The organism is Gordonia westfalica, assembly GCF_900105725.1.
In the GTDB taxonomy this organism is placed as follows: domain Bacteria; phylum Actinomycetota; class Actinomycetes; order Mycobacteriales; family Mycobacteriaceae; genus Gordonia; species Gordonia westfalica.
The window spans coordinates 230,686-461,371 of record NZ_FNLM01000034.1 but is presented as its reverse complement, the minus strand read 5'-3'; the positions used below and the strand labels follow the sequence as shown (position 1 = coordinate 461,371).

Genomic DNA, 230,686 nt, shown 5'->3' with positions numbered 1-230,686 from the left:
GTCCCGCACCATGCGGGACGCGAGAACCTGCGGTCCCAGGCGGGTGAGCGTGTGGCGCATCTTCTCCACCCACCGCGACGGCAGGCCGTTCTGATCTCGCTGGTAGAACAGCGGGATCACCGTGTCCTCGAGGAGCGAGTAGAGCGCCTCCGCCTCGAGGTCGTCGCGGCGGTTCTCGTCGTCGACACCCTCGGCCGACGGAATGGCCCAGCCGTTGTCCTCGTCGGCCATCTCGTCCCACCAGCCGTCGAGGATGGACAGGTTGAGCCCGCCGTTGAGCGCCGACTTCATGCCCGACGTCCCGCACGCCTCCATCGGCCGCACCGGGTTGTTGAGCCACACGTCGCAGCCGGCATAGATGTACCGGGCCATCGAGATGTCGTAGTCGGGCAGGAACACGATGCGGTCGCGCAGTTGCGGATCCTCGGTGAATCGCACCACCTGCTGGATGAGCGACTTGCCGCCGTTGTCGGCCGGATGCGCCTTGCCCGCGATCACCAGCTGCACCGGCCGGTCGGGGTCGGTGAGGATGCGCCGCATCCGTTCCGGGTCGCGCAGCATCAGGGTGAGCCGCTTGTACGTGGCCGCGCGGCGGGCGAAGCCGATGGTCAGCACCCCGGGATCGAAGAGATCCGCGGCCCAGGTGAGCTCGGCGTCGGTGAAGCCGCGTTCGCGTCCGCTGGCATGGGCGCGTCGCCGGACCTCGTCGACGAGTTCGGCCCGGAGCGCCTCGTGCGTGGACCAGATGGTCTCCGCGGGGAGTCCGGCGTAGACCTCCGGAGCCGAATCCTCGTCTCCGGCGGCGAAATCGCGCCACACCCGCGACACCCAGGTGGGTCCGTGGACGCCGTTGGTGATCGCGCCGATCGGCACATCCGCGGCGTCGAATCCGGGCCACAGGTCGGCGAACATCTCCCGGCTCACCTCGCCGTGCAGCTGCGAGACGCCGTTGCTGCGCTGACCGAGCCGAAAACCCATGTGCGCCATGTTGAACACGCCCGGGTCGGATTCGTCGCCGAGTTCGGTGATCGTCGACGCGGGCAGACCGGGCAGCAGGCGCGAGGTCCCGGCGTCGTCGGCGTCGAGGTAGCGGCTCACCAGATCGGTGGGGAAGCGGTCGATCCCGGCCGGCACCGGGGTGTGCGTGGTGAAAATGTTCGACGCCCGGACGACGGCCTCCGCGGTGTCGAAGTCGAGGCCGGCGGCCACGTATTCACGGATCCGTTCCACGCCCAGGAATCCGGCGTGTCCCTCGTTCATGTGGAAGACGGTGGGCTCGTCGCGGCCGGTGGCCCGCACATAGGCGCGCAGCGCGCGCACACCGCCGATGCCGAGCAGGATCTCCTGCAGGATCCGGTGCTCCTGGTCGCCGCCGTACAACCGGTCGGTGACGCCGCGGAGCTCGTCGTCGGTGTTGGCGGCGATGTCGGAGTCCAGGAGCAACAACGGGATTCGGCCGATGCTCGCCACCCAGACCTGTGCGAACAGGGTGCGTCCGCCGGGCATCGCGATCTCGATGACGACGGGTGAGTCGCCATCGGTGAGGAGCGTCAGAGGTAGGTCGCGCGGGTCGTTGACCGGGTAGCGCTCCACCTGCCAGCCGTCGTGGTCGAGGCCCTGGCGGAAGTAGCCGGACCGGTAGAACAGCCCGACGCCGATCAGGGGGAGACCGAGATCGGAGGCGGCTTTCAGGTGGTCGCCGGCCAGGATGCCGAGTCCGCCGGAGTAGATGGGGAGCACCTCGGAGACACCGAACTCCATCGAGAAGTAGGCGATGCCCGGCGGCACCGGATGCGTCTCGGCATACCCGCCGAACCACTGCGGTGCGGCGAGGTACTCCTCGAGGTCCACGTGGGCCGCCGAGACCCGGGCGCGGAAGGCCTCGTCGGCGGCCAGCTCGGTCAGCCGCGCCGGGTCCACGTCGGCGAGTACCCGCAGCGGGTCGCCCGTCGCCTCCCACCGCTCGGCGTCGATCGTCGCGAACAACTCCTGGGTCGGCGGATTCCACACCCAGCGCAGATTGTGCGACAGGGGACCGAGGGCGGCGAGTTCGGTGGGCAGCGGCACCCGAACGGTGAACCGGCGGAAAGCTTTCACGGCGACGACGGTACTGGTGCCGGGCCCACCCTGCGAGCGGGACGCTGCGAGCGACTCGGCCGCACCCTCTACCCTCGAAGCATGCAGCGAATCATCGGTACCGAGGTCGAGTACGGAATCTCCGCTCCCGGCGACCCGACCGCGAATCCGATCATGACCTCCACCCAGGCAGTTCTCGCCTACGCGGCGGCCGCCGGCGTGCCGCGGGCCAAGCGCACACGCTGGGACTACGAGGTCGAGTCCCCACTCCGGGACGCCCGCGGATTCGACCTCGGCCGCGGCTCCGGACCGGCCCCGATCATCGACGCCGACGAGATCGGCGCCGCCAACATGATCCTCACCAACGGGGCCCGGCTCTACGTCGACCACGCCCACCCCGAGTACTCCGCGCCCGAGGTCACCGATCCGCTCGACGCGGTGATCTGGGACAAGGCGGGCGAACGTGTCATGGAGGCCGCCGCACGCCACGTGGCCAGTGTGCCGGGCGCCCCCAAGCTGCAGCTCTACAAGAACAACATCGACGGCAAGGGCGCCTCCTACGGCACCCACGAGAACTACCTGATGCCCCGCGAGACCCCGTTCACCGCGGTCATCGCCGGCCTCACGACGTTCTTCGCCTCCCGTCAGGTGATCACCGGGTCGGGTCGCGTCGGCATCGGCCAGTCCGGCGACGAGTCGGGCTACCAGCTGTCCCAGCGCGCCGACTACATCGAGGTCGAGGTCGGCCTCGAGACCACCCTCAAGCGCGGCATCATCAACACCCGGGACGAGCCGCACGCCGACCCCGAGCGCTACCGCCGGCTGCACGTCATCATCGGCGACGCCAACCTGGCCGAGACCGCGACCTACCTCAAGGTCGGGACCACCGCGCTGGTCCTCGACCTCATCGAGGCGGGGGTCGATTTCTCCGACATCGAACTCGCCCGGCCGGTCCAGGCCGTGCACACCATCAGCCACGACCCGACGCTGACCGCGACCGTCGCGCTCACCGACGGCCGTGAGCTCACCGCGCTCGCCCTGCAGCGCGAGTACCTGGAACGCTGCATGAAGTTCCACGAGCAGGAGCACTCCGACGACGAGCGCGCCAAGCACGTCCTCGAGACCTGGGCGGACGTACTCGACCGACTCGAACGCGATCCGATGGAGTGCGCCGACATCCTCGACTGGCCGGCCAAGCTGCGGATCCTGGAGGGTTTCCGCCAGCGTGAGGGCCTGTCGTGGTCCGCGCCGCGCCTGCACCTCATCGACCTGCAGTACTCCGACGTCCGTCTCGACAAGGGGCTCTACAACCGCCTCGTCGCGCGTGGCTCGATGAAGCGCCTCGTCGACGAGAACGACGTCCTCGCCGCGATCCACGAACCGCCGCGCAACACCCGCGCCTACTTCCGCGGGGAGTGCCTGCGGCGTTTCGGCGCCGATGTCGCCGCGGCCAGCTGGGATTCGGTCATCTTCGACCTCGGCGGGGACTCCCTCGTCCGCATCCCGACCCTGGAGCCGCTGCGTGGCACCCAGGCCCACGTGGGCAAGCTCCTCGATTCGGTGAACTCCGCCGCCGAATTGGTCGATCAGCTGACGACCTGACACGCGGCGGCATGTGCTTTGTTCCGCCCCAGTTGTCGCCGCCACAGGTAGTGTGGGACCACACGATTCCGAGGCCGCTTCACCAGGGATCACCGCCCGGCGGAAGCCGGTGAGATCCCAGGGGTCGAAAGACCCGATGGTGGTCGGTCGCGGGTAGCCCGACAAGGGGCGATCGGTTTCAAGGAGGCAGCAGATGGCGCAGGAACAGACCAAGCGTGGTGGCGGCGGCGACGATGAGGGCGTTGGCCCCGATTCCGGTGCCGGACAGGAACGTCGCGAGAAGCTGGCCGAGGACACCGACGACCTGCTCGACGAGATCGATGACGTGCTCGAGGAGAACGCCGAGGACTTCGTGCGTGCCTACGTGCAGAAGGGCGGCCAGTGAGCGACAGGTTCGGATCACTGCCCCCGCTCTCACAACTCCGTACCGGTTCCGCTGCGCCCAGATCCTCTCTGAGCGCCGACATCTCGTCGTTCACCGAGTTTCTCCGGATGCACGCACCCGAGCAGCTTCCGCAGGCTCAGGTTGATCGCGTGGGTTCGTTCGCCGGGGGCGCCGACGGCGCCGGAGACATCCCGCACGGCACGACGATCGTCGCCGTGTCGTACGCCGGTGGCGTCGTGCTCGCCGGCGACCGCCGGGCCACGATGGGCAACCTGATCGCGACGCGAGACGTCAAGAAGGTCTACATCACCGACGAGTACTCGGCAGCCGGCATCGCCGGCACCGCGGGTATCGCGATCGAGATGGTGCGGCTGTTCACCGTCGAGCTCGAGCACTACGAGAAGATCGAGGGCGTCCCGCTCACGCTCGACGGCAAGGTCAGCCGGCTGGCGAGCATGGTCCGCGGCAACCTCGGTGCGGCCCTGCAGGGTCTCGCCGCGATCCCGCTGCTCGTCGGGTACGACATCGATCACGACGACCCGACCGAACGCGGCCGGATCTTCAGCTTCGACGTCGCGGGTGATCGTCACGAGGAGTTCGGCGGATACACGGCCATCGGTTCCGGATCGGTGTTCGCGAAGTCGTCGCTGAAGAAGCTCTACCGCTCGGACCTGACCGCCGCCGACGCACTGGCCATCGCGGTCGAGTCGCTCTACGACGCCGCCGACGACGACTCGGCGACCGGCGGACCGGACCTGGTGCGCAAGATCTTCCCGATGGCCGCGGTCGTCGACGCCCAAGGTGCGCGGGAGGTGGACGCGGCCGAGATCGAGAGTGCGGCGCGGGCCGTAGTCGAACGCCGTGCCGCCGAGCACGAGGGAGGTGCCCGATGACCTTCCCGTATTACGCCAGTGCCGAGCAGATCATGCGCGATCGCTCGGAGCTCGCGCGCAAGGGCATCGCACGGGGTCGGTCCGTGGTGATCCTGACCTACGCCGACGGTGTGCTGTTCGTCGCGGAGAACCCGTCGAACACACTGCGGAAGACCAGCGAGATCTACGACCGCATCGGTTTCGCCGCGGTGGGCAAGTACAACGAGTTCGAGAGCCTTCGCAAGGCGGGTATCCAGCTCGCCGACATGCGCGGCTACAGCTACGACCGCGCGGATGTGTCCGGGCTGTCGCTTGCGAACACCTACGCGAACGCGTTGGGCAGCGTCTTCACCGAGCAGGCCAAGCCGTTCGAGGTGGAGCTGTGTGTGGCCGAGGTGGCCCGTCCGGGCAAGTCGAAACCGTCTCAGCTGTACCGCATCTCCTACGACGGGTCGATCGCCGACGAGACGCGGTTCCTGGTGATGGGCGGCGCGACCGAACCCATCGCGGCGGCTCTCAAGGAGAGCTATGCGCCCGACATGGCGCTCGCCGAGGCGATCGGGGTCGCGGTCAAGGCGCTCGCGACCCCGGCCGACTCCGGCAACGGCACCCCGTCGACTCCGCGGGAGCTGACCGCGGGCGACCTGGAGGTCGCGATCCTCGACCGCAACCGGCCGCGGCGGGCGTTCAAGCGCCTGACCCCGGCCACGGTCGAGGAGCTCCTGCCCGCCACACCCACGGCCGACACGGCGCAGGACGCCGCATCGGATGACACCACCGCCGACGGGGACACTTCCGACGGATCGAATTGAGACGCGGGGACGCGCGGTCGACCTGGCTCTTCTGCCCGGTCGACCGCGGGTCTCGCGAGTAGGGTTGGTCAAGTGCAGCGACGAATCATGGGCATCGAGACCGAGTTCGGTGTCACGTGTACTTTCCACGGCCATCGGCGGCTGAGTCCCGACGAGGTCGCCCGGTACCTGTTCCGTCGCGTCGTGTCGTGGGGCCGTTCGTCGAACGTCTTCCTGCAGAACGGCGCACGCCTGTACCTCGACGTCGGATCGCATCCCGAGTACGCGACCGCCGAGTGCGACAGCCTGATCCAGCTGATCAACCACGACCGCGCCGGCGAACTGGTCCTCGAGGACCTGCTCGTCGACGCCGAGCAGCGTCTCGCCGACGAGGGCATCGGCGGCGACATCTACCTGTTCAAGAACAACACCGACTCCGCGGGCAACTCCTATGGCTGCCATGAGAACTACCTCGTGGTGCGGGCGGGCGAGTTCTCCCGGATCTCCGACGTGCTCCTGCCGTTCCTGGTGACCCGGCAGCTGATCTGCGGCGCCGGCAAGGTCCTGCAGACCCCGAAGGCCGCGACCTTCTGCCTGTCGCAGCGTGCCGAGCACATCTGGGAGGGCGTCTCCTCGGCGACCACCCGGTCGCGCCCGATCATCAACACGCGCGACGAGCCGCACGCCGACGCCGAGAAGTACCGGCGCCTGCACGTCATCGTCGGCGACTCGAACATGTCCGAGATGACGACGATGCTCAAGGTCGGCTCGGCGGCACTGGTGCTCGAGATGATCGAGGCCGGCGTGGCGTTCCGCGATTTCGCCCTGGACAACCCGATCCGCGCGATCCGCGAGGTGAGCCACGATCCCACCGGCCGGCGACCCGTTCGCCTCGCCGGCGGACGTCAGGCCAGCGCCCTCGACATCCAGCGCGAGTACCACGCGCGTGCCGTCGAACACCTCACCAACCGCCGACCCGATCCCGAGATGGACATGGTCGTCGACCTGTGGGGCCGCATGCTCGACGCCGTCGAGGCCGACGACTTCGCCAAGGTCGACACCGAGATCGACTGGGTCATCAAGCGCAAGCTCTTCCAGCGGTATCAGGACAAGTACTCGATGGAGCTGTCGGATCCGAAGATCGCCCAGCTCGACCTCGCCTTCCACGACATCAAGCGCGGACGCGGCGTGTTCGACGTCCTCATGCGCAAGGGGCTCGTGGCCCGGGCGACCACCGACGAGGCGATCAAGACTGCCGTCAACGAGCCGCCGCAGACCACCCGCGCCAAACTGCGCGGTGACTTCATCTCGGCGGCGCAGAAGGCCGGCCGCGACTTCACCGTCGACTGGGTGCACCTGAAGCTCAACGACCAGGCCCAGCGCACCGTGTTGTGCAAGGACCCGTTCCGCAGCGTCGACGAGCGGGTCGACCGGCTGATCGCATCCATGTGAGCGTGCCTCCGCACGCGCCGAACGGCCACGATCTAACCTGACGCAGTGGCCACTCCCAAAGTCGAGCGACTGCTCAATCTGGTGATCTGTCTGCTGTGGACGCGCCAGTACGTCACCGCGGACTACATTCGACGCAACGTCGCCGGTTATCAGGACGGCGACAAGTCCGACGAGGCGTTCAACCGGATGTTCGAGCGCGACAAGAACGAACTGCGCGACCTCGGCATCCCGCTGGTCACCGGACGTTCGCCGATGGCCGCCGGTGCTGAGGGCTATCGCATCGACCGCGACACCTATGAGCTGCCCGACGTCTCCCTTGATTCCGACGAGGCCGCCGCGATCGCGATGGCCGCCGCGCTCTGGGACACCCCCGAGGTGTCCACGCTGTCGCAGACCGCGATCCTCAAACTCCGCGCGGCGGGCCTCGACGTGCGCTCCGAGGACGACCTCGGCATCACCGCGGGCGGCTCGACGCGATCGATGGGTTCCGAGCAGGTCATCGCCGGCTTGCTGGCCGCGATCCAGGCCAAACGGGCCGTCGAGTTCACGCACCGGTCGTCGGCGACGGCGACCCCGGCGTCGCGTCGGGTGGAGCCGTGGGGTGTCGTGTCGCATCGGGGGCGCTGGTACGTCGTCGGACACGATCTCGATCGCGCCGCCACCCGTACTTTCCGGCTGTCGAGGATCTCATCGGTGGCGCCGGTCGGACCCACCGATGCCGTCGTCGTGCCCGCCGGCACCGACCTTCAGCAGATCGTGTCCGCGGCGGTCGACTCCGCGGCAGGCACCGACGGTCGTAGCGCCCGCATCTGGGTGGCCGCCGACCGCGCCGCCGGACTCCGCCGGGCCGCGACGACCACCGAACCGGGTGACCTCGACGGCGAGCCGGGCGACGTGCTGACCCTCGACATCCACTCGCTGTCGGCGGTGGCGCGGATGGTGCTGGGCGTGGGCCGCGATGCGGTCGTCCTCGATCCGCCGGAACTGCGTGACCTCGTCATCGCCGGCCTGGACCGACTGGTGGGGGTGAGCGTCTGATGGCCGGTGCACAACCCTCGCGCCTCAACCGGTTGCTCGCGATGGTCCCGTATTTCCAGGCCCGACGCGGCATCTCGATCGAGCAGGCGGCGCGTGAACTCGGGGTCACGCAGGCGCAGCTCACCAAGGATCTCGAGCTGCTGTTCGTGTGCGGTCTCCCGGGTTATTTCCCCGACGACCTGATCGAGCTCGAGTTCAGCGAGGGCTTCGTGAACGTCGGGTTCACCGCGGGTATGGACCGTCCGTTGCGTCTCACCACCGTCGAGGCCAGCACCCTGCTCGTGGCACTGCGCGCCCTCGTGGAGACTCCCGGTGTCGTCGATGTCACCGCCGCCCGGCGTGCGATCGCCAAGATCGAGGAGGCGGTCGGCGCGACCGCAGTGCCGGGTCTGTCCGGCGCGGGCACGGAGGCCGGGGCGTCGGCGGGGGAGAACCCGACCTTCACGACCGTCCGCGAAGCCGTGCGCCGAGGCCGTGCGCTGCGCCTGGACTACTACTCGGCGAGCCGGGACAGCGTCTCCGACCGCGTCGTCGACCCGATCCGGCTGCAGGTGATGGACCAGCACACCTACCTCGAGGCCTGGTGCCGCATGGCCGAGGGGGTGCGGCTGTTCCGCTTCGACCGCATCGACACCGCCGACGAGCTCGACGAACCGAGCACGCCGCCGGCCGAGGCCGAGTCGTCGTCGCAGTCCGTACTAGTCCCCGAGAACCCGGATCTGCCCGCGGTCGGACTCGAGATCGACCCCGATCACCTGTGGATTCTCGACTACTACCCGGTCGAACCGCTCACGTCTGTCGCCGACCGCGACCCGCAGGAGCCGGTCCGGGCCCGCATGGTCTACGGCTCGCCCGAGTGGCTCACCCGGTTCCTGCTCGGTTTCGGCGGAGCGGTCCGCGTCGTCGACGATCGGAAGGTCGCGGCGGCGGTCGTCGAATCGGCGGCGAGGGCTCGCGAACGCTACCGCTGACGCGAACCCACCGCTCCCGGACAACTCGGGTAGCATTGGACACGGTCTGGATCCGATCTGAAGGGTGATCTCATGGGCTTCACATCGTGGTGGCACTGGGCGATTGTCGCCATCGTGCTGCTGATCCTGTTCGGCTCGAAGAAGCTGCCGGATGCCGCCCGGGGTCTCGGACAGTCGCTGCGCATCTTCAAGAGCGAGGTCAAGGAGATGCAGAAGGACGACAAGGCAGACGAGACGGCGGCCTCCACCGACGCGCCGCAGCGTGAACTTCCGCCGGCCGACAACGCCACGCCGAACACGTCGTCGAACGCCGACACCAAGAAGTCGGCTTAGGGGCGCGTCGGAGCATCCGAGTGCGCATCCCCTTCGACCCCCGACACCGCAAACGCAAACTCAACCCCGACGGCACCATGTCGTTGGTCGAGCATCTCTATGAGTTGCGTACCCGCATGGTCATCTCGCTGCTGGCGATCGTGGCCACCACGATCCTCGGGTTCATCTGGTACAGCCATGGCTTCCTCGGCATCCCGTCCCTCGGCGACATGTTGCGCGGCCCGTACTGTGATCTGCCTCCGTCGGCCCGGGCCACGCTGACCGCCGACGACTCCTGCCGTCTGCTCGCGACCGGTCCGTTCGACCAGTTCATGCTGCGGCTCAAGGTCGGGCTCACGGCCGGTGTCGTGCTGGCGTGCCCGGTGTGGATCTACCAGATCTGGCAGTTCATCACCCCCGGCCTGCACCAGAACGAACGCCGCTACGGCATCGCCTTCGTCACGATCGCGACGACGCTCTTCGTGTCCGGCGCGGTTCTGGCCTACCTGGTCGTCGCCAAGGCCTTCGACTTCCTGTTGACCGTCGGCAACGAGGTCCAGGTCACCGCGCTCGCCGGCGACCAGTACTTCGGCTTCATGATCAACGTGCTGGTCATCTTCGGTGTCAGCTTCGAGTTGCCCCTGCTGATCATCGCGCTCAATCTCGTCGGGGTCCTGACCTACGATCGGCTCAAGAAGTGGCGGCGCGGCCTGATCTTCGCGGTCTTCGTCTTCGCCGCCATCGTCACCCCGGGCCAGGATCCGTTCACCATGCTGGCCCTGGCCTGCGCACTGACGGTGCTGCTGGAGTTCTCCATCCAGTTCGCGCGCATCGCCGACAAGCGTCGCGGCAAGCGGGCACCGAGCTGGGCCGGACTCTCCGACGACGAGGCGAGCCCGCTGCCGCCGACCCGCCCGGTCTCGGCGCCCTCGCCGGTGGCGACCTCGGCCGCCGGCACATCGAACGCCACCCGGACCTCGACGCGGGCACACGAGACATTCGACGACGTCCTGTGAGCCAGCTCGACGCGTTCACGTCGCGGCTGGACTTCGGGCTCGACCCCTTTCAGCGCCGTGCCTGTGAGGCACTGGAGGCCGGACACGGTGTCCTGGTGTGCGCACCGACCGGCGCCGGAAAGACCATCGTCGGCGAATTCGCGGTCCATCTGGCGCTTGCGGGTGGCACGAAGTGCTTCTACACGACGCCGATCAAGGCGCTGAGCAACCAGAAGTACGCCGACCTCGCCGCCGTGCACGGCCACGAGTCGGTGGGTCTGCTCACCGGCGACAGCTCGATCAACCCCGACGCGCCGATCGTCGTGATGACGACCGAGGTCGTGCGGAACATGATCTACGCGGAATCGTGTGCGCTCGACGGCCTGTCCCACGTGGTCATGGACGAGGTGCACTTCCTGGCCGACCGTTTCCGCGGAGCGGTCTGGGAAGAGGTGATCCTGCACCTCGAACCGTCCGTGCGGGTGGTGAGCCTGTCCGCGACCGTCAGCAACGCCGAGGAGTTCGGCGATTGGATTCAGACGGTTCGCGGTGACACCTCGGTGATCGTCGACGAGCACCGGCCGGTCCCGTTGTCCCAGCACATGCTCGTCGGCCAGCGGATGTTCGACCTCTTCGACCCCGCGGACCGCGATCCGGAGGACCGCAAGGGATCGCGTCCCCGGGTGAATCCCGAACTCAAAAGGCACATCCGCCACCGCATCCTGCTGGCCGAGGACGAACGTGGTTCGTCGCGGGGTCGCGGAGGCCGCGGCGGCGGGGGAGCGCCGCGCCGGCGCGACGGTCGCGGTCCGCTGCTCTCACGCCCCAATCTCGTCGCGCGTCTCGACCGTGAGGGGCTGCTGCCGGCAATCGGGTTCATCTTCTCCCGGGCGGGATGCGACGCGGCCCTCGCACAGTGTCTGCGGTCGGGTATCGCGCTGCTGACACCCGAGGAGGTCGCCGAGGTCGACGCCGTCGTCGACCGGCGCCTCACCGAACTCTCACCCAGCGACGCCGACGTGCTGGGAGTGCAGGAATGGCGCGAAGGTCTTCGACGCGGCCTCGCGTCGCATCACGCGGGCATGCTCCCGACGTTCCGGCACGCCGTCGAGGAGCTGTTCGTCCGCGGACTCGTGCGCATGGTGTTCGCCACGGAGACACTGGCACTCGGGATCAACATGCCGGCCCGGTCGGTCGTTCTCGAGCGGCTCGTCAAATACAACGGGGAATCGCACGTCGACCTCACCCCCGGCGAGTTCACCCAGCTGACCGGGCGAGCCGGACGCCGCGGCATCGACGTCGAGGGCCATGCCGTCGTGGTGTGGACACCCGAGGTCGTGCCCGAGGAGGTCGCCGGACTGGCGGGTGCCCGCACGTTCCCGCTGCGCAGCTCCTTCTCGCCGGAGTACAACATGGCGGTCAACCTGCTCGGCCGTCTCGGACTCGACGGGGCTCGCGAACTACTGCACCGGTCGTTCGCCCAGTTCCAGGCCGACCGCTCGGTGGTCGGCCAGGCCCGGAAGCTCCACGAATCCCAGCGGGCACTGCGCAAACTCGACGGCGAACTGGCGCGGGCGGCGGAAGCACGTGGTCTGGAACCGGGTGGCGTGGATGCCACCGGTGACACCGCCGACGCCGAGCCCTACGCCGGTTTCCTCGGCTATGTCACCCTCCGGGAGGACATCCGGCGTCGCGAGCGAGATTTGAAGTACCGCAAGCGGATTCACACCGAGGATGCGATAGTCGGCGATCTCGCCGCACTCAAACGCGGCCATGTCATCGGCGTACCGGTAGGGCGCCACCGCGGTCTCGCGGTGATCGTCGAGCCGGCCACGCAAGCAGCGGACCCCAAGCCGCTCGTGGTCACCGAAGACGCCTGGTGCGGCCGGATCGGGTTGCGCGACTTCGTCAACCCGCCGGAGGTCCTCGGCAACATGCGGCTGCCGAAGAACGTCGACCGTCGGACCGGACGCGGACGCCGCGACCTCGCGTCGGCGTTGCGCTCCACCGGGATCGAGATGCCCCGCGGACGATCGAAGAAGCGTGCCGACGCCGCCGACGACACCGAGCTGGCGCAGATGCGCCGGACCCTCCGCGCCCATCCCGCACACCAGATCCCGAACGGCGACGAGCTGTTCCGTCTCGCCGAGAAGCGCAACCGTCTGCTCCGCGACATCGTCAACGCCGAACGCAGCATCGGCGAGCGGACCTCGACACTCGGTGTCACCTTCGATCACATCGTCGGTGTCCTCAGCGAGCTGGGGTACCTCGAACGCGTCCGCGAGGCCTCCGAGTCGACCGGCCACACCATGCGGGTGACCGAATCGGGCAAGGTGCTGGCCCGCATCTACAGCGAGAGCGATCTCGTGGTCACCGAGTGCATCCGCGCCGGCGTGTGGGACGACCTGTCACCCGCCGACCTGGCCGCGGTCGTCGCGGCACTCGTCTACGAGAGCCGCCGTGACAGCTACGGCGGGGTCGATGCCCTGCCGGGCAGCACCTCGCTGCGCACGGCGATGGCCGCGACCGTCGAGATCTGGTCGAGGGTGACCGAAGCCGAGTCGCGCCACCGGGTCAGCCCCACGCGGGAACCGGACACCGGTTTCTCGCTCGCGGTCGCGACGTGGGCGTCCGGCCGCACGCTGAGCGAAGCCCTGCTCCTCGCGGGCGAACGCGGCCAGCTGCTCTCGCCGGGCGACTTCGTCCGATGGAATCGCCAGGTCATCGATCTCCTCGAACAGATCCGGCTCTGCGTCGGCACCGACACCCGACTCGGCGGCACCGCACGGTCCGCGGTCAAGGCGATCCGGCGTGGCGTGGTGGCCGCCGAACTCGGCTGAGCCCGTCGTTTCACCAGACGACGCACCGCGGAGCCCCTGCGCACGGTTGACTGATAGACGTCAACGCCTGAGGTAACGTTCATCCCGCATTCGGTGTCGGGGTGGGATGCTCCGGCGCTGCTGCGTGACGTCACAGTTCGCCGACACCTCGTCGAGGTGGGTGGCCGAGTGGGAGGGGACTCATGACCGACCCGTACAACCCGAATTCGTCCCAACCGCAGCAGGGTCAGCCGAACACGGGCCCCGGCCAGCCGGGTGACAAGACCGAGGTCGTGAACACGGGCGGCTCGCAGCAGGGCGGTTCGCAGGCGGATCCGACCACGATGGCACCGAACCCGGGCTACGGTCAGCCCCCACAGGATCCCTATCAGGCGAATCCGTACCAGCAGAACCCCTACCAGCAGGCGCCCGGCTATGGGCCCGCAGGACAGACGCCGGCGCAGCCGCCCCAGAACCAGCCGACGCAGGTCGGGTATCCGGGGGCCCAGCCGGGCCAGTACGGCCAGCCGGGCGGCCAGCCCGGTTACGGCGCCCCGGGGCAGTACGGCCAGCAGCCCTACGGCCAGCCCGACGCCGGGCAGTACGGTGGCGGCCAGTACGGCGCCCCGGGCCAGTACGGTCAGCTGCCCTACGGTCAGCCGCAGCAGCCCCCCGGCGCCTACGGACAGAACCAGTTCGGCGGGCCCGACCAGTTCAGCGGCATGGCCGCGCCGAAGTCGAACAAGACGCTCCGGACGCTGCTGTTCGCGGGCGGTGGTGCGCTGATCGTGATCGCCGCGATCGTCCTCATCACCGCATTCGTCGCCCCGGGCTGGGCTCCGAAGAACCTCGACCAGCAGGCGGCCCAGGACGGCGTGCAGAAGATCCTGACCGAGGACTACCAGGCCAGCGATGTCAGCAACGTGAAGTGCCCGTCCGGTCAGCGCGTCAAGGAGGGCTCGTCGTTCACCTGCTCGGTGACCGTCGGCGGACAGGACCAGCAGGTCACCGTCACCTTCATCGACAACGACGGACGCTACGAGGTCTCGCGTCCCAGCTGACTTTCTGCTGGTCGAGTAGGTCCGAGGCGCCAGCCGAGGACCGTATCGAGGCCACCATCGGTGCAGCTCACCAGCCGAGCGCCTTCGCCAGTCGGCCCACGGACGCGCCGATGCCCAGCTCTTCGACGAGCGCGGCGAGCGCCTCGGGGTCGGCGGGCGCCGACGGCAGCAGGTCGGGCCCGCTGTCGATGGTCTCGGCGTCGGTGCGCACCGAGACCACGGTGCGTGCCGCCTCGAGGTAGTCGGCGGATGCGATCAGCGCCTTCCGCGCACGTGTCGGAACGCTCGAGGACGAATCCCGCGCGGCCGCCTCGAGCGCATCCAGGTTGCCGAACTCGCTGATCAGTTTCGCTGCGGTCTTGTCACCGATGCCCGGCACCCCGGGGAGCCCGTCGGACGGGTCGCCGCGCAGCATCGACATCTCTGCGTAGCCGATGCCGGCGCGATCAGCGGGCACACCGTACTTCTCGCCGACCTCGACCGGGCCCATCATCTCGGCCTTCGCCAGACCGCGCCCCACGTAGAGGACCCGCACCGGCACCGGGTCGTCGGAGACCACCTGCAGCAGGTCGCGGTCGCCGCTGACGACGATCACCGGGTCCTGCGCCTCCGCCCAGGCCAGCGTTCCGATGACGTCGTCGGCCTCGCAGCCGACCGCGCCGGAGGTCGCGATCCCCGCGGCGGCAAGGACATCCATGATCATGTCGACCTGCGGGGTGAGGGTGTCGGGTACTTCTTCGACGTCGACGGTCCCCGTTCCGGTGGCGTCGGGTGCGCCGTCCTCGACCGCAACCCGATGAGCCTTGTAGGTCGGTATGAGGGCGGTGCGGAATTCGGGACGCCAGTCGAGGTCGAGGCACACGACGAGGCGGCTCGGATGTTCGCGCGTCACGAGATTGGCGATCGTGTCGATGAATCCCCGTACCGCGTTGACCGGTCGCCCGTCCGGGCTGGTCATCTTCTCGGGGAGGGCGTAGAACGACCGGAACCACAGGCTCGCACCGTCGAGCAGCATCAACGAATCCGTCACCCCCACACTCTTGCATTGACGGTGTCGCCGCGTCACCACGACCCGCGCACCCGGCGGTAGTCTTCGACCATGGCAGCCACATCGACCACCGCCGGCTCGGCGGACCCGCTGTTCGGATCTGACGTGTATCGCGAACGTATGCGTCGCGCCGCGGAACTCACCCGCGACGCCGGACTCGACGCACTCGTGGTGGCTCCCGGTCCCGACCTGCGCTACCTCGTGGGCTCGCGTGCCGAGACCTTCGAACGTCTCACCGCGCTCGTCATCCCCGCCGCCGGTGACCCGAAGCTGGTCATCGCTCGGCTCGAGGTGCCGTCGCTGTCTGATTCCGCGGTCGGCGATCTCGGCATCGAGGTGGCCGACTGGGTCGACGGCGACGATGCGCACGGCTTGGCCCTGGCTGGTCTGTCGCCGAATCCGGCCATCGCGGTGTCGGATTCGATGCCTGCCCTGCACGTGATCCCGCTGGCGCAACACACCGGCGCCACACCGCAACTCGCAACCGCGGTGCTGCGCGAACTCCGGATGATCAAGGACGACGCGGAGATCGAGGCGCTGCGTCGCGCCGGCGCGGCCATCGACCGCGTCCACGCCCGGATGGGCGAGTGGCTCAAGCCCGGACGCACCGAGCGTGAGGTCTCCGACGACATCAGGGCCGCGATCCTCGGTGAGGGACACTCCGAGGCGGCGTTCATCATCGTCGGCTCCGGCCCCAACGGTGCCGATCCCCATCACGAGTTCTCCGACCGCGTCATCGAACGCTCCGACATCGTGGTCATCGACATCGGCGGGCCGGTGGAGCCCGGCTACAACTCCGACTCCACCCGCACCTACTGCTTCGAGCCGCCGGCCGCCGACATCGCCGACGCGTACGCCGCGCTGCACGAGGCCCAGCGCGCCGCGGTCGCCGCCGTGCGACCCGGGGTCGCCGCGGCGTCGATCGACGCGGCCGCTCGCGACCTGTTGCGTGAGCGTGGTCTCGCCGACCAGTTCATCCACCGCACCGGACACGGCATCGGCCTCTCGGTCCACGAGGAGCCGTACATCGTCGACGGCAACGACATCACGCTGCGTCCCGGGATGGCGTTCAGCGTCGAACCCGGGGTGTACTTCTCCGGCCGCTGGGGCGCCCGCATCGAGGACATCGTCGTCGTCACCGACGACGGCTGCGAATCCTTCAACAACCGCCCGCACGAGCTGATGCAGCTGTAGTCGCCGGCTCAGAGACCAGGCAACCCCATGCGGGTTGAGCCGACACCGAGCGTAGCGAGGCGTCGCTTCATGCGGGTTGAGCCGACACCGAGCGTAGCGAGGCGTCGCGTCGAAATCCGCCTGCCTGCAGGCGCTGCGGACTGGTGCGATGAGGATGGAGGCGAGGTTTCGACGCGGTGGCTCGCTTCGCTCGCTACCGGCTCAACCAGCGATGTCCGGCGCGCATCCGCCGACCGGTTGGCGACGCCGCGTTCTTTCTGCCGGCCGAGTAGCGACGACCGAGCGGAGCGAGGACGCCGCGTATCGAGGTCAGCCCAGCAACGACGCCGACCCGAGCACCCGGTTCACGCTGATCTCGATGACGACGCGTCGGGGGTTGGGCTTGGGCTGCCGGTATCGCTGCGCGTAGCGTTGCTCGGCCTCGCGGACGTGTTCCGGTTCGCGGCTCACCGTGGCCGGACCCTCCAGGGTCAGCCAGCGCGGGCCGTCGACGTTGGTCACCGCCGCATACCCGCCGCGCTCGACGTTGCGCACCTTCTGGCTGCCGTCGAAGGTGATCACCCGTGCCAGCCCGGCTTCGGGTTCCCAGGTGAAGCCCACCGCAACCGAATGCGGTGTCCCGTCGGCGCGCAGCGTCGTGAGGGTGCCGAGATGGCGTTCGGTGAGGAACTCGACGGCGGCGGGGCCGACGTCGGCAGCGGTGCGAGACATGGTTGCCACGCTAGCGTCGGTGGGGTGCCGGGGCGGTGTCGGGGCTGGTGCGATACTGCTGTGCATGGCGTCTGACACTCCTCCGGGTTCGCTCGTCCTGTTCGGCGGACGGAGCGAGATCGGTGTGGCCACGGCGCAGCGCCTGGCCGAAGGCCGGACGGTCGTGCTCGCGGCGCGCCGCCCCGACGACCTCGCCGCACCGACCGCCGCACTGCTCGACGCGGGCGCGACCGCGGTGCATGCCGTCGCCTTCGACGCCGACGACACCGACAGCCACCCCGGCCTCATCGCCTCTCTGGTCGACGAGTTCGGTCCGATCGGGATCGCGATCATCGCGTTCGGGATTCTCGGTGATCAGGCGCGCGCGGAAGCCGATGTCGCGCATGCCCTGCAGATCGCCCACACCGACTACTACGCACACATCAGTGTGCTGATCCCGCTCGCCGCCGCCCTGCGCGAACAGGGGTCGGGCACGATGATCGTCTTCTCGTCGGTGGCCGGCATCCGGGTGCGTCGGGCCAACTTCGTCTACGGCTCCACCAAGGCCGGACTCGACGGCTTCGCGAGCGGCATGGCGGATTCGTTGCACGGCACCGGAGTACGACTGCTGCTCGCCCGGCCCGGTTTCGTGATCGGCGCGATGACGAAAGACCTGATGGAGTCCGGGGTGAAGCCCGCACCGTTCTCGAAGACCGCAGACCAGGTGGCCGACGCCGTCGCCCGCGCGTATCGCAAGGGCCGCGGCGAGGTCTGGATCCCGGGGGTGCTGCGCCCGATGTTCTTCGGCATGCGGCTGCTCCCACGCGCCGTCTGGCGGAGACTGCCCAGATGAGTTCGGCACCGATGTTCGTGGTCGTCGGGATCGGCGCCGACGGCTGGCGCGGACTCGGCGACGCCGCGCGCGATGAGTTGCGCGATGCTCGGGTGATCTACGGCGCGCCAAGGCAACTCGCGCTCCTCGACGACGCCGCGAGCGAGCTCGCCGGCATCCGGGAGTCCTGGCGATCGCCGATGTCGGACCATCTCACCGACGTCCTCGAAACCGCCTCCGGCCGAATCCATATCCTGGCGAGCGGTGACCCGATGTTCCACGGCGTCGGGGCCAGCATCGTCGCACGGGTCGGGGCCGAGAGGGTGCGGGTGTTCCCGGCGGTGTCGAGCGCGAGCCTGGCATGCGCACGCCTCGGATGGGACCTCGCCCGGACCCGGATCGTGAGCGCCGTGACCGCGGCTCCCGAGGTGGTTCTCACCGAGGCCACCGACGGTGGACGTCTCCTCGTCCTCAGCCGGGACGAGACGACCCCGGCAGCAGTGGCAGAACTGCTCTCGCAGAACGGTTTCGGTCGATCATCGATGACCGTGCTCGAACAGCTCGGCGGACCGGGCGAGCGGATCCGGTCCTCGGCCGCCGAAGCCTGGGCGCATCCTCCCGTCGACCCGCTCAACATCGTGGCCGTCGACTGTGTCGGACCGCGGCGCAGTCGGATGCCCGGACGCGACGACGACATCTACGCGCACGACGGCCAGATCACCAAGTCCACGATCCGGTCGGTGACCGTCGCGGCTCTCGAACCCGCAGGGCCGCAGCTTCTCTGGGACATCGGCGCCGGGTCCGGGAGCGTCTCCATCGAATGGCTCCGCGCCGACGACCGGGGCCGCGTCGTCGCCTTCGAGCAGAACGCGGACCGGGCCGAACGGCTGACCGCCAACGCCCGCCGACACGGCGTCGGGCATCGCCTATCGCTACGGGGTGCCGCTCCCGAAGCGCTCGCCGAGGCGCCGGCTCCCGACGCGGTGTTCATCGGCGGCGGCCTCGACGAACAGGTCCTCACCGCCGCGTGGAACGCGCTTCGGCAGCCGGGACGGATCGTCGTGAACGCGGTCACCGTGGAGAACCAGGAGATCCTGGTCCGATGGCACGCCGCCCACGGCGGAACCCTGCGACGTCTGTCCGTGGAGACCGTCGCACCACTCGGGACCATGACGACCTGGCGGCCGGCGCTGCCGATCATCCAGTGGGCCGCAACGAGAGACGCATCAGCATCGAAGGCGGAACCGACGACATGACTGTCTACTTCATCGGCGCCGGACCCGGCGCCCCCGACCTCATCACGCTGCGCGGCGCGCGGATGCTGGGGGAGTGCCGCACCTGTCTCTACGCCGGGTCACTTGTACCCGACGAGCTGCTCGAGTTGTGTCCCGACGACGCCGTCCTCGTCGACACGGCGCGGATGCCGCTGTCCGACATCGTCGATCACATCGTCGCCGCCCACGAGCGCGGGCACGACGTCGCCCGCCTGCACTCGGGTGATCTCTCGATCTACTCGGCGCTCGCCGAGCAACAGCGAGAACTCCGCGGCCGAGGCATCCCGTACGAGATCGTGCCCGGAGTACCCGCTTTCGCGGCCGCCGCGGCTGCGCTCGACTCCGAACTCACCGTCCCGGGAGTGGGGCAGAGCCTCCTCATCACCCGGGTGTCGACGCTGTCGACCGACATGCCCGCCGGCGAGGATCTCGCGAGTCTCGCCGCCACCGGCGTGACGCTCGCCCTGCATCTCGCCGCCCACCGGGCCGAACAGATCGTCGACGCGCTGATCCCGTACTACGGGCCGGAATGTCCCACCGCGACGGTGGCTTTCGCGAGCCGGCCGAACCAGCAGGTGGTGCGCTGTCCGCTGAATCGCCTGGCGGAGACCCTCGAGGCCGCCGACATCCGCAAGACCGCGATCATCTTCGTCGGCCGGGTCCTCGACGCGACTGCGCATCCCGAGGTCACCGACAGCTACCTGTATTCCCACGCCCGCATGACCAAACTCCGCGAGACACCGCACCCATGACCGACGAGGCCGGGCCCGACCCGCAGATCCTCATCCTCGGCGGCACCGGCGAGGCCCGCGCACTGGCAGCTGCGCTGACCGAGACCGGGGTGTCCGTCATCAGCTCACTCGCCGGACGTGTGGACAATCCGCGACTGCCGGTGGGACCGGTCCGGATCGGCGGATTCGGTGGGGCCGAAGGTCTGCGGGAGTGGCTGCGCAGCAACAGGATTCACGCTGTCGTCGATGCGACGCATCCCTTCGCGGCCACCATCACCCGGAACGCCGCCCGGGCCGCGTCGGAAGCCGGGGTGCCGCTGCTCCGCCTGCGCCGTGAACCGTGGACCCCGACGGAATCCGACCGCTGGACGTGCGTACCGGATCTCGCCGCGGCGGCGGACGAGGTACGACGCCGCGGCAAGCGGGTTCTGCTGACCACCGGCCGTCAGGATGTCGGTGTGTTCGCCGGAATCGACGATGCCTGGTTCCTGATCCGGGTGGTCGATCCGCCGACCGCAGACCTCCCCGCGCACCATGAGATCCTGCGTTCCCGCGGACCCTACGACTACGACTCGGAACTGGCGCTGCTGCGCGAGCACCGGATCGATCTACTCGTCACCAAGAACAGCGGGGGATCGCTGACGAAGGCCAAACTCGATGCCGCCGCCACGCTGGGCGTCGACGTGATCGTCGTCGACCGGCCGGTCGAGCCCGACGTTCCGGCCGTGTCAGACGTCGCCGGCGCCGAGGCTTGGCTCGAGCGGCTGCTCGGCTGACGCCTGCCCGGTCACCTGCTCCGCGTCCTCGGCCGGGGTGTGCCGGCGAGGCGTGAACACCAGCGACCCCGCAGCCCGCTGGACCATCCGGGTCGCCGACGAACCGATGATGAGCAACGTCCGCATGTCGACGACCTCGGGATCGAACTCGCCGACGGTGGTCGTGGTGAGTGTCTGCTCCGGACCGCCCACATCGCGGCCGAGTACCAGGACTCGATCGGGTGAGACCGTCTGCAACAGTGTGTGTTTGAGAGCTCCGACCTGCCACGAACGGCTTGCCGAGCCCGGGTTGTAGATCGCGATGACCAGGTCGGCGGCCAGGGCGGCCTTGATACGGCGTTCGATCACCGACCAGGGCTTGAGCCGGTCCGACAGCGAGATGACCGCGAAGTCATGTCCCAGGGGAGCACCGACCGCCGCCGCCACCGCGGTGGCAGCCGTGACACCCGGGACCACGCGCACCGGTACGTCGTGCCACTGGGGTTCGGCGGCCACCTCGGTCACCGCGGCCGCCATCGCGAACACGCCGGGATCGCCGGAGGACACGACCGCCACGCGCGCACCGCGTCGGGCGAGATCGAGTGCGAATTCGGCACGCTCGGACTCGACCCGGTTGTCGCTCGCGTGGACGCGCTGACCGGGTCGCGGCGTCACCCGCTTGAGGTAGGTGGTGTAGCCGACGAGATCGGTGGCCCTGGCCAGTTCGGCGCGCACCTCGGGCGTCGTCCAACTGTCGTGGCCCGGTCCGAGGCCCACGATCACCAACTCGCCCGGTACCGGCTTCGGCTCGAAGCGTGGGTTGTTGCGTCGACCGGGAACCACGAGGATCGAGAAGTACGGCACCTCAGCGGGATTCACCTCGGCGGCGGGCAGCACCCGTTCGACGGTGGTCGAGGCCCGTTCGACATAGAAGGCCTCGTCGAGTCGGCCGGCTTCCCGCAATGCTTCTCGCACCCGTTCGAAGGTGCGGCCCAGCTTCATCACCACGACGGCGTCGGCCGAACGGAACCGGAACAGCAACTCCTCGGTCGCGGCCGTGCCCGGCACCACCGTGAGCGTCTCGTCGCCCTCGACGAGGGGCACACCGGTGGCGGCCGACGCCGCGCTCACCGAGGTCACGCCGGGCACGATCTCCGCGTCGAAGTGCGGCGAGAGTCGTTTGTGCATGTGCATGTAGGAGCTGTAGAAGAGCGGGTCGCCCTCGGCGAGAAGGACCACGTCCCGGCCGGCGCGCAGGTGGACGGCCAGCCGCTCCGCACTCTCGGCGTAGAAGTCGTCGAGCGCACCCTGATAGCCCCCGGGATGGTCGGTGGTCTCGGTGGTGACCGGGTACATGAGCCGCTCTTCGGTCTGCCCGTCCCGCAGATACGGTTCGGCGACCGAGCGCGCGATGCTGTTGCCATGGCGCGCACAGTGATACGCGACCACGTCGGCGGTGCTGATCACCCGCGCGGCCTTGACCGTCATCAGTTCGCTGTCGCCGGGGCCCAGGCCGATTCCCCAGAGCTTGCCCCCACCTGTTTCCTGCCGGGTTGTTTCGTTGTCGACTGCAGACACATTCACTCCTGGGGGGTGGCAAGCGCGTTGACGGCGGCGGCGGTGATCGCCGACCCGCCGCGGCGGCCGGTGACCGTGATGAACTCGAGGTCGGTGCGGGCGGCCAGGGCCTCGCAGGACTCGGCGGCGCCGATGAAACCGACTGGTGCGCCGACGATCGCCGCCGGGCGGGGTGCGCCCTTGTCGATCATGTCGAGCAGTGCGAACAGGGCGGTGGGGGCATTACCGATCGCGACGACCGCACCTTCGAGACGTGGCAACCAGAACTGCAGGGCCGCAGCGGTTCTCGTCGTCCCCATCTCCTCCGCCAGCGCGGCGAGGCCGGGTTCGGAGAGGTGGCAGAGCACCTCGTTGTCGGCGGGCAGGCGTTTGCGGGTGATGCCGGATGCCACCATCGATGCGTCGCAGAGGATCGGTGCCCCGGCCTCGAGCGCACCGCGTGCCGCCCGGACGACGCCGGGTGTCGCGACGACGTCACGGGTGAGGTCGGTCTGGCCACAGGCGTGGATCATCCGGACGACCACGGTCGCCACGTCGGGGGTGAAAGCGGACAGATCGGACTCTGATCGGATCGTCGCAAAGGACTGGCGATAGATCTCGGCGCCGTCGCGCAAGTACTCGGTCATGGTGCGGACGAGCCTAGCGGCGACGCCGGGCGTAATCGCCGTCGGGCGTGGCCTGCACCGACAGGTGCGCGTCGGCAGGGGAGCCGCACCGTCGCTCGCAACCCACCCAGTGCTCGCGATCGCCGACGGGCAGGCCCGCCTCGACGTGGGCGAGCAGGTCGTGACGCACCGGGGCGTGGGCCGATCCGCAGCCCGGTGCTCCGACGCAGCAGCTGAGTCTTGCCCACGGTGAGTTCGCGTCGAAGATCAGTCCCATCGGCGCGAGGACCCGCACCACGGTCTCGGCGACTCCTTCGCCCAGGTCGCAGATGAGGATCTCCCGGTCCGGAGTGAACACGACCGGCGATTCGACCGCGGCGATGAACTCGGCGAGACGTGCGGGAAGCCGTCCGAGTTCCACCACCGACCCGAGCAGCACCGACCCGTCGTCCTGGTCGAACCAGCCGACGATCGGCTCGACGGGGTCCGGAACATCGTCGTCACCGGACCCGACGACGGGTGCCAGGCGATCTGCGACGAGCCGCTGCAGACGACTCCGATCCTCGGCGTCCAGGTCACGGATGCGCCAGGCGGCGGGAGCAACGTCGTTCAGTCCTGCTGCCACCGCGATCAGCGCTTCGACGATCCCGTCGACGCCGTGGACGGACCCGACCGCGATCCCGCCGACGACGATGTCGGCGACCACGGGTTCCGCCGAGCGCGTCACCGCACACGCGTCGGCGCCGCGGCGCAGGATGTCACCGCGACCGTCGTCGATGCCGAACAGGAAGCGTCCCGAGATCGAGGTGGCCGCGGGATCGGCTCGCAACGCGTCGTCGAGGGCGGCGGCGATCGGACCGGCGTCGACGACCCCGCCGATACGTCCGGTCAGGGGGCTCACCTCGATGTTCCGCACCTTGTCGTGAGACGAGCTGGGCGCGAGTCCGGCGCCGACCACGGCATCCGCCACGGCGCCGACGTCGGTGATCCCCCGCAACTGGAGATTCCCGCGGGCGGTCAGTTCGAGGAACCCGTCGGCGTGGGCGGCCGAGGCCTGGGCCAGCGCGGCGAGCTGATCAGCGCGAATCCTGCCACCGGGAAGGCGGATCCGGGCGAGGGCACCGTCCTGCGCATCGTGTGTGCTGAACACGCCGGGACAGCGGTCCGCGGATTCCCGGATCGCTGCACCGGGGGTGTGGTCGGCCGCCTCAGTCATCACCCCAGCCTACGACCGGCCCAGGTGAGGGGGTCGCCGACGGCCCACCGTAGGCTGAGATCCAACCGCGAGCGGGCTGAAGCCGGTGAGAATCCGGCGCGGTCGCGCCACTGTGATGGGTTCCCGGGTCCTACCGGGTGCCTCAGCCAGACCAGTCCCTCGCACACACCCGACACTCCGGGCGCGACAACCCGGCGAGGAGACACGATGATCCTGCTGCTCTCGACCTCGGACACCGATCTGCTGACCGCAGCGGCCGCGAGCGACGCGAACACCCCTGATTCGAATGGCACCGTCGTGTTCCGCGGCGCCAATCCCTCGAGGATCCTCGTCGACGAGATCCCGGCGCTGGCCGCCGATGCCGACCTGATCGTGGTCCGCATCCTGGGCGGCACGCGGGCCTGGGAAGAGGGACTCGCGGCGGTCGAGGCGACCGGGAAACCGCTGGTCGTCTGTTCCGGCGAACAGCAGCCGGACCCGGATCTGATGGCGCATTCGACGGTGCCGGCCGGAGTCGCCGCGCAGGCCCACGACTACCTGGCCGCGGGCGGTGTCGCGAACATCGTCAACCTGCACCACTTCCTGTCGGACACCGTGCTGTTCACCGGGCACGGTTTCGAACCGCCGCAGCAGACGCCTGCCTGGGGGATCCTGGAGCGTTCCTCGGTGCGAGGAGCGCAGCCGGCGGCCTCCTCGATCCCTGAGGTGCGAGGAGCGCAAGCGACGGCCTCCTCGATCCCTGAGGTGCGAGGAGCGCAAGCGACGGCCTCCTCGATCCCTGAGGTGCGAGGAGCGCAAGCGACGAGCCTCGAAGGGCCGACCATCGCGGTGCTCTATTACCGAGCCCAGCACCTCGCCGGCAACACCCGCTACATCGACGCGCTCTGCCGCGCGATCGAGGACCGCGGCGCCCGGGCGCTCCCGATCTTCTGTGCATCGCTGCGCACAGCCCCCGACGACCTGATCGACTTGCTCGGCACCGCCGACGCCCTCGTCGTCACCGTGCTGGCCGCCGGGGGAGCGACCCCCGCGACCGCGTCGGCCGGCGGCGACGACGAGGCCTGGAACATCGAACGGCTCGCCGCACTCGACATCCCGATCCTGCAGGGCCTGTGCCTCACCGGCTCCCGCGCGGACTGGGAGGCGAGCGACGACGGTCTCTCGCCGCTGGACGTCGCGACGCAGGTGGCGGTACCGGAGTTCGACGGCCGCATCATCACGGTCCCGTTCTCCTTCAAGGAGTTCGACGACGACGGCCTGCCCTGGTACCAGCCGGATCCGGAGCGCTGCGCCCGCGTGGCGGGAATCGCGGTGTCGCACGCACGGTTGCGCCGCATCCCGGCCGCCGACAAGCGCATCGCCATCATGTTGTCGGCGTACCCGACCAAGCACGCCCGCATCGGCAACGCCGTCGGCCTCGACACCCCGCGCAGCCTTCTGCGCCTCCTCGCCGCGCTACGTGCGGCCGGCTACGACCTCGGCCCGGAATCGGGGCCGGATGCGATACCCGGCCTGGCAGAGGACGATTCGGATGCACTGATCCACGAGATCATCGCCACCGGTGGACAGGACCCGGACTGGCTGACCGAGGAGACCCTCGCCGCCAACCCGATCCGGCTACCCGCCGCCGAGTACCGCGCCTGGTTCGAGACGCTGCCGGAGGAACTGCGCAGCGGCGTCGTCGAACACTGGGGTGAGGCGCCCGGCGAGCTGTTCGTCGACCGGTCGACCAACCCCGACGGCGACATCGTCGTCGCCGCACTGACTTTCGGCAACATCGCGATCATGGTGCAGCCGCCGCGCGGGTTCGGCGAGAACCCCGTCGCCATCTACCACGACCCGGATCTGCCGCCGTCGCACCACTATCTGGCGTCCTACCGGTGGATCGCGGCACAGCAGGCCCGCGGGGAGGCCGGTTTCGGCGCCGACGCGATCGTCCACGTCGGCAAACACGGCAACCTCGAATGGCTACCGGGCAAGAACCTCGGCATGTCCGCCAACTGCGGAACCGACGCCGCCCTCGGCGATCTGCCGCTCATCTACCCGTTCCTCGTCAACGACCCGGGGGAGGGGACGCAGGCCAAGCGTCGAGCCCACGCGGTGCTCGTCGACCATCTGATCCCGCCGATGGCGCGGGCGGAGTCCTACGGCGACATCGCCCGCCTCGAGCAGCTGCTCGACGAACACGCGAACATCACCGCCCTCGACCCCGCGAAACTCCCGGCGATCCGCCAGCAGATCTGGACACTGCTCACCGCGGCCAAGATGGACCACGACCTCGGGCTCACCGAACGCCCCGACGAAGAGGTCTTCGACGACATGCTGCTGCACGTCGACGGCTGGCTGTGTGAGATCAAGGACGTCCAGATCCGCGACGGTCTCCACGTTCTCGGCGAACCGCCGCGCGACGACGCCGAGGTCGACCTCGTGCTGGCGATGCTGCGGGCCCGCCAGCTGTGGGGCGGTACCTCCGCACTTCCCGGACTCCGCGAGGCACTGGGTCTGATCGAGGACGGGACCGCCGAACGCGGGACCGTCGACGCCGTCGAGGCGCAGGCCCGAGAGCTGGTCGCCGCCTGCGCCAAGGACGACTGGTCTCCGACCGCGGTCGCCGAGGCCACCGCGGGACTGCCCGAGGCGGTCGGCGACGTCCTGCGCTTCGCGGCCACCGAGGTGGTGCCTCGGCTGCGGCAGACCACCGGCGAGGTGCCCAGGGTGTTGCACGCCCTCGACGGCGGCTTCATCCCCGCCGGTCCCAGCGGGTCCCCGTTGCGCGGCCTGATCAACGTGCTGCCGACCGGCCGCAACTTCTACTCGGTGGACCCGAAGGCCGTGCCCTCACGACTGGCATGGGAGACCGGCCGCGCGATGGCCGATTCGCTGCTCGAGCGCTACGTCGCCGACCACGGTCATCACCCCGCGTCGGTGGGCCTGTCGGTGTGGGGGACCAGCGCGATGCGCACATCCGGTGACGACGTCGCCGAGGTCCTCGCGTTGCTCGGCGTCATGCCGGTGTGGGACGAGATGTCGCGCCGCGTCGTCGATCTCGAACTCATCGATCTCGCCGAACTGGGCCGCCCCCGCATCGACGTCACCGTCCGCATCTCCGGGTTCTTCCGGGACGCGTTCCCGCATGTGGTGGCGATGCTCGACGACGCGGTCGCCCTCGCTGCGGCGGCCGACGAACCCGACGAGCAGAACTTCGTCGCCGCCCACGTCCGCGCATCGATGGCCGATCACGGCGACCGCCGCCGCGCCGTCACCCGCGTCTTCGGTTCCAAGCCGGGCACCTACGGCGCGGGAATCCTGCAGCTCATCGATTCCCGCGACTGGCGCAGCGACGAGGACCTGGCGCGTGTGTACACCGAGTGGGGCGGTTACGCCTACGGGCGCGGGCTCGACGGTGTGCCCGCCGTCGACGACATGCGCGCCGCGTACAAGCGGATCGCGGTGGCCGCCAAGAACACCGACACCCGCGAACACGACATCGCCGACTCCGACGACTACTTCCAGTACCACGGCGGCATGGTCGCGACCGTGCGCGCGCTGACCGGGACGTCGCCGGAGGCCTACATCGGCGACAGCACCCGGCCCGACTCCGTACGCACCCGCACCCTGTCGGAGGAGACCGCCCGCGTCTTCCGGGCCCGCGTCGTCAACCCGCGCTGGATCTCGGCGATGCAGCGCCACGGATACAAGGGCGCCTTCGAGATGGCCGCGACCGTCGACTACCTCTTCGGCTACGACGCCACCACCGACGTCGTCGCCGACTGGATGTACGAGAAGCTCACCGAGTCCTACGTTCTCGACGAGACCAACCAGGAGTTCATGCAGCAGTCCAACCCGTGGGCGTTGCACGGTATCGCCGAACGACTCCTCGAGGCCGTCGAACGCGACATGTGGCGCGAACCACCCGCCGAACTCCTCGACGCGCTGCGCAGCGTCTACCTGCAGACCGAGGGCGACATCGAGGCCCGCGGCGAGGACTGACCTCTGCTGGCCGAGGCGGCGACGGGATCGCGACCACTGCTGGCCGAGTAGCGACGACGGGATCGCGACCACTGCTGGCCGAGTAGCGACGACCGAGCAAAGCGAGGACGCCGCGTATCGAGGTCACCCCCCGGGAGAAAAATCGCCCCCTCGTTCGTTACCCGTCCATACCCTGACATCGAGGGTGCCCACAAGGCACCGAAAGACAGGTGAGACGACCATGGCTCTCCGCTACTTCGCTGTGTACGCGCTGCTGGAGATCGCCGCCTTCGTGGCTATGGCGATGACTCTCGGGTTCGGTTGGGCCGTGCTGATCAGCATCGTGGCCGGCGTCCTCGGGTTCCTGACGCTGCGCTGGCAGGGCCGCAAGGTCTTCGGCGAGCTCCGGCGAGCCGCCAACAACGAGGTCGATGCCCGCGCCCCGCTCGTCGACACCGCGCTGGTCGCCACGTCGACGATCCTGCTGGTCATCCCGGGCGTCGTCTCGACCCTCGCCGGCATCCTGCTCCTGTTCCCGCCGACCCGGAAGGCGCTGCGGCCGGTTGTGGTGGCAGTCGGCGCCAAGCGGATGGCCACCGCGATGGACCGCGCGGGGCTGTACGCGACCGGCATCTACGGCGGCGGAATCCGTGGGGGTGGCGGAATCCGTGGGGGTGGCGCGACCGTCGTCGACGGCACGGTTGTGGAGTCCGACACCCCCGATACCGGCTACGGCGCAGGTTCGGCGCCGCTGACGACTCCGCAGCTGCCGCCCACGCGCTGACCTGGGTACCGCCCGCCCTACCCCTCCCGGCCACATTCACCCACGGCAAGGCAGACTGAACGATCGTGGCAACCCAACTGCTTCTCGGCGGTGCCGTGTACTCGGCGGCCGCCCCCGACGCGACCGCGATGGCCATCACCGATGGGGTGGTGGTGTGGGTCGGCACCGACGACGTCGGTCGCGCCCTCCACCCGGATGCGGAGATCGTCGACCTCGACGGACTGTTCGTCAGCCCGGGCTTCGTCGACTCGCATGTGCACCTCACCTCGACCGGTCTCTCGCTCGACGGTCTGACGCTCAACGAGGCGACCAGCCGCACGCATTGCCTGCGGCTCGTCGAGAAGACCGTCGCCGACGATGCCGCGGCCGGTCACGATGTCGGAGATCTGCTCTGGGGTCTCGGTTGGGACGACTCGACCTGGCAGGGTCCCGAAGCCGAGGACGGCCGGTTCCCGACGACCAGCGAACTCGACGCCGTGGTCGGCGGGCGCCCGGTGTACCTGGCGCGCGTCGACGAACACTCCGCGGTCGCATCCACCGCGTTGCGTCGCCTCGTGCCGGAACTCGCGGACGCCACCGGATACCACCCGGAGGAGCCGCTGGTCGCCGAGGCACACCATCTGGTCCGCGGCGCGGCGCGCCTGCTGGTGACCGCCGCACACCGTGAGCGTGCGCAGCGGCGGGCACTCGGCGTGGCAGCGGCACACGGCGTCGTCGCCGTGCACGAGAACGGCGGGCCCGACATCAGCGGCCTGGACGACTTCCTGGCCCTCGCCGACCTCGACCATCCGGTCGAGATCCGCCGCTACTGGGGACAGATCGTCACCGACGCCGACCATGCGGCCGAGCTGATGCACATCACCCGCGCCGACGCCCTCGGCGGCGACCTCTTCATCGATGGCGCGATCGGCTCGCACACCGCCTGGCTCAACGAGCCCTACACCGACGACCCGAGCACCAGCGGGATCAGCTACCTCGACGCCGAGACGATCCACCGGCATCTGCGGGGCTGCACGCTCGCCGGGATCCAGGCAGGTTTCCACGTCATCGGCGACGCCGCCACCGGGGCCGTCGTCGCCGCGCTCGCCGAACTCGCCGACGAGCTGGGCACCCCGAAGATCGCGCGGTGCGCCCACCGGCTCGAGCACGCCGAGATGATCACCGCCCGCGACGCGGAGATCCTCGCGCGCTGCGGCGTCATCGCCAGTATGCAGCCGCACTTCGACGCCGAGTGGGGCGGCGAAGGCGACCTCTACGACGCCCGGCTCGGCAAGACCCGTGCGGCAACCCTCAACGATTTCGCGATGCTCGCGAAAACCGGTGTGGCGCTCTCGTTCTCCTCGGATGCTCCGGTCACGCCGATCGACCCGTGGTCGACGATCCGTGCCGCGGTCCACCATCACCAGCCGACCAATGCGATCTCGGCACGTGGGGCCTTCGCGGCGGCCACCCGTGGCGGATGGCGCGCGGGGGGCGTGAACGACGGTCTCACCGGGACCCTCACGCCCGGCGCACCGGCGAGTTATGCGGTGTGGGAGGTCGACGATCTCGTCGTCGCGGGCTCGCACGAGAAGGTGCAGCGCTGGTCCACCGACCCGCGCTCCCGTGTGCCCGCCCTGCCGGATGTCTCGCCGGGTGCCGAGTTGCCGCGGTGCGTCCGGACCGTGCATCGCGGACAGGTCCTCTACGACCGGGACGCCGGGTGAACGCGGCGGATACGGCATCGCTCGACGAGGAGGCCGTGGCGCGTGGCCGCCGCTTCACGTTCACTCGTGACTGGTTCCTCCGTACCCTGGCCGCAATCCTCGCCGGTGTGGCGATGTGGGCGGCCTTCCCGCCGCGCAACTGGTGGTTCCTCGCGGTCATCGGGCTCGGCGTGCTCTTCACCGCGCTGTATGTGCGACGCCCCCGGGTCCGAACCGGTGCATGGGTCGGCTTCGTCTTCGGACTGGCCTTCTTCATCCCGTTGCTGCCCTGGATCGGGGTCTACGTCGGTCCGCTGCCGTGGATCGCGTTGGCGGTGTTGCTCTCCGGGTACCTGGCCGTCTTCGGCGCGGTCGCGACCCTCACCATGCGACTGCCGGTCCCGCCGGTCTGGTTCATGCTCTCCTGGGTGCTCGTCGAGGCCGCACGTTCGGCGTTCCCGTTTGGTGGGTTCCCATGGGGGAGAACTGCTTTCAGTCAGGTTGACGGCCCGCTCCTGCCGCTGGCCTCGGTGCTGGGCGCGCCCGGGCTCTCCGCCGGGGTCGCGCTGTTCGGTGCCTCGGTCGCGTGGTTGCTCGTCATCCTCGTCTCCGCCTATCGCCGGTTCGCCCGGTCGGCGGCCGCGCCACTCGCCACTGACCAGCCCTCGGGGATAGTGCGCGTCGCGACCCTCGCCGTCGCGATCGCGCTTCTCGCACCCGTAGCGGCGATCGCCCTGACCCCGGCGACCATCGACCGCACCATCTCGTCGAAGTCGGTACACGTCGGGGCGGTGCAGGGCAATGTGCCGCGCCTCGGTCTGGACTTCAACGCGCAGCGTCGTGCCGTGCTCGACAACCACGTGCGCACCACCATCGGCTACGGACAGGCGATCGACTCCGGCCTCGCCGCCCAGCCCGACTTCGTACTGTGGCCGGAGAACGCGTCGGACATCTCACCCCTGGACAACGCCGACGCCGCCGCCGAGATCACCGCCGCCTCCGAGGCGGTCCGCGCGCCGATCCTCGTCGGCACGCTGCTGCGCAACCCCGACGGACGTCCGACCAATTCGGTGCTCGTCTGGGACGGGGCGAAGGGACCGGTCGACCGCTACGACAAGCACATCGTGCAGCCGTTCGGCGAGTACCTGCCCTGGCGGCCCTTCTTCCGGCTGTTCTCCTCGTACGCGGACATGGCGGGCAACTTCAAACCGGGGACCGGCCCGACGGTCGTGGACGTGCCCGGCCGCTCGGGCGAGGTCACCGTGGGCGTGGCCACCTGCTGGGAGGTCGCCTTCGACCGCGCCGCCCGCCAGTCGGTCCGCGACGGCGCGCAGATGCTCTACGTCCCGACCAACAACGCGACCTTCGGCCGTACCGAGATGACCTATCAGCAGCTGGCGATGTCGCAGGTGCGTGCCGTCGAGCACGGACGTGCGGTGGTCGTCGCAGCGACCAGTGGTGTGAGCGCCATCATCGACGCCGACGGCTCGATCACCGATCAGTCGGGCTTCTTCACCTCGGATGTGCTGACCGGCACCCTTCCGCTGCGCAACAACACGACTCTCGCCACTCGCCTCGGGGCGTGGCCGGAGGCACTCGCGATCGTCGTCGCGGTGGGCGGTCTTTTGTTTGCGCTGGCCTCGCGTACTAGGTTCACACTCAAGCCACGCAGGGACGCCGCTCGGGCGTCCGGTGACAACTAAGGAGCTCGATGGCATCGGGGATTGACGCCACGGCAGGACAGCGGCAGTCGGATGACGCGCCGCAGCCCGTGGTCGGCGCCGACGGAACCGGAGCGCTCGTCGTCGTACCGACGTTCAACGAGCGCGACAACCTGCCGGTGATCGTCGAACGCCTCCAGGCCGCCCTTCCCGGCGCGCATCTGCTGGTCGTCGACGACTCCAGTCCGGACGGCACCGGCGACATCGCCGACGAACTCGCCCGCAAGGATGCCGAGGAACCCGCCGGCAAGGACGGGTCGGCCGGCCGCGTCCACGTGATGCACCGCAAGGAGAAGGACGGTCTCGGCAAGGCCTACCTCGCCGGCTTCGCATGGGGTCTGGCCCGCGACTACCCGGTCATCGTCGAGATGGATGCCGACGGCAGTCACGCACCCGAGCAGCTGCACCGCCTCTTCGACGCCGTCAACGCCGGCGCCGATCTCGTCATCGGGTCGCGGTACGTCTCCGGCGGCAAGCTGGTGAACTGGCCCAAGCACCGTGAGTTCCTCTCACGCGGGGCCAACACCTACGCCCGCATCGCGCTCGGCGCCAAGGTCCACGACATCACCGCAGGGTTCCGCGCCTACCGTCGGACCGTGCTGGAGAAGATCGAGCTCGACACCGTCGAGTCGGCCGGTTACTGCTTCCAGATCGATCTGGCCTGGCGGACCGTCCGTGCCGGATTCGACGTCCGCGAGGTCCCGATCACGTTCACCGAACGTGAGCTGGGCGTCTCCAAGATGAGCGGCGGCGTCATGTCGGAGGCCTTCACGATGGTGGCCCGGTGGGGCATCCAGAGCCGCCTCGAGCGACTGGGCATCGTCAAGAACCGCTAGCCCCACCGCAACCACGGAACAGCACAGAGACAGATCGGCCCGGCAGGGGATTCCTGCCGGGCCGATCTGTTCGTCAGCTGGTCGGGATCAGTGCGAGATGCCCTTGCGACGCTGCTTCAGCAGGTCGAGACGCTCGTTGAGGAGCACCTCGAGCTCTTCCTCGCTGCGACGCTCGAGCAGCATGTCCCAGTGGGTGCGCGGCGGCTTCGTCTTCTTCTCCTCGGGCTCGGCGCCCTCGAGGATCGTGCCTTCCATACCGTTCTTGCACGGCCACTTCGACGGGACCTCGGCGTCGTCGGCGAAGGGGACGTCGAAGATCTCACCGTTGTCGGTGCGGTACTGGACGATGCGACGTGGCGCGAGGTCGTGGTCGCGATCGGTCTCGTAGCTCACCGCGCCGAGGCGGCTACCCCGAAGTACTCGATCTGCCATGAAGGGTTCCTCTCAAAGCTTCGTCAGATTCTCAGTTTGCCGGATCTATCAGCTGTGTTCATGCGGCGTTCACCTTCGAACGCAGCCAACTGAGTCGTCAACAGGAACATTCTACGCGCAATGTCTCCGGCCTTCCGCCACCGCCGACGACTCGTGTTGACCTGAGGCGGCCACCGTACGTGCCGAGCCGGTTTCTCCGCGTCCGATCGGGGTACGGTCTCCGATGTGGAACAGGTCTCCCATCACCGCCGACGCCCCTACAACTGTGCGTGGTGTGGCTCGATGATGGTCGACTCGGAACTCGGCCGGCGTCGCAAGTACTGCAAGCGTTCGTGTAGGCAGCGCGCCTATGAGCAGAGAACGCTACTCGAGGGCACGTCCATTCCCGCCGACGCTGTGATCCTGTCGGCCGCCGAGGCCGCGGACTTCGGAGACCGGATGTTCGCCCTCCGCTGCGCCGCCGAGGACCTCGGCACCGCCGTTGCCGAACGCGCCGACCACGATGTCCTGACCGAGCTGACCGACACACTGCTCGAGTTGGCGAGGGAAGCAGAGAAGCTGCGGTGATCGCCCGCATCTTCGGCCCGTCCGCCGCCGTCTCGGTGGTCGCGATGGTCATCGCGTACCTCTACCTCGGCTGGACCGGGCTCGCGCTGTGCGCGATCCTCGGCGTGCTCGAGGTGTCGCTGTCCTTCGACAACGCCGTCATCAACGCGACCATCCTCGAGCGGATGTCCGAGTTCTGGCAGCGCATGTTCCTCACCGTCGGTGTGCTCATCGCGGTCTTCGGTATGCGCCTGCTGTTCCCGTTGATGATCGTCTGGATCACCGGCGGCCTGAATCCGGCCGAGGCGCTGCGACTGGCGACCAATCCGCCGCCGGACGGGCAGACCCATTTCGCCGACGGCCACCCCAGCTACGAGACGATCCTCACCGAGGCGCATCCGCAGATCGCCGCGTTCGGCGGCATGTTCCTGCTGCTGCTGTTCCTGAACTTCGTGCTGACCGAGCGGGAGCGCACGTGGCTGACCTGGCTCGAGCGTCCGCTCGCCAAGGCGGGCAAACTCGATCAGCTCCCGGTCGTGCTCGCGGCGATCGCGCTGGTCCTCACCGCGGAGTTCCTCGCCGCCGACGACATCCGGGCCACCGTCCTGACCGCCGGCATCCTCGGCATGGTCACCTACATCACCGTCGACGGACTCAGTTCGCTGTTCATGTCCGACGGGCCGGGGCACGAGGCGGGCCCGACGGCCGCGACCAAGGCGACCGGCAAGGCCGCATTCTTCCTGTTCCTCTACCTCGAGGTGTTGGATGCGTCCTTCTCGTTCGACGGTGTGATCGGTGCGTTCGCGATCACCTCGGATCCGATCATCATCGCGCTCGGGCTTGGTTTCATCGGCGCGATGTTCGTCCGGTCCATCACGATCTACCTCGTGCGCCGGGGGACGCTGGGGGAGTACCGCTACCTCGAACACGGGGCGCACTGGGCGATCGGTGCGCTCGCGGTCATCCTGCTGCTCGGCGTGGAGTACCACATCGACGAGGTCGTCACGGGCCTCGTCGGAGTGGCCTTCATCGGTGCCTCCCTCGCCAGCAGTATCCGCGCCAACAGGCGAGATTCCCGGCGTGACGCGACGCCGTCCTCGGTGAACGCCTGACATCGTCCCGACACCCGATCCGCGGGGTTTCATGACCTTCCGGTGAATGTTCTGAGACACATTCGAATCACCTTGGGTCACTTGCTCCCAACTGTCGGACGACAGGTGTACAAAGGACGACGTCGGTGACGTGTGTCACGCGCGATCACATAATTCGTATGCCTGCAGCGGACGGCTCGGGCGCGAGGTCGAACAGGAGCAATGGAGGTGGGAATGAACGACAGGCAGCAGCAGATGATCCAGTTCGAGAAGCACTGGTATCCGCTGGGTGGTGGCTCGTCGAAGCAGATCATCGAGGAGTTCGGGCTGTCTGATCGGGACTTCTTCGCCGAGCTCAACCGGCTCGTCGACGCCGACCCGCCGGAGGCTCTGAGCGCGGCCGAGTTGCGCCGCATGCGCGAGGTCATCCGTCGTCGGCTGTGGATGGCTCGCTGACCGCGCAACCGATGCGGTTCTGCCGACGGTCCTTCATGAGGGGATAATCGGCACCGTGCCTTTCTCCGACGACGATCTCGAATCGTTCTACCGCGAGATCGAGGCACGCACGGCTTTCCACGAGCTGATGCATCAGCGCCCCGCCCGACGATCCGAGCGGCGCATCGAGAAGGCCGAGTGCCCGACGCCGGACAAGCTGCCCTTTTCGTCGCCCGCGGATGCACTCGACGGCATCGACCGCATCAAGCGGCGAGCCCTGGGGGCGCTGTCCCTGCGCTATTACGAGTGCATGTGCGGCGCCTGGCACATCACCAGCTCGGCACAGCTGCCGTATCGACCCGCCCCGCCGGCACCGCGCAGGCGGAAGGGTAAGAAGAAGCGGTGATCTCGCCGAACCCCACACCGACAGCGATCGTGGAACTCGCCTGCGCCGATCCGGCGCTCACCGCACGGACACACGAAACCCTCCTCAACCTCACCGGCGCGCCCGGCGCCGATGGATATCCGGAGGTTCTCGTGCTCGGCAACACCGCGTTGCGGTTGCGCCCGTCCACCCCGGACGGTGACGCGGAAGCCGACCATCGGGTCTACTTCACCGTCGGCGACGTCCCCGCGATGCAGCGTCTCCTGACCCGGCGCGGTTTCCCCGTCGTCGAGTCGGCGGTCGGCGTGATCGGGGAGATGACCCCGCTCGGTGTCGCCGCACGTGAGTCGGCAGGGGAGTCCCGCCCCGCCGGCGACGTGACGGGGATGGATCATCTGGTCTTCACCTGCGACAACCGCGATCGGGCCGTCGCGCTGTTCGGCGGGGTGTTCGGCCTGGACTTCCGGCTCGACCAGCCGATCGGCGACAACGCCCGCCAGCTGTTCTTCCGCGCCGGCGATCTCATCGTCGAGGTCGTCACCGCAGTCACCTCGACGGAGCCGCCGACTCCCGCCGCGACCTCCCTCTGGGGCGTCGCCTGGCGCACCACCGACATCCAGGCCACGCACGCGCGCCTGTCCGCGGCGGGTCTGGACCTCAGCGAGATCCGCACCGGCCGCAAGAAGGGCACCAGCATCTTCACCGTCCGTGAACGCGCCCTCGGCACCCGCACGGTGATCATCGGCCCCGCCTGAGCTGAGCTTTTCTGCCGGTTGAGTAGGTGAGGAGCGATAGCGACGAGCTGTTTGTTCTGCCGGTTGAGTAGGTGAGGAGCGATAGCGACGAGCCGTATCGAAACCCCGAAACCCCCGAACGATGGGTTTTCGAAGCCCCCTGCTGTAATCTGACTACGAATGTTGTCGAAATCCACACTTTCGAAACCAGGTTGGGGGCACCATGACCGCGGTACACGACGAACCGACGACCGCCGCACTCGAGGACGCCGATCGGCTGATCAATCACCGCGACGACGAGATCGAGCTGATCCCGCCGGATTCGCTCACCGCGCAGCTCACCGGTCTGTACACGTTCCTGCCGATCAACGGCGCGGCCTTCGTCATGCAGGTGATGCATCCGGTCATCGGCGACGTCGTCGACAAGTACTCGGTCTTCCGTAAAGATCCCGTTGGACGCGCGATCCGCTCCGCGGATTCGGTGCTGCGCTGGACCTACGGCGGTCAGGAAGCGCTCGAAGAGGGTAAGCGACTGCGGAAGCTGCATCAGCCGCTGCAGATGCGCAACGCCGAGGGCAAGCACATCAGTGCGCTGAACCCGGAGGCCTACGCATGGGTCATCGCGACCGCGTTCCCGACGATGAACACGGCCGCACCGCTCGTCCTCGGTCGCGAGTTCACGCTCTCCGAGCGTAAGGAACTGCTGCGCGACAACCGCCGCATCGCCAAGATCGTCCAGGTCCCCATGAAGGGTTACCCGGAGACCCTCGAGGAGTTCGAGGAGTACTTCGACGACTTCATCGAGAACAAGCTGGTGCGCCACCCGGTGGCCGTCGAACTCATCGAGCAGATGCGTGCCGCCCCGCCGGTCCCGAAGGCCGTTCCCAAGGCGCTGCGCCCGGCCGTCAAGAAGGTCGCCGCGACCGCGTCGGTCCCGTTCCAGGACTTCAACTATCTGACGACCGTGGGCGTCATGGATCCGCGTGTCCGCGAGATCCTCGGCCTGAGGTGGACCAACGACGAGCAGCGTCACCTCGAGAAGATCCACCGCCGCTTGCGGTTCGCCTACCGCACGCTTCCCGAGCGCGCGATCTACTTCCCGCTGGCCTACCACGCCCGTCGCCACAACGACGCGATCCAGGCCATGAAGAAGCGCGAGAAGCAGAGCGCCGCGTACAAATACGCGGCCAAGTGATCCGGGCCGGGTCGACGCGCGGTCGGGGCGCGTCGACCCGGTCGCCCCGCTGACCGGCACGAGGTCTCGCTCATAGAATCCGTTCCCGCTCACGCGAAAATAGTGAGCCGAAACGGATTTCATGAGCGGGGGTACGAATCAGGTTTCCAGAAGCCCGACGACGTGCTCGGCAATCGCCAGGCACGAGGTGATGCCGGGCGACTCGATACCGAACAGGTTGACCAGGCCGGAGACGCCGTGCGTGGCGGGGCCGTGGATCGCGAAATCCGCGGCCGCCTCACCGGGCCCGCTGGTCTTGGGTCGTATGCCCGCGTAGGCGGGAGTCAAAGTGCCGGAGGGCAACCCGGGCCAGTAGCGTCGGATCGACTCCTCGAAATCGGTGAGACGTGTTTCGTCGACCGAGTAGTCGAGCTCATCTGTGTGGTTGTCGCCCAACCACTCCACGTCGGGTCCGAACCGCGCCGCGCCGGCCAGGTCCATCGTGAAGTGCACGCCGAGTCCGCCGTCCACCGGCACCGGATAGATCAGGTGCTCGAATGGTGCTCCCGCTCCGGACAATCCGAAGTAGTTCCCTTTGGCGAGATGTCGAGGCGGAATCGGTCCCTCGAAGCCGTCCAGTGATCGTGCAACCTGCCACGCTCCGAGCCCGGCACAATTGACGAGCATGCGCGCCGAGGCCGCTCCGGCGTCGGTGGTGTCGACGGTGATCCCGCCGGATTCGATGCGCCCACCAATCACTCTGCTGCGCAACGCTACTGCGCCGTCGGTCATTTCGAGGTCCCGACGCAGCGCGTGCACCATTCCGTCGACGTCGACGATCCCGGTGGACGGCGACAGCAGCGCCGCCACGCCGTTCACCCCGGGTTCCAGCCGGCGGAGTTCGTCGCGAGCGATCCGTCGTAGATCGTCGACACCGTTGGCGATCCCGTGCCGGAGAAGAACATCGAGGCGGTCGATTTGGGCGTCGTCGGTGGCCACGATCAGCTTCCCCGGACGACGCCAGGAGACGCCACGCTCGTCGCAGTACCGCGTGAGGAGTTCGCGACCCCGGACGCACAACCGCGCCTTGAGACTTCCCTCGTGGTAGTAGATGCCGGCATGGATGACCTCCGAACTCCGCGAGGTGGTTTGTGTACCCACCGCGTCGGCGGCCTCCAGGACGATCACCTCGCGCCCGGTCAGGGCGAGCGCACGAGCGACAGCCAGACCGACGATTCCGCCACCCACCACCAGGCAGTCGGTCCGTTCCACCGTTCCTCCGATCGTGTTGCGGACCCCGGGTCCCCAGAGTCCTGGATGACGCTGTCCGGGTTTCCGCCCGTGCCTCTCGGGCACACTGGGCTGATGCGACACTCTGATGTTCTCGCGATCGTGCAGGCCGGTGGGCGTGGTTCCCGAATGGAGGTACTGACCGATCGGCGGGCCAAACCGGCATTGCCGTTCGCGGGGAACTATCAGCTCATCGATTTCCCGCTGTCGAACCTGCACCACAGCCACATCGACGACGTCTGGCTGTGCGTGCAGTATCGGGCCGAGAGCCTAACCCAGTTGGTCGCCGGCGGCCGCCCATGGGATCTCGACCGGACCAGCGGCGGGCTCCGGATCGTCATGCCCGAACAGACCGACGCCCCGGAGACCGAAGACGGCTTCGCCACCGGCAATGCCGATCTGCTCTACCGGATCCGCGACCGCATCGCCGAGCACGGGCCGGCCGAGGTGATCGTGATGAGCGCCGACCACGTCTACGACTTCGACTTCCGCGACGCTCTCGACACCCACCGCCGCCGCGGCGCGGAATGCACCGTCGTCACCACGACCTGTTCGCTCGAGGAGGCATCACAGCACGCCACGGTAACCTCCCGACGCGACGGCACGGTGCGCGAGTTCCGCTACAAACCCGACCGGGCGACGACCCGCACCATCGCCACCGAGATCTTCATCTACGACCCACAGGTGCTCATCGAGGGCTTGGAACTCCTGGCACGTGAGACAACGGTGGGCTCGGCCTCCGACGACACCGGTCTCGGCGACTTCGGCGAACATCTGCTGCCGTGGTTCGTCGACCGCGGAAAGACCGTCGCCCATGCGATGTCGGGGTACTGGATCGACGCCGGTCGTCCGGAGACCTACCTGCAGGCGCACCGGGACCTGATCGGCGGCAAGCTCGACGTCTTCCGTGCCGAGCGACCGATCCTGACCAATCAGCCCCAGCGCACCGCGGCTCGCATCGAGGCCGGGGCGATCGTGGAGGACAGCCTCGTCAGCAGCGGCGCCCACGTGTGCGGAACCGTACGACGCAGCGTGCTCGGACCGGGCGTGGTCGTCGAGAAGGGCGCGAGCGTCGTCGACTCGGTCGTGTTCGGCGACTCCGTCATCGGCGCCGGCGCGTCTGTCGCCTGGTCGATCCTCGACGAGCGAGTCCGCGTCGGGCCGCGCGCGACGATCGGTGGTCATCCCCGGACGCGGCCGGTTCCCACCGAGAAGATCACGCTCGTCGGGATGGATACCCAGATCCTGCGGGGAGCCAAGGTCTCTCTCGGCGACCGCGTCGAATGCCACCGTCGTGTTCGCTGACTGATAGCGTCGCGCGGGTGATCGAGACCGCGCGTACCTGGCGAGACCACGACCCGGATCCGGTGACCCGCGCCGAACTCACACGCCTCATCGAGGCGGCCGACTCCGGAGACGCCCGCGCGGCCGCCGACCTCGAGTCCCGCTTCCGCGGCCCCCTGACGTTCGGGACCGCCGGCCTGCGCGGTGAGGTCGGGGCGGGGGAGACCCGCATGAACGTCGCGGTGGTCAGTCGTGCCACCTACGGACTCGGACGCCACCTGGCCGACACGGTCGGCGTCGATGCGCGCGTCGTCGTCGGCTGCGACGCCCGCCACGGTTCCGATGCCTTCCTCGACGCCGCCGCCGAAGTCCTTGCCGCGCAGGGCCTCACCGTCCTGACCCTTCCCCGTCGACTGCCGACGCCGGTTACCGCGTACGCCACCCGTGCGCTCGACTGCGATGCCGGAGTCATGATCACCGCGTCGCACAACCCTCCGGCCGACAACGGGTACAAGGTCTACCTCGGCGGCCGCGCCACCGATCCAGCGGGCCGCGGCGTCCAGATCGTCCCGCCCGCCGACGAGCAGATCGCGACCTTCATCGACTCTGCGCCGCCGGCCGACGAGATCGCCCGCGACGCAGCCGCTGTCGAGCCCCTCGACAACGCGATTCTCGACGCCTACGTCGCCCGGGCGGCAGGACTCCGACCCGGCACCGACCCCAGCCCAGTCCGCGTCGTCCTGACCCCGATGCACGGAGTCGGCGGTACGACGGCCCTCGCCGTGCTGCGCACCGCCGGGATCAACGACGTCCATGTCGTCGACGAGCAGTTCGCGCCCGACCCCGATTTCCCGACCGTCGCCTTCCCGAACCCGGAGGAACCCGGGGCCCTCGACCGTGCGCTCGGCCTCGCCCGCGCCGTCGACGCGCATGTGGTGATCGCGCTCGACCCTGATGCCGACCGCTGCTCGGTGGCCACCCCGACCCGCGACGGCGGCTGGCGCCAGCTGACCGGCGACGAGATCGGTTGGCTGCTGGGCGAACAGGCCGCCCGCGACTCTGCCCGCACCGGCGACACACTGGCCTGCTCGATCGTGTCGAGCCGACTGCTCGGGAAGATCGCCGCCCACCACGGACTGCGGTTCGCCGCAACCCTGACCGGCTTCAAATGGATCGCCCGGACACCGGATCTGCGGTACGGCTACGAGGAGGCCATCGGATACTGCACGGACCCGGATGCCGTGCGCGACAAGGACGGCATCTCCGCGATGGTCCGCGTGATCGGCCTCGTCGAGCAACTGGCCGCCGACGGCCGCACGCTCCTCGACCTCCTCGACGACCTCGCACGCCGCCACGGTCTGCACGCCACCGCACCGCTCACGATCCGCGTCGACGATCTTGCCGAGATCGGGCAGATGATGGACCGGCTGCGTTCGACGCAGATCGACGCGCTGGCAGGTTCCGCGGTCGTCGAGGTCCTCGACCTCGCCCCGGGCTCCGACGACTTGCCGCCCACCGACGCACTCGTGCTGCGCACCGCCGCCGACGACCGGGTCGTCGTGCGGCCGTCGGGCACCGAGCCGAAGCTGAAGTGCTACCTCGAGGTGGTCCTCGACTGCGCCGGCGACGAGGTCCCGCACGCACGGGCCACTGAACGGCTCGACGCGATCAGCACGGACGTCGCCGCCCTCCTTCAACGCTGACACCTCTCGCTGTCTGAGGTGCGAGGAGCGCAGTGGGCGGCCTCTCGGTCTGAGGTGCGAGGAGCGACGCGGGCTTCTCGCTGTCTGAGGTGCGAGGAGCGCAAGCGACGAGCCTCGAAGACCTGGTGAGCCAAACGCCATTGGCCCCACGTCCCGCAACCGAAGCCTACGATCAACCCTGTGCCCCGATCCGACTCCGACCAGCGGTTGCGTGACCTGACCCTGCTCCGCCAGGTCCGCGACCGGATAGATCGCGAGTACGCGCAGCCGCTCGACGTCGAGGCGCTGGCGCGGGGCGTGAACATGTCGGCCGGGCACCTGAGCCGGAAGTTCCGTCAGACCTATGGTGAGTCGCCGTACTCCTACCTGATGACACGCCGCATCGAACGGGCGATGACCCTGCTGCGTCGCGGCGATCTCAGCGTCACCGAGGTCTGTTTCGAGGTCGGCTGCTCATCGCTCGGTACGTTCAGCACCCGGTTCACCGAGCTGGTGGGGGTTCCGCCGACGGTGTACCGCGAACAGTCCGCCGACGCCACCGACGGCATCCCCGCGTGTCTGGCCAAGAACATCACGAGACCGATCAGGAATCGAGAAGCGCAGCGGGGGTGAGGATGCCTAGCCTGACATCCATGAACATCACCATCCAGTACACCTTCCTCCCGCACACCGATGGCGAGGCCGCTCTCGCCTTCTACCGCGATCTGCTCGGCTTCGAGGTCCGCAAGGACGTCGGCTATGAGGGCATGCGCTGGCTGACCGTCGGCCCGCCGAATCAGCCCGGCACCTCGATCGTCCTGCATCCGCCGGCCGCCGACCCGGGCATCACCGACGCCGAACGCCAGACGATCCTCGAACTGATCGCGAAGGGCAGCTACGGCGCGCTCACCCTCGCCACCGAGGACCTCGACGGACTGTTCGAGAAGTTGCAGGCCAACGGCGTCGACATCATCCAGGAGCCGATGGACCAGCCCTACGGCGTCCGCGACGCCGCGGTGCGTGACCCTGCGGGCAACCTCATCCGTATCGACCAGGCGGTCTGACACGTGTGCGGTATCGGTCGACTCCCGCCGCCCGAGGCGCTTGCCGGGGGAGTTGCCGAACCACCGATGACTCTCCTGGTTGGATCGAGTCAGACAGTACGACACTCCGATCCGATGCCCGATCACGACGATGGCTGCGCACCACGGCGCGCTGCCGCGATGGAGACACGATGAGCCCTGCCTCGCGCACGAAGTCGACACCCCGATCAGCCCCGACTCCCCAGATCACCGAGCACAACAACGCTCATCCCGCCGACACCCACGACCGGATCCGCGTGCACGGCGCCCGGGAGAACAACCTCAAGAACGTCGACGTCGAGCTGCCCAAGCGCCGGCTCACGGTCTTCACCGGGGTGTCCGGTTCGGGCAAGAGCTCGCTGGTCTTCAGCACGATCGCCGCCGAATCGCAGCGCCTGATCAACGAGACCTACAGCGCCTTCGTCCAGGGCTTCATGCCGTCGATGGCCCGCCCCGACGTCGACGTCCTCGAAGGCCTGACGACGGCGATCATCGTCGACCAGGAACGCATGGGCGCCAACGTGCGTTCGACGGTCGGCACCGCCACCGACGCCAATGCGATGTTGCGAATCCTGTTCAGCCGCTTGGGCACTCCGCACATCGGGTCGCCTCAGGCATTCTCGTTCAACGTCGCGTCGATCAGCGGTGCCGGTGCGGTGACCATCGAGAAGGGCGGCCAGAAGGTCAAGGAGCGCCGCAGCTTCTCGGTCACCGGCGGCATGTGTCCGCGATGCGAGGGCCGTGGCGATGTGTCCGACTTCGACCTCACCGCGCTCTACGACGCGTCGAAGTCGCTCAACGAGGGTGCCCTGACGGTTCCGGGCTATTCGATGGACGGCTGGTACGGCCGGATCTACCGCGGCTGCGGCTTCTTCGACCCCGACAAACCGATCGCCAAGTACACCAAGAAGCAGCTCAACGACCTGCTCTACAAGGAGCCGACCAAGATCAAGGTCGAGGGCATCAACATCACCTTCGAGGGTTTGATCCCGAAGATCCAGAAGTCGATGTTGAGCAAGGACCGCGAGGCGATGCAGCCGCACATCCGCGCCTTCGTCGACCGCGCCATCACCTTCCAGACCTGCCCGGACTGTGAGGGAACCCGTCTGACGGCAGAGACCCGCTCGTCGAAGATCAAGGGCATCAGCATTGCCGACGCCTGCTCGATGCAGATCAGCGATCTGGCCCAGTGGGTCGCCGAACTAGACGACCCGTCGGCCGCTCCGCTGATCAAGTCGCTTCGCGAGCATCTCGACGCCTTCGTCGACATCGGTCTCGGCTATCTGTCCCTCGACCGCCCGGCGGGAACACTATCGGGTGGTGAAGCCCAGCGCACCAAGCTGATCCGGCACCTCGGGTCGTCGCTCACCGACGTCACCTACGTGTTCGACGAGCCGTCGATCGGGTTGCACCCGCACGACATCCAGCGCATGAACGACCTCCTCCGCGCCCTGCGCGACAAGGGCAACACGGTGCTGGTCGTCGAGCACAAGCCCGAGGTCATCGCCATCGCCGACCGCGTCGTCGACCTCGGTCCGCGAGCCGGCACCGATGGTGGCGAGATCGTCTTCGAGGGCACGGTCGAAGAACTCGGCGCCGCCGACACCCTCACCGGCCGTCACCTCCACGACCGCGCGTCGGTCAAACCCGAGGTCCGCACACCCAGCGGCGCACTCGAGGTCCGCGACGCGAACATGCACAATCTGCAGGACGTCGACGTCGACATCCCGCTCGGTGTCCTGGTGGTGCTGACCGGTGTCGCCGGCTCGGGTAAGAGTTCGCTGATCAGCTCATCCGTCGCCGGAGCCGACGGGGTGGTCTCGATCGATCAGACCGCGATCAAGGGCTCCCGACGCTCTAACCCGGCCACCTACACCGGGCTGCTCGAACCGATCAGGAAGGCCTTCGCCAAGGCCAACGGCGTCAAACCGGCTCTGTTCAGCGCCAATTCGGAGGGGGCGTGCCCCAACTGCAACGGCGCCGGCGTCGTGTACTCCGACCTCGCGATGATGGCCGGAGTCGCGGCCCCGTGTGAGGTGTGCGAGGGCAAGCGGTTCCAGGCAGAGGTCCTCGAGTACACCCTCGGTGGCCGCAACATCAGCGAAGTTCTCGAGATGTCGGTCGCGCAGGCCGAGGCGTTCTTCGCCGACGGTGACGCCAAACTGCCTGCAGCGCACAAGATTCTCCATCGCATGGTCGACGTCGGTCTCGGCTACATCAAGGTCGGTCAGCCGTTGACGACCCTGTCCGGTGGCGAGCGACAGCGTCTGAAGCTGGCTACGCACATGGGGGAGAAAGGCGACGTCTACATCCTCGACGAACCCACGACCGGCCTGCACCTCGCCGACGTCGAACAACTCCTCGGCCTGCTCGACCGGCTCGTCGACTCGGGCAAATCGGTGATCGTCATCGAGCACCACCAGGCCGTGATGGCCCACGCGGACTGGATCATCGACCTCGGACCCGGCGCCGGACACGACGGCGGTCGGATCGTCTTCGAGGGAACTCCGGCGGACATCGTTGCCGACCGGTCGACTTTGACGGGCCAACACCTGGCCGAGTACGTCGGCGCCTGAACCGTCTTATAGCTCCAAACCGTGCTCACCGCGGTTTGGAGCTATAACTCTTCGATCTCACACGACCCTCAGGCCCATGTGAGATCACCGTTACCCAGCCCCTGCGGCCCGACATTCCGCACGCAACGCCGCGGCGGCAGGGTCTGCGCATGGACAAACAACTATTGGAAGAAAGCCTGACCCTCGTCGATCTACCCGATTCCGGTCTCACCGTCCGGTTCTACGACATCCTCTTCGAGCGCTATCCGGGCGTGAAGCCGATGTTCCAGCGGGACACCCGCGTTCAGGCCGAGATGCTGCGCACCGCCGTCGTCTCGGTTCTCGACCATCTCGAGGACGCGGAGTGGCTGACCACCAACCTGCACGCCCTCGGCAAGCGCCACGCGAGCCTCGGCGTGACCAGGCCGATGTACACGGCGGTCGCCGAATGCATGATCGCCGCCATGAGCGAGATCGGCGGCGAGGCGTGGACGCCGGCGATGACCACGGCATGGGAGGAGGCCCTGGGCGCGGTCGCCACGATCATGCTCGACGGATATCCCGACGAGGCGACGCCAGAAGTCGCCACCGACGAGTCCGGCGCCGCCTGAATCCCGTGACAGCCTGAGTCCGAAGCACACGAGTACCCAGCGGGGTCACCGCCGCCCCCGCTGACGCTCGCGTCCGCCGCGATACGATCCCGCTCGGAAGAGAGGGCTCGTGACTGTTGTGGACATTCCCCGGCTGGGGATCGATCGCTACCTCCGTTCGGCATGGGCGCGCCGGCTGACGCTTCTCGTCTTCGTCGTGAGTGCCGCGCTCGCGATCTTCGTTCTCCCGAACAACCCGCCGACGCCCTATCGCATCGACTTCGACGTCTACCGCATGGGCGGCCGTGTCTTCCTCGACAACGGCGACCTCTACGGCACGCTCCCGACGCTCGGCGGCGGGTCCTACCTGCCGTTCACCTATCCACCGTTGGCCGCGGCCCTGTTCTCGGTGTTCACCGTCGTCCCGCTGGGCCTGGGGCAGGGGCTGTTCACCGCGGTCACCATCGCCTGCCTGCTGCTGGTCTGCCGCATCGTGGTCGCGCACCTGACCGATCGCCCGTCGACGGACCTCTGGTGGCTCGCAACGGCCGCGACAACCGTCGGCCTGTGGCTCGAACCGGTCCGCGACACCCTCAACTTCGGGCAGATCAACATCGTCCTGATGACGCTCGTCATCATCGACGCCCTCCTCGGCCGCGGCCGCTGGTGGCGGGGCCTGCTCGTCGGTCTCGCCATCTCGATCAAACTCACCCCGGCCGTCTTCCTCCTTCTGTTCTTCCTTCGACGCGACTGGCGCGCCCTCGCCGTGAGTGCCGGGTCGGCCGTGGCCTATGCCGGGATCGGATACCTCCTGGCGGCCGATGAGTCCGTCACCTACTGGACGTCGACGCTGTTCGACACCGAACGGATCGGCAGTCCGCAGTTCGCCAACAACCAGTCGGCCAAGGGCGAGCTCGCACGGCTCGGCATCGAGTCGGAGATCGTCTGGCTCGGCGTCGCGCTCGTGGTCGGACTGCTCATCGCGTGGTCGGCGTGGCGGCTGCTGTCCGCGTCGGCCTCTCGGAACGGGCGCGACGACACGCTCGAGGTCGCGGCAGTGCTGACCGTCGCCTTCGCATGGTTGTTCTGCTCGCCGGTCGCCTGGGACCACAGCTGGGTGTGGATCGTGCCGCTTCTGATGGTGCTGATCGCCCTGGCCGCACGTCCCGGGGCGCCGAGGATCTGGTGGTGGCTGGTCGGCACGGGACTGGTCGTCTTCGCGTACGCCCCGCACCAGCACGTTCCGCAGCGCTACGACGCCGAGCTGTCGTGGGCGTGGTGGCAACACGTCGTCGGGTCGTCGTATCTGATCTGGGGTCTGACCGTGATCGTCTCCTTCGGCATGCTCGCACCCCGTCTGACCTCGGCCTCCGCCGTCGGAACCCCGTCGAACCCAGCCGGCTGACCGACCTCGGCAAACACGCCTCTTGAAACAACCGCTAAAATCCGTTCCAATGGTGCATAGTGATGTAACGCACATCGGATCAACGGGGAGTGGCAAGTAGATGGCTAGTCGCAAGAAGCAGATCCAGGGCGCGCTCGGCAAGCTGAGCAGCAAGTACCCCAGTAAGGAGCGTCCGCTGGCCGTGCCGCCCGCCGGGTCGGACCTCAAGCCGGTCATGGGCGATCCGGGTATCCCGTTCCTCGGCAACACCCTCGAAGCCCTCGCCGACCCGCTGAAGTCTGCGATGGAGCGCTTCGAGCGCTACGGCCAGGTGTCCTGGTCGGGTGCGCTCGGGATGAACATGGTGACTCTCGTCGGACCCGACGCGATCGAGGCCGTCTGGATGAACCGCAAGAAGGCCTTCTCCAGCGAACTCGGCTGGGAACCGATGATCGGTCCGTTCTTCCGTCGTGGCGTCATGCTCATGGACTTCGACGAGCACATGCAGCACCGCCGCATCATGCAGCAGGCGTTCAGCCGCCCGCGCCTGAACGGCTACCTGGACATCATGACGCCGCACATCGAGAAGACCCTCGCCAACTGGCAGGTGGGCCAGGGCTTCCGCATGTACTCCAACACCAAGGACCTGACGCTCTCGCTGGCCACCGAGGTCTTCATGGGTGCGCACGTCAGCGAAGCCGAGGCGCACCGCCTCGAGAAGGCCTTCGAGGCCGCAGTGCGCGGTGGACAGGCCATGGTTCGCAAGGACGTCGGCAACTGGACCTGGGCGCAGGGACTCCGCGGACGCGAGGTCCTGCAGGAGTACTTCCGCTCCGAGATCCCGCTGCGACGCGGCAACGACGCCGACGACCTGTTCAGCGTCCTCTGCAACAGCGAGAGCGACGAGGGTGAGACCTTCACCGACGAGGACATCGTCAACCACATGATCTTCGTGATGATGGCCGCGCACGACACGTCCACCATCGCGCTGTCGATGCTCACCTACTTCCTCGGCCGCCACCCCGAGTGGCAGCAGCGTCTGCGCGAGGAATCGCTGGCCCTCAACAAGCCGACCATCGACTACGACGACGTCGACAAGCTTCCGAGCATGGAGCTCGCATTCAAGGAGACGCTGCGCCTCAACGCCCCCGTCGGCATGCTGTTCCGCATGGCCATCGAGGACACCGAGATCTGCGGGCACTTCATCCCGAAGGGCACCCTGCTGGCCATCCACCCGTGGGCGACCATGCTGCGCAAGGAATGGTGGCCCAACCCGACCCACTTCGATCCCGAACGCTTCTCGGCGGAGCGTCGCGAGGACAAGGTCCACCGCTTCGCGTGGGCCCCGTTCGGCGGCGGTGCGCACAAGTGCATCGGCCTGTACTTCGGTGGCATGGAAGTGAAGTCGATCCTGCACCAGATGCTGCAGCGCTTCGAGTGGACGGTCCCGGCCGGCTACCGCCCGGAGCTCACCTACGGCACGGGCCCGACCCCGGCTGACGGTCTCCCGATCGACCTCCGGCACCGCGCGCTGTAAACCGCAACGAGAAACGCCCGGAGGTCAGAAGGCCTCCGGGCGTTCGCGTTTCGCGCCGCACGACTCCCGCTCCCTGAGGTGCGAGGAGCGTGCGACGCCACCCCCGCTGGTTGAGTAGGTGAGCGTTAGCGCCGAGCCGTATCGAAACCACCTCCGCTCCCTGAGGTGCGAGGAGCTTGCGCCGAGCCGTATCGAAACCACCCCCGCTCCCTGAGGTGCGAGGAGCGCTAGCGACGAGCCACGAAGGGCTGGTGAGCAATCACTCACCAGCCCTTCGCAATTCCGCACACTCGTGAGCGGCGCGGATTCTCCCGTCCTCCACGATCGCCGGGCCCAACGCGAAAAACTCGTCCCCGTGAGCACCCTCCGAGGGAACATTGCCCTCGGAAGCCGCTGAGATGGACGAGATTTCACCCCGCCCGGCCGGCTGTGCGGCTCGCCCCGCATACCTGGACACGACGCCATTCCGCACCCGCTGATCGAATGCATTGACACCCGCTCCCTGAGGTGCAAGGAGCGCTAGCGACGAGCCACGAAGGGCTGGTGAGCAAAAACCCACCAGCCCTTCGTGTTTCAATGCAAACCCTACGACGCGGCGAGGATCCCGATCTCGAAGATGAGCGTGTCACCGGGCTCGATACCGGCGCTCGGCTGGCCCTGGGCGTAGCCGTCGGCCGACGTCATCGCGACGCCGACCTTGGAGCCGACCTTCTGCCCGGCGATCGCCTTGCTGAAGCCCGGGATGACGCCGTTGAGCGGGAAGTCGACGGGGGAGCCCGTCTTGTACGCGCTGTCGAACTCGTCGCCGTTGCGCCCGTTGACGCCGACATAGCAGACGGTCACCGACGCGGTCTCGGCGACGACCGGTCCGTCACCCTCGACGAGGGTTTCGACCACGGTCTGATCAACGCTGAACGGCGACTGGACGGTGATCTTCGGGGCTTCGGTCGCGGTCGCGGCGACCATCTCGAGGCCGCCGGTGGCGCCCTTGAAGGTCCACTGCGGCTTGGCGTCGTCCTTGGCCGGCGCCGTCGGGCAGCTGGTGGGGGCCGAGCCGGTGTCGGTGTTGCCGGCCGCGGCGGTGCCGGTGGCTTCGGTTGTGCCGGAATCGGAATCGGAGTCGGAGCTACAACCGGCCACCGTGAGGATGAGGGCCGCGCCGAGCGCGAGCGTCGCATTCTTCATGTTCACCCTGGTCACGCTACCCGAGCGGCCGGTCATCACCGACCATCATGGTCGACGACGAGCCGGGCGGCGCGGGCGAGGTCGGCGCGGATCGCCCATGCCGCCGGCCACCGGTTCGCCAGCAGCACGGGCACGCCGACGAGCGGGACGGTCAACGTCGCCGTCGCCCGCACATCCGTGCCGCCGTCGGACCGCTCGTCGAACCCCAACGTCAGCACCGCATGGACCGACCGCCACGTACCGACCTCGCGCCACAACCGATACGGTTCGCAGTCGGTCACCTCCAGTCGTGGAGCCACACCCGGTACGACGGTGACATCGCTCCAACTGGTGCCGACGTCACCCGCCCGGTCACCGATCGTCTGCAGGTCGTCGATGCGACGCAGACTCGACTGCCACTCAGGCCGATTGCTCGGATCGGTGAGGTAGTCGAAGGTGACCGCCGTCGGCGTCGGGAACGCGACGACGTCGTCGATGATGGTGAACCGGGCGGGGGACGGCATCAGCTGATCAGGTCGGCGAGCTGATCGATCTCCTCGATCGTGCGCGGGGAGACCAGCATCGTGGTGACGCCGGATGCTTCCCACACCTTGATCTGCTCGCGGACGTGATCGACGTCTCCGACGATCGCCGAGTCCTCGACGACCGCGTCGGGAATGATCTGCGCCGCTTCTTCTTTGCGGTCCGAGCGGAACAGCGTGGTCACCTCGTCGACGACGTCGGAGTACCCCATCCGGCGGTACACCTCGGCGTGGAAGTTGGTGTCCTCACTGCCCATTCCACCCATGTACAGCGCGAGGAAGGGCTTGATCGCGGCGTAGGTCGCCTCCCGATCGTCGGTGATGACGATCTGTGCGGTCGCGATGACCTCGAAGTCCGCGCGACTCCGCCGGGCGCCCGGCTTGGCGAAACCCTCGTCGAGCCACGCGTTGTAGGTGTCGGCCATACGCGGTGTGTAGAACAGCGGCAGCCAGCCGTCGGCGATCTCGGCTGCGAGCGCGACGTTCTTCGGTCCCTCGGCGCCGAGCATCACCGGGATGTCGGCCCGCAACGGGTGCGTGATCGGCTTGAGCGGCTTGCCCAGGCCTGACGCCCCCTCGCCGTTGTACGGCAGGGGGTAGTGCGGTCCGGCGCTGGTGACCGGGGCCTCCCGCGCCCAGACCTGACGCATGATGTCGATGTACTCACGCGTGCGTCCCAGCGGCTTGGCGAACTTCTGCCCGTACCAGCCCTCGACGACCTGCGGACCGGACACGCCGAGTCCGACGATGTGCCGGCCACCGGAGAGATGGTCGAGGGTCAGCGCGGCCATCGCGCAGGCAGTGGGCGTCCGGGCCGACAGCTGCAGAACCGAGGTGCCCAGTCGCACACGGCTCGTCGACGACCCGAGCCAAGCCAGCGGCGTGTAGGCATCCGATCCCCATGCCTCGGCGGTGAAGATGGAGTCGAAGCCGGCCTTTTCGGCGGCGGCGACGAGGTCGGCGTGACCGGCCGGCGGCTGCGCGGCCCAATATCCGAGTTGCAGTCCGAGTTTCATGCCTTGGTTCCTCCAGCGGTCTCGGCTGCCGCTTCGGCCGCGATCTGGTCGAACTGCGCCCCCATCGCGTCGGCGAGTGCCTGCGCACCCGAGAGCGGCCGGACCATCACCATGAAGTCGTCGATCTTGCCGTCGTCGTTGACGTGGATGAAGTCGCATCCGGTGACGGCCTTGCCGTTGACGCTGGCCTCGAACACGAGCGCCGAATCCCGACCCCCGGCGTCGTTGATCTCCCGGACGTAGCGGAAGTCCTCGAAGACGCGCAGCACGCCCCGCAGAATGGCCGAGGTGATCGCCTTACCCGGGTACGGCTTGAATGCGACCGGGCTGGTGAAGACGACGTCGTCGGCGAGCAGGTCCTGCATCGCCTGCGCGTCACGTGCCTCGACGGCCTCTCGGAACTGCTTCATGCATGACCTCCTCATCCACGGCACGTATGCCGCTCGGCGTACTTCTCTGCCCGACGCTAACCGATCGCCGACGCCGCGCGGGAACCATCAACACGACGAGCGCCACCGCCAGCACACCGATGCCCACCCAGCCGACCGCGGTGATCGGTTCCGACAGCACCACGACTGCCAGCACCGTGGCGACGGCGGGTTCGATGAGGGTGATGGTGGTGGCGGTCGAGCTGTCGATCCGTCCCAGTCCGCGGCTGAACAGCACATAACCGAGGAACTGCGGCACGACGACCAGATACGCGAGAACGACAAGGCCTTCCGGATGGTCGATCACGGACGGCACACAAACGGCGACCACCGGCAGCAACAGCACCCCACCCAGTCCCATCACGCCACCGGCCGACGCCCCGCGGGCGAGACCTTGATTCATCAGCCGACGCATCGCCCACGAGAACCCCGCATACGTCGCACCCGCCCCCAGCCCGAGGACGACACCCCACGTCGACGCGCTGCTGTCGGACACGACGTCCCCATGCGAGGACTCGCTACGCGACAGAGCAAGAGCGACACTCCCGGCGATACCCAACAGACAGGCAACAGACCACCGCGTCGTCAACGCCCGACCCTCGGCGACCCGTTCGATGACTGCCGAGAATAACGGTGCCGACGCCAGGGACACCACGGTGCCCAACGCCACGCCGCCGACGCGCATCGACCCGTAGAAGCACAGCGGGTAGATCGCCACGCACACGCCGCCCGCCAGCACCGTCGGCCATCTCTGCCTCAACGACGGCCACGCGGCGCGGACCGCACGAGCGTTGATCGCGCCCTGCAACAACCCGCCGCCCGACATGGCGATCGCACCGATCGTGACCGCACTGAGCGCCGGCGCCAGGGCGGCGACCGTCCCCGACGTCCCCCACAGGAACGCCGTGAGCGTCACCGCGAGGATGCCGGCGCGTTCGGCGGCGCGCGGATGCTCGCTCATCTGCGCGCGTCGACGTGCGTTGGCAGCGGATGGCGGGCATAGAACTCGAGATGACGACGGGCCGCGTCCTCCCACGTCAACGACGCTGCCAGCGACCGCCCGGCGTCGACGCGCGTTGGGTCGGGCGTCAGCGCGTCCGAAAGTGCGTCGGCGAGTTCGGGCACCGTCGATGCGTAGGCGACGGTGTCGCCGAACACCTCCCGGAGGATGGGCAGTTCGCGGGTCACCACCGGCCGTCCGGCGGACAGAGCCTCCATCGCGGCCAGCCCGAACCCTTCCTTGACCGACGGGAACGCGAACACCCGGCTCGCGGCGACCAGCGACGGCAGCTCGCCGTCGGGCACGTTGCCGAGCACGATCGGTTCGACGTCGAGTTCGGCACGGAGACGGTCGAAGTCGGCGCGATAGTCCCGGTAGTCGAACAGCGTTTCCCCGCCGGCGAAGACCAGCGACAACTCCGGATGTCGCTCTCGCAGCAATGCATACGCGTTCAGCAGGTCGATGCTGCCCTTGCGCGGTTCGATGCCGCCGACGGCGAGCACGTACTCACCGAGCTTCTCGGCCCATCGATCACGTGCTTCCACTGCCTCGGCATCATCCGACGCGGCATCGGCGAACCGTTGATACGCAACACCATTCGGGATGACATCGGGAGTGAATCCCCACCCGTGCCGCACCTCGTCGGCGACCGCCCGCGACACACATATCCGCGCATACGGATTCACGACGGCCTTCTCGTGACATTCGACGAGGATCGGCGTCGTGAACTGGTCGAGATGGTGGATCGTGCGGATACACGTGCCGACGGCATTGGCGCTGATGCAGTCCTGGGCGTGGACGATGTCGAAGTCGCGAGCGTCGAAGGCGTCGCGCAGGGTGCCGATGGATCGCACGATGCGGTCGGTGATCGTCTCGTTCTCCCGATCTGCGAACGGCACCAGCCGCAGCGTCACCGCGGGATCCACCTCGCGGAAGAATCCATCGTCGCCACCGCGCGCCAGCGACCAGACCGTCACATCGACGCCGAGTCGCGCCATCGCCTCGGCCAGGTTCAACGTGTGAACCACGCCGCCACGCGGTTTCGTCGAGTAGGTCAGCAGGGCGACGCGCGGCGAGGGGGAGTCCACACCGGTCATGATAGGTCCGCGACCGGCCCGGCCCGAGGTGTCCCGGCCGGACTTGTCACGGCCTCTGAGGACGCCGTTCGATAGGAGTCCGGCCGCAGCTCGGCGAGGTGGCTCAGCACGCGACGCGCGCGGTCGATCTCCGCGTCGACGTCGACCGTCGCGGACGCGAGCCCACCCTTGGAGCGCGTGGTGGCGAGGATGTCACCGCCGGGTCCGACGACCTTCGCCTGTCCGAGGAACCGCAGCGAGCCCATGACCCCGGTCTGGTTCGACGACACGACGAACACCTGGTTCTCGGCGGCGCGGGCGCAGTCGTACAGGTCGAACAGGCGTGACTGCCGGTCGGCGGGCAACCGGGCGGCGCGGTCGGTCACGCTCGCCGGCCAGGCGGACAGGGCGGCGATGATCCGCGCACCGTCGAGGGCGAGGGTCCGCGCCGACTCCGGGAAGGTCTTGTCGTAGTCGATGAGCATGCCGACCCGGCCGACCGGGGTGTCGAAGGAGCGGAACTCGTCCCCGGCCGCGTACGCGAGGGACTCACCGGCAGGTTGGTGGACCTTGCGGTGCGTGCCGAGAATCCCGTCCCCGGAGACACAGACCGCGGTGTTGTAGTGCCGGTCACCGTCGGCCTCGGTGTAGCCGATGCAGACCGTCGTGTCGCCCGCGGCGGCGATGAGCGCGGCCAGTTCGGGCCCGTCCGGATCCAGCGCCGGGGGCAGCTCGTCGGGATCGGGATTCCGCAGGTCGCCGAGGTAGCCGCCGAGCGTCGCGTCGGGAAAGACGAGCAGACCGACGCCGTCGCGGACGGCCGCCTCGACGATGCCGACGGCCTTGGACACACCGCGCTCCACGTCGCGTCCGAAGTGCGCGGCGAGAGCACCGAGGGTGACAGTGCTCATGGTCGAACAGTACTGGCCGGGGTGTACGGAGAAGGGGTCAGCCGGGGTCCGATCACGCGGCCCCCAGCCCGGTGACCGTGGAGGCCACCGCGACGGTCGACGCGCCGTCGGGCCAGCGCAACCGCACCCCGGGCTCGGCGGTGAGACGTCCGCAGTCCGCGATGGACAGCGTGCTCGGGGCCGGTACATCCGCACGACGACCCGGTCGGTCCGTACTGAGCATCGCGTATCCGGGGAAGCAGGTCAGCCATGCACCCGTCGACGCCGCGTCCGGCCGCGGCACGGCGGTCACGTCGAGTTCTGCTCCGGTGCCCGACGCCTCGGCGAGCATGCCGAGTGTCCCGGCGATCCCGGCCATGCTCACATCCTTCGCGGCCGCGGGTCCGACCTTCGCGAGATGACCTGCCATCGCACAGAGTTCGTCGCTGCTGCGCGAACTCGTCGAGTCCCACTGACGGTCGTGATAACCGGGCCGCCAGGACCCGCCGAGGTCGGCGTGCAGCGTCACGGTGTCGCCGACGGCGCCGCCACCGGCCCGCAGCGGACTGCCGGTGGTGCCCAACGCCGTCACCGACAGCGCCGACGGCACACCGACTTGGGTGTGACCGCCGAGAACCGGTGTCTGCCAGGCCCGTGCCGCGGCGGAGATACCGCGGATGATGCGGGTGAGATGCGAGGTCGTGGGGGCACCGACGGCGTCGAGCAGTCCGATCGGCCGTGCACCCATCGCCGACAGGTCGTTGATGTTGACCAGCACCGAACACCAACCGGCCCACTCGGGATCGCGTTCGATCATCGACGGGATGATCGCATCGCAGGCCGCGATCACGTCGGTCCCGGGCAGCGGGACGCCGTCGTCGCCGCGGAAACCCGCCGCCCCGAGCCCGCCATCCTGTTCGGCGAATGGCGCAAGTGCCCCGGCGAGAACCGCTTTGGTGCCGTCGACGGTCCGCTGGATGCGATGGATCGCCCACCGCATCTCGCGATGTGCCTGACCCGCGATCACCGGGCCCGCGCCGCAGTCCTCCCAGCCGAGCCGCTGGAACATTCGCGCGTAACGATCCTGCACGGTGGCGTCGAAACGCAGTGCGCCCTGTTGTTCGATGTGCGCGCAGGCGGCCCGGACGAGCGCCGGACCGATCCCGGCCGCGTGCCCGGGGTCGGCGACCACGAGTCGGCTACCGAACCACCAACCGATGTCCTCGGTGTCCGACGCTCCGTCCCACCGCACCGGCGCAACGCGAACCCCGCCGGCGAGCGTCCCGTCCGCGAGGGTCGCGACGAGGACCACCGTGCGCGGGTCGTCGTCCGTGTCGTCCAGGTCGGAATGCGCGAAAAGGCCCTGCCGATCGACGAATTCGTGATGCCGCATCGCGCGGTAAGCGGTGTGCTCGGCGGCGGTGTCGGCGACCGTGATGAGGAAATCCGGACGTGCGACGACGCGGCGTCGGCCGGCGAGGATCGACAGCTCAACCGGCCGCTGCTCCTTGAGTAGCCCCGGAGCTTGCGGAGCGGAAGGCCCCTGCTCCTTGAGTAGTCCCGGAGCTTGCGGAGCGGGCGGTCCCTGCTCCTTGAGTAGTCCCGGAGCTTGCGGAGCGGAAGGTCCCTGCTCCTTGAGTAGCCCCGGAGCTTGCGGAGGGGCGTATCGAAAGGACCCCTCCATCTCAGCCACCCACCGTCGGCAGGATGCTGCACGCCCCGCACGCCGCGCACCCGGCCCGCTGATCCGCCCCGGACATCCCGATGAGGGTGAGATGCCCGGCGACCTCGCGGCTGATCTTCTCCACGATCGCCGGATCCGGTGCGGGCGCATCGTCGACGTCCACGGCGAGCGTTCCCGCGTGACGACGGAACGGCACGATGAACGGGTAGACGCCCGTGTCGGCGAGTTCCTTGGCGCCGGCAATCATCTCGTCGGTGTCCTCACCGAGCCCGACGAGTAGATACGTCGACACCTGGTTGCGCCCGAACACGCGCACCGCTTCCGCCCATGCGGCGCGGTACTCGTCCATCGAGACCGACGACTTGCCCGGCATCCACCGGCGCCGCACGTCGTCGTCGAGCGATTCGACGTGGATGCCGATCGCATCCGCGCCGGCCTCGCGCAGTTCGGTGAGGACCGCGAGGTCGGCGGGCGGTTCGCACTGGACCTGGATCGGAAGGTTGGGGACCGCGTCCTTGATCGCGCGGACGCAGCGTGCGAGGTGCCTGGCCCCGCGATCACGGCCATTGGTCGTGCCGGTGGTCATCACCATCTGGGTGATGCCGTCGAGTTCGACTGCGGCACGCGCGACCTCGGCCAGTTGATCGGGCTTCTTCACCGCGATCGTCGATCCCGATCGCAGCGACTCCTCAATGGAGCAGAACCGGCACCGCTCGGACTCGTCGTATCGGATGCACGTCTGCACCACCGTGGTCGCCAGGACGTTGCGGCCGTGCAGGCGGGCGATCTTCTCGTAGCTGACGCCGTCGGCGGTCTGCAGGTCGTAGAAGCGGGGTCGGCCGATCGCCTCGACCTCGATGCCGACGTCCACGCCGTCGTACAGGACGCGGTCGCCGTCGAAGACGAACGGACTCTGCGGGTTCCGGGGGATCGCGGCATGCAGGCCGTCGACCATGAGATGGCCGTCGTCGCTGGGCCCCGCACCGCCGGTCCGCTGCACGGGCGGCTCGCCTCGAATCCCGAGCAGTGCCAGGTCAACTCGTGTGGATACTGTCATGGGTACTCCTCTCCTTGAGGAATTGATGTGCTCGAGTGCGTGCCCTCGCTCCCTGATGTGCTCAGGTGCGTGCCCTCGCTCCCTGAGGTGCGAGGAGCGCCAGCGACGAGCCTCGAAGGGCTGGCGACCACCGCATCCCGCTCAGCCACCTACTGCGCCGCCGCCAGCCGCGGGCGACCTTCATCCAGAGCACCCACAATGTGCTCCGCCACATACCGCGCATCCCGATCGATCCCGAGGAAGCGTCCGGAGCCCCAGGTGTGCATCCACGGCAACCCGACGAAGCAGAGTCCGGGAACCTCGGTGATCCCGCGCGTCTGCATCGGGCGCCCACCGCCGTCGAAGGCACTGGCCTCGATCCACCGGTAGTCGGGTCGGTAGCCGATGGCCCAGATGATCGACGTGACGCCGGCCGCGGCCAAGTCGAGTTCGGCAGGATCTTCGCCGGGAGCCCAGACCGGTTCGTACCGAGCGGGTTCCGGTGCCTCGATCCCGAGTGAGTCGATGTGCCGGTCGATGTCGGAGCAGATGGAGTTGTAGGTGGCGTCGGCTTTGTCCAGCGCATCGGTGAGCGTCGGTGCGAACCGCAGCGTCGAATCCTTGCCGTCGGTGAGCATTCCGTAGAGCTGCATGCCCTCGACGGCGAAGCGTCGTAGGTCGATGTCGCGGCCACCGTCGCGGCCGGTGACGTAATGGTTGGTCTTCTCCTGCGCGGCTCGGCCACCCGGGAACTCCTGGGTCGGAGTGTCGTAGAGCCCCATGTCCGACAACCACGTCATGCAGTCGCGTCCCCGGTAGAACCGGGCGACCCGCGGAGCATTGCCGACGGCCAGATGCACTTGGCGGCCTGCCAGATGCAGGTCTTCGGCGATCTGCGTACCCGACTGTCCAGATCCGACGACGAGCACTGCACCTTCGGGCAGCTGTTCGGGATTGAAGTACTGCTCGGAGTGGATCTGCTGGACCGTGGCGTCGAGCGCCGACGCGAACGCCGGGATCACGGGCAGGGGATAGCCTCCGGTCGCGATCACCGCCTGATCGCATGTCATGGTGCTGACGCCACCCGGACCGTCGAGGGTCACCTCGAACCGGTCCGCGCCCAGCCGCTGCAGACGGGTCACCCGCGTGTGTTCGACGAGCGGCGGATCGAAAGTCTGCAGCCACCCCTTCAGCCAGGCCACCACCTCGTCGCGTGTCATGAACCCGTCCGGATCGGGACCGTCGTAGGCGTAGCCGGGTAGTCGGCAATGCCAGTTGGGCGTTACGAGAGTGAAGTTGTCCCAACGTTTGTCGGCCCACGCATGGACTGCGGTATCGGCTTCGACGACGAGGTGTTCGACGCCGGCCTGGCCGAGGTACCAGCTGACCGAGAGCCCTGCTTGTCCGCCGCCGATGACGACGACCGGCACGTGCGCTGCCGATGTGTTCGCGCTCATGAGTCTTCCCCTCCGCTGATGGCGCCCGACTCTGCGACGCTCCTGTCCTCTCCGCTGGTTGAGCCGGGACGGAGCGAGGGCTCGCCCGCGCTCTCACTGCTGGTTGAGCCGGGACCGAGCGAGGACTCGCCCGCGCTCTCACTGCTGGTTGAGCCGGGACGGAGCGAGGACTCGCCCGCGCTCTCACCGCTGGTTGAGCCGGGACGGAGCGAAGCGACGACCCGCGTCGAAACCTCCGCGCCCGGCAACGGCGGGTACATCGAGACCACTTCGACCTCCGCCGAATCTGGATGTCGCCCAGCGTCGCCGGCGATGGCCTCCGCAGACGCGGCGGCAGAGGTGCACGCGAAGCCGTACTTGGCCCGTACGCGTGAGCTCGCTTCTTCGAGCGCGGTGGTGGCTCGCGACCGGAAGTCGTCGACGCGGTAGGACCCCGGCGCGAGGTGATCGTGGAGGACCAGGCTGGGGGAGTAGTACTGGCGGAACTGCCCGTCGGGCCACCGCACCTGGACGGTCATCTCAGGCATGAGCGAGGTCCCGCCAGGCGAGGTCGTCGGCGTTCTCCGGATCGGTTAGCAGGCCGTACACCTCCGGTCGGCGGTCCCGCAGATGGAACATGCCGGCACGCATCGCGGTGAAGCTCTCGCAGATGTCCACCTCGGCGACCGCGAGTCCGCTGCCCAGAAGCGTGGTGTCGAGGATGTTGCCGCCCGGGTCGACGATCTTGGCGTTGCCCACATACCGCAGCGACCCGAAGGTCCCGCTCTGGTTCGACGCCACCCAGAACACCTGGTTCTCCAGGGCGCGAGCGGCGTCGAAGAGGTTGAACCGGTAGGTCCACCGGTCCTCTTGGAGGTTCTCGGCGGTGGCGGTGCGTGCGGCCGGCCAGGCCGACAGGCTGGCGATGATCTCGGCACCCTTGAGAGCCATGATGCGGGCGGCCTCGGGAAACGCCTTGTCGTAACAGATTTGGAGTCCGACACGTCCGATCGGGGTGTCGAAGACGCCGTATCCCTCGCCCGACGAGTACGACATGTTCTCGCCGAGCGGTTGGTGGACCTTCCGGTAACTGCCGTAGATCCGGTGGCCATCGAGAACGGCGGCCGCGTTGTAGCGGGTCTCGCCGTCCTCGCCGAGTTCACAGAACCCGATCGCCACCACCAGATCTCCGACGATGGACTGCACCCGCGCGATTTCGGGTCCATCGAGGGAGATCGCCGGTGGCAGCGACCGTGCACTGTTCTTACGGGTGTCGCCGTGGTTGCCCAGCGACGACAGGTATCCGCCGATCGCCGCCTCCGGGAAGACCAGGAAGTCGACGCCGCGGGCCCGCGCCTCGACGACGTACTGTTCGATTGTCGCGTAGTTCTGTTCGAGATCGCGGGTGAAGTTCGCCGCGACGGATCCGATGGTGGTCATAGGATGTCCCAGGGTCGGTGATGCGGAAAGTGTTGTCTCGCTTAGACCATGTAGGTCGAGTTGATGATCGCGCCCTTGCGGGCGTAGTGGATGATGGCGTCCTGGACGTCGAGCGGGTGCGCCGGGATGACGCCCTCGATCAAGTCTTCCTCGCGGCCGCCGTGCAGCGCGAGACCGAAGCGGCAGCAGAACACGGTGCCGCCTTCGGAGATGAAGGTCTCGAGCGCGTTGTTGATGTTCTGCTCACCGGGGAAACCGGAGTCGCCTGTCGTCGGAAAACCGCGTGTGGCAAGGCAATTGATGGCACCCGGGCCGTAGAAGTACATGGCCGATTCGAAACCTTTGCGCAGTGCGCGGGTCGCCTGCAGTACCGCGACGAAGGACACCGACGATTCGTGAGCGATGCCATGCACCAGGGTGAAGTACGTTTCGCCGTCCTCGGCCTGGTAGTCCGGGAAGATCTTGGTGCCGCCATAGATGTTGGACCCCTTGGGCAGCGAGGGGTGCGGGATCTCCGCGAGCGAAGCGGCGATGTTCTCGGTGATGGATTCGTCGAAAGAGGGCACAAGGACTCCTGGAATGGCGAGACGACGGCGCCTGGCGGCTCGGCGTGTGAGGAAAGCGGGTCGGGCATCATTGCCCAAGAGCGGCAGATCGGAAGACTTCGATCTCATCGAGTAGCTGAACGCTACGAGAACCAGTTCACCGGTCGACTATTACCGGGTGGTTACCGCTGGAATAAATGGATCGCCGGTTGGCGTAACACGACGTCCGTCGGAGCTGAAGCCTCGGCCGTTCGACAGGACAGCGGGCGGGCCCGGCAAATAAAATGTCCGATGAACCGGTCGGGTCGGGGGTCTGACCGGTTCATCGGACGTAAGTCAGCATATCCTCTGCGTCTCGCCAGGTCGAGTGGGGGATCCGCAATTTTGTGACCTACTTCTCGCGGATTCCCGACGAACCCGACCCATACGGCACCGTAACCATCCGTCACGTCTGCCGATCAGGCGACACCAGCGCCGACCGATCGAGCGTGCGACTATCCGTATGACGTTGTGCCCGGCTTCCGGGTCCAAGATCAAACGGAGCCGACGGGCCCGCACCGGGCCGTGCACCCCCTGCCGGCCGCACCGGGGGCTGGGCCCCGCTGGCCGCGTCCTCCGCTGGCCGAGTAGCGGCGACCGAGCGCAGCGAGGACGCCACGTCCCCCCGCTGGCCGAGTAGCGCCGACCGAGCGGAGCGAGGACGCCGCGTCCCCCTGCTGGCCGAGTAGCGCCGACCGAGCGGAGCGAGGACGCCGCGTATCGAGGTCACCGCCCACCAACCAAGCGCAAGCTGTACTCATGCTGACCGCCATCCTCTACGGGCTCGTGACAGCAGTACCCATCGCGATCGGCGCCGCGATCGGTCTCCGGTGGGATCTGCCGGCACGCGTTCTGGCGACTCTGATGGCGTTCGGCGCGGGCACGATGATCGCGGCGGTCTCCACCGAACTCTTCGAGCCTGCGTTCAAGCAGGCCGGCATCGGCCTCGCCGGGGCGTCACTGTTCCTCGGTACCGCGGTTTACGTGATCGCCGACCATGCCGTCGAGACCACACTCGGCTCCCGCGCCATCGGGCCGGCGCTCATGCTCGGCGTCTTCCTCGACGGCGTCCCGGAGAACATTGCCCTCGGTGTATCCCTTACCGCCGGAGGCTCTCTCGTCCTGGTGGTGGCGATCGCCGTCGGCAACGTTCCCGAGGCCGTCAGCGGGGCGTCGTTGATGCGACGCGAACACGACATGTCGCTGCGATACGCGCTGGTGATGTGGGTGGTCACCGCCGCGATCCTCGTTGCCGTCACCGTCGGCGGCTACGCCGTTGCCGATACCATCTCGCCGAGCGCGATCAGCCTCGTCCAGGCCTTCGCGGGCGGCGCGACCCTCGGCGTCCTCGCCAACGGCCTGATGCCCGAGGCCTACAAGGAAGGTGGCTGGTGGGTCGGCCTGGCCACCGCCGCCGGCTTCCTGCTCGCGTTCGTCCTGGGCTGAGGCCTCAGTGCGTCTGCGTCGCGTCCGGATCGCTGGCGACGTGGCCCTTCGCCAGTTCGTGCATCGCCCGGAACACCCGCTTCGACGCCTCCGCCCACGGCATGAGGATCGGGAACACATGGAACATGCCCGGCTCCTCGATCGCATGCGTCGGCACCTCGGACTCTTCGAGCCGCTCCGCGAACTCGCGGATCCCGTCGCGGAACATCTCGTCCTTACCCCAGCACACGAACGTCGGTGGGAACCAGTCCGGCTCGGGGTCGGCGTGGATGATCGAGACGCGAGCGTCGTTCGGCTGCACGCCATGTAGGTACGGCGTCACCGGGATGTTCCACGGCAACACGTCATACTGCGCGTTCTCGGTGATCGACGGATGGTCGAGGTCGAGGTCGATCTCCGGGGAGAACAACGCCATCGCACCGGGCTTGGGCAGGCCCTGCTCGTGCAGATGCGCCACGAGCGACGCCGCGAGACCGCCGCCACCGGAGTCGCCGGCGATGATGATGTGCTCCGGGGTCACACCACGTCCCAGGAGAGCTTGGTAGACGTCGGCGGCGTCGAGAACCCCGGCGGGGAAGGGGAATTCGGGTGCCATCCGATAATCGGCGATGAACACCTCGAACCCGGTGATCCGCACCAGCGACGATGCGAAGGCCGAGTACATGATCGGCGAGGTGCCGATGTAGCCGCCGCCGTGGAGGTAGAGGATCGTCGCACCGATCTCCTGCTTCTCCTCGTCCTCGTCGACGTAGGCGTCGGTACTCGCCTTTGCGCGACACCACAGGCCGGGGACGCCGCCGATGACGTCGTCGGTCAGTTCGACGCCGTCGGTCAGTTCGACGAACGGCGGCATCACGACGCGGCAGATCTCGTCGAGGATCTTCTCCATCGATCGGAACTCCTCGATCGGCAGACCCATCGAGTAGCCCATGAAGGCGCGGATCGACTGCCGGGTGACGGCCTGGCCGATGTTGTCGAGCAGCCCTGCCGGCCCCGACCACGGCTTTTTGAACGGCACGCGTGCGAGCCCGCCGAGCATGCTCGACGCCAGGCCGGCGACAGCCAGCGTCGCCAGCGGCGCGGATGCGGTTTCGACCTCGGGACGATCAGCCATCACCATGTGGCTCAGGGTAGCCGCGCCGGGTGACGAGCACCGAGCGGCCGAGGATGCACGACCCTGTGTGCACCCTCGGCCGCCCACCCCTCACGGTGCGGTGGCGAGCCCCGCCCCGACGTCGACGACCGGCAGCGGAAGTGTCTGCACCGTGGTGATCAGCGCGTCCCACAGGGCCCGTCCGCGGGCTCCGGTGGTCTCGGCCAGCAGCGCCGCGATGCCCGCGACATGTGGCGTGGCCATCGAGGTGCCGTTGATGGACCGATACCGCATCGGCATCGGCCAGCTCGAGTACACGTTCACGCCAGGTGCGGCGATGTCGATGGCACCACCGTCGACGGTCGTCGCCCGCGCGGAGAACGGCGCCATCTGCATGTCGGGCGCCAGTGCACCGACCGCCATGATCGACGCCGAGTTCGCCGGACTCCCGACGAAGCCGGGATTGCCGGGACGTCGGGCGTTGTTGCCGGCGGCCGCGATGATCAGCGACCCCGCGGCCAGCGCGCGCCGCCCGATCGCCTCATAGGCCTGTACCGGCTGCCGCACGTCGGCTCCCAGTGACATCGAGATGACGACGCATTCGTTGGCGAGTGCCCATTCGATGCCGGCGATGATGCCGGAGTCACTGCCCGACCCTTCGTTGCTGAGCACCTTGCCGGCGAAGATCGTCGCCGACGACGCGACGCCGTAACGCTTCTCGGTGTCTGGCGCCTTCGGCCCGCACGAGGTGCCGATGCAGTGCGTGCCGTGCCCGTTGCCGTCCTGCACACCCTGGCCGAGGATGAACGAGCGTGTGGTCACGGGGCGTCCCGCGAAATCCGGGTGCTCGAGATCGAACCCGGTGTCGAGGACCGCTACTCGAATCCCGTCGCCGGTGGCACTCGATGTCGTCGTCTTGGTCGCCTGCAGGCCCCAGGTCGCGACTTCGCTGTCACTGAACGGGGTTTCGACGGTCTGCGCCGCACCTTCCGTCACGGTCAGCGCGTGCACGACGTGTTCGGGTTCGACACTGACGATGACGGGGTCCTGCTCCGCGTCGGCGCCGAAGGATTCCTCCTGCGCCACCGGCACTTCGGCGACCGCGATGCCGAGACGATCGAACAGCGTCGCGTCGGCGGCGTCGACGCTCTCCGGTCCGACCGACCCGTCGTCGGCGTCCGCGCTCGACGCCACGTTGTCGATCCCGCTCAGTGCGCGCAGCGCGTCGACGCGCTGTTCATGGGAACTGTCCTCCGTGAAGGTGATGAGCTGACGCCCGGTCAGCTCTGGTCCCGCGGTCGGGGATGTGGGTGTTTCGTCGTCGATCATCGTTCTTCCTCTCTCTGGTCGGGGTGGTCGAGCTGGTGGGGAAGACCGTCGACGGTGACCGTGACGGTGATGCGACCGCATGCCGACGAAACGATCTCGCGGACAGCAGAGTTGGTGCGCTCGGGCAGCGGCGTCGGAGCAGGTGCGGCCCTCGCCTCGGCGGCAGCTGCTCCGATGACCGGTTCGACGAGCGCCCGTTGCGCCGGGCCGTACTCCTGGCGCCGCAGGAACGCGATGATCCGGCTGATGCGGGTGCCCTCGTTGACGACGCCGCCGAACTCGGGACGGTTCGGTGCGCGCACGCTGGCGTGATGCAGCGCCACGACCTCCCACTGGTCGTTGAACACCGGCGATCCCGACGATCCGGGTTCGGTGTCGGCGGAGTAGTGGACGAAGGACTCGAGGATGTCGACGAGCTTGTTCTCCCGCAGCGACACCATCTTCTTGTCGCCGCGCGGATGCTGGACGATCGTGGTGAACTCGCCGATGACGATCGTGCCCTGCGCCTCGGTCAGCCGGTTGACACCGAACGTCCGCAGCGCGTCAGCGGTACCGCGTACGGCGGTGAGCGCGAAGTCCAGGGTCCGGTCGCTGACGAAGAACGTGTCCGGGTCCAGTGAGAAGGTCTGCATGGGCCGCTCGCGGCCATCCATGTCGTCCTGGTAATCGAATTCGACGACGCTCGCCTTCGCGACCTCCGCGTCGGGCAGCACGTGGTGGTTGGTCATCAGCAGCGTCGGGGTGACGAGGAAGCCGGTGCCGAAGCCGCGACCCTGCCGGATGTTGATCCGGCCGACCGACCGCGCCGCTGCGACCCCGGCGTCGAGGTAGCGCACGCCGAGCCAGTCCGCGGTGTTGATGACGGCCTCGACGGCCTTGCCGATGGAGTCGGCGTCGCCGGTGAGGTCGTCGAGGCGGCCGAGGGTGTCCTCGATGTCGACGCGACTCCCAGGCACGGCACCTTCGGCGGTCCCGTCGAGGTGATAGCGCACCAGGCGGTCGAGCCGGCGCGCGATCCGGTCCGGCTCGTTGACGGTCTCGATGCCGCCGACGACGAGGGTGTCCTCGTTGGTCGACCGGCGCGTCGTCGACGCTCGCACGCGCTCTGCGGCGGCCCGGTCCTGAAAGTCCTGTTCGTCCGCTATCCGCGGTACGGAAGTGTCGGCTGCGGGGCGAGCTGGGCGACCGTCGCCGCCGGCGATCGTGATGATGCTCATGGCACCGGCTCCATCCGAGGAGGGATGTGGTGATGAGTCGGGGTCGACTCGTCTTCGAGGATCGCCGTCGCAAAGCCCCAGGACACGCGTAGTGCACTACGCGACTCGCGCGCCGCGCCGGCCGCGACGACACGTAGCCGCCCACCTCCCGGACTGGGGTCCGGGCGGGGGGACGTGGCAGACTATCGCGGGTCCTGTAGTCCCCGAGAACCCCGTGAGGCGGCGATGGAGAGTTCTGCCTTCCCGGCTCAGCGCGAGGCCGGGCGACCCCCTGTGCACCCCGAATCCGCGCAGGTCACGCTGGGTGACGCGCTCGATGCCAACCGGGCGTTGCAGAAGTCGGCGGCGATCAAGCTGTTCGCCGCGAACAACTCGGCGCTCTACGTCACCTTGATGGAGCGTCATCTCGACTACGGCACCAAGATGTCGGAGGTCGAGCTGACGATGCGCCTCGAACGCGACCTCGCCGAACTCGACCTCACCGACGATCAGCCCACCGGCCTGGAACTGGTCAAACTGTGGGCTCGTCAGGGCTGGCTGCACCGCGTCACCGACACCTCCGACCCCGACGCCCCCAACCTCTGCCACCTGACCAGCGAGGCCCGCTCGGTGCTGGACTTCATGCGCCGCCAGCGCCGCGAGGACTCCATCGCCACCGGCGGCTCGATCACCGGCATCGCCGCCGAACTCCGACGCGTCGCCGGGCAGGTCAGCAACGACCCCGAGACCATCCGCCTGGAGCTCGAGGCGCAGATGTCCGACCTCGACGCCGAGCTCGCCGACCTCGACGCCGGCCGCCGCCCACCGGTCGACCTCCGCGTCGCCGAGGACTCCGCCCGCGCCATCGGCTACCAGATGGAGCAGATCATCTCCGACATCGGCCAGTACGGCACGATGCTCGACCGCATCACCACCGCGCTGCTCGACGACCCGGGCGACTCCGACCTCGCCTACCGCGACCGTCAGCGCCAGCTCTTCGACGACTACGAAGCCCTCCTGCAGTCGTCCCAGTCGGCGTCGTACCAGGCGTTCTCCCAGATGATCCAGGACCCGGAGCGTCGCGCCCGCCTCAAGACCGACATCGACACCATCATCGAGAACTTCCCCGGCATGGACGCCGGCCTGCGGTCGGTGATGGACAACTTCTTCGGCCTGGTCACCCAGCAGATGGCCGAGGTCGGCCGTACCCGTCAGCGCTGCGCCCGTCGTATCCGACGATTCGTCGCGTCCGGCACCCTCGAGCAGAGCCGCGGCCTGGCCCGTCAGCTCAACGACGCGCTCGCCACCGCCAACGACCTCCTCAAGTCCTCGCTCGCGGACCGCCGCCTCGGCTACGAGCTGCCGCTGGCCGCCCCGACCCTCAATTCGATCGGCCGCCTCGCCTTCGAGATCCGCGAACACGTCCCGCCCGCCCCAGCCCTACCCGCCGGTGGCGCCGACGCCGACCTGACCGCCTTCGCGTCGATGACCGGCCAGGTCGACACCGTCGAACTCACCGAGACCGTCAACAACGCCGTCGCCGCCGGACCCGTCCCGCTCACCGAGGTGATCGAAGGACTCGACGAGCCGTACCTCGCGCACGTCATCGTCCTGTGGTCCTGGGCGCAGAAACAGCTGGCAGCAGGGGAGAAGGTGCCGATGACCACCGTGCGTTTCCGGTCCCTCATCGGGGAAGACCACGCCATCGAAGTCCCCGACCTCACCTTCACCGAACCGATTCCGACTGCGGAGGTCGACGCCGAATGACCAACTCTTCGCTCCCTGAGACGCAAGCGGACCCCTCGCTCCACGAAGGCGACCCCTCCCTCCCTGAGGAGGGCGCCGACCCTTCGCTCCCTGAGGTGCGAGCGCAGCGAGCCACGAAGGGCCCTGAGGTGCAAGCGCAGCGAGCCACGAAGGGCCCCACCCCCACCCCCGAAGAATTCGCCGGCTTCGACGATCTCCCCACCGTCGCCAACCGAGCCGCCTCGCACGCCCCGAGCGCCCCTCGCTTCGACGGCGACGTCAGCGAGATGCCCGACCGTGCCTGCTGGGCGCTGCAGAATCTGCTGGCCCGCCGCTACGTCAGCGGTGACCGGCAGCCGCAGTTGTGGTCGTGGGTGTCCGAGTACCAGGACGTGCTACGCGTCCGCCTGTCCGAGCTCGACCTGCGCCTGCGCCTCGTCGACGAACTCCAGGTCGCCTTCGTCGAGCAGGCCGCCACCGATTCGCGTTGGGCGCGACGCATTCTCAAGCGCGAGACCGTCCACACCTACGACGCGATCCTGGCGCTGCACCTGGCCAAGTACATTCGCGCCGCCCGCGACGAAGATGCGCTGATCACCCGCGAGGAGATCCACGAGCTCTTCGCCGGCGTCACCAACACCATCGACCGTGACCTCGCGCTCTTCGACAAGCGCATCGAACGCGCCATCGACAAGATGGAAGAGCTCGAGTTCCTGCGCAAGCAGCGAGACGACGCCGACACGTTCACCGTCAGCCCGGTGATCTCCGCGGTGATGACGGCGTCGGTGATCACCGATCTGCAGCGGCAGTTCGAGCAGTTCATCGGCTCCGGCGACACGGGGGAGGAGCCGCCCGAGGGTCCGGCCGACGAACCCACCCAGCCCGACGACGCCGAGAACGCGTACGGCGACGACGAAGGAGACGACTGGTGAGCGTCGACCAGTACCACCTGTCCCGGATGCAGCTGATTAACTGGGGCGTGTTCGACGGGTATCACTCGATCCCGTTCAGCTCCAACGGTTCTCTGATCACCGGGTCGTCGGGTTCGGGCAAGTCGTCGTTGCTCGACGCCATCTCGCTGGCGTTCCTGCCCGACCACCGCCGCAACTTCAACGCCTCGGGCGACGCCACCGCCGCCGGCTCGTCGAGCGGTAAGCGCACCGTCGGCAAGTACGTGCGCGGCGCGTGGGGTGAGCGGCGCGACGGCACCAACGCTCACCGCGAGATCATGTACCTGCGCGGCACCGGTCCGGCGTGGGCGGCCATCGCGGTCACCTACACCTCCACCTCCGGCACCGCCATCACCGGCCTGGTCCTCAAGTGGCTGGCCGCGGGCAAGATGACCGACGCGCACAGCTCGTACTTCATCTATGACGGCGACGCCGACATCGTCGAGGCCTGCAACGAGTGGGCCGCCGCCAACTACAACTCGGCCAAGTTCCGCGACCGCGGCTGGCGCGGCGGGCCCGGCGAGGGCAAGTACCTCTCGACGCTGTACTCGCTCATCGGGATCCGCGGCTCCGACGCCGCGCAGCAGCTCCTCGGAAAAGCCAAGTCGCTCAAGAGCGTCGGCGGTCTCGCGCAGTTCGTGCGGGAGTTCATGCTCGACGCCCCGACGTCCATTGTCGGCATCTCCGACGCCCTCGAGCAGATCGATCCGCTCGTCGAGGCCCGTGAGCTGCTCGACGTCGCGCGCCGCAAGCGCACCATCCTCGGCAACATCGAGGAGGTCCACGAGCGGTACGCGAGCGAGTCGGCCACCTTCTCCGTTCTCGACACCATCGACAGCACCACCATCCGCAGCTACGTCAACAACCTGCGGATCCGCAACGCACAGCCCGAGGTCTCCGACCTCGACGACCAGATCACCCGCCTCGACGGCGATCTCGCCGCGCTGACCACCCAGCACGACCAGCTCCGCCAGGACCACAGCCTGCTGCTGGCCCGCATCGCCACCTCCACCGGCGACCTCGCCCCGCTACGCGAACAGCTCGGCGGCGCACAGAAACTCAGCACCGAGGTCACCGCGCGACGAAATGCCTACGAGGACAAGGTCTCCGCGCTCGGTTTCAGCCCGCCGACCAACGCCGAGGGCTTCTGGTCGCTGCGTGAGGAGCTGATCGAGGAGGCTACCAAGATCGACGGCCAGCTCGAGGCCGGCCGCGCCCACTATGCCGAGGCGCTGGCCCGCGAGGTCGCCGCCCGCAGCCGCCGCGACACCGCGCAGGAAGAACTGGGCCGCGTCGAACAGGCCGGTTCCGCCCTGCCGCGTACCGAACACGAGATGCGCCGCGTCATCGCGTACGCGCTGCAGATCGACGAGTCCGAGCTGAAGTATGTCGCCGAGCTCGTCGAGCTGGACCCCGACGAGGAACGTTGGCGTCTGGCCGTCGAGAAGGTCCTGCGCAACGCCGGTCTGCGGCTCCTCGTGCCGGACAAGCACTTTCGTTCCGCCCTGCGTTTCGTCAACTCGCACGACATGCGCGGCCGGATCCAGCTGCACCAGGCCGAGACCCGTCCGATGCCCGTCGTCGAGCCGGGAACTCTGGCCTCCAAGCTGCGTTCCGTCGACCCCGGCCATCCCTGTGCCGCCGAGGCGATGACAGTGCTCGCCAAGCTGGGCAACCACATGTGCGTCGACAACCCGGGGGAGTTCTCCCAGTACGCCAAAGCCGTCACCGACCAGGGCCTGCGCAAGGACTCGGCGAAGCTGGCCGTCAAGGACGACCGCCAGCAGCTTCGCCGGTCGCAGTACATCTTCGTCGGCGACGTCGAATCCAAGATCACCGCACTGCGCGACGAACTCGCCTACGAGGAACGCGTTTTCGAGGACGCCCGCGAGGACTGCGCTGAACTCGATCGCGAACGGTCCGCCAAGGAACGACGCCGCGACGCCTACCGACGCGTGTGTGAGCAGTTCACGCAGTGGAACGAGATCGACGTCGACTCCGTCGACGATCGCGTCGACCAGCTCACCGACCAGTACGACCTCCTCATAGAGGAGAACCCCGACGTCGAGGCGCTGCAGCGCAAGGCCGAGGACCTGTGGGAGCAGGTGCGTCACGCGATCTCTCAGGCCGCCCTGGTCAAGGACAAGATCGCCCGTCAGGACGAGCGTCGCACCCAGCTGCTCGACCTCATCGACCGGCTCAAGCCCGAAGATGTTCCCGCGCAGGCGGAGAAGACCCTCGACGGCTTCCGTGAGGACCTCTCGGCGACCCTCGACGTGCTCAACCCCGAGCCGTACCGCCAGGAGATTGTCAAGGCCGCCGGCCGCGAACGCGACCGCATGCGCTCAGATGCTCGACGTTCCCGTGACGAGCTGGCCCGGATCCTCGACACCTACGACGAGGAGTTCCCCGATGCCATCCCCAACGACAGCGACGACTTCGACGAACGCATCCACGACTACGTCGCCGTCTGCCGCCGCATCGACGAACGCGAGCTGCCCTCGGCCTACGAGCGGATGCGCCGCTTGATCACCGAGCAGGCACCTGGCGCGATCCTGGGTCTACACATGGCCGCCGACGCCGAGGAACGGCGCATCGTCGAACAGATCGAGCGCGTGAACACCGGCCTGGGTGCGGTGGCGTTCAACCGCGGCACCCGCCTGCGCCTCGTCCCGGGCCGTAAGAAGCTCGCCGCCGTCGAGGAGCTGACCGAGAAGGCCCGCCAGATCTCCAACCGCGCAACGGCGGTCAGTTTCGGCGACGAACAGGCCATCCTCGAGCAGTACTCCGACATCCTGCTGTTGCGCGAACGACTCGCCGGCAACACCCCGGAGGACCGCCAGTGGACGCGTGACGCCCTCGACGTGCGCAACCGCTTCGACTTCTACTGCGAGGAGCACGACGCCGAGAGCGGCGAGACCATCCGCACCTACTCGAATGCCGGCGACAACTCCGGTGGCGAGCAGGAGAAGCTGATGGCCTTCTGCCTCGCAGGCGCGTTGAGCTTCAACCTGGCCAGCCCGCACGGCAACGACAACCGACCGATCTTCGCCCAGCTGATGCTCGACGAGGCGTTCTCGAAGTCCGACCCGCAGTTCGCGCAGCAGGCCCTGTCGGCGTTCCGCAAGTTCGGGTTCCAGCTCATCATCGTCGCCACAGTGCAGAACACCAGCACGATCCAGCCGTACGTGGACAACGTGGTGATGGTGTCGAAGACCGAGGTCGGGCCGGAATTGCGGCCGGTTGCTACTGCAACTTCGACGACGATCAAGGCGTTCTCGGAGTTGCGGCGGTCGGGGAGTCAGTTGTAGGTGTAGAGGGCATACGTGATGGGCGTAGACACTCACTGGGCGGAGCATTAGCCCGGCGTTCGGTCTCGGAAGTACCTGATTGTGACGGTGTCGCGCTCCGCGTGCCGAAGGATTCGAGGCTCCTGCGCGTTTGGAGAGGTGCTCTTGTGCTTGATCGGGGTGTTCCGCGGAACGCTCAAGATTGAGAGCCGATCGCAACTGCGTGCGGTACTCCGTGATTCCACCTCCGTTCGAGATTGTGGAGTTCCGCGATACAGCAGACGCCGAGGAACGACGCACGACACTCGAAGGGTGATGTGACGGACCCGTGCGAAGAAGGGCGATTCCTCGTCCCCAGCTACCCTCAGGTCCGCAACCTGCTACCACTACAGCAGGGGTTTCTTGGTCAAGGACGTTAGAGGAGTGCTGTGAGCAGCCTAGGTAGTTTCATCTGGTCGATTGCAGACCACCTTCGGGGTCCCTACCGCCCTAACCAGTACGGCAACGTGATCCTCCCGCTGACGATCCTTCGTCGCCTCGACTGCATCCTCGAGTCCGACCGGGAGACGGTGCGCGCACTCGCGGCGAAGTACGACAACCCCAACAGGCTCAAGGTCGAGGTCAAAAAGGCTACCGGGCGCCCGTTCTACAACACCTCGAACTACTCCTTCGCCAACCTTCTCCAAGACGCCGACGGGCTGGCAGACAACCTGGCCGACTACATCGACCGGTTCTCACCCGATGTCGACGTGTTCGAGTACTTCGACTTCAAGAAGGAAATCCTCGCCCTGGAGAAGGCGGAACTCCTGCGCGAGGTGATCACGTCCTTCAAGGCCGTCGACCTGCATCCGGACGTCGTCTCCAATGCCGACATGGGCGATGCGTTCGAGTACATCATCCGCAAGTTCAACGAGGCCGCGAACGAGACCTCCGGCGACCACTACACTCCGCGAGACGCGATCCGGCTGCTGGTCGACCTGCTCTTCGCCGAGAAGGACGTCGACCTGACCGAGGCCGGTATCGTCCGCACGCTGTACGACCCCACCGCGGGCACCGGCGGCATGCTCGCCCTGGCCGAAGAACACCTCCTCGAACAGAACCCCGACGCGAAGCTGAGCCTGTACGGTCAGGAATACAACGGGCAGTCGTACGCGATCTGCAAGTCCGACCTGCTCGCCAAGGGCCACGACGCAACCAACATCGGCTTCGGCAACACTCTCACCGAAGATGCGTTCAAGGACAGGAAGTTCGACTTCTGCATGTCCAACCCGCCGTACGGCGTCGACTGGAAGCAGTACGCGAAGGCGGTGACGAAGGAACGCGATGAAGCAGGGCCCTACGGCCGGTTCGCCCCGGGCCTGCCGGCGACCTCGGACGGGCAGATGCTGTTCCTGCTCCATCTGGCCCACAAGATGCGCGCCCCCAAGGACGGCGGCGGCCGTGTCGGCATCGTCATGAACGGCTCACCGCTCTTCAACGGCGCCGCCGAGTCCGGCCCCTCGAACATCCGCAAGTGGCTGCTGGAGAACGACCTGGTCGAGGCGATCGTCGCGCTGCCGACCAACATGTTCTTCAACACCGGCATCGCCACCTACATCTGGATCCTCGACAACACCAAGCATCCGGACCGCAAGGGCCTGGTACAGCTCATCGACGGCACCTCGTTCTGGACCAAGATGCGCAAGAACCTCGGTGCCAAGAACCGCGAGCTCAGCGACACCGACCGCGCCGAGGTCGTGAAGTTGTACGCCGACTTCACCGACGCCGACCCGGACTATTCCAAAGTGCTGCGCAACCACGAGTTCGGCTACTGGACCATCACGGTGGAGCGTCCATTGTTGGACGAGGGCGGGAAGCCGGTCGTCGACCGCAAGGGCAAGCCCAAGCCCGACTCGAAGAAGCGCGACACCGAGAACGTCCCCTTCACCTACGGCGGCTCGACCGCCGGCGCCACAGCCAAGACCGAGGTCATCCAGGCGTACTTCGACGCCGAGGTGAAACCTCACGTCCCCGACGCCTGGATCGACTGGACCAAAGTCAAGACCGGCTACGAGATCCCCTTCACCCGCCACTTCTATAAGTACGTCCCACCCCGGCCCCTCGCCGAGATCGACGCAGACCTCGAAAAGCAGGTCGCCAAGATTCTCGACCTGCTGCGAGAGGTGGAGCAGTGACGGGGCCGCTTTGGGCCGCATTGCCGGGCGGGTGGCTGACGGGCCAGCTCAAGAATGCAGCAACTGTCACGCTCGGCAAGATGCTGCAGAGCAAGGACTCCGGCGACGATGTGCGCGCCCCGTACATGCGTGCCGCGAACGTGCAGCCCGACGGCGTGCTGGCCCTCGACGACGTGAACGAGATGTGGTTCGGCGCCGCCGAGCTGGAGCAATTAAGTATCCGGGCGGGCGACGTTGTCGTCGTCGAGGGGGGCCAAGGCGGATTCGGCCGCGCCGCGTATGTCGACGAGGGTCTGCCAGGGTGGGGGTTCCAGAACTCGATCAACCGGCTGCGACCGACTGAGGACTTCGACGGCCGGTTCATCGCGTTCTACCTGATCGCGCTACGTGCCAGCGGTTTCATTCGCGCGTACTCCAACGTCGTCTCGATGCCACACCTCACTGCGGAGAAACTCGCACGGATTCCGATGCCGCTGCCACCGCTTGATGAGCAACGAGCCATCGCCGACTACCTCGACCGTGAGACCGCCCGCATCGACACGCTCATCGAGGAGCAGCAGCGTCTGATCGAGATGCTCCGCGAGCGGCGTCAGGCTATTGTCGAGTCCGCAGTTGGGCGGGGCTTGGATCAGACAGCGTCGATGCGAGCGAGTGGGTTGTTCTGGACAGATCAGGTTCCTCAGCATTGGGCCGTTGCAAACATCCGCAAGGTCGCGACTATGAAGACCGGGCACACTCCGAGCCGGAGCAAGCCAGAGTACTGGGTCGACTGCACCATTCCCTGGTTCACACTTGCAGATGTGTGGCAGTTGCGGGACGGCCGGAGAACTTATCTCGGCGAGACGACGAATCTGATCAGTGAAGTCGGCCTCGCAAACTCGGCAGCCGAGTTGTTGCCCGCAGGGACCGTCGTGCTATCCCGCACGGCTTCCGTCGGTTTCAGTGGAATCATGCCAGTGGAGATGGCGACCAGCCAGGATTTCTGGAACTGGATCCCGGGCGACCGCCTCACCGCGGAGTATCTGATGTGGACGTTCAGGGCGATGCGAAGCGAGATCCAGTCGCTGATGATCGGATCAACCCACAAGACGATTTACCAACCAACGGCCGCCGCGTTTCGAGTCCCAGTCCCCCCGATTGCTGAGCAGCGTGGCATTGCCGCGTACCTCGACGACCAGACCAACAAGATCGACACTCTCATCACTGAGTCTGAGCGGCTCATTGAGCTGTCGAAAGAGCGGCGGTCGGCGTTGATCACCGCGGCGGTGACGGGGCAGATCGACGTCCGGGAGATGGTGTGATGGCCGCTCACAATGAGGTCGTTTTTGAGTCTGAGATCTGCGCGTACTTGGAGTCCCACGGGTGGCTGTCCTCGGCCAACGATTTCGACTATGACCGGGAACGGGCGCTGCTCCCAGAAGATTTGTTCAGATGGCTGCAGGAGACGCAGCCGGTGGCCTATGAGAAGGCGTTGAAGGCCGCGGGGTCGGAGGCGAAGTTCCTCGACGTGCTGGTCACGGCGCTCGACAAGCCCCTCGAGTATGGGGGCGGGACGCTGAACATCCTGCGCAACGGGGTGCCCTACATCGGCGGTGGCCGGTTGAAAATGGCGCAGTTCCGACCCGAGACCAGGCTGAACGCGACCACTAACGAGCAGTACGCGGCGATGCGGGTGCGGGTGATGCGACAGGTGCATTTCTCCACCGCCGACCAGCGCAGCATCGACCTGGTGTTCTTCGTCAACGGTCTTCCGGTAGCGACGGTGGAGTTGAAGACCGATTTCACTCAGTCGTTGGATGAGGCGATCAACCAGTACCGCAAGGACCGGCATCCGCTGACCAACGGGCGACTGGAGCCGCTGCTGTCGTTCGGGCACCGGGCGCTGGTGCACTTCGCAGTCTCCAACGACCTGGCCGCGATGACCACCCGGCTCGAGGGCGAGAAGACGCACTTCCTGCCGTTCAACATGGGGTACAAGGGGAGCGCGGGCAACCCGCCGGGTGAGGCCGGGCGGTCCGCTACGGCGTATCTGTGGGAACGGGTCTGGGACAAGCACGCCTGGCTGCAGATCATCGGCCGGCTGATGATCGTGGAAACCAAGGAAGAATGGGACGTCGCGACCGGCACCTCGGTGCGGCGCACGAGCATGCTCTTCCCGCGGTTCCACCAGTGGGAGGCCGTGACGAACATCGTAGCCGCGGTGCGCGAGGAGGGGGTGGGTCGCCGCTACCTGATCGAGCACTCGGCTGGATCGGGCAAGACCAACACCATCGCCTGGACCGCGCACCGCCTGGCACGGCTGCACGCCAGCGACGAGAAGGTATTCGACTCGGTGATCGTGGTCGTCGACCGCACCGTGCTCGACGGGCAACTCCAAGACGCAATCCGGCAGATTGACGGCTCGGGGAAGATCGTGGCCACGATCAGCCCCGAGGATGTCCGCAAAGCAGGCGCGAAATCGAAATCCGGGCTGCTGGCGACCGCGCTCAAGAACGGGGAGCTGATCATCGCGGTGACGGTGCAGACCTTCCCGTTCGCCCTGGACGAGATCCGGAAGGACTCTTCGCTAAAGGGGCGCCGGTTCGCAGTCATCGCCGATGAGGCGCACTCTTCGCAATCCGGCCAGATTTCCTCCAAGCTCAAGGCCGTCCTGACGGCGGAAGAGGTCAAGGATATTGAGGAGGGCGGTGAGGTCGACGTAGAGGCAGTTCTGGCCGCCGAGATGGCCCAGCGAGCCGAGTCTGAGAACATCTCCTACCTCGCGTTCACCGCGACGCCGAAAAACAAAACCCTTGAACTCTTCGGTCGAAAAGGCCCCGACGGGAAACCGGCTGAGTTCCACCTCTACTCGATGCGCCAGGCGATCGAGGAAGGCTACATCCTCGATGTGCTTAAGGGGTATCAAACCTATGACACCGCACTGAAGATCGCCGGCAAGGCCGAAAGCGGCGACAGTGGCGAAGTAGACGAGTCTGCAGCCCGCAAAGGGCTGATGCGGTGGGTGAAACTGCACCCGACCAACATCAGCCAGAAGGTGCAGATTATCGTCGAGCACTTCCACACCAATGTCGCCCACCTGCTCGAGGGCAAGGCGAAGGCGATGGTCGTGACTGACTCGCGCAAGGCGGCGGTGAAGTACAAGAAGGCGATCGACGCCTACATCACCAAACGAGCCGCCCTGGACGACTCGTACAACTACCGCACCCTGGTCGCCTTCTCCAGTTCAGTCACGATGGACGAGGACGAGACGTGGGCGTCGGACTGGGGGCCGCGGCCGGGCAGGGACGACGAGTTCACCGAGGCGAACCTCAACCCTGGCGCCGGCTCGGACCTGGCAGCCGCGTTCAAGGGCACGACGTACACGATCATGCTGGTCGCCAACAAGTTCCAGACCGGGTTCGATCAGCCGTTGCTCTCCGCGATGTACGTCGACAAGAAGCTTTCCGGAGTCACTGCGGTGCAGACGCTCTCTCGGCTTAACCGCACTCACCGTACGGCGAGTGGAGAGCAGAAGCGCAAAACGTTCGTCATCGACTTTGTGAACAAGTCCGAGGACATCCGGGCTGCGTTCGAGCCGTACTTCACGGGAGCCACCCTGGAGACCGAGACCGACCCGTACGTCGTTGTCCACCTCGCGACCAAGCTTGACCAGGCCGCGCTCTATACGCCGGAGCAGGTACGTGAGGTCGCCGAACTCTGGGTGACCCGCAAGGGCAACAATGCACTCTCTGCCGCGATCAGCCCGCCGAAGCACGATTTTGCGCGGCGCTATGCGGCAGCCCTCGAGACCGACGACAAAGTCATCCTCAACGAACTTGACCTGTTCCGTAAGGACGTCTCCACCTACGTCCGTCTCTACGACTTCATGAGCCAGATCGTCGACTACGGTGACCCCTACATGGAGATGCTATCGATCTTCTTAAGGCTGTTGGAGAAGGTTATCGCTGACTCGTCCTGGGCGGCGGAAGTAGACCTTTCGGACGTGGTCTTGGTCGGGGTACAGCACACGCAGCGACCGAGAACGGACATCTCGCTGACGGGTGACGGTCAGCTTAAGGGGATCAGTGCCGCTGGCAGTGGCATGCGAAAGGAGCCGAAATTCGTTGCCTTACAGGTAGTCATCGACAAGATGAATGACCTCTTCGGCGCCGAGGCGTTCACAGAGTCACAGATCCGCGAGTTCGTGCAGGGGTTGGTCCAGCGATTACTCGGCTACCCAGACCTAGTCAACCAGACCGCGGTGAACTCGAAGAAACAGTTCATGGAGTCGCAAGATTTCCAGGCCGCCGTGACCGAGGCAGTCATTGACAACCAGGAAGCGCACAACACCATGGCCGACTATTTCTTCAGCGACGGCCCGGCGATTAACGGGGTCATCACTGCGCTCGCGGATGCGTTCTACGAGGCGGCGATCGATCACAAGACGACCGCATAGCTACACTCAATAGGCCGTTGGCAACGGGAGTCAGTTCGATATCGCGATGGTGCTGCGAAGACTGTCCAGCGCCCGGCAAGACGATTCTGTGTGGGCTACGACACTCGCTGCTCATCCCGCCCGCGTCCGCATGTCTCGTCGTCGGCGCTAGAACGTCGGTTCGGTAGAGACTGCCGTACTAGTTGTACTGACCCGGGACGTTAGGTACGGGGTTCGGCGAGCCTGCGTGACATAGGGAAGACCTCCGAGTGAGGTGTGGAGCTGTCTAAGAACCGCTCCTCATCCCGGAGGTCTTCATGTCTCACCGTAATTCACCGTTGTCCCCAACTGGTTGGCTGCGTCTGGCTCGGTGTGTCGTCGAGGACGGGTGGCCGCTACGGCGCGCGGCTGACCGTTTCAACGTCTCGGTCACGACGGCCAAGCGGTGGGCCGACCGCTACCGCGACCACGGGCCTGCAGGGATGGTTGACCGATCGAGCCGGCCGCGGTCGTGTCCGCACCGCACCAGTCGCGTGGTTGGGTTACGCGTGTCGCGCCGCTGGGGACCTGCCAGGATCGGGTTCCACCTGGGAATGAACGTGTCCACGGTGCACCGCATCCTCACCCGCTACCAGTGCGTGCGGTTGTCGTGGACCGACCCGGCCACCGGAGCGCCGGTTCGTGCACGACGACGTGAGGCTCGCCGGTATGAACGCGACGCTGCCGGGGACTTGATCCACGTCGACATCAAGAAGCTGGGCAGGATCCCCGACGGTGGTGGGCATCGCGTGCACAGCCGCGCCAAGGGCACCCGCAACTCCAGTGCCCATCGCGATGCTTCCCGACCCGCACCGTGCATGGCCGTCCCAACCTGGGATACGCCTACCTGCACCACGCCGTCGATGATCACTCCCGGTACGCCTATTCGGAGATCCTGGCTGATGAGAGAAAGGAAACCGCGACCGCATTCATGGCGCGGGCATTGGCTCACTTCGCCTCGATCGGTGTTACCACGACACGGGTAATGACCGACACGGCTCGTGCTACCGCTCCACGATTTTCGGGAGTTGTTGGCAGGCAACGGGATCAAACACAAAAGGACCCGACCGTACCGGCCGCAAACCAAAGGCAAGGTCCAACGATTCAACCGCACACTGCAAGAGGAATGGGCCTACGCCCGCCCCTACAACAGCGAGTCCGAACGCGTAGCCGCCTTCGACGAGTTCCTGCGCATCTACAATCACGAACGCGGCCACACCGCACTCAGGGGCAACTCACCCGCCGACCGCGTACCCAACCTGGCGGGTCGGTACAACTAGTCGAGACCGTCGAGCTCAGCCAGCAGGTAGTCTACGGCTGTGCGCCAATCCACGATTTCGCTCAGCCTCTTCCTCATCTCATGGGCTTGCGCTCGGGACGGTGCAGGATGAGTCAGTACATACCAAATCGCATCCGCCCACTCATCGATGGCAAGACGTGTCGACGTGTTGCGTGTGGTCACGATAGACGAAGGCTCAGTGTCGATGTGTGACTCTCGAAGGAACTGAGCTAAACCAGATTCCGCACTGATGAGCACTGGAATATCGCTCGCAATCGCTTCGAATGCGGCGAGCCCAAAACCCTCGTGCCGCGATGGCATGAGCATTACTCGAGATTGTGCGAGATCCTGCTTCACCAGTTCCTCGGAGTCGGAGTATGGCCTCAGGTGGTAAGCAACTCGACCCTCAAAAATCTCGTCCAAGCGGGCCTTCACGTCGGTCGCCGCTTCGCCCGGTACACCCCTTAGAACGAGCACTGGAGGGTGAGGCCGCGACTGCGGCCATCGATCGACGACCTTCAGAAGGGCATCCGCGACAATGTCAATGCCTTTAGACTGAAAGTCGTCAGCCCGGCCTACGACGAGGAGCGCATTTCTAACCGGGGGACTGGCCGATGCGGGATCGAAGGCCGAACGTAGGCCCGGGACCATGCACATGATTTTCGGCCGTGGACTTAGACCTATCAAGTCGTCAGTGATAGTTGCGGTCAGCATGGGCCCAACCCCGACTACCAGATCCGCGGATCTTGCGAGGTCTCGTTCGAGATTCCGCCGCTCGTCTGCGCTTGCCATCCGCGATGTTCCGCCTGGCATCTCTTTTGCTGCCTCAAGCTGCTCTGCGTCGGTGTGAACAAAGTGTACCCGCCTAGCACGGGAGAAGAACTGTTGCTTCTGGGCTGCGGCGTAGGAACCAAGCACTCGGCCATGGCCTATTATCACATCCGGCTCCCACGAAGAATCGGCGAAGACCGGGCGGAGGAGAAGTAGTTCACGGCTATTCAACCCTGGGATGGAAGCCGGAGTCACGAGTGCGACATCGACGTCCGAGGCAGCTTTGATGTCTTCATCTGTGGACCGTGGCACCATCACCGCTGTCTCGACTCCAGCTGAAGCAAGGGCCGTAGCAAGTTCTCTATTCATCGTTGACAGACCCCCGCGGCCAGAACGCCACTCATCACTGATGAGCATCATCCGTCGCTTCTTAGCGCAGTTGCACTGGGCCGGCAAGAATGCGCCGTGGTCTTCTCGCGACGAAGGCGCCCAACCATTTCCACTGTCGATAGCCAGAAAAGGGAACTCGTCTCCGACCGTTCAGATGAAGCAAAGTATTGCCACTGAAGCTCACCGGTCGCAGCACCAACGACTACTGAGTCGTAGCCAACGTCGTCTTCCGCTCGCAACAGCCTGCCAGCTAGGCTGGCGAAACTATCGTCGTCGCGCAGCGTCACATTATCGGGACTATCGACGAGCAGGAACACAGCGGCGAGTGTCACCTCGTCGCGGAATGAGCGGCGGGCCTCCACGGCGGCTGCGAGCAAACCCGCCACCCGATTGCGGAGGTTCTTCCGGAACGATGGCCCTGTGCTAGTGTCCTGAGTCATTAATTCGTGTGCAGTAGTGGGCGATGGAGTCGAGGATCTGGTCAGCGGTCTTGACCCACACGTAGTGGCAGGTCCCCGATAACCGGTCCAGTCGGTCCTAGAGCCAGTTCTTACTTGCGGTCGGTCAGTCGATCTCGCAGCCCACGGGGTGGTGCTGGTGGGTGCATCGGGCAGCGTACTCGGCCGGGGTCTTGTAGCCCAGCGCTGAGTGGCGGTGTCGGTGGTTGTGGTCGTCTTTGAAGTCTTCGATGACCATGCGGGCCTCCAACAGGGTGGGCCAGCAGTTGCGGTTCAAACACTCGTCGCGCAACCGGTTGTTGAACGACTCGATGAACCCGTTGTTCCACGGCGTGCCAGGCGGAATGTAGGAGATCCCCACCGACCCTGCACAGAACGTCTGGAGGGCCTCAGAGATGAACTCAGGGCCGTTGTCCATGCGCAGCACCTTCGGTGGGCCACCCCAGATCGCGAAGGTCTTCTTCCACTCCTCGATCAACCGGTCGGCGGCGATCGAGCGATCCACAATGTTGAGCAGCGACATCCGGGTGTGTTCATCGACCATGGACGCGATCTTGATCTTGTGTCCGTCGACAGTGGAGTCGAACTAAAAGTCCAATGCCCACACCACTTTCGGTGCGTCCGCGGTGACAATCGGCACCGACGACTGGCCGGCCCGTTTACGCCGCGGCGCCCGGCGCACCTGCAATCCTTCTTCCTTCCACAGCCGGTGGACCTTCTTCTTGTTCACGGTGTCGCCTTCGTCGAAACGCAGCCAGGCCCACGCCCGACGGAACCCGTGGCGTGGGTTCTGACGGGCGTAGGTTCGTAGCTGCTGGCGCAGGCCAGCATCCGGGTCAGCCGGGGTGTGCGCTTGCGGCAGTTGACGATACGCTGAACGAGCAAGCCCAACAACCTTGCACGCCTTGCGTTCTGACATGTTCATCACGTCTTTGAGCATGTCGATGGCGGCGCGTTTGGCGGTTGGGCTCAGAATTTTCCCTTGGCGATCTCCCGTAGCGCGTCCTTCTCCAACTCGGCATCGGCGAGCAGCCGCTTGAGCCGGCCGTTCTGCTCACGCAGCTCCTTGAGCTCCTTGGCCGCGTCACCGTCCATGCCGCCGTACTGGCGGCGCCAGTTGTACAACGTCGCTGCCGACACCTCGAGGTCGGCGGCGATCTCCTCGCCGGTCTTGCCCTGCGCCGCCAACTCGTCAGCCCGGCGCAACTTGCGCACAATGTCCTCTGCCGAGTGGCGCTTGCGTCCTGCCATGATCCTCATCGTCCCTTCTCTGCCCTCAACAGGGCAATCAGGACTCTAAAACAGACCGGACCGGTTCACGGGGGACACGCCAGTAGGGACGGGGGTTGTCGTTCCAGGTCTCGATCCACGCTCTGATGTCGGCATTGAGTGCTCGTACGGTGCGGTGGGTGGAGCGTTGGAGTTTCTTGGTGGCCAGTTCGGCGAACCAGCGTTCGACGAGGTTCATCCAGGATGAGCTGGTGGGGGTGAAGTGGACAACAAACCGCGGGTGCGCGGTCAGCCATCGCTTGACCGCGGGTGTCTTGTGGGTGGAGGCATTGTCCATGACCAGGTGGACGTCGAGCTCGTCGGGTACCTCGGCGTCGATCTTGCGGAGGAATCCGATGAATTCCGTTGCGCGATGCCGTGAGTGAAGCGAACCGATGACTTTGCCCGACGCGATGTCCAACGCCGCGTACAGGCTGGAGGTGCCGTTGCGCACGTAGTCGTGGCTGGCCCGTTGCGGGGTGCCCGGGAGCATGGGAAAGATCGGCTGGGTGCGATCGAGCGCTTGGATCTGGGTCTTCTCGTCAACGCAGAGCACCAGGGCACGTTCGGGTGGGTTCATGTAGAGCCCGACGACGTCGCGGACCTTCTCGGTGAACATGGGATCTTTCGACAGCTTCCACGAATCCTGTTTGTGTGGAGCCAATCCGAACGCTCTCCATACACGCGAAACAGTTGACTGCGACATGTCGAGATGCTCAGCCATCGACCGAGTCGACCAGTGTGTCGCATTCTTCGGAGTGGTCTCGAGAGTTGCGGTGATCAGGTCTTTGATCTGCTCGTCGCCGACGGTTCGAGGTCGCCCGGGCCGGGGTTCGTCGAGCAACCCCTCGCAGCGGTGCTCGACGAACCGGCCTCGCCATCGCCGCACGGTACCTCGGTTGAGGCCGAGTCGTTGTGCCACTTCGGTATTCGACCCGCCATCAGCGGCAGCGAGAACGATTCGTGATCGCATCGCCAAACCCGAGGCCGTCGTTCGCCGACGCGCCCACCCTTCGAGCTCACGGCGCTCGTCATCGGTCAGAACAATATCCACTGCTCGCGGACCCCGGGTTGCCATTCCCCAGTCTATCAACCGAATGACAATTAATGACTCAGGACACTAGCGCGGGATCTCCAGCTTTCACGGTAGGAACACTCCCCTCAGAGTCGCGCCCTTAGCCTCGCCAATCCGATTGGCGCAAACCATGACCACTTGATTACGCCGCTCGCGGATCGCCGGCGGCCATCCCTCCTGCACGCGAGCCGCTGTAGCTCTGTGCGTCTGATGGCGGGAATCGACGTCGGTGCTCACTTAGCGAGCCCGGTCTGCTGGCAGTAGATGGTTGACGTTAGCCGAACGTATGGCCCACTCCGCAGGGCGTAAGACCCTGAGAGGCAGTCCTTGCGAGTCCGCTCGCTCCCGAGCAAACGGGAGATCGCCTGACTCGAACCTGTCGCGCTCGTACATGATTGTGGTCCTTCAATAAGTTGCGCACCAGCAGGACACGCGCGCCACCCCGGTAAGTGCGGGCATAGCGATTTGGATTCGCTAGGCTGTGACATCTGCGGACCACTGCGTGACCCGGGAACGTTAGGACTCCTGGGTTGGAAGAACGCCCGGATACGCGAACTCGGATGCCCTCGACGCGTGCGCTAGTGCACTACGGCGAGTCATGACCGCCGTCTGAGTGTGCGGGAATGTCTCGTCGTGAGTCCGAAATTTCAAATCCGTCCGGGGTTGGTTTGAACTTGCCCTTCAACACGATATGGGCCGACTGGTGTTCGCGGAGCGAGGCATAGTCAATTTCGCCAATCACGACGTAATTGTGATTTCCGCCCCTAACGCGGAGTATATCGCGTCTATAATCCTTCGCGTATGGGGCACGTATTCTCGAGTCTCCGTATTGCCGGTGGTTCGATTGCGCAATGTACGCATGAACATCGAGGGCTGCGGATTCAACGAGAGCCTCAAAGGGGCTCTTCCTGATTGACGGTGCGTGGAACAGGTTCTTGCGACCACAAGATGTAGGGGTGAGCAAGATCGCGGGGTGTGGGCGGTGAGCCTGGAGATATAGGCGGGTCCTGTGGTGTGAGGATGAAAGCTCTCACACACCCACCCGGACACCAACAGGACCCACGTTGCAGCGTAGCGCTATTGCCGACACCATCTGCCGCACCATCGAGCTCGGGGTGACGATCACCGGTGCCGCCCTCGACGGCGAGGACCGCACCCACGTGTTCTGCCAGGTCCTGGAACCGAAGAACACATGTCCCGGATGCGGACAGCTGGGTCGGCTGCGTGACCACATCGATCGTGAGGTCGCTGATCTGCCGATCGTGGGGCATCCGACTCGGCTGCATATCGCGGTGCCGCGCTACCTGTGCGAGAACCCGGACTGTGCCACCACGATCTTTCGTGCCGACATCTCGACCATCGTGGCGCCACGGGCCCACGTCACCCGCCGCACCACCACGTGGATTCTGCGGGCGATGATCGTCGACAAGATGTCGGTCAAGGCGGTCGCCGCGGCGGTCGGGTTGGGTTGGAACACCGTCAACACGCTCGCACTCGAGGAGGCCCGCATGCTGGCGTCCGCACCGGCCCGCCTGGACGGTGTGCGGGTCCTTGGGGTCGATGAGCACAAGTGGAAACACGTTCGCGGCAAGGGGGATTCGAGTTTCGTGACCGTGCTCGTCGACCTGACACCGATCGTCGATGGTACCGGCCCGGCACGCTTGCTGGACATGGTCGCCGGCCGCTCCAAAGCCGCGTTGAAGGATTGGCTGACCGCGCGCGATCCTGCATTTCGTGACCGGATCAAGGTCGTCACCATGGACGGGTTCGCCGGGTATCGCACCGCGACCGCTGAAACCCTGGACAAGGCGCGTGCGGTGATGGATCCGTTTCATGTGGTGCACTTGGCCGCAGACAAGCTCACGGTGTGTCGTCAACGCGTGCAACAGGATACGTGCGGACACCGCGGCCGCACCGGGGACCCGCTCTACGGCATCCGCCGCCCTCTGCTCACCCGAATCGGCTTGTTGACCGACAAGCAGAAGACCCGCATCACCAACGGCCTCGAAGCGCGTGAGGAACATCTGGCGGTCGCGGTCACCTACGCCGTCTATCAAGACCTGATTGACGCCTACGGCCAACCGCACAAGCGTGACGGGAAGATCGCGATGTACAAGCTGCTCAAACGCATCCACACCGGCGTGCCGAAAGAACTCGCCGAACTTGCCCAACTCGGCCGTTCGTTGTGGGCCCGACGCAAAGAGATCCTGGCGTACTTCGACACCGGTGCCTCCAACGGCCCGGTCGAAGCGATCAACGGACGCTTGGAACACCTGCGCGGGATCGCGCTCGGCTTCCGCAACCTCAACCACTACATCTTGCGGTCACTCATCCACTCCGGCGGCCTGGCAGAACGCCTACACGCACTCTGAATCAGGAAGAACCCTCAAAGGTTCGGAAGTCCTGGTTCCATTCGGGTACAAAGATGGCGTCCACCCTGCCACGGAGGGCGCTCCGGTAGCCGATATTTGTGAGTTCGCTACAAATCAACGAACTAAAACGGAATCCACCATGGGCGACAATTGGCGGGATATCCCATCGCACGCGGGGCTCAAGCGTTAGCGATGCTAAGTCGTGGAGAAGGTGTTCCTCGTGTGGGGCGGGGCGTTGCTTGTCTTGCTTATACACAAGTGCAGCGGGGTAGCCGAGGCCATCGAGACGTAAGGCAGCCCATACTTGGTTTGCGACCTTTCGCGTTCCGACCGACTGGTACTCGATCCCTGAAATGAGGCTTATCCCACTCTCCTGGAGTTTCAGCGCAATAGGGACGAACCAAAAGGACGGAAGTGCCAGTTCAGGGAGCAGAGCATAGTGCGCCCCGGGGGTTCTATCAATCAATTCGGTAAACATGGCTGCAAGCTTTTCAAAGCGAGCCTGGCCGAGATCATGCTGACCAATTGCGGCACACTTCCAAGACTGAAAACTTGTGTCGAGCATAGCGAGGGCAACACGACGCTTTCCCTTCGGGTAGTTTACGTCTAATCTAAGCTCTTCTGGGTTCCCATCACCCGCTCCTGAGTAACTCGGCAGTTTCCCTGTAGGGGAGTATCCGCGAATTGCGAGTAGTATCCTCTCGATGTCGGTGGCCTCGGCTAAGCCGACAGGTGACGTATGGTCCTGAATCGAGAGATACAGCTCGACCATGTTGAACGGGCGGGTCGAAAACAGGAGCCCCCTCACTTCGCGGCCGCGGATACCACTCAGGAGTGCCGATCGGTCATCATCTAATCCTGCGGTCAGTCTCGCTAGAAGAAGATCGAGTCCCTCAGCGACTACTGGTGAAATCGGCGTTCTGGTTACTCTCATTTCTTCAGGAGAAGGGAGGGAAACGCGATCTGCCGAAACTAGTTCGCGCCCGAGTAGCGAGAACCTAAAAGGCACGTGGGCTAGATCGCGGGCAAACTCCGGCTGTGCCACGATCGGACCTCCGCCCCGCCCATACCATCAGGTAGTACCTGCCCGAGGTCCTGTATCTCGAATATCAGATTGTCTATATGATCCTGAGTAAAGCTACTCGCAAGCCCACTCGCAATGCTCTCGTAGATTTCCCTGCATAGTTGCCTTCCCCAGATCGCGGAGACATCTACCTGAGCATCGCCTTCAGTCGAATCCCCGACCACCGACAGTCGGCAGGTCTCGACAGCGACTCTATGAACATCCCGGACCGCGACTATAAGCTTCATCGTTGCCTCATAGTCTCCGCATGCCACCGCCAGTTTCACCAAGCGTGGCACATAAGGTGCCAGGTCGAAGAAGTGCGGCATGACGAGAATCTGCTGGCACACCGTCTCTATAAACGCTGAGCGGTGAGCTTGCCAAGACTCAGGATTCAGGTTACGTTCGTATGCTTCGAAATCGCGTAGCCGAATCGCAAATCCGGACCTCCTTGCGGATATTTCATCGGTGTCTCTGAGAGTTTCGGCGGGATCGCCGTCGATATGTGTAGCGTTGGCAATGTCTGAACCGATGTCGGTTGGATCGCTCGGGATGGCCGGTAACGCACGCCATTCACTGCCCCGCTCATTAATGGCCTTTTTGATCGAGCCAAGTAGGGACCTGCCGGTCGAGCCAGAGAGATGGAATACCTTGTTTTTGTGATTATCGAAACGGATTGTCGATCCGGACAAGTACGACGGAGAAAATTCGATGGTCGTATTCGAGGGGTAGGAATTATCTGAATTCGATTGTTCTTCACGTTGAAGGAAGCCGCGGCTTCTCGCGATTATCCAATCCCATACGTCCCTGCGACCCTGGAGATTGCCCGAGTCCTCAAGCACAAGCAGTATGTCGTCGACGTATCGTCCATAATACAGCGGTTTTACTTCATCGCTTATCACTTCATCAAGTTGGATGAGTGCCAGGTTTGCGACAACCGCCGATGCGGGTAAACCGACGGGGAGCCCGCGGGGCCGCCAGCCTGTGCGCTCCGCGACGTTGTGCGACCACCACACCAACGACTTGACAAATAGCCGATGCAGCTTCGTTTCCTGTGTATCGAGATCCGCCCCCAGAACTCCGTGGAGAAAGTATTTGTCAAGCAAGAACTCGGGATTTAGGCAATGATAGTATGAAGTGACGTCTGCAGTAAGTGCAATGACAGACTTCCGGTCATCTAGTGCGCGGGTCATTGCAGTAAGTCCGCCGTCTCGCCATTCCCGGTATGGGTAGAGGTAGGGCTTAAAGCTCCCGGAAGCAAGTTCATTAAAGTCACCGCTTCTCGTCCGCCGGAGGCGACTGCCCATCGCTGAACTGTCTAACCTTCTCTCCAAACGCTCGCCAACCTTAAGAATCCAAAGGGACGAAAGCACGTGAAAATCGATACTGCAGCGGCCCATCGGTCGGAACTTCGCGACGGGCTGGCTAGATCCTGCGTGTTCACGCCACCCAACGTGAGGATCCGACCAGATGAACGAGTCTGATTCGCCCCCCGGGCGAAGTGCCTTGCTGGCCTCTTTGGGCGATAAGGTGAAAGTCCCCACGAATGCTGGATCCTTCACCCAGGTTTCGTCGCGACTTAATACTCGCGAACGGAGGTTACGAAGGTTGTCGCCCAAATTTTCCTCGTATTCAACGAGGTCCAACAGCCTTGGATCAGACGCATAGAACAGATCGACCTTAGCCTTCTTGTACGCGACGACCATCTCGTCGAGTGTTATTGGCGTCATGCACTAGCCTCCAAAGAGAGGCCCCACCGATCCGCAGTCGTCATTGCAGCTGCACACCTGGGGAGCTCAATCGGGTTGGTTGGTCAAAACTCGCTCGAGACTAGCGTAGGCGCGTCAGCCTTCGGCGCCTTACGTCGACGCGGCGCTAGCGGTCGGGACTGCAGCACGGGCAGGGGACATCTATCTGGCTTGCCTTTGGCTGCGCGGGAGGGATGTAGCTGTGCCAAAGCCGTATCCAGCCGCTCGCGGCTGGAGGCATTCGTGGTCAGTCGCAAGCTGACGAACGGTGGGTCACCGACTGCCCGCTGGCCACATTCGCTTAACTCGCTACCATCGAGCCACTCTCAAACACATCCATAGGCATGGGACGACGCAGTTTCCACGTGATCGCGATCGGGCGTTCGCCGCGATGACTCACGTAGTCGACAGGACCCAAGAAGATGAAGGGTTCCGCACCGAACGCACCATTCGGTTGGTCGCGAACGAATAGAAGGACTTCGCACCCGTTGCCGCGCTGCTCCACGCATCGCCGGCCCATCGGGGAGTCGACGGCGGTCTTGTTCGGGGATTCCCAGTGAAAGGTGTCCCGCGAGATGGGGTAGTCGCGGTACATCGTGGAAGGACTGAACTCCCGCTCGTCCTTGTGGAGATTGACGAAGAGTGCGCCGGTATCACCATTCCAGGTGACGCCGCCGGCTTGTCCTCGCGCTTTGCGTTCCCAGTTGGCAAAGCCGATGGCCGCCAGCACCTCCTCACGCCGGTACCGAGCATGGGTCTGTAGGGGGACACCGTCAACGGTTCGAGGCACGTGATGGATCCTGGCCGAGGTGATGTCGAGTAACTGGCCGATCTCCGCACAGATCGCCTTATGCGCGCGAAGGAAGTTGAACCCGTCGTCGTAGCTCGTAAAACCTCCGCGATCGGACCACAGAGTGAAGAAAAGCATCCGTGCCAGAGTCTGCTCGCGGGGCGTGAGTTCGTGATACGAGGGCCCACCCGGAGTCGCCAGCTGACGATAGACGTCTGCGCGCTCGAGGTCGTCGACGTGGGCGAGTGCTCGGACACGCTTGGCGAGGGAGTCCTCGTCTGGACCTGGTGGCAGTGTCGGAAGTCCAGCATCCCGAAGTAGTGGCGTCCAGGCGCGAGTTCCGCTACCGGAGTAGACCAACGAGAGATCGCTATCCGTCTGCGCCAGAAAGGCGCTCAGATCACTGGTGTTCGCTTCCTTCACCATCGCGATCAGTGCAGAACGGCGATTGGTGGGCAGAGCCCGCTTGATCGACTCGAGGACGATCTCTTGGGCCTGCCGATCCATCACGATCCGGCTAGCGCCCGGAAGGAAAGGAAAGCCATCGGAGACCTCGTCCAGCAATCGATTCCCACGCGTACCCGTTAGTGCGCTGAACCGCGGGGCGAAGTTGAACTCCGCGCGGTGGTGGCCGATGAAATCGAGCACCGTGAGAACGGCTTTGCGCCTGCTGCGCCGCAATCCACGCCCCAGTTGCTGAAGAAAGACGGTGGCGCTCTGAGTGGGCCGGAGCATCAGCAAGGTGTCTACATCGGGGAGATCCAGGCCTTCGTTGAAGAGGTCAACGGCAAAGAGGCAGGCAACTGCACCCGCGCGCAGGTCAGAAAACGCCTGCGCGCGAACGGCACTAGGTGTGTCGGCCGAAATAGCCACCGCGGGGATGCCCTGCTTGGAGAATGCGTCGGCCATGTACTTGGCGTGTGCAATCGAGACGCAGAAGCCAAGCGCGCGCATGGCGAAAGGGTCGGCCACGTAGTCACGCACGGCGTTCAGTATGAGTCGGGTGCGTGCGTCGTTCCCCGTGTACACATTCTCGAGATCGGCGATCTTGTAGTCGCCGCGCGACCACGTGAGGTCGCGCAGGTCTGTGTTGTCGGCGATGCCGTAGTAGTGGAATGGGCAGAGCAGGTCCTGCTCGAGAGCGTCCCACAACCGGAGTTCGTAGGTCGGCCGGCCTCCGAACCAATGGAGGATGTCGAGAGTATCGCTGCGTTCGGGCGTTGCAGTGAGACCCAGGAGCTCAGATGGCGTAATCCACTGTAGCAGTGAGGTGTACGTGGCTGCCGCGGCGTGATGAAATTCGTCGACAACGACAACGTCGAACGTGGCAGCGTCAACACTGTCGCCACCACGACCGCTGAGCGATTGGATGCTGGCGAAGACATGTTGCCAGTCGGTCGGCCGGTGGCCATCGACGTACAGTGCCCCAAAGCTGCCATCTCCGAGCACCTCCCGATACTTTCGCAGGGACTGTTCGAGAATCTCCTTGCGGTGTGCCACGAATAGCAGGCTTAGTGACTTGCCGGCCTGTTCGCATAAGCGCTTGTAATCGAGAGCAGCTATTACGGTCTTGCCGGTTCCGGTGGCGGCAACAATGAGATTGCGGTGGTGGTTGTGCACTTCGCGAGCTGCCTCGAGAGCTTCCAAGACACGCTCTTGGTGCGGCCACGGTTGCACGTCGAGCCCTGAGACGGTGATAGTCTCGCGACCGCTCTTACCGCCACCCGCTTCAAACAGAGCCTGATCGAGCGTGGTGCCGTCAGTCGCTGGGTCGTAGGGCTTGAAAGCTGGGTCGTTCCAGTAGGTGTCAAAGACGCCTTCGAACTTTCGGATAAGGGTAGGCGTGCTGATACCGGAGATCCGGACGTTCCACTCGAGCCCGTCGACCATCGCCGATCTGGAGAGATTTGAGCTCCCCACATAGCCGGTATCGAATCCGGAATTGCGTCGAAACAGCCAGGCCTTGGCGTGCAATCGGGTTGTGGCGGTGTCGTAGCGAACGCGAACGTCGGCGCCATACTTCGTGACAAGTTCGTCGACAGCGCGGCGTTCGGTAGCGCCACGGTAGGTCGTGGTGATCACACGCACCGGGACGCCCCGTGAGCGCAGTGCCTGCAGCTCACGACCGATGACCGCGATGCCGGCAAACCGGATGAACGCGCAGAGGAGATCGACACGATCAGCGCTAGCGAGTTCGCTCGATATCTCGCTCGCCATGTTGGGCTCGTCGCGACGGTTGGTCAGGAGGGCGACCTCGGACAACGGCGTTGCCGGACGAGTCGGGACCGGCGCACTCGCAGAATGCAATGAGGCCAGCACCTCGGTACGCGAGATTACTTCGTCGCCGCCGGCGGCGATGTGAGCCAGGATGGCGTTCGCCGACTCTTTCCTGGCACCTTCCGGCAACGTGCTGAGATGCCGTTCGACGACTGCCGCCACGTGCCGTGCATAAACATGAGGCTCCGATGCCGGTGAGATCTCGGAAAACTCTGCTACCAGGTTCGTTGACGCTAATCGCTTCGACAAGCGCTCTGTCAGAACGGATTCGTAGATTCCAGGAGGAAAGGCTTCGGGCACGAATGGAGTAGATCACGTCAGCCGGACACATTGCTCGCGCCTCGGTGACCGTGTCCCCCATTGATGGCTTGTTGCCTGCACGACCAGGTCTGGATACAGCGGTGGCGGCTCGTGGGCCAGTTCCACTTTCGCGTGATGAAACCGTGCCGAGTTCGTCCGAACGGACGACAGTACCGCTTGGATCCGAAGAGGTGGCGCTAGGGACTCAATCACCCCCCCGGGCTGTCCGTATTCACCTCGCGCCTCGGCGGACTCGGTCGAAACATCCTGGAGAGTGCCATCGACCCCTATTCAAGTGAACGCGCCTCGATGGTTGCTCATGCAGCAGAGCATGGCAGCGGCCGGCGCTTCGACGTTGATTTGACGTTGATTCGATGGTGCGAAGCCCACTTGGACAGAATGGGGGCTGTTACCTTTCTCCATGCGCGCGGCGTTGTACGCAGCATGGTCGGATGCCTGGCACGACTTATTGCCAGTGAACAGGGAGATGCAATGGCTGGTCTGCACCGGGGTGGTGTAGTGAGAATCGAGCTCTGCGACTTCGCATTCTCGGGTCCTGCCTTCATCGACGTGTCAGAAGCCGCGCTGGATCGGGCGGCGATTGGGGTGGGAAACCTCAACGCGTTCGTTGCGGGCGCTCCGTCGACGGTGAAGGCTATCGCGCAGCAGTGGCGTTCGGCGATCACCCGAGATAGCATCCATCCGCTCGGCGGGCGATGGTGGCGGTCCGACAACTATGCGAGACTGGAACGCACTGAAAAAGGTTTTATGAGCGGACTTCTCGGTGGTGTGCTCAGCAAGCTTGTGGCCGAGTCGGTTTTCGGAGTGCGGCAGTTCGGTCACATCGAGTATTTCTCGCCCCCGCCGATCTACGATCCGACGACGCGCCGCCGACCGGACTTTCTCGGTCTTCCCGCGGGAGGCGGCCCGGCTGTGATCGTCGAGTCCAAGGGCCGTAGCGACCGCCTAAATGCGAGCCCCGATCAGGTGGAGAAGGCGAAGGGTCAAGTGCGGTCAGTGCTGCGGGTGCCCGGTTGTGCTTCAGTTCTACGCTATGTCCAGTACACGCACTTCACAGCCGATGGAGTCCTGGCAGTGACCTTGCACGACCCCCCTGGTTCGGATGATGACGGTATCGCAGGAGATCCTTCGCCGCTCGAGAATGACCAGCGCAACGTTGATTTGCGGGTCTACTACCGCGATGTAGTCGACGCCGCAGTGGCTCTGAACGCGCAGCGTGTGCGCCTGGGTGGTATCAGGTACCAGCTCTTCACTTACAATCTGCTCGGTATATCCGTTGGTGTCCCGGACCGCATTTTCCAAGCTGTGCAACAAGACCAGGCGATCCCGGCGGGATCGGAGTATCTGGGGCCGCTCAACACAGTGGATGTCGCCGAAGACAGTCGACGGTGGCTGATCGAGGAATCAGGTCGCGTAGTCCCCAGTGATACTCAGGTTCTGTCTGATGTCGGTCCAGACGGGATCGCAGTGGTGGGGTCATATCCGATCCGTGGATGATCGGACATTCCGTGCGAGGCAACGCCACTGGTGGGAAACGGCTGGGTAAGTCTTGGTGCCAAAGGCCTTGGTTGGCGCCTGCGATCCCCGGGCTCGGCGCGGATCAGCGACAGCCGCGGTCCGCAAACGTGGCCGGTTACGTCGGCCGCAGCACTCCCACCAGGAACTCCGAATCTGCAGTGAACGGCCGAATGTCCCATGCCGACAGCAGCACGTCAGCCGCGAATCCGGCCACCGCCGCATCGTTGAGGAACTCGTCGAACGGATAGTCTCGCCCCGCACCAAACCCGATCACCGCGCGACCGTTGTCGCGCAAATGCGCACGCAGCCGCGTCAGCACGGTGACGCGGGTACTCGGGGCCAGGAAAGTCATGACGTTGCCGGCGGACACGATGATGTCGAACTGTTCGTCGATACCGCGGGCAGGTAGGTCGAGCTCTGCGAGGTCGTTCACCAGCCAGCGCGGCCCCGGGTGATCCTTCTCGGCTGCGGCGACGAGGACCGGATCGACGTCTACGCCGACAACGTCATGACCCACCGACGCGAGGTATCCGGCGATGCGTCCAGCTCCGCATCCGGCGTCGAGGATCCGTGAACCGCGCGCTGCCATCGCGTCGATGAAGCGGGCCTCGCCGACGACGTCTTTTCCCTCACGTTCCATAGTGCGGAAGCGCTCGACGTACCACTGGGAGTGTCCGGGATCCTTGGCGACTTGCTGCATCCAGAGGCTCTGTTCGACCATGCGTCGCATTGTCGCAAAGACGCCTGATCCTGAGATGAGGGCGGCCCTCGCAGCAGCCGGTCGCCGTCGCAACTGTCATGACGGCGACCGGGGGAGCGCACGTCAGTCATCCATTCAGCGAATGCCGCCGCAGGGGGCAGGTGTGCGCTGTTGCGCTGGAAGGCGGTGCGTCTCAGCCCTTCGACGCGAGCTCCTGCTGGTACTTGCGCGTCATGTGGTCGACGGCCTCGAGTTGCTTCGCGGCGTGGCCCTCCCGCACGGCTCGAGCATGCTCAGCGGCGTCGAGCGTGGCCTGCGCCTGTCCCTGGAAGTGCGGGAACACCTCCTGAGCGAAGAGTTCCGCGGAACGCTTGGTGTCCTGCGGGTTGGCCCAGTCGTGGCCCATCTGCAGCAGGCATCCGAAGCCGCCCGACTGGCCCCACAGCCGCTGGACCTGATTTCGGGCCTGTTCAGCGGTACCGATGACGCCGATGCCGGCCTCGTTGATGAAGTCGATCATCTCCGTCAGCTTGCTCCCGGAGACAGCCATCTGGGGGAACGCCGCGACGTGCTGGAAGTAGTCGAACCACTGCTCGATGCCGTACTCGACCTGGCGGTACGCCTCGGCTTCGGTCTCGGCGATGTGGAACGGCCCTGCGAGGGTCCACTTGCTGCGGTCGACCGTGACGTTGTTGGCTGCGGCCCGCTCCTCCATGACGTTCCAGTGGTGGCCGAGGGCGTCGAACCCGTCGGCGGAGAGTGTCGCGCCGATCGACAGCAGCCCGAGTCCGTGGGTGCCGGCGAGCCGCGGTCCGGTCGGCGACGCCACTGCGGCGACCACTACGTCGATGCCGTCGGCCGAGTAGGGCGCCAACTGCAGCCTGGCGTCGTACAGCTCGTGGGTGCGGGTCTTCGCGGACACCGTTTCGCCACGCAGGAGGCGCACGACGATGTCGAGGTTCTCCTGTAGTAGCTCGCGGGTGTCGGTGGGATTCAGGCCGATCATCGCGGAGTCGGTCGGTAGGGAACCAGGACCCACACCGAAGATGGTGCGGCCGCGTGTCAGGTGGTCGAGCTGCATGATGCGGTCGGCCGCCCACAGGGGGTTGTGGTAGGAGAGCGATGTGACGCCGGTGCCGAATCGGATGCGCTTCGCCCGTTGCGAGGCCGCGGCGATCATGATCTCCGGGGAGGCGATGATCTCGCTGCCCGCGGAGTGATGCTCGCCGAACCAGGCTTCGTCGTAGCCGAGGTGGTCGAGGTGTTCGACCAGGTCGAGGTCGCGTTCGAGGGCTGCGGTGGGGTTGCGGCCGGGTGCGTGGAACGGCGCCATGAAGTATCCGAAACGAAGCCTGCTCATGGGGTCTCCTGTCGATCTGCTCGGCCGACGTTCTGTCGGCCACGACCACGAGACTAGAAAGAGTGTGACTGGCGCCACAGTGCACGAAAGTGGACGATTCACTCGGTCGTCCACGGTCGGGGCGTACGGGTCCCGGTTGCAAGGCGTTGCATGTGCTTCACATCACACTTGAACCGGTACAGTTCGGGGATTGGTGCCGTAGAGAGGAGTGGACGTTGGCCAGTCAGTCGGTCGCGCTGCCTGTGGACGAGTACGAGCGGGTTTTCGCCATTCTCGACGCATGCTCAGAGGCGGAGACGCTCGGTGCGTTCAAGAACGTCTTGATGGGTGCGCTGCACGAGCACTACGACTGTCTGAACACGACGTTCTTCGCCGGCCCGACCTTTGTCACCGCGTTCTCGGACCCCAGCCCGGTGGTCACTGGGCGGATCACGCCGGTCATCGACGAGTATCAGGGGCGGTGGTACCCGAAGGATGTCTTCGCGTCCGCGCAGTCGCGGGCGGCGCTGTCGAAGACCCCGGCGATCTCGGCGGACAAGCTCGGCGGACTCGCGAGCGATTCGGTCAGTTATCTACAAGACTTCTTGTACCGCAAGCAGTTACACAGTGCATCCGTGATGCATCTCGACCTCGCGAACGACTGCCACGGACTGGTCGGGTTGTTCGACTCAGAGGGTAGGGAACCGGACCGCGTCCGGTTGCATGCGATGGGGCTGCTGTCGCGGCAGCTGTCGAACTTTGCGAAATTGCTCCCCGGGCAGCCGGTTCCATCGTGGCGAGAATGTCTGTCGCCGCGGCAGATCGAGCTGGCCGAGCTTGTCGCGGACGGGCACACTAATGAGGAGATTGCGTCGATACTCAACCTGGGGCTCGACACGGTGAAGAAGTATGTCAGCCGGGTGTTTACAGCTACGCGGGTGAGGAATCGTGCCGAACTGGTGAAGTTGGTTTGCGTTGGCGCAAACAATGACTCGTAAGAGTCTCCGTATATGCGGGACAGCCATTCCGCGGTGAGAATGAGGCTTTAGGGGCTCTTCCTGATTCAGAGTGCGTGTAGGCGTTCTGCCAGGCCGCCGGAGTGGATGAGTGACCGCAAGATGTAGTGGTTGAGGTTGCGGAAGCCGAGCGCGATCCCGCGCAGGTGTTCCAAGCGTCCGTTGATCGCTTCGACCGGGCCGTTGGAGGCACCGGTGTCGAAGTACGCCAGGATCTCTTTGCGTCGGGCCCACAACGAACGGCCGAGTTGGGCAAGTTCGGCGAGTTCTTTCGGCACGCCGGTGTGGATGCGTTTGAGCAGCTTGTACATCGCGATCTTCCCGTCACGCTTGTGCGGTTGGCCGTAGGCGTCAATCAGGTCTTGATAGACGGCGTAGGTGACCGCGACCGCCAGATGTTCCTCACGCGCTTCGAGGCCGTTGGTGATGCGGGTCTTCTGCTTGTCGGTCAACAAGCCGATTCGGGTGAGCAGAGGGCGGCGGATGCCGTAGAGCGGGTCCCCGGTGCGGCCGCGGTGTCCGCACGTATCCTGTTGCACGCGTTGACGACACACCGTGAGCTTGTCTGCGGCCAAGTGCACCACATGAAACGGATCCATCACCGCACGCGCCTTGTCCAGGGTTTCAGCGGTCGCGGTGCGATACCCGGCGAACCCGTCCATGGTGACGACCTTGATCCGGTCACGAAATGCAGGATCGCGCGCGGTCAGCCAATCCTTCAACGCGGCTTTGGAGCGGCCGGCGACCATGTCCAGCAAGCGTGCCGGGCCGGTACCATCGACGATCGGTGTCAGGTCGACGAGCACGGTCACGAAACTCGAATCCCCCTTGCCGCGAACGTGTTTCCACTTGTGCTCATCGACCCCAAGGACCCGCACACCGTCCAGGCGGGCCGGTGCGGACGCCAGCATGCGGGCCTCCTCGAGTGCGAGCGTGTTGACGGTGTTCCAACCCAACCCGACCGCCGCGGCGACCGCCTTGACCGACATCTTGTCGACGATCATCGCCCGCAGAATCCACGTGGTGGTGCGGCGGGTGACGTGGGCCCGTGGCGCCACGATGGTCGAGATGTCGGCACGAAAGATCGTGGTGGCACAGTCCGGGTTCTCGCACAGGTAGCGCGGCACCGCGATATGCAGCCGAGTCGGATGCCCCACGATCGGCAGATCAGCGACCTCACGATCGATGTGGTCACGCAGCCGACCCAGCTGTCCGCATCCGGGACATGTGTTCTTCGGTTCCAGGACCTGGCAGAACACGTGGGTGCGGTCCTCGCCGTCGAGGGCGGCACCGGTGATCGTCACCCCGAGCTCGATGGTGCGGCAGATGGTGTCGGCAATAGCGCTACGCTGCAACGTGGGTCCTGTTGGTGTCCGGGTGGGTGTGTGAGAGCTTTCATCCTCACACCACAGGACCCGCCTATATCTCCAGGCTCACCGCCCACACCCCGCGATCTTGCTCACCCCTACATCTTGTGGTCGCAAGAACCTGTTCCACGCACCGTCAATCAGGAAGAGCCGCTTTAGGCACTCGTTGCAGGTCGCCGCAGACGAGCATCTGGAGTGACCAACCGATCTAAGCCCTCAGTTAGGGATTCTGGCAAGGGTAGACCTGAGAAAACCCAGAGCTGTCTCGCACATCTCTTCCGGCGCCGGCTTGTTCTCGCCCAGCCTGACAACAGTGGTGCCAACAATGGCTTTTCCTGACTGGACGGTTGCCGTGCACTCGATGGGTGAAAGGGAACCTACGACTACCGTCCGGCCATCGAGAACCACGTCGGGATACCAGCGCATCGTCTCTGAGTTCTCGCGTTTGTAGCCAAGGACGCCCTGTTCGGGATGCGACAAGTTTCCGATCGACTGCGACAGGGACGACCGTCCATCATCTCGGAAGGTCCACCTGCATCCTCTAGCGGTCTGAAAGTCAGACTTGGCTACGTCCGTTACCGATCCGGGAATCAGGCCAGACCTCTGAAGATCCCCGTCTTGAACCTCGGTACATGGTTCGTAGGAAGTTCCGTCGTTATTCGCATTCCAGCGATTGGGGAAAGGTGTCAAGAAGGGGAGCGCTTTCCCTTCGTCGTCGGTCTGCCGGACTTCGGGCTCCGTCGGAACTGTGTTCGATGTAGACGGAGCGGCCTCGGGAGAGCCTGCGACACTGCAGCCGACCAGGGTGTAGCTGAGAATGACTACAGCAAGGACCCAAAAAGGACTTCTACGCTTCAAGGTTTGCGGCACCATGTGCGTCGGCGTTCTCGAACGAGGACGCTGCGTCCTTACATTGCCGGCTTAACCTGAGGGCACGGGCCGATTGACCGTCCAACTCTGTCGTCAACCTACCCATCGCCAATACCAGACCTTTGTAGAACGATTCACCTTCGACGCAGTTGCCAAAGGCGTTCCTGTGTCCCACTTCTTGCAGGTCAAGTATGGCGTCGTTCAGGTCGCTCGACGCATCCGCCGCCACCGCCGCTCGCTTCTCCCACTGAGCCCGCTCCGACCGCAATAAGTACTCATCCCCATGCGGGCTCACGGGCATCGCTGGTTCAGGTTTGGGCAACAACGAGTCGTCCGAGAACGGTGTCGACACAGGTCCCCCTCACGCTCGCGCGCCCCGACGGCGCCCCACCCTCGCCGAACAGACTAGCTTGGCTCGCTGATTCCGCCATCTGATCCCACTACCTGTGGAGACCGACCTTCGAGTTCCCTCGTTCTCGACACACGCCGACGAACCATCGCGTCCACAGGGGGAGCCGCGCAAAGGGGAGTGGCCACCGGGCACCCGCCCAATGGCCACTCCCAGCGAAGATCAACTACCCCCGCCGACGCCCCCGCTTCCGGTTCGCGAGGTGGTACGAGTCCCGCGACATCTTCGACGCGTACCCCGCACCCTCGACCCTGGCCTGCTCACCCAGCGCCTCGATGCTCCGCAACTCCTGCTCGATCTGCATGTGCTCCTCGGGCGTCGCGAACGCCGACGCTCGTCGAAGTTGCGACGCTGACTCGTCCGGGAGCGCGTTGCCGGCACCCACATCACCGGCCTCGAACGCTTCCGAGGCTCGGAGCTTCGCCGCCTGGCCCTCCTGGTACAGCCGCTCCGACTCGACCTTCGGATCCGGCACGCGACCCGAAGCCTCATCGCCGGGGACCACATTCACCGAAATCGGCAGCGACACCGTGTGTTCGGTGAGCGTCGCGGTCTCCACATACCGCAGTTCGAGGGTCGCGATCTGTGCCAACCCGAGAGCGGCCAGACCGTCGACCTTCATCCGCAGCAACAGCTTCCGCGTCTCGAGTGCATAGAAGTCGCCGAGCTCGATCATCACCTCGCCGTCGGCGGTCTGGTGGGCCGGCAGGTCGTTGTACAGCGACAACTCCGTCACCTGCGGGACGAAGCTCACGGTCAGCGTCACCACCTGCGCCGACTTCGACAACAGGCCCTCGACCTCGCCGGCGATCGCCGCGCCCGCGGCGTCCGGGTTGTCGGCGAACACGTGGTTGCCGTTGCCCGCCCGCGCCATCGCCGACAGCAGCGACTCGTCGTAGCCGCGCCCGTACCCGAGCGTGGAGGTGACGATCCCGTCGGCCGCGGCCTTCGAGGTGATGCTCGCGAACTTGTCGACCTCGCGGATGCCACTGTTCACGTCGCCGTCGCTGATCACCAGCACCGTGCCACCGCTGATACCAGCGGCGGAGGCGCTGCGCCGCAGTTCCCGCAGGCCGAGCAGGTAACCCGACGACAAGTCGGTGCAGCCACCCGCTTCGATCGAACCGATCACGTCCACCGCGCGTTGCTTGTCCGACAGGGAGGCGGCCGGCACGACGACCTGCGCGTCGTCGTCAAACGTCACCACACCGAACGCATCCGAAGGATCCAGCTGTGCGACGACCCCGGCGAGCGCCTTCTTCGCACCCTCGAGCGGGTTGCCGGACATCGACCCACTCCGATCGAGCACCACCTGCACAGCGGTGGGGGTGCGTGTGGTTTCAGGTCCCGCAGGAGCCTGCAGTTCCAGCAGAACGGTCACTTCATCGGCAGTCTCGTGGGCGACCATCTCGACGTCCAGAGCAGCGGAGAGTTTCATCGTCATTCCTTACTCCGTCTCGGCATCTGATCGAGACGGCGACTTTGCGCGTTTCTGAGAATAGACCTTTGCGCAGACATTCGCATAGTCTTTTGTTTCGTGGCCACCGGTTCGACGACGCTCAGCGACTACCCACGACCGAACGTGGCCGTCGACATCGCGGTCCTCACCGTCTCCGACGCCGCGCTGAATGTGGTGATCCAGCGGGACGAACAGGGGAGAGCCGCGTTACCTGGCCGGTTCGTCCGGGAGCGGCGCACCGTCGAACAGACGGTGCGCGAGGTATTCGAACTGAAACTGGGGCTCTCGCCCGACCACGTTCATCCGCACTTGCTCGCGGTCTTCAGTGATCCTGACCGGGATCCTCGAGGGTGGACGATCTCGGTCGCGCATGCGGTCGCGCTGCCGGCCGTCGAATTGTCCGACGTCACCGGCGAACTCGCGCCCGTGACGTCAACCGGCAGGCTGGCATCGGGGGAGCGGGTCCTTTACGACCATGCCGAGATCATTGCAGCGGCCACCGACAATCTGCGTGACCGCTACGAGGACCAGGCCGATCCGGACAACCTTCTCCAACCGCCTTACACGCTGTCCGAGCTGCGGGAACTGCACGAAGCGATCCTCGGGCGACGCCTCATGCGGGATTCATTCAATCGAAGGGTTCAGCCACTGTTGGCGCCGCAGCTCGACCCCGACGGTAACCCTGCGACCCGCGTCGGCGGTGGACGCCCGGCCCGCCTGTACGCCAAAGACGCGCCGCCGACGGCGACCTTCGGTTGGCGGTTACCCAGCCCGAGGCCCGACGCCGAGTAGCGGCCTCGCGACATCACCCCGTACGATTCCGCGCGGATCCCAGCGTCGTGCGACCACCGAACAAAGGAACTCGATGACGGACTCCCCGGCCCCGCTGCGTCGGGCACTCGGTCTCCACGACGCGGTACTGGTCGGGCTCGGGGCGATGCTCGGTGCCGGGATTTTCGTGGCCCTCGCGCCGGCCGCCGCGGCGGCCGGGTCTTGGCTGCTCGTCGGCCTCGCGCTCGCGGGCGTCGTAGCGTATTGCAACGCAACATCTTCCGCGCGGTTGGCGGCTCTCTACCCGGTCTCGGGTGGCACCTACGTGTACGGGCGGGAGCGACTCGGCGAATTCTGGGGATACCTCGCCGGTTGGGCGTTCGTCATCGGGAAGACCGCGTCGTGCGCAGCGATGGCGCTGACGGTCGGGGTCTACGTGTGGCCGGATCATGCGCACGCCGTCGCGGTTGCCGCGGTGGTCACGCTGACGGCGGTGAACTACGCGGGAGTGCAGAAGACTGCGTGGCTGACGCGGATCATCGTCGCGTTCGTGCTGGCGGTGCTGGCCGCCGTGGTGGTGTCGGCGTTCACGTCGGACGACGCCACGCCCGACCGTCTGACGCTCAGCTCCGACGCCAGTGTTCTCGGTGTGCTGCAGGCGGCGGGCCTGCTGTTCTTCGCCTTCGCCGGCTACGCCCGGATCGCGACGCTGGGAGAGGAGGTCCGCGACCCCGCCCGCACCATTCCCCGCGCGATCGGCATCTCCCTGGGGCTGACGCTCGTGGTCTACGCGCTGGTCGGGACCGCGGCGCTCAGTGTTCTCGGGGCCGACGAACTCGGCGACGCCGCGGCACCTTTGACGGCTGTCGCGGAGGCCGCAGGAGTCGACTGGCTGGTCCCGGTCGTCCGCGTCGGCGCTGCGGTCGCCGCGATCGGCTCCCTGCTCGCACTCATCCTCGGTGTCTCGAGGACCGTGCTCGCGATGTCCCGCGACGGTCATCTGCCGCGGCCGCTGGCTGCCGTCCACGCTCGGACGCAGGTTCCGCATCGCGCCGAGCTGGTGGTCGGTGCGGTGGTGGCGGTGGTCGCCGCCACCGCGGATGTCCGCGCGGCCATCGGGTTCTCGTCGTTCGGCGTGCTTCTCTACTACGCCATCGCCAATGCGTCGGCGTTCACGCTGACCCGCGAGGAGAACCGTCCCGCGCGTGCCATCCCGGTGGTGGGTGTCATCGGGTGCGTGGTGGTGGCGTTCACGTTGCCGCTCACCTCCGTGCTCGCCGGGATGGTCGTCTTAGCAATCGGAGCCGGCGTGTACGCGATTCGCAATACACGCCGGCTCCGACGTTAGGACTCAGGAAGAAGCGTCAGTCACGGGTGGACGCCGCGCTGGTTCAGCCACACCTGCGGGTTGATCTTGGTGCCGTTCGCGTCCCAGACCTCGTAGTGGAGGTGCGGGCCGGTGGACTGGCCGCGGTTGCCGACGGTGGCGATCTTCTGACCGGCGGTGACGTGTTGGCCGGGGCGGACGAAGCTCTGGTCGACGTGGCCGAAGACACCGATGGTGCCGTCGTCCTGCTTCACGCGGACCCACTGCCCGAAGCCCGAGGCCGGGCCGGATTCGAGGACGACTCCGTCGGTCACGGCGTAGATGGGGGTGCCGACCTTGTTGGCGATATCGACGCCGTTGTGATTGGTGCCCCAACGGGGGCCGTAGCCTGAGGTCACGGTGCCGCTGACGGGTTGGACCGCCTTTCGGATGCCGGGGTGGCCGGGAGCGCTCGGGGTGAACGCCGACGGCGGCAGGACGTCGCGAGCGAACTTGTCGACCTCAGGCGGCAGGACGAAACCGGCCGGCATCTTTACGCTCTCCGGCAGCGCGACCTTCGGCAGTCCGGGGGCGGGCTGTGCAGCTGCCTGGGCGGCCGTACCGGCAGTCAGTCCGACGGCACCGACGAATGCGGTGAGCGCGCCGACTCGGACCGCCTTGCCTACAGTGGACGGTGCGGTTGAACGATGCCGTCCGGGTCGGCGGCTACGGGGGGTCGAGTCGAGCAACGCATGGAGCGAGTCATGGGCATTCAGTCGGTGTCGAGGCACAGCTTTTCCGTCTCAGGTTAGGTAACAGTTCGGTCTCAGCGAGGACACGGCGAGGTTACCCACACGGACTTAAGGAGACCCTGAGAAGGCCCCTCGTAGTGGGTGAACTCACTCTTCGTGATTGCGTTATTGAGCTGGTCGACTACGTGGCCTGTGTCACGTGGGGGCCCTGCGTGGGTCGCTGTGGCGTTCAGTGGGGACGGCTGAGAAGGACCGCCCGAGCAGCTATATCTTTGCGGCGAGCTGGGACTGGTCCCACGTTTTGTGAGCCCTGTTGGCCTCGTGACGACCCAGGTCGGTCTATGTAATTGAATCGCGAGGGGTCGCGTAGATCCACGGCCCGTCCCGGTAGGCGAGAGGCGACCCTGTGATGAACGGCGATTTGTGTGAGGACGCTCGGTCAGTCCTCGTCGACTTCTTCGACACTTACGGAAAATCCACCGTCGTCTACATCGCGGTGCCGGGCTCGGACGCGAGATCGTTGGACTCGTACTACTCCCTTGAAGGTGTTGAGGTTCGCGACTCGATCGAGTTGCGCGCCGACCTGGGCTACGGGTGGGGTTTCTCAATTCAACCCTCGGCCGTGACGCTGTCGGACGATCTCTACTCCCTCACGATCGAGGGGAGTGATCTCCATCTCTGGGCGACGGCCATGCATCGTGTCTACCGATGGGGATGGATCCGCTTCTCTGTGGCTCGAGACACGGCCCTCACAAGGAAGCTGCGCAACTTTGACGGTGCGGCGCTCGCCAGGTTCTACGGGGAGGAGCGGCGAAAGGGGCGCCGCGCACGCCTTCTCAGTCTCTGCGAAGACGATGGGCGGTAGGAAGCGCACGAACACCGAGTTGCGGCAGGTTGTGGACAGCCGCCGTGAGGATCGGGTCCGGGTGAATTAGCATCATCCGGCACGGGGATGACTGTCGGGGGATTCGATGACTGTGACGTATGCGGGTGAGGTGCGAGCGTATCTGTCCGGGTTCGGTGACCCGCCGAAGCTGTACGACGCATTGCGTGAGGCGCGCCTGTCGGTGCCGCTCGACGTCCACGGCCGCTTCTTCACCCTGACCCAGAGCGGCATTGCGTGGATGCTCGCGTTCACGACGCCACAGCGTCTGCGCGACTTCGCCGACCTCACCGACCGCGATCCGGCCGAGATCACCTACGTCGACGTCGCAGGCCAACAACTGATCGACGAGGTGCTCGACAAAGCGCCCGAGCCGACGGGCCTCGTCGTCGACGCTGCGACGTCGGAGACGATGACGTTCCCGCCCACCAAGGAACTGACACCTCACTGCTTCTACGACGACGAAGGTGAGATCGTCCGATGACCGACAACCTGGGCGTCACTCCGGCGGATCTGGAGAAGGCGAGCACGGGAATCAACGGGGTGATCGACGGTCTCGGCCAGACCGGCATCGGCTCCGGATACAGCGCAGCTCTGGGCCGCGGGTACGGGGACCTCGACCTCGACGGCAAGACCATCGGTCACGCCGACCCGAAGGCGGGGCTCGAAGAGTACTGCGATCGCTGGGAATGGGGCGTGCGGGCCCTGGTGACCGGCGCCGCTGAAGTGTCGCGGGGCCTGGGGCTGGGAGCCAGCCACTATGAGCGTGAGGAAGAGTGGGCGGCCAACCAGCTCAAGGACTGGACGATGGATCTCATCGGAGACCCCAACCTGACCGCCGAGCAGATCAAGGACATGTCCTGGAACGATCTGTGGGACCACAACCGCAACGCCGTGACGAATCCGCAGTGGGCCCTGACCCCCGAGGAGATGCAGCGCCACAAGGAGTTCTTCAGCGCCACCGGTGCCACGTTCCTCGACGACATGGGGACGATCGGGAAGCACGCCGTCAACCCGGTGTCGTCGGTCACCGACACGATCGACGGATTCCAGGAGAACGGCTTCACCGCCGACGCCCCAGCCGATCCCGATCCTGCCGTACCGAACGGCAATCAATGACCGAGGCAGCCTGAATGGGCATGTTCGACTTCCTCGAGGACGGCAAGGAGTTCCTCGGGGAAGTGGTCGACGGCGCCACCGACTTCCTCGGCAGCGGCTTGCGCACCGTCGGCCTCGACAAGATCGCGGCCACGGTCGAGGACTTCGGCGACGACGTCGCCAACTCCCTGGGTGCGATGCCCGACGAGCTGGAGCTCGAGCGCACCAACAATCCCAAAGAACTGGTCCTCGGTGACCCGGCCGGGATACGTGAAGTCGCCGGGAAATTCACCGGTTTCGCCGGCAACTTCACCAGCGCCGGGGAGGGGCTACGCGGAATCTCGGCCGGCGACTGGACCGGGGATGGTGCGCAGGGCTTCGGCGACGCCATCGGAAGCCAGGTGCCGAAATGGTTCGCGGCGGCCGAGGCGGCGTCGAAAGCCGCTGCCGCGCTGACGAGCTGGGCCGGCGTTGTCGAGTTCGCCCAGCAGAAGGCGGCCGAGGCGGTCCGTGTGTGGGAGGAGGGTAAGCGCAAGCAGGCCGAGTGGGACGAGAAGCGGAAACAGTACAACGCCGAACTCGACGACTACCAGAACGACCGCCGCGACACCCCGCCCGTTCACCCGGGGCCGGATCCCTGGCCGGGATACCGGGATGAGGCGCGTCGAATACTGAAAGTCGGCCGCGACCACCGCAATTCAGCGGCACCCGGCACGAAGGCAGAGCTCAGCGGCGCCGCGAACCTCGCACCGCCCATGCCGTCGGCATTCGAGCAGGCGCAGATGAGTGCGAAGGACATCGGCACAGCCGGCTTCACCGCCTTCAACCACTTCGAAGCGGGCATGATCGGATCGGTGACCGAGGTCGTCAAAGCCCTCAACATGCTGAACCCGGCCAACATCTACAACGTCACCAACCCCCACCAATACGCGCGCAACACCGCAGGTATGGCAGCCGGTCTCGTGCATCAGGTGGCACATCCCGATGAGTTCGTCCGCGGGTTCATCGGGTCCGGATGGTCGGGTGACCCGTCGCAGGCCCTCGGTAACCTGACCGGCAACATCCTGATGACGGTCGCACCCGGACCCAAGGGCGCATCGGCCCTCACCGCAGGTGTCCGGAACGCACGCCACCTCCCGTCGCCGTCATCGCCGACGCCGCGCATCGATCCGGTGTCGCACGAGACCGGACCGTCGCCGATCGCCCCGCAACCGTCCACGCCCGACATCACGCCCGCAAGTCACAGTGCCACGCCGTCATCCGACCTTCTTGGCAGTGACGGACCTGATCTGCCGATCACGCACGACGGCCCGCCGGTACCGCAGGTCGATGGTTCGACGCCGAGCGCCCAGCCTGACGAGCCGTCCCCGTCACCGTCCTCGGTTCCAGATCAGGGGACTCCGGCCGGTGGGGACGTCGATCCGTCACCCACCCCGACGCCGGACGCACCACCCACACGTCCCGACGCTCCGTCGACCTCACCCGATCAGCCCGTCGGCGGCACCTTCGACACCTCCACACCGTCCGGCACCCATACCGACGGACCCACATCCACCTCGACGACCGAGCCGACCACGACGCCCCGCGGCGACGGCCCGGATCCGACGACCTCCGATCCGGGCAACGGCACGCCGAACTCTCGGCCCCTGGGAGACGACGACCCGCCCGGACCCGACCGCGGTGAGACGACCACGCCGGCGGGCCTCGGCGCAGCTGACAACAACGCGCCGTCCACGACGCCCCACGCCCCGATCGACCAGAACGGTACGCCCAGCGTCGACCGCCACGACCCGCCGTCGACGACCCCGGACGGCGATGCCGCGCAGCCGAACCCGGTCCGGACCGACGACACCGGTGCCACCGACCGCGACGGTGCCCCGGTCACCGGTGGCCCGGAACCAACTCCGGCCAAGTCCGATGGAGACGGGCCCGGACACACCCCGGCCCGCACCGACGAGCCCGCCGGTCAGCACGCGCCGAAGGCAGCCGACGATCGCCCCGGGACTGCGGCACATCCCCCGCGCACCGACTCCGACACCCCGACGCCGGGGGCACGGCCCACGCCCGTGGTGCCGCACGTCGACGCCCCGACCGCCGGACCCCATCCAGGGGTCGACAGCCCGACCCACAACCCGTCTGACGATTCGCCGGCCACCCCGGTCGCGCCGGTGTCCGGACCTCACACGGCACCGACGCCGCACAGCACACCCGACGCCGGACAGTCGAAACCGGCCAACGCACCGGTCAACCCGGCCAGCCCGAACAGATCGGATGCCCCTGCGGCACCACCGCGCACACCCGACTCCGCTCCCGACCGCACCCCGCACACCCGAGCCACACCGGAGACGGTCCCTCCGCGTGACGGTGCCCGGCCGGCACCGTCGAACCTTCACCATGCGCCCGAACCCGCGGTCCGGCACACTCCCGACCGCGACCCGGGACATCCCGCCACCCGGATCACCCCAGAGGAGCGGCCGATCCCGGCGGCGCTGTTTCCGGACCGACCGGCCGCGCCGGACCGATCACCCGCCGCGAACCCGCGTCCTACGACGCCGGATCCCGACTCGTCGCCGCGCCATCCCGACCAACCGAACGGTCCTCATTCCGACACGCCCGAGATCGACCACGACACCCGGGAACCCCACGACCCGGCGAACCCCGGCAGAACCGACGACCACGCGCCGGACCGGGCGGACACCAGCGAGGGCAACGAGACGCCGACGCAATGCCGCAGTAACGGCGAACCGGTCAACGTCGCATCGGGGGAGTACTTCCTGCCGTTGACCGACGTCGAGTTGCCGGGCGTACTCCCGTTGCGTCTGACGCATCGCCACCGTTCGCGCTATCAGTGGGGCCGCTGGATGGGTCCGACCACACCGTCGACCTTCGACGCGCGGGCGATCGTCGGCGACGACCTCGTCACCATCGTCGATGCCGACGGCACGATGACGAACTTCCCCAAGCCCGAAGGCGATTCGGTGTCGCGCAGTGTCAACGCGACCGACTGGGAGCTACGGACCACCCCGACCGGCGGCTATCAGGTCACCCACGTTCGCGACCGCCTGAGCTGGTTCTTCGTCCCGATCCCCGAACTCACCGGGATCGATGTGCGCGCCGGGAGCATTGCGGTGTCGGCGATGACCGACCGCCACCAGAACCGGATCGAGTTCATCTTCGACGAGCGCGGACGGCCCACGGCGGTGGAACACTCGGCCGGCTACCGGATCGACGTACAGTGCGACGGCGCGCGGATCCTCGGCTACCGCCTCACCGCGGGACTGGACGGCTTACCCGTCGATCAGCAGCTCTGCACCTTCGACTACCACCACGGCAACCTCGCGGCGTCGACCAATGCGGTCGGCGGCACAACGTATTTCGGCTACGACGACGCTGCCCGTATGACGTGGTGGCGTGACTCCCTGGGTATGGAGTATTGGAACGCCTACGACGACCTCGGGCGGGTGACCATTCAGTCCGGGATGAACGGGGTGTGGTCGGGGCGGTTCGAGTATCACCTGCGTCCCGACGGCAACGGCTCGTACACCACCTATCGCGATGCCGTCGGCGCGACGACGGTCTACGGCATTGACACCGATGGTCGAGTGCGTCAGGAATCCGACCCCGGCGGGCGGATCACCGCCACCGACTACAACGCCAACCGTCAGCCGCTGTCGATCACCAGCCCAGGCGGTGCTCGTACGGTGCTGCGCTACAACGCGTTCGGCGATGTCGAACAGGTCACGGCACCAGACGGGAAGGTCACCGACGTCGTCTACGCGGGCCCCGGCCGACCGGAACGGATCGTCGAACCGGGCGGCATCACGACACGAATCGGCTACGACGAGAACGGTTCGCCGATCAGCGTCGTCGACAACTCCGGCGCAGTGACCAGCTACACGTACGACGAGCACGGGGCGCTGACGTCGCGCACAGACCCCGACGGGGTCGTCGTGCGATACCGCAACAACGCTGCCGGCCTTCCGGTCACGATCTCGGACACGCTCGGCAACACCACACGGATCAGTTACGACGGCTTCGGGCGGCCGACCGAGGTCGTCGATGCCGAAGGCGCACGGACGGTTGTCACCTACGACGCGATGGGTAACCGGACGAGTGTCACGGCGCCGGACGGCGGTCAGTCGCGGTGGGAGTACGACGGCGAAGGCAACTGCGTCGCGTACACCGATCCCGTCGGCGCGGTGACCCGGTGGGAATACGGGCATTACGACCTACCGGTCGCACGCATCGACGCCGACGGTTCGCGCACCGAGTTCAGCTACGACGCCACACGTCGCCTGATCGCGGTCACCAACCCCGACGACTTGGTGTGGACCTACACCTACAACGCCGACGGCACGCTGGCGTCGGAGACCGACTTCAACAACGCGACGACGACCTACACCTACGACGGTGAGGGGCGACTGGCGTCACGCACGAACGCTACCGGGCAGGCGGTGTTCTTCACCTACGACGCTGCCGGACGCCTGATCAGCGACAGGACTGCCGACCCGAACAATGCCGACCTCGACGGGGAGACAACGGAATACAGCTTCGATGCGGCGGGGCGACTGGACGCTGCGACCGGTGCCTTCGGACGCTGGCACACGAACTACACGGCCGCGGGTTTACCCCAGCTCACCGGTGTTCACGACGGTCAGCGCGACTGGATCATCGAATCCGCCTGGACCGGCGCCGGACGACTGGCGTCGCTGACCTCGCCGACCGGCGTCAGCACGCGGTACGGCTATGATCCGCGAGGTGTCCTCGACTTCCTGTCCAGTGCGGGACGCTCCTGCGACATCACCACCAGCGCGACCGGGCGGGAACAGCGTCGGCGCTTCGAAGGTGCAGCGATCGATTCGACGTGGGATCCGGTGGGACGTCTCACCGGACGTTCCGTCATCGCTGTCGCTGAGCGTCCGGCGGCGCTGAACCTCGGACTTGGTGCAGCGAGCGTGGGGGAGAAGCGGCCCGACCGAACAGTTGCGGCCGCGGAGTACAGCTACCGCTCCGACGGGATTCTCGCCGCGTCGACGTCGACACTGGGTGCCGGTCGGACTGACTATCGGGTCGATGTGCTCGGGCGGGTCGTCGAGGCCACGAGTCCCGCCGGGTCCGAGCAGTTCTCGTACGACGCGACGGGCAACATCACCGACTACGCGTCCACAACCCTGAGCAGCGGTAGCCCGGAGGCGCGTGGCAATGCTGGACCTCCGCTCCCGCACGAGCGAGGCCAAGCTCAGCCCCCGCCCCTTGAGGTGCGAGGCGCCAGCGCCCCTCTGCTCCCTGAGGTGCGAGGCGACGCCCCGCCCCCGCTCCCTGAGGTGCGAGGCGACGCCCAGCCCCCGCTCCCTGAGGTGCGAGGCGCTAGCCGAGCCTCGAAGGGCTCGAAGGGCCGCCGCCGTTACTCCGGCACCCTCCTCGTGGACGACGGTCGCACGTCATACCGCTATGACGCTGCGGGTCGCGTCATCTCGATGAGTCGTCGTCGGCTGTCGCGCAAACCAGATGTGTGGCAGTACGTCTGGGATGCCCACGATCACCTGCGGTCGGTGACCACCCCGGACAGGACGGTGTGGACCTACACCTACGACCACGTGGGACGACGACTGTCGAAGACCAACCAGTCGACCGGCGAGACCACGCGCTTCCATTGGCACGGGGAGCACCTCGTCGAGCAGACCGACGTCGTGCCCGACGACGATCAGTGGCTGCAGGCCACCACCTGGACCTATTCACCGGCCGCGTATGCACCGCTGGCGCAGACAACTACTTCTGAGCCGATTGGCCTCACAGACGTCGACTCCTCCGAAGCAGCCGATCAGGACCGCGAGTTCAGCCTCAACCTCGGCAACGACACCCCTGCTGCGCCACCCTCGGCGCGCCGTTGGACGCAGTCCGAGATTGATCATGAGTTCTTCGCGATCGTCACGGACCAGATCGCCTCGCCGACCGCGCTGGTTGACCCGGGCAGCGGGGAGGTCGCGGGTCGATCAGTCCGGACCCTTTACGGCGAAACCGCTTGGACGGGCGTATCAACGCCATGGTCGTATCCGGGCCAGTATGTCGACGCCGAGTCGGGTCTGCTTTACAACCGGCACCGCTACTACCACCCTGAGTCCGGCCGCTTCCTCAGCCCTGACCCGTTGGGTCTAGCGCCGGCGCCGAACCCACATACCTACCCTGGCAATCCGACGGTGACTGCTGATCCGTCAGGGCTCTCGCCTACTGCAGGATGCGGGGACGCCAACAGTCACGGATCCCGAAGTCCAGGAAAAGAGATAGCGCGTTCGCCATGGCCCGACAACGACGGTTTCATGCACCCTCCAGTTGAAACAGTCCTTCAACCTGGCCACTTGATTGACCGATATGGTTCGGAGTATGGACGATTCGTTGCCGAACCCGGCACGCCGTTACCGAAGCGGTCTATGCGCTTAGGGGCAGAGAAGGCGGACTATCGTGTGTACAAAGTTCTGAAACCATTGACCGTGAAATCGGGAATTGCCGGACCGGCTTTCGGTAAAGGAGGTGGCGGTGTTCAGCACGCGCTCCCAAATATTGTGGCAAATCTTGTAGAAAGTAAGCATCTTCGCCTAGTTGAAGAGAGGTTGTTCGATGACGGAGACCGGTGAAGACCCTCAGTCCCGGTTCGATGGCCTGAAGTCACGACTAAACGAAACCGTTCAACGTTTCGAGGACGTCACTGGCGAGAAAGTCCGTCCAACGGAGCTCCCTGGCGAGTTTGCTGACAGTCCTGGCGGATTTTTGAGCGTTGACTCGAAGGGCATCTACAGATTTGAGATTAGGGAAAGAGGTGAACCTGTTGTTCAGATTGTTTCTGACCGGATGGACGACGTCGTGTTTGCCGTAATGAATAATATCGCCAGAAGTCATGCTCAAAGTGCTGCCCTGCACGACCCGGACTATGAAACCGTCATGGACGCTCGAAAACTGTGGTTCCCTCGGTGGAGCGAATTGATGCACTCTCTTTCTCCAGGGTGGGGTCGGCGCACCGATCTTGAAATCAGTGAAATCCTAAGGTCGTATCCGTTCGACTGAACGCCTCGGCGTGCCCAGCGCAGTGTAGATGCGTCGGGCCAAGTGCGCCGCGAAAGCAACTTCGGTCGCGACCCAGTCAAGTCCGACTTTCAGACGGTCTGAGATTCTATGGTGGACCAATGGATCTCGACGCGACCCATTGCCTCGTCGACCTCGCCCGCATCGAAGCCATCAAGCAGCTGAAGTACCGCTACTGGCGAGCATGTGATGCGAGGGACGTCAACGGTTTTCGCAGTTGCTTCATCGCACGCGGAGCACGGATCGACTACGGCCCACTCGGCACCTTCGACGACGCGGAGCCGATGGCGAAGATCTTCGAGCAGATAGCGCTGCACAAGGTCGACGGCCAGTACGTCATCTTCGACATGCACCACGGCTTCCATCCCGACATCACGCTGACCTCGGAGACGACGGCGACTGGTCGCTGGACGCTGAAGTTCCGTCAGGTGAACCTGATCGAGCGCACGGAAACCGTGATGGCCGGGGAGTACGACGACGACTACGTCGTTGAGGACGGCGAGTGGAAGATGGCTGCCAGCAGACTGACCGAACGATGGTCACTACGGCGCCCCCTTGGCGACGACTGCACGGTGCATGCGGGGACGTTCGCCGACCCGGCCTGAACAGGCCTCAGGCCGGCTGCCGGACCATCACCGCCAGCCGTTCGAGGGTTTCCGTCATACCCTGCCGCAGATCGGTCTTGCGGTCTTTGAGTCCATAGAGCGTGCCGATCAGGAACCACCCGAATGCGTTGAGCGGCTCGGTCACTTCGTACGATTCGGTGACGGTCGTGCCCGTCGCGTCAGGCTCGAAGCGGTAACTCCACCGCAGAGTGCCGCCGATCCACTCCGTCCGTTCGAAGGCGAACGCACGCCCACGGTCGGCGACCGTGACGACGGGTTTGTTGAACCAGTCCGGTCCGCGGCCGGCGCTGTTGCGGGCCCGGAATCTGACTCCGACGGCCGGACCGGTGGCCCCGTCGAGCCACTTCACATCCGCTATCTCCGAGGACAACTCGGGTGTGCGCGTGACGTCGGAGACGATGTCGTACAGCTCTTGGGGGCTCGCGTCGATGTGGCGCGACACCGAGTCGCTGGTGAGATCCTGACGCATGATGTTCCTTCCTGAGTGCCCCGAGACTCGCTCAGGGCGAATAGTGACGCACCCACATCTGCAGGGCGTCGTCGAGTAGCCGCGTGTACGAACCGGATTCGTAGCTCGCGCCCGGTTCATTCGACATCTGCTGCGAACCGATGCCCGAGACGACCGATGTGAGGAGGCGCAAGGCAGCCTCGGAGTCGGCAGCTGGACTCAGTTCACCGCGTGCGACCGCGGTGGTCAGGTCCTCCCGAGCTTTGTCGACGATCGCCCGCGCCGGAGCGAACGCCGCTTCGCTCGGCTCGAAACCGGGAACCGGCCGCCAGAACAACAGCGCCGCCAGGCCCGGTTCGGTCATCGACCAGCGGATGATCGCCCGTGACTGTTCGAGCAGTTGATCCAACCCGGGCTCACGGCTGAGTCGTGCGTCATCGACGTACCGACTCAGATCGACATTTCCCATCTCGAACAGCATGTCGTACAGGGCGTTCAGCGACGGGAAGTACTTGTAGAGCGACGGGGGTCGCATCTGCATCCGCCGAGCGATCTCGGATATGGACACCGCTCCCGCTCCCTGCTCGGCGATGATGTCGCGAGCATGGCCGACAGCCTCGTCGATAGTCGTCTGCCGACGATCGGACTTTCGCGATGAGCTATAGGCTGTAGCCATAGCTAAAGGATATAGCTGCTGGTGGCGCAGAACAATGGTTGCGGCGGAGAATCTCGTGTCCATGGCACCTTGGACCTATGACGGATCCGGAGCACACCCCCGACGGCCACTACGTGGTGATCAATGGTCGCAAGTGGCGTGCGACGGATCCGCTCATCCCGGACGAGCGACGGTCCGAACTGCAGTCGATCCTCATGGCCTGGCGACGGGACGTGAAACGGACACAGGGTGCCCCCGAATCGCGAGCCGGCGTCCAGGCCGCGAAAGTCGCGTTGGGGGAGCGCGGTACTCCTTGGTGGGAGCAGACCGACGACGAGCGTCGCGCGCGCTGGGAGAACGAGGTGCCGCGACCGGACGACGCTTGACGCTCAGCGAGGGACGATCGATTCGGCCGCGTATCGTCCTGCGCGCTCGAATGTTTCGGTGATGTCGAGTTCGGGATCGATCCGCCAGTAGCGCATCGTCGACAGGTAGATCGCCGCGACCATCTGCGCCAGGAACTCCACCGGATGATCAGTGCGCAGATCGCCTTGTTCCAGGCCGGGCTCCAACAGGCGCCGCACCTGCGTGGTGAAGAGATGACTGCGCTCGCCAAGGCCCTCCGACGCCGTCGCCAGACGCTCGATCTCCCCGGTCACCACACGCATGTAGTCGGGATCGGAAAGCGATGACTGCGCGAAGTCGATGAACACGCCGACCACCCGGTCGTGGGTGCTGACCGGTCGTCGCAGCATCGAGTCGACGACCCGCCCGAAGACGCCCATGAGTTCGGCGTACAGCGCACCGACGAGGTCGTCCTTGCTGGGGAAGTAATTGAAGAAGGTCGCGCGGGAGACCTCGGCTCGCTCGGCGATCTCCTCGACCGTCGCATCGGTGCCGCGGGTCGCGAGGAGTTCACGGGCGGCAACCAGCAACCGGTCGCGGGTCTGTTGTTTGTTCCGTTCACGACGTCCAACGGGCGCAACCTCCGTCATCGGTGTGCCTCCGTCGGGTCGTCGAGCGGTCGGGTAGCGGCCTAGGGACCAATTCTTACATTCGGCCACCGATTTCTGGATGGTGGTCTAACTTTTGCCTTGAAGTCCAGTGTGATGTAGGACACGGTGACCTCGATACGCGGCGTCCTCGCTGCGCTCGGTCGACGCTACTCGGCCAGCAGGGTGGGGCGGCTGCCGTGTTCGCGGTTGCTCCTACCCGGCCAGCAGGGTGGGGCGGCTGCCGTGTTCGCGGTTGCTCCTACTCGGCCAGCGGGGTGGGGCGGCTGCCGTGTTCGCGGTTGCTTCTACTCGGCCAGCGGGGTGGGGCGGCTGCCGTGTTCGCGGTTGGCGCCACGCGGCTAGCGGGTCGCAGTGTTCGCGGTTGGCGCTCCTCGGCCGGCTGGGCGGGTGGCGTCAGTTGACGTGCGTTTCGCACGTGAGATCCGGAAGACGCTGTGCTGCAACTGAACTGGAGCGTCACAGACTTTCCCGAAAGCACTCATACCCGACATCATCCGGGTTTACAGTCACCACGACGCCGACCACAGTTCACCACCTGCTCACGGAGCACCTCCGGGCGGGCGTCAACTCCTATCGAAGGGATCGCAGTTGAAATCACCAGTTGCTCTCAGACGGATCGTCCGCACGACCGCCGTCCTCGGCTGCGCGAGCGTCCTGACTCTCGGCACGCTCACTGCATGCGCCGACGACAGTTCCGACAGCTCGAGCGCTGGTGAGACCAGCTCGCTACCCAGCAATGCGGCGACCGACGACCCGATCAAGGTCGGGTTCATCACGCCCGAGGGTGGTGCGGTGACGACGCCGATGGTCCGCGAGGGTGGCGAAGCCGCTGTCGAGTTCCTGAACAACAACGGTGGCGGCATCGGCGGGCACAAGATCGATCTCGTGGTGTGCAAGCAGCAGGAAGAGCCGGCCTCGGCGACCAAGTGCGCCAATCAGATGGTCGAGGAGAAGGTCTCGGTCGTGGTGTCGCCGCTCGGCGCCCAGGGTGCGGTCATGCTGCCGATCATCGCCGGCGCGGGCATCCCCTTCGTCGCGCAGGCACCGGTCTCGCAGGCCGAGATGGCCACGCCCGGTTCGTTCATGCTGTCCGGCGGCATCGTTGCCGTGATGGCGGGCCAGGCCGCCACCGCCGCCAAGGACGGACTGAAGAAGGTCACCGTCATCATCGGTGACTCCGGCGATGCCGCGGCCTCGGTGAAGGCTCTCGGCGAGCCGATGTTCAAGCGGGCCAACGTCGAACTGAACGTCGTCTCCATCCCGGTGGCCGCCGCCGACCTGACCCCGCAGATCACCGCAGGCCTCGCCGACAACCCCGACGCGGTCAGCATCCTCGGCGACTCGCGCCAGTGCATTTCGGTCCTCAAGACCCTGCAGACCGTCGCACCAGAGGCCACCAAGTACCTGATCGCCAGCTGCATCGACAAGCCGGTCCTCGACGCCGTCGGCAACGAGGCCGTGTCCGGGTCCAAGGCGTTCACCACCGTCAACCTCAGCTCCGACGACCCGAGCGTCACCCAGTACCGCAGCGTCATGGCGCAGTACGCACCCGACACCGATCCCGCCGGCCTGGCCTACATCGGCTACCAGGTCGTCGCCGCGCTCGGTGAACTCAACGGCCTCGAGGGAACCGTCGACGCCCAGACGTTCAAGAAGGCACTGTCCGAGGCCAAGGACGTTCCCCTGCCGGCCGCTCCGGGCATCACGTTCACCTGCAACGGTCAGGCCTTCCCGCCGCTGACGTCGTTGTGCAGCAAGGCGATCCTGGTCAGCGATGTGACCGCCGACGCCAAGCTCGAGAACACCGTCGCCACCAACACCAACTGATTCCGAACAGATCGGGGCCGCGTCTGGGCGCGGCCCCGATCGAGGAGTTCCATGACCGACCATCTCGCGTTCCTGATCCTCGGCCTCGGCAACGGGGCCGTTTTCGCCGCACTCGGTCTCGCTCTGGTGATGACCTTCAAGAGTTCCGGCGTGGTCAACTTCGCCACCGGCGCCGTCGCCCTCTACGCCGCATACACCTACGCCTTTCTGCGGAAAGGGGAACTCCTCAACCCCATCCCCGGCTTCCCGTCGACCATCGACCTCGGATCAGATGTGGGAGTCGCTGTCGCCCTGCTGATCTCCGTGGTGATCGCGGCGATCCTGGGCGTCCTCCTGTACCTGCTGGTCTTCCGCCCGATGCGGGCCGCACCGGCCCTGGCCAAAGCGGTCGCGGCCATCGGTTTGATGCTGGTCATCCAGGCGCTCATCGCCCTGCGGGTGGGGGAGAACACCCCGAGCGTCGGACCCATCTTCAAGGTCGACACATTCAAGATCGGATCCAGTGCGGTGCCGACGGACCGCCTCCTGCTCGCGGTCGTCATCGTCGGTCTGGCAGTCTGCGCCGGATTGGTGTTGCGCTACACCCGATTCGGCGTCGCCACCGAGGCCGCCGCGGAATCGGAGAAGGGTGCTCTCGTCACCGGCCTCTCACCGGACCGCATCGCGATCGCCAACTGGGCGCTGTCCTCGGCGACCGCGGGGCTGGGCGGCGTGCTCATCGCCCCGATCGTGCCCCTGAACCCGGTCGCCTACACGATGTTCATCGTGCCGGCACTGGCCGCCGCACTCGTCGGCAACTTCACCGCGATCTCGGTGACCGTCGGCGCGGGACTCGTCATCGGCATGCTCCAGTCGGAGGCCACCAAACTCCAGGCGATCTGGGACTGGATGCCCGACACCGGTGTCGCCGAGGCGGTTCCGCTGATCCTGATCATCGGGTTCCTCCTGATCCGCGGTCAGCCGCTGCCCGGACGGGGAGCGGTCATCCGCCAGGATCTCGGCCGCTCGCCTCGTCCCGAACACTTGCTGGTCCCCGGGATCATCGGCGTTGTCATCGCCGTGATCGCACTGCTCACCACCTCCGGTTCTCTACGCCTGGCGGTGATTGCCACGATGATCTACGGGATCATCGCGCTCTCTCAGGTCGTGGTCACCGGGTATGCCGGGCAGGTGTCGCTGGCCCAGCTGACCCTGGCGGGCGTCGGTGCGTACGCGCTGAGCAGGCTGACCGAGGGTCTCGATCTGCCCTTCCCGATCGCACCTCTTCTCGCCGCCTGTGCCGCGATGGTCATCGGCGTGATCGTCGGACTGCCTGCCCTCCGCGTGCGTGGCCTGCCGCTGATGGTCGCGACGCTCGCGCTCGCGGTGTTCTGCGAGGCATTCTGGTTCCGCAACCCATCGCTGAACGGCGGCCTGCAGGGCGCGCCGGTCGATTCGCCGTCGATCTTCGGCATCGACCTCGGTATCGGTGCGGGCGAGGGCTATCCGCGTCTCGCGTTCGGCATCCTGTGCCTCGTCGTCCTGACGGTCGTCGCCTACGGAGTCGCCGCGCTGCGTCGAAGTGGTCTGGGCGCATCGATGCTCGCGGTCCGCGCCAACGAGCGGTCCGCGGCGGCAGCCGGTATCAACGTCGGCGTCACCAAGCTCATCGCCTTCGCGATCGGCTCCTTCCTCGCCGGACTCGGCGGCGCGCTACTGGCCTACCAGCAGACCTTGGCGACAGCCGGAACCTATGCGGTCTTCGCCGGCATCGGACTCTTCGCGGTCACCTATGTCGCCGGCGTGACGTCGATCTCCGGCGCGTTGCTGGCGGGCGTCATCGCACCCGGTGGCGTGATGTACTTCGTCGCCGACAAATACGGCTCCTTCGGCGACTACTACATGCTCGTCAGCGGAATCCTGTTGGTGCTCACCGTCGTCACCAGTCCCGACGGCCTGGTCGGCTACCTCCACAAGCTGCCGTACCCGGGTCATCGCGGCACCCCACGCCGGTTGAGCCGACACCGAGCGAAGCGAGGCGTCGCGTCGAAATCGTCGACGGAACAACCGGTCGACGTGCCTGCGACGCCGACCACCGACGTCACGGCGCCGCCGACCGGCTCGGTGGTCCTCTCGGTCCGCGACGTCACCGTTCGCTACGGTGCGGTCACCGCAGTCCGCGACGTCGGCTTCGACGTCCGGGCCGGCGAGATCGTCGGTCTGATCGGCCCGAACGGGGCAGGCAAGACCACGCTGATCGACGCGATCAGTGGATTCGCACCTGCCGAGGGATCCGTCGTTCTCGAGGGATCGGCGATCGACGGACTGGCACCGCATCGTCGCAGTCGTGCCGGACTCGGCCGCACCTTCCAGGACATCGAGCTCTACGGCGAGCTGTCCGTCGCCGAGAACCTGGCGATCGCGGCACGACGCGCACCCGGTGACACATCGGAGAACGTGAGCAACGTCCTGCAGATGCTCGAGATCGGCCATCTCAGGGACGTTCCGGCGGCCGACCTGTCCCAGGGTCAGCGGCAGCTGGTCGCGGTAGCCCGGGTCCTGGCCGGTCAACCCAGGGTCGCGCTCCTCGACGAACCTGCTGCCGGACTCGACAGCACCGAGAGTCGCTGGCTGGGCGACCGTCTGAGAGCGGCACGCGCACATGGCGTCTCGATGGTCCTGGTCGATCACGACATGGACCTCGTCCTGAGTCTGTGCGACCGGGTGATCGTGCTCGACCTCGGCGAGGTGATCGCCGACGGCACACCCGACGAGATCCGCAACTCGCCTGCCGTGGTGGGCGCCTACCTGGGGACACCCTCGTCGGCGATGGTGGCTCCCGACGGGACTGCGGAGTCCGAAGCCGCACAGGCGAATTCCGAGGTAGTGAAGGAGATGTCGTGACGGTGCTGGAATGCCACGGCCTCGACGCCGGATACAGCCGCGGGAACCCGTGCGTCCACGGACTCGAGTTGTCGGTGAACCCGGGAGAGATCGTTGCCCTGCTCGGACCGAACGGTGCCGGCAAGACGACCCTGCTGACCACGCTCGCCGGCCTGCTCCCGCGGCTCGACGGTGAGGTCACGGTCGCGGGTCAGTCCGTTCGCCCGGGCGATGCGCGCGCCGCAGTCCGCGCCGGTCTCGTGCTGGTGCCCGACGACCGTGCACTGTTCCGCCGCCTGACCACCCGCCAGAACCTCCAGCTGGCAAGCCGATTGCGCGGCAAACCGCGAGCGGAGGCCCTCGACAAGGCGCTCGAGCACTTCCCGTCGCTGACCAAACGCCTGTCGGTGGCGGCCGGGGATCTCTCGGGTGGTGAACAGCAGATGCTCGCCATCGCCCGTGCGCTGCTGCAGAACCCGAAGGTCCTGCTCATCGACGAACTGAGCATGGGTCTCGCTCCCATCGTCGTCGAATCGATCCTGCCCGTCCTCCGCGACGTCGCCGACAGCGAACAGACCGCGGTGATCCTCGTCGAACAGCATGTCCGGCTGGCTCTCGGCATCGCAGATCGTGCCGTGGTGCTGGTCCATGGCGAAGTCGGCCTGGAGGATTCGGCCTCGGCGCTCGCCACCGACATCGAGCGGATCGAGGAGGCCTACCTTGGGACGGCACGCGCGTAGACGTCCACGGAAGCGCGTCGGCGACTCGTCGACCGTCGCGCCCGAGGCCGGCTCAGGCGGTCTCGGGCTGCGGCCGGTAGATGGCGTCGGTGATGCGGTTGGCGATGTCGGCGTGGGTGAGAAACCGGGCGGGGGACAGCAGCTCGGCGCACACGGCGCTGACCATGAACTCGACGGCGGCCTCGGGGCTGGGGGACAGGTACCTGGCCACGGGTGATTCGGTGATGAAAGCCAGCGCGCGGTCGGTCACGATGTCGATCAGTGTCGGATGGCCCTCATGCCGGATCAGCCAGGGCGTCAACGACGCCGCGTCGTACCGCAGAGCGGCCTGGACCAGTTCGTTGTTGGCGTTGTAGTCCAAGACCTCGCGGACGAGCATGTAGATCGTGTCCCGCGGGTCGTCGGCGAATCGCAGGCGGCTCAACATGACCCGTTCGAGCGCATCGAGCTCCGAGGAGACGATGGCCGAGAGCAGCTGGTCGCGCGAGGCGTACCGGCGGTAGATGGTGGCGCGGCTGATGCCGGCCTCCTTCGCCACGGCAGCCAGGGTGAGCGCGCCGACGCCGACTCGACGCGCAACGGCGCGTGCCGCACTCGTCAGGTCTTCGCCGCTGGACATTCCGCCATCCTAGAACACCGTCCTGCGACACCCTTGCCCAATTTGTCTCACGTGTGAGACTCTTCAGTCATGTCTGTATCAGACCTGACCCGGACGAGTACACGCGAGACCGACGGAGAATCCCCGTGGGATTCTCAGCACGAAGAGTTCGACTACGTGGTCGACGACATCGATGGCGAGATCCCGCAGTCCCTGCGTGGCGTCCTGTACCGGATTGGTCCGGGACGCTTCGAGATCGGTGGGCACCCGATGACCCACATCTTCGACGGAGACGGGATGGTGTCCCGTCTCGACATCTCGTCAGACGGGGTTCACTACCGGAATCGGTACGTCCGCACGCGCAGTTTCAAGCGCGCCAACGAGACCCGTCTCCCGCCGAAGGGGTTCAACACCCAGCGGGTCGGCGGTCCGCTGGCGAATGTCCTCAAGTTCCCCGAGAACATGTCCAACACCAGCGTTCTCGTCCACGACGACGTTCTCTACTCCCTCTGGGAGGGCGGCCGACCGCACCGCCTCGACGCCGAGACACTCGAGACCTACGGCAGCGAATCCTTCGACGGCGGGCTGAAACGCCTCGGCGCGTTCTCCGCGCATCCGAAGATCGATCCGCGCACCGGCGAGGTGTTCAATTTCGGGCTCGACTTCTTCCCGCGTCCGATGCTCCGCTGCTACCGCCTGGACAAGTCGCGTCGCCTGCACAGCGTCGGAACGGTGCCCATCCCGAAGCTCGGCTTCGTCCACGACTTCGCACTGACCGAACGTCATCTCGTGTTCGTCCTCGGGCCGCTCGTCGTCAGCCGGCCCATCCCGGTCGCGCTCGGGTTGCGGCCGTTCGGCGAGGCGCTGTCGTACAAACCGGAGTTGGGCACGACCATCGTCCTCGTACCGCGTGACGGCGGAAAAGCCACACGCATCGAGACGGATTCACTGTTCCACTTCCATGTGGCGAACGCCTACGAAGCCGGACCCGAGACCGTCGTCGACATCGTCGCCCACGACGCGACCGGCGGATGGACGCAGTGGAACAACTACCTCTGTAACTTCCGCGACAGCCCCGGCCCGGCGTTCGGCGGTACTCTCACCCGCCTGCGCATCAATCGCAACACCGAGGCGGTGACGCGCGAACAGCTCAACGAACTCGGTTGTGAGTTCCCGCAGGTGGATCCGCGGCTCGTGACCACCGCACACCGCTACACGTATTTGGCTGAGGCCTCCGTACGCGGTGGCGACCCCGATTCGATCACCACCGTCGACACGACGACCGGCGTCGCCGACAGGTACACCTCAGCTGACAACACCGTCTGCGAACCGCTGTTCGCCGAGGACCCCGAGAACCCGGGCGAGGGTCGCGGCTGGTTGCTCAGCCTCGAACACCGGCCGTCGGACAAGCGTTCCCGGTTGGTCGTGCTGAACGCCGAACGTCCGAGCGCGGGACCGGTCGCCACCGCGACGCTCCGGAATCACGTGCCCATGACGTTTCATGGGGCGTACAAGCCCTGGTCATCCAGTTGTTGAGGTGTGTGAACCGCGGCATGGCTGCGATTCTCGTCCCCGTGAAGGGCTTCGGAGGGCGGATTGCCCTCCGCTGGGTCTGAGGGGGATGCGTTTCGCGCCAGGTCGGATCTGCCGTGCCAGCGGACCAGCAATAGGTTTCGTCTGGCGAAATTTTTTGCTCAACGCAACCCGGCGAGGTGGGTGAGCAGGATTGGTGCCTCGTCGAAATGAAGTCGCGGGCGACTTCGATGCGGCTCAACGACTTCGATCGAGGTCGTGCAACCGGGTTGAGTTCGCACGCGACATCAATCCGGGTGCGCGCCGACCGCTACCCCTCGAGATAACTCGCGCGCGGCTTTCATCGCTTCGGTCCGGCGTCGTAACAACTGTTCCGCGGCGTTCCGGTCGTAGTCGCATTCCCAGGTGATGTTGTCGACTCCCTCCGCGTAGCGGTTGTCGATGCCGTGCTGGTCTTCGATGAAGCACCCGAACATGTGCTTGCGAAACAGATCCGACAGTCGGACCGTCTGATTGATGAGCTTGTCCAGCGACCAGACGCACGACACGTTCTCGGTCAGCGTCGACCGTCGACGAAGATCGCGGCCACCTTGATGTCACGGTGTGTGACCAGGGTTTCGGCGGGGGTGGCCCCCGGACGACGCCAGTAACCCTCGAACATGATGTGCGGGGGCGACGCGGGCGCAAGATGATCTCGCCGGGCCGACCGTCGCGGCACCTCGTTGCCCTGGTCGTCGACGATGACGGGCCTCAGTCCATCACGTCCCGGATACGGGTGGTCTCGTGTCCGGCGAGGAGCGCCTGGTTGGAGTTCTTCATGTGACGCTGCCAGTGGGCTGCGGCCTCGGCGCCGTCGCCGGCGCGGACGAGGTCGACGAGCTTCTGGTAGGAGCGGATGAGCTTGGTGTACTGCGCGCGGGGCATCGGGTCGTCGTCGACGGTGTTGGCGATGTGACGCTCGGCGATCTCGCTGAGCATGCCCGCGATCATCGCCATTGCCGAGTTGCCGGACAGCTCGACAATGCGGCGGTGGAACCAGACCGATGCCTGGGCCATGGTGCCGTTCTCGTAGGCCTCGTCGAGTTCGTTGTCGATGATCGCCTGGAGTTCGTCGAACGCATTGGTGTCACCGGTCTCCGCGAGCATCTCCGCGGCTGCGGGTTCGATGACCTCGCGGGCCCGCATGACTTCGGCGACCGTGGTCCCCGACAGCTCGAGCAACAGTCCTGCCGGACGCGCGACGATCTCGGGGCCGGGGACACGGATCCGGGCACCAGTACGCGAACCGCGACGCACCTCGACCAGCCGCTCGGACTCAAGGACGCGGACCGCTTCACGCAGCGTCGGGCGGCTCACCTGGAAGTGCGCCATGAGATCGGCTTCGTGCGGGAGGAAATCGCCGTCCTTGAGCCGACCGTCGACGATCATCCGACGCAGGGTGCGTGCCACCAGCTCAGCGGTCTTGGGGGACCGGATCGCACCGCTCGTGGTCGCGGGGACCATCATGGGAGCCAGGTTGACGGGCTTGGTCATGAGTACCTTCCTCGTGCTTGACCACTGACGCTCTCGAGGTGAGGGCGGCGGCCGAACTGGATCTGACCCCCTGGCCGATCTGATACACCCAGTTGTCAAACCCAGTTATACAAGTCGATTCTACGCGACCGCGGCGAGCTGGTCGGCGGCAGAACCGATCGCAGCATCGTTGACATGCAAGCGTGCGCTTGCCTATCGTCGGGTGTGGCCGACGTGTTCCATGCTCTCGACGATCCGACGCGGCGTGCGATCCTCGACGAACTCGCCGACCGCGACGGTCAGACGCTGTTCGAGATCTGCGGACGTCTCACCACCCGCCGGGGACTGAGCCTGACCCGCCAGGCCATCTCGCAACACCTGGCCGTACTGGAGGCCGCCGGATTGGTTCACGCCGAGAAACGCGGACGCGCCAAGTTCCACTACTTCGATCCGGCACCGCTGGCAGAGATCGCCAGGCGGTGGCCGGCGGCACGAAAGGCATGACATGAGAATCGCGTTGACCTCGATCTTCGTCGACGACCAGCGAAAGGCGCTGAGTTTCTACACCGATGTCCTCGGCTTCACCAAGCACCACGACATCCCGCTGGGGGAGGGCGCCTGGTGGCTCACGGTCGTGTCACCGGAGGCCCCCGAGGGCACCGAACTCCTGCTGGAACCGGCCGGGCACCCGGCGGTGAAGCCCTACCGCGACGCGCTCGTCGAAGACGGTATCCCGTTGGCGCAGTTCGCCGTCGACGATGTCCGGGCCGAGTACGACCGCCTCCGCGAGCACGGCGTCGTGTTCACTCAAGAGCCGACCGATGTCGGTACCGCCGTGGTGGCCGTCTTCGACGACACCTGCGGGAACCTCATCCAGATCGCCGCGGTCAAGGAAGCCTGAGCCGCGGATCGACCGGCTAGGAGACAGTCGTCAACGGTGCCGCGAGCGGCGGGATCTCGACTACCCGAGCTCGTAGCGCGTCGGTATCACCCTCGAACATCGCGACCCACCATCCGATGTTCGGCGCCTTCCGTCGGCGGCCGTCCTGATCGGTGTCCCATCGCTCGAGCGCTGGTGCGGCGATCAACAGCGGCGCCGCCGGGTCTTTGTCGACCTCGAGCCTGCGTCGCTGGAGTCGATGCCGAATGGTGTTGCCGTGCAATCGGAATGGGCCGATCGCGAGTTTGACGAGGTTGACGATCTGATACGCGGCGTTCATCGACTTGTTGGCGGAGTACTCCGGCCGCGCGGGATCGACCGGCTGCCGGATCGCCGCGAAGCGGTCGTAGGAGAACTCGAGGCCGCGCAGGGTCGCCTCCCGCACCATCCAGGCCAGGGTGAGCTCTGACGGTTCCACGACCTTCAGGCCCCGCCGATGTCGGAGTGCACGCCCTCGAACCAGACCTGCTTCACATCGGTCGACGTGTTCTCGGCGGTCTCCCAGACGCACGGGTCGAACGTCAGCCGGCACTCGTCGATCGCCAGCGCCTGCCGGGCAACCTTCACCTTCTTCCCGAGCTTCACATCGTGGAACTGGTGCTTGTATCGGGTGATACCGGGGACTCCCAGGGCGCCCACGGTGTCGAACACACCGATGAATGCGACCGGCACACGGTCGCCGAGCGGCTCCGGTGGCGGGTCGGACTTGTTCCGATACTGCCGTAACGCCTGCTCGAACAGATTGACCGATGGGTCCTCGGCCAGCCGCCGTGGCGTGACCAGACCGACCTTGCTGATCATCCCGACGAGGCTCCGGGCGGTATACGCGCCTCGACTGAAACCGAAAACGAAGATCTCGTCGTCGGACTCGTAGTTGAGGGCGAGAAAGCGGTACGCGTCAAGGAGATTCGCGTTCAGTCCGCGACCGAAGGCGCCTCCGACGATCCGGTCGGACCACGCGGAGCCCGTCCCGACACCGTTGACATAGTGAACCAGTTGAACCGCGCCGTCGGCGGCGTCGGTCTTGACGGCGCGAGCGATCTTCTCGACGTTGGAGATCCGCGGATCCTTCGACGACTTCCAGGTGCCGTCGCAACAGATGATCAGGCGTTTCCTCATGTCGGCCTCTCCAGTGTTTCGACGGTCCCGACACGTTCGACGGTAACGCCGCATGCCGGTCCGCGCAGCTCACGTCGGTCGTACGGTTTACTGGTCCGATGAGCAATTTCGCGTCCCGACTCGCGCGTACCGCGCTGGCCGTCGGAGCCCTCGCGTCTGCCGTGCTCGGCATCGGTCAGGCGGTCGCTGCGCCCACGGCCTTCGCGGCCGGGACGGGCGGTCTGGTTCCGGGGCTTGCCGCGTCGTACACGATCGCCTCGAATGAGGCCCACGCACAGGGCATTTCGATGTGGATCACCTCCGGGAAGCGATCGGATGCCGAACAACGTCAGCTGTGGCGAGACGCCATCGCCACCTATGGCAGTCCCGAGGCGGCCCGGCGCTGGGTTCTTCCCGCGGAGGAGTCACCGCACGTTCGCGGCGAGGCCGTCGACGTCGGCCCGTGGGAGGGTGCGGCCTGGCTGGAACGCAACGGGTACCGCTGGGGCCTGTGCCGGACCTTTGTGAACGAGTGGTGGCATTTCGAACTAGCGACAACGCCGGGCGCACCGTGTCCGCCGATGTGGCCGGATGCCGCGGTCCGGGCGGATCGGCGCGGAATCTGATCCACCGGCCGTAGGCTGTCGATCGACGGGACGGACGCTCGTCATCTCCGCACACGGACCGAGAGTCGGTCCACGTGATCAGGAGGCAGTCCATGCACTACTCACTACTGCTGCACTACACCGAGCAGGACGCCACGACGCTCGGCGACGAGGCGATCCAGGCCGGGCAGGCCGCATTCTCCGCCTACACCAGGGCCTTGCAGGACGCCGGCGTCCTCGTGAGTGCCGAGGTCCTCCAGCATTCGACCGCCACCACCACGCTCCGCAAGGTCGACGGCGAACTCGTCATCCAGGACGGCCCGTTCGCGGACACCAAGGAGCAACTCGGCGGAGCGATCGTCATCGACGTCGCCGACCTCGACGCCGCAGTCGACTGGGCCCGTCAGGCACCCCCGATCGACTGGGGTGTCGTCGAGATCCGGCCCGGCGCCACGTACACCGTCGACGGGGCCTGGACCTCGAACGGATGACACCTGACGGATGAGCCGGCCGGGAGCGCACGCCGCCGCCGAACACGCCGCCCGCGAGTCGTATTCGCGGTTGGTGGCGCTCCTCGCCGCCGCCTCCGGCGACCTCGCGCTCGCCGAGGACGCACTCGCGACCGCCTTCGAACGGGCACTCACCACGTGGTCGACGCAGGGCATACCCGACAAGCCGACCGCATGGCTGCTGACCGTCGCGCGCAACCACCTGCGCGATTTCTGGAAATCCGCCGGATACCGGAGGTCCGTCGACCTCGACGACCATGCCGGCACCGCCGGGGAGGTCACCATGAGACCCATCGACGACATCGACCCCGATGCGATCGGCGACAAGCGCCTCGAACTGCTGTTCACCTGCGCTCACCCGGCGATCGACCCGGCCATCCGGACACCTCTGATGTTGCAGGCGGTGCTGGGTTTCGAGGCCGCCGACATCGCCGCCGTGTTCGCGGTGGCTCCGACGACGATGGCGCAACGACTGGTTCGAGCCAAACGGCGAATCCGCGACGCCCGCATCCCCTTCGCCGTACCCGACCGCGCGGCGATGCCGGAACGTCTGTCCGCGGTTCTCGAGGCCGTCTACGGGTGCTTCGCGATCGCCTGGGACGACGCGAACGGTTCCGGTCCCGACTCGGTCGATTCGATGGCGGGGGAGGCGCTGTACCTGGCCGTGACACTCGCCGTCCTCCTCGACGACGAGCCCGAGGCGTGGGGACTCGCCGCCCTCCTCGCCCTGTCGTTGTCCCGGGCACCGGCACGCACCGGGCCGTTCGTCCCGCTCGAGGATCAGGATCCCTCGCTGTGGGACGGCGAACTGATCCGCGAGGGTGAGGCGATGCTCCGCCGTGCCGCGGCATCGGGCACTCCGCTCGGGAGATTCCAACTCGAGGCCGCCATGCAGTCCGTCCACGCCGACCGCGCCCGAACCGGCGTCATCGACTGGACCGCACTGCAGACGTTGTCGGCCACACTCATCACCGTCACCCCGACGCTCGGTGCACAGGTTGCGCACGCCGCCATCGTCGGACGCGCCGCGTCACCGGATGCCGGGCTGTCGGTGCTCGACGAGTTGGAGGCGCAGCACGACGTCGACGACTTCCAGCCGTTCCACGCCACTCGTGCGGATCTTCTCCGTCGTACCGGAGCTTCTGCAGAAGCACGTCGCCACTTCGAGCGGGCGGCGAACCTGGCCCGCGACACCCGCATCGAGAAGTACCTGCAAGGCTGCGCGGACCGACTGCGTTGAGGGGCACAGCGGTGACGGCTTCGACGCGGTGCCTCGCTTCGCTCGGTACCGGCTCAGCCGGCGGTGGCGGTGAATCGGGTCAGCGGCCATAGGAGTCGGCTAACTGCTCCATAGGCGTAAATCGTCGGTCGCGCAGAGGATCCCGGCCACCTCACGCCCTAGGGTGTGAAGCGGACCGCGCGACGGTCGGACAACGGACGTCCGACGACATGGGAGGCAGAAATGACGGCAATCGACGAGGTCGCGATCGACCTGACCTCCGAGTCCTACCGCTCACGCCGTAACCACTGGAACAACCACGTCCGGAGGCATGCGCTGATGACGCCGGACAAGCCGGCGATGACCTTCCTCGGCGAGACCCGGACGTGGAAGCAGATCGACGACCGGTCGCACGCCTTCGGCGCGGCGCTGAGCCGACGCGGGGTCCGCTTCGGCGACCGGGTCCTGATGGCCCTGCTCAACCGGACCGAGTACGTCGAGGCCATCTTGGGTGCGACCCTGATCGGCGCGATCCCGGTGCCGGTGAACATCCGGATGAGTCCGGCCGAGGTGGCGTACCTCATGGAGGACAGCGGCGCGGATGTCGTCGTCACCGAGACGGCACTGACCGGCGTCGTCGACGCAGCACGTGGATTGGGAGGCACCTCCGACACCGTGATCGTCGTCGGCGAGAGCGACAAACCCGATCACCTCTCCTTCGAGGACCTCGTCGCCGAGGACGGGTCGGACCTGCCACTCGTCGACGTCCCCGAGGACACTGTGGCGATCATCATGTACACCTCGGGCACCACCGGCCGTCCCAAGGGCGCGATGCTCACCCATCAGAACTTCCAGGCGCAGGCCCTGACCTCGATCTCCACGACGAATCCGCAGGTCGGCGATGTCGCGTCCATCGTCCCGCCGATGTTCCACATCGCGGGTCTCGCGACCTTCGCCATGGTCTTCTACCGCGGCATCCGGGCGGTCATCCATCCGCTCGGATCCTTCGATCCCGACGTCATGCTCGACACGCTGGAACGTGAGGGCTCGACGTCGGTGTTCATGGTGCCCGCACAATGGCAGGCCGTGTGCGCCGCACAGAAGGCCAAGCCCCGGGATCTGCGACTGCGTCACCTGAGCTGGGGCGGGGCACCGGCCTCGGACACCGTGCTCAGCGCGATGAACGAGACGTTCCCCGGCGTGCTGAACATGACGTCCTTCGGGCAGACCGAGATGACGCCCGTGACCTGCATCCTCGAAGGCAAGGACGCGCTGCGGACGATCGGGTCGATCGGCAAGGTCGTTGCCGGCGTGACCGCCCGCATCGTCGACCCGCTGATGAACGATGTGAAGCCGGGAGAGGTCGGCGAGATCGTCTACCGCGGGCCCAACCTGATGAAGGGGTACTGGAACAAGCCCGAGGAGACCGCCGACGCGTTCCGCGGTGGCTGGTTCCACTCCGGCGACCTGGTCCGCCAGGACGAGGAGGGCTTTCTCTTCGTCGTCGACCGCGCCAAGGACATGGTGATCTCCGGTGGCGAGAACATCTACTGCGCCGAGGTCGAGAACGTCCTCTACGGCCACCCGAGCATCGCCGAGGCGGCGGTCATCGGCCGGGCGGATCCGAAATGGGGCGAGGTACCCGTCGGGGTCGTCGTGCTGGCCGAAGGTGTCGACGAGCCGACGCTGGCCGATCTCGAACCCCACCTCAACGAGAATCTGGCGCGGTTCAAGCATCCCAAGGATCTCGTGATCATGGAGCAGCTGCCGCGCAACGCGGGTGGCAAGGTCACGAAACCCGCCCTGCGCCAGCGCTTTGGCAGCAAGGACGCCGGTCTGTCCGACTGACCCGGCGAAATCTCACGAGCAACCCATGGTGTCTGCGTAGGGTGTGACGCAGACAACAATGTCGACCATCGCACGATCGACACGGGAGCCAGTGATGACCGCTACCACCGAAGCCACCGCCGACCTCACCACCGAGCCGTATCGCTCGCGCCGGAACCACTGGAACAACCAGGTTCATCGGCACGCCATGATGATGCCGGACAAGGTGGCGATCACCTACCTGGACGGGTCGACGACGTGGAAGCAACTCGATGACCGGTCACGGGCTTTCGGTGCAGCGCTGAACAGGCTGGGCGTGCAGTTCGGGGACCGGATTCTGATGGCGATGCTCAACCGCACCGAATATGTCGAAGCCGTGCTCGGCGCCACGCTGATCGGTGCGATCCCGGTGCCGGTGAACATCCGGATGAGCCCGGCCGAGGTCGCGTATCTGGTCGCCGACAGTGGCGCCAGGGTGATCGTGACCGAGAAGCTCCTCGCACCGTTGGCCGATGCGGTGAGTGCTTCGACCGGCGAGATCGACACCCTCATCGTCGTCGACGGTGGCGACGAAACCCCACACCATGACTTCGAAGGCCTGCTCTCACAGGGAGACTCGGACCTGCCTGCGGTGGACGTGCCCGAAGACACCGTCGCGGCCATCATGTACACCTCGGGCACCACCGGAAAACCAAAGGGCGCCATGCTCACCCACCAGAACTTCCATGCGCAGGCGGTCACCACGATGGCCACCACCGCCTCGGCCGACGCAGACGACGTGGCGTCCGTGGTGCCGCCGATGTTCCACATCGCCGGCCTCGCCGCCTTTGCGCCGGTCTTCTACCGCGGCGTCCGCGCCGTCATCCATCCGCTCGGCGCCTTCGATCCCGACGCCATGCTCGACACCCTCGAACGAGAGGGCACCACTTCGGTGTTCATGGTGCCCGCGCAATGGCAGGCGGTGTGCGCCGCGCAGAAGGCACGGCCGCGAAAGCTTCGGCTGCGCAACATCAGTTGGGGAGCGGCGCCCGCGTCGGACACCGTGCTCACTGCGATGGGCGAGGCCTTCCCCGGCGCGCTCAACATGACCGCGTTCGGGCAGACCGAGATGTCGCCCGTGACAACGATCCTCGAGGGCAAGGACGCACTGCGCAAACAGGGCTCGATCGGCAAGGTCGTGCCGGCGGTGACCGCGCGCATCGTCGACCCGCTGATGAACGATGTCAAGCCGGGTGAGGTGGGGGAGATCGTCTACCGCGGGCCGAATCTGATGAAGGGCTACTGGAACAAGCCCGCCGAGACGGCAGAGGCGTTCCGCGGCGGGTGGTTCCACTCCGGCGATCTCGTCCGCGAGGACGAGGACGGTTTCCTGTACGTCGTCGACCGCGCCAAGGACATGATCATCTCCGGCGGTGAGAACATCTACTGCGCCGAGGTGGAGAACGTCCTGTACGGCCACGCCGCGATCCTGGAGGCCGCGGTCATCGGGCGGGCCGACGAGAAATGGGGCGAGGTACCGGTTGCCGTGGTCGTCCTGGCCGAGGGTGTTGCGGATCTGACGCTTGCCGAGCTCGAACCGCATCTCAACGAGAACCTGGCGCGGTTCAAGCATCCCAAGGATCTGGTGATCATCGACGAGCTGCCGCGCAACGCCGGCGGCAAGGTCGTCAAGCCGAAGCTGCGCGAGACCTACGGCAGCAAGGACGCCGGGTTGGCCGACTGACCGCCCCCGCGAACCCGCCAGAATCGGATCAACCCGCCATCCTCCAACGCCGATGGCGGGTTGATCCGTCGAACTGGGTCTATCCGACCATCACTTCTTCTTCTGCTTCTTCGGACTGGTGGCCTCCAGCTGCCGCCCACGACGCCGGTAGCGCCAGATGAACCAGCCGACGGCGATCGCGAGCGCGACGCCGATGATCACGCCCCAGGCGGTGGCGGCGCGGAATCCGGGTGCGTCGACGTCGAAGATGCGTTCACCCGCGTGCGCGCCGTTGCCTCCGCCGGCCACGACCGAGAGCGTCAGCAGGTTGGGGATCGCCACGATGACGCCGGCCACCGCGAATGCGATCGCGGGGACATTCCTCATCCGGCTGCGACTCAGGAACGCCAACGTGAACAGCAGTAGCGGGACGAAGGTGCACAGGACTCCCAGGACGAGGCCCGTCCACACCCCACTGACCATCGAACCGTTGACCCGATTGCCGATCTGACCGGCCCACCAGCGCGGCAGAAACGCCTCGAGGATGAAGTAGGTGATCACCAGCAGCGCGGCGATGATGAGGCCGACGACGGCCTTCTTGACGATGGTGTTCGCCCGTTCGGCGGCCGTCGGCTTCAGCGAAGCATCGGTGGTCGCGGGAGCCCCCGGCGGCGTCGGCGACCCCGCGGGCGGGACCGGCGCGGTGTGCGACCCGGGCGGCGGGTCGACCGGATCTGACGAATGGGTCGAGAACGGCTCGTTGCTCATGGGCCGAGTCTATGCGGGGAAGATGACCTTTCAGGTACGACGCCGCCGATGACCGGCCGATCCCGGAACGTCCGCGTCGCGAATCCCGCCGTAGATCCCACGCCGCACGATCCACGGCTGCAACACCGTGTCAACCGACCAGGCCGGGAAACGGAACGCCCGGCCGTTCGGCGCGAACACCTGCAGACCGTCGTGCTGCGCACCGAGAACCGAACCCCACCGCCGTCGGGGCGGTGTGTACCGCTTCGCCCGGTCCGGCCGGCTTGCCAGGTCGACTCGGATGTTGTGGGCGAGAAGCCGGTCAGCCCGGTTGCGGGCTGAACTCCGTAGGACATCGGTCGCGGCGATGTCTCCGAGGGCGTAGACGAGTTCGTGGCCGGGAACTCGGAGTTCCGGTGTCACACGGACGAATCCGTCCGCATCGAGGATCTCCGCGGGCAACCACTCCGAGTTCGGGGTCACCCGACCGATCGCCCAGAGCACCGCGTCGGCCTGCACGCTGTCCTGCCCGGTGGACCAGTGCACGGGTCCGGTGGTGATCTCGTCGCAGGCGAAGCCGTCGGGCACTTTCGCGCGGTGTCCGCCGTGCACCCCGATGCCGAGGCCGCGCAGCCGCGCCGAAACGTTCTGCCAGGTTCGCCGATGGTGACGGGGTAGCGCGCGCTCGCCGGGGTGATAGAGATCGATGCGCTTGCCCGGCCACGTCGCAGCCAGGTTCGCCGCCGCACTCACCGCGGCGGCCCCGCCCCCGATCACCGCGATCGACTTCGCGTCCGCCAGCCGGAGATGTGCGGCGGCGAGATCCCGGTCGACGTCGGTCGGTGACTGGAGACCGGGCCGCCGCCAGAAGCCGTTGCGGACCCCGGTTGCGATCACCAGAGCGTCGAACAGTTCGACGCGCTCGGCTCCGTCGGCGCTGGTGAGGGTGACCGTCCGCTCGCCGAGGTCGGCGGCGGTCAGCGATCCATGGACGGTGCGGACACGGTCCAGCTTGCGGAATCGGTCGAACGGGATCCGGTAGTCACGGGCCCAGGTGTCGGGCCGGCTCAGGCGGAGCCCGAGTTCCTGACCGCTGACCAGCCCGGGCTTCGACGAGATCCCGACGACGTCGGCGTGACGGGACAGATGAATGGCGGTGAGGATGCCGGTGTCGCCGAGGCCGGCGACGACGACGCGGGATCGGGTCATCCGGGGATGCGTTCGGTGGCATGCGGCGGCCGGGCACGGCGAGGCGGCCGGGGTACGAAACGCGACACACGGTCGACGACGTCGGCATAGCCGGGACGTCGGGACAGGCTGCGCTGCTCCATCATCGGAATGCTGGCGCCCAGGAACATCGCCAGCATCACCACCACGCCGACGAGTGACCACCACCAGTCGGAGGGTGACGCCGCGATCCCGAACAACGCCATCGCCACCCAGAACGAGAACTCGCCGAAGTAGTTCGGGTGCCGGGACCACGACCACACGCCGGTGTCCAGGACCGACCCCGGCCTGCGATGCGCGGCGAAACGACGCAGTTGGGCGTCGGCGACGTACTCGAGGGAGATGGCGGCGACACCGACGACCGCGGCGAGTGCGGTGAGCCAGCCGATCGTCGAATCCGTGTGTGTCACCGCGATATACACCGGGACCATGCCCAGGAACACCTGGATGGTGGGAATGACGTGGATGGCGAAGAGGTCGACGATGAACGCGGCACCGCCGGCACGTTCCTTGAGCAACCCGTAGCGCCAGTCCTCGTGATGCAGACCCGGCCACCCGATCGCCCAGTTGGCGGTCAGGCGGATCGCCCACACCGCGACGACCACGGCGATGACCCAGCACTGCACCGCGCCGATGCCGACATCGCCGGCGGCCCACCAGTACACCAGGAGCACGGGCGGTATGACGCTCCAATAGGCGTCGTACATACTCGAGTTCGAGTACCGGCGGCTGAAGCCGAAGATCACGAGGGTCGCCCAGAGGTCGGCGATGAGGGTGTCGAGCCACAGGTGACCGGTGTCGGGCCCCAGCCACAGCCACGCGGCGGCGACCCCGAGTGCCACCACGTAGGCGATCACCACGCGCACGAACGACGTTGTCCGGCTCACGAGGTCGCGTCCCTACCGTCGCCGGGTCACAGTTGCTTCTCGATGGACCCGACCAGTTTCTCGGGTTTGGTGGCCGGCGCGAACCGTTCGACGACGACTCCGTCGCGGTTCACCAGGAATTTGGTGAAGTTCCATTTGATCCGACCCCCGAACACACCCGACTTCTGGTGGCGGAGCCACTCGAACAGGGGATGGGCGTCGGGACCGTTCACGTCGACCTTGGCGAACATCGGGAACGTGACGTCGTAGGTGAGTGAACAGAAGTTCTTGATCTCTTCCTCGTTGCCGGGTTCCTGATGCGCGAACTGGTCGCAGGGGAAGCCGAGGACTCGCAGCCCCTGTTCCTGATAGTCGCGATGAAGCGTCTCGAGGCCCTCATACTGCGGCGTGAAGCCGCACTTCGAAGCGGTGTTCACGATCAGCAGCGGTTCGCCCCGGTACGCCGAGAGGGCGACCGGGTTGCCGTCGATCCCGGTCGCGGTGAAGTCATACGCAGAAGTCATGCCGCCACGCTACTTCCGGTCCGCGCTCACCAGTACTCATTGGCCGGAACCCGCAGGTTGTAGAGGGTCAGTCGCCGAATCGTTCGGTGCGGATGCGGGTCGGATCGTGCCCGGCGTCGACCATCCAGTTCGCGCAGTCCTCGACGAAGCGGTTCGGCCCGCAGATGTACACGGTCGGCGACCTCGAGGGGTCCATGGTGAGCGCGGCCAGCTCCTCCGGGTCGAGACGTCCCGCCGGCCTCGCCGATCCCGGGGGTGCGACACGGGTGTGGACGAGGTGCAGATCCATCCGATGGTGGTCCATGAGCTGACGGATCTCGTCGCGGTAGTAGATCCGCTCCGGGCTGCGCACCGAGTAGACCAGCGAGAAGGGCGTCAGAGGCGCGTCGACCTCGCGACTGCGGATCATCGACATCAGCGGCGCCACCCCGGATCCTCCGCCGATCAACTGCACCGGTCGGTCGTCGCCGGAGGCCCACGTGAAGTACCAACCGTGCGGTCCACTGATCTCCAGGGGATCACCGACCTCGACGACATCGACGAGATACGGGGACACCTCACCGTCGTCGAGGCGTTCGACGGTCACCTCGAGCGACCGCGTCTCCCGGGCATCCGACACCGAGTACGTGCGGGCGGTGGAGTAGCCGTCCTCGGCGGTGAGCCGGATGTCGACGTGCTGGCCGGGAAGCACATGGACGGGTTCGGGCAGGGCGAGACGCAGGGTGCGTGCGGACGGGGTGATGTCGACGACGGAGGTCACCGTCGTCAGCAGCCAATCGGTCACGAGTACCGCTGCTCACGCCAGGGGTCGCCGTACATGTGGTATCCGCGCTCCTCCCAGAAGCCCGGTGTGTCGTCGGGCATGAACCGTAGGCGCCGAATCCATTTCGCGCTCTTCCAGAAGTAGAGGTGGGGGACGAGGAGTCGGGCGGGACCGCCGTGTTCGGGTGCCAGCGGCTCCCCGTCGTAGGTGTCGGCGACCCAGCCTCGCCCGCCGATCAGGTCGGCGAGCGGGACGTTGGTGGTGTACCCGCCGTAACAGTGGGCCATGACGTACGGGGCGGGTTCGAAGGGCAGCGCATCGATCAGGGTGTCGAAGGAGACCCCGCGCCAGCGGGTGGCGAACTTCGACCACCTTGTGACGCAGTGGATGTCGGTGGTGATCTCGTCGTGGGGCAACGCCTGGAACCGCTCCCACGTGAACGTCGTCGCCCGGTGCTCGGCGGACTGGACGACGAGCGACCATTTGTCCAGGGGGATCGACGGTGTGGGCTCGGCCGACAACACCGGGAAGTCGAGCGTGGTGTACTGCCCCGGCGGCAGCCGTCGGGCATCGCGGTCGCGGCGGCCCACGAACCCTCGGTTGACGATCGCCATGGTCGCGGAGTCTACGCGTAGACGAAGAGCACGGCTGTATGGCGAGGTTTGGCGGAACATCGACCGTGGGCACTCCGGGGCATGGCGATCAACAAGAACGACACCGTCCGCTGGAACACCTCGCAGGGTCAGACCGAGGGGACCGCGGAGGAGAGGCGAACCAAGGAGTTCACGTTCGAGGGACAGAAGTTCAAAGCCAGTGAGGACGAACCCTATTGGATCGTGAAGTCGACGAAGACGGGCGCCAAGGCCGCCCACAAGGAGTCGTCGCTGAGCAAGAAGTAGGCGGTGCGATACCGCTGAACCACGTACAACCTGGGTGAACCCCGGTAACGTCGGCGACTGTCGGGGCCGAAACTTCTCGTGCACGAAGGGTTCTCTCATGGCCGCCGACTCACCACATCCCACCCGAAAAGCGTTGCGCCCGACCGTATTGGCGCTGATTCTGATTCTCGTAACCTTCGCGGCGACGACACTGTCCGTTTCGTCCGCGTCCGCGGCTCCGAAACCGACGATCGTGCTGGTACACGGTGCATTCGCGGATTCAACCGGCTGGGATGGCGTCGCAGCGCGGCTCTCGTCCGAGGGTTATCCCGTCCAGCGGTTCGACAATCCGTTGCGCGGGCCGGTTCACGATTCCGCGCTCCTGGAGAAGAAGCTCGCCACCATCAAGGGCCCGATCGTGCTGGTCGGTCACTCGTATGGGGGCATGGTCATCACGAACGTCGATGATCCCGACGTCGTCGCCAACGTGTACATCGCGGCATTCGCTCCGGAACAGGGCGAGTTCGTGCAGGGCCTGCTGAACCCGCTGGTCTATCCCGGCAGCCGACTCCTGCCGCCGGCGCTGCAGGTCAAGGTCGTCGACGACCCGACGGGTGTGGCGGGACGAAACCTCGATGGCTACATCGCACGGCCCTACTTCCGGGAGATCTTTGCGCAGGACGTCAGCATTGCGACCGCTGCCGACATGTTCGCCCATCAGAAGTCGGCGGCGCTCGTCGCCAATCTCGAGCCTTCGGGTCCGGCATCGTGGAAGAAGGTCCCCAGCTGGTATCTGGTTTCGCAGCAGGACCGGGTGATCCCGCCGGCGTTGCAGCGCTTCATGGCGCTCCGTGCCGCTTCGGGGCACACCTCGGAGGTCAATGCGTCTCATGCGTCACTGGTCTCGCGTCCGGCGGCGGTGGCCGCGGTCATCGAGAAGGCCGCCACCGCACAGGGGTAACTCGGCTCGTTTTTTTCGGCCTACCTCCTCGGCCGCTGTGCAACGATCATGGCGACCGACGAGCCTGGAGGTAAGCCATGCCCACCGGAGTGTCCGACACCTCTGGTCAACGCCCTGTGGATCTGCCCGTCGACGTCCGGGGTCTACGCAAGTCCTTCGGCAGGTTCGAGGCACTTCGCGGGCTCGACCTCCAGGTCCGCCGCGGTGAGGTCCACGGGTTCCTCGGCCCCAACGGTGCCGGCAAGTCGACGACGATCCGCGTCCTCCTGGGCTTGCTCCGCGCCAACGCGGGTGAGGTGCGACTGCTCGGTGGGGATCCGTGGCACGACGTCGTCGAACTGCATCGCCGGCTGGCGTATGTGCCCGGTGACGTCTCGCTGTGGCCGTCGATGACCGGCGGCGAGATGATCGATCTCCTCGGTTCGATGCGCGGTGGACTCGATGAGGACCGGCGCGCCGACCTCGTCGAACGGTTCGAGCTCGACACCGCCAAGCGCGGACGCCAGTACTCGAAAGGCAACCGCCAGAAGGTGGCGATCGTCGCCGCCCTCGCGGCGGACGTCGAACTGCTCATCCTCGACGAGCCGACATCGGGCCTGGACCCGTTGATGGAGAACGTCTTCCAGGAGGTCGTCGGGGAGGCCAAGGCGCGTGGCACGACCGTCCTGCTGTCGAGTCACATCCTCGCCGAGGTCGAATCCCTCGCCGACCGTGTGAGCATCATCCGCGACGGCGTCATCGTCGAGACCGGCACGCTGGCCGAGTTGCGCGGTCACACCCGGACCGCGGTCCGCGCCGAACTCGACACCGTCCCGGCCGCCGCCCGGCTCACGGACTTCCACGATGTGGACGTCGACGGTCACCGTCTGAGCGCGACAGTCGATTCCGATCGGATCGGCGCGGCGATGGAGGTGTTGACGGCGAGCGGACTGCGGTCCCTCACCGTCGAACCGCCTTCTCTCGAGAGTCTGTTCCTGCGGCTCTACGACAGCGACGGTGACGGGGTCCGCGTCTCCGACAACCCGTTGGCAGGGGAGTGACCAGCGCGATGGCGTCTGCCTCGACGGTCGGAACCCGACCACTCCTCCATGCCTCACTCCGCCACGAGGGCCGGTCTTTCGCGCCGTGGATTCTGCTACCCACCGCGTTGTCGGTGTCGTCGGTGCTGATCTATCCCTGGTTGTTCTCCGACGCTCTGGAACGTAAGGCTTTCGCGGCCACGATCGGGGCGAATCCGGCGCTGGGACTGATCTTCGGACCCGCCTACGATCTGTCGACCACCGACGGGTTCAACGCGTGGCGCAGTCTCGCGCTCGGCGGGTTCATCGCCGCCCTGGGCGCGATCTTCATCGTCGTCAAAGCCAGCCGCGGCCAGGAGGATTCGGGTCAGGCGGAACTGCTGGCCTCCGGCGTCTCGGGCCGGTCGTCGCGACTCCTGACGGCCCTGGTCATGGCGGTGATCTGTTCGACCGCGATCGGCATCGTCTCGTGGGTGCTGACCGGATTGTGCGGCGGTGACTGGGCGTCGTCGGCGTTGCTCGCCGCCGGGTTCACCGTCTCCGGTTGGATGTTCGCGGCCGTCGCCGCGGTCAGTTCGCAGATCGGGGCCGACGCCCGTGCGGCGACGACGATCTCGGTGTCGTTGCTCGGGATCCTGTTCGTCCTGCGAGGTTTCCTCTTCTCGATCAGCGCACCCACGTGGACGATGTGGATCAATCCACTCGGCTGGATCGAGGAGACCCGGCCGGCATCCGGCGACCACTGGTGGCCGTTGCTGATCGGCGTCGCGTTCGCGGTCGTCGTCGCGGCCGTCGGTTTCGCATTGCAGTCGTCACGCGATTTCGGTCAGGGTCTGATCCCCTCCCGTCCGGGGCCGCCGAGGGGGAACGTCGGTACACCTCTGAGCCTGGCGTTTCGTCTCAATCGCGCGCCGATCATGTCGTGGGCGGTGGCATTCCTCGGTCTCGGTGTCGTCTTCGGGTATTTCACCCGGTCGGTGAAAGACCTGCTGACGAGCAACCCGGCGATGGCGTCGATCTTCGCCTCCGGTGCCGCATCCCCGGCCGACCTGATCTCCGCGTTCGTCACCACCATCCTGAGCATCGTCGGCATCGTCGTCTCGGTCGCCGGCGTGCAGATCGTCAACCGCGTGCGTACCGAGGAACTGGATGACCGAGCCGAGCCCGTGCTGGCGACGGCTGTCCACCGACTCCGGTATCTCGCCACGAATGTCGGTGTCGCACTGCTGGCGACGGCGGTGTTCCTGATGATCGCAGGTGTCGTGGTGGGCATCTTCGCGTCGACCGCGGATATCGGGATCACCTTCGGCGACGCCCTCCTGCAGGCGGTCGCGACCATCCCCGCAGCCTGGACGGTCATCGCTTTCGCGGTCGCCGTACTCGGTGCCCGCCCGGCGACTCGTCCGGCGATCTGGCTGGGCGTGCTCGTCTCGTTCGTGATGACGGTGCTGGGCCCCAGCTTCAAACTGCCCGACTGGGCCCTCGGTTTCAGCCCGTTCCACCATGTGCCCGACGTCGTCGTCGCGACCCCCGACTGGTGGGGACTGCTCTGGATCGGCCTCGTCGCCCTCGGCTTCCTGGCCATCGGTTTCGTCGGGTTCCGACGACGCGACATCCCGTGAGGTCTTTCAGATCCGTATGACGTCGAACCCGGAATCCGGGTTCAACGTCATACGGAAGATTCGGGTAGCCGACCACTCACGCGCGCGCGGCCGGTCCCGCTGGTACCGCACGGAAAGCCTCAGCGCGGCGTCGCATAGGCGACGCAACGTCATCAGTTCTGGCCGAGAGCCTCGGCGAGTCGGCGCCACTGGTCGCGCGGGAATCCGCGGTGATCCTTCTGCAGCACCTGGACACACACGTGGTCGGCGCCGGCGGAGCGGTGTTCGTCGATGCGCGACAGGATCGCCGCCTCGTCGCCCCAGACGATGAGCGCGTCGAACAACCGGTCGCTGACTTCGGTGAGGTCCTCGTCGGTGAAGCCGAGGCGACGAAGGTTGTTGGCGTAGTTGGGCATTGCGAGATAGCCCGTCAGCCACTTGGTGCCGATGGCGCGTGCCTCGTCGCGGTCCGCGGCGAAGATGGCGGTCTGCTCGGGCGCGAGCAGCGGTCCGTCGCCGAGGGTCTCGCGAGCGGTCGCGGTGTGGTCGGGTGTCACCAGGTACGGGTGGGCGCCCAGTGTGCGGTCCGCGGCCAGACCGAGCATCTTCGGTCCGAGTGCCGCGAGAACCCGACTGTCGGCGGGCACCGGCGTCGGTGCGGAGTCCAGTCCGTCGAGGAACGCGCGGGTGGTGGCGAGTGGCTTCTGGTAACGGCCGGCCTCCTGCGCGTCGATCAGCGGAGCGTGGCTGATCCCCAGGCCGAGCAGGAAGCGCGGGCCGAACTCGTCGGCGAACCTCGCGTGGGCGGCAGCGACGTCGTGGGGTTCGTGCATCCACATGTTGAGGATTCCGGTGGCGACCACGGCCTTCTCGGTGGCACCGAGCAGGTTGCGCACCGAATCGAGAACCGGGCCGCCGACGTCTGGGATCCAGAGGGCGGTGAAGCCCAACTCGTCGAGTTCGGCCGCGGCTTCCGCTGCCTCCCCGGCGTCTCCGTACCGCAGTGGCGAACTCCAGATTCCTACTCCGTCGAGATTCATGCTCTCGACACTACCGACGGCCTCGGCGATCGAACGCGAATGCCGGGTTCATGCCGTCTTCGACGCTCTCGGCGCTGCCTGGGCGAGGCGGGCGTCGAAGGACGAGGTCAGCTGCCGGAAGGCGCCTATGCCCACGGCGCCGACCACGATGACCACGATCCCCGTCACCGTGCTGAGCTCGTCGGTGAGCAATCCGGCGATCCCGATCGCCAGAACGAAGATCGGTACCCAGTCGAAGAGATGGAGCATGCTCTGCGGTTTCTCATCGGTGTCCCATCCCTCACGGACGGCGGCACGATAGGTGGCGAAGTCGGGGTAGAACTCGGTGAACGCGATGGCGAACACAGTGCCGCCGATCTGGATGATCCAACCGGTCCAGAAGTTGTTGGAATCATCGAGGACGAGATCACCGACAGCACCGGACACCGCGGCGACGCCGAATCCGGCGACCCACGCCCACGTGATGACGTAGTTGATCCGGAGGAACAGCGGGCTGTCCCAGACCTCCTCATCGGTGGACTCACGCGCGTACTGCAACGTGAACGGCTGGCGGACGAGAATCGAGCCCAGGGCGAACGCGACCAGCGCGATGTTGGTCATCTCGCCGCCCCATTTCTCCAGCCATTCGATGACGCCCGCCGAGGCGAAGAGCGCCAGGGCGGCCATGGAGCCGAAGTAGGCCACGTCGAAGACTTCGAGGAGCTTGATCCGGGAGCCGCGTCGGTGCCCGCCCACCACGAGGATCAGTGACAGCACGAACGCCGACGCCGCGGCCTCCTCGAAGCGACCGGGACCGGTGAGCAGCGCCATCAGAATCCATGGCGACATACCCGCGAAGGGGGAGTTCAGGAATGCGGTGAGCACGCGGCGAGTCCCCGTCGTCTGCACTGTCCCCATCGTCGGCTGGTCGACCGCTGGTTTGTCCGGCGAGTTGGTCATTCCTGAATTGTGCGGCTTCGCAGAGGTTTTCCGCAGGAAACTCGGTACATCCGCGGAACATCGCCGCGCCCGATCAGCCCTGGGGCGCGATCACGAGAGCCGCGTTGTGGCCGCCCATCCCCAGCGAGGTCTTCAACGTGGGCCCCGCCTCGAGCGGGGACAGGCCGTCGAGCAATTGCGGGATCCCGTCGGACACCCTTGGCGTCGCCGGGATCTCGCCTCGCTCGTAGCCGAGCAACGACGCGGCGAGTTCGACCGCACCGGCCGCACCCTGGCAGTGTCCGGCAAGGGGTTTGACCGAGAAGACCTCACTGTTGGGCAGCAGGGTCTCCACGATCGTCGCCTCGGCGCGATCACACTGACGGGTGCCGGGACCGTGCGCATTGACATACCGGATGTCCCCTCCCGCAACGCCGGAAGTCGCGAGCGCCTGCTCCACGCAACCGACGACGTTGGTCAGTTCGGGATCTATCGAAGTGACGTGGAAAGCGTCGTGGGACATCGCCCCGCCCAACACATCTGCATATCCGTCGGTCGTGCGGTTGGTCATCGTGAACGCGATCGCGGCCTCGCCGAAGGTGAAACCCCGACTGCCCTCCTGAAACGGGCGGCAGGCGTCCAGGGCATCGGTGTCGGTGATGGCGACGCCGAGTTGCACGAACATGCCGACCACCTCCGGCTTGGCCGACAGATCGGTCGCGACGACGAGGACATCGTCGACGAGATCGGAATCGAGCCACGACTTCGCGGTCACGATCGCCGCCGAACCCGACGTGCACATTGCCGACACATTCAGCGCCGGACCGTGAAAGCCGTACTCCTGCATCAGAAGCGATACCGGCGTGGACGGAGTCACGGACAGATACTGGCGTCCCGTGTACTGGCCGACGCCGGAGGTGACCATCGGATACATGTCGAGATCGCCGAGTACGCAGGCGTGTACCAACCCGACGCGCGAGCCCGGACGCCAACCACGTTCAGACGCATCCTCGATCGCCTCCCGCGCCGCGCTCCGCATCGCACGGGCGAACCGGGTGCGCCCGTCCGCCTGGTCTCCACCCTCCGGTACACGCACGATCCACCCCGGACCGCCATGATCGTCGGAACCGAATCCGAAACCTTCGTGCAGGGCGGCCGCGGACTTACCCGAAGCCAAACCGTTCCACAGTGCCTCTCGCCCCCAGCCGTATCCGGTGACAGCCCCGACACCCGAGATGGTCGATCGATTGTTCGTCATTGTGAACTCTCTTCATTTGTCCGATTGTTGATGCCTTTCGACGTCATCCGACCCGACGGCACCATCAGAATCCCCCAAAATGCGACATTCGACCCATCTCCCGGCGCAGGTTGGGGCAATTTCGACTTTGGCACGACTCTGCCGTTCTTTTAGCCCTCCGCGTGCACCCGGTGTGGGGGAACATGGACGCCGGGGGTTCGGAGCAGGCGGGGGGGAGGGATTGACGCAGTGTCGGAATCGACGCCTATGGACGGTGGCCGCAATGATCTCGTCGCACCCCATGCCGAGCCCATGACCCGTTCCAGCGACGCCGCGGTCGCAGAGCGCTACCGACTTCTCCTCGAATTGAGTCCGGACGCGATCGCCGTGCACCAGGACGGGATCGTCGTGTACGTGAACTCCGCGGCACTCGACTTCGCCCGCGTCACCGACCGAGGTGAGATGCTCGGCCGCCCGATCACCGACTTCGTCCATCCCGACGAGCTCCCGAACATGATCGAACGGATCGTGGGCATGGGCGACGAAGCGGGTGCGTCGACGTATCCCGAGGAAGTCGTGATGGTCGACGCCCACGGGGTGTCACGGCCGATGGAGGTCACCTCGGTGCGCACCGTGTGGCACGAGAAGCCCGCCTACCAGGTGATCCTGCGCGACATCACCGCGCAGAAGGCGGTCGAGGCAGCCCTTCGACGTCAGGCCGCCCTGCTGGATCACGTCAGCAACGCCGTGATCGCCGTGGACCGGGAGCTGACGGTGCGGTCGTGGAACCCGGCGGCGGAGCAGATGTACGGGCTGTCCGCCGGCGAAGCCGTCGGCCGCGACCTGGATTCTGTCACCGGCGGCAACCTCGACGTCCAGGCGGCGGTGGCGCTGGGCGGCACGGTCGACCAACTCCACCGCCGAGCCGACAACGATCGGACGTTCCTCGCCCACATCTCGGTGACGTCGATGGACGACGGCTTCCTCATCGTCGCCGAGCCCACGCGTAGACCTCTGATCGAACGACTGGGCACCATCCTGGCCGCCCTCCATCAAGCGGTGATCGTGGTGCGTGAGGACGGCGGGATCGAACTTGCGAACCCCGCCGCCGCGACCATGCTCGGGCCGCAGAGCGTTCCCGGTTCGTTCGTCCACGACCTGCCACTCGACTTCGTCGACGGCGAATCCCCGATCGTGCGCTGCCTGCGGACGGGGACCGCGGTCACCGACGCGACGGCGACGATCAACACTCCGGGCGGCGAGCGGTGGTTGTCGTGCAGCTGCCGTCCGATCGACGACGACACCTCCGACGCGGTCGCACTGGTGTCCTTCGCCGACATCACCGCGCGCTACCGCGAGCGCACCCGTCTGGTGTGGGACGCGGTGCACGACTCGCTCACCCAGCTGTACAACCGGGCCGGGATCCTCAAGGAGCTCGAGGCGCACATGGATGCCCTCGACGAACACGAAACCGGTTGCGTGGCGATCTATTACATCGATCTCGACAACTTCAAACTCGTCAACGACTCGCTCGGTCACGCGGTCGGCGACGAGGTCCTCCACATCGTCGCCCAGCGGCTCGCGGGTGCGACGCCCCCGGACGGGGCCGTAGGTCGGATCGGGGGAGACGAGTTCGTTCTGGTGACGACCCACACGAAGGAGAGCATGCCGGCCGAGATCGACCGTCAGATCGAGGCGGTGCGCGCCGCGATCAGACCGCCCGTCAACGTGAGCATCCGCAGCGAACCGCTGACGGTGCGGGTGAGTATCGGGGTGGCCACCGTCGCGGCCGGCGACCGATACACGCCGGCGGACCTCCTCCGTGACGCCGACATCGCGCTGTACCAGGCACGCAAGGCATCTCGAGAACCCTACGTCCAGTTCCGGACACAGCACCGGGAAGAACTCCAGCGCCGGCAGCGGATCGAGGAGGAGCTGCGCCGCGCCCTGGACACCGACCCCTCGCAGTTGGAGATCCATTACCAGCCGATCGTCTCTGCCGACAGCGGGACGCTCGTCGCGCTCGAGGCGCTCCTGCGGTGGACCCACCCCGACCTCGGCTCTGTTCCGCCGACCGAGTTCATCCCTCTCGCAGAGCAATCCACGCTCATCGACAAGGTCGGCGCGCACGTACTGGCGACGGCCTGCGCCGAGGTGGCGGCGACCCCACAGCTGCGTCAGGTCATGTTGTGCGTCAACGCATCCCGGCGTGAACTCACCAACGGCGAGTTCCTCCGCCGGCTCAGTGAAACGTGCGAGCAGACCGGCATGGACCCGCATTCTCTCTGCCTGGAGATCACCGAGAGTGCTCTCGCGCCGCTGGACGGCGGCCTGCTCGCGCTGCTGCGCCACATCCGTGCACTCGGGATCCAGATCTCCCTCGACGATTTCGGTACGGGCGCTTCCTCACTGAGCGAGCTGTACCGACTCCCGGTCGGCATCCTGAAGACGGCCAAGGCATTTGTCGACGCACTCGAGGAGCATCCGAGTGCCCGCACGATCCTCTCGGGCATCGTCGACGTGGCACATGCGATGGGGGTCCGCGTGACCGCCGAAGGTGTCGAGACCGCCTCGCAGGCCGCCACGATCGCCGCCGTCGGGTGCGACCTGGCCCAGGGCTACCACTTCGGGCGACCCAAACCACTCGTCGAGATCCTCACCGAGGATCCGGTGATCCCGTCCACCCCCGGCCCGCCGGACGACCTCTGACCCGCCCTCCGGACCAGATCGATACCGACGCGTGTTCGGATGTGCGCCGCCGGGCCTCACCCCGCGAGTAGATTGAGCGCGAAACCGTCGGTGACGACGACCAGGCAACCGGACAGCGAGGTCACGGAAATGTCCCACGATTCGTGCTGCGATCCATCGGCGAGCGGGGTCATGTGATGGCCGACGCACAGCAACGTGAGATCGCCGAACAACACACCGCCAAGGTCATCGGCGTCACCGTCGCCGCGGCAGTCGGCGGATTCCTCTTCGGCTTCGACAGTTCCGTGGTCAACGGCGCGGTCGACTCGATCGAATCGAACTTCGGTCTCGGCAAACTGATGACGGGGTTCGCCGTCGCGATCGCCTTGCTCGGCTGCGCACTGGGCGCTTGGTTCGCCGGACGCCTGGCCGATGTCTGGGGCCGCAAGCGGGTGATGCTGCTCGGTTCGGCACTGTTCATCGTCTCGGCGATCGGTACCGCGTACACGCAGACGATTCCGGATCTACTGCTCTGGCGCGTTCTCGGTGGCATCGGCATCGGCATCGCGTCGGTCATCGCGCCGGCATACATCTCTGAGATCGCGCCCGCTCGCTACCGCGGCGCACTCGCCTCCATGCAGCAGCTGGCGATCACCATGGGCATCTTCGCCGCCCTGTTGTCCGACGCCGTGCTGGCCGACACCGCCGGCTCCGCGTCGAACCAACTCTGGTGGGGGCTCGAGGCCTGGCGGTGGATGTTCCTCGTCGGCGTCGTACCCGCTCTCGTCTATGGCATTCTCGCGTTGCTGATCCCCGAGTCACCGCGATATCTGGTGGGCCGCAACCGCGACGACGAAGCGGCGCGCATCCTCCAGGAGGTGACCGGTGAGAGCAACCCGCTCGACCGGGTCAAAGAGATCAAGCTGACGGTGAAGCGCGAGTCCAAGACCTCGATCAAGGACATCGCCGGCCCGTCGTTCGGGCTTCACCCACTGGTGTGGGTCGGCATCTGGCTTGCGGTGTTCCAGCAGTTCGTCGGTATCAACGCGATCTTCTACTACTCGACGACGCTATGGCAGTCGGTGGGATTCTCCGAGAGCGACTCGTTCAAGACATCGGTGATCACGGCGGTCATCAACGTCGGTATGACGTTGGTGGCGATCATGTTCGTCGACCGCATCGGACGACGGAAGCTGCTCCTGGCGGGTTCGGTGGGAATGTTCATCGGTCTGCTCATGGCGTGCATAGCCTTCACCCAGCAGATCGGTGAGGGCGAGAACGTCACCCTGCCCGACCCCTGGGGCGTCATCGCGCTGATCGGCGCGAATCTGTTCGTCGTCGCCTTCGCCGCCACCTGGGGGCCGGTCATGTGGGTGATGCTGGGGGAGATGTTCCCCAACCGGATCCGCGGTGTGGCTCTCGGCGTGTGCACCGCGGTGAACTGGCTCGCCAACTTCACCATCTCGATGCTGTTCCCGCCGATGACCGAAGCGGTCGGACTGGGAATCATCTACGGGTTCTTCGCCTTCTGCTCCGCGGCGTCGTTCTTCTACGTCTTCAAGAAGGTCGAGGAGACCAAGGGTCTGGAACTCGAGGACATGGACTCGGTTGCGGACTCCCATCTGTCTCGGATCGCTGCCGCCCGCGACGTCCCGGAACAGGCATGAGCGCCGGAGCATCGGTCAATGGTTGATCTCCGGGACCTCGCGGTACCGGTCGTCGCGGCGCCGATGGCAGGCGGCCCCACGACCCCGGAACTTGTCGTCGCGACGAACAACGCCGGGGGGCTGGGGCAGTTGGCCGCCGGGTACCTGACGCCGGAGCGCGTCGCGTCGGACATTGCCGCCGTCCGCGCCGGTGGAGTCGAGACCTTCGGGGTGAACATCTTCGTCCCCGAAGCCGAACCGGTGAATCGGGAAGCCGTGGCGCGTTACCGGGATCATCTCCTCGAGTACGCGGCCTCCCTCGGCGTGGATCTTCCCACCGCAGACGAGCTCGGCGACGACGACGATCATTTCGACGCCAAGATCGCGCTGATGTGCGACGAGCGGATCCCGTTCGTCTCGTTCGCGTTCGGGTGCCCGTCTCCGGACGCGGTCTCCGAACTGCGCCGCCACGGATGCAGCGTCGGTGTCACCGTCACCACCGCCGACGACGCGGTCCTCGCCGCCGGAACCGGCGCGGACTGGCTCTGCGTGCAGGGGCCGGACGCCGGCGGCCACCGGTCGGTGTTCGACCGCAGGACCGAACCGCCCACCCAACCCCTGAACGATCTCGTCAGGGCCGTGCGCGCACGCGTCGACCTGCCGATGGTCGCGGCCGGCGGGGTCGCGACACCCGAACGTGCCGATCGGGTGCGATCCCTCGGTCCCGTCGCCGTCCAGGTCGGCACGGTGCTGCTGCGTACCCATGAGGCGGGCACGAAACCCGCGCACGCCTCCGCACTGGCCGACGCTGCGCGCACCGAGACCGTCGTGACCTGTGCGTTCAGCGGGCGTCCCGCCCGAGCGCTGCGCAATCGGTTCATCGACCGGTTCGACGGCGCCGCGGTGGCCGAGTATCCGGCGGTCAACACGCTCACCGGCGGTCTTCGACGCGCGACCGCCACCGATCCCGACGGCATCAACCTGTGGGCGGGTACGGGATTCCGCGAGGGAGTCGTCGAATCCGCGTCGGACACCGTCCGCCGACTGGGCTGAACGCGGTGCGACGATTCGCCGGTCCGGGTGGGGCCTAGACTCGGGGAACGACCTGAGGGGACGTCATGAACGAGCCGGACGACCTGACACCACCCACGCGGCAGCACGCAGAGTAGGTCCTCCGTGTCCAGGCGAACAGTCGCACAGTCCGCGGATCCTCCTCCTCAGGAGATCGTCGACGACCTGTCCGCGGCCGGGTTCACCGATCCGCAGGTGGCCGGACGCGGTGGCTTCGGCGTGGTCTACCGCTGTCGGCAGCCGGCCCTCGACCGCGAGGTCGCCGTCAAGGTGATGCGCGCCGGCCGGGACGAGACCGATCGCGTGCGTTTCCTGCGCGAGCAGCAGGCGATGGGCCGCTTGTCCGGCCATCCCAACATCGTGCACGTCCTCGAGGCCGGGGTGACCCGATCCGGTCACCCGTTCATCGTGATGCCCTTCCATGCCCGCGGCTCGCTCGACGGCCGGATCAGGCGACATGGGCCGTGTTCCGTCGCAGAAGTCCTCGACCTGGGGATCAAGATGGCGGGTGCGCTCGAGACCGCCCACCGGGCCAGCGTGCTCCACCGCGATCTGAAGCCGGCGAACATCCTGCTCACCGACTACGGACAACCCCAGTTGACCGACTTCGGGATCGCCCGGCTGGCGGATCGCGAGGACACCACGCGCGGGCTGATCCTGGGGACTCCCGCCTACACCGCTCCGGAGGTGTTGCGCGGGTCGCCACCCTCGGTGGCCTCCGATGTGTACGGACTGGCCGCCACCCTGTTCACCGCTCTGTCGGGGCGCGCCGCGTACGGACGTCGCAGCGGCGAGGAACTCATCGCGCAGCTGCTGCGGATCAGCACCGACCCGATACCGGATCTGCGTGCGGAAGGGGTCCCCGACGCCGTGTGGGAGGTGATCGCCCGGGCGATGTCGCGAGAGGCCACAGCCCGCTACGACACCGCGGCCGCGTTCGGTGCCGCCCTGCGTCAGGCCGGACTCGATCTCGGATATCCCGTCGCCGACGTGCCTGTGCCGCTGCTCGCCGACATCGACGGTCCCCGGCGAACCCACACCGATTCGTCCATCGAGACCTCCGGGTATCCGCGCCTCCACACCCCTCGCAACGGACCGGATTCGGGTCGTCCGCCCGTCCTCGCCACCAAGTACCGGCCACCGGTCATGGCCCACACCTCGGTTCCACGCACCCGGCTGCTCGAGCGGCTGTCCACCGACAAGCGGGCACGGCTGATCCTGATCCACGGCCCCGCGGGGTACGGGAAGACGGTGCTGGCGATCCAATACGTCCAGGCGGCCGAGGCGTCCGGGGGCAAGACGGCGTGGTTGGCGATCGACGAGGACGACAACACCCCCGCATGGTTCCTGTCGCACCTCGTCGACGCGATCGGCGTGGCGCTTCCCGGCCTGGGAACCGAGCTCACCCGCACGTTGGAGGAGTACGGCGAAGGTGCCGAGCGCTACGTGCTGACGACACTGATCAATCGCGCCCACACGACGGACGAACACATCCGCGTCGTGCTCGACGACTGGCATCGGATCACCAACCCGGCGAGCCGGGCGATCGCGCTGTTCCTGCTCGACAACGGCTGCCACCACCTACAGCTCGTCGTGACCAGCCGCGCACGCCTGCATCTACCGCTCAGCCGCCTCCGGGTGAAGAACGAGCTGATCGAAATCGACGCCGCGGCATTGCGTTTCGACATCGACGAGTCGCGTGAGCACGATGACCCCCGCGCCGCGATCCGCGAGTTCTCGGCGAACCACCGCGAACTGGGGGAGTACCTCGCCGAGAACGTCCTCGACAACCTCGACCCGGACCTCCTCGACTTCCTCCTGCCGACATCGGTCAGCGAACGGATCTGCGCGTCACTCGCGACCGCGTTGTCGGGTCGACGCCACACCCAGAGCATGCTCGAGGACATCGAGGAACGGGACCTGTTCCTCAGCCGACTCGACCCCGAAGGCCAGTGGTTCCGTTATCACGACCTGTTCGCCGACTTCCTCCGTCGCCGCCTCGAACGGCAGGAGCCCGACCGGTGCGACGAACTCCACCGGCGGGCGGCCGCGTGGTTCGCCGAACGGCGCATGTTCAGCCCGGCCGTCGACCACTTCCTCGCCGCCGGTGACGAATCCGAGGCGATCGACCTGGTCGAGCGCGAAGGCTACGACATGCTCGAACAGTCCAAGATGAGCACCTTGCTCGGCCTCGCGGCCAAGCTCCCGCTGACAACGCGCAGGCAGCGACCCGACCTTCAGCTGGCGATCGCCTGGGCGCACGCGCTCCTTCACCACCGGGCGCCCGCGAATGCTGCGCTCGCCTACATCGATGCCGCACTCCCGTCCGGATCCGACACCGATGGCGACGTCGCCGACATCCGCGCCGAGACGGCACTCATCCGTGCTGCCATGACTGTTCTCGACGATCAACTCGACGGCCTGGACGAAGCTCTCGAGGCATGTGTGCTGCGCGCCGACAGACTGCGGCCGTGGGTCCTGTCCGGCGTCGCCGCCATCGGATCGTTCCGTGAGGTCCAGCGTTTCGCATATGACGAGGCGCGGGAATGGCAACGCTGGGCGCGCCCGCACCACCGACGTACCAAGGGACCCTTCAGCGTCATCTACGGATACATCCTCGACGGCGTGGCGGCGCGGGAACAGCTGGATTTCGACGCCGCCGAGGCGTCGTTCCGGCACGCGATGGGTCTGGCTCGCGCCTCGGATGAGGACCGTTCCTACGGCTCACGTCTCAGTGGCGCGCTGCTGGGTGAGTTGCTGTACGAACGCGGCGAGGTGGAAGAGGCGATGCGGCTCCTCGACGACACCTACAATCTGGGCGCTGAGGGGGGCATCGTCGAGATCATGCTCGCCACCCATGTCGTCGGCGCACGCGCGAAACATGCGCTCGGACAAGATGATCAGGCAGCCGAACGGCTGGACACCGGGGAACGGCTGGCGCAGGCGCTGCACCTGCCCCGGATGTCCGCCCACATCACGGCCGAGCGTCTGCGCTCCGGAATCGGCGCGTCGGCGCTGTCCGCGGACTCATTCCCGGCCGAGATGCCACACGACCTCCCGGACGGGATCGTTCAGGTCACCGCCGAGAAGACCGAGGAGGCCGCCATCCGCGCGCTGCTGGCCGTCGGCACCGATGACACCCGCAATGCTGCGTGCCGCCGGGCGCGCGCTCTCACCGAGTTCATCGACGCTAAGACCCGGCCGAGAGCGGCACTGAACGCCCGACTGCTGTTGACCGAGTGCCTCGCTGCGAGCGGATCGGCCGCCGAGGCCGAGGAACTGCTCCTCCCGATCCTCGACCGCTGCGCACGCCTGGGTCTCGTGCAACCTGTCCTTGACGCGGGACCCGCTGTGCGACAACTCGTCCGGCGACTCGGAACCACCGGTCGCGGGGATGTCGACCCGGCGGTCGTCCCGTTCCTGGACAGGTTGCACGCATCGCCTCGCGCCGAATGACCCGCACGCGCCGTCAGTGCGGGTCGAGTCGATTCAGGGTCGCGACGACGTCGGCGTAGTCACCGCGGAACTCGGCGTGGCGCAGGAACTCCACCCGTTCGACCCGGATCTCGGTGGCGTCCGGCTGCGAATCGATGAGCTCGACCACCTCGGTCACGAAATCGTCGAGAGGCATCGCGAACTCGCTGTCACGCTGCCCCGGCATCAGATCGGTACGGACCGCGGGCGGCACGAGTTCGACCAACTCGACCGAGGTGCCGTCCAGCTGCAGTCGTAGCGACTCGCTGAGCATGTGGATGGCCGCCTTGGTTGCGTTGTAGGTCGGCGAGACGCGGAGCGGCACGAAGGCCAGACCCGACGAGACGGTCATGATCGTGGCGTGTGGCCGTGTCCGCAGATGCTCGATGAACGCGCCGATGAGCCGGATCGGCCCGAGGAAGTTGGTCGTGACGGTGGCCTCCGCGGTGGCGAGGAATCCGGCGGGGGAGGACCAGTCCTTGCTGACCGTCCTGGGGACGCAGCAGTTGGATTCACCTGAACGGTGACGATCACCGCGCGCTTGGCTCGGTGCGGTTGATCCGTCGGCCGATCGCCGACACCTGACGCAACTGGGCACGCGTCAGTCGGTCGACGACAAGTCGGCGTACGTTGGTGACGTAACCGGGAGCCGTCGCCACGACCTTCTCCCAGCCGGCTTCTGTCAGAACAGCATTGGTGAACCGGCCGTCCTCCGGGCACTGGAAGCGACGAACCCACTCACGTTTCTCGAGCCGACCGACCACATGGGACAGACGCGACAGGGAACCGTAGGACAACTCGGCGAGCTCACTCATCCGCAACGTGCGGTCCGGTGCCTCGGAGAGCGCCGAGAGCACCTCGTACTCGAAGTGGGTCAACTGAGCATCCCGCAACAGCTGAGCGTCGAGCGCATGGGGGAGTCGGGCGAGCGCGGTGGCCACCTGAATCCAGGCGTCCATCTCCTCGTCGTCGAGCCACTTGGGCTGCTGCTCACTGGACACTCGGGCAGTCTAACCGATCAAATCACTTGATGCTTCACTTGACTCATCAACTGTCACGACCTACGTTCATCAATTGACACATCAAGTCAATCCCCGAGCCCCAAGGCGGTTTCCATGTCCAATCCCATCGTCCGCAGCGTGGGGATCCTCCTCGCACGCATCGCATTCGGCGTCGTGTTCCTGGCCCACGGCCTGCAGAAGTTCCAGCAGAACGGCTGGACCGGACCGAAGGCCGGCTTCGAGATGATGGACGTCCCGCTGCCGGCGATCTCGGCTTTCCTCGTCACCTGGCTCGAGATCCTCGGCGGTATCGCGCTGATCGTCGGCGTGCTCACCCCGATCGTCGCGCTGCTGTTCGTCCTGGACATGCTCGGCGCGCTGTTCATCGCTCACATCGACAGCGGGATCTGGGCGTCGGACGGCGGCTACGAGTTCGTCCTGACCCTCGGCGCCGGCGCGCTTCTGCTGGCCGTGGTCGGCGCGGGCCGCTTCAGTGTCGACGCGATCCTCGGCACCAGGGCTCCCTGGCTCGCCGTCGACGGCACTCGGTCGGCGGCGACGGTCGGCTCCGCCAACTGACCGCAGACACACCCGGTTTCGGACCCGCAGCCCCGCGCTGCGGGTCCGTACCGTTCTCGGGGTAGATTCGCGCGAATGTCCCTCCACCGATGAAGGAACCCCATTGCCCTGGCTCCTGCTGACCGGCGCGATCGCGTCCGAGGTCGCCGCGACGTTGTCACTCAAAGGCTCGGCGACGGTTCCGGCCCTCTATCTCGTGGTGGTCGTCGGCTACGTGACGGCCTTCATTTTGCTGGCCGCAGTCCTGAAGCGGGGGATGGGCATCGGTGTCGCGTACGGCGTGTGGTCGGCGGCCGGTGTCGCCCTGACCGCGGTGTTCGCTTCCGTGATCTTCGACGAGGCGTTCAGTCCCCTCATGGCGGTGGGGATCGTCTGCATCATGATCGGCGTGCTCCTGGTCGAGTCCGGTTCCGCGTCGCACGCACCGGTCGCCGAGATGGTCGACGAGGCCTGAGCATGGGGTACTTCTTCGTGGTCCTCGCGATCATGGCGGAGGTCGGCGCCACGCTGGCGCTCCGCGCGGCGACCGACGGGCGACCCCGCTTCTACGGGATCGTCGTGGTCGGTTACGTCACCGCCTTCGTCGCGTTGACCATCGCCCTTCGGCAGGGAATCCCGCTCGGCGTCGCCTACGGGATCTGGGCCGCGGCCGGCGTCGCCGCGACCGCCGTCGCCGCGCACTTCCTGTTCAGCGAACGACTGACGCCGCGGATGCTCGCCGGGATCGGAGTCATCGTCGTGGGAGTGCTTCTGGTCGAGCTGGGCGCGGTGCACTGAGACTCAGCCCGGTCGGACGGCCGATCACCTCACCCGCGGCTCTATACCATGCCGCGAACGACATGTCTCAGTAATCCGTGACTTTGCTCATTTGCACTCGTGCTTATTCTGAGGGACGTGACCCCCACAGTAGGTAGTTCCGTGCCGTCGGGACGTATTCGCAATGCCGCGTTCGGATCGAAGGTGATGTCCGCCGACGACGCCGTGAAGTACATCCAGCCCGACGACACCGTCGCGATCAGCGGTTTTGCCAGTGCCGGAACGCCGAAGGTGATCATCCCGGCCCTTGCGGAGAAGATCAGAGGCGCCCGCGCGACCGGCTCGAATTTCACCATCAATCTGTTGACGGGCGCCTCGGTCTCGACCGAGACCGAACGGCTGCTCACCGAGGTCGACGGCATCGCGCTGCGGATGCCGTACCAGTCGGAGAGCACCGCCCGTAAGCGCATCAACGACGGTCGGATGGACTACGTCGACATCCACCTGTCCCACGTGGCCCAGCAGGTGTGGGTGGGCTACTACGGCACGGTCGACGTGGCCGTGGTCGAGGTTTCCGGGATCACCGAATCGGGGGAGCTGATCCCGTCCGCCTCCGTCGGCAACAACAAGACCTGGCTCGACGTCGCCAAGAAGGTCATTCTCGAGGTCAACTCCTGGGTGCCCGAGGCCGTCGAGGGTATGCACGACGTGTACTACGGCACGGCCCTGCCGCCCAACCGCAAGCCGATCCCGCTGACCCGCGTGCAGGACCGGATCGGCCAGCCGACGTTCCGGGTCGACCCGGACAAGGTCGTCGCGGTCGTCGAGACCAATCAGCGCGACAGCGCGAGCCCGGTCACCCCGCCCGACGCCGTCAGTGAGGCGATCGCCGGTCACGTCCTCGACTTCTTCGACTACGAGGTCCGGAACGGACGGCTGCCCGCCGATACCCTGCTGCCTCTGCAGGCCGGGATCGGCAATGTCGCCAACGCCGTGCTCGGTGGCCTGGACCGCGGACCCTACAAGGGGCTGACCTGCTATTCGGAGGTCATCCAGGACAGCATGCTGCGGCTGATCAAGGACGGCACGGTGGCGCACGCGTCGTCGACCGCCCTGGCACTCAGTGAGGCCGGCATCGAAGAGCTGACGGCCAACGTCGACTTCTACCGCAACCACATCACCCTGCGCCCCAGGAGATCAGCAACCATCCCGAGGTCGTCCGTCGTCTGGGCGTCATCGCGATGAACGGGATGCTCGAGGCCGACATCTACGGCAACGTGAACTCGACGCACGTGATGGGCACCAAGATCATGAACGGCATCGGCGGCTCAGGCGACTTCGCCCGCAACGGCTACGTCTCGCTGTTCCTGAGCCCGTCGACGGCCCGCGGCGGCGCCATCTCGTCGATCGTGCCGATGACGCCGCACGTCGATCACACCGAACACGACTGCCAGGTCATCGCGACCGAACACGGGCTGGCCGACCTTCGCGGCCTCTCTCCTCGACGCCGTGCGCCGCTGATCATCGAGAAGTGTGCGCACCCGGAGTTCCGGCCGATGCTGAACGACTACTTCGCCCGTGCCGAGGCGATGCCCGCGGCCGGCCAGACGCCGCACCTCCTCGGCGAGGCGTTCAGCTTCCACCAGCGGTTCCTGGACACCGGCTCGATGCGCTGAGGAATCAGCGCGGACCGTCTCCGCGCGGATCGTCCGGCGTGGCCTCACCGTTCGTGCGGTCGACGCGCGGGTTGTCGAAGGTCACGTCGATCTCCTGGAATCCCTTGTTCCGCTGCGCGCGGACCTGCGCCGCATAAGCGGCTTCGTCGCCCTTAGTGAGGATCACGTTGTCGGTGAACGGCGTCAGCAGCGACCGCGGATACAGGTGATCCACGCGCACGGAGTTCGCTTCGAGGCAGAACACCAACACGATCGACGTCACGTAGAGGAACGCGAGCAGGCCGAGAACGATCGCGAAGACGCCGTTCGTCGAGCTCGCGTTGGCGATGACACGGTCGACGTACACCGCGCCGAAGGTCTGGATCGCCTGCCAGCACGCCGCCGCAGCGAGCGCACCGGGGAGCACGTCCCGCACCGACAGGTCGCGAGCCGTGCCGAACCGGAACGCCACGATGAACACGAACGTGCTCAGCAGGACCGAGCCGAGGATCGCGAACCATCGTCCGACGACGCCGAGCTCGATACCGGCGGCGATGCCGTTCACGACGGTGAGTCCGATGACGGCGAGGCCGATGGTCGAGAGCAGCAACATGCCGCGCAGGCGCGCGAAGATCGGATCCGGCCGCTCGTTGCGGGGGACCGCCCAGATCGTGTTCATCGCGTTCTGGGCCGCGACGGCCACGCCCAGTCCGCCGTACAGCGAGACCAGGACGCCGATGATGAGTGCCGGGACCCCGCCGCTGAGTTTCTCGGGCTCGCCGAGTTGGCTACCGATCACCGGGATCTGGCTCATCGCCGAGTCGAGGATTCTCTCCTGAAGCCCCGGGTTGTCGACGAGCACGATGCCCAGGATCGTCGAGAACAGCAACAGCAGCGGGAACAGCGAGATGAACGCGTAGTAGGTGCACAGCGCGGCGAGGTAGGCGCCCTGGTCGTCGACGAATTTGTAGATCACCGCCAGCGGGAACCCGGTCGCCGGGTGTCGTCGCTGGAAGTTGTCGATTCGTTCCGACAGCGACACCCGCTCACCTTCTGCTTCGTTGTTCGCCGGTCGTGCCGGCACCGCCCGGTCGGCGGGTGTGCTGACCTTATCCCGCGTATCGCTCGATCAGCCGTAGCCCGGTCCGTACTCAGCGAAACGGGTTGGCGACCGGCACACCGAGCGCACGAAGTGGCGTCCCGAGACGCCAGTAGGCGAGTCCTACGACGCCGTGGGGGAAGAACCGGGACGTCGTGGTGACCTCGGTGCGCGCGGGATCGCCACCGAGGTCGCGCAGCGCATACTCGACGAATCCGTTCCCGCGCGAGTCCTCGCACACCCGGACACGCAGGAACTCTGCGGGCATCTCGGCAACCACCTGGCCTCGCCGATCGAGGGTCTTCCAGATCTCGTCGAGCGTTCCGTTCTCGACGGTCGTGGACGCGCTCTCGAACACCTGCTCGCCCGCCCAGCCGGGGTCGGTCGGGAGGGGTTCGGTCGCGGGGGTGTCGGCGGTGGCGTTCGCCCATGTCGCCGGCTGCGCACCGCGTTCGGCACGATTCAACGTCTCCGCGAGCGCTCGGCTGTACGGCGTCAGGCCTCCCGGTGGGCGGGGGATGATCGAGTCGATGTCGCGGTTCCGGCAGACGGCGTCGCATTCCAGCGACTCGATCAGCGGCCGGGCGATCTTGCCCCGGATCGGTGTCACCAGCCGGACCCAGCGGCTTGCGACCGACGGTGTGAGGAACGGCAGCACGACCATCGTCCGCGGACGCAGTCCCGCAACCTGCGCGTAGACCTGCATCATGTCGCCGTACTCCAGCACATCCGGTCCGCCGATGTCCCACGTCCGTGACGACGGGACCGCCGCGGTCGCGGCCTCGACCAGGTAGTGCAGCGCGTCGGCGACGGCTATGGGCTGGATCTTGTTGCTCACCCACCGCGGCGTCGTCATCGCCGGCAGCCGCTCGGTGAGGTGTCGGATGAGTTCGAACGACGCGGATCCCGACCCGATGAGCGTTCCCGCCTGCAGCGCGACGGTCTCGATCGATGATCCGATGAGGATGTCACCGACCTCCGCCCGGGACGCCAGGTGTTCGGACAGGTCGCTGCCCTCAGGGTGTAGACCACCGAGGTAGACGATCCGGGACACACCGCACTGCTCGGCCGCGGCCACCACGTTCTCGGCCGAGCGTCGTTCCTCGGCCGCGAAATCCGCGTCGGCGCTCATCGAGTGCACCAGGTGATAGACGACGTCGACGCCGTCGAAGGCGGCAACCAGCGAATCCCGGTCCGACAGGTCGCCCTGGACGACCTCTGCGCGCGAGTCGGCTGTCCACGGTGCGTCGGACAGCTTCGACGGTGTCCGGGCAAGCGCACGGACACGGTGGCCGCGATCGAGCAACCGGGGTGCCAGTCGGCCCCGACGTAGCCGGTCGCACCGGTGACCAGACAGGTTCGCGCGTCGTTCACATGACTCCTCTGTGCCTTGGGGCGGTACCCCTCAGGCTAGGAGCGGAAACGTCGACGCCGGGCTGCACGTCAGCGGTCGGTGCCGGATCGTTTTCCGGGCCACAGGTTGATAACGCGGCTCGCCAGTGGTGCCGTCGTGCGTCAGTCGTCGTCCTGCCCGAGCGGTGAGTTCACGAACCAGAGGCTCTCTTCGTGCAGACGCTCACTCCGCCAGCCGGTTTCGGTTCGCACCATCGAGTGGTAGTAGTTCCCGCCGCAGGTGCTCAGTTCGGTCATCCCCACGAACTGCATGGGGTTGTAGAACATCGCGCGAACCTGAGCGCGGTCGCCCTCGAAGGAGTACTCGATGTTGGTGATGAAGTGCTGGCTGACGGTGACGAACGCGAAGTTCTCCTCGAGCCACGCGGCGATCTCGTCCCGACTCCCGGCCCGACCCGCAGGGGCCGAGGAGTAGTCGATGGTGGCGTCCGCGGTGAACACCGACCGCCACAGGTCCCAGTCCCTGGTGTCGACGGCACGGGCATAGCGGTAGAGCACGTCGGCTATCTCGAACCGGTCGGCGATCTCCTGGGTGTTCACGGCTCTCCGTTCTTCATGCACCGCACCGTGCGTTGCCTCGGTTTGTTCATCGGTCGTGGTGGAGCAGAGTGCCTTCGGGTCAGCTCTCGGGCGGCAGCGCCGCGGCCTTGCCGTTGAGCCACGACAGCGCCCGGAGCTCGGACGCCAGCCCGATCCCGTGTCCGAGGAACGTCCCCGGCAGCACCAGCGGGAGATACATCGTCTCCACGGTGACGGCCGCACCCTGTGCACGCCAGGATCGGACCATTCGATCCGTCCCGCGTGCATCGACCACGTCATCGCCACGGTTCTGACTCACCAGGACCGGCATCCGAGGGGCGACCCGACCAAGGCGTTGGTCGTTCACAGCAGTCAGCCAGGGCTCCTTGCGGAGGTGGTCGGCGATGGGCCGGCCATCCCTGGTGTAGAAGGTCGTGGGCACGAACGGGTTCATCCTGAGCACGTCGAATACGCAGTACGAGTTGACATCTCGCAGAACGCTCCGTCCGAGCGGGTTGAACGCGGCGAGGAACTTCGCGCGGTGTTCGGGATAGGCGGCGATGAAACTGTTGACGACCCAGCCGACACCGCCACCCAGGAGGCTGCCGTCACCGAGCCGGGCCAGATCCGCGAGGTCGGGTGCCGGTGCACCGGCGAAAGCGGCGAAGACCGGCAGTTCGGGCGCGTACGAACCGGCGAGCTCGGCGGCGGAACCCGCCGCGAAGCCGCCCTCGGAATAACCCCACAGCGCGACCGGGGCATCGGCGCTCACGCCGAGTTTCGGATTGCGTGCCACGCGGGCCATGTCGAGCATCGACGTACCGAGCGACCTGCGGTTGAGGTAGGGATGGTCGCCGGGTGTGCCGAGTCCCTCGTAGTCGGTCAGGGCCACCGCGTAGCCGTTCGCGAGGAGTGCTCCGACGGCCAGTTCTTCGTAGGCCTGCCCGTACCGCAGCAACCGCGACGGAGCGCACTGGTCGCCCGCACCGATGGTCCCGGAGACGACCACGACGACGGGTCGCTCGCCGCGACCCGTCCACTTTGCCCGGGGGACGAGAACGCTCCCGGTCACCGCCGTCGGACGGTTGCGTGCACCAGCACTCGAATACATCACCGTCGTGGTCCGGGCGTCGATGTTCGCGCCGGTGTACGGGATGATCGCCGCATACGAAGGCGCCGAGCGGATCAGCGATCCGGGGCGCGTGTCGAACGTCGAGGGAGGGTTGTAGAACCCCGGGTAGGGATCGGCGGCCGCCGGGCCGATTCCGGCGCGTGTGGCCGCTGCCGTCACCGCGCACGCTACGAACAGGGATCGCCTGCGGGTGCGACCCCGTCGCGACGAGTGGCGAATGTTCACGCGCACGGACCTACGACGTCTACAACCCCCGATGGACATATATCAATTAGTTCTATTTTCCGGCCCGTGTCCTGGTTTTCGCGGATTTCCCGCGAACTCCCGGTTCGCCCCCGCGAGATGCGACTCGGATGCGCGCGATCAAACGTCGAGTTCAGGACCGATGCCTCGCTCGAAGTCGGCTGGGCACGAGGGTGTAGAAAAGACCCGGTTCATCCAGAACCCCCGAAAGGATCGAGCAATGTCAGTGGTGTCGTATGTGATCGCCGGTTCCGAGGCGACCGGTGGCGCGGGAATCCAGGCCGACCTGCGCACTTTCGCCCAGCTCGGCACCTACGGCGTCGGGACCATCACCTGCATCGTGTCCTTCGATCCGAAGGCCGGCTGGGGTCACCGTTTTGTCCCGATCGAGGCCGGCGTGATCGCCGACCAGATCGAGGCCGCGACCGTCGCGCACGAACCCGACGTCGTGAAGATCGGCATGCTGGGTACGCCCGCGACGATATCGACAGTCGCCGAGGCCCTGGCATCGCGTTCATGGCGGCACGTCGTCGTCGACCCCGTCCTGATCTGCAAGGGACAGGAGCCCGGTGCGGCGCTCGACACCGACAATGCCCTGCGCGCGGAGATCCTGCCGCTGGCCACCGTCGTGACGCCGAACCTTTTCGAGGCCGCGACTCTGGCCGGGATGGACGAGTTGACCAGCATTGACGACCTCGCCGAAGCGGCTCGTCGTATCGCCGATCTCGGGCCGAAGTACGTGATCGTCAAAGGCGGGGTGGGACTCGCCGGTGACGAGGCCGTCGACGTCGTCTTCGACGGCGCGGACATCACCATCCTCCGCGCCCCAAGGTCGGCGACGAGCGGGTGTCGGGCGCGGGATGCGTCTTCGCCGCCGCGACCACCGCCGAACTGACCAAGGGTGCCGACGTCCTCGACGCGGTGCGCACGGCCAAGGAGTACACCCACCGCGGGATCGTCGGGCGCATCAGCTCGACCGCCCCGTTCGACGCCGTCTGGCACGGGCAGCAGTAGCACTCCGCGCTGTGGCGCAAACCCACCACTTTTCGGCAGAATCTCCACCCTGCGAGGTGGTGCGTTTGCCGAAAAGGGGTGGGTTTGCCGTAGCTGGCATCCTGGAGACAGCACCGCGTCGGACAGCCAGGAGTGAACAGTGACCGCAGTAGACCGCGTCGACGTCCTCATCATCGGAGCCGGGATCTCGGGCATCGGGGCCGCCCGCTACCTGCGGACCGAGCATCCGTCGAAGACGTTCACCATCGTCGAGGCTCGTGCAGCCGCCGGCGGCACCTGGGACCTCTTCCGTTATCCGGGCATCCGCTCGGACTCGGACCTGCACACCTTCGGCTACGAGTTCAAGCCGTGGACGGACAAGCAGGCGATCGCCGACGCCCCGCGGATTCTCGACTACCTCCACGAGACGATCGAGGAGAACGACCTCACCGGCAACATCCGGTACCACCACAAAGTCGTGGCCGCCGCCTGGTCCTCGGACGACGCACGGTGGCTCGTCGACCTCGAGCGCACCGACAGCGGCGAGCGGGCACAGATCAGCGCGCGATGGATCTTCTGCGGTTCGGGCTATTACGACTACGACGAGGGATTCAGTCCCGACTTCGCCGGCGAGGATCGCTTCCGCGGTCAGATCGTGCACCCGCAGCACTGGCCGGAGGATCTCGACTACGCCGGAAAGCGGGTCGTGGTGATCGGAAGCGGCGCCACGGCCGTGACGCTACTGCCCGCGATGGCCGAGGAGGCCGTGCATGTGACGATGCTGCAGCGCACGCCGACCTACGTCATCCCGTTGCCGCGTGAAGACGCAATTGCCAACTCGCTGAAGAAGATCTTCGGCAACGAGCGGGGATATGCGCTTACTCGGCAGAAGAACGTCGCGCAGCAGCGAATCCTGTTCGAACTGTGTCAGCGGTTCCCCCAGGTGGCCCGGCGAATGATCCGGAAGATCAACAAGTCTCAACTCCCGGAGGACTTTCCGGTCGACGTCCACTTCAACCCGCCCTACGACCCGTGGGATCAGCGCCTGTGCGTGGTGCCCGACGCTGATCTCTTCCGCACCATCCGGTCGGGCAAGGCGTCGATCGTCACCGACCGGATCGCGTCGTTCACCGAGACCGGCATCCTGCTGGAGAGTGGGGTCGAACTCGAGGCCGACATCATCGTCACCGCAACAGGACTCAACATCAAGATCATCGGTGGCATCGACCTCACGGTCGACGGCAACCCGGTCTCGCTACCGGACACCGTCGTCTACCGCGGGATCATGCTGTCCGGTGTGCCGAACTTCGCGCTGGCCATCGGGTACACCAACGCATCCTGGACGCTGAAGATCGGGTTGCTGTGCCAGTACTTCTGTAAGTTGCTCGGGTACATGGACTCTCATGGTCACGACGCGGTGTGGCCGGTCGCCGACCCGGACATGCCCACCCGGCCGCTGCTCGACTTCGGCGCCGGCTACGTCCAGCGCGCTCTCGACACCCTGCCGAAACAGGGACCGCACGCCCCGTGGGTGATGTCGATGAGCTACTACGCCGATCGTCGCCTGTTCAAAGGCGATGTCGCCGACGAGAACCTACGGTTTGCCCGGGCGCGGCAGGCCCAGGTGCTCGCGTAGCGTCGTGCCCTCGTAGCCCTCGCGGAACAGGCCGCGGCGACGCAGGATCGGGACCACGGTCTCGGCGAACACGTCGAATCCGCCCGGCAGGTATGGCGGCATGACGTTGAAGCCGTCGGCCGCGTGGTTGTCGAACCAGTCCGTCATCGTGTCCGCGATCTGCTCCGGAGTCCCGGCGACGACACGGTGACCGCGGGCACCGGCGAGCTTGTGCAGCAACTGCCTGAGGGTCGGCTTCTCCCGACGGACGATGTCGGCGTACACCTGCGTCCGTGACTTCTTGTTGTTCGTGACGTCGCCGGCGTCGCCGAATGCCTCGATGGGCACCGGAGCGTCGAGGTCCAGATCGTCGAGGTCGACGTAGGCGAAGTCCTTGAGCTGCATCAGACCGAAGGCCGGGATCGTCAGGTCGTTGAACTCACGCTCGAGTCGTCGGGCCTCTTCCTCGGTACCACCGATGAACGGACTGAGGCCCGGGAGGATCTTGATGTGGGCGGGGTTCCGCCCCAGATCGAAGGCTCTGCTCTTCACGTCCCGATAGAAGGCCTGCGCATCTTCGATGCGCTGCTGAGCGGTGAAGATCGCCTCGGCATGCCGTGCGGCGAACACGCGGCCGTGGTCGGACGAGCCCGCCTGCACCAGAACCGGATGACCTTGCGGGGGACGCGGCGTGGTGAGCGCGCTCGCGACCTTTGCATGGGGACCGGCGATGTTCGGGTGATGGATACGGGTCGGGTCGACGTAGCGGCCGCCGGCCCGGTCGAGCACGACGGCGTCGTCGTCCCAGGAATCCCACAGGGCTTCGACCGCCTCGATGAAGGCTTCGGCACGCTCATATCGCAGCGCGGCGTCGGGATTGCCGTTCAGACCGAAATTCCTTGCCGCGTCGGGGGAGTCGGTGGTGACGATGTTCCACGCGGCGCGGCCACGGGACAGGTGGTCGAGCGTCGACAGCGCTCGCGCGAGCTGCCACGGGTAGGAATAAGTGGTCGACGCCGTCGCGATGAGACCGATGCGTTCGGTTCCGCCCGCGATGGTCGCCAGCGTCAGCAGCGGGTCGAGTCGTCCGGCCGCGTTGAATTCGATGTTGACATCGAGCTTCGGTATGTCGGCAAGGAACACCGCGTCGAGCGCCGCCGCCTCTGCTGCCCGAGCCAGTCCCAGGTAGAAGTCGGGTTCGAACATGCGCTCGGGCGTCGACTCGGGGTGGCGCCAGGCCGCCTCATGATGTCCTGACGAGAGGATGAACAGGTTGAGATTCATCTGGCGACGATCGGCCATGGCTGACGCGGTGTTCCTTGTCGTGAGTGTGTTCGTGCGGGTGTCGGTCAGAAGTAGGTGTTGTCGGGGAGGGTCACGTCGTTGACGACGAGCTCACCGATGGCACGATTCTTGAACCGAGTCGGGTTGTGTGAAGCCACCGTTCGGATGTTTCGCCAGTGCCGATCGAGGTTCGCCGACCTCTTGACCGCCGACGCCCCACCGACGTCGAACAGCAGGGTGGCCGCACGCAACGCCAGATCGTCGACGACGACCTGCACTTGAGATGCGCGGAGGGCGGCCTGGTGGTCGACGGTGTCGTCGGTGACGCCGTCGACTGCCGTTGCGGGAATCCGCGCGAGCACATCAGCGGCGTCGAGCACCAGTGATTCCGTGGCGTAGGCCAGGGAGTGGATCTCGCCGACCACCTCGAGCAGGACCGGGTCCTCGCGGGGCAGATCAGCCGAGCCGTGGGTGAAGCTTCGCCGACGACCACGGATCAGTGCGACGGCGTCATCGGCGACAGCGAGTGCGTTACCGGCGACCACCGCGTTGAGGTAGTGCTGATAGAACGGGCCGAGATGCCACCGGGGGATCGTGCTGAGATCCTCGGGCGGGAGGGTGACCTCGTCGGACTCGACGCGAACACCCACGAAACGGGTGGTCCCCGTTCCGGTCAACGACTGGCCGAAGCCATCCCAATCGTCTTCGACCGTGATGCCCACACGGCTGAGCGGCAGCAACGCCTGGACCGGAACACCGTCGGGGTCACGCCGGTGACGAAGGTGTGTTCGGAGTACAGGGTTCCGGTGGAGTAGTACTTCACGCCGTCGAGGCGGTAGCCGTCACCATCCGGAGTGAACGTCGTCGACTTCGCGAAGTCGCCGGCGTGCTTGCTGCCGAGTTCGTTGTTGCCGTTGCCGATCAGTTCGCCGGCGGCGACCCGCTCCAGCCACAGGCGACGCCGGGGCGACTCCGGCCACAACAGGATGTCCTCGACCGTTCCGAAATGGGCGCGCAGCAGATGGCCCAGGTTGGAATCGGCCTTGCTCAGCCTGATGACGAGGTCGAACAACTCGCGGATCGTCGCACCGGCTCCGCCCTCGGAGATCGGGAGCCGGTATGCGCCGACCCGTGCCTCTTTGAGCCACGCGACCTGCTCGTGGGGAGCGGTGTCGGTGCGTTCGCGCTCGAAGCTGCCGGCCGCGATGCGTTCGAGAAGCGCATCGAGTTCAGGGGATCCGGGGCGTACCGCGTCGGCCACCCGAATGGAATCGGCGATGCTCATTTCGCTCCCTCGGCACGCGCCAGCAGGTCGAGGACGCCGTCGGCGATGGCCTGAGGCTGCTCTTCCTGGACGAAGTGGACGCCCGCGCCGGCGGCTCGGACCTCGAGGGCCGCGATGTTCTCGGTGGCCCACGCGAGGATCTCGGGGGTCAGCAGGAAGCCGGGTTCGAAGGTGAGGAGGAGCTTCGGGACGTCGTTGCTGGTCTTCAGCCAGTCGACGCTCCGCTCGAGGAAGTCGACGCTCGAGGCCGGGTTGCCGTCGATGGGCAGATTGCGCGGGAACTTGATGAGGTGGCCGCGCGACTCGGCCGTGGGGAAGGGCGCGAGGTAGACGTCGAGGTCTTCCTGAGCCGGCGGGGTGAGGAAGGCGCCGGGCAGGACCTGGGTGAGGAACAGGTTGTCCTCGACGACGAACTTCTCGCCGTCGCCGGGCGTGCGGATCAGTTGCTGCGCCTGCACGAACGGTTCGGGCAGGTCCGCCGACGCGATGTCGCGGATGACCGGCTCGGCCAGGAGCACTGCCTTCACGCGATCGGAATGCCGTGCGGCCCAGGAGACTCCGAATGCGGCACCGTAGTCCTGGACCACGAGGGTGACGTTGTCGAGTTCCAGGGCGTCGAACCAGGCGTCCAGGTACCGGATGTGGTCGTCGAGTTCGTAGGCGATGTCGGGTCGCCCGGAGTCGCCGAATCCGATGAGGTCCGGAACGATCAGGCGCCCACGACCGGTCAGGCGGGTGAACACATGCCGCCAGAGGTACGAGCTCGTGGGGCTGCCGTGCAGGAAGACGATGGGATCCCCGTCTCCGTGCTCGATGTGGTGGATGTGCGAGTCGAGCACCTCGGTGTCGACGCTGCGAGCGTCGGGCCCGAAGGCGCTGAGCGGGATCGAACGGGACGTCTGTGTCATCGATATTCCTCAGGACGAAATGGTGTGGGGGTCGCTTGGCCAAGAACTCTACGCATCTCGCGCGGCCCCGAAGTCCGCTGTGGGACAGCGAGAATCTGGTCATGCGACCCGCCGATCGCCGGCGCGGTCCCGGCCCGTTCCGCCGTAGAAGCGCCGAACATGTCGCGAGCAGCGATGATGCAGCCGGGCGCGTTGTCGCAGAGTTCGCCGAGCACACGCGACCCGTAGGCGCCACAAGCCGTGCAAGCGAAAGAATCAGTCGGACTCTAACTCCTGCACACGGTCTCGCCGGTCGAGACGCCGCGCGATGAGGCTCACGCCGAAGCCGTGCAGCACCACGCTGGCCAACACCGTCACCGTCATTGCGTACAGCGTCTCGTCGGCGACCATGCCGTCGAGTTCGTTGAAGGCGAGGAGACCGAACACGATCGACGCGGTGCCACGCGGGCCGAGAACGCCGAGCAGCAGCCGATCGCGCGGACCGATGTCGGTGCGCATCAGCGCGAGGTACACCGGCACGATGCGTAGAACGGTCAGCGCCGCCAGCCCCAGAACGACGATCTGCCAGACGAATCCGAGTTCGAACACCAGCACCGCGGCGCACCCGAACACGAACCACATCGTGAGCGCGGCGAGAGCACTGACATCATCGGCGAGCCGCAACTCCTCATCACCGGGCCCGTTCTTCCGGGTCGCCTTGTAGGCGATACCGCAGACGAAGGCGGCTACGAATCCGTTGCCGCCGAGCTGCACCGAACATCCGTACGCCAGGATCGGGATGAGGACGAGACTGATCCTGACTGACTGTTCCGTCGCGAGTCCGCGAAGCACGGACAAGTTGGTCAGTCGAGCCGTGATCAGGCCGATCACACTGCCGGCCAGTGCGGCCCACAGCGCCGAGGGTACGGCCATCTCGAGCGCTTCGGCGGGCGATGCGGCGTGCTTGTGGTCGCCTGCGAGCGTGAGGGCGAAGATGAAGATCGGCGCGATGATTCCGTCGTTGTAGCCACTCTCGATGTTCAACAGGTGTCGTACCCGAGTGGGGAAGCGGTGATCGCGTACCAGCGACGTTGCGGGCGTCAGGTCCATCGGGATCACGACGCACGCGATGAGCAGTGCCACGCCGACCGACATCGACGGAAGCAGGGCCAGACCGAGCAGGGTGGCCGCCGCCACCGACAGCGGCATCGCGACGAGAAGCAGGCGGAACGACGTTCGGCGTTCACCGGCGAAATAGCCGCCCCGTACCTCGATGGCGTCGACGAACAACAGTAGGGCGAGGATCAATTCGACGACCGGCTCGGCCACGTCGGTGTCGAGGGCGTTGCCGATCGAGTTGTTGGTGGTCAGGCCGATCACGATGCCGGCGACCACCATCAGGAACGCACCCGAGATCTGGAGCCGGGACAACCGGCCCGCGACCAGCGACCACCCGACGATCACCACGATGGCGATCAATGCGGGGGTCATCGACCTCGCCCACGTGACAGCATTGACGGATCGTATCTCGATCAACCCGGCTGATCAGGCAATGCGCGACAAGGCCGACGACGACGCGCCCGAGCGAAGCGCAATCCTCGACAACGGCTGAAACGTCTTCGGCGCCGATAGGCTGACGCACATGGATTTCGAGGACATCTTCACCGCGGTGGCAGTCGCATTCGAAGCACTCGGCGCGTTGGCGATGATCATCGGGTTCATCATCGCCATCGTCCTCGGCGCGCGATCGCTGTCGCGCAAGGAGGGCGGAAGCGAGGCCTTCTCGGTTCTTCGGACCACTTTGGGTTCGGCCATCCTGCTCGGTCTCGAAATCCTCGTCGCCGCGGACCTCATCCGAACGATCACCTCGAAGCCCTCCATCGAGGACGCACTGATCCTCGGCATCATCGTGGTGATCCGGACCGTGTTGTCGATGTCCATCCAGATCGAGATCGAGGGCGCGCTGCCGTGGCGACGAGCTGTACTCACCAACGGTGGCCAACTTCTGAGCAAGGCGGTGGCACGCGACGCGGCTGCGAGCCGGGCCGCCGGCGAGACGGAATCGATTGAGCGGTGACACATTCGAACGGGGGGTGACGTTACGCGTGACCGTCACGCGGAAACCCGGAACTGTCGCCGATAGCTGGTCGGCGACGTCGCGAACGCTGCGGCGAAGTTCTGTCGCATCGTGACGCTGCTGCCGAACCCGCACCGCTGCGCGATGCCGTCCATCCCGAGGTCGGTGGTCTCGAGGAGAACGCGCGCACGATCGAGGCGTTGCTGGAGGACCCACTGGGCGGGGGTCGTCCCGGTCACCAGTTTGAAGTTGCGCACGAAACCCCGGGTACTCATCGAGGCTCGGGAGGCGAGACGTGCGACGGTGAGCGGTTCGTCGAGATGCTGGACGGCCCATCCCATGAGTTCGCTGATCGGGTTGCCCGATGCCGTCTCCGGGACGGGTTGTCGGGTGTATTGCGCCTGACCGCCGTCCCGGTGCGGCGCGACGACCAGCCTGCGTGCGACGTCGTTGGCCACGTCGGCACCCAACCGCTCGCGAACAAGGTGCAGACACGCGTCGATGGCCGACGCCGTTCCCGCTGACGTCAAGACATCGCCGTGGTCGACGTAGAGCACCAGCGAATCGAGCGGGATGTCGTTGTGCCGCTTGCGCAGAGCGTCCATCGCCGCCCAGTGTGTCACCGCCGAACGCCCGGAGAGCAGGCCGGCGTCGGCAACCGGGATGGCACCGAGGCAAAGGCCCACGATGATCGCGCCGCGCTCGTGACCGTCGGTGAGGATTCGACGAAGTGGCCCATCGAGCGGCGGGAGATCCTCCGGCCACGACGGCACGACGATCATGTCCGCGTCGGCGGCCGCCTCGGGTCCCGCGAGACCACTGATCCGGTGGCCCTCGCCGACACCCACGTCGCCGCCGGTCGCGCTCCACAGAACGGTTGTCCACGACGCCGTCGGCTCTACTCTCGCGGTCTCCCCGAACACCATCTGAGGTGCGGCGAGATGGAACATCGAGATGCCTTGGAAGGCGTACACAGCGATTCGCATTGGCTCAATCCCATCGAAAGTAGGCATCTGTGCCACTGCCGACGCTACTCCCATACGTCGCATAGTGAGGAAGGACGGCCGGGACCCCACGGCCGACGACCGATGGAGGAGAACCGACCATGACCACGATCCGCCGCGCACTGATCCTCGTCGACGTCCAGAACCAGTACTTCGACGGACCGCTGGCGATTCAGTACCCACCGCGAGATGTGAGCGTGCAGAACATCGTTCGGCTCATCGATCACGCAGAGGAACAGGGCATCCCGGTGGTGGCGGTCCAGCACACCTACCCGGCCGGCGCGCCCGCGTTCGCCGAAGGCTCGTTGTCGTGGGAGCTCCACCCCGAGGTCGCCGCACGGGCGACGCCAGCCTGGAAGCGGGTGCGCAAGCAGTTCGGCAGCGTATTCGCCGGCACCGACGTGGCGGAGTGGCTGCGGGAGCAGGACGTGGACACGGTGACCCTCGCCGGCTACATGACGAACAACTGCGACCTGGTCTCCGCCGCGGGAGCCGAGGAGTGGGGCATCGCCGCCGAGGTCATCTCGGATGCCACCGGCGCCATCCACATCGCGAACGCAGCCGGAAAGGCCTCCGCCGAACAGGTCCACACGACCCTCCTGGCCATTCTCAACTCCAACTTCGCCGCGGTTGCCACCACCGATGAGTGGATCGACGCGAGCAACTCGGGAGTCGCGCTGGCCAAGGATGATCTGCTGTCGTCAGCAGTTGAGGGGCAAAACGCATTCGACGCCTGACGAAGCTCGGCGACCACCGAGTCCGGTTGGTTATGGCGGTCGGCATAGCGTAACGTTCGACGCGCTATACCGACCGTCATAGAGGAACGATGCCCACACTCGCCGAACTCATCTCCGGTTTCGATCACGATTTCGTCGTGCCCACCGAGTGGACCCAAGGTCGTACCGCCTACGGCGGTCTGACCGCGGCGCTGTCCGTCCACGCGGCCCGGCTTACCGCCGGAGACGAGCTACCGCCGTTGAAGTCGGCCCAGTTCCTGCTCAGCGCACCCGTCGTCGACACCGCGACGATCAAGGCACGCCGATTGCGTGAGGGCAGGTCGGCGAGCAGCGTCGCCGTCGAGACCGTCAGCGGGGGACAGGTGGCCGCGCATGCGGCACTGATCTTCGCCCGGCCTCGCACCAGCACGATCGAGCACGATCTCGTCGAGACCCCGGCCTTACCGGGACCGGATGAATGCCCGGACTTCGCCGAACCGTCCGCGATGCGACCGGCGTTCGTGGACAACTTCGACATCCGGAAAGCCGGTGGGGCGAGTCCGATGTCGAACGACGGGCCGCCGCGGTTCCGCGCCTGGGTGCGCCACCGTGGCGCCGAGGGCGTCGATCGGGCAACCGCGCTCGTCGCCCTCGCCGATGCCCTGCCGCCGGCGACAACCGCGGCGTTCACCGAGTGGGCGCCGGTCAGCACCATGAGTTGGACATTGCATCTGTGCACCGACGAGCTACCGGATCCGTCGGAGTGGCTGCTGCTGGAGTCGGCGAGCACCTTCACCCGCGACGGCTACTCCCACCAGTCGATGACGCTCTGGGACAGCGCATCCAGACCAGTCATCCAGGCGTCGCAGACCGTCGCGGTGTTCGCCTGACACTGCATCATGGCGCGTATGACGTTGTGCCCGGAATCCGCGCACAACGTCATACACATGATCATCCGCCGCGAGAGTTCCGCAGGGCACGTCCCTTTTCGACGTACTCCTGGTCGATCTTCTCGTTCTTGTCCGAGACGGTGGTGTCGCGAGGCGGGAGCTGTAGGCGCTCCTCGGCGGCCATGCCCGCCTGGAGCTGTCGGCCACGCTCGAGTTCGGCGTCGAACTCGGCGCCGAAGAGCAGTGCGAGATTGGTGAGCCACAGCCACAAGAGGAAAACGATGACGCCCGCCAGCGCCCCGTAGGTCTTGTTGTAGCTGCCGAAGTTCGACACGTAGAGCGCGAACGCCACCGACGCCACGATCCACGTGACGATCGCGAGCACCGCGCCCGCGCTGATCCAGCGGAACTTGGGTTGCTTCACATTCGGTGTCGCCCAATACAAGACGGCGACGATCACCACAACGAACACCAGCACCACCGGCCATCGGACGATGTTCCACACCGTCAGAGCGGTATTGCCCAGACCGATGGCGTCACCGATGGACCGTGCGACCGGTCCGCTGACTGCGAGCATCAGCGCCACCGCCGCGGCCAGGATCAAGGCCACGAGCGTCACCAGCAGCATGGCGGGCCGCAGCTTCCAGATCGGCCGACCCTCGTCGACCTCGTACATGCGGTTCATGGCACGACCGAAGGCGCCAACATAGCCCGACGCCGACCACAGCGCACCCGCGAGACCGATCACGAGAGCGAGACCGGCACTCGGCGCGGCCACCAGCTGCTCCACGGGTGCACGCAGGGTGTCGACCGCATCCGACGGACCGAGGTCCTCGACCATCGTCAGCACGGCGTCGACCGTCTTCTCACCCTGCCCGAAGACACCGAGGAGGGAGACCATGGCGAGCAGGGCGGGAAACAGCGACAACACCGAGTAGTAGGTCAGCGCGGCGGCGAGGTCGGTGCACTGATCGCGTGAGAACTCGCGAGCCGTCTTGCGCAACACGAACATCAACGACGGTTTGGTCAGATCCGTCGGGGACTCCGGCTTGCGTGGATCGTCGGGGTCCGCATGCTCCGGGTCGTCCCGGACATCGACGTCCCGGCCGGCCGGGTCGATGGTCTGCTCGTCGTTGCTCATACCCCGGTGTAGCCGCGCGATGCGCGGACCAAACTTCTCCGCCGCGACCGGCCGGGAAGTGCGAGGTAGCGTGGCGAGGGTCGTGTGTCGTCGACGAGGGGAACCGATGCAGACATCGATGCGGGTCCGTGGCCAACTCGTGTGCCGGACGCCGGAGGAACTCGCGACCGTGCTCGAGGCTCTACCGCTTCACGCAGAGCTGACTCGCAAGGAGCCCGGTTGCGTGTCCTTCGAGGTGAGTCGCACCGAGGATCCATATGTCTTCGACGTCGACGAGGTGTTCGTCGACGCGTCGGCATACGAACTCCACCGGCAGCGACTGGCCGCGAGCGAGTGGGGCCGTCGCACCGCCGGTGTCGAACGCCGGTACGCCGTCGAGGAGTCCACGCACACCGACGGCTGACCGCGACGGAACTAGCCGGCGGAAGCGACCTCGCGTGACCGCGCGAGCTCACGGCCGACGGCCCGGGCATTCGCCTCGGCCTCGACCTTGAGCTCGGCCGCGGCGTCGGCGAAGGCATCGAGCGCAGGATTCACACCGACGAGCGTGAACTGACGTTTCACGATCCGGAGATCGAGACCCCAGACGTCGGAGAGAACGCGCCGAAGCCAGGGCGTCGAGTGGTCCCAACCTTCCTTCGGGGTTCCCGGATCGTAGTTGCCGCCCTGCGTGGTGACGAGGACCGCGGGCTTCCCGCGGAGGTCGGCGGGGTCGATCCCGATCCGCGGGTCCGTGGCCACCAGGTCGTACCAGCCCTTGAAGTGTTGCGACACACCGAAGTTGTAGAGCGGGACGGTGAGTAGCAGCGCGTCGGCGTCGATGAGTTCGCCGGCGAGCGCGGCCGCCAGGTCGCCCGCTTCGCGTTGTGCCGCGTCGCGGTCGGCCGGAGGCACCGTTCCCGCGATCACGGCGTCACGCCAGGCGGTCACCGGAACGGGGTCGGTCGACAGATCCCGGCGTGTCACCGTCGAGTCGGGATGAGCGCTGGTCCATTCGAGTTCGACGAGGTCGCCGAGGGCGCGGCTCGCAGATGTGGAGGGAAAGATGCTGGTATCGAGGCGGAAGAGAGACATCCGGGGACTCCTCAGGAGTGGCTAGTAATTTAGAAGCGGCTAGTCACACGGTAGTACGATCGTCATCGGAGCGCCAGTGGGCGACTAGGATGTGTGCGATGTCCGAGATTTCCGCGAGCGGCCACGAGCCGCGAACATGCGACGACGCGTTGCGTCGTGCGTTCGGCTTCTTGGGCAAACGCTGGAACGGCATCCTGATCGCAACACTGATGAACGGGCCGGCAGGATTCGCCGAATTGCGTTGCGCCATCGGCGGAATCAGCGACTCGATGCTGTCCAATCGACTTTCGGAACTCGCCGAGGCCAATCTGGTGGAACGTCTCGTGGATCCCGGGCCGCCGGTGTCGGTGTCGTATCGACTCACCGAATCGGGGCACGCACTGATGCCGTCGCTCACCGCTCTCACCGCCTGGGCCTGGGAGAACTTGCCGCCCTCGGCGACAGACTGATCTCGAGGGTCAGGCAGCTACCCGACACACCTCGTCGACCGCACCCTGCAGATCACCCTGGATCATTCGGGTCAGCGCCGCCGGCGTCTCGTCCTTGAACCGGGTCAGGTCGACCGGATCTCCGAACGTCACCATCGGGCGTGCACGATCATCTCGGTGCGGGTAGGCGATCCCCGCGGACACCAGCGAGACGTCGACCCCGGCCTTCAGCGCCCGGTAGGCGATGTGACCGATGCCGGTACCCAGCTTCTGCAACCGGGTGACATCACCCTCGTTGCAGGTCCCCTCGGGGAACACCGCGATGCTGTCGCCGCGGACCATTCGCTCGACGCACACTCCGAACATCTGCCGACCGGCCTCGGCGGCCGCCCGGACGCCATGGTCCTTCTGGCGGAAGACCGGAATGCCGCCCAGTGTGTCGATCTTTCGTCGCTGGCCGGCCTCCTCGAAGAGCTCGTCCTTCGCCAGCACGCGCATGTGACCGATGCGGGACCGGATGGGCGAGCGGAATCCCGCAGCCGCGAGCACCAGCGGATCGCGCTCAGAGACATGGTTGGCGGCGATCAGCAACGGCCTGCCGCTGCGCACCGCACGAACCAGATGATCGCGGGCCGTGAACCGCACGACGGGTCGGATCCTGGCGGCGAGCACCCCGTACATCAACTTCGCGCGAACACGGTCCTGCTGGTGATCGAGGTAGTGCGCGTATACGGCTTCAGACTGGGCGAGCTCGACATCCACGTAAGTTACGGTACCGTAGGTTAGCGTTCACGCCCAAAGAACGACGAAACCCGCCTGCCATATCGAGACCGAAAACTCCAGGTGACGGCCTCGCCGCGGATCTGCGGAGTGATCAGTCAGGCACCACGACGGCCCGGCCGCGGAGATCATTGGCTGCCAGCCGTCGGTAGGCCTCGACGCCGTCGTCGAGCGAGAACTTCTCGACCGCCACCTCGAGGACACCGTCACGGGCCAGATCCAGCACCTCGATGAGTTCGTCGCGAGCACCCCAGTACGGCGCGCGAACCGACACCTCGAAAGGCTGGGTGAAGAAGCCGACCTTCGCCGCCGCGACTCCGTCACCGATACCGACGATCACGACGTCTCCCATCGTGCCGGCCATTCCCATCGCGGCATCGAGGGTGGGCTGCAGCCCGACGAAGTCGAAGACGGCGGTCGCGCCCTCGGCGCCGGTGATCTTGCGGACGTTGGCGACGGCGTCGGCGTCACTGAGCACCACCTCGTGAACCCCGACCTCGCGCGCGAAGGCCAACTTCTCTTCGCTCACGTCGAGGGCGATCACTCGGGACGGGGTCAGATGACGAAGGAGCTGGATTCCGACGTGACCGAGGCCACCGGCGCCAATGACCACGGCGGTGGTTCCGCCCACGAGTTTCGGCAGAGACGGCTTGATCGCGTGATACGGGGTGAGGCCGGCGTCGGTGAGCGGCACGGCGGCCGTCGGATCGAGATCACCGAGGGGCACGAGATGCCGCGGACTGTCGACGATCATGTACTCGGCCATCGCGCCTTCGTTGCCGAGGCCGGGTGGTGCGATGCCGAGCTCGGCCGCGCGGCTGCAGTAGTTCTCGAAACCCCTCGAACAGAAGTGGCAGACGCCGCAGCCCCAGGCCCCGTACACCGCGACCGACGTTCCCTCGGAGATGCCCGTGACGCCGGTACCGACTTCGGCGACCACACCGGCACCTTCGTGCCCGAGTGTCATCGGCAGGGGATAAGGGAATCCTTCTTCGGGAAGGTTGAGCACGAAGTCGTCGGAATGGCATGCGCCTGCCGCGCTCACCTTGAGGAGGACCTGTCCGGGACCGGGCGTGGGTTTGTCGACCTCGCGCAGCTCTGGGGGGTTACCTGGCTTGACTACCTGAATGGCCTTCATGCTCATACCTTTCGCGCCGACGGGAGGTGGCCCGGGTTCCGGTCTACTCGCGTGCGACCACGATGTATGCGTCTTCTGCGGAATTCGGCATGAACACTCGTCGACGGATCCGGCCCCGATACCGGCTCACCAGCGACGTGTCGGATTGCGCGCGGCACATCTCACGCACTGCCGCGCGGCCGGCAACACCTCGAGTCGTTCGGGGTCGATCGGTTCGCCGCAGGTTTCGCAGCGTCCGTACGCTCCGCGACCCAGGCGTTCGAGCGCGGCGTCGATCTCCTCCAGGCGGACCCGCGACCGGTCGATCTGGGCGACCAGCTGTCCTCGTTCGACGGCGAGCGTGGTCCCCTCGGGATCATGCTCGTCATCGGAGGCGGCGTCCGCGGTCGCTTCGATGACGGCGGCCAGACGCGCGGACAACGATTCGATGAGCGCCGCGGTTCGAACGCGTTCGGCGATCAGCGATGCTCCTGATTCATCGAGGCCGGGTCGGTTCACCGCCGGCCCCGGGCATGTCGTCGGCTCACGGCTCCTTTGTACGCCGCGGGTCCGACGGTCACCGATGGCGGACGAACCGGATGTCGGCCACGCTGGTGAGGAGCGGAACGATGCCCTCGGGCTCCTCGAACGGATCTAGCGCGGCAGCGGTCCTAAGGAGAGGCCAGTCCGTTGCTCGATCGATCGGATCGAACGTTGCGCGGTCTTGTGCGCGCCGAAGACGAACTCCTCGGCGTGAAGGAAGTCCCGCTGGGACATCGTGTAGCCGGTGGCGCAGAGCTGACCGGTCTCGTCGTGGATGAAGGCGATGACCTTCCAGAACTCGACCGGGATCCGGACACCGAACATCGTCGGATCGGCGTCGGTGAGGAACGGGCCGGTGAACACCGAGATCTTCATGTCGTCGCGGCGTGCGTTCTGCAGCGCGTAGTCCTCGAGGTCCAGCCAGATACCGCCGTTGAACGGCTGCATCTGCGGGACGACGTTGGTGACGTGCATCGAGTCGGTGTTACCGCGCGCCGCCGCGGTGTCGGATCCCGAGTCCGGATCGCAGCGTTGGCTTCCTTGAGGCGTGTGAGTGTGTCCATGCTCCGATGGTTCGCCCGAGGACACGCCGGGACGTGAGTACAGCGCTACCTGAATTCAACGGGCGGGCTCACGCATGGACGTCGCGGAGACCGACCGCACCGCGAAGCCCCGAACAGTTGATGCATCCCACGCATCCGATGCAGTCCGTGCATCGGATGCAGCCGACGCATCCGATGCACCGGCGGCAGAGCAGCCCGGCCACGACCCCGACGCTGCCGGCGATTCCGAAACTGAGTGCGGTGCCGATGCTTCCGGCAACGACGGCACTGGCAACCGTCACCGCCGACCCTGCGACGATCGCGCTCGCGACCGTCGCAGCAGATGAACTGATGCCCGCACTGGAGACAGTCCCAGCCGAACCGGAGACCGCGGCACTCGCGACGGTGCCGACCGACCCGGCCACGGCCGCACTCGAAATCGTCGCGATCGAGCCCGCGACCGCGGTCGAATTCACCGTCGCCGGCGATTCGACGGCATCGCTCTGATCAGTTGTGAGCGTCAGCATGAGGTCCATGGTCGCGCAGTGGTTGCACGCGTGCACACTGTTCGGCGCTATCTCCGGGAGTGTTCCGCGGAACACTCCCGGGCGGCACTCAGGTCCCGCAGAACGTCTGGAACGACGAGTTGAACTCCTCTGAAGCCGGGGCCGTGTACTTGACCCGGTCGACGCGACGTTCGAACGGGTGAGTCACGACGTCGAGCAACTCTTCGAACGGCCCGAGGTCTCCCTCGTGCGCGGCTCGGAGCGCGTCGTCGACCAGGTGGTTGCGGGGGATGTAGAGCGGGTTGACGAAGTCCATCGCGTCGGCGGTGGATGCGTCGTCGCGGCCATGTCGGGCGAGGGCTTCGCGCCATCGCGCGACCCACGGATCCGACGCGTCTCGCGGCAGCAGTATGTCGAGAGGAGCCGGTCGTCCGCGCAGTTCGTCGGCCAGCGCACGGAACGTTCCGGTCCAGTCGGCGCGATGTTCCGCCATCAGCGCGAGAAGGTCGTCGATCAATTCGTGGTCGACAAACGTGTCGGCCAGCCCGAGCTTGGCCGAGAGACCTTCATTGAGGTGCTGCTCGTATACAGCGTCGAAGGTGGACAGCGTCGCCGTCGCGATGGCGATCGCATCGTCCGGTGCCGGACTGATCAACCTGAGGAGCGTTTCGGCGAACCGCGCGAGGTTCCATTTCAGGACCGCTGGTTGGTTGCCGAAGGCATAGCGCCCGCCCTGATCGATCGAGCTGAACACCGCCGCGGGGTCGAAGGCGTCGATGAATGCGCATGGACCGTAGTCGATGGTCTCGCCGGAGATGGTGGTGTTGTCGGTGTTCATGACACCGTGCACGAACCCGACCAGCATCCACCGGGCGACGAGCGCGGCCTGCCGTTCGACCACACCTTCCAGGAACTTCGCATATCGGTTTCCGCCGCCGGTCGGTGGCAGTTCGGCGAGTTCGGGGTAGTGCCGCGCGATCGCATAGTCGGCGAGGGGTTGCAGGACATCGCCGTTGCGGGCGGCGAACTCGAAGGTGCCGACCCGCAGGTGGCTCGCCGCGACCCGCGCGAGGACCGCTCCGGGTTCGACGCCGTTGCGATGGATTCCACGACCGGTCGCCACCACGGACAGTGACCGGGTGGTCGGCACACCGAGTGCGTACATGGCTTCGCTGACGAGGTACTCGCGGAGCATCGGTCCGACCACCGCGAAGCCATCCCCACCCCGCGAGAACGGCGTCGGTCCAGAGCCTTTCAACTGAAGATCGACGCGATGCCCCTCGGCGTCGATGAGTTCGCCGAGCAGGAGGGCGCGTCCGTCTCCGAGCAGTGCCGCGTACCCGCCGAACTGATGTCCTGAATACGCCGTCGCCACCGCTCTGCCGTCTGCGGGCACCGCCGCGCCGCCCAGGATCGCAATTCCATCGTCGGAGCGCAGGGCTTCGACGTCCAAACCCAGCGACGCGGCGAGCTTCTCGTTCACGACGAGGAGCCGGGGATCTGGCACATCGGCACCCCGCCACTCGACGGTGAGAGGCGTCAGTTCATCGGCGAAAGTGCTCTCGAAGCCGGTGATCGCGTCGGATGTGCGCGCGGGGGAGTCGGTGGCAGCCACTCTTCGAGCGTAACCAGTGTTCGCCGCGTCCGGCTTTCGCCGCTCAGACCGCGACCGCCGCGCCGCAGATGCCGCAGGCCTCGAACTCCCGTCGGCCCCACCGCGCAATCGGGATGAAGAACACGGTGAACTGCTTGAACTCCCGCATCCTGGCCCACTGGGTGGTGTTGTGACAGCGAGGACATGTCCGGGTCTGTCCCGCGCCGAGATGCTGCTGTTTGGGGCCGTATCCGAAGAGGAAGAACACGTCGTCATCGTAATCGCGGACTCGACCGGCAATCTGTGCTCGTATCGACACACCCACCCGGCGCCTGATAGTCGCACGCGTGTGCGAACATGGACGGCGTGAGCTCGCAGAAGAGGACCGGATTGACCGCCGGTGACCTGGAATCTCTGTCCGCAGCACTCGCCGCGGGCAAGCGCGTCACCGTCTACCTTCGTGACCCGATGCCGTCGCTCGGACTCGAGTCGGGTGCGTCGGCGCGTGTCGTGTCCATCGACGGCACCACGGTGACGGTCAGCCCGAAGGGCGTCGACGATCAGTTGCCGTTCGAGGCCGACGAACTGCAGAGGACCCGGGCGGCGTCAGCGTCGCCCGTGAAAGCGACCCAGCGACCGGCCAAGGCGGCGCCTGCTGCCGCCCGCCCTGTACCGACCCCGAAACCAGCTGCGGCGGAACCGAAACCGGCATCTCCGCCGGCCGCGCGTCCCGAGCCGGTACAGTCTCGCCCGGCCGCACCGAAGCCGGCTCCGGCGAAAGCTGCACGGCGCCCCAAGGGTGCGACTGCCGCGGTGAGCGTGACCATCACTTCAGCGGGGGAGAGCACGTGGACGGTGTCGGTGGCGCACGGCAGCAAGAAGGGAAAGCCGTCCGAGGTGACCGCGGACCGCGTGGCGCGCGCAATGCATGAACTCGGCGACGACGCTGCCATCACCGCGGTCGACGAGGTGATCGAGTCGGCGCGTGAGGCTGCACAGAAGAAGATCGAGGAACTGACGCGGGAGCTCGAGAGCGCGCGGGCCGCACTCGCTCATCTCGACGTCGGGCCCGGCGAGAGCTGACTCGTCCTCATCCGGCCGGCGGGGCGAAGAACTCCAGGGCGATGTTGTCCGGATCGCGGAAGGATATCCCTGATCCGTAGTGCGCGTGTTTGATACCGCTGTGCGCGATTCCAGCCTTGTCCAAACGTGAGACCCAGTCCTCGAGTTCGGACTGCGTGCAGGCGAACGCGATGTGGTCCAGGCCGACGTTCGTCTCGCTGAACCCGCCCGGCGCCGGGTCGCCCGACGCGTGAGTGTGGAGTCCGAAGAGCGTTCCGCCGTCCAACGCGAAGACCGTGTGGTGGAAATCGCCGGACTCCTCGTCCTCGTCCAGGACCGGTTCGGCGTCGAACAACTTCCCGTACCAGGCGGTACTCGCAGGCAGATCACTCACGGTGATGGCCACGTGGGTGAGTGCGGGAAAGTTCGGCATGGGGTGCCTCCTCCCAGGAAGGGCGCCGGTGCGGATTCCAGACGCATCGACCAGTTTATCGCCGGGCCGATGACCAGACCGCCTATTCCGGAGCGCGGACGACTCCCCCTCGTCACCCGAACCCCTTGAACGAGGAGTCGACCCGAGCGATTCATGGCGGTGCCCGATCAGGAGGTGAACACTTGATTCATGAGACGCAAGAGGTCTGCTGCTGTCGGTGCCGCCACCACGGTGGCAGCGGTCGTCGTTCGTGATCTGTTCCAGCGCGAACATTCGCTGTTGCGGAACTATCCCCTGGTCGGGCATGCGCGGTACTGGATCGAAGCGCTCGGACCCGAGTTGCGACAGTACATCGTCGCCGCCAACGACGAAGAGCGTCCGTTCACCCGCGACCAGCGGCGGTGGATCTACGCCTCGTCCAAGAAAGAGAACAACTACTTCGGGTTCGGCACCGACAACGACGTCGAATTCACAAACGGATACCCGGTCATCAAACATCGGACGTTCAATCCTGCGTCTGCCCCTGCGTCGACGCCCGAGGCCGGACACGAGGTGGTGCTGCCCTCCGCGAAAGTCATGGGTGAGGCGCGTGGGCGACCGGCCGCGTTTCGTCCGGAGTCGGTCGTCAACATTTCCGGAATGAGCTTCGGAGCATTGTCCGGGAACGCAATCGAGGCACTCAATCGCGGCGCCGCCCTGACCGGCGCGCTCCACAACACCGGCGAGGGCGGGATCTCGCCCTATCACCGCCACGGTGGTGATCTCGTCTTCCAGATCGGCACCGCCTACTTCGGCTGCCGCGACGCCCAGGGACGATTCGATCTCGCCCGTTTGAAGGATGTGGTCGCCGAAGCCCCGGTACGCGCCCTCGAGATCAAACTCAGCCAGGGAGCCAAGCCGTGTCTGGGAGGCTTCCTGCCCGGCCCGAAGGTGTCTGCGGAGATAGCAGCGACGCGTGGAGTCCCGCCGGGACAAGATTGCGTGAGCCCGTCACGTCATGCCGAGTTCTCCGACGCAGACAGCATGCTCGACTGGGTAGAACTGCTGGCTGCCGAGACGGGACTGCCGGTCGGCATCAAATCCGCGGTCGGAGACCTCCACTCGTGGCATCAGATCGCCGACCTGATGACGAATACGGGTCGGGGCGTGGACTTCATCTCCATCGACGGAGGGGAGGGAGGCACGGGCGCGGCGCCGTTGCTGTTCTCCGATTCGGTATCGCTCCCGTTCCTTCTCGGCTTCACCAGGATCTATCGGATCTTCGCCGAGCGGAACCTGCACGAGCAGATCACGTTCATCGGAAGCGGCAAGCTCGGTCTGCCCGACAACGCGGTCCTCGCGTTCGCCCTGGGGTGCGACATGGTCAACGTCGCACGTGAGGCGATGTTGTCTGTCGGCTGCATCCAGGCCCAGAAATGCCATACGGACACGTGCCCGACCGGTGTCGCGACGCAGAAGGGCTGGCTCACAAGAGGATTGGTACCCGACGAGAAGGCCTCTCGAGCCGCGAACTACATCACGACGCTACGCCGTGACCTCGTCAAGGTGTCGCAGGCCTGCGGCGTGGAGCACCCCGGACTCATCACGACCGATTCGGTGGAGATAGTCGATGGCAGGCAGGACTCCAGACCGCTTGGCGACGTGTACGGGTACTCGCCGGGTATGGGTCTCCCGTCGGAAGCCGATCGCGCTGCAGTCGTGCGGCTGATGAGCGGTCAGAGCACCGGCGGGTCTGCACCTCCCTCGGCGACGAGCGCGGGATGACCGCAACGCCCGCGCGCCCAGCCGCCCAGCGTGCAGCTCACGCTCAGTCCGGGTCGGTGAACCGCGGTTCGCGACGCTCCATCCCGGCGTGCACGGCCTCGAGTTGGTTCGGTGAGCCGATCAGCTCGACCTGCAGCTTGCTCTCGAGCAACAGCGCACCCGCCGGATCGGCGCCGCTCCAGGTCTCGTCGTAGAGCTGTTTCGCCGCGCGCACCGCGTGGGGCGACTTCGCGGCGATCTCGTGGGCGAGGTCCAACGCGCGTGAGAGCGGGTCATCGGCGGTGCCGGTGACCAGCCCGAGATCGTGGGCTTCGGTGCCGGAGAGGATGCGGCCCGTGAAGGTGAGCTCCTTCGCCACATCGGCCGCGAGAAGGCCCGGAAGCGTCTGCGTGATCCCCATGTCGGGAACCAGGCCCCATTTCACTTCCATGATGGACAGTCGGGCGTCGGGGGTCGCGTAGCGGATGTCGGCGCCGAGAGCGATCTGCAGTCCACCTCCGAAGCAGTTGCCGTGGATCACGGTGATCACCGGCGCCGGCACGCGCCGCCAATCGAGCGACACTCGCTGCGCATGATTCCCGCGATCGGCGTCGTCACGCTCCAGCAACGAATCGGCGTGCCGTTCCCACCGAGAGACGAGATGTCGAGTCCGGAACAGAAGCTCTTTCCCGCGCCGTGCACGACGACTGCCCGCACCCGACGATCCGCCGCCAGTTCACTGGTGACATCGAGCAACGCGTCGAACATCGCGGTATCCAGGGCGTTGTGCTTCTCCGCCCGGTTGAGCGTGACCGTTGCGACTCCCGCGTCGTCGACTTCGAGCAGAATCCGTTGTCCAGTACCCATGTGCATCACCTCGCCATCCGCCGTCGGTGCACCGACGAGCCCGACCACCTACTCCGAGGGCCTACACTACGGCCGTGGCGGAATCGGTCTGGGAGTTCAGCGAATCCGACGGCTCGGTCGTCGTGCACACCGGGGTCACCGGACCCGCAGCACGCACCGGCCATCGGCTGACGATCTCGATGCGCGCGTGGACGGCGACGGTGACCCTTCACGATTCGGTGCCGACGCGCATCGCGGCAACGATCTCGGTCGACTCCATGCATGTGGAAACCGGGGAGGGCGGACTCACCCCGATGACCGGAGCCGAGAAGTCCCTCGCCCGCATGAACGCACTCAAGTCCATGCGAGCCGACAAACACCCCGACATCACTTACGAGTCAGACACATTCACGCCGACGTCGAATGGACTCCGAGCGGCCGGAACACTGACCATCCACGGCCGGACACATCCCCAGACGTTGGACTTCCAGGTCGTCGAGAACTCAGCCGGCCGGCAGATCACGACCGAGACGACAGTCACCCAGAGCGACTTCGGGATCAAGCCCTATTCGCTCATGATGGGCGCGTTGAAGGTTGCCGACGATGTCCGGGTGGTCGTCGACGTCACGCACGGTCGATGACCACCGATCGGTGCCGGTAGACACGCCCGGCACAGCTCCGGAGCTCTCGACGATCGGTACGCTCGAAGGTGCCCGATTTGTCGGCCGGGACCGCAGCCTCGCGAACGCTCCGGCCTGACGAGTCCGTCGGACACGCACGAGCCTGGAGAGAACCATGGAAGCACTGATCCTGATCGCCGTCATCGTCCTGGTTGTGGTCGGGGTGGTGGTGGTCGCACAGCAGCGCTCCGGGGCGAACGCGGCCCGCACCCTCGAGGATGCGAAAGCCGACGCTCGCCAGGCCATCGAACGGCTCGGTGGTCAGGTCTTCATGCTGGTCGGCGACGGTCCGGCGTCAAAGCAGGCACTCGCCGACGCGGGGGAGCGGTACACCGCTGCCGGCTCGCAGATAGAGCAGGCGAACTCACCGGCGCAGGCACGTCTCGCCAAGCAGACCGCCATCGAAGGCCTCTACTACATCCGTGCGGCGCGTACCGCGATGAACCTCGATCCCGGTCCCGCCATCCCGGAACTCGACGGTCAGCGCAGCGCGGGCCGCGTCACCGAGGATCGAAAGGTCGACTTCGAAGGACGCCAGGTCGAGGCGTCACCCAACCCGTCTGATCGGACGCCGAACTACTACCCGGGTGGCCGCGTCGCCGGTCGTCCGGTCCCGGCCGGTTGGTATTCGGAGCCCTGGTGGCGGCCGGCTCTCGTGGCGGGCGCCTGGGGCGTCGGGTCGATGTTCCTGTTCTCCGCGATGTTCTCCGGCATGGCCGGTGTGCCCTACGACGCAAACGCTTTCGAGAGCGGCGTCGGTGACGGCTCGGACATGGGCGCCATCGACGGAGGCGACGCCGGTGGCGGTGCGGACGACTTCGGCGGGGGCGACTCCGGTGGAGATGGTGGCTTCGGCGGTGACGGCGGTTTCGGTGGAGACAGCGGCGGCTTCGGCGATTTCGGTGGAGGTTTCGACTTCTGACCCGCTATCGAAAAGCGTGATGTGTAGCCGCGTTTGAGGACATCGGCGGCTCAGCCATCCTCATGGAACCGGCATTTCAGAGCCCCACGGCGAAAGTTTCCTATTGTGAAGAATCTTCGGCCGAGTGCGGCGTAGTCTGCGGACAGATCGAACGTCGAGTCGGGTTGGGGAATCTGATGACATCGAAGCTGACCAGCAGAATCGCAATGACGGCCGCGGGAGTACTCGCGGCAGCCACGCTGCCCGTGTTCGCGAGCGCGGCGCCGCCGTCGATTCCACTTCTCCCGGACCTCGACTTCGGCTCCCTCTTTCCGGACACGCCGCCGGCCGGGGAGGCCAAGCTGTGCGACTTCACCTTCGCGCAGCCCGGTGGCCCCACGCGGACGGAGTCCGTCGAGGTGAGCGTCGCTTCCGCCGGGGAGGGCAAGACGAAGTACGTCTTCCGAACCCAATCCGTCACGGTCTCGCCGTACACCCAGGCCGCCGCCGTCACGTGGGCAAACCTGGACACCGGGTTGTCCGGTGGTGGGTACGACTCGAGGACCGAAGCGCAGATCAGCGCCGGTCGAACCGAGATCACTCCGCCGGTCCAGGTCGTCGGAAAGGGGCGGATCACCGTCGTCGCCAGCGTCTCCAATGTCGCCGGGAACGCCACTTCCTACGATGACTGCACCGGCGAGTACACCGCGTCGTGATCACCAGCAGCAACTGATCAGGCGGAACTTCGACGTCTTCGACACCGCCGGGACGATCGCACCAATCCCGAAGCGCAGCAACGCTTCATCAACTTCATCGACATACTCGTCGAGTCCGACGTCCGCGTCACCTTCGTTTCACCGCATGCAATGCGGGAGTTCCTCGATGCGGCGTCACACCGGCCGGACGCCTTCCGGATGACCAGCCGGATGCACCTGCTCCGCAGCCCGGACTAGAGCAGGTCCCCCGCCCGTCCGGCGGATTGGCGGCGAAACCACTGGTGTAGCAGTGACGACAGCAGTGACGGCTCCGCGTCGGAGAGCGTCGCCGCACCGGAGGGTTCGCAATTCGATGGTCCCGATCGTCACCGGGGCCGGGATCCCCTACGTGTCGGCAGCCGGTCAGGCATCGTCGGAGCTGACCACTCCGGGCGCCTTCATGTGGACGGCCGGTCTGCCGGGCGCCATGACCTCGATGGCGAAGTACTCCGCCCAGCAGGGCATGAAGAACGTGACCGCCTATGTGATCGACGTCCCGGCAGCGACCGCCGGTGTCCAGGCGATGGGCGCACCCGCCTTCCAGGCCGCGGGGGTCAACCTCAAGGTCGTGCCGATCCCGCCGGGCACCCCAGACGCCACACCGCAGGTGAGTGCCGGTCTGGCAGACAACCCCGACGGTGTCGTGGTCATCGGTGAATCCACCCTTTGCACGTCGGTGTTCAAGGCCCTCGGCACGGTCTCGACGACCGCCGAGAAGATGACCATCCAGCCGTGTTCGGATCCGGCGGTCGTCGAGGCGGTCGGTGCCGAGAACCTCAACGACACGAAGGTCTCGACCGCGTCGGTCATCAACTCCGATGACCCGGAGACCCAGCTCTACAAGGCGATCATGGCCAAGTACGCGCCCGACACCGACATCGAGGGCTTCGCGATCATCGGCTACCAGGGCACGCTCGGTCTGGTCCGCGCAACCGAGGCGGTTCAGGGGACCGACACCTCACCCGCCGCCCTGACCGCGGCGATCAAGAGCGCCACCGGATGTTCCGCTCCCCGCCGGCTACGGGCTGACCTTCACCTGCGACGGCAAGGCGATGCCGGGCATGCCGTCGGTGTGCGGCAGCGGAGGCATCATCGTCACCTTCAAGGACGGCGAGCTCGTCGACCCCGAGCTCGTCTGAATCCGGCGAACGTTCACCACACCCGCCCAATGACCGGAAGTCGGTAGATGACCCAAGATATTCAGTTCTTGCTCCTAGGGCTCGGCAACGGCGCTGTCTACGCAGCATTGGCGCTCGCCCTGGTCATGACCTACCGGAGTTCGGGTGTGGTGAACTTCGCCACCGGGGCCATCGCGCTGTACATCGCGTACACCTACGTGTACCTACGCGACGGCGAGCTTCTCATCCCGATCACGGGGTTCCCCAAGACAATTGATCTCGGGGGACCCCTGGGATTGGCACCCGCCATGGTGATCGCCCTACTGATCGCCGCCGGGTTGGGCGCTCTTCTGTACCTCTGCGTGTTCCGGATGCTGAGGACTGCACCGGCCACGGCCAAGGCAGTCGCCTCGATCGCCGTCATGCTGGTGATCCAGGCTCTGCTTGCTTCCCGGGTGGGCACCAGCCCGGTGTCGGTGGATGCGATCCTGCCCACCGACATCATCGAGATCGGGGACATCCGCGTTCCCGCGGATCGGGTGTGGATCGCGGCGCTGGTCGTCGTCCTGACGGTGCTGTTGATCCTGGCCTTCCGTCTGACCCGATTCGGTTTGGCGACCCGAGCGGCCGCGGAGTCGGAGAAGGGGGCGATCGTCGCGGGGTTGTCACCCGAACGTATCGCCTACGCCAACTGGGCGTTGTCGACGATGATCGCGGGGCTGTCGGGCATCCTCGTCGCCCCGATCGTGCCGCTGATCCCGGTGTCCTACACGCTGTTCATCGTGCCGGCCCTTGCCGCTGCGCTGGTCGGCAACTTCAGTGCGATCGGACCCGCGGTGGCCGCCGGTCTGGGCATCGGCGTGGTGCAATCGGAGATGACACACCTGCAGGCGACGGTCAGCTGGATGCCACAGTCCGGGATGGCCGAGCTCATACCCCTGGCGATGATCCTGATCTTCCTGGTGGTGCGCGGCAAACCCCTGCCGACCCGTGGTGCCATCATCCAGAACACTCTGGGCGCCGCACCACGACCACGAAACCTGTTGATCCCCACCATCGTCGGTATCGTGGTCGCCCTCGGGTTCCTGATCTTCACCGAGGGCAGTATCCGAGGCGCGGTCATCGTCACCTTCACGGTGGCGATCATCGCCCTGTCACAAGTGGTGGTCACCGGGTTCGCCGGCCAGATCTCATTGGCGCAGTTGACCCTTGCGGGAGTCGCCGCGTACACGATGTCGCGCCTGACCACCGATTGGGGCGTTCCGTTCCCGATCGCGCCGGTGTCGGCGGCTCTGGTGGCAACGGTGGTGGGTGTCGTCGTCGGACTCCCGGCACTGCGGATCCGGGGCTTGCCGGTCGCGGTCGTGACGCTCAGTCTCGCGGTGTTCCTGGAGGCATTCTGGTTCCGCAACAACGAGTTCAACGGCGGGATCGACGGGGCGGTCGTCCAGGATCGTATGCCGCCATCGCCGGAATCGGCATGTTCGCGCTGGTGTACCTGGCCGGCGTCACCTGCGTCTCCGGCGGCGTCCTCGCGGGCATCATGGGGGCCGGCGGCATCCTGTTCGTGCTGCTCGACCGCGCGGTCAACCTGGGCACCTCTTACCACGTCATCACCGGCGTCCTCCTGGTCATATCATCGCCAACCCCGAGGGCATCACCTCCGAGGTCCACAAGGCGGCGAACTGGTTGCGCGCCAGGATCTCCGGCCAGCGGGACACCGAGGCCGAACTCGACCTCACCATCTCGTCCGAGGCCGACACCAAGAACGCCGAGGGGCCTAGCGCGCCTGGGGAAGTCATCCTGTCGTCCAAGGGAATCGGCGTCCGGTACGGCGGCGTCACCGCCGTCGACGATGTGTCGTTCGACGTGCGGGACGTGGAGATCATCGGCCTGATCGGTCCCAACGGTGCCGGAAAGACCACGTTCATCGACGCCATCAGCGGGTTCGCCGACGCGACCGGCAGTGTGACCCTGGAGGGCGACAGCCTCGACGGGCAGCGCCCCTATCAGCGCAGCCGCCACGGCCTGGGTCGCACGTTCCAGGGGATCGAACTGTACGACGACCTGTCGGTCCGTGAGAACGTCGCGGTCGGAACCACCGCCGCCCGGCATCGCCCGAACACCGCGACGCTAGGGGACGATGACCTGGACCGCCTCTTCGAGCTGTGGCACCTCACCCCGGTGGTCGATCGCCAGGTGAAGGAACTCTCCCAGGGGCAGCGACAACTCGTCTCCGTCGCCCGGGCACTCGCCGGACGCCCCCGGGTGGTCCTGCTCGACGAACCCGCCGCCGGACTCGACAGCACCGAGAGCCTGTGGCTCGGACACCGCCTCCGCGCGATCCGCGATGCGGGGGTGACCGTCGTGATGATCGACCACGACATGGAACTGGTTCTCGCAGTGTGTGATCGGATCGTCGTCCTCGACCTCGGCAAGGTGATCGCCATCGGAACCCCCGACGAGATCCGCAGCAATCCCGCTGTCACGAGCGCCTACCTCGGCGCCACCCATACCGACGAGGAGCTGAAGGCATGAGCCACGTACTCACCTGCACCGGCGTGGATGCCGGATACACCGGTCGCCCGTGCGTTCGAGGATTCGATCTCGAGCTCGCCGCGGGGGAGGTGCTGGCACTTCTCGGCCCCAACGGGGCGGGCAAGACGACGGTACTGATGACACTGGCCGGGTTGCTCCCGAGCCTGGCCGGCGAGGTGTCCATCGAAGGTCACACGGTGAAGTCCGGACACGCACGGAGTGCGGCGAAGGCCGGGCTGGTGTTGGTTCCCGACGACCGATCGTTGTTCACCTCGCTCACCGTCGAGGAGAACCTGCGGCTCTCGGTCAGGTCTCGGCGTTCCTGGCCGACGGAACGGGACACCATCGTGGAGACCTTCCCCCAGCTCGCCGACCGGCTCAAGGTGCCCGCCGGTGCACTCTCCGGAGGCGAACAGCAGATTCTCGCGATCGGACGGGCTCTCGTGCAGCACCCCGAGGTCCTGCTGATCGACGAACTCAGCATGGGCCTGGCGCCGGTCATCGTCGAACGCCTGCTGCCGATCGTCCGCGCCGTCGCCGACAACACCGGCACCGCAGTGATTCTCGTGTAACAACACGTGCAACTCGCACTCGGTGTCGCGGACACCGCGATGGTCATGCGGCACGGAAATCAGGTGCTGCAGGGCAACGCGTCGGAGCTGGCCGCGACGCCCGACGTGATCGAGAACGCGTACATGGGGGAGGCGTTCGCGTCGTCGTGATGGCAATTCGTTCGCGCGGCACGACAGTCGCCGATCGGCGCACTGGACAAGCAGGTTAGCGAAGCGGTCCCTCAGCGCAGTGCGGCCACGACCTGATCGGCCATCGCCTGCTGACCAAGTGCATTGGCGTGCATCGCCGGGAAGCTGACCGCACCCAACGTCGGCTCGACCCATCGCCGATCGCCCGCGCAGGCGTCGTGGCCCGCGGAGACCTTGGTCATGTCGACAAAGGTTGCGTCTGTGGCTGCGGCGGCGCGGCGCATGGCGGCATTGAGGGCGGCGAAGGCCCGGTGTAGGTACTCGGTGTCACCGGGCGTCGTGAGCAGAGCCGCCGAGCAGAGCGCAGTGCCCTCGGCCGGGAAGATCTGCGGATACCCCACGAGGAGGACGCGGGCGCGCGGCGCGGCGCGGTTGATGCTGCGCAACGCGTTCACGAGGTCGGGGTATGTCGAGGAGTTGATCTTGTCGACGAACGAGGTGCCGAACCTGTCGCGGCACGGCGTGGCCGAAAACGGCGCCGACAGCCAGGCCTGCTGGCAGGCCGAGGTCGCGTAGCCGAAGAGTCCGTTGTTGTTCGCGCCGATCGTCAGGGTGATCAAGCGCGTGGCCGGTCCCACCGCGGTGATCTGCGGTCCCTGCCACAAGTGCTGCGACCGGGTCAGATCCTCGGTCGACGCGCCCGAACAACTGACGTCGGAGACCCGGGTTCCGCGTCGCTTCGCGACGAGGTGGGAGTAGTTGACCATCGAGTTCGAGCAGAACATCGCCGCACTCGTCGCCTGCGGGAAAACCGATGCGCCTGCGCTGTAGCTGTCACCGAGATTCACGTACGGGTATCCGCTCGCTGCCTGGGCCCCGCCTCCGTGGGCGAGTCCGCCAACGAGAGCGACGGCGGTGGCCGCCGCGGTCAGAACGGTCCGGATGCCGAGGCGTCGGCGCCGGCTACGGCCGGACGGCAAAGGCATTCAGACGCTCCAGATCGTGGTGCTCATGTTACTGATGATGTTGATGAGACTAACACGACCTGACCAAGGGTTGACCTGGTCGCCGATCAGTGTCCTTCGCATTGCGGCGGCCCCGGCCTGCGCAAGTCAGGCCGGCTCCAGCGCCCGATTGGCCTTCGCCAGCGCGGCGAGCGTACGCAACACGGAATCGCGTTTCGCGGTCAAGTCGGACACCTTGGCCTTGCCGCTCAAGCCGGAGTCCTGCTGCGCGACCGCCAGGCGTTCCTCGATCTCGGCGAGCTGCGTCAGCAGGTTCTGGGCCCGGATCGCGAGCTCGGCGCGGTCGGGTCGGGTGACCCCCGACTTGTCGTTCTGAGGCTTGACGGCGGCCACCTTTGCGCTTGTCTTCGTGGCAGTGGACGCGGTGCGTTGCCCGGACCGGGACTTGGCACGCGGAGGTGTCTCCGACCTGGTCTGGTTCAGTATCGCCCGCGCTTCGCGAGCGGCGACCCGGTGTTCATGTTCTTCCTCGTCGTCGGATGCCAACGACCCACCCAGGGGTCGCAGACCATACAAACCGACGAACTCCCGGGCCGCGGCGATGGTCTGTTCTGCGGTGCGGCAGCGCCCGCACCGCGGCTCGCCGCGGAGCTCCGCAATGTCCTCGCTGGACGAGCACCACACACAGATGCGGGCAGTGGGATCGGTCACGAAAGCACTGGAAACGACTGGATTCACGGGTGAAAAGACTACGGGACAGAGCTTTTCATCCTGCAACCGGGTTTGACCCCAGACTGGGTTCACACCTCGACCATGCCTCAGATCAGTACGGTAAGGGCTTTTGCCGCGCTATCGGTGACTTTCTACTCCGGCCCGTTCGCCCTGCCCGGGTCACGATGGTGATGCCGATGGGCTACTGCAGCCGCAGGCTCATCGACGATGCCCAGCCCGCCGCGGTGACATCGTGACCTCGCCGGGTGCAATCCTGGAGACGACCATGACTGAGTCAGCTTCCGATGCGACGGCACCGATCGTCGTCGGCGTGGACGGTCGGACAGTGCCCTGATGGCGGTTCGATGGGCGGCGGGCGCGGCCGTTCGGGAGAAGCGAGATCTACGGGTGATCTCCGCGGCCGGGATCGTGCCGGGCGCGTACGCGCCGACAGCGATGATGACGTCCCCCGCGGTTGTCGAGGCCATGCATGCCGGAGCGGCGCGCGCCATCGAAGCCGCTACTCAGGTCGCAGCCGACGTCGCCCCGGACCTGGACGTGGCCGGCAAGGTCGTGAGTGGGTCCGCCACCCTGGCGCTCCGCCACGCGTCTGTCTGGGCCCACATGATCGTCCTCGGCAGGCGAGGACTCGGTGGCGTCCGTGGACTGCTGGTCGGTTCGGTCAGCAACGACACCACATCGCACGCCGAGTGCCCGGTGGTGGTCGTGGGCGGCCCGGCACCGACGACCGGACCCGTGGTCGTCGGTGTCGACGGGTCGCCCACGTCCACGGCTGCGATCGGCCACGCGTTCCGTCAAGCCGACCTGCTGGGTACGTCTCTGCTCGGGGTGTACGCGTATGGAGGCTCTTCCGGAGCGGCGTTCTATGGCGCCGACCAGAAGATCCTCCGACAGTTCGAAGACGACGCCGAAGAACTGCTGGGTGAACAGCTGGCCGGCTACCCGGAGGACTTCCCGGACGTCAAGGTCGAGCGGCGGGTCGGGATCGCCTCTCCGGCAGAGGAGATCGTGGATGCAGCGCAGTCGGCGCAACTGGTCGTCGTGGGGACACGCGGTCGCGGTGGGTTCCGCGGTCTGCTCCTGGGATCGACCAGCCGGGCCGTCCTGGAGGTGGCTCCGTGTCCGGTGATGGTGGTGCACCGCAAGCCCTGATCCGACCTCGGACGCCCGGGAACCGCGGTCCGAGAAGAGTCAGATCTACCGATCCTGGCCTGACTTGTCTCGGACTCCCGGTGACGCGTCCGGAGACGCGAGAGCGAAGTAGCTCTGCTGCTCCTGGGAGAAGTGGAGACGCAGCATCGCGTAGAGGCCGTAGAGAGTGGCGATCACATCCAGCTGCTGGTCGGAGGTGATGTGCCCGAACCGATCTGCGCGCAGCCGGTGGGCATGTACCCGGCGCGCCAGGCGATCGATCTCGGCATGCATGCGGCTCATCGTCGCCGTTGCTTCACCGCTCCCCAGCGGTTTTGCGAGAACAGGATAGAGGAGGGCCTCTTCGGCGTGCTCGTGGGGCAGGATCGTCGATTCCAACAAGTCGTCCGCCTCGCGCAGTCGCGCCAGTGATTCGGTGTCCGGTGACAGCTGGTCCCGGCGCGCGAGGTCCGCGGCGGCGTCGGCCAGCACCGTGAGTTTCGCCCGTAGGGCGTCGTGTTCGCTGGAGAAGCGGTGCAACAAGGCGTCGGTGGATCGGTCGATCCGTACCGCCGCACGCGGAGCGGACAGCGCGCGCAGTGCGTTCAGGATGACCACGACATCGATCGCCTCCTGGAGGAGCGCTCCCGCGGTCGGCGGAAGCCAGCCGAGCGGCGGACTCGAGTTCGACGACCGTGGTCTCGGTCCGGTGGGTCAGGAGTGGGTTGTCGTGGGGGTCTCGCACTGACATGTCTTCATCAATCACTCTGTTGTGCAGCATTATTCGCGTTCCGGAGTGGGTCATACCTCGGCCCGCCGGGACTGCGGGTTCGTGCTGATCCGGAATCGAATCGCACCTCCCAGCGCTATCAGCACGATGCCTACGCCGACGCACGCTGCCTGCATGAAGCTGAACGTGCGGATAACGAGCAGTTGGACGACGATCCATCCGATGAGCCATCCCCCGCCACCACCGACACCCACACCGCGTCGTCATCGGATCTGCGATAGAGCAACCAGGCCGCAACGGCCATCGGCACTCCGACGAACACCGCCAACGCGACGCCTGCCAAGACCGGACTATCCAGTGGTAGGCGGGAATTGACGGTCTCACCGAAGTCGGTACCGCCGCCGACGAGGCCGATCGCACCGGCGAAGGCAAGTAGGGCGGTCAACGCGGTCAGCAGCAACGCTGACCCTCGCAACAGCCCCGATCGCTGTCTGTGTGACTCGTTGTCTGTCATCTGATCGCACCTCGACCGCATGGGACGTCCTTGACTACAGCGTGCCCGCAACAGGGCTTCGACGTCAGGGACGTAAGTCACTTATCGGCGGACAGGCCAGGATCGACGGCAGCCTCGTCGAGATCGACATCGAGGTGGACGACTGCCCCCTCACGGCGAATCCAGCGCGACCACCCCTGTTCGCGGACGAGCCGGAGCATGTGGGTGTTCTCGGCGAGTATCTCTGCAGTCAGTTCGTGGAATCCGCGCTGACGAGCCCGCACCGCCAGATTGTGAATAAGCGCGGTACCCACGCCGTGGTCCTGATGATCGTGTGCGACGACCATCGCAACCTCACCACTGTCGGGTCCGCCCGGCCTGCCATTCCGGTGCAGAGTCGGCGGTGCCGCCACCAGGTATGCGACTCCGACCAGTCGCGTCCCGCTGAACGCACCGAGTGCGAGATGCCGGCCGTCTTCCGCGCAGATGTCCGCCGCCAACGCGTCGAGATCGCCAAGGCTCAGCGCGAAGAAGCGCATGTAGGTCTCGCGACCGCTCATCCGTTGGTGCAGCGCCACGACCGATGGCCGGTCCGACTGATCAGTAGGCGGATGACGAGGCCGGCAGGTGGTGACCCCGTCTGCACCACCGATTCGGTCGCCGATTGAGGGTTCTCCATACTTCCATGGAAGTCGGGCCTGTCGCTGCGAACAAGGGACTCATCGCCATGCAGCGAGTGCCCAGCGGCACCGGCGTGAGGACCTTGGGCTCTCACGCCGGTACGGGCGGCTAGCGCTGGAAGACCGGCCGTCCGCTGGTAGGCCGCTTGAGCTGGGAGAACACTGGCGTGGTCCCGAGGGTGAAGATCGCGGAGTAGAGGGCTTGCGCTTCGTCTCCGGTCGGGATGTCGGAGAGCACCGGGCCGAAGAAATGGGTTCCGTTGATCCCGGTGATCGGGCTGCCGCCGTTCTCTCCCAGCGCTTCCTGGCTGCGTTGGTGCGCTGCCCTCAGGGCATCGTCATGCGAGTCGTCGTTCATCGCCTCGGCCAGTTCGGTGGGCAGTCCGGCCTCGACGAGGATCTCCGAGACGACCGCTGAGGTCATCTCGGCCCCCTCGTGGTGGAAGCGCCGGCCGAGCACCGAGTACAGGGACCCGATGGTGTCCTCCCCGTTCTTTGCGATGGCGGCCATGAAGAGGCGACCGAGTCGGCGGGAGGTGTCCCATTGCCGCCGTTGCTGATCGGATGCGGGTTCCCGATCCTCGTTGAGGACGGCCAGACTCATGACGTGCCAGTCGACCGAGTCATCGTGTCCACCGGCCTGCTCGGCGAGCCACCGCGATGCGGCCCATGCGAAGGGACACACCGGATCGAAGTAGAAGTCGAAGCGGTTCATGACAACTCCTGTCGTGTCAGGGATCCGTTCTGGGATCGGCGGGGTCAGGACTGGTTCGACAGTGCGTCGATCGCGGCCCGCAGCTTCGTGGCGGCATCACGTGCGACGGACTCGAGTTGGGGCTCACCCGAGACCTGAACCATCAGATCTGGATTCATCGCCTCGACAAGGGTCGTGCCGGGATTGTCGGCGTCGGCGCGGACGACGACGTTGCACGGCAGGAGGAGTCCGATCTGGCGTTGGACGCCGAGCGCTCGGTGGGCGAGCGGGGGATTGCAGGCGCCGAGGATCAGGTACGGCTCCATGTCCTCGTCGAGCTTCTTCTTCAGGGTGGCCTGGACGTCGATCTCGGTGAGGACGCCGAATCCCTGGTCGGCGAGGGCCGCGCGAGTGCGCTCGACCGCTTCGTCGAAGGGGACGGTCAGCGTGGTGGCCAGTGCGAGTGTCATTGCTTTTCCTTTCATTTCGGCCCCGTCCCGGGCCAAACCGGGGATCGGTCGGCCCGGGACGGATGCCGGTTCGGTTGTTCAGTGCGCGAAGCTGATCTTGGGCAGGATGCGGCGCAACCAGGCGGGCGACCACCATGCCGCGCGGCGCGTGATCCGCAGCAGCGCCGGAAGGAGCGTGAGACGGATCAGGACCGCGTCGAGCAGAACGGCGACACCGAGGATGATGCCCATCTCCTTCGGGGGAAGCGGTTCGGCCAGGGCGAAGGTGAAGAACACCGCGACCATGACCGCTGCCGCGGCGAAGATGATCCGGCCGGAGTGCGCCATGCCGTCGATCTGGGCCTGTGTGGCGTCGTCGGAGCGTTCATAGTGCTCTTTCGCGGTGGCGAGCAGGAAAACCGTGTAGTCCATCGCGATCGCGAAGATCATCGCGAAGAAGAACACCGGTCCCCACCCGTCCAGGAAGCCCTGCGGGGTGAAGCCCAACAGGTCCGCGAGGTGCCCGTCCTGGAAGATGAGCTTTGCGACGCCGAAGGCTGCTGCGGTCGACAGCAGGCTGACCACGGTGCCGATCAGGGCGATCAGCGGTGCCTGCAGCGACACCAGGAGCAACAGGAAGCCCAGGATGAGGATGACGGCGACGACCAGCGGGAAGTAGTCGTTCAGCGCCTGCTGCAGGTCGAGATTCTCCGTCGGCGCACCCCCGACCAGCGCACCCTGGGGCAGGGTGTTGCGTAGGTCGTCGACGACCGTGCCCATCTGTTCGGCGGAGGGGTCGACGGTCGGAAGTGCTTGCATCATCACGTAGTCCGAGCCGTCGGCGGCGGGCATCGGGGGAGTGACCATCTCGATTCCCGGGGACTGGGCCGCGGCCTGGGCGGTCTGCTGCGCCTCGCCGGCGGGTGCGACGATCTGCAGCATGCCGGGTGCGCCCTCACCCATCTGAGCCTGGACGAGTTCGTAGCCCTGGCGGACCGGGGCGTCCTCGGGGACGACGCTGATCGACGGCATCGCAACCTTCAGGCCGAAGACCGGGATCGCCAGCGCGATCAGCACGGCGAGGGATCCGGCGGCGACGGTCCACGGGTAACGGTGCAGGAAGAGTCCCCAACGGGCGAACACCGGTGAACGGTGTTGCTGACGGCGGGCGTACGGCAACGACACCGCATTGACCTTGGGACCCAGCTTGCCCAGCGCGGCAGGCAGCAGTGTCAGCGTTGCCGCCAGGACGAAGACGACGGCGAGCATGATGCCCACGGCCATCGTTCGCACCGCGGGTGCGGGAACCAGCAGCACCGCGGACAGGCTCACCAGAACGGTGATGCCGGAGAGCAACACCGCCTTTCCTGCGGTGTCCATGGTCTCGGCGACCGCGGCACGCATGTTGTCTGCGTGACCGCGAATGGCATCGCGGAACCGCGACACGATGAACAGTGCGTAGTCGATACCCAGGGCCAGGGCGAACATCATGGCGAAGTTGATCGCCCACACCGAGATCGGGGTGACCTGGTTGAGCAGGACCAGTCCGCCGGCAGACGCGACGAGTCCGGCGATGGTCAGCAGCAGGGGAAGTCCGGCCGCGACCAGCGACCCGAAGGCCAGCACCATGATCGTCAGGGTGACCGGCCAGGAGAACAGCTCGGCCTTGATCATCGCGTCGTGATTGGCCTTGTTGAAGTCACTCCACAACGCCGACGCACCGGTGGGGTAGACCTCGACACCGTTGCCGGACAGACCGGTCAGCTCGTCTTTGTGTTCGTCGACCGCGCGCACCATGTCGTCGGTGTTGGCGGCGGCGCCGATGATGACTATGCCGGTGTGACCATCCGGACTGATCGACATGCCCGGCTGCGGGGGCACGACCTGACCGAACCGCTTGTCGGTGGCTGCGAGGTCGGTGATCTGTCCGACGACGGCCTGGACTGCGGGGCTCTCCACGCGGTCACGGTCGGAATGAACGACCACCTGCACCGCAGCCGACGAGTTCCCGCCGAAATGCTGCTGGGCCAGTTCGCGGACCTGGACCGATTCCGACCCGTTTGCCTGCCAGCCCGCTCCGGCGAGGGAGGAGAACACCGACGGTGCCGCCGCCCCGAGGACGACGAGGAGGAGCACCCACACGCCGAACACCCAGCGGGCCCGGCCGGCCATCGTCGCACCCCACCGCCCAAGAATCCCGGCAGAGGGACTTGCTGAGTCACTGATTGGTTCGTCTTCGGACACGGCCGACTTCGACGCCATGATCATCCTTTCCGATTATACCCCTGGGGGTATATAACTTGGCGCCGAACATACCCATGGGGGTATGGTGTCGTCAAGTACGCCCGCACTGACCACCGAAGATCGTCCGTGCTCGACACACGAAGAGAGGCCAACAATGGCTGTCAGCGAAAGTTCCCACATGGCTGTTGGCGAAGAGGCGATGGACGCCGTTCTGAATCGCCTGCGCCGCGCTCAAGGTCAGCTTGCGGGTGTGATCGCGATGATCGAGGCCGGCCGGGACTGCAAGGACGTCGTCACGCAGCTCGCCGCCGTGTCACGCGCGCTCGATCGAGCAGGTTTCAAGATCGTCGCCTCGGGAATGAAGCAGTGCCTCGCCGCCGCCGACGGCGAACAGCCGCCATTGACCGAAGCCGAGCTGGAAAAGCTGTTCCTGGCACTCGCATAACGAGCGTCGACACCGACAAGCACCTTGGGGGACACCGAACTCCATGTGGGAGAGTATCTTCCACGGTCCAGATTCCAGTGAAACCGATTCGTCGTTGCTTGCTCGCGGGTAACCTCTTGTAGGCCACTTTCGTCACGTGTGACGATTCTCGGTGGGGCATCCCGATGCGTACAGGGCAGCGGTCGAGGGCGTGTGCGGACTCGCCGTTGCACGAACGTCGGATCGTATCCGCCTCGAGGAGACGCGTGCGTACGAGCGGCACAGGCAACGCATCTTGAGTCCCTTCGGCAACTCGGCCATGTTCACGCACCGCGGCGAAGGTTCGATTGATGTTGCGAGTATCCGCCGGAAACAGTGACTCCGGAGAGCGACGGGACGCCCACGCACCGACACGACCTGCACGGCCACTCGAGATACGCGGAGAGTCGAGTTCTCGCAGCTGTTTCTACTCGTCCTCCTCTAATTGGTAACGGGACGTGTTGATGTAGGGCGAGTAACTTAGCCCCGCGCGCGACCGGTCGTGTAAGGTCCGGCCGGGCCGTGGTGGGACACGGATCATTGGATGACGTCGCCGACGCGGTACACACAGCTAGCCGCAGCCCTACATTGGGGGAATGGCTAAAGACTGGAAAGATGAGGTCGCGCGAGCACGAGCTGCGCTTACTGTCGCGGCAATGCGTAGAACGTTGCTGACTTATAAAGAGCTCGGAACGGCGATCGGCATGAGTGGAGTCGAGCTACGCAATAGGTTGCCGCGCGTCCTCGACGCGTTGTCGGATGAGTGCAATCACGCGGGGGAGCCTTCCCTCGCAGCGCTGGTGGTGAATGCCGACACCGGCAAGCCAGGCGCGGATGGTCGGACGGGGTACGACCTTGGCACACTGAAGTCAGGAGGGTATTCGTCCACCACTCCAGCTGACACAGTCCCAACTAGAACTGTTCGATGTACGCCGAGAAGCACCGGCACGCCGAGGAGTTGTATATCCGACGTACTGCGGCTCAGCGCGGTGCACCTACACTCAGACGTGCCCTTTTATGTGTCGATGACAACGCCACGACGAACTACTTCGGCTGCACTGACGGCATACGCATGAGCAGCACTCTGACGCGTGGACGCACGCAGGTGACCCCGTACGGCCATCACCCTGATGAAACGACGAACGGTTGCGCCATCGCAGCACTATTCGCGGCACTCGCGGGAATTGTGCCGGCCGCGATCGTTCTCGCGTGGATTGCGATCCGCGAGACAGCACGACGACCGCACGAGCAAGGCTTCGGCTTAGCCGTCGCTGCCATCGTCATCGCTGTCGTTGAGATAGCGGTTGTGGTCGTGTTGCTATTCAGTGTTGGTCTGCCGTTTGGCGATTGGACGGCTCAGTAGCGTGCCCGTAACTCGTCGCGAAGGCTCGCGCGTCACCCTCACCGCGGACCCAGTCCACTTGCCCAAACCTGAAGAAACGACGAACCTTTGTGCCTGCCTCGCACTGTTCGCCGCGCTCCTGGGCCTGATCCCGGTCACTGTTGTGTTCGCGTTCATTGCGTTCTCCGAAGTCCAAAGACGGCCGTACGAACGCGGCGCTGGCATTGCGATCTCGGCGCTTCTCATCGCCATCGTGGAGATCATCGCAACCCTCATTGCGCTTCGACATTTCGGCCTTCCACCCTTCAACGGTTAGGGGTACGTGAGTGGCAACACTTATGTCACATCACCGTGAGAGGTGTTCTCCCCCTGCGTCATTCAGCCGGTAGCGAGACGTGTTGAAGTATGACGAGTAACAGGGGGCGGGCCTAGACAGGCTCAGTCCGTACGTTACGGACTAGAACCCGCCCAGTGTGAGTTCCAGCTGACAACGGACTCGGGAGCCAGGCGGCAACCACTGACGTGGCGCCACTCCAACCCAGGGTAGTGATCTTTGCTTAGCATCGGGGGAACGGTCAGAACCCAAAGGTGCTGACTCGCATCTGTTTTCACTCGTCCTTGTTCATCGCCGATTTTACGTTATGTCATCACTGCAGCTACCAGGACAGCCGATTGGCGGGGCCTTCGATGGCCGTCCCCGCCCAAGGCGATCTGACAGAGGGGGGTGCCCGGGCGACCTAGGCGGTTCTCGCGAGGAGTGGGCGAGATCTAAACGCTCTTCCGGATCTCAGTCGCCTCCTTCCTTCGTTGCTCCCCACGAGTCCGTTAGCTGAGCGTGTATAGCGATTGCCCGTTTGCGGCGTATGCAGTTTCGGCGTCTCTGGCGACCAGCGCGGTGACACTGCTGATGGTGCTGCGTTGTTCCCAGTGTGTGCCGTCTGGGCTGCGCCAGACGGTGTTGGCGGTGTCAATGCCCCAGAGCGTGCCATCGGGTGCGGCCGCCAGGAGGGCTAGGGCCGGCGCATCGGGGACGATTGTGAAGGTCTGGGCGTCGTCGGTGCTGTGTTGCAGCCCTGCGGGGGTGGTCGCCCAGACGCCGTGGTCGGTGATCGTGAGTGCTGCTGCGGCCAGGGACGCGCCGGTGTTCCAGCTTGTCCCGTCGTCGGTCGATACGAGCAGGCGGTTGATTCCGTCGAAGCCTACGAGTAGTTGTCCGTTGGTGGCGAGCGCGTGGAAGTCGATTTGGCCGGCCACCGATCTCGGTGTCCATGTCTGCCCGCCATCTTCGCTGGCGACGAGTCCCAGCGGGTTGGGTGCCGAGCTCCGCGGGCTGGGATGGCCGGAGGCGAAGAGCCGGTCAGAGCCGGGTACCCCGGTCAGTCCCATGAAGTCGTCGTCGGAGGCGCCGACCCGGCTGGTGGTTCCGTCTGCGGTGAGGGCGACTACGCCGGTGTGAGTTCCGGCGAGGATGGTGCCGTCGGCGCGGATGTGTAGGGCGTGGAGGTGGTCGAGTTCTGGGGTCAGTGTTGCGACTATCTCTGGTGAGGTTGCCGGCGGGGGTGGGGATGTGGGTTGTTCCTGGGTGGCACAACCGCTCAGCACAGTCAGCGTGGCGATGACTACGACCGCAACAGTGCGGATGGACAGGCTCGAGACAGGCAAGCGGCTAGGACTTTCGTGTGGATAGGGCCGTGTTCGGTGGTGGCGGCGCTGGATGGTGTGCTCGGTGTGGCGGCGAGACCGGGATCGAGGGTCGGTAGAGAGCCACCCTGGCCCTCTGGGGCGTCGTGGTCGTGGTCACGACTTCTGGATGGGGATGGAAGCCTGCGAAGGTTGTTGGCCGCAATGTCTTTGGAGGACGAGGGAGGCAAGGACGGTACCGAGGTGGTGACGCGCCCCGGCGAGGTCGCCGATCGCAGCGAGGTGGCGGACGAGACCGATGTGTGCGGCGAGGTGGCGGCGTCGGTTCGAGGTGACGCTGAAGTGATGGGCGCGGTGGAAGAACTGGTGGGCCGAGTATGGCGTGGGTGCCCGGTAGACGTCGCGCATGGCATGCAGATACTGACGACGGTGGTCGTCCGGGGGCGAGTGCGTCCCCCTCGGGTTCTCGGTCACAGCGCATCCCTCGAACTAGTACGCGCAGGCTGGGTCAACCCGCGTCATCTAACTACTATAGGGCCTAGTAATTGGCGGCGCGGTGGGTGCTGGAGTTGCGGCGTCACGGACGAGCCCCTGGGGCATACTGGCTGGTGGTGCAGGTGGCGGACCGCCGGGAAGGTGTATTGAGCGTGGGTCTCAGCGAGCACGACGGCGGGCGTCGAGGATCGAGGCGAACGATGGGTGAGCATCCATGAGTGCAGCGGTGGTGTTAGTTGTTGCCGCAGGTGTGCTGGGCTGGCTGTGGCCTCGATGGATGGTTCGGGTGCAGGGCCGTATCGATGCTCGTTGGGTGTTGGTGGCCTGGCCGGCCGCGCAGGTCGTGTTTGCGTTGTTGTGGGTGGGAGCTGTTGTGACGCTGGCGGTTCCCGGTCATTTCGGCATCCATTCGTTGTCTGAGGTGGTGTCGTGTCTGCGGGTGTTGTCACACGGCGCATCCCCGCGGGTGGAAGCGATCTCTGGTGGCGTGCTGGCGGTGGTGACCGTGGCAGCGATTGTCCGAGCGGTGACGATCGCGGTGCGATCGGCGGTGCGGATGCGTGGTGCTCGTGAGGAGTATCTTCAGTCGTTGCGGTTGGTGGGCGCCCGCAGTGAGCGCTATCCCGATGTGTGGTGGCTCGCCGACGGGCGGCCGATGGCGTTTTGTCTGCCGGGCAAGGATGCCGGCATTGCCGCCACGACCGGGTTGCAGGCGGCGTTGTCCGGTGAGGAACTCGATGCCGTCGTTGCTCATGAGCGCGCACACCGGCGGCAACGTCATCACACCGTGGTGTTGGCGGCCCGCGCTCTCGGGCGTGCGTTCCCGCTGATTCCGTTGTTCAGCCGCGCGGGCCGTGAGGTCGCCGGCTTGGTCGAGCAAGCCGCCGATGCCCGCGCGGCCCAGCTGGTGGGTGCGCGGGCGGTCTGCTCGGCGTTGGGAACGTTGGCCCGTTCGGGACCTGTAGCGGGCCCGGTGGGTGTGTTGTCGATCAGCGATTCGTCGTCGGTGGGGCCTCGGTTGAGCCGCTTGGACTCCGGTCACCGGTGCCGGTCGCGACGTAATCATGTGGGTGCTGCCGCGGCGGTGGCTGGTGTGGTGGCGGTGCCGACCACGCTAGCGGTGTCCGGTGTCGTCTCGGCGATGGTGATCGCGATGTGTGTGTAGCCGAGACCGACCCGGGCAGGTCCGACCGCTAGGGGTTGTTGAGAAGCTGCTGCATCCTCGCAATTTCGCTCTCCTGATCAGTGACGATCTGACGTGCCAGAGCGATCGCCTCGGGCGATTGGCCGTCTTGAATCTCGGTCTTGGCCATGGCGATGGCGCCGCGATGGTGTTCGATCATCTGCGTCAGGAACAGGCGCGACGCCTCGGCTCCTTGCGCGTCGCGTAGCTGCTGCATCTGTTCTGGCGACATCATGCCCATCATCGACGGCATCGGGGAGGAACCCGGCGCCATCGACGTACCCATGTCCATGTTGTGTCCCTGGCCCTCGAGTGGGGCTCCCCATTGCTTCAGCCACGACTGCATCTGCTCGATCTCAGGCTGCTGAGCGTCTTTGATCTGCTGGGCCAGACTGACGACCTGGGGGTTGATGTTGTCCTTCTCCAACAGGATGTCGCTCATCATGATCGCCTGGGTGTGGTGCGGGATCATCTGCTGGGCGAACGAGATGTCCGCGCTGTTGTGTTCGGCAGAGGCCGCCGCTGACGATTCGGTACTGACCGTGCTGGTACCCATCCCCGACATCGAGGAATGATCCTCAGTCGAGGTGTCCGAACACGCGGCCACCACTGTCAGAACAGCCGCCGCGGCAGCAACGACGACACCGGTTCGTGTGACTCTCATCGATCTCCTCCTCAAGAGTGATACTTCGCCACCGCCCGGCGGCGCTTCGATAACAATTCTACTAACACCGATAGTAGTTAGTCGCCTGCCCGCACCCACAAAACGGGCGGTGAACTGCGCAAACAAAGCCACCAATGCCCGATTAGTTCGCTTCGTAGTGGAGCCGCGTGTGACTGGTGGGGCACAAGTGACTTGTGGTGTGATCTCGCGGGTACACGCATGGCACTCGTGCGTGGGTCTACGACGTCCGCGGGAAAGGTCCGACCGCATGCAGATGGTGTTGACATCGCTACGGGTCAAGGCGGGGCAGCAGTGGGGCCCCAAAGCGCTGGGGGTGGCAGCGGCGGTGTGTGTGGGTGTTGCGCCTGTGATTGCCACCGCACCGGCGGCGGCCTCGACCGATGGACATGTGGCCGGGGAGCTGATCGCGATCGTGCAGGACTCGGTGAAGGCCGCTTTGGGTGGTGCCGCGGCTGCGAATTTGGGGAAGCCGATCACGCAGACGGCGTCCTGCCTGGGCGCTCAGGCCCAGTCGGGCAGCGTCGGCGATGCGGGCAGTGCAGCCGCACTGCAGTGCTTCGGCACGTTTTCGCTCATTGATCCGATAGACGGGTTCCGGATCATCGACGCGTTACCGCTGGCTCGGCTGGTAGCCACCCTGATCGCCGCAATCGTGCCGCACGATCCGAACGAGCCGCATGGCCCCCAGCCGCAGGAACCCGGAACGCCGACACCGCTGCTGCCCGGTAGTGGCGGTGCGGTGGCGCCGACTGCGGGCGAGATCACGTCCACCTTCGGTGACGGACGGGGCCATCAGGGCATTGATATCGGCAATGATCTGGGCGCGCCCATTGTCGCGGTAGCTGACGGGGAGGTCATCACCTCCGGACCTGCCGAGGGGTTCGGGTTGTGGATGCGGATCCGGCACGATGACGGCACGATCACCACCTACGGCCACAACGACGAGAATCTGCTCGAGCAGGGCGCGCGAGTACGGATGGGCCAATCGATCGCCACAGTGGGCAACCGTGGGGTCTCGACCGGCCCGCATCTGCATTTCGAGGTTCTCGACCCGACGGGAGTCAACGTCGATCCGGCACAGTGGCTGGCCGATCGCGGGGTGGTTCTGGCGATGGCCGCTGATGCAGACGCCCGCGCGCCGGGGCCGGTGGTGCCGCAGTGGGTCGGCGAACCACGCCTGTGACGAACCCGGCGTGGTGGGTGGCTCAGGAACGAACGAGGCGAGCGATGGCCGCCGAGGCTTCAGCGATCTTCTCCTGCGCCTCGTCCCCGCCGGCGTGGGCGGCATCGAGCACACAGTGGGTGAGATGGTCGTCGAGCAAACCCAGCGCGACCCCCTCCAGCGCCTTGGTCAGCGCCGAAATCTGGGTCAGGATGTCGATGCAGTACTGCTCCTCGTCGACCATCCGATAGATACCTCGGGATTGCCCCTCGATGCGCTTGAGGCGGGCCAGGTATTTGCCCTTATCGCTGATGTAACCGTGGGAAGAGTGTTCCGAGGCAGAGGATTCTTCCGGGGTGGAGGATTGTCCCGGTGCGGACGCAGCGGTCATGGACTCACCTTCTCAATGGATCTCGGTCGGTTGTGCTGCAGTCCACGCACTGTACTCGCGCCTGGCTGCAGGTCGAGTCGGCGTAACAGTTGCGCGTTGAGTGCGACCACGACCGTCGAGGCTGACATCAGAATCGCTCCGACCGACATCGGCAGGACGAACCCGATGGGCGCGAGAATTCCGGCGGCCAGCGGTACAGAGATCAGGTTGTATCCCGCTGCCCACCACAGGTTCTGCTTCATTTTTCGGTAGCTGGCGTCCGACAGCTCGATGACCGACAGCACCGAGCGGGGGTCGTCGCTGGCGAGGATGACCCCGGCCGAGGCGATCGCGACGTCGGTGCCGGCCCCGATCGCGATGCCCACATCGGCCTGGGCCAGGGCGGGGGCGTCGTTGACGCCGTCGCCCACCATCGCCACCTTGCGGCCTTCGTGCTGCAGTTCGGCCACCTTGCTGGCTTTGTCTTCCGGCCGTACACCGGCGAACACCCGATCGATACCGAGGTCGTGAGCGACGGTGTGCGCCACTGCTTCGGCGTCGCCGGTAATCATCACAACCTCGACCCCGCGGGCGTGCAGCACCTCGACGGCTTGGCGGGATTCCCCGCGCACCTCATCAGCAAGTTTGAGAGCTCCAATCAGCTCAGTGTCGCGGGTGACATGCAGGATGATTGCGCCGTCGGCGCGCCAGCGATCAGCGATGGCCAGTTCCTGATGGCCCTGTTCCTCGAGCATGCGGGGCCCGCCCACCCGCACTGTGGCGCCCTCGACGCGAGCGGTCACACCGACCGCCGGTGACGAGGTGAAGTCGGTGGCCGCCGGCACCGGCCGCGCGCGGTCTCCGGCAGCTGCGACAATCGCTCGCGCCAACGGGTGCTCACTGTCGGCTTCGGCGCTGGCGGCCAGGGCGAGCACGGTGTCCTCATCGACGCCGTCGGCGGCCGCGATCTCGATGACCGTGGGCTCACCCTTGGTCAGGGTTCCGGTCTTGTCGAACAGCACCGCATCCACAGTGCGCATGGCCTCAAGTGCCAACCGGTCTTTAACCAGCACGCCGCCGCGGGCGGCGCGTTCGGTGGCAATGGCCACCACCAGGGGGATAGCCAAGCCGAGTGCGTGTGGGCAGGCGATGACCAGCACGGTGATGGTTCGAATCACCGCCTGGTCGGGTTGGCCGATGACCGTCCACACGATGGCGGTGATGATCGCTGAGCCGAGCGCGAACCAGAACAGCAGCGCTGCAGCGGAATCGGCCAGCCGCTGGGCGCGGGAGGTGGAGTTCTGCGCGTCTGCCACCAGGCGCTGAATCCCGGCCAGCGCCGTGTCATCGCCGGTGGCGGTGATCTGGACCCGCAGCCCCGAGTCGGTGGCCACCGTGCCGGCCACCACCTGATCGCCGATGCCGCGGCGCACCGTGCGCGATTCTCCGGTGACCATGGATTCATCGAGCTCGGCCGAGCCGTCTACGACGCGACCGTCGGCCGGCACGCTGGCCCCCGGGCGCACGATCACCACATCTCCGACCTGCAGCTCACTGGGAGCAACCGTGGTGATCTGGTCGCCATCGACGCGTTCGGCCTCATCGGGCAGCAGCGCGGCCAGCGAGTCCAGGGCCGAGGTCGTCTGGGCCAGCGACCGCATCTCGATCCAATGCCCCAACAGCATGATCACGATGAGCAGCGCCAGTTCCCACCAGAAGTCCAGTTCGTGGTGCAACACACCGATGCTCGCACCCCAGGACGCCACGAAGGCCACCGTGATCGCCAAGGCGATCAACAGCATCATTCCCGGTGCACGCGACCGCAGTTCTGAATAGGCGCCTACCAGGAACGGCCGCCCACCCCAGCAGTACATCACCGTACCCAGCACCGGTGAGACCCACTTCAACACTTCACCATCGGGTAGGTCATAGCCGATGAGCATCGCGAACATGGGCGAAAAGGCCACGACCGGCACAGCCAGGGCCAGCATGATCCAGAACAGCCGCCGGAACTGCCCGGCGTGATCACCATGCCCCCCATGCCCAGCGTGATCATGGTCTGCGCGGGCGCGCTCAGCATGGTGATCGTGGTGGTTGTGTGACGCTGCGGCGAGTTGGCCGTGGTGGCGTTCATCGGCGGCGTCGTGACCGACGTGCTCAGGGGAAGAGTGCTCGTTCATGCCGCTACCTTATACCCCTTGGGGGTATACGTCGAGGGGTTGGTGGGTGGAACTGTGGACGATGAGTGGGGCGGGCTGGTGAAGGCGCGCAGCCGCAGGCTGTTGCTGACGACGAACACGCTGGACAACGCCATGGCGGCCCCGGCCAGCATGGGGTTGAGCAGTCCCAGCGCGGCCAGCGGTATCGCGGCGACGTTGTAGGCGAATGCCCAGAACAGGTTCATTTTGATCGTTTTCAGAGTGGTGCGTGCCAAGGCGATCGCGTCGGCGGCAGCGTTGAGGTCGCCGCGGACCAGGGTGATGTCAGCGGCATGCATGGCGGCGTCGGTGCCGGTGCCCATCGCCAGCCCGAGATCGGCGTGGGCCAGGGCAGCGGCGTCGTTGACGCCGTCGCCGATCATGGCCACAACCTTGCCGTCGGATTGCAGGTCGGTGATGACGGCGGCTTTGTCGGCCGGCAAGACGTTAGCGATGACGGTGTCGATACCGACCTCAGCGGCCACGGCATCGGCGACGGTCTGGTTGTCGCCGGTCAACAGGATGGGCGTCATACCCAGTGCGGCGAGCCGGGCGATGGCGTGTGCGCTGGTGGGTTTGATCGCATCGGCGACCGCCAGGACCGCATGGGCGCGGCCGTCCCAGGCGACGAGTACGGCGGTCTGTCCGGCTTCTTCGGCGGCGGTCTGCGCCTCGTTGAGGTGGGGGTCATCAACGGCGATGTGGTGTTCGGCCAGCAGCGTCGGACGCCCGACGGTGACCACACGTCCCTGGACCAGACCGCGCACGCCTCGACCTTCGAAGTTGCGGAAGTCGTCGACCTGGTCGAGCGGCCCGACTTCGGCGGCTGCACCAGCAGCGATGGCGGCCGCGACGGGGTGCTCGGAGGCATTCTCCACCGCCCCGCGAGGGCGAGCACGTCTTCGCGAGTGGTGGAGGGAGCAGTGGTGACCTGGACGAGTGTCATCTGTCCCGTGGTGACCGTGCCGGTTTTGTCGAGGACAACGGTGTCGACGGTTCGGGTGGATTCGAGGACTTCGGGGCCTTTGATCACGATGCCGAGTTGGGCTCCGCGGCCGGTACCGACCAGAAGTGCGGTCGGGGTGGCCAGTCCCAGAGCCTAGGGGCAGGCGATGATCAGCACAGCGACCGCGGCGGTGAACGCCGCTTGCAGGGGATAGCCGGCGCCGATCCACGCGCCGAGGACAGCGATGGCGACGGCGATGACCACCGGCACGAAGACACTTGAGATCCGGTCGGCCAGTCGCTGGGCGTGGGCTTTGCCGGTCTGGGCGCGTTCGACCATCGCGGCCATTTGCGCGAGTTGGGTGTCCGCTCCCACGCGGGTCGCCCGCACCCGCAGGTGCCCGCCGGCGTTGACCGTTCCGCCGGTCACGGTGTCGGCGGGGGCGACCTGGACTGGCATCGACTCGCCGGTGACCATGCTGGCATCGACTGCCGAGGTGCCGGACACCACCACACCGTCGCTGGCGATCTTCTCGCCGGGGCGCACATTGAACTCGTCGTCAATGGCGAGCTCGCCGATCGGGATCCGGCGGTGTCGTCGGAGGCTTCGAGGATCGCGGCGGTCAGGCCACGCTGGCGGAGGGAGTGGGCAGTGGCCAGGCCGGACTGGCCGGCGCCCACGATGAGGACGTCGTAGTGGGACATGTGGGGGTCCTTCGAATCAGGGAGTGGCGTCGACGGTGCGGCGGGGGACGCTGGCGGCCGCGACGAGGGCTGCGAGGAGTGCGATGGCACCGAGGACGAGGTAGGCGTGGGCGTAGCTGCCGGTCCAATTCGACAGGGCGGTGCCGGCCCACGGGGCGAGTGCCATCACGATGACGATGGGGGCGGACATCAGGCCGTTGAGGCGGCCGTAGTGGACGGCGCCCCACCGGTCGGTGATGGCGGTGGCTTGGACGAGGGTGAACAGTCCACGGATCAGTCCGGCGCCGATCGCGACGGTGATCAGGGTCACGACCGTGGTCACGACACCCAGTAGTGCGGTGCTGACGGCGGTCGCGACGAGAACACCGATGGCACGGCTGCGAGCCGAGGTACGGGCCGCGAGGGGCAGGTAGCCGATGCGGCCGAGGAGCTGTCCCGCCCCACTCAGGCCGAGGGTCAAAGCCGCCAGAGACGGGGAGAAGCCTTGTTCGATGAGCAGCGGCACGAGGTTGAACACGCCAGCGAAGGCGGCGAACGCGCCGAGGCTCAAGGCGGCGACGAGGGCGAGGAACGCGGGGCTGCGGGAGGCGTCGCGGTGATCGGCCGCGTCTCCGTGCGCCGGTGCCGGTGGGTGCGGCCAGCGCCCGCGCAGCCCCACAGGTGGGCGGGGATGGTGATGACGGCGAGGATCGCCGCGAGGATGAGATAGGTGGCGCGCCAGTCGGTTCGCTCGACCAGCGTCGCGGCGAGCGGGGCGAAGACGGTGCTCGCCAGGCCCGCGGCGAGGGTGAGGATCATCAGCGCCTTGACGTAGCTGTCGCCGTACCAGCGGGTCAGCGCCGCGAACGCGGGCGGGTAGAGAACGCCGCCCATCGCGATGCCGGCGAGGATCCAGCCGGCGTAGAACGTCGGCAGGTTGTGTGCGGTCGCGATGAGGAGCAGTGCGGGCACGGCGAGTACGGAGCCGGCGGTCATGATGGCGCGCGGGCCGATGCGGTCGATGATGCGGCCGACGGGGATGCCGGTGAATGCGGCGGCGAGCTGGCCGATCGAGAACGCGGCCATGATCGTCTGTAGGGACCAGCCGGTGTCGTCCGCGATGGACACCGACAGCACGGGGAAGGCGTAGTAGAGGATGCCCCAGCTGGTGATCTCCGTCAGGCACAGGATCGCCAAGACCCGCCGCAGACCAGCCGCGGGAAGGGTGTCGGTCTGCGGCGGGGCCTTGGTGTCCGTCATCGGGCTATCGTGACCCGCCGGGTGCGGTCAGGGTCACCAACTCTGGCTGCGGCGCGCCGCAGCAGCCGCCTTCCGAGGCGTCGGCGTCGGGCTCGTCGAATACCCCTGCGCCGCCGCAGACCCCGGTTTCGGGGAGGATCAGCTCGACGCGGGCGGCGGCCTCGTGGTCACCGGCGATCGCGGCGGCGATGCTGCGGACCTGCTCGTACCCGGTCATGGCCAGGAACGTCGGTGCGCGGCCGTAGCTCTTCATTCCGGCCAGGTAGAAGCCGGGTTCGGGGTGGCTGAGTTCCTCGGCGCCGTGCGGGTAGACGGTGCCGCAGGAGTGCACGTTCGGGTCGATCAGCGGGGCCAGCTCGATCGGGGCCTGCAGGACCGGATCGAGGCCGAGGCGGATCTCCGACAGCCAGGACAGCTCGGGCCGGAAACCGGTGAGCACCACGACACGGTCGACACCGTCGACCCGCTGACCGTTGTCGGAGGTCAGGGCAACCCGGTCCTGATCGGCGGGTTCGACTGCGGCGGTGCGGAACCCGGTGACGACGTTCAGCAGGCCGTCGTCGACGGCCTTCTTCGCCTTCAGGCCCAGGGCGCCGCGGGCGGGCAGCTGGTCGGATTCGCCGCCACCGAATGTGGAGGCGACGTCGCCGCGGCGCAGGATCCAGGTGATCCGGGTGCCGGGTGCTTCCTTCTCGAGCGCGGCGAGGGCAACGATGGCGTTCAGTGCCGAGTGGCCGCCGCCGGCGATCGCGGTGTGCTTGCCCGCGTACTGCGCGCGCACTTCCCGGTCGTCGAGGTCCGGGACGCGGTAGGAGATGACGTCGGCCGCGGCCTTCTCGCCGAGCGCGGGTAGTCCTTCGCCGCCGAGCGGGTTCGGGGTGCCCCAGGTGCCGGAGGCGTCGATGACCGCCTGCGCAAGCACACGTTCCTCGGTGCCGTCGGCGCGGCGGATGTGCACGGACAGCGGTTCGGTGTCGCGGCCGGAGTCGACGACGAGGTCGCGGCCGCGGCGGGCGACGCCGATGACCTCGGTGCCGAACTGCACGGCGTCACCGAGTGCGGCGGCGAGCGGGACGAGGTAGTCGCGGACCCACTCCTGCCCGGTCAGATACGCCTCATCGTCGGGGGCATTCCAGCCGGTCTGGTCGAGCAGGCGGCGGGCGGCGGGGTCGATGACCTCGGCCCAGCGGGAGAACAGTCGCACGTGGTTCCACTCGGCCACGGCAGCTCCTGCGCGGGGGCCCCGCTCGAAGACCAGCGGGGTGAGCTGGCGTTCGCGCAGTTCGGCGGCGGCGGCCAGACCGATGGGTCCGGCACCGATCACGACGACGGGCAAGTCGTTCATCATTCGACCTTTCATCGATGTTCTTCGATCAATGCCCACAGTATCGATGGCCATCGATGAATGCAACCATCGATGCCGATCGATATACTGAGTTCATGGTTACGTCCACTGAGTCCGCCGAGTGCCGTGTCCCGCCGAGTGCAGGTGCCGGGCATCCGTCGGCCGGTTTGGCGGCCGAGGACGCGGCCACCTACGCCGGTTGGTTCGCCTGCCTGGCCGAACCGACCCGTGTCCGGCTTCTCCACGAGGTCGCCAGCACCCCGGCCGGCGTCAGCATCGGGGAGCTGGCCACACGGCTGGGCATCGGCCAGCCGACCATCTCGCACCACGTCCGCAAGCTCGCCGACGTCGGCTTCGTGACCGTCCACAAGGACGGCACCAGCTCCGTCGTGGTGGTCAACCCGGCGTGCTGCACCGGCCTGCCGAGCGCGGCCGACGCAGTCATGGGCCTGCTCACCCAGCGCCCGTGCTGCCCGGACGATCTCCCCGGCGACGTGACCGTTCGACCGATGACCGACGAGGACTGGCCCGCCGTGCGCCGCATCTACAGCGACGCCATCGCCACCGGTCTCACCACCTTCGCCACCGAGGTGCCGCCTCGGAAGACGCTGGACACCCAGTGGCTCCCGGATCACCGGTGGGTCGCCGAGATCGACGGCACCGTCGTCGGCTGGGCCGCCCTAACCCCCGCGTCGCCCCACGAGCACTTCCGCGGGGTCGCAGAAAGCGCGGTCTGTGTCGCCGAAGGCTGGCGCGGCCGCGGCGTCGGCAAGGCCCTGCTCCGAACGCAGGTGATCGCCGCCGACCAGGCCGGCCTGTGGACGCTACAGACCTCGGTCTTCCCGGAGAACCGGGCCGCGATCGCGCTGCACCACTCCGCCGGGTTCCGCACCGTCGGGGTCCGCGAACGCATCGCCCAACTCGGCGGCGAGTGGCGCGACACCGTCCTGCTCGAACGACGATCCGAGACCGAGGCCGCCACCAGCTGCGCGGCGTTCTGACCGTCGTGGACATCGAGCTGCTCTACTTCGACGGCTGCCCCAACTGGCAGATCGCCCGGGACCAGATCGCCGAGGCCCTCGCCGCGACCGGGAACGCCGGAACGCCGATCGTGCTCCGGGCGATCGACACCCAGGACGAGGCAGAACGCGAAGCGTTTCCGGGATCGCCCACCATCCGCATCGACCGGGTCGACGCGTTCGGGCCGACCACCGGGGTGGGACTGACCTGCAGGGTCTACCACACCGCCAACGGCCCCGCCGGAGCACCGACAGTTCCCGACCTCGTCGAGGCGCTCCGCCAGGCGGAGCTGCGGCGACACTGACGTCAGACACTCAGTCCGCGTATGCGGACCGTGCGTTCGAGCATCGTCGAAATGTCGAATTGGCGGAAACCGACCCGATCAGTGACCTCGCGAGTGAGGGCAAAGATGCCCGCTCGTTCCGCCCACAGCGCAGCACTGCACCGAAGGCGACACGAGCGGGTTCACGGCCGAAGCAACATGCGACCTAGCAGCAGCCCGTCATCGGCGTGCACGCGCACATCTCACATGTTTCGTCGAGGCGCTCCGCCAGGCGGAGCTGCGGCGACACTGACGTCAGACACTCAGTCCGCGTATGCGGACCGTGCGTTCGAGCATCGTCGAAATGTCGAATTGGCGGAAACCGACCCGATCAGTGACCTCGCGAGTGAGGGCAAAGATGCCCGCTCGTTCCGCCCACAGCGCAGCACTGCACCGAAGGCGACACGAGCGGGTTCACGGCCGAAGCAACATGCGACCTAGCAGCAGCCCGTCATCGGCGTGCACGCGCACATCTCACATGTTCCGTTCGCCATCATTACCTGACAGGTCCACCAGGCCTGCAGATTCGTCAGCCAGTTCTCCATGTCCTCACCTGATCTCCAACCCCCATCTAACATCGTAGTTCATCGGTTATCATCGCCGTATGACGATTGATCGTGCGGATGGTTGCCTGACAGCCGGGAGTACCGGCTCGACCCTCGATGCGGCGGTGGCGTTGTTCCACAGCCTGTCGGACGGGACCCGGTTGGCGATCGTGCGCCGCCTCGCTGCGGGTGAGGCTCGGGTGGCGGATCTGGTCGGCGAGTTGGGGTTGGCGCAGTCGACGGTGTCGGCGCATGTGGCGTGTCTGCGGGACTGCGGGCTGGTGACCGGCCGCCCGCAGGGGCGGCAGGTGTTCTATGCGCTGGCCCGGCCGGAGTTGATGGATCTTCTCGCCTCGGCGGAGACGCTGCTGGCGGCGACCGGGAACGCGGTCGCGTTGTGCCCGAACTACGGCACCGATGCCGAGGAGAAGTCATGAGCGACGCGTGCGGCTGCGGCCACGACGAACCCCGCCCCGAAGGCGAGGAAGAACACGAGCCCGAAAAGCTCTGGCACATCACCGAGATCCGCGCCGCCGCCGCGGCCGGCGTGCTGCTGGTCGCGGCGCTGATCGTTCGCGTGACCGGCGGAGCCGATGCGCTCGCTGTGGGGTTCGAGGCGGCCGCGCTGATCGTGGCGGGTTACACGTTCGTCCCGTCCACGCTCAAGAGGCTGGCCAAGGGCAAGATCGGCGTCGGCACGCTGATGACGATTGCCGCCGTCGGAGCGGTGCTGCTCGGCGAGGTCGGCGAGGCCGCCATGCTCGCGTTCCTGTTCGCGATCAGCGAGGGGCTCGAGGAGTACGCGGTCACCCGCACCCGCCGCGGCCTGCGGGCCCTGTTGTCCCTGGTCCCGGACACCGCCACGGTGCTCCGCGGCGGCCGCGAGGAGACCGTCCCGCCGGCCGAGCTCGCTCTCGGCGAGATCATGATCGTCAAGCCCGGGGAGCGGATCGCGACCGACGGCGTCATCCGCACCGGACGCACCGCCCTGGACACCTCCGCGATCACCGGCGAATCGGTGCCCGTCGAGGCCGGTCCCGGCGACGAGGTGTTCGCCGGGTCGATCAACGGCACCGGAGTCCTCGAGGTCGAGGTCACCGCTGGCGCGCAAGACAACTCGCTGGCCAAGATCGTGCGGATCGTCGAGGCCGAGCAGTCCCGCAAGGGCGAAGCGCAACGCCTGGCCGACAAGATAGCCAAGCCGCTTGTCCCGGCCGTGATGGTCGCGGCCGCGGTCATCGCCGCAGTCGGCAGCCTCGCCGGTGATCCGCGGGTGTGGATCGAACGCGCCCTCGTCGTGCTCGTCGCCGCCTCACCGTGCGCGCTGGCGATTGCCATCCCCGTGACGGTCGTCGCCGCGATCGGCGCCGCGTCCAAGCTCGGCGTCCTGGTCAAGGGCGGTGCCGCCCTCGAAGCACTCGGCCGCATCCGCACCGTCGCGCTGGACAAGACCGGCACTCTCACCCGCAACCAGCCCGTCGTGATCGACGTCGCCGCCGCTAACGGCGCCACCCGCGGCGACGTCCTCGCGGTGGCCGCGGCGTTGGAGGCCCGCAGCGAACACCCGCTGGCCCGAGCGATTCTCGCCGCCGTCGGCCACTACGTGCCCGCCGACGATGTCGATGCCGTGACCGGCGCGGGCCTGACCGGCCGCATCGACGGCGCACCGGTTCGGCTCGGTCGACCCGGCTGGATCGACCCCGGCCCCCTCACCGCCGACATCGAACGGATGCAGCGTGCCGGCGCCACCGCGGTCCTGATCGAGCGCGCCGGAACCGTGATTGGGGCGGTCGCCGTCCGCGATGAACTCCGCCCCGAGGCACACGAGGTGATCGCCGGCCTGCGCCGCGACGGCTACCAGGTCGCGATGCTCACCGGCGACAACGACCGCACCGCCCGCGCCCTGGCCGCCGACGTCGGCATCGACGAAGTGCACGCCGACCTGCGCCCCGAGGACAAGGCCCGCATCGTCGGAACCCTCCGCGCTGCGCGACCGACCGCGATGGTCGGCGACGGAGTAAATGACGCCCCCGCCCTCGCCACCGCAGACCTCGGTATCGCGATGGGCGCAATAGGAACCGACGTGGCGATCGAGACTGCCGACGTCGCTCTGATGGGCGAGGACCTGCGCCACCTACCTCAGGCGCTGCACCACGCGCGCCGGTCTCGGACGATCATGCTGCAGAACGTCGGCCTGTCCCTGGCGATCATCACCGTCTTGATGCCGCTGGCCCTGTTCGGTGTCCTCGGCCTGGCCGCGGTCGTCCTCGTCCACGAAGTCGCCGAGATCGTCGTCATCGCCAACGGCGTCCGCGCCGGACGCGCCCGAACCCTCACCGCAGCGACACCCTCGGCGATCACGCGCGAACCGATCGCCGGGACTCGGTCATGACCTACGCCGAGCCCACCACCTCGACCTCAGCCAGGTGGCGCCGCGGCCGCCGCACCCTCGTCGCGGTCGCCGTCGCCTTAGCTGCGATCGCGCTGGTCGTCGATCCGATTGCACGCGACACTCTTTCCTGGGGTCGGACCGTCGATCTCGGCCTGCTGCAACTGCGCCTGACCTACAACACCGGGGTCGCTTTCAGTCTCGGCGACCAACTCCCCACCGCCGTCGTTCTTGCCGCCACCGCGGCCATCACCGCCACGATCAGTGTGTTCGCGTGGCGTACCGCACCGGACAGTCACCCGATCCAGACCGTCGGGCTCGCCGCGATCGTCGCCGGCGCCGCCGCCAACGTCATCGACCGTCTTCTCGACGGCAAGGTCACCGACTACTTCCACACCGGATGGTTCGCCACCTTCAATATCGCCGACACCTACATCACCTGCGGCGTCGTCCTCGTCATCGGCGCATTGCTCCTCGAATCCAACGAGGACCACTCACCATGACCCGCATACCCGAGCACCTTGCGCAACGCCCACACCGCGGAAGCGTCCGGGTGAACGTGGGCGCGCTCGTCGCCGGTCCCTTATCGGACGAGTGTGGTCAGTCGTCGAGGTCGAGTTGGGCGACTGCAGCTTTGGCAGTGCGTCCGACGCCGAGGATGGTCGCCGAGCCGGGGCCGGTCCAGTCCCCGTAGCCGAGCAGGTGCAGGCGGGGCTCCTTGAGCGCCTTCGTGCCCGAGACGGCGATCGTGCCGTCGTGCTCGCGCAACCGCAGCGGACGCAGGTGGGCCAGCGCGGGCCGAAAGCCGGTGGCCCACACAATGACATCGGCGTGCTGAACCGTGTTTCCCCAGGCGACGCCGTCTCGGGTGAGACGGTCGAACATCGGTAGCGCCTGCAGGACACCACGATCGCGGGCCTCACGCACCTCGGGCACCATGACGATGTCGCCGAGGGAAGCCGGTCCGCCGGGATCGGGTTTCCCGGCGGCGATCGCCGCGGCGCGCTCGGATGCGACCTGGAACAGCACCCGCCCGTCGACGTCGTCGGCGAGGAAGCGGGGTGGCCGGGTCGTCACCCACGTGGTGGTGGCCACGGTGGAGATTTCGGCGACGAGCTGGGCGGCGGAGTTGCCGCCACCGACGATCACCACCCGGGCGCCAGCGAAGTCCGACGGTTGCCGGTAGTCGACCGTGTGGAGTTGGCGGCCGGTGAACTCCCGCGCACCCGGGTACAGCGGCCAGAACGGTTGCTGCCAGGTGCCGGTCGCGCTGATCACCCGCCGGGCCCGCCAGATCCGTTGGTTCGTGGTGACGGCGAGGTGCTGCCCGTCGCGGTCCACACCGGTGACCCGGACGGGCCGCTTGATCGGCAGGTCGTAGCGCTCCTCGTAGGCGGTGAAGTAGTCGACCACGTGCGAGGCGGGCGGGAAACCGTCCGGCCACGGCGGCATCGGCCATCCCGGCAGGGCCGCGAACTCCGCCGGGGAGAACAGCCGCAGCGACGGCCACGTGTGTGGCCATGCCCCGCCGGGTACCGGTTGGTCGTCGAGGATCACGAACCGGTGCCCGGCTCGCCGCAGGTAGTAGCCCGCGGCGAGCCCGGCCTGTCCGCCACCGATCACGACCACATCCATGTCGGTCACCGATCGCTGCTGCATCATGCTCAGACGGTGACGGGCTCGCCCGCGGCGGCGAGGGTGTTCTCGGTGATCTCCCCCTGGTCGGCCAGCCAGCGCTCGGCGTCGATCGCGGCGGCACAGCCGGTGCCGGCCGCGGTGATGGCCTGACGGTAGGTGTGGTCGACCAGGTCGCCGGCCGCGAAGACACCCTCGGTGGAGGTGGCGGTGGTCGGCGACTGCACCTGGACGTAGCCGGCGGCGTCGACGTCGACCTGGCCCTTGACGAGCTCGCTGCGCGGGTCGTGGCCGATGGCGACGAACATGCCGGTGACGTCGAGCGTGGACCGCTCGCCGGTGACCGTGTCGCGGACCACCAGGCCGGTGACGCTGTTCTCACCCGGCACCTCGACCGGCTCGGCGTTGGTGACGAAGCGGATCTTCTCGTTCGCCTTGGCGCGCTCGAGCATGATCCGGGACGCGCGGAACTCCTCGCGGCGGTGCACGAGGGTGACGCTGCGGGCGAACTTGGTCAGGAAGGTGGCCTCCTCCATCGCGGAGTCGCCGCCGCCGACCACGACGATGTCCTGGTCGCGGAAGAAGAAGCCGTCGCAGGTGGCGCAGGCGCTGACGCCGCGGCCGAGGAGCTTCTCCTCCCCCGGGATACCGAGGTAGCGGGCAGCGGCACCCATCGCAAGAATGACGGCGCGGGCGTAGTACGTCTCACCGTTCGCGACGACCTTCTTGACCGGGCCGTCCAGCTCGATCTCCTCGACGTCCTCGGTGCGGATGTCCGCGCCGAAACGCTTGGCCTGCTCGCGCATCTCGTCCATGAGATCCGGGCCCATGATGCCCTCGCGGAAGCCGGGGAAGTTCTCCACCTCGGTGGTGGTCATCAGCGAGCCGCCGAACTGGGTGCCCTCGAAGAGCAGGGGCTCGAGCTCCGCGCGGGCGGCGTAGACGCCGGCCGTGTATCCGGCGGGTCCGGAGCCGACGATGATCAGGTCGTGGATGGTCGCGTCAGTACTCAATGAGGAGCCTTCCGTGCGGCCCCCGCAGGGGCGAAGAGGTGGACGTTGTCGGTCAGGAACGGGCGGGCTCGGCGGTCAGTTCTGCGATCAGCGCCTCGACCTTCGCCTTGATCTCGTCACGAATCGGGCGGACCGCGTCGACACCCTGACCGGCCGGATCCTCGAGAACCCAGTCGCGGTAGGACTTTCCGGGGAAGACCGGGCACGTGTCGCCGCAGCCCATCGTGATCACCACGTCGGAGGCCTGTACCGCGTCCACGGTGAGGATCTTCGGGGACTGCGTCGAGATGTCGATGCCGACCTCGGCCATCGCCAGGGTCGCGGCGGGGTTGACCTGGTCGGCCGGGGCGCTGCCCGCGGAGCGGACCTCGATCCGGTCACCGGCCAGCGCGGTGAGGAATCCGGCGGCCATCTGGGAGCGGCCGGCGTTGTGCACGCAGACGAACAGGACCGACGGAGTGGCGTTCGGGGAATCGGTGGTCATCGAGAACCTTTCGGGAAGATGGAGGGGTCAGGCCTGGGTGGTGGTGGTGAGTTCGGTGAGCAGGCCGCGGACACGAATATCGATCTCGTCGCGGATCGCGCGCACCATGTGCGGCGATTGCCCTTCCGGGTCGGGTACCGACCAGTCGAGATACCGTGTGCCCGGATGGACCGGGCAGGCGTCGCCGCAGCCCAGGGTGACCACCACGTCGGCGACGGCGACGACCTCGTCGGTCAGCGGCTTGGGATACGCGGCGGCCAGGTCGATTCCGGTTTCGGCCATCACCGCGAGGACGGCGGGATCGATCCCGCCGGTCGGGGCCGAGCCCGCCGAATGGACGTGGACACGGCCGCCGCTGTGGTGGTCGAGCAGCGCCGCCGCCATCTGCGAGCGGCCGGTGTTGTGGGCGCAGACGAACAGCACCTCGGGCGCCGTCTTCACCACGGAACCGTCGGTGTGGGCGCGGGCGGTGAGGCGTTCGGCGGCCAGCCTGGGCGCGAGCGCCGTCAGATGGGTGTGCACCGTGGCGGTCTCGCGGAGCGCGGCGTACGACTCGAACACCGTCCGCTCCACCGTTTCCGGGGAGAAGACCCCGACGTATCTGCCGGCGAGATGCTCGGCGGCCCGCCGCAGGACCGCCTCGGGGACGAGTAGTTCGGACTGATGGCGGTCGACATGCTGGGACATGTTCGTCTCCTGGCCTTCTCGGGTCACGAAGCGATGGGTGCGGGAGAGTCCGTGCGGTTGAAGCGTTTGCGTAGCGCGAGGGAGACGTAGACCAGGCCGACGAGGACGGGGACCTCGATCAGCGGTCCGACGACCCCGGCGAGGGCCTGGCCGGAGGTGACGCCGTAGGTGGCGATGGCGACCGCGATGGCGAGCTCGAAGTTGTTGCCCGCGGCGGTGAACGCGAGGGTGGTGGTGCGCTCGTAGCCCAGTCCCATTGCGGCGCCGAGTGCGTAGCCGCCGCCCCACATGATCGCGAAGTACGCGAGCAGCGGGATCGCGATCCGGACGACATCGAGTGGCTGCGAGGTGATCTGGTCGCCCTGTAGCGCGAAGAGGATCACGATGGTGAACAGCAGGCCGTAGAGCGCCCAGGGGCCGATCTTCGGCAGGAACCGCTCCTCGTACCACTCGCGGCCCTTGGCCTTCTCCCCGAAGTGGCGGGTGAGGAACCCGGCGAGCAGCGGGATGCCGAGGAAGATCAGTACGGACTTGGCGATCTGCCACGGTGAGGTGTCGATGGTGGTCTGTTCGAGGCCCAGCCAGCCGGGCAGCACCGAGAGGTAGAACCAGCCGAGGACGGCGAACATGATTACCTGGAAGACGGAGTTGATCGCGACCAGGACGGCGGCCGCTTCGCGGTCGCCGCAGGCGAGGTCGTTCCAGATGATGACCATCGCGATGCAGCGCGCGAGGCCGACGATGATCAGACCGGTCCGGTATTCGGGCAGGTCGGGCAGGAAGATCCAGGCGAGCGCGAACATCAGCGCCGGGCCGAGGACCCAGTTCAGCAGCAGGGAGCCGAGGAGGAGTTTGCGGTCGCCGGTGACGGTGTCGAGGCGGTCGTAGCGCACCTTCGCGAGGACCGGGTACATCATGATCAGCAGACCGAGCGCGATCGGCAGGGAGATGCCGTCGAGTTCGACGGCCCCGAGTGCGTCACCGAGGCCGGGGATCATCCGGCCCAGGAGCAGGCCGGCGACCATCGCCACACCGATCCACACCGGCAGGAACCGGTCCAGGGTCGAGAGCTTGCCGACAACAGCGGGATGGGTGGTCGTCTCGGTCACCGGGCCACCTCCACGACCGCAGCTGCGGGCACGCAGGCCGAGCCTTCGACGACACCGACCTCGGACGCCAGCACCGCCGACAACTGCGCGAGCGCGGACGGGATCACCCGGTAGTAGACCCAGGTGCCGCGGCGCTCACAGTCGAGCAGACCGGCCTCGCGCAACACCTTGAGGTGATGCGAGATCGTCGGCTGCGACAGCTCGAACGCCGGGGAGATGTCGCACACACAGCTCTCGCCGTTCTCGTGGCTGGCGATCAGACTCAGCATCCGCAGACGCACCGGATCCCCGAGCGCCTTGAACATCCGGGCCAGGTCAGAGGCCCAATCTGAGGTCAACGGCTCCCGCGTGATGGGCGAGCAGCAGGCCTCGACCCCACTCGACGATTGATTCGACATACGTCTATATTGACTCTTATCGATTCAACTCGTCAACCGAACGGCCGGTGAACACGGCCACCCCGGAAGGATCCGAGCGTGAACAAACCTTCGGTGCTGTTCGTCTGCGTGAAGAACGGCGGCAAGTCCCAGATGGCGGCCGGGCTGATGCGCAAGGCCGCCGGCGACGCGGTCGAGGTGCACTCGGCCGGCACCAAGCCTGGCGCCGCGGTCAACGCCCTGTCCGCGCAGTCGCTTCTCGAGGTCGGCGTGGACATCACCGCCGAGACCCCGAAGGCGATCGACCCGCAGCTGCTGCGGGCAGTCGACGTGGTGGTCACCCTCGGCCGCGAGGCCCACGTCGATCCCGTCCCGGGGACCCGGTTCGAGAACTGGGACACCGACGAGCCGTCCGAACGCGGCATCGACGGCATCGACCGCATGCGCCTGGTCCGCGACGACATCGCCGCCCGCGTCGACCGGCTCGCCGCCCAGCTCACGGCCCCCACCCACCCCTGAGAACTGAGAGGCCCCCCTGATGACCCGTATCGAGGTTTTCGAGCCCGCACTGTGCTGCAACACCGGAGTGTGCGGCGACGACGTCGACCAGGCCCTGGTCACCTTCACCGCCGACATGGACTGGATCAACACCCAGGGCGGCGACATCGCCCGCTTCAACCTCGCCAATGAGCCCCTCGCCTTCGCCGAGCGGGAACCGGTCAAGGCGTTCCTGCAGCTCTCCGGCTCAGAGGGCCTGCCCCTCGTCCTCGTCGACGGCGTCACCGCCGTCACCGGCCGCTACCCCGACCGCGCCCAGCTCGCCAAGTGGGCCGGCATCGCCCCCGAACCGGTGGCCGCGCCCGCCGCGATCCAGATGCTCGGCCTCACCGACACCACCGACGCCGGATCCTGCTGCGGCGACGGCCCGGACAACACCAGCTGCTGCTGAAAGGTCGACCCATGAAGTTCCTCGACGGTGCACCGCGGTTCCTGTTCTTCACCGGCAAGGGTGGGGTCGGGAAGACCTCGATCGCCTGCGCCTCCGCCGTCGCCCTCACCCGCGAGGGCAAGAAGGTCCTGCTCGTGAGCACCGACCCCGCCTCCAACGTGGGGCAGGTCTTCGGGCTGAGCATCGGCAACACAATCACCGACGTCCCTGCCGTCCCGGGACTCTCGGCGCTCGAGATCGACCCCGAACAGGCCGCCGACGCGTACCGCGAACGCATCATCGGCCCCGTCCGTGGGCTGCTCCCCGAGAAGGAACTCGCGTCGATCACCGAACAGCTCTCCGGGTCGTGCACCACCGAGATCGCCTCGTTCAACGAGTTCACCGCGCTGCTGACCGACGAGACCACGATCGCCGGGTTTGACCACGTCCTGTTCGACACCGCCCCCACCGGCCACACAATCCGGTTGCTGCAGCTGCCCGGGTCGTGGACCGAATTCCTCGACGACGGCAAGGGCGACGCCTCCTGCCTGGGCCCGCTGTCCGGGCTCGAGAAGCAACGCACCATCTACGCCGGCGCCGTCGCCGCCCTGGCCGACCCGCAGCGTACCCGCCTGGTCCTGGTCGCCCGGCCGCAGCGGTCCCCGCTGGCCGAGATCGCCCGCACCCACACCGAACTCGCCGACATCGGACTGACCGAGCAGCACGTCGTCATCAACGGTGTCCTCCCCGCCCCCGACCGCAGCGACGCCTTGGCCTCCGCGATCTACGACCGCGAACAGGCCGCCCTCGCCGCCCTACCGGGCGACCTGCGGAAGCTGCCCCTCGACCAGGTCGAGCTCAAGGCCACCAGCATGGTCGGCATCGACGCCCTGGGCACCCTGTTCATCACCGAGTCGAACACCGCACCGGCACAGGCCGATTCCGAGACCGCTGCCGCCGTGCCGGAAGCGCCGCTGTCCGCGCTCGTCGACGAACTCGCCGCCGACGACCACGGCCTGATCATGTGCATGGGCAAGGGCGGGGTCGGGAAGACCACCATCGCCGCCGCCGTGGCCGTCGCGCTCGCCGAGCGCGGCCACCAGGTGCACCTGACCACCACCGACCCGGCCGCGCACCTCACCGACACCCTCGCCGGCAACCTCGAGAACCTGACCGTCTCGCGGATCGATCCGGCTGAGGCTACCGCCGCGTACCGGGACCGGGTCCTGACCAGCAAGGGCGCCGCCCTCGACGAGCAGGGCCGCGCCAACCTCGCCGAGGACCTCAAGTCCCCGTGCACCGAGGAAGTCGCTGTCTTCCAGGCCTTCTCCCGCATCATCCACGAATCCCGCCGGCACTTCGTCGTCGTCGACACCGCCCCCACCGGCCACACCTTGCTCCTGCTCGATGCGACCGGCTCCTACCACCGCGAGATCGCCCGGCAGATGGGCGAGAACACGAACTTCACCACCCCACTGATGCGGCTGCAGAATCCCGACGAGACCAAGATCCTCATCGTCACCCTCGCCGAAACCACACCCCGCCTCGAAGCCGAAACACTGCACGCCGACCTCGAACGCGCCGGGATCCACCCGTGGGCCTGGGTGGTCAACAACTCGATCGCTGCAGCTCACCCGACATCACCGCTGCTCCGACGGCGTGCCGGGACAGAAGTCGTCGAGATCAGCTCCATCACCAGCACACACAACCGGAGTGCGATCGTGCCGATGCTGGCCACTGAACCTGTAGGGATCAACGCACTGAATGCACTGACCCGCCCGTCCGAGACGACCCAGTCGAACCTCCCGCCGACCTAGAATCTCCCGCACCACTGGAACTTGGTCTGGTCATCCAATTCCCGACGTTCTTTTGAACTTCGGCGTGCCGCTGGTTCACTGAACGACCGTCTCGCCCTGAGCGGATCAGCGAGCCGACGGGATACCCAAGTCGGCCAGGCCTGTTCGGCCGTACGGGCCCGATCGGTCGAGGACCGTGAGCTTGCGGATCGCCGCGTCTCGGCTGGTCTCGAGCCCTTAAATTTCGCCGAGCCACCCGTTTGTTCGCGCTTCAGCGATCCGTAGGGGCGACCGCAGGTGCCGAGTTCAAGCTGTCGGGTCGCGAAGTGCTGCTCGAACTCAGCCCACTCTGTATCGGTGGGTTCCCGGTACTCGACGGCGGGGCGCATCGCTCGACGGTGGTCGAGGTAACGGCGGTAGGACCCGATCAGCTCATCCTGGAAAACCGCGACGTACCCCTGCGTGGTGGTGATGTTGGCGTGTCCGAGGAGCTTGGCGGCGATGTGGACCGGGAGTCCGCCCGTAACCGCGTCCGTGGCGAACAATCGCCGGAAGTCGTGCGGTGTGAAGTGCAACGGCTCGCCGGCCGCGTCACGAAGGCCGATGCGCTCGATCGCCTCTTCGAGAAGGCGTCGCAGGGTTCCGTACCCGATCACTGAACGTCGGTGCCCGTTGCGGCACTGGAAGAGGTGCGGAAGCGCTGGACCTGTCGTCCGCTCATGCTTGTCGTATCTGGCGACCAGCGGGATCACTCCATCGTTCTCACCGCGTAGTCGAGTGATAATCGAGGCGAGGACGCTGGCGAGTTCGGGGCTGACGAGCAGCAGGCGCTCCTCGTTGCTCTTCGAGGGAAGAATCTGCAGAAGTGGCACCGTCTCGCCCGTATCCGGCGGCCTGTAGGTGACGAGTGCGAGGTGAGTGAGTTCGCCGAGCTCTTCCACTCGTATTCCGGTGTGGCGCAGTGTCTCGATAACAGCCCAGGTCCAGAAGGCGTCGTCTTCCTCCTTGACGACGTCGATGCGCCGGCCCGCTGGATCGATGACGTGAACGAACGTCGTGTTGCCGTTGACGCGTCGCTTGTCGCTGGGGTCGACCCTGCGGTATTTCGTTGCGCGGTACTCGAACTCTTCGCCGGGTTGGGCCCTCCGCGCATGGTCGAGAAGCGCCGCCCGGTCTTCGCGATGGTCGTTTGCGCTGTCCACGAGACGGTCGAGATGTGGAAGCCGAGTGCGGACGCGTTGGTGCATCCGGGCTTGTCGGGTGCGCTTGGCCTTCTCGATTCCCTTTGTGTCCATACGGTGCACGGGAGACGGAGCCGCCCACGGAGCCCAATAGGGATCCGCGAGGGCCCACTCCTGGATGTCGAGGTAGAACGCGCGCACAACCATCAGCACGTCCAGGTAATTCAGCCGCGGTCTGGTGGACCCATCTCGATTCGTGACGGTACGCAAGCGCAGCTTCCAATCTCGCGCGGCATTGTCGCTGAGGTGCAGGGAGTCGACACCCGGATGGTGGGCTTCGATATCAGCCCAGAAGGAGCCGAGTAGGCGGGCTGTTGAGTCGAAGGAGGTGTAGTCCAGCGCTGGCTTCCTCTCGTTGAGATAGCGAACGAGGAGATCCCGGATAGCCGAGTTCTGGATGGCGAATCGGTCGATGATCTGTTCGGCGCTGCGCTGGCCGACTCTCAGACACGTCAGCAGGTCGTTGTCGGGAATGGGGGCAATCCCGCGGACGAGATCCCAGGCCGCGTGGACGCCGTTCGGGTTGGACCCGTTGGAGTGCCGGTTGTCTGCAAGATAGTCGGTGAAGTCATGTAGCTGCAGTTGGTTGAGGTCTCGGCCGGTTGCCAGGACCATCTTGCTCAACACCAACCGCGCTTCGCGGAACTGGTACGCCGTCAGTTTGGCGCGCGGTGCGTTGGCGGCGATGCGTTCCCAGAGATCGGGGCGGAGCCTCTCTCGAACCGTCTCGTACAGGCTTCGTGCCCTGTATGCGCGCAGGAACGCGTAGTCGACGATCACCACTCGATGGATGAGGAGCGCCGGCACTGTGTCGATCACGTTCCTGCGGGCGACTCCGCGCGCCGAGAGATGCTCGGTCATGGTGGTGATCCAGCTCGGGTAGTCGTTCCCCGATGCGGCTGACCACCGCTCTTGCCAGCCGGTTCCGGGGAATGTGGAGAGCCACTCGAGGATGCCGCGCAGCGCGATCGCGGCCCGCTCGCCGCGTACCGGGTGATTCCGCCAGCGAAGGTCTGCCTCCACGGCGGCAAGCACCTCATCGATCGAGTGGCCGTCGTGGTGTCCGTGAACGCGCTCGGGCGGACGGTCACTGAGGGAGTTGCCACTGTCGTCAGCACAGATCCTCACCGCCAAACAGAACAGACATGTCATGGTCCCGGTATCCCAGCGACTTCCCCGCGAGGGGGTGTGGTGGTGAAGGCCTGCTCAGGTGCTCGAGTACACGCGACGCCACCTGGACATCTGATTCGTGCAGGTACACCTGGACGGTCGTGGCGATTTGTCGGTGGCCGAGGATTGTCTGAACGTCACGGAGCGAGAGCTTCGAGTCGTCGGCCATACGTCGTGCGGCAGTGTGCCGCAGATCGTGCATGCTCCAGTTGGTTCCGAGCGCGACGTTGGTGCGACGGAAGACGCCTCGGAGCGTTTCGTAGTTCATCGGTTGGCGGGACGCACCAGCCCGACGATTGCGGACGCGAAGGGTCCACCACAGTGGGGCGTTCGGTTGCACATCATCGATCTCGGACAGATACAGGCGGAGCCACAGCAGCGCCTCCGCGCTCACAGGTAGCCATTGTTCGTCCCGTGAACCTTTACGAGTCACCCGCACCAACTGCTCGCCCCAGTCGACGTCGGCCATCCGCATCCCGAGGATCTCCCCAGCTCGGGCACCATTGCTGACCGCCATCGACAGCAGTGCCCTGTCGCGATTGGAGGTGAGCGCACCGAAGAGCCGAACCCATTCCGGATCGGGAAGGACCCTCGGACGACGTTTCGGTATGGGCGGGTTGTAGCGAAGCCGGCCGTCGGTTCGGAATGATTCGAGGGGGTTGTGGTGCGCATGGGCGCGCCGGCTCGCGTTGCGCAACTGGACTGGGTTTACCAGGGGCCCAGTCCCTTCGATGATGGCCCATTCGTAGAAGGTGCGCAGCACCGCATTGCTGTGGCGGATGGTCCGCGGCTTGTAGCGGTCGTCGAGGTACTGCTTGCGTGTGACGGCGTTGATCGTGCCCGCGGTCGAGACGGACACGGTCCGCCGACCACTTTCCGGCTTGATGGCATCAGACAACCAGAGAACGAACTCGCGCAGGTCTTCTTGTGTGGCACGGTTCCACGGCCGGTCGATCACACGCAACCAGCGCCACCATCGCAGCAGGTCATACGCATAGCTCCGAACCGTCCCGGCGCGGTGACCACGAGTGACCAACTCCTTCAGAAACTCGCCGACCGGCTCGATCTCACGATCGTCCGGTCCAACCAGAGACCAGAACGGAACCCCATCTACTGGGTTCACACGGCCCAGGCCGGAAGCCTCGTCGGCACACCCTTCGCGTCTTCACGGTTCACGGACACTCCCTTCAACAGTGCCCTCGACAATGACCACGCTGACCGCCCCCGCCTCGATCGTCCTCGGCGTGTCCGAACTTAGTCCGGTCAACATCCCGTGGGTCGTGCCTGGTTGTCCGGCGGTGCCGAAGAACAACGCATACAACGACCACAACAGCGCCGCGGTGGTGCCGACCGAGATGAGGGTGTCCATGGTGGCCGCACCGTGGCGCAGGTTGAGCAACGCGGCGCCATGAAACGGCCATGCCGCCCACACGATCACTGGCGCGGCCAACGTCAACGACGCCCACTGCCAGTAGGTGAACTGCAACGCCGGGACCATTGCCAGCGCGATCACCGGTACCGAGAGAACCACCGCACCGATCAGTCGGTGACGCAAGGCCACGAGCTCCCCGTCGTCGTCCGAAGGGTCATCGTCGGGGGCGGCACCTTTGGTGGGAGTGGCGGGCAGCGCAGCGTGGTATCCGGCCTGTTCGATGGTCTCGATCAGCAGGTGTGGGTCGACACCGGCGGGTGCGCTGACGTGAGCTTTTTCGGTGGCGTAGTTCACCGAGGCGCTCACTCCGTCGAGTTTGTTCAGTGTGCGTTCGATGCGTGCCGCGCACGATGCACACGTCATGCCCGACACGGCGAGTTCGATATCGACGGCGCCTGTCTGCTCGGCGGTGGCCGCAGGTGGGTGGATCGGAGCTGAGGTGGTCATGGGGGGTTCCTCGTTGGGTGAATGCCTCGGCGCAGTGCCCCGGGTGGCGCTGGTCAGCGAGTTAGTGTCCGGCGTGCGGATCGGCCGAGGGGGCCGTGGAGTCAGGTGTCGGGGCCGGGGCGCCGGTGGGGACGTCGAGAACGAAGGTGGCGGTATGCACAGCGCCCTGGACCTGGAAGTCGAGGTAGAGCAGATAGCGGCCCGGGGTGGGGGCGGTGGTGGCGAAGCGGACCTGTGGTCCCGCGAGTTGACCGGCGGTTGGTGCCGCGCCTTCTGGGTGAACATGCAGGTAGGCCAGGTCACCCTGTCGCAGGGCCACCAAGTGACCG

General features: G+C 66.5%; 198 protein-coding genes and 14 pseudogenes (2 of these 212 running past the window's edge). 109 read left to right on the top strand and 103 right to left on the bottom strand.

Going from position 1 to position 230,686, the window contains the following annotated elements; translation table 11 throughout:
- A protein-coding gene (glgP, locus tag BLU62_RS07430) for an alpha-glucan family phosphorylase (protein ID WP_074848934.1) crosses the window boundary here: on the bottom strand, window positions 1-2,097 show its 5' portion. 450 nt of this gene lie to the left of the window's left edge; the window shows 2,097 of its 2,547 coding nt (coding positions 1-2,097); the start codon lies at window positions 2,095-2,097; the stop codon falls past the left edge of the window.
- A gap of 81 nt (window positions 2,098-2,178) precedes the next feature.
- On the opposite strand from glgP, the gene dop reads away from it, so the two are divergent.
- The 11 genes from dop (at window position 2,179) to BLU62_RS07375 (ending at window position 14,374) form a co-directional block, all read left to right on the top strand.
- Window positions 2,179-3,678, top strand: coding sequence for a depupylase/deamidase Dop (dop, locus tag BLU62_RS07425; protein ID WP_074848933.1), 1,500 nt, complete (start codon window positions 2,179-2,181; stop codon window positions 3,676-3,678).
- Window positions 3,679-3,871: 193 nt separating this feature from the next.
- Window positions 3,872-4,063, top strand: a complete 192-nt coding sequence (locus tag BLU62_RS07420) for a ubiquitin-like protein Pup (RefSeq protein ID WP_004019064.1) — start codon at window positions 3,872-3,874, stop codon at window positions 4,061-4,063.
- Window positions 4,060-4,956 (top strand): proteasome subunit beta, encoded by an 897-nt coding sequence (gene prcB, locus BLU62_RS07415; RefSeq protein WP_074848932.1) that lies wholly within the window; start codon window positions 4,060-4,062, stop codon window positions 4,954-4,956. Before BLU62_RS07420 ends, prcB begins: the two co-directional genes overlap by 4 nt.
- Entirely contained in the window at window positions 4,953-5,747 is a 795-nt protein-coding gene (prcA, locus tag BLU62_RS07410; protein ID WP_074848931.1) for a proteasome subunit alpha, read from the top strand. Before prcB ends, prcA begins: the two co-directional genes overlap by 4 nt.
- Window positions 5,748-5,819: 72 nt before the next feature.
- A complete protein-coding gene (pafA, locus tag BLU62_RS07405; protein WP_099047836.1) occupies window positions 5,820-7,178 on the top strand; it encodes a Pup--protein ligase in 1,359 nt (452 codons plus the stop codon).
- A 45-nt stretch (window positions 7,179-7,223) separates the two neighbouring features.
- Entirely contained in the window at window positions 7,224-8,216 is a 993-nt protein-coding gene (locus tag BLU62_RS07400; RefSeq protein WP_074848929.1) for a helix-turn-helix transcriptional regulator, read from the top strand.
- Complete coding sequence (locus tag BLU62_RS07395) at window positions 8,216-9,187, top strand: helix-turn-helix transcriptional regulator (RefSeq protein ID WP_074848928.1); 972 nt, start codon at window positions 8,216-8,218, stop codon at window positions 9,185-9,187. The genes BLU62_RS07400 and BLU62_RS07395 overlap by 1 nt, the downstream gene beginning before the upstream one ends.
- 72 nt (window positions 9,188-9,259) lie before the next feature.
- The gene (gene tatA / locus BLU62_RS07390; protein WP_074848927.1) at window positions 9,260-9,520 is read left to right on the top strand and encodes a Sec-independent protein translocase subunit TatA; all 261 of its coding nucleotides are present in this window, start codon (window positions 9,260-9,262) and stop codon (window positions 9,518-9,520) included.
- Window positions 9,521-9,540: 20 nt separating this feature from the next.
- Window positions 9,541-10,515 carry a twin-arginine translocase subunit TatC gene (gene tatC, locus BLU62_RS07385; protein WP_074848926.1) on the top strand — a complete coding sequence of 325 codons (975 nt, stop codon included), beginning with the start codon at window positions 9,541-9,543 and terminating at the stop codon, window positions 10,513-10,515.
- Complete coding sequence (locus tag BLU62_RS07380) at window positions 10,512-13,334, top strand: DEAD/DEAH box helicase (RefSeq protein WP_074848925.1); 2,823 nt, start codon at window positions 10,512-10,514, stop codon at window positions 13,332-13,334. The genes tatC and BLU62_RS07380 overlap by 4 nt, the downstream gene beginning before the upstream one ends.
- A 182-nt stretch (window positions 13,335-13,516) precedes the next feature.
- The gene (locus BLU62_RS07375) at window positions 13,517-14,374 is read left to right on the top strand and encodes a DUF4333 domain-containing protein (RefSeq protein WP_074848924.1); all 858 of its coding nucleotides are present in this window, start codon (window positions 13,517-13,519) and stop codon (window positions 14,372-14,374) included.
- A 67-nt stretch (window positions 14,375-14,441) separates the two neighbouring features.
- Here BLU62_RS07375 and BLU62_RS07370 read toward each other — a convergent pair whose 3' ends face one another.
- Window positions 14,442-15,389, bottom strand: coding sequence for a 5'-3' exonuclease (locus BLU62_RS07370; RefSeq protein WP_074852751.1), 948 nt, complete (start codon window positions 15,387-15,389; stop codon window positions 14,442-14,444).
- 84 nt (window positions 15,390-15,473) lie between these two features.
- On the opposite strand from BLU62_RS07370, the gene BLU62_RS07365 reads away from it, so the two are divergent.
- Window positions 15,474-16,616 carry a M24 family metallopeptidase gene (locus BLU62_RS07365; RefSeq protein ID WP_074848923.1) on the top strand — a complete coding sequence of 381 codons (1,143 nt, stop codon included), beginning with the start codon at window positions 15,474-15,476 and terminating at the stop codon, window positions 16,614-16,616.
- Window positions 16,617-16,925: 309 nt separating this feature from the next.
- On the opposite strand, the gene BLU62_RS07360 is transcribed toward BLU62_RS07365, so the two are convergent.
- Window positions 16,926-17,327 (bottom strand): PPOX class F420-dependent oxidoreductase, encoded by a 402-nt coding sequence (locus BLU62_RS07360; protein ID WP_074848922.1) that lies wholly within the window; start codon window positions 17,325-17,327, stop codon window positions 16,926-16,928.
- Between the two features lie 64 nt (window positions 17,328-17,391).
- On the opposite strand from BLU62_RS07360, the gene dprE2 reads away from it, so the two are divergent.
- The 4 genes from dprE2 to BLU62_RS07340 are packed head-to-tail and all read left to right on the top strand — an operon-like array spanning window position 17,392 to window position 20,919.
- On the top strand, window positions 17,392-18,159 hold the full coding sequence (gene dprE2 / locus BLU62_RS07355; protein ID WP_074848921.1) for a decaprenylphospho-beta-D-erythro-pentofuranosid-2-ulose 2-reductase: 768 nt from the start codon (window positions 17,392-17,394) through the stop codon (window positions 18,157-18,159).
- Window positions 18,156-19,394: a precorrin-6y C5,15-methyltransferase (decarboxylating) subunit CbiE gene (cbiE, locus tag BLU62_RS07350; RefSeq protein ID WP_074848920.1), complete on the top strand. Its 1,239-nt coding sequence runs from the start codon at window positions 18,156-18,158 to the stop codon at window positions 19,392-19,394. The genes dprE2 and cbiE overlap by 4 nt, the downstream gene beginning before the upstream one ends.
- Window positions 19,391-20,164: a precorrin-4 C(11)-methyltransferase gene (cobM, locus tag BLU62_RS07345; protein ID WP_074852750.1), complete on the top strand. Its 774-nt coding sequence runs from the start codon at window positions 19,391-19,393 to the stop codon at window positions 20,162-20,164. Before cbiE ends, cobM begins: the two co-directional genes overlap by 4 nt.
- Window positions 20,161-20,919, top strand: a complete 759-nt coding sequence (locus BLU62_RS07340; RefSeq protein ID WP_074848919.1) for a cobalt-precorrin-6A reductase — start codon at window positions 20,161-20,163, stop codon at window positions 20,917-20,919. The genes cobM and BLU62_RS07340 overlap by 4 nt, the downstream gene beginning before the upstream one ends.
- Here the strand turns inward: BLU62_RS07340 and BLU62_RS07335 are convergent.
- From BLU62_RS07335 to BLU62_RS07325, 3 genes are read right to left on the bottom strand one after another with little or no spacing between them, the layout of a single operon-like run.
- Entirely contained in the window at window positions 20,872-22,476 is a 1,605-nt protein-coding gene (locus BLU62_RS07335; protein WP_074848918.1) for a precorrin-2 C(20)-methyltransferase, read from the bottom strand. The two genes, BLU62_RS07340 and BLU62_RS07335, sit on opposite strands and share 48 nt — an antisense overlap.
- A gap of 2 nt (window positions 22,477-22,478) precedes the next feature.
- Entirely contained in the window at window positions 22,479-23,102 is a 624-nt protein-coding gene (locus BLU62_RS07330; RefSeq protein WP_074848917.1) for a precorrin-8X methylmutase, read from the bottom strand.
- Between the two features lie 13 nt (window positions 23,103-23,115).
- Window positions 23,116-24,297, bottom strand: a complete 1,182-nt coding sequence (locus BLU62_RS07325; RefSeq protein WP_074848916.1) for a precorrin-3B synthase — start codon at window positions 24,295-24,297, stop codon at window positions 23,116-23,118.
- A 207-nt stretch (window positions 24,298-24,504) separates the two neighbouring features.
- Between BLU62_RS07325 and BLU62_RS07320 the strand changes: the two genes are divergently transcribed.
- The 5 genes from BLU62_RS07320 to BLU62_RS07300 all read left to right on the top strand — a co-directional run bounded on the left by BLU62_RS07320 (window position 24,505) and on the right by BLU62_RS07300 (window position 33,292).
- Window positions 24,505-28,287, top strand: coding sequence for a cobaltochelatase subunit CobN (locus tag BLU62_RS07320; RefSeq protein ID WP_074848915.1), 3,783 nt, complete (start codon window positions 24,505-24,507; stop codon window positions 28,285-28,287).
- 220 nt (window positions 28,288-28,507) lie between these two features.
- The gene (locus BLU62_RS07315) at window positions 28,508-29,050 is read left to right on the top strand and encodes an FxsA family protein (RefSeq protein ID WP_074848914.1); all 543 of its coding nucleotides are present in this window, start codon (window positions 28,508-28,510) and stop codon (window positions 29,048-29,050) included.
- A 65-nt stretch (window positions 29,051-29,115) separates the two neighbouring features.
- Entirely contained in the window at window positions 29,116-30,756 is a 1,641-nt protein-coding gene (locus BLU62_RS07310; RefSeq protein ID WP_074848913.1) for an amidohydrolase, read from the top strand.
- Window positions 30,753-32,438, top strand: a complete 1,686-nt coding sequence (gene lnt, locus BLU62_RS07305; RefSeq protein ID WP_074848912.1) for an apolipoprotein N-acyltransferase — start codon at window positions 30,753-30,755, stop codon at window positions 32,436-32,438. The genes BLU62_RS07310 and lnt overlap by 4 nt, the downstream gene beginning before the upstream one ends.
- An 8-nt stretch (window positions 32,439-32,446) precedes the next feature.
- Window positions 32,447-33,292, top strand: coding sequence for a polyprenol monophosphomannose synthase (locus BLU62_RS07300; protein WP_074848911.1), 846 nt, complete (start codon window positions 32,447-32,449; stop codon window positions 33,290-33,292).
- Window positions 33,293-33,379: 87 nt separating this feature from the next.
- Here BLU62_RS07300 and BLU62_RS07295 read toward each other — a convergent pair whose 3' ends face one another.
- The gene (locus BLU62_RS07295) at window positions 33,380-33,724 is read right to left on the bottom strand and encodes an RNA polymerase-binding protein RbpA (protein ID WP_006360373.1); all 345 of its coding nucleotides are present in this window, start codon (window positions 33,722-33,724) and stop codon (window positions 33,380-33,382) included.
- 282 nt (window positions 33,725-34,006) lie between these two features.
- On the opposite strand from BLU62_RS07295, the gene BLU62_RS07290 reads away from it, so the two are divergent.
- The 6 genes from BLU62_RS07290 (at window position 34,007) to BLU62_RS07265 (ending at window position 38,110) form a co-directional block, all read left to right on the top strand.
- Window positions 34,007-34,291: a hypothetical protein gene (locus BLU62_RS07290; protein ID WP_074848910.1), complete on the top strand. Its 285-nt coding sequence runs from the start codon at window positions 34,007-34,009 to the stop codon at window positions 34,289-34,291.
- Window positions 34,288-35,382 carry a DUF475 domain-containing protein gene (locus tag BLU62_RS07285; protein WP_074848909.1) on the top strand — a complete coding sequence of 365 codons (1,095 nt, stop codon included), beginning with the start codon at window positions 34,288-34,290 and terminating at the stop codon, window positions 35,380-35,382. The genes BLU62_RS07290 and BLU62_RS07285 overlap by 4 nt, the downstream gene beginning before the upstream one ends.
- A 213-nt stretch (window positions 35,383-35,595) precedes the next feature.
- Window positions 35,596-35,817, top strand: coding sequence for a DUF3263 domain-containing protein (locus tag BLU62_RS07280; RefSeq protein WP_074852749.1), 222 nt, complete (start codon window positions 35,596-35,598; stop codon window positions 35,815-35,817).
- Between the two features lie 55 nt (window positions 35,818-35,872).
- Window positions 35,873-36,202 (top strand): hypothetical protein, encoded by a 330-nt coding sequence (locus tag BLU62_RS07275; protein ID WP_074848908.1) that lies wholly within the window; start codon window positions 35,873-35,875, stop codon window positions 36,200-36,202.
- The gene (locus tag BLU62_RS07270; protein ID WP_074848907.1) at window positions 36,199-36,936 is read left to right on the top strand and encodes a VOC family protein; all 738 of its coding nucleotides are present in this window, start codon (window positions 36,199-36,201) and stop codon (window positions 36,934-36,936) included. Before BLU62_RS07275 ends, BLU62_RS07270 begins: the two co-directional genes overlap by 4 nt.
- 202 nt (window positions 36,937-37,138) lie before the next feature.
- A complete protein-coding gene (locus BLU62_RS07265; protein WP_074848906.1) occupies window positions 37,139-38,110 on the top strand; it encodes an oxygenase MpaB family protein in 972 nt (323 codons plus the stop codon).
- 138 nt (window positions 38,111-38,248) lie between these two features.
- Here the strand turns inward: BLU62_RS07265 and BLU62_RS07260 are convergent, their stop codons facing one another.
- A complete protein-coding gene (locus BLU62_RS07260; protein ID WP_074848905.1) occupies window positions 38,249-39,361 on the bottom strand; it encodes an NAD(P)/FAD-dependent oxidoreductase in 1,113 nt (370 codons plus the stop codon).
- A gap of 93 nt (window positions 39,362-39,454) precedes the next feature.
- Between BLU62_RS07260 and BLU62_RS07255 the strand changes: the two genes are divergently transcribed.
- The 8 genes from BLU62_RS07255 to BLU62_RS07220 all read left to right on the top strand — a co-directional run bounded on the left by BLU62_RS07255 (window position 39,455) and on the right by BLU62_RS07220 (window position 49,493).
- Window positions 39,455-40,684: a glucose-1-phosphate adenylyltransferase family protein gene (locus BLU62_RS07255; RefSeq protein WP_074852748.1), complete on the top strand. Its 1,230-nt coding sequence runs from the start codon at window positions 39,455-39,457 to the stop codon at window positions 40,682-40,684.
- Window positions 40,663-42,366, top strand: a complete 1,704-nt coding sequence (locus tag BLU62_RS07250) for a phospho-sugar mutase (RefSeq protein WP_074848904.1) — start codon at window positions 40,663-40,665, stop codon at window positions 42,364-42,366. Before BLU62_RS07255 ends, BLU62_RS07250 begins: the two co-directional genes overlap by 22 nt.
- A gap of 180 nt (window positions 42,367-42,546) precedes the next feature.
- Entirely contained in the window at window positions 42,547-42,978 is a 432-nt protein-coding gene (locus BLU62_RS07245; protein ID WP_074848903.1) for a helix-turn-helix transcriptional regulator, read from the top strand.
- A 20-nt stretch (window positions 42,979-42,998) separates the two neighbouring features.
- Window positions 42,999-43,409: a VOC family protein gene (locus BLU62_RS07240; RefSeq protein WP_074848902.1), complete on the top strand. Its 411-nt coding sequence runs from the start codon at window positions 42,999-43,001 to the stop codon at window positions 43,407-43,409.
- A 170-nt stretch (window positions 43,410-43,579) separates the two neighbouring features.
- Window positions 43,580-46,003 carry an ATP-binding cassette domain-containing protein gene (locus BLU62_RS07235; protein ID WP_074848901.1) on the top strand — a complete coding sequence of 808 codons (2,424 nt, stop codon included), beginning with the start codon at window positions 43,580-43,582 and terminating at the stop codon, window positions 46,001-46,003.
- A 149-nt stretch (window positions 46,004-46,152) separates the two neighbouring features.
- A complete protein-coding gene (locus BLU62_RS07230; RefSeq protein ID WP_074848900.1) occupies window positions 46,153-46,593 on the top strand; it encodes a globin domain-containing protein in 441 nt (146 codons plus the stop codon).
- A 109-nt stretch (window positions 46,594-46,702) separates the two neighbouring features.
- A complete protein-coding gene (locus tag BLU62_RS07225; protein WP_074848899.1) occupies window positions 46,703-47,977 on the top strand; it encodes a glycosyltransferase 87 family protein in 1,275 nt (424 codons plus the stop codon).
- Between the two features lie 100 nt (window positions 47,978-48,077).
- The gene (locus tag BLU62_RS07220) at window positions 48,078-49,493 is read left to right on the top strand and encodes a cytochrome P450 (RefSeq protein ID WP_074848898.1); all 1,416 of its coding nucleotides are present in this window, start codon (window positions 48,078-48,080) and stop codon (window positions 49,491-49,493) included.
- Window positions 49,494-50,078: 585 nt separating this feature from the next.
- Here BLU62_RS07220 and BLU62_RS07215 read toward each other — a convergent pair.
- The 13 genes from BLU62_RS07215 to BLU62_RS07155 all read right to left on the bottom strand — a co-directional run bounded on the left by BLU62_RS07215 (window position 50,079) and on the right by BLU62_RS07155 (window position 61,771).
- The gene (locus BLU62_RS07215) at window positions 50,079-50,678 is read right to left on the bottom strand and encodes an FKBP-type peptidyl-prolyl cis-trans isomerase (RefSeq protein ID WP_074852747.1); all 600 of its coding nucleotides are present in this window, start codon (window positions 50,676-50,678) and stop codon (window positions 50,079-50,081) included.
- Window positions 50,679-50,713: 35 nt separating this feature from the next.
- A complete protein-coding gene (locus tag BLU62_RS07210) occupies window positions 50,714-51,181 on the bottom strand; it encodes an SRPBCC family protein (protein WP_074848897.1) in 468 nt (155 codons plus the stop codon).
- On the bottom strand, window positions 51,181-52,215 hold the full coding sequence (locus BLU62_RS07205; protein ID WP_074848896.1) for an LLM class F420-dependent oxidoreductase: 1,035 nt from the start codon (window positions 52,213-52,215) through the stop codon (window positions 51,181-51,183). Before BLU62_RS07205 ends, BLU62_RS07210 begins: the two co-directional genes overlap by 1 nt.
- A complete protein-coding gene (locus tag BLU62_RS07200) occupies window positions 52,212-52,625 on the bottom strand; it encodes a nuclear transport factor 2 family protein (RefSeq protein ID WP_074848895.1) in 414 nt (137 codons plus the stop codon). The genes BLU62_RS07205 and BLU62_RS07200 overlap by 4 nt, the downstream gene beginning before the upstream one ends.
- Window positions 52,591-53,604, bottom strand: a complete 1,014-nt coding sequence (locus BLU62_RS07195; protein ID WP_074848894.1) for a DMT family transporter — start codon at window positions 53,602-53,604, stop codon at window positions 52,591-52,593. Before BLU62_RS07195 ends, BLU62_RS07200 begins: the two co-directional genes overlap by 35 nt.
- A complete protein-coding gene (locus BLU62_RS07190) occupies window positions 53,601-54,740 on the bottom strand; it encodes an MSMEG_0565 family glycosyltransferase (RefSeq protein WP_074848893.1) in 1,140 nt (379 codons plus the stop codon). The genes BLU62_RS07195 and BLU62_RS07190 overlap by 4 nt, the downstream gene beginning before the upstream one ends.
- Window positions 54,737-55,630 (bottom strand): carbon-nitrogen hydrolase family protein, encoded by an 894-nt coding sequence (locus BLU62_RS07185; protein ID WP_074848892.1) that lies wholly within the window; start codon window positions 55,628-55,630, stop codon window positions 54,737-54,739. The genes BLU62_RS07190 and BLU62_RS07185 overlap by 4 nt, the downstream gene beginning before the upstream one ends.
- Window positions 55,631-55,682: 52 nt before the next feature.
- Window positions 55,683-57,293 carry an MSMEG_0567/sll0787 family protein gene (locus BLU62_RS07180; RefSeq protein ID WP_244278092.1) on the bottom strand — a complete coding sequence of 537 codons (1,611 nt, stop codon included), beginning with the start codon at window positions 57,291-57,293 and terminating at the stop codon, window positions 55,683-55,685.
- Window position 57,294: 1 nt separating this feature from the next.
- Window positions 57,295-58,350, bottom strand: a complete 1,056-nt coding sequence (locus tag BLU62_RS07175; protein WP_074848891.1) for an MSMEG_0568 family radical SAM protein — start codon at window positions 58,348-58,350, stop codon at window positions 57,295-57,297.
- A 149-nt stretch (window positions 58,351-58,499) separates the two neighbouring features.
- Window positions 58,500-59,786, bottom strand: coding sequence for an MSMEG_0569 family flavin-dependent oxidoreductase (locus tag BLU62_RS07170; protein WP_074848890.1), 1,287 nt, complete (start codon window positions 59,784-59,786; stop codon window positions 58,500-58,502).
- Window positions 59,783-60,313 (bottom strand): MSMEG_0570 family nitrogen starvation response protein, encoded by a 531-nt coding sequence (locus tag BLU62_RS07165; protein ID WP_074848889.1) that lies wholly within the window; start codon window positions 60,311-60,313, stop codon window positions 59,783-59,785. Before BLU62_RS07165 ends, BLU62_RS07170 begins: the two co-directional genes overlap by 4 nt.
- Window positions 60,306-61,205, bottom strand: coding sequence for a carbon-nitrogen hydrolase family protein (locus BLU62_RS07160; RefSeq protein ID WP_074848888.1), 900 nt, complete (start codon window positions 61,203-61,205; stop codon window positions 60,306-60,308). The genes BLU62_RS07165 and BLU62_RS07160 overlap by 8 nt, the downstream gene beginning before the upstream one ends.
- A gap of 41 nt (window positions 61,206-61,246) precedes the next feature.
- Window positions 61,247-61,771, bottom strand: a complete 525-nt coding sequence (locus BLU62_RS07155; RefSeq protein ID WP_074848887.1) for an MSMEG_0572/Sll0783 family nitrogen starvation response protein — start codon at window positions 61,769-61,771, stop codon at window positions 61,247-61,249.
- A gap of 777 nt (window positions 61,772-62,548) precedes the next feature.
- Here BLU62_RS07155 and BLU62_RS07150 point away from each other — a divergent pair.
- Entirely contained in the window at window positions 62,549-63,235 is a 687-nt protein-coding gene (locus BLU62_RS07150; RefSeq protein ID WP_074848886.1) for a ZIP family metal transporter, read from the top strand.
- Window positions 63,236-63,239: 4 nt separating this feature from the next.
- On the opposite strand, the gene BLU62_RS07145 is transcribed toward BLU62_RS07150, so the two are convergent.
- The 3 genes from BLU62_RS07145 to BLU62_RS07135 form a co-directional block, all read right to left on the bottom strand.
- Window positions 63,240-64,355, bottom strand: a complete 1,116-nt coding sequence (locus tag BLU62_RS07145) for an alpha/beta hydrolase (protein WP_074848885.1) — start codon at window positions 64,353-64,355, stop codon at window positions 63,240-63,242.
- Between the two features lie 84 nt (window positions 64,356-64,439).
- Window positions 64,440-65,657 (bottom strand): S8 family serine peptidase, encoded by a 1,218-nt coding sequence (locus BLU62_RS07140; protein ID WP_074848884.1) that lies wholly within the window; start codon window positions 65,655-65,657, stop codon window positions 64,440-64,442.
- A complete protein-coding gene (locus BLU62_RS07135) occupies window positions 65,654-66,874 on the bottom strand; it encodes a trypsin-like serine peptidase (RefSeq protein ID WP_084811758.1) in 1,221 nt (406 codons plus the stop codon). Before BLU62_RS07135 ends, BLU62_RS07140 begins: the two co-directional genes overlap by 4 nt.
- 225 nt (window positions 66,875-67,099) lie before the next feature.
- Between BLU62_RS07135 and BLU62_RS07130 the strand changes: the two genes are divergently transcribed.
- The 7 genes and pseudogenes from BLU62_RS07130 (at window position 67,100) to BLU62_RS07100 (ending at window position 80,746) form a co-directional block, all read left to right on the top strand.
- Complete coding sequence (locus BLU62_RS07130; RefSeq protein ID WP_074848883.1) at window positions 67,100-68,620, top strand: DUF3375 domain-containing protein; 1,521 nt, start codon at window positions 67,100-67,102, stop codon at window positions 68,618-68,620.
- On the top strand, window positions 68,617-69,531 hold the full coding sequence (locus tag BLU62_RS07125) for a DUF4194 domain-containing protein (RefSeq protein WP_074848882.1): 915 nt from the start codon (window positions 68,617-68,619) through the stop codon (window positions 69,529-69,531). Before BLU62_RS07130 ends, BLU62_RS07125 begins: the two co-directional genes overlap by 4 nt.
- A 26-nt stretch (window positions 69,532-69,557) precedes the next feature.
- A complete protein-coding gene (locus tag BLU62_RS07120) occupies window positions 69,558-72,860 on the top strand; it encodes an ATP-binding protein (RefSeq protein WP_074852744.1) in 3,303 nt (1,100 codons plus the stop codon).
- 407 nt (window positions 72,861-73,267) lie between these two features.
- Window positions 73,268-75,013: a type I restriction-modification system subunit M gene (locus BLU62_RS07115; RefSeq protein WP_074848881.1), complete on the top strand. Its 1,746-nt coding sequence runs from the start codon at window positions 73,268-73,270 to the stop codon at window positions 75,011-75,013.
- Window positions 75,010-76,314 carry a restriction endonuclease subunit S gene (locus BLU62_RS07110; RefSeq protein WP_084811757.1) on the top strand — a complete coding sequence of 435 codons (1,305 nt, stop codon included), beginning with the start codon at window positions 75,010-75,012 and terminating at the stop codon, window positions 76,312-76,314. Before BLU62_RS07115 ends, BLU62_RS07110 begins: the two co-directional genes overlap by 4 nt.
- The gene (locus BLU62_RS07105) at window positions 76,314-79,448 is read left to right on the top strand and encodes a type I restriction endonuclease subunit R (RefSeq protein ID WP_074852743.1); all 3,135 of its coding nucleotides are present in this window, start codon (window positions 76,314-76,316) and stop codon (window positions 79,446-79,448) included. Before BLU62_RS07110 ends, BLU62_RS07105 begins: the two co-directional genes overlap by 1 nt.
- A 296-nt stretch (window positions 79,449-79,744) precedes the next feature.
- Window positions 79,745-80,746: pseudogene (locus BLU62_RS07100) on the top strand (IS481 family transposase).
- Here BLU62_RS07100 and BLU62_RS07095 read toward each other — a convergent pair.
- The 3 genes and pseudogenes from BLU62_RS07095 to BLU62_RS07080 all read right to left on the bottom strand — a co-directional run bounded on the left by BLU62_RS07095 (window position 80,743) and on the right by BLU62_RS07080 (window position 84,711).
- Window positions 80,743-81,936, bottom strand: coding sequence for a glycosyltransferase family 4 protein (locus BLU62_RS07095; protein ID WP_074848880.1), 1,194 nt, complete (start codon window positions 81,934-81,936; stop codon window positions 80,743-80,745). The pseudogene BLU62_RS07100 and the gene BLU62_RS07095 overlap by 4 nt on opposite strands.
- 534 nt (window positions 81,937-82,470) lie before the next feature.
- Window positions 82,471-83,615, bottom strand: a pseudogene (locus BLU62_RS07090) (IS3 family transposase).
- Window positions 83,616-83,652: 37 nt separating this feature from the next.
- Window positions 83,653-84,711, bottom strand: coding sequence for an IS630 family transposase (locus tag BLU62_RS07080; RefSeq protein ID WP_074848879.1), 1,059 nt, complete (start codon window positions 84,709-84,711; stop codon window positions 83,653-83,655).
- A gap of 1,061 nt (window positions 84,712-85,772) precedes the next feature.
- Here BLU62_RS07080 and BLU62_RS07075 point away from each other — a divergent pair.
- Window positions 85,773-87,080: an ISL3 family transposase gene (locus BLU62_RS07075; RefSeq protein ID WP_074848873.1), complete on the top strand. Its 1,308-nt coding sequence runs from the start codon at window positions 85,773-85,775 to the stop codon at window positions 87,078-87,080.
- 1 nt (window position 87,081) lies between these two features.
- Here BLU62_RS07075 and BLU62_RS32495 read toward each other — a convergent pair whose 3' ends face one another.
- The 3 genes from BLU62_RS32495 to BLU62_RS07065 all read right to left on the bottom strand — a co-directional run bounded on the left by BLU62_RS32495 (window position 87,082) and on the right by BLU62_RS07065 (window position 93,258).
- Window positions 87,082-88,125, bottom strand: coding sequence for a hypothetical protein (locus BLU62_RS32495; RefSeq protein ID WP_139180022.1), 1,044 nt, complete (start codon window positions 88,123-88,125; stop codon window positions 87,082-87,084).
- The gene (locus tag BLU62_RS07070) at window positions 88,095-89,873 is read right to left on the bottom strand and encodes an RNA-directed DNA polymerase (RefSeq protein ID WP_084811756.1); all 1,779 of its coding nucleotides are present in this window, start codon (window positions 89,871-89,873) and stop codon (window positions 88,095-88,097) included. The genes BLU62_RS32495 and BLU62_RS07070 overlap by 31 nt, the downstream gene beginning before the upstream one ends.
- A gap of 319 nt (window positions 89,874-90,192) precedes the next feature.
- On the bottom strand, window positions 90,193-93,258 hold the full coding sequence (locus BLU62_RS07065) for a DEAD/DEAH box helicase (RefSeq protein WP_074848877.1): 3,066 nt from the start codon (window positions 93,256-93,258) through the stop codon (window positions 90,193-90,195).
- Between the two features lie 492 nt (window positions 93,259-93,750).
- Between BLU62_RS07065 and BLU62_RS07060 the strand changes: the two genes are divergently transcribed.
- Entirely contained in the window at window positions 93,751-94,776 is a 1,026-nt protein-coding gene (locus tag BLU62_RS07060) for a hypothetical protein (RefSeq protein WP_074848876.1), read from the top strand.
- A 136-nt stretch (window positions 94,777-94,912) separates the two neighbouring features.
- Here BLU62_RS07060 and BLU62_RS07055 read toward each other — a convergent pair whose 3' ends face one another.
- Both BLU62_RS07055 and BLU62_RS07050 read right to left on the bottom strand, forming a co-directional pair.
- Window positions 94,913-95,518, bottom strand: a complete 606-nt coding sequence (locus BLU62_RS07055; protein ID WP_074848875.1) for a class I SAM-dependent methyltransferase — start codon at window positions 95,516-95,518, stop codon at window positions 94,913-94,915.
- A 172-nt stretch (window positions 95,519-95,690) separates the two neighbouring features.
- Window positions 95,691-96,857 carry an LLM class flavin-dependent oxidoreductase gene (locus BLU62_RS07050; protein ID WP_074848874.1) on the bottom strand — a complete coding sequence of 389 codons (1,167 nt, stop codon included), beginning with the start codon at window positions 96,855-96,857 and terminating at the stop codon, window positions 95,691-95,693.
- A gap of 215 nt (window positions 96,858-97,072) precedes the next feature.
- On the opposite strand from BLU62_RS07050, the gene BLU62_RS07045 reads away from it, so the two are divergent.
- Complete coding sequence (locus tag BLU62_RS07045; protein ID WP_074852742.1) at window positions 97,073-97,834, top strand: helix-turn-helix transcriptional regulator; 762 nt, start codon at window positions 97,073-97,075, stop codon at window positions 97,832-97,834.
- A gap of 65 nt (window positions 97,835-97,899) precedes the next feature.
- Here BLU62_RS07045 and BLU62_RS07040 read toward each other — a convergent pair whose 3' ends face one another.
- The 3 genes from BLU62_RS07040 to BLU62_RS07025 form a co-directional block, all read right to left on the bottom strand.
- Window positions 97,900-99,207, bottom strand: coding sequence for an ISL3 family transposase (locus BLU62_RS07040; protein WP_074848873.1), 1,308 nt, complete (start codon window positions 99,205-99,207; stop codon window positions 97,900-97,902).
- A gap of 228 nt (window positions 99,208-99,435) precedes the next feature.
- Window positions 99,436-100,092: a DUF3558 family protein gene (locus BLU62_RS07035; RefSeq protein WP_074848872.1), complete on the bottom strand. Its 657-nt coding sequence runs from the start codon at window positions 100,090-100,092 to the stop codon at window positions 99,436-99,438.
- Window positions 100,093-100,664: 572 nt separating this feature from the next.
- A complete protein-coding gene (locus tag BLU62_RS07025) occupies window positions 100,665-101,936 on the bottom strand; it encodes a vWA domain-containing protein (protein WP_074852741.1) in 1,272 nt (423 codons plus the stop codon).
- 99 nt (window positions 101,937-102,035) lie between these two features.
- Between BLU62_RS07025 and BLU62_RS07020 the strand changes: the two genes are divergently transcribed.
- A complete protein-coding gene (locus BLU62_RS07020) occupies window positions 102,036-102,749 on the top strand; it encodes an NUDIX hydrolase (RefSeq protein WP_074848870.1) in 714 nt (237 codons plus the stop codon).
- Between the two features lie 73 nt (window positions 102,750-102,822).
- The gene (locus tag BLU62_RS07015) at window positions 102,823-104,076 is read left to right on the top strand and encodes an APC family permease (RefSeq protein ID WP_074848869.1); all 1,254 of its coding nucleotides are present in this window, start codon (window positions 102,823-102,825) and stop codon (window positions 104,074-104,076) included.
- A gap of 20 nt (window positions 104,077-104,096) precedes the next feature.
- Here BLU62_RS07015 and BLU62_RS07010 read toward each other — a convergent pair whose 3' ends face one another.
- Window positions 104,097-104,825 (bottom strand): M23 family metallopeptidase, encoded by a 729-nt coding sequence (locus BLU62_RS07010; protein ID WP_074848868.1) that lies wholly within the window; start codon window positions 104,823-104,825, stop codon window positions 104,097-104,099.
- Window positions 104,826-105,195: 370 nt separating this feature from the next.
- Here BLU62_RS07010 and BLU62_RS07005 point away from each other — a divergent pair, with 370 nt between their 5' ends.
- From BLU62_RS07005 to BLU62_RS06975, 6 genes are all read left to right on the top strand, one after another.
- The gene (locus tag BLU62_RS07005; protein WP_074848867.1) at window positions 105,196-105,651 is read left to right on the top strand and encodes a hypothetical protein; all 456 of its coding nucleotides are present in this window, start codon (window positions 105,196-105,198) and stop codon (window positions 105,649-105,651) included.
- Between the two features lie 106 nt (window positions 105,652-105,757).
- Window positions 105,758-106,153 carry an SseB family protein gene (locus BLU62_RS07000; protein WP_074848866.1) on the top strand — a complete coding sequence of 132 codons (396 nt, stop codon included), beginning with the start codon at window positions 105,758-105,760 and terminating at the stop codon, window positions 106,151-106,153.
- Entirely contained in the window at window positions 106,150-106,788 is a 639-nt protein-coding gene (locus tag BLU62_RS06995; RefSeq protein ID WP_074848865.1) for a hypothetical protein, read from the top strand. Before BLU62_RS07000 ends, BLU62_RS06995 begins: the two co-directional genes overlap by 4 nt.
- 20 nt (window positions 106,789-106,808) lie before the next feature.
- Window positions 106,809-113,399 carry a putative T7SS-secreted protein gene (locus BLU62_RS06990; RefSeq protein ID WP_244278091.1) on the top strand — a complete coding sequence of 2,197 codons (6,591 nt, stop codon included), beginning with the start codon at window positions 106,809-106,811 and terminating at the stop codon, window positions 113,397-113,399.
- Window positions 113,383-113,826 carry an Imm63 family immunity protein gene (locus BLU62_RS06980; protein ID WP_074848864.1) on the top strand — a complete coding sequence of 148 codons (444 nt, stop codon included), beginning with the start codon at window positions 113,383-113,385 and terminating at the stop codon, window positions 113,824-113,826. The genes BLU62_RS06990 and BLU62_RS06980 overlap by 17 nt, the downstream gene beginning before the upstream one ends.
- Before the next feature lie 119 nt (window positions 113,827-113,945).
- Window positions 113,946-114,449, top strand: a complete 504-nt coding sequence (locus tag BLU62_RS06975; RefSeq protein ID WP_074848863.1) for a nuclear transport factor 2 family protein — start codon at window positions 113,946-113,948, stop codon at window positions 114,447-114,449.
- A gap of 7 nt (window positions 114,450-114,456) precedes the next feature.
- On the opposite strand, the gene BLU62_RS06970 is transcribed toward BLU62_RS06975, so the two are convergent.
- Together BLU62_RS06970 and BLU62_RS06965 are read right to left on the bottom strand one after the other, a co-directional pair.
- Complete coding sequence (locus tag BLU62_RS06970) at window positions 114,457-114,939, bottom strand: SRPBCC family protein (RefSeq protein WP_074848862.1); 483 nt, start codon at window positions 114,937-114,939, stop codon at window positions 114,457-114,459.
- Window positions 114,940-114,970: 31 nt separating this feature from the next.
- On the bottom strand, window positions 114,971-115,594 hold the full coding sequence (locus BLU62_RS06965) for a TetR/AcrR family transcriptional regulator (protein ID WP_074848861.1): 624 nt from the start codon (window positions 115,592-115,594) through the stop codon (window positions 114,971-114,973).
- A 77-nt stretch (window positions 115,595-115,671) separates the two neighbouring features.
- Here BLU62_RS06965 and BLU62_RS06960 point away from each other — a divergent pair, with 77 nt between their 5' ends.
- Window positions 115,672-115,959 (top strand): hypothetical protein, encoded by a 288-nt coding sequence (locus tag BLU62_RS06960; RefSeq protein WP_074848860.1) that lies wholly within the window; start codon window positions 115,672-115,674, stop codon window positions 115,957-115,959.
- A gap of 3 nt (window positions 115,960-115,962) precedes the next feature.
- Here BLU62_RS06960 and BLU62_RS06955 read toward each other — a convergent pair whose 3' ends face one another.
- The gene (locus BLU62_RS06955) at window positions 115,963-116,568 is read right to left on the bottom strand and encodes a TetR/AcrR family transcriptional regulator (RefSeq protein WP_074848859.1); all 606 of its coding nucleotides are present in this window, start codon (window positions 116,566-116,568) and stop codon (window positions 115,963-115,965) included.
- 609 nt (window positions 116,569-117,177) lie between these two features.
- Here BLU62_RS06955 and BLU62_RS06950 point away from each other — a divergent pair.
- The 3 genes from BLU62_RS06950 to BLU62_RS06940 are packed head-to-tail and all read left to right on the top strand — an operon-like array spanning window position 117,178 to window position 122,018.
- Window positions 117,178-118,416 (top strand): ABC transporter substrate-binding protein, encoded by a 1,239-nt coding sequence (locus BLU62_RS06950; RefSeq protein ID WP_074848858.1) that lies wholly within the window; start codon window positions 117,178-117,180, stop codon window positions 118,414-118,416.
- Window positions 118,417-118,467: 51 nt separating this feature from the next.
- Window positions 118,468-121,299 carry a branched-chain amino acid ABC transporter permease/ATP-binding protein gene (locus BLU62_RS06945; protein ID WP_074848857.1) on the top strand — a complete coding sequence of 944 codons (2,832 nt, stop codon included), beginning with the start codon at window positions 118,468-118,470 and terminating at the stop codon, window positions 121,297-121,299.
- The gene (locus BLU62_RS06940) at window positions 121,296-122,018 is read left to right on the top strand and encodes an ABC transporter ATP-binding protein (protein WP_074848856.1); all 723 of its coding nucleotides are present in this window, start codon (window positions 121,296-121,298) and stop codon (window positions 122,016-122,018) included. Before BLU62_RS06945 ends, BLU62_RS06940 begins: the two co-directional genes overlap by 4 nt.
- A gap of 52 nt (window positions 122,019-122,070) precedes the next feature.
- Here BLU62_RS06940 and BLU62_RS06935 read toward each other — a convergent pair whose 3' ends face one another.
- Complete coding sequence (locus BLU62_RS06935; protein ID WP_074848855.1) at window positions 122,071-122,637, bottom strand: TetR/AcrR family transcriptional regulator; 567 nt, start codon at window positions 122,635-122,637, stop codon at window positions 122,071-122,073.
- Window positions 122,638-122,706: 69 nt separating this feature from the next.
- Between BLU62_RS06935 and BLU62_RS06930 the strand changes: the two genes are divergently transcribed.
- Entirely contained in the window at window positions 122,707-124,152 is a 1,446-nt protein-coding gene (locus BLU62_RS06930) for a carotenoid oxygenase family protein (RefSeq protein ID WP_074848854.1), read from the top strand.
- A 284-nt stretch (window positions 124,153-124,436) separates the two neighbouring features.
- On the opposite strand, the gene BLU62_RS34900 is transcribed toward BLU62_RS06930, so the two are convergent.
- From BLU62_RS34900 to BLU62_RS06920, 3 genes are read right to left on the bottom strand one after another with little or no spacing between them, the layout of a single operon-like run.
- Window positions 124,437-124,697 carry a hypothetical protein gene (locus BLU62_RS34900; protein ID WP_074848853.1) on the bottom strand — a complete coding sequence of 87 codons (261 nt, stop codon included), beginning with the start codon at window positions 124,695-124,697 and terminating at the stop codon, window positions 124,437-124,439.
- Between the two features lie 8 nt (window positions 124,698-124,705).
- A complete protein-coding gene (locus tag BLU62_RS32875; RefSeq protein ID WP_159441551.1) occupies window positions 124,706-124,867 on the bottom strand; it encodes a hypothetical protein in 162 nt (53 codons plus the stop codon).
- A 32-nt stretch (window positions 124,868-124,899) separates the two neighbouring features.
- Window positions 124,900-125,682 (bottom strand): FadR/GntR family transcriptional regulator, encoded by a 783-nt coding sequence (locus tag BLU62_RS06920; RefSeq protein WP_074848852.1) that lies wholly within the window; start codon window positions 125,680-125,682, stop codon window positions 124,900-124,902.
- Between the two features lie 174 nt (window positions 125,683-125,856).
- On the opposite strand from BLU62_RS06920, the gene BLU62_RS06915 reads away from it, so the two are divergent.
- Complete coding sequence (locus tag BLU62_RS06915; protein ID WP_074848851.1) at window positions 125,857-126,165, top strand: ArsR/SmtB family transcription factor; 309 nt, start codon at window positions 125,857-125,859, stop codon at window positions 126,163-126,165.
- Between the two features lies 1 nt (window position 126,166).
- Window positions 126,167-126,562, top strand: a complete 396-nt coding sequence (locus BLU62_RS06910) for a VOC family protein (RefSeq protein WP_074848850.1) — start codon at window positions 126,167-126,169, stop codon at window positions 126,560-126,562.
- Between the two features lie 16 nt (window positions 126,563-126,578).
- On the opposite strand, the gene BLU62_RS34550 is transcribed toward BLU62_RS06910, so the two are convergent.
- Together BLU62_RS34550 and BLU62_RS34545 are read right to left on the bottom strand one after the other, a co-directional pair.
- Window positions 126,579-127,019 carry a hypothetical protein gene (locus tag BLU62_RS34550; protein WP_342028594.1) on the bottom strand — a complete coding sequence of 147 codons (441 nt, stop codon included), beginning with the start codon at window positions 127,017-127,019 and terminating at the stop codon, window positions 126,579-126,581.
- Window positions 127,020-127,024: 5 nt separating this feature from the next.
- Window positions 127,025-127,720 (bottom strand): DUF2235 domain-containing protein, encoded by a 696-nt coding sequence (locus BLU62_RS34545; protein ID WP_342028593.1) that lies wholly within the window; start codon window positions 127,718-127,720, stop codon window positions 127,025-127,027.
- A 98-nt stretch (window positions 127,721-127,818) separates the two neighbouring features.
- On the opposite strand from BLU62_RS34545, the gene BLU62_RS06900 reads away from it, so the two are divergent.
- The 5 genes from BLU62_RS06900 (at window position 127,819) to fadD5 (BLU62_RS06880) (ending at window position 133,582) form a co-directional block, all read left to right on the top strand.
- A complete protein-coding gene (locus BLU62_RS06900; RefSeq protein ID WP_074848849.1) occupies window positions 127,819-128,325 on the top strand; it encodes a M15 family metallopeptidase in 507 nt (168 codons plus the stop codon).
- A gap of 92 nt (window positions 128,326-128,417) precedes the next feature.
- Window positions 128,418-128,795: a YciI family protein gene (locus BLU62_RS06895; RefSeq protein WP_074848848.1), complete on the top strand. Its 378-nt coding sequence runs from the start codon at window positions 128,418-128,420 to the stop codon at window positions 128,793-128,795.
- Between the two features lie 10 nt (window positions 128,796-128,805).
- Window positions 128,806-130,053, top strand: coding sequence for an RNA polymerase sigma factor (locus tag BLU62_RS06890; RefSeq protein ID WP_074848847.1), 1,248 nt, complete (start codon window positions 128,806-128,808; stop codon window positions 130,051-130,053).
- A gap of 222 nt (window positions 130,054-130,275) precedes the next feature.
- On the top strand, window positions 130,276-131,880 hold the full coding sequence (fadD5, locus tag BLU62_RS06885) for a fatty-acid--CoA ligase FadD5 (RefSeq protein ID WP_074848846.1): 1,605 nt from the start codon (window positions 130,276-130,278) through the stop codon (window positions 131,878-131,880).
- 94 nt (window positions 131,881-131,974) lie between these two features.
- The gene (gene fadD5, locus BLU62_RS06880; protein ID WP_074848845.1) at window positions 131,975-133,582 is read left to right on the top strand and encodes a fatty-acid--CoA ligase FadD5; all 1,608 of its coding nucleotides are present in this window, start codon (window positions 131,975-131,977) and stop codon (window positions 133,580-133,582) included.
- A gap of 90 nt (window positions 133,583-133,672) precedes the next feature.
- On the opposite strand, the gene BLU62_RS06875 is transcribed toward fadD5 (BLU62_RS06880), so the two are convergent.
- The 6 genes from BLU62_RS06875 to BLU62_RS06850 all read right to left on the bottom strand — a co-directional run bounded on the left by BLU62_RS06875 (window position 133,673) and on the right by BLU62_RS06850 (window position 138,302).
- Window positions 133,673-134,329, bottom strand: a complete 657-nt coding sequence (locus BLU62_RS06875; protein ID WP_074848844.1) for a DUF5336 domain-containing protein — start codon at window positions 134,327-134,329, stop codon at window positions 133,673-133,675.
- Window positions 134,330-134,359: 30 nt separating this feature from the next.
- Window positions 134,360-135,517 (bottom strand): FAD-dependent oxidoreductase, encoded by a 1,158-nt coding sequence (locus BLU62_RS06870; protein WP_074848843.1) that lies wholly within the window; start codon window positions 135,515-135,517, stop codon window positions 134,360-134,362.
- The gene (locus BLU62_RS06865; protein WP_074848842.1) at window positions 135,514-136,422 is read right to left on the bottom strand and encodes a DUF1295 domain-containing protein; all 909 of its coding nucleotides are present in this window, start codon (window positions 136,420-136,422) and stop codon (window positions 135,514-135,516) included. The genes BLU62_RS06870 and BLU62_RS06865 overlap by 4 nt, the downstream gene beginning before the upstream one ends.
- Window positions 136,423-136,448: 26 nt before the next feature.
- Window positions 136,449-136,925: a glutathione peroxidase gene (locus BLU62_RS06860; protein WP_074848841.1), complete on the bottom strand. Its 477-nt coding sequence runs from the start codon at window positions 136,923-136,925 to the stop codon at window positions 136,449-136,451.
- Between the two features lie 67 nt (window positions 136,926-136,992).
- Entirely contained in the window at window positions 136,993-137,709 is a 717-nt protein-coding gene (locus BLU62_RS06855; RefSeq protein WP_074848840.1) for a ferredoxin reductase, read from the bottom strand.
- Window positions 137,706-138,302, bottom strand: coding sequence for a sulfite oxidase-like oxidoreductase (locus BLU62_RS06850; RefSeq protein WP_074848839.1), 597 nt, complete (start codon window positions 138,300-138,302; stop codon window positions 137,706-137,708). The genes BLU62_RS06855 and BLU62_RS06850 overlap by 4 nt, the downstream gene beginning before the upstream one ends.
- An 81-nt stretch (window positions 138,303-138,383) precedes the next feature.
- On the opposite strand from BLU62_RS06850, the gene BLU62_RS06845 reads away from it, so the two are divergent.
- From BLU62_RS06845 to BLU62_RS06830, 4 genes are all read left to right on the top strand, one after another.
- A complete protein-coding gene (locus BLU62_RS06845) occupies window positions 138,384-138,587 on the top strand; it encodes a hypervirulence associated TUDOR domain-containing protein (RefSeq protein ID WP_074848838.1) in 204 nt (67 codons plus the stop codon).
- Window positions 138,588-138,684: 97 nt separating this feature from the next.
- A complete protein-coding gene (locus BLU62_RS06840) occupies window positions 138,685-139,527 on the top strand; it encodes an alpha/beta hydrolase (protein WP_074848837.1) in 843 nt (280 codons plus the stop codon).
- A gap of 77 nt (window positions 139,528-139,604) precedes the next feature.
- The gene (locus BLU62_RS06835) at window positions 139,605-140,567 is read left to right on the top strand and encodes an ABC transporter ATP-binding protein (RefSeq protein WP_074848836.1); all 963 of its coding nucleotides are present in this window, start codon (window positions 139,605-139,607) and stop codon (window positions 140,565-140,567) included.
- A gap of 8 nt (window positions 140,568-140,575) precedes the next feature.
- Window positions 140,576-142,168, top strand: a complete 1,593-nt coding sequence (locus tag BLU62_RS06830) for an ABC transporter permease (protein ID WP_074852740.1) — start codon at window positions 140,576-140,578, stop codon at window positions 142,166-142,168.
- 152 nt (window positions 142,169-142,320) lie between these two features.
- Here the strand turns inward: BLU62_RS06830 and BLU62_RS06825 are convergent, their stop codons facing one another.
- The 3 genes from BLU62_RS06825 to BLU62_RS06815 all read right to left on the bottom strand — a co-directional run bounded on the left by BLU62_RS06825 (window position 142,321) and on the right by BLU62_RS06815 (window position 145,363).
- A complete protein-coding gene (locus tag BLU62_RS06825) occupies window positions 142,321-143,187 on the bottom strand; it encodes an LLM class F420-dependent oxidoreductase (protein WP_074848835.1) in 867 nt (288 codons plus the stop codon).
- A 48-nt stretch (window positions 143,188-143,235) separates the two neighbouring features.
- Complete coding sequence (locus tag BLU62_RS06820) at window positions 143,236-144,126, bottom strand: hypothetical protein (protein ID WP_084811754.1); 891 nt, start codon at window positions 144,124-144,126, stop codon at window positions 143,236-143,238.
- A gap of 73 nt (window positions 144,127-144,199) precedes the next feature.
- On the bottom strand, window positions 144,200-145,363 hold the full coding sequence (locus tag BLU62_RS06815) for a beta-ketoacyl synthase N-terminal-like domain-containing protein (protein WP_074848834.1): 1,164 nt from the start codon (window positions 145,361-145,363) through the stop codon (window positions 144,200-144,202).
- A 291-nt stretch (window positions 145,364-145,654) separates the two neighbouring features.
- Here BLU62_RS06815 and BLU62_RS06810 point away from each other — a divergent pair, with 291 nt between their 5' ends.
- The 4 genes from BLU62_RS06810 (at window position 145,655) to BLU62_RS06795 (ending at window position 154,203) form a co-directional block, all read left to right on the top strand.
- The gene (locus BLU62_RS06810; RefSeq protein ID WP_074852738.1) at window positions 145,655-148,051 is read left to right on the top strand and encodes a sensor domain-containing protein; all 2,397 of its coding nucleotides are present in this window, start codon (window positions 145,655-145,657) and stop codon (window positions 148,049-148,051) included.
- A 176-nt stretch (window positions 148,052-148,227) separates the two neighbouring features.
- On the top strand, window positions 148,228-149,697 hold the full coding sequence (locus BLU62_RS06805) for a sugar porter family MFS transporter (RefSeq protein ID WP_074852737.1): 1,470 nt from the start codon (window positions 148,228-148,230) through the stop codon (window positions 149,695-149,697).
- An 18-nt stretch (window positions 149,698-149,715) separates the two neighbouring features.
- The gene (locus BLU62_RS06800) at window positions 149,716-150,729 is read left to right on the top strand and encodes a nitronate monooxygenase (RefSeq protein WP_074848833.1); all 1,014 of its coding nucleotides are present in this window, start codon (window positions 149,716-149,718) and stop codon (window positions 150,727-150,729) included.
- A gap of 123 nt (window positions 150,730-150,852) precedes the next feature.
- Window positions 150,853-154,203 carry a serine/threonine-protein kinase gene (locus BLU62_RS06795; protein WP_208863607.1) on the top strand — a complete coding sequence of 1,117 codons (3,351 nt, stop codon included), beginning with the start codon at window positions 150,853-150,855 and terminating at the stop codon, window positions 154,201-154,203.
- A gap of 13 nt (window positions 154,204-154,216) precedes the next feature.
- Here the strand turns inward: BLU62_RS06795 and BLU62_RS06790 are convergent.
- Window positions 154,217-154,702: pseudogene (locus BLU62_RS06790) on the bottom strand (SDR family NAD(P)-dependent oxidoreductase); the annotation flags it as partial.
- A 49-nt stretch (window positions 154,703-154,751) separates the two neighbouring features.
- On the bottom strand, window positions 154,752-155,222 hold the full coding sequence (locus tag BLU62_RS06785; protein ID WP_074848832.1) for a MarR family winged helix-turn-helix transcriptional regulator: 471 nt from the start codon (window positions 155,220-155,222) through the stop codon (window positions 154,752-154,754).
- 114 nt (window positions 155,223-155,336) lie between these two features.
- Here BLU62_RS06785 and BLU62_RS06780 point away from each other — a divergent pair, with 114 nt between their 5' ends.
- The 4 genes and pseudogenes from BLU62_RS06780 to BLU62_RS06765 all read left to right on the top strand — a co-directional run bounded on the left by BLU62_RS06780 (window position 155,337) and on the right by BLU62_RS06765 (window position 158,233).
- Window positions 155,337-155,801, top strand: a complete 465-nt coding sequence (locus tag BLU62_RS06780; RefSeq protein WP_074848831.1) for a DoxX family protein — start codon at window positions 155,337-155,339, stop codon at window positions 155,799-155,801.
- Window positions 155,802-155,904: 103 nt separating this feature from the next.
- Complete coding sequence (locus tag BLU62_RS06775) at window positions 155,905-156,255, top strand: DMT family transporter (RefSeq protein ID WP_074848830.1); 351 nt, start codon at window positions 155,905-155,907, stop codon at window positions 156,253-156,255.
- 2 nt (window positions 156,256-156,257) lie between these two features.
- The gene (locus tag BLU62_RS06770) at window positions 156,258-156,578 is read left to right on the top strand and encodes a DMT family transporter (RefSeq protein WP_074848829.1); all 321 of its coding nucleotides are present in this window, start codon (window positions 156,258-156,260) and stop codon (window positions 156,576-156,578) included.
- Window positions 156,579-156,719: 141 nt separating this feature from the next.
- Window positions 156,720-158,233 (top strand): annotated as a pseudogene (locus BLU62_RS06765) (acetyl-CoA hydrolase/transferase family protein).
- 4 nt (window positions 158,234-158,237) lie between these two features.
- On the opposite strand, the gene BLU62_RS06760 reads toward BLU62_RS06765, so the two are convergent.
- The 4 genes and pseudogenes from BLU62_RS06760 to BLU62_RS06745 all read right to left on the bottom strand — a co-directional run bounded on the left by BLU62_RS06760 (window position 158,238) and on the right by BLU62_RS06745 (window position 162,534).
- Window positions 158,238-159,254, bottom strand: coding sequence for a YihY/virulence factor BrkB family protein (locus BLU62_RS06760; protein WP_074852735.1), 1,017 nt, complete (start codon window positions 159,252-159,254; stop codon window positions 158,238-158,240).
- Between the two features lie 109 nt (window positions 159,255-159,363).
- Window positions 159,364-160,685 (bottom strand): annotated as a pseudogene (locus BLU62_RS06755) (NAD(P)H-binding protein).
- Window positions 160,686-160,826: 141 nt separating this feature from the next.
- The gene (locus BLU62_RS06750) at window positions 160,827-161,264 is read right to left on the bottom strand and encodes a nuclear transport factor 2 family protein (protein ID WP_074848828.1); all 438 of its coding nucleotides are present in this window, start codon (window positions 161,262-161,264) and stop codon (window positions 160,827-160,829) included.
- A gap of 79 nt (window positions 161,265-161,343) precedes the next feature.
- A complete protein-coding gene (locus BLU62_RS06745; RefSeq protein ID WP_084811753.1) occupies window positions 161,344-162,534 on the bottom strand; it encodes a lipase family protein in 1,191 nt (396 codons plus the stop codon).
- Window positions 162,535-162,838: 304 nt separating this feature from the next.
- Between BLU62_RS06745 and BLU62_RS06740 the strand changes: the two are divergent.
- Together BLU62_RS06740 and BLU62_RS06735 are read left to right on the top strand one after the other, a co-directional pair.
- Window positions 162,839-163,632: pseudogene (locus tag BLU62_RS06740) on the top strand (hydroxymethylpyrimidine/phosphomethylpyrimidine kinase).
- A 139-nt stretch (window positions 163,633-163,771) separates the two neighbouring features.
- On the top strand, window positions 163,772-165,247 hold the full coding sequence (locus tag BLU62_RS06735) for a flavin-containing monooxygenase (RefSeq protein WP_074848827.1): 1,476 nt from the start codon (window positions 163,772-163,774) through the stop codon (window positions 165,245-165,247).
- On the opposite strand, the gene BLU62_RS06730 is transcribed toward BLU62_RS06735, so the two are convergent.
- From BLU62_RS06730 to BLU62_RS06715, 5 genes are all read right to left on the bottom strand, one after another.
- Window positions 165,206-166,528 (bottom strand): LLM class flavin-dependent oxidoreductase, encoded by a 1,323-nt coding sequence (locus BLU62_RS06730; RefSeq protein ID WP_074848826.1) that lies wholly within the window; start codon window positions 166,526-166,528, stop codon window positions 165,206-165,208. The genes BLU62_RS06735 and BLU62_RS06730 overlap by 42 nt on opposite strands.
- A gap of 47 nt (window positions 166,529-166,575) precedes the next feature.
- Window positions 166,576-167,160 (bottom strand): acyl-CoA dehydrogenase family protein, encoded by a 585-nt coding sequence (locus BLU62_RS33775; RefSeq protein WP_244278090.1) that lies wholly within the window; start codon window positions 167,158-167,160, stop codon window positions 166,576-166,578.
- A gap of 23 nt (window positions 167,161-167,183) precedes the next feature.
- Window positions 167,184-167,795, bottom strand: a complete 612-nt coding sequence (locus tag BLU62_RS33770; protein WP_244278089.1) for an acyl-CoA dehydrogenase family protein — start codon at window positions 167,793-167,795, stop codon at window positions 167,184-167,186.
- The gene (locus BLU62_RS06720) at window positions 167,792-168,703 is read right to left on the bottom strand and encodes a haloalkane dehalogenase (protein ID WP_074848825.1); all 912 of its coding nucleotides are present in this window, start codon (window positions 168,701-168,703) and stop codon (window positions 167,792-167,794) included. Before BLU62_RS06720 ends, BLU62_RS33770 begins: the two co-directional genes overlap by 4 nt.
- Window positions 168,704-168,958: 255 nt before the next feature.
- Window positions 168,959-170,173: a cation:proton antiporter gene (locus BLU62_RS06715; protein ID WP_074848824.1), complete on the bottom strand. Its 1,215-nt coding sequence runs from the start codon at window positions 170,171-170,173 to the stop codon at window positions 168,959-168,961.
- Between BLU62_RS06715 and BLU62_RS32870 the strand changes: the two genes are divergently transcribed.
- Together BLU62_RS32870 and BLU62_RS06710 are read left to right on the top strand one after the other, a co-directional pair.
- Window positions 170,151-170,294, top strand: a complete 144-nt coding sequence (locus tag BLU62_RS32870) for a hypothetical protein (protein WP_159441550.1) — start codon at window positions 170,151-170,153, stop codon at window positions 170,292-170,294. The genes BLU62_RS06715 and BLU62_RS32870 overlap by 23 nt on opposite strands.
- Window positions 170,295-170,324: 30 nt before the next feature.
- Entirely contained in the window at window positions 170,325-170,759 is a 435-nt protein-coding gene (locus tag BLU62_RS06710) for a DUF1622 domain-containing protein (protein ID WP_074848823.1), read from the top strand.
- A 35-nt stretch (window positions 170,760-170,794) separates the two neighbouring features.
- Here the strand turns inward: BLU62_RS06710 and BLU62_RS06705 are convergent, their stop codons facing one another.
- Window positions 170,795-171,745 carry a GlxA family transcriptional regulator gene (locus tag BLU62_RS06705; RefSeq protein WP_074848822.1) on the bottom strand — a complete coding sequence of 317 codons (951 nt, stop codon included), beginning with the start codon at window positions 171,743-171,745 and terminating at the stop codon, window positions 170,795-170,797.
- A 119-nt stretch (window positions 171,746-171,864) separates the two neighbouring features.
- Here BLU62_RS06705 and BLU62_RS06700 point away from each other — a divergent pair, with 119 nt between their 5' ends.
- On the top strand, window positions 171,865-172,500 hold the full coding sequence (locus BLU62_RS06700; RefSeq protein WP_074848821.1) for an isochorismatase family protein: 636 nt from the start codon (window positions 171,865-171,867) through the stop codon (window positions 172,498-172,500).
- Window positions 172,501-172,589: 89 nt separating this feature from the next.
- Window positions 172,590-173,369 (top strand): thioesterase family protein, encoded by a 780-nt coding sequence (locus BLU62_RS06695; protein ID WP_074848820.1) that lies wholly within the window; start codon window positions 172,590-172,592, stop codon window positions 173,367-173,369.
- 61 nt (window positions 173,370-173,430) lie between these two features.
- Here the strand turns inward: BLU62_RS06695 and BLU62_RS06690 are convergent, their stop codons facing one another.
- Window positions 173,431-174,510 (bottom strand): YihY/virulence factor BrkB family protein, encoded by a 1,080-nt coding sequence (locus BLU62_RS06690; protein ID WP_074848819.1) that lies wholly within the window; start codon window positions 174,508-174,510, stop codon window positions 173,431-173,433.
- Window positions 174,511-174,616: 106 nt separating this feature from the next.
- Between BLU62_RS06690 and BLU62_RS06685 the strand changes: the two genes are divergently transcribed.
- Window positions 174,617-174,913 carry a putative quinol monooxygenase gene (locus BLU62_RS06685; protein ID WP_074848818.1) on the top strand — a complete coding sequence of 99 codons (297 nt, stop codon included), beginning with the start codon at window positions 174,617-174,619 and terminating at the stop codon, window positions 174,911-174,913.
- An 11-nt stretch (window positions 174,914-174,924) separates the two neighbouring features.
- Here the strand turns inward: BLU62_RS06685 and BLU62_RS06680 are convergent, their stop codons facing one another.
- Window positions 174,925-175,584: an FMN-dependent NADH-azoreductase gene (locus BLU62_RS06680; RefSeq protein WP_074848817.1), complete on the bottom strand. Its 660-nt coding sequence runs from the start codon at window positions 175,582-175,584 to the stop codon at window positions 174,925-174,927.
- A gap of 98 nt (window positions 175,585-175,682) precedes the next feature.
- On the opposite strand from BLU62_RS06680, the gene BLU62_RS06675 reads away from it, so the two are divergent.
- Window positions 175,683-176,033, top strand: coding sequence for a winged helix-turn-helix transcriptional regulator (locus BLU62_RS06675; RefSeq protein WP_074852733.1), 351 nt, complete (start codon window positions 175,683-175,685; stop codon window positions 176,031-176,033).
- Between the two features lie 9 nt (window positions 176,034-176,042).
- On the opposite strand, the gene BLU62_RS06670 is transcribed toward BLU62_RS06675, so the two are convergent.
- The 4 genes from BLU62_RS06670 to BLU62_RS06655 all read right to left on the bottom strand — a co-directional run bounded on the left by BLU62_RS06670 (window position 176,043) and on the right by BLU62_RS06655 (window position 179,040).
- A complete protein-coding gene (locus BLU62_RS06670; protein WP_074848816.1) occupies window positions 176,043-176,774 on the bottom strand; it encodes a lysophospholipid acyltransferase family protein in 732 nt (243 codons plus the stop codon).
- Window positions 176,775-176,886: 112 nt separating this feature from the next.
- Complete coding sequence (locus BLU62_RS06665; protein WP_074852732.1) at window positions 176,887-177,930, bottom strand: NAD(P)-dependent alcohol dehydrogenase; 1,044 nt, start codon at window positions 177,928-177,930, stop codon at window positions 176,887-176,889.
- A 126-nt stretch (window positions 177,931-178,056) separates the two neighbouring features.
- Window positions 178,057-178,428 carry a TraR/DksA family transcriptional regulator gene (locus BLU62_RS06660; protein WP_074848815.1) on the bottom strand — a complete coding sequence of 124 codons (372 nt, stop codon included), beginning with the start codon at window positions 178,426-178,428 and terminating at the stop codon, window positions 178,057-178,059.
- Window positions 178,429-178,563: 135 nt separating this feature from the next.
- Entirely contained in the window at window positions 178,564-179,040 is a 477-nt protein-coding gene (locus BLU62_RS06655; protein WP_280141518.1) for a DNA/RNA non-specific endonuclease, read from the bottom strand.
- 113 nt (window positions 179,041-179,153) lie between these two features.
- Here BLU62_RS06655 and BLU62_RS34540 point away from each other — a divergent pair, with 113 nt between their 5' ends.
- Window positions 179,154-179,501: a hypothetical protein gene (locus tag BLU62_RS34540; protein WP_159441549.1), complete on the top strand. Its 348-nt coding sequence runs from the start codon at window positions 179,154-179,156 to the stop codon at window positions 179,499-179,501.
- Window positions 179,502-179,609: 108 nt separating this feature from the next.
- Here the strand turns inward: BLU62_RS34540 and BLU62_RS06645 are convergent, their stop codons facing one another.
- Window positions 179,610-181,115, bottom strand: coding sequence for a protein adenylyltransferase SelO (locus BLU62_RS06645; protein WP_074848813.1), 1,506 nt, complete (start codon window positions 181,113-181,115; stop codon window positions 179,610-179,612).
- Window positions 181,116-181,158: 43 nt separating this feature from the next.
- Entirely contained in the window at window positions 181,159-181,362 is a 204-nt protein-coding gene (locus BLU62_RS06640) for a zinc-ribbon domain-containing protein (RefSeq protein WP_074852730.1), read from the bottom strand.
- Window positions 181,363-181,451: 89 nt separating this feature from the next.
- Between BLU62_RS06640 and BLU62_RS06635 the strand changes: the two genes are divergently transcribed.
- A complete protein-coding gene (locus BLU62_RS06635; protein ID WP_074848812.1) occupies window positions 181,452-182,177 on the top strand; it encodes a DUF6319 family protein in 726 nt (241 codons plus the stop codon).
- Window positions 182,178-182,184: 7 nt separating this feature from the next.
- Here BLU62_RS06635 and BLU62_RS06630 read toward each other — a convergent pair whose 3' ends face one another.
- Window positions 182,185-182,589, bottom strand: a complete 405-nt coding sequence (locus BLU62_RS06630) for a VOC family protein (protein WP_074848811.1) — start codon at window positions 182,587-182,589, stop codon at window positions 182,185-182,187.
- Between the two features lie 189 nt (window positions 182,590-182,778).
- On the opposite strand from BLU62_RS06630, the gene BLU62_RS06625 reads away from it, so the two are divergent.
- Window positions 182,779-184,353 carry an FMN-binding glutamate synthase family protein gene (locus tag BLU62_RS06625; RefSeq protein WP_074848810.1) on the top strand — a complete coding sequence of 525 codons (1,575 nt, stop codon included), beginning with the start codon at window positions 182,779-182,781 and terminating at the stop codon, window positions 184,351-184,353.
- Window positions 184,354-184,396: 43 nt separating this feature from the next.
- On the opposite strand, the pseudogene BLU62_RS06620 reads toward BLU62_RS06625, so the two are convergent.
- Window positions 184,397-185,199: pseudogene (locus BLU62_RS06620) on the bottom strand (crotonase/enoyl-CoA hydratase family protein).
- Between the two features lie 74 nt (window positions 185,200-185,273).
- On the opposite strand from BLU62_RS06620, the gene BLU62_RS06615 reads away from it, so the two are divergent.
- The 6 genes and pseudogenes from BLU62_RS06615 to BLU62_RS06590 all read left to right on the top strand — a co-directional run bounded on the left by BLU62_RS06615 (window position 185,274) and on the right by BLU62_RS06590 (window position 191,892).
- The gene (locus tag BLU62_RS06615) at window positions 185,274-185,819 is read left to right on the top strand and encodes a YceI family protein (RefSeq protein WP_074848809.1); all 546 of its coding nucleotides are present in this window, start codon (window positions 185,274-185,276) and stop codon (window positions 185,817-185,819) included.
- Between the two features lie 154 nt (window positions 185,820-185,973).
- Window positions 185,974-186,780 carry a hypothetical protein gene (locus BLU62_RS06610; RefSeq protein WP_074848808.1) on the top strand — a complete coding sequence of 269 codons (807 nt, stop codon included), beginning with the start codon at window positions 185,974-185,976 and terminating at the stop codon, window positions 186,778-186,780.
- Window positions 186,781-186,956: 176 nt separating this feature from the next.
- A complete protein-coding gene (locus BLU62_RS06605) occupies window positions 186,957-187,475 on the top strand; it encodes a hypothetical protein (protein WP_139180021.1) in 519 nt (172 codons plus the stop codon).
- 352 nt (window positions 187,476-187,827) lie between these two features.
- Entirely contained in the window at window positions 187,828-188,700 is an 873-nt protein-coding gene (locus tag BLU62_RS06600; protein ID WP_074848806.1) for an ABC transporter substrate-binding protein, read from the top strand.
- A pseudogene (locus BLU62_RS06595) lies at window positions 188,701-191,170 on the top strand (ATP-binding cassette domain-containing protein). It begins immediately after the preceding gene.
- Window positions 191,167-191,892, top strand: a pseudogene (locus BLU62_RS06590) (ABC transporter ATP-binding protein). Before BLU62_RS06595 ends, BLU62_RS06590 begins: the two co-directional pseudogenes overlap by 4 nt.
- A 71-nt stretch (window positions 191,893-191,963) precedes the next feature.
- On the opposite strand, the gene BLU62_RS06585 reads toward BLU62_RS06590, so the two are convergent.
- Window positions 191,964-192,857, bottom strand: a complete 894-nt coding sequence (locus tag BLU62_RS06585) for an SGNH/GDSL hydrolase family protein (protein ID WP_074848805.1) — start codon at window positions 192,855-192,857, stop codon at window positions 191,964-191,966.
- 126 nt (window positions 192,858-192,983) lie between these two features.
- The gene (locus BLU62_RS06580) at window positions 192,984-193,547 is read right to left on the bottom strand and encodes a hypothetical protein (protein ID WP_074848804.1); all 564 of its coding nucleotides are present in this window, start codon (window positions 193,545-193,547) and stop codon (window positions 192,984-192,986) included.
- 286 nt (window positions 193,548-193,833) lie between these two features.
- Here BLU62_RS06580 and BLU62_RS06575 point away from each other — a divergent pair.
- Window positions 193,834-194,720: pseudogene (locus tag BLU62_RS06575) on the top strand (universal stress protein).
- A gap of 45 nt (window positions 194,721-194,765) precedes the next feature.
- On the opposite strand, the gene BLU62_RS06570 reads toward BLU62_RS06575, so the two are convergent.
- The 6 genes from BLU62_RS06570 to BLU62_RS06545 all read right to left on the bottom strand — a co-directional run bounded on the left by BLU62_RS06570 (window position 194,766) and on the right by BLU62_RS06545 (window position 200,007).
- Entirely contained in the window at window positions 194,766-195,317 is a 552-nt protein-coding gene (locus BLU62_RS06570) for a hemerythrin domain-containing protein (RefSeq protein WP_244278087.1), read from the bottom strand.
- Between the two features lie 263 nt (window positions 195,318-195,580).
- A complete protein-coding gene (locus BLU62_RS32485) occupies window positions 195,581-195,889 on the bottom strand; it encodes a hypothetical protein (RefSeq protein ID WP_139180020.1) in 309 nt (102 codons plus the stop codon).
- A 131-nt stretch (window positions 195,890-196,020) separates the two neighbouring features.
- Window positions 196,021-196,500, bottom strand: coding sequence for a GNAT family N-acetyltransferase (locus tag BLU62_RS06560; RefSeq protein ID WP_084811751.1), 480 nt, complete (start codon window positions 196,498-196,500; stop codon window positions 196,021-196,023).
- Between the two features lie 211 nt (window positions 196,501-196,711).
- Window positions 196,712-197,317, bottom strand: coding sequence for a mycothiol-dependent nitroreductase Rv2466c family protein (locus BLU62_RS06555; RefSeq protein WP_074848802.1), 606 nt, complete (start codon window positions 197,315-197,317; stop codon window positions 196,712-196,714).
- 44 nt (window positions 197,318-197,361) lie between these two features.
- Window positions 197,362-197,766, bottom strand: coding sequence for a DUF302 domain-containing protein (locus tag BLU62_RS06550; RefSeq protein ID WP_074848801.1), 405 nt, complete (start codon window positions 197,764-197,766; stop codon window positions 197,362-197,364).
- Between the two features lie 78 nt (window positions 197,767-197,844).
- A complete protein-coding gene (locus BLU62_RS06545; RefSeq protein WP_074852729.1) occupies window positions 197,845-200,007 on the bottom strand; it encodes an MMPL family transporter in 2,163 nt (720 codons plus the stop codon).
- Between the two features lie 160 nt (window positions 200,008-200,167).
- Between BLU62_RS06545 and BLU62_RS06540 the strand changes: the two genes are divergently transcribed.
- The 3 genes from BLU62_RS06540 (at window position 200,168) to BLU62_RS06525 (ending at window position 202,110) form a co-directional block, all read left to right on the top strand.
- Window positions 200,168-200,434 (top strand): metal-sensitive transcriptional regulator, encoded by a 267-nt coding sequence (locus BLU62_RS06540; protein ID WP_074848800.1) that lies wholly within the window; start codon window positions 200,168-200,170, stop codon window positions 200,432-200,434.
- A 943-nt stretch (window positions 200,435-201,377) separates the two neighbouring features.
- The gene (locus BLU62_RS33215) at window positions 201,378-201,815 is read left to right on the top strand and encodes a hypothetical protein (protein ID WP_084811750.1); all 438 of its coding nucleotides are present in this window, start codon (window positions 201,378-201,380) and stop codon (window positions 201,813-201,815) included.
- Between the two features lie 58 nt (window positions 201,816-201,873).
- Window positions 201,874-202,110 (top strand): hypothetical protein, encoded by a 237-nt coding sequence (locus BLU62_RS06525; protein ID WP_074852728.1) that lies wholly within the window; start codon window positions 201,874-201,876, stop codon window positions 202,108-202,110.
- A gap of 509 nt (window positions 202,111-202,619) precedes the next feature.
- On the opposite strand, the gene BLU62_RS06520 is transcribed toward BLU62_RS06525, so the two are convergent.
- A complete protein-coding gene (locus BLU62_RS06520) occupies window positions 202,620-203,456 on the bottom strand; it encodes a F510_1955 family glycosylhydrolase (protein ID WP_074848798.1) in 837 nt (278 codons plus the stop codon).
- A gap of 135 nt (window positions 203,457-203,591) precedes the next feature.
- Window positions 203,592-203,909 (bottom strand): hypothetical protein, encoded by a 318-nt coding sequence (locus tag BLU62_RS06515; RefSeq protein WP_058252957.1) that lies wholly within the window; start codon window positions 203,907-203,909, stop codon window positions 203,592-203,594.
- 235 nt (window positions 203,910-204,144) lie between these two features.
- On the opposite strand from BLU62_RS06515, the gene BLU62_RS06510 reads away from it, so the two are divergent.
- Window positions 204,145-205,095 carry a M56 family metallopeptidase gene (locus tag BLU62_RS06510; RefSeq protein ID WP_074848797.1) on the top strand — a complete coding sequence of 317 codons (951 nt, stop codon included), beginning with the start codon at window positions 204,145-204,147 and terminating at the stop codon, window positions 205,093-205,095.
- Window positions 205,096-205,123: 28 nt separating this feature from the next.
- Here BLU62_RS06510 and BLU62_RS06505 read toward each other — a convergent pair whose 3' ends face one another.
- Complete coding sequence (locus tag BLU62_RS06505; protein ID WP_024499309.1) at window positions 205,124-205,777, bottom strand: DUF305 domain-containing protein; 654 nt, start codon at window positions 205,775-205,777, stop codon at window positions 205,124-205,126.
- 268 nt (window positions 205,778-206,045) lie between these two features.
- Between BLU62_RS06505 and BLU62_RS06500 the strand changes: the two genes are divergently transcribed.
- A complete protein-coding gene (locus tag BLU62_RS06500; protein WP_005179985.1) occupies window positions 206,046-206,981 on the top strand; it encodes a M23 family metallopeptidase in 936 nt (311 codons plus the stop codon).
- Window positions 206,982-207,003: 22 nt separating this feature from the next.
- Here BLU62_RS06500 and BLU62_RS06495 read toward each other — a convergent pair whose 3' ends face one another.
- The 6 genes and pseudogenes from BLU62_RS06495 to BLU62_RS06470 form a co-directional block, all read right to left on the bottom strand.
- The gene (locus BLU62_RS06495) at window positions 207,004-207,351 is read right to left on the bottom strand and encodes a metal-sensitive transcriptional regulator (RefSeq protein WP_005195356.1); all 348 of its coding nucleotides are present in this window, start codon (window positions 207,349-207,351) and stop codon (window positions 207,004-207,006) included.
- Window positions 207,348-209,510 carry a copper-translocating P-type ATPase gene (locus BLU62_RS06490; protein ID WP_024499311.1) on the bottom strand — a complete coding sequence of 721 codons (2,163 nt, stop codon included), beginning with the start codon at window positions 209,508-209,510 and terminating at the stop codon, window positions 207,348-207,350. The genes BLU62_RS06495 and BLU62_RS06490 overlap by 4 nt, the downstream gene beginning before the upstream one ends.
- A pseudogene (locus tag BLU62_RS06485) lies at window positions 209,507-211,062 on the bottom strand (heavy metal translocating P-type ATPase); the annotation flags it as partial. The pseudogene BLU62_RS06485 and the gene BLU62_RS06490, both read right to left, overlap by 4 nt.
- Before the next feature lie 14 nt (window positions 211,063-211,076).
- Window positions 211,077-211,178, bottom strand: a pseudogene (locus BLU62_RS06480) (NAD(P)-binding protein); the annotation flags it as partial.
- A 16-nt stretch (window positions 211,179-211,194) separates the two neighbouring features.
- A pseudogene (locus tag BLU62_RS06475) lies at window positions 211,195-212,417 on the bottom strand (MFS transporter).
- A 4-nt stretch (window positions 212,418-212,421) separates the two neighbouring features.
- A complete protein-coding gene (locus tag BLU62_RS06470) occupies window positions 212,422-213,762 on the bottom strand; it encodes an NAD(P)-binding domain-containing protein (protein WP_074852727.1) in 1,341 nt (446 codons plus the stop codon).
- A gap of 95 nt (window positions 213,763-213,857) precedes the next feature.
- On the opposite strand from BLU62_RS06470, the gene BLU62_RS06465 reads away from it, so the two are divergent.
- The 5 genes from BLU62_RS06465 to lspA all read left to right on the top strand — a co-directional run bounded on the left by BLU62_RS06465 (window position 213,858) and on the right by lspA (window position 218,541).
- Window positions 213,858-214,763, top strand: coding sequence for a GNAT family N-acetyltransferase (locus BLU62_RS06465; RefSeq protein ID WP_005195334.1), 906 nt, complete (start codon window positions 213,858-213,860; stop codon window positions 214,761-214,763).
- Window positions 214,764-214,768: 5 nt separating this feature from the next.
- Window positions 214,769-215,086, top strand: a complete 318-nt coding sequence (locus BLU62_RS06460) for a hypothetical protein (protein ID WP_005195331.1) — start codon at window positions 214,769-214,771, stop codon at window positions 215,084-215,086.
- Between the two features lie 622 nt (window positions 215,087-215,708).
- A complete protein-coding gene (locus BLU62_RS06455; RefSeq protein ID WP_005195330.1) occupies window positions 215,709-216,086 on the top strand; it encodes an ArsR/SmtB family transcription factor in 378 nt (125 codons plus the stop codon).
- The gene (locus tag BLU62_RS06450; RefSeq protein WP_005195329.1) at window positions 216,083-218,041 is read left to right on the top strand and encodes a heavy metal translocating P-type ATPase; all 1,959 of its coding nucleotides are present in this window, start codon (window positions 216,083-216,085) and stop codon (window positions 218,039-218,041) included. The genes BLU62_RS06455 and BLU62_RS06450 overlap by 4 nt, the downstream gene beginning before the upstream one ends.
- A complete protein-coding gene (gene lspA, locus BLU62_RS06445) occupies window positions 218,038-218,541 on the top strand; it encodes a signal peptidase II (RefSeq protein ID WP_005195328.1) in 504 nt (167 codons plus the stop codon). The genes BLU62_RS06450 and lspA overlap by 4 nt, the downstream gene beginning before the upstream one ends.
- A gap of 97 nt (window positions 218,542-218,638) precedes the next feature.
- Here lspA and BLU62_RS06440 read toward each other — a convergent pair whose 3' ends face one another.
- Genes BLU62_RS06440 through BLU62_RS06415 form a run of 6 tightly spaced genes read right to left on the bottom strand, consistent with a single transcriptional unit; the run spans window position 218,639 to window position 223,364 of the window.
- Window positions 218,639-219,700 carry an ArsO family NAD(P)H-dependent flavin-containing monooxygenase gene (locus BLU62_RS06440; protein ID WP_005195327.1) on the bottom strand — a complete coding sequence of 354 codons (1,062 nt, stop codon included), beginning with the start codon at window positions 219,698-219,700 and terminating at the stop codon, window positions 218,639-218,641.
- 2 nt (window positions 219,701-219,702) lie between these two features.
- Window positions 219,703-220,686 (bottom strand): thioredoxin-disulfide reductase, encoded by a 984-nt coding sequence (trxB, locus tag BLU62_RS06435; protein WP_074848796.1) that lies wholly within the window; start codon window positions 220,684-220,686, stop codon window positions 219,703-219,705.
- Window positions 220,687-220,738: 52 nt separating this feature from the next.
- Window positions 220,739-221,170, bottom strand: a complete 432-nt coding sequence (locus tag BLU62_RS06430) for an arsenate reductase ArsC (RefSeq protein ID WP_005195323.1) — start codon at window positions 221,168-221,170, stop codon at window positions 220,739-220,741.
- A gap of 27 nt (window positions 221,171-221,197) precedes the next feature.
- Window positions 221,198-221,857 carry an arsenate reductase ArsC gene (locus tag BLU62_RS06425; protein ID WP_005195321.1) on the bottom strand — a complete coding sequence of 220 codons (660 nt, stop codon included), beginning with the start codon at window positions 221,855-221,857 and terminating at the stop codon, window positions 221,198-221,200.
- Window positions 221,858-221,880: 23 nt separating this feature from the next.
- The gene (arsB, locus tag BLU62_RS06420; RefSeq protein ID WP_005195320.1) at window positions 221,881-222,966 is read right to left on the bottom strand and encodes an ACR3 family arsenite efflux transporter; all 1,086 of its coding nucleotides are present in this window, start codon (window positions 222,964-222,966) and stop codon (window positions 221,881-221,883) included.
- Window positions 222,963-223,364 carry an ArsR/SmtB family transcription factor gene (locus BLU62_RS06415; protein ID WP_005195318.1) on the bottom strand — a complete coding sequence of 134 codons (402 nt, stop codon included), beginning with the start codon at window positions 223,362-223,364 and terminating at the stop codon, window positions 222,963-222,965. Before BLU62_RS06415 ends, arsB begins: the two co-directional genes overlap by 4 nt.
- Before the next feature lie 78 nt (window positions 223,365-223,442).
- Between BLU62_RS06415 and BLU62_RS06410 the strand changes: the two genes are divergently transcribed.
- From BLU62_RS06410 to arsA, 3 genes are read left to right on the top strand one after another with little or no spacing between them, the layout of a single operon-like run.
- Entirely contained in the window at window positions 223,443-223,862 is a 420-nt protein-coding gene (locus BLU62_RS06410) for an arsenate-mycothiol transferase ArsC (RefSeq protein WP_005195317.1), read from the top strand.
- A gap of 19 nt (window positions 223,863-223,881) precedes the next feature.
- On the top strand, window positions 223,882-224,292 hold the full coding sequence (arsD, locus tag BLU62_RS06405; RefSeq protein ID WP_074848795.1) for an arsenite efflux transporter metallochaperone ArsD: 411 nt from the start codon (window positions 223,882-223,884) through the stop codon (window positions 224,290-224,292).
- Window positions 224,293-224,303: 11 nt separating this feature from the next.
- Window positions 224,304-226,088, top strand: a complete 1,785-nt coding sequence (gene arsA, locus BLU62_RS06400; protein ID WP_074848794.1) for an arsenical pump-driving ATPase — start codon at window positions 224,304-224,306, stop codon at window positions 226,086-226,088.
- Here the strand turns inward: arsA and BLU62_RS06395 are convergent.
- The 4 genes and pseudogenes from BLU62_RS06395 to BLU62_RS06380 all read right to left on the bottom strand — a co-directional run.
- Window positions 226,085-228,331, bottom strand: a complete 2,247-nt coding sequence (locus BLU62_RS06395) for a tyrosine-type recombinase/integrase (RefSeq protein WP_159441548.1) — start codon at window positions 228,329-228,331, stop codon at window positions 226,085-226,087. The two genes, arsA and BLU62_RS06395, sit on opposite strands and share 4 nt — an antisense overlap.
- A gap of 88 nt (window positions 228,332-228,419) precedes the next feature.
- A complete protein-coding gene (locus tag BLU62_RS06390; protein ID WP_208863606.1) occupies window positions 228,420-229,601 on the bottom strand; it encodes a tyrosine-type recombinase/integrase in 1,182 nt (393 codons plus the stop codon).
- 137 nt (window positions 229,602-229,738) lie between these two features.
- Window positions 229,739-230,357: pseudogene (locus BLU62_RS06385) on the bottom strand (cation transporter); the annotation flags it as partial.
- A gap of 61 nt (window positions 230,358-230,418) precedes the next feature.
- A protein-coding gene (locus BLU62_RS06380) for a hypothetical protein (protein WP_024499316.1) crosses the window boundary here: on the bottom strand, window positions 230,419-230,686 show its final stretch. The gene runs 692 nt beyond the window's last position; 268 of the gene's 960 nt are visible here — the last part of the coding sequence; its start codon lies beyond the right edge, outside the window — the gene reads right to left on this strand; it ends in the stop codon at window positions 230,419-230,421.

Coding starts and splice junctions, on each gene's coding strand:
- dop (WP_074848933.1), top strand. CDS start 2,179: ATGCAGCGAATCATCGGTACCGAGGTCGAGTACGGAATCTCCGCTCCC.
- BLU62_RS07420 (WP_004019064.1), top strand. CDS start 3,872: ATGGCGCAGGAACAGACCAAGCGTGGTGGCGGCGGCGACGATGAGGGC.
- prcA (WP_074848931.1), top strand. CDS start 4,953: ATGACCTTCCCGTATTACGCCAGTGCCGAGCAGATCATGCGCGATCGC.
- BLU62_RS07395 (WP_074848928.1), top strand. CDS start 8,216: ATGGCCGGTGCACAACCCTCGCGCCTCAACCGGTTGCTCGCGATGGTC.
- tatA (WP_074848927.1), top strand. CDS start 9,260: ATGGGCTTCACATCGTGGTGGCACTGGGCGATTGTCGCCATCGTGCTG.
- BLU62_RS07375 (WP_074848924.1), top strand. CDS start 13,517: ATGACCGACCCGTACAACCCGAATTCGTCCCAACCGCAGCAGGGTCAG.
- BLU62_RS07370 (WP_074852751.1), bottom strand. CDS start 15,389: ATGCTGCTCGACGGTGCGAGCCTGTGGTTCCGGTCGTTCTACGCCCTC.
- BLU62_RS07365 (WP_074848923.1), top strand. CDS start 15,474: ATGGCAGCCACATCGACCACCGCCGGCTCGGCGGACCCGCTGTTCGGA.
- BLU62_RS07360 (WP_074848922.1), bottom strand. CDS start 17,327: ATGTCTCGCACCGCTGCCGACGTCGGCCCCGCCGCCGTCGAGTTCCTC.
- dprE2 (WP_074848921.1), top strand. CDS start 17,392: ATGGCGTCTGACACTCCTCCGGGTTCGCTCGTCCTGTTCGGCGGACGG.
- cbiE (WP_074848920.1), top strand. CDS start 18,156: ATGAGTTCGGCACCGATGTTCGTGGTCGTCGGGATCGGCGCCGACGGC.
- cobM (WP_074852750.1), top strand. CDS start 19,391: ATGACTGTCTACTTCATCGGCGCCGGACCCGGCGCCCCCGACCTCATC.
- BLU62_RS07340 (WP_074848919.1), top strand. CDS start 20,161: ATGACCGACGAGGCCGGGCCCGACCCGCAGATCCTCATCCTCGGCGGC.
- BLU62_RS07330 (WP_074848917.1), bottom strand. CDS start 23,102: ATGACCGAGTACTTGCGCGACGGCGCCGAGATCTATCGCCAGTCCTTT.
- BLU62_RS07325 (WP_074848916.1), bottom strand. CDS start 24,297: ATGACTGAGGCGGCCGACCACACCCCCGGTGCAGCGATCCGGGAATCC.
- BLU62_RS07320 (WP_074848915.1), top strand. CDS start 24,505: ATGATCCTGCTGCTCTCGACCTCGGACACCGATCTGCTGACCGCAGCG.
- BLU62_RS07315 (WP_074848914.1), top strand. CDS start 28,508: ATGGCTCTCCGCTACTTCGCTGTGTACGCGCTGCTGGAGATCGCCGCC.
- BLU62_RS07300 (WP_074848911.1), top strand. CDS start 32,447: ATGGCATCGGGGATTGACGCCACGGCAGGACAGCGGCAGTCGGATGAC.
- BLU62_RS07295 (WP_006360373.1), bottom strand. CDS start 33,724: ATGGCAGATCGAGTACTTCGGGGTAGCCGCCTCGGCGCGGTGAGCTAC.
- BLU62_RS07290 (WP_074848910.1), top strand. CDS start 34,007: ATGATGGTCGACTCGGAACTCGGCCGGCGTCGCAAGTACTGCAAGCGT.
- BLU62_RS07280 (WP_074852749.1), top strand. CDS start 35,596: ATGAACGACAGGCAGCAGCAGATGATCCAGTTCGAGAAGCACTGGTAT.
- BLU62_RS07265 (WP_074848906.1), top strand. CDS start 37,139: ATGACCGCGGTACACGACGAACCGACGACCGCCGCACTCGAGGACGCC.
- BLU62_RS07255 (WP_074852748.1), top strand. CDS start 39,455: ATGCGACACTCTGATGTTCTCGCGATCGTGCAGGCCGGTGGGCGTGGT.
- BLU62_RS07250 (WP_074848904.1), top strand. CDS start 40,663: ATGCCACCGTCGTGTTCGCTGACTGATAGCGTCGCGCGGGTGATCGAG.
- BLU62_RS07240 (WP_074848902.1), top strand. CDS start 42,999: ATGAACATCACCATCCAGTACACCTTCCTCCCGCACACCGATGGCGAG.
- BLU62_RS07235 (WP_074848901.1), top strand. CDS start 43,580: ATGAGCCCTGCCTCGCGCACGAAGTCGACACCCCGATCAGCCCCGACT.
- BLU62_RS07230 (WP_074848900.1), top strand. CDS start 46,153: ATGGACAAACAACTATTGGAAGAAAGCCTGACCCTCGTCGATCTACCC.
- BLU62_RS07220 (WP_074848898.1), top strand. CDS start 48,078: ATGGCTAGTCGCAAGAAGCAGATCCAGGGCGCGCTCGGCAAGCTGAGC.
- BLU62_RS07215 (WP_074852747.1), bottom strand. CDS start 50,678: ATGAAGAATGCGACGCTCGCGCTCGGCGCGGCCCTCATCCTCACGGTG.
- BLU62_RS07210 (WP_074848897.1), bottom strand. CDS start 51,181: ATGCCGTCCCCCGCCCGGTTCACCATCATCGACGACGTCGTCGCGTTC.
- BLU62_RS07205 (WP_074848896.1), bottom strand. CDS start 52,215: ATGAAACTCGGACTGCAACTCGGATATTGGGCCGCGCAGCCGCCGGCC.
- BLU62_RS07200 (WP_074848895.1), bottom strand. CDS start 52,625: ATGAAGCAGTTCCGAGAGGCCGTCGAGGCACGTGACGCGCAGGCGATG.
- BLU62_RS07195 (WP_074848894.1), bottom strand. CDS start 53,604: ATGAGCGAGCATCCGCGCGCCGCCGAACGCGCCGGCATCCTCGCGGTG.
- BLU62_RS07190 (WP_074848893.1), bottom strand. CDS start 54,740: ATGACCGGTGTGGACTCCCCCTCGCCGCGCGTCGCCCTGCTGACCTAC.
- BLU62_RS07185 (WP_074848892.1), bottom strand. CDS start 55,630: ATGAGCACTGTCACCCTCGGTGCTCTCGCCGCGCACTTCGGACGCGAC.
- BLU62_RS07180 (WP_244278092.1), bottom strand. CDS start 57,293: ATGGAGGGGTCCTTTCGATACGCCCCTCCGCAAGCTCCGGGGCTACTC.
- BLU62_RS07175 (WP_074848891.1), bottom strand. CDS start 58,350: ATGACAGTATCCACACGAGTTGACCTGGCACTGCTCGGGATTCGAGGC.
- BLU62_RS07170 (WP_074848890.1), bottom strand. CDS start 59,786: ATGAGCGCGAACACATCGGCAGCGCACGTGCCGGTCGTCGTCATCGGC.
- BLU62_RS07165 (WP_074848889.1), bottom strand. CDS start 60,313: ATGCCTGAGATGACCGTCCAGGTGCGGTGGCCCGACGGGCAGTTCCGC.
- BLU62_RS07160 (WP_074848888.1), bottom strand. CDS start 61,205: ATGACCACCATCGGATCCGTCGCGGCGAACTTCACCCGCGATCTCGAA.
- BLU62_RS07150 (WP_074848886.1), top strand. CDS start 62,549: ATGCTGACCGCCATCCTCTACGGGCTCGTGACAGCAGTACCCATCGCG.
- BLU62_RS07145 (WP_074848885.1), bottom strand. CDS start 64,355: ATGGTGATGGCTGATCGTCCCGAGGTCGAAACCGCATCCGCGCCGCTG.
- BLU62_RS07140 (WP_074848884.1), bottom strand. CDS start 65,657: ATGATCGACGACGAAACACCCACATCCCCGACCGCGGGACCAGAGCTG.
- BLU62_RS07135 (WP_084811758.1), bottom strand. CDS start 66,874: ATGAGCATCATCACGATCGCCGGCGGCGACGGTCGCCCAGCTCGCCCC.
- BLU62_RS07130 (WP_074848883.1), top strand. CDS start 67,100: ATGGAGAGTTCTGCCTTCCCGGCTCAGCGCGAGGCCGGGCGACCCCCT.
- BLU62_RS07125 (WP_074848882.1), top strand. CDS start 68,617: ATGACCAACTCTTCGCTCCCTGAGACGCAAGCGGACCCCTCGCTCCAC.
- BLU62_RS07120 (WP_074852744.1), top strand. CDS start 69,558: ATGCAGCTGATTAACTGGGGCGTGTTCGACGGGTATCACTCGATCCCG.
- BLU62_RS07105 (WP_074852743.1), top strand. CDS start 76,314: ATGGCCGCTCACAATGAGGTCGTTTTTGAGTCTGAGATCTGCGCGTAC.
- BLU62_RS07095 (WP_074848880.1), bottom strand. CDS start 81,936: ATGATGCTCATCAGTGATGAGTGGCGTTCTGGCCGCGGGGGTCTGTCA.
- BLU62_RS07080 (WP_074848879.1), bottom strand. CDS start 84,711: ATGGCAACCCGGGGTCCGCGAGCAGTGGATATTGTTCTGACCGATGAC.
- BLU62_RS07070 (WP_084811756.1), bottom strand. CDS start 89,873: ATGACGCCAATAACACTCGACGAGATGGTCGTCGCGTACAAGAAGGCT.
- BLU62_RS07060 (WP_074848876.1), top strand. CDS start 93,751: ATGGCTGGTCTGCACCGGGGTGGTGTAGTGAGAATCGAGCTCTGCGAC.
- BLU62_RS07055 (WP_074848875.1), bottom strand. CDS start 95,518: ATGGTCGAACAGAGCCTCTGGATGCAGCAAGTCGCCAAGGATCCCGGA.
- BLU62_RS07050 (WP_074848874.1), bottom strand. CDS start 96,857: ATGAGCAGGCTTCGTTTCGGATACTTCATGGCGCCGTTCCACGCACCC.
- BLU62_RS07035 (WP_074848872.1), bottom strand. CDS start 100,092: ATGGTGCCGCAAACCTTGAAGCGTAGAAGTCCTTTTTGGGTCCTTGCT.
- BLU62_RS07025 (WP_074852741.1), bottom strand. CDS start 101,936: ATGAAACTCTCCGCTGCTCTGGACGTCGAGATGGTCGCCCACGAGACT.
- BLU62_RS07015 (WP_074848869.1), top strand. CDS start 102,823: ATGACGGACTCCCCGGCCCCGCTGCGTCGGGCACTCGGTCTCCACGAC.
- BLU62_RS07005 (WP_074848867.1), top strand. CDS start 105,196: ATGAACGGCGATTTGTGTGAGGACGCTCGGTCAGTCCTCGTCGACTTC.
- BLU62_RS07000 (WP_074848866.1), top strand. CDS start 105,758: ATGACTGTGACGTATGCGGGTGAGGTGCGAGCGTATCTGTCCGGGTTC.
- BLU62_RS06995 (WP_074848865.1), top strand. CDS start 106,150: ATGACCGACAACCTGGGCGTCACTCCGGCGGATCTGGAGAAGGCGAGC.
- BLU62_RS06990 (WP_244278091.1), top strand. CDS start 106,809: ATGTTCGACTTCCTCGAGGACGGCAAGGAGTTCCTCGGGGAAGTGGTC.
- BLU62_RS06980 (WP_074848864.1), top strand. CDS start 113,383: ATGACGGAGACCGGTGAAGACCCTCAGTCCCGGTTCGATGGCCTGAAG.
- BLU62_RS06975 (WP_074848863.1), top strand. CDS start 113,946: ATGGATCTCGACGCGACCCATTGCCTCGTCGACCTCGCCCGCATCGAA.
- BLU62_RS06970 (WP_074848862.1), bottom strand. CDS start 114,939: ATGCGTCAGGATCTCACCAGCGACTCGGTGTCGCGCCACATCGACGCG.
- BLU62_RS06965 (WP_074848861.1), bottom strand. CDS start 115,594: ATGGCTACAGCCTATAGCTCATCGCGAAAGTCCGATCGTCGGCAGACG.
- BLU62_RS06960 (WP_074848860.1), top strand. CDS start 115,672: ATGACGGATCCGGAGCACACCCCCGACGGCCACTACGTGGTGATCAAT.
- BLU62_RS06955 (WP_074848859.1), bottom strand. CDS start 116,568: ATGACGGAGGTTGCGCCCGTTGGACGTCGTGAACGGAACAAACAACAG.
- BLU62_RS06945 (WP_074848857.1), top strand. CDS start 118,468: ATGACCGACCATCTCGCGTTCCTGATCCTCGGCCTCGGCAACGGGGCC.
- BLU62_RS06935 (WP_074848855.1), bottom strand. CDS start 122,637: ATGTCCAGCGGCGAAGACCTGACGAGTGCGGCACGCGCCGTTGCGCGT.
- BLU62_RS06930 (WP_074848854.1), top strand. CDS start 122,707: ATGTCTGTATCAGACCTGACCCGGACGAGTACACGCGAGACCGACGGA.
- BLU62_RS06920 (WP_074848852.1), bottom strand. CDS start 125,682: ATGACCAAGCCCGTCAACCTGGCTCCCATGATGGTCCCCGCGACCACG.
- BLU62_RS06915 (WP_074848851.1), top strand. CDS start 125,857: ATGCAAGCGTGCGCTTGCCTATCGTCGGGTGTGGCCGACGTGTTCCAT.
- BLU62_RS06910 (WP_074848850.1), top strand. CDS start 126,167: ATGAGAATCGCGTTGACCTCGATCTTCGTCGACGACCAGCGAAAGGCG.
- BLU62_RS34545 (WP_342028593.1), bottom strand. CDS start 127,720: ATGAGGAAACGCCTGATCATCTGTTGCGACGGCACCTGGAAGTCGTCG.
- BLU62_RS06900 (WP_074848849.1), top strand. CDS start 127,819: ATGAGCAATTTCGCGTCCCGACTCGCGCGTACCGCGCTGGCCGTCGGA.
- BLU62_RS06895 (WP_074848848.1), top strand. CDS start 128,418: ATGCACTACTCACTACTGCTGCACTACACCGAGCAGGACGCCACGACG.
- BLU62_RS06890 (WP_074848847.1), top strand. CDS start 128,806: ATGAGCCGGCCGGGAGCGCACGCCGCCGCCGAACACGCCGCCCGCGAG.
- fadD5 (WP_074848846.1), top strand. CDS start 130,276: ATGACGGCAATCGACGAGGTCGCGATCGACCTGACCTCCGAGTCCTAC.
- fadD5 (WP_074848845.1), top strand. CDS start 131,975: ATGACCGCTACCACCGAAGCCACCGCCGACCTCACCACCGAGCCGTAT.
- BLU62_RS06875 (WP_074848844.1), bottom strand. CDS start 134,329: ATGAGCAACGAGCCGTTCTCGACCCATTCGTCAGATCCGGTCGACCCG.
- BLU62_RS06870 (WP_074848843.1), bottom strand. CDS start 135,517: ATGACCCGATCCCGCGTCGTCGTCGCCGGCCTCGGCGACACCGGCATC.
- BLU62_RS06860 (WP_074848841.1), bottom strand. CDS start 136,925: ATGACTTCTGCGTATGACTTCACCGCGACCGGGATCGACGGCAACCCG.
- BLU62_RS06850 (WP_074848839.1), bottom strand. CDS start 138,302: ATGGCGATCGTCAACCGAGGGTTCGTGGGCCGCCGCGACCGCGATGCC.
- BLU62_RS06845 (WP_074848838.1), top strand. CDS start 138,384: ATGGCGATCAACAAGAACGACACCGTCCGCTGGAACACCTCGCAGGGT.
- BLU62_RS06840 (WP_074848837.1), top strand. CDS start 138,685: ATGGCCGCCGACTCACCACATCCCACCCGAAAAGCGTTGCGCCCGACC.
- BLU62_RS06835 (WP_074848836.1), top strand. CDS start 139,605: ATGCCCACCGGAGTGTCCGACACCTCTGGTCAACGCCCTGTGGATCTG.
- BLU62_RS06830 (WP_074852740.1), top strand. CDS start 140,576: ATGGCGTCTGCCTCGACGGTCGGAACCCGACCACTCCTCCATGCCTCA.
- BLU62_RS06825 (WP_074848835.1), bottom strand. CDS start 143,187: ATGAATCTCGACGGAGTAGGAATCTGGAGTTCGCCACTGCGGTACGGA.
- BLU62_RS06820 (WP_084811754.1), bottom strand. CDS start 144,126: ATGACCAACTCGCCGGACAAACCAGCGGTCGACCAGCCGACGATGGGG.
- BLU62_RS06815 (WP_074848834.1), bottom strand. CDS start 145,363: ATGACGAACAATCGATCGACCATCTCGGGTGTCGGGGCTGTCACCGGA.
- BLU62_RS06810 (WP_074852738.1), top strand. CDS start 145,655: ATGACCCGTTCCAGCGACGCCGCGGTCGCAGAGCGCTACCGACTTCTC.
- BLU62_RS06805 (WP_074852737.1), top strand. CDS start 148,228: ATGGCCGACGCACAGCAACGTGAGATCGCCGAACAACACACCGCCAAG.
- BLU62_RS06800 (WP_074848833.1), top strand. CDS start 149,716: ATGGTTGATCTCCGGGACCTCGCGGTACCGGTCGTCGCGGCGCCGATG.
- BLU62_RS06780 (WP_074848831.1), top strand. CDS start 155,337: ATGTCCAATCCCATCGTCCGCAGCGTGGGGATCCTCCTCGCACGCATC.
- BLU62_RS06770 (WP_074848829.1), top strand. CDS start 156,258: ATGGGGTACTTCTTCGTGGTCCTCGCGATCATGGCGGAGGTCGGCGCC.
- BLU62_RS06730 (WP_074848826.1), bottom strand. CDS start 166,528: ATGGCCGATCGTCGCCAGATGAATCTCAACCTGTTCATCCTCTCGTCA.
- BLU62_RS33770 (WP_244278089.1), bottom strand. CDS start 167,795: ATGAGCATCGCCGATTCCATTCGGGTGGCCGACGCGGTACGCCCCGGA.
- BLU62_RS06720 (WP_074848825.1), bottom strand. CDS start 168,703: ATGACACAGACGTCCCGTTCGATCCCGCTCAGCGCCTTCGGGCCCGAC.
- BLU62_RS32870 (WP_159441550.1), top strand. CDS start 170,151: ATGGCGATCAATGCGGGGGTCATCGACCTCGCCCACGTGACAGCATTG.
- BLU62_RS06715 (WP_074848824.1), bottom strand. CDS start 170,173: ATGACCCCCGCATTGATCGCCATCGTGGTGATCGTCGGGTGGTCGCTG.
- BLU62_RS06710 (WP_074848823.1), top strand. CDS start 170,325: ATGGATTTCGAGGACATCTTCACCGCGGTGGCAGTCGCATTCGAAGCA.
- BLU62_RS06705 (WP_074848822.1), bottom strand. CDS start 171,745: ATGCGAATCGCTGTGTACGCCTTCCAAGGCATCTCGATGTTCCATCTC.
- BLU62_RS06700 (WP_074848821.1), top strand. CDS start 171,865: ATGACCACGATCCGCCGCGCACTGATCCTCGTCGACGTCCAGAACCAG.
- BLU62_RS06695 (WP_074848820.1), top strand. CDS start 172,590: ATGCCCACACTCGCCGAACTCATCTCCGGTTTCGATCACGATTTCGTC.
- BLU62_RS06690 (WP_074848819.1), bottom strand. CDS start 174,510: ATGAGCAACGACGAGCAGACCATCGACCCGGCCGGCCGGGACGTCGAT.
- BLU62_RS06685 (WP_074848818.1), top strand. CDS start 174,617: ATGCAGACATCGATGCGGGTCCGTGGCCAACTCGTGTGCCGGACGCCG.
- BLU62_RS06680 (WP_074848817.1), bottom strand. CDS start 175,584: ATGTCTCTCTTCCGCCTCGATACCAGCATCTTTCCCTCCACATCTGCG.
- BLU62_RS06675 (WP_074852733.1), top strand. CDS start 175,683: ATGTCCGAGATTTCCGCGAGCGGCCACGAGCCGCGAACATGCGACGAC.
- BLU62_RS06665 (WP_074852732.1), bottom strand. CDS start 177,930: ATGAAGGCCATTCAGGTAGTCAAGCCAGGTAACCCCCCAGAGCTGCGC.
- BLU62_RS34540 (WP_159441549.1), top strand. CDS start 179,154: ATGCAGTCCGTGCATCGGATGCAGCCGACGCATCCGATGCACCGGCGG.
- BLU62_RS06635 (WP_074848812.1), top strand. CDS start 181,452: ATGGACGGCGTGAGCTCGCAGAAGAGGACCGGATTGACCGCCGGTGAC.
- BLU62_RS06630 (WP_074848811.1), bottom strand. CDS start 182,589: ATGCCGAACTTTCCCGCACTCACCCACGTGGCCATCACCGTGAGTGAT.
- BLU62_RS06625 (WP_074848810.1), top strand. CDS start 182,779: ATGAGACGCAAGAGGTCTGCTGCTGTCGGTGCCGCCACCACGGTGGCA.
- BLU62_RS06610 (WP_074848808.1), top strand. CDS start 185,974: ATGGAAGCACTGATCCTGATCGCCGTCATCGTCCTGGTTGTGGTCGGG.
- BLU62_RS06605 (WP_139180021.1), top strand. CDS start 186,957: ATGACATCGAAGCTGACCAGCAGAATCGCAATGACGGCCGCGGGAGTA.
- BLU62_RS06600 (WP_074848806.1), top strand. CDS start 187,828: ATGGTCCCGATCGTCACCGGGGCCGGGATCCCCTACGTGTCGGCAGCC.
- BLU62_RS06585 (WP_074848805.1), bottom strand. CDS start 192,857: ATGCCTTTGCCGTCCGGCCGTAGCCGGCGCCGACGCCTCGGCATCCGG.
- BLU62_RS06555 (WP_074848802.1), bottom strand. CDS start 197,317: ATGAACCGCTTCGACTTCTACTTCGATCCGGTGTGTCCCTTCGCATGG.
- BLU62_RS06550 (WP_074848801.1), bottom strand. CDS start 197,766: ATGACACTCGCACTGGCCACCACGCTGACCGTCCCCTTCGACGAAGCG.
- BLU62_RS06545 (WP_074852729.1), bottom strand. CDS start 200,007: ATGGCGTCGAAGTCGGCCGTGTCCGAAGACGAACCAATCAGTGACTCA.
- BLU62_RS06540 (WP_074848800.1), top strand. CDS start 200,168: ATGGCTGTTGGCGAAGAGGCGATGGACGCCGTTCTGAATCGCCTGCGC.
- BLU62_RS33215 (WP_084811750.1), top strand. CDS start 201,378: ATGTACGCCGAGAAGCACCGGCACGCCGAGGAGTTGTATATCCGACGT.
- BLU62_RS06510 (WP_074848797.1), top strand. CDS start 204,145: ATGAGTGCAGCGGTGGTGTTAGTTGTTGCCGCAGGTGTGCTGGGCTGG.
- BLU62_RS06505 (WP_024499309.1), bottom strand. CDS start 205,777: ATGAGAGTCACACGAACCGGTGTCGTCGTTGCTGCCGCGGCGGCTGTT.
- BLU62_RS06500 (WP_005179985.1), top strand. CDS start 206,046: ATGCAGATGGTGTTGACATCGCTACGGGTCAAGGCGGGGCAGCAGTGG.
- BLU62_RS06495 (WP_005195356.1), bottom strand. CDS start 207,351: ATGACCGCTGCGTCCGCACCGGGACAATCCTCCACCCCGGAAGAATCC.
- BLU62_RS06490 (WP_024499311.1), bottom strand. CDS start 209,510: ATGAACGAGCACTCTTCCCCTGAGCACGTCGGTCACGACGCCGCCGAT.
- BLU62_RS06470 (WP_074852727.1), bottom strand. CDS start 213,762: ATGAACGACTTGCCCGTCGTCGTGATCGGTGCCGGACCCATCGGTCTG.
- BLU62_RS06465 (WP_005195334.1), top strand. CDS start 213,858: ATGGTTACGTCCACTGAGTCCGCCGAGTGCCGTGTCCCGCCGAGTGCA.
- BLU62_RS06455 (WP_005195330.1), top strand. CDS start 215,709: ATGACGATTGATCGTGCGGATGGTTGCCTGACAGCCGGGAGTACCGGC.
- BLU62_RS06450 (WP_005195329.1), top strand. CDS start 216,083: ATGAGCGACGCGTGCGGCTGCGGCCACGACGAACCCCGCCCCGAAGGC.
- lspA (WP_005195328.1), top strand. CDS start 218,038: ATGACCTACGCCGAGCCCACCACCTCGACCTCAGCCAGGTGGCGCCGC.
- BLU62_RS06440 (WP_005195327.1), bottom strand. CDS start 219,700: ATGATGCAGCAGCGATCGGTGACCGACATGGATGTGGTCGTGATCGGT.
- BLU62_RS06430 (WP_005195323.1), bottom strand. CDS start 221,170: ATGACCACCGATTCCCCGAACGCCACTCCGTCGGTCCTGTTCGTCTGC.
- BLU62_RS06425 (WP_005195321.1), bottom strand. CDS start 221,857: ATGTCCCAGCATGTCGACCGCCATCAGTCCGAACTACTCGTCCCCGAG.
- BLU62_RS06415 (WP_005195318.1), bottom strand. CDS start 223,364: ATGTCGAATCAATCGTCGAGTGGGGTCGAGGCCTGCTGCTCGCCCATC.
- arsD (WP_074848795.1), top strand. CDS start 223,882: ATGACCCGTATCGAGGTTTTCGAGCCCGCACTGTGCTGCAACACCGGA.
- arsA (WP_074848794.1), top strand. CDS start 224,304: ATGAAGTTCCTCGACGGTGCACCGCGGTTCCTGTTCTTCACCGGCAAG.